The 230,686-nt window shown below is 70.8% G+C and carries 197 protein-coding genes, 1 tRNA gene, 2 pseudogenes and 1 riboswitch (1 of these 201 only partly in view); of the genes and pseudogenes, 83 read left to right on the forward strand and 117 right to left on the reverse strand.

Annotated elements, in window-relative coordinates; translation table 11 throughout:
• Positions 1-573 precede the first annotated feature (573 nt).
• From EV375_RS04940 to EV375_RS04955, 4 genes are all read left to right on the forward strand, one after another.
• A complete protein-coding gene (locus tag EV375_RS04940; protein ID WP_130298359.1) occupies positions 574-1,197 on the forward strand; it encodes a WXG100 family type VII secretion target in 624 nt (207 codons plus the stop codon).
• A gap of 117 nt (positions 1,198-1,314) precedes the next feature.
• Positions 1,315-1,704, forward strand: a complete 390-nt coding sequence (locus EV375_RS04945; protein WP_130298360.1) for a hypothetical protein — start codon at positions 1,315-1,317, stop codon at positions 1,702-1,704.
• A gap of 17 nt (positions 1,705-1,721) precedes the next feature.
• Entirely contained in the window at positions 1,722-2,129 is a 408-nt protein-coding gene (locus EV375_RS04950; protein WP_130298361.1) for a hypothetical protein, read from the forward strand.
• 75 nt (positions 2,130-2,204) lie between these two features.
• Positions 2,205-2,513, forward strand: coding sequence for a hypothetical protein (locus EV375_RS04955; RefSeq protein WP_130298362.1), 309 nt, complete (start codon positions 2,205-2,207; stop codon positions 2,511-2,513).
• A gap of 156 nt (positions 2,514-2,669) precedes the next feature.
• Here EV375_RS04955 and EV375_RS04960 read toward each other — a convergent pair whose 3' ends face one another.
• From EV375_RS04960 to EV375_RS05025, 15 genes are all read right to left on the reverse strand, one after another.
• The gene (locus EV375_RS04960) at positions 2,670-3,713 is read right to left on the reverse strand and encodes a hypothetical protein (protein WP_130298363.1); all 1,044 of its coding nucleotides are present in this window, start codon (positions 3,711-3,713) and stop codon (positions 2,670-2,672) included.
• A gap of 55 nt (positions 3,714-3,768) precedes the next feature.
• Complete coding sequence (locus EV375_RS04965) at positions 3,769-4,653, reverse strand: IS982 family transposase (RefSeq protein ID WP_130298364.1); 885 nt, start codon at positions 4,651-4,653, stop codon at positions 3,769-3,771.
• A gap of 54 nt (positions 4,654-4,707) precedes the next feature.
• Complete coding sequence (locus EV375_RS29030; RefSeq protein ID WP_165434680.1) at positions 4,708-4,845, reverse strand: hypothetical protein; 138 nt, start codon at positions 4,843-4,845, stop codon at positions 4,708-4,710.
• 146 nt (positions 4,846-4,991) lie between these two features.
• Positions 4,992-6,641, reverse strand: coding sequence for a glucose-6-phosphate isomerase (pgi, locus tag EV375_RS04970; protein WP_130298365.1), 1,650 nt, complete (start codon positions 6,639-6,641; stop codon positions 4,992-4,994).
• A gap of 288 nt (positions 6,642-6,929) precedes the next feature.
• Entirely contained in the window at positions 6,930-7,217 is a 288-nt protein-coding gene (locus tag EV375_RS04975; protein WP_055485407.1) for an RNA polymerase-binding protein RbpA, read from the reverse strand.
• A 313-nt stretch (positions 7,218-7,530) separates the two neighbouring features.
• Complete coding sequence (gene secG / locus EV375_RS04980; protein WP_055485614.1) at positions 7,531-7,761, reverse strand: preprotein translocase subunit SecG; 231 nt, start codon at positions 7,759-7,761, stop codon at positions 7,531-7,533.
• A 164-nt stretch (positions 7,762-7,925) separates the two neighbouring features.
• Positions 7,926-8,702, reverse strand: coding sequence for a triose-phosphate isomerase (tpiA, locus tag EV375_RS04985; protein ID WP_130298366.1), 777 nt, complete (start codon positions 8,700-8,702; stop codon positions 7,926-7,928).
• 97 nt (positions 8,703-8,799) lie between these two features.
• Positions 8,800-10,032: a phosphoglycerate kinase gene (locus EV375_RS04990; protein ID WP_130298367.1), complete on the reverse strand. Its 1,233-nt coding sequence runs from the start codon at positions 10,030-10,032 to the stop codon at positions 8,800-8,802.
• 149 nt (positions 10,033-10,181) lie between these two features.
• On the reverse strand, positions 10,182-11,186 hold the full coding sequence (gene gap / locus EV375_RS04995; protein WP_130298368.1) for a type I glyceraldehyde-3-phosphate dehydrogenase: 1,005 nt from the start codon (positions 11,184-11,186) through the stop codon (positions 10,182-10,184).
• Between the two features lie 271 nt (positions 11,187-11,457).
• Positions 11,458-12,435 carry a DNA-binding protein WhiA gene (gene whiA, locus EV375_RS05000; RefSeq protein ID WP_045864271.1) on the reverse strand — a complete coding sequence of 326 codons (978 nt, stop codon included), beginning with the start codon at positions 12,433-12,435 and terminating at the stop codon, positions 11,458-11,460.
• A complete protein-coding gene (locus EV375_RS05005) occupies positions 12,426-13,478 on the reverse strand; it encodes a uridine diphosphate-N-acetylglucosamine-binding protein YvcK (RefSeq protein WP_130298369.1) in 1,053 nt (350 codons plus the stop codon). Before EV375_RS05005 ends, whiA begins: the two co-directional genes overlap by 10 nt.
• A 17-nt stretch (positions 13,479-13,495) precedes the next feature.
• Complete coding sequence (gene rapZ / locus EV375_RS05010) at positions 13,496-14,395, reverse strand: RNase adapter RapZ (protein ID WP_165434681.1); 900 nt, start codon at positions 14,393-14,395, stop codon at positions 13,496-13,498.
• Positions 14,396-14,573: 178 nt separating this feature from the next.
• Positions 14,574-16,616: an excinuclease ABC subunit UvrC gene (gene uvrC / locus EV375_RS05015; protein WP_130298371.1), complete on the reverse strand. Its 2,043-nt coding sequence runs from the start codon at positions 16,614-16,616 to the stop codon at positions 14,574-14,576.
• A 185-nt stretch (positions 16,617-16,801) separates the two neighbouring features.
• Positions 16,802-17,458: an MBL fold metallo-hydrolase gene (locus EV375_RS05020; RefSeq protein WP_130298372.1), complete on the reverse strand. Its 657-nt coding sequence runs from the start codon at positions 17,456-17,458 to the stop codon at positions 16,802-16,804.
• A gap of 163 nt (positions 17,459-17,621) precedes the next feature.
• Positions 17,622-18,353, reverse strand: coding sequence for a maleylpyruvate isomerase family mycothiol-dependent enzyme (locus EV375_RS05025; protein WP_130298373.1), 732 nt, complete (start codon positions 18,351-18,353; stop codon positions 17,622-17,624).
• A gap of 206 nt (positions 18,354-18,559) precedes the next feature.
• Here EV375_RS05025 and uvrA point away from each other — a divergent pair, with 206 nt between their 5' ends.
• The gene (uvrA, locus tag EV375_RS05030; protein ID WP_130298374.1) at positions 18,560-21,511 is read left to right on the forward strand and encodes an excinuclease ABC subunit UvrA; all 2,952 of its coding nucleotides are present in this window, start codon (positions 18,560-18,562) and stop codon (positions 21,509-21,511) included.
• A gap of 73 nt (positions 21,512-21,584) precedes the next feature.
• Here the strand turns inward: uvrA and EV375_RS05035 are convergent, their stop codons facing one another.
• The 3 genes from EV375_RS05035 to EV375_RS05045 are packed head-to-tail and all read right to left on the reverse strand — an operon-like array spanning position 21,585 to position 23,056.
• Complete coding sequence (locus EV375_RS05035; RefSeq protein ID WP_130298375.1) at positions 21,585-22,205, reverse strand: dihydrofolate reductase family protein; 621 nt, start codon at positions 22,203-22,205, stop codon at positions 21,585-21,587.
• The gene (locus EV375_RS05040) at positions 22,205-22,711 is read right to left on the reverse strand and encodes an SRPBCC family protein (RefSeq protein ID WP_130298376.1); all 507 of its coding nucleotides are present in this window, start codon (positions 22,709-22,711) and stop codon (positions 22,205-22,207) included. The genes EV375_RS05035 and EV375_RS05040 overlap by 1 nt, the downstream gene beginning before the upstream one ends.
• Before the next feature lie 3 nt (positions 22,712-22,714).
• Entirely contained in the window at positions 22,715-23,056 is a 342-nt protein-coding gene (locus EV375_RS05045) for an ArsR/SmtB family transcription factor (RefSeq protein WP_055485418.1), read from the reverse strand.
• A gap of 564 nt (positions 23,057-23,620) precedes the next feature.
• Here EV375_RS05045 and EV375_RS05050 point away from each other — a divergent pair.
• A complete protein-coding gene (locus tag EV375_RS05050; RefSeq protein ID WP_130301614.1) occupies positions 23,621-26,893 on the forward strand; it encodes a phosphodiester glycosidase family protein in 3,273 nt (1,090 codons plus the stop codon).
• 72 nt (positions 26,894-26,965) lie between these two features.
• On the opposite strand, the gene EV375_RS05055 is transcribed toward EV375_RS05050, so the two are convergent.
• The 4 genes from EV375_RS05055 to uvrB all read right to left on the reverse strand — a co-directional run bounded on the left by EV375_RS05055 (position 26,966) and on the right by uvrB (position 33,070).
• A complete protein-coding gene (locus EV375_RS05055; protein ID WP_130298377.1) occupies positions 26,966-27,922 on the reverse strand; it encodes a TerC family protein in 957 nt (318 codons plus the stop codon).
• Between the two features lie 231 nt (positions 27,923-28,153).
• Positions 28,154-30,109: a TerD family protein gene (locus tag EV375_RS05060; RefSeq protein WP_130298378.1), complete on the reverse strand. Its 1,956-nt coding sequence runs from the start codon at positions 30,107-30,109 to the stop codon at positions 28,154-28,156.
• A gap of 81 nt (positions 30,110-30,190) precedes the next feature.
• Positions 30,191-30,769 carry a TerD family protein gene (locus EV375_RS05065; protein WP_130298379.1) on the reverse strand — a complete coding sequence of 193 codons (579 nt, stop codon included), beginning with the start codon at positions 30,767-30,769 and terminating at the stop codon, positions 30,191-30,193.
• Between the two features lie 174 nt (positions 30,770-30,943).
• Positions 30,944-33,070, reverse strand: coding sequence for an excinuclease ABC subunit UvrB (uvrB, locus tag EV375_RS05070; protein WP_130298380.1), 2,127 nt, complete (start codon positions 33,068-33,070; stop codon positions 30,944-30,946).
• Between the two features lie 159 nt (positions 33,071-33,229).
• On the opposite strand from uvrB, the gene EV375_RS05075 reads away from it, so the two are divergent.
• The 3 genes from EV375_RS05075 (at position 33,230) to EV375_RS05085 (ending at position 36,499) form a co-directional block, all read left to right on the forward strand.
• Positions 33,230-34,120 carry a glycerophosphodiester phosphodiesterase family protein gene (locus tag EV375_RS05075; protein WP_130298381.1) on the forward strand — a complete coding sequence of 297 codons (891 nt, stop codon included), beginning with the start codon at positions 33,230-33,232 and terminating at the stop codon, positions 34,118-34,120.
• 233 nt (positions 34,121-34,353) lie between these two features.
• The gene (locus EV375_RS05080; protein ID WP_130298382.1) at positions 34,354-34,950 is read left to right on the forward strand and encodes a methylated-DNA--[protein]-cysteine S-methyltransferase; all 597 of its coding nucleotides are present in this window, start codon (positions 34,354-34,356) and stop codon (positions 34,948-34,950) included.
• A 106-nt stretch (positions 34,951-35,056) separates the two neighbouring features.
• Entirely contained in the window at positions 35,057-36,499 is a 1,443-nt protein-coding gene (locus EV375_RS05085; protein WP_486588695.1) for an MFS transporter, read from the forward strand.
• On the opposite strand, the gene EV375_RS05090 is transcribed toward EV375_RS05085, so the two are convergent.
• The 3 genes from EV375_RS05090 to EV375_RS05100 form a co-directional block, all read right to left on the reverse strand.
• The gene (locus EV375_RS05090; protein ID WP_130301616.1) at positions 36,474-37,190 is read right to left on the reverse strand and encodes a PIG-L deacetylase family protein; all 717 of its coding nucleotides are present in this window, start codon (positions 37,188-37,190) and stop codon (positions 36,474-36,476) included. The two genes, EV375_RS05085 and EV375_RS05090, sit on opposite strands and share 26 nt — an antisense overlap.
• Positions 37,191-37,278: 88 nt before the next feature.
• On the reverse strand, positions 37,279-37,941 hold the full coding sequence (locus tag EV375_RS05095; protein ID WP_486588288.1) for an MHYT domain-containing protein: 663 nt from the start codon (positions 37,939-37,941) through the stop codon (positions 37,279-37,281).
• A 369-nt stretch (positions 37,942-38,310) separates the two neighbouring features.
• Complete coding sequence (locus EV375_RS05100) at positions 38,311-38,793, reverse strand: type II toxin-antitoxin system PemK/MazF family toxin (RefSeq protein ID WP_130298384.1); 483 nt, start codon at positions 38,791-38,793, stop codon at positions 38,311-38,313.
• 55 nt (positions 38,794-38,848) lie between these two features.
• Between EV375_RS05100 and EV375_RS05105 the strand changes: the two genes are divergently transcribed.
• Positions 38,849-39,553 carry a type 1 glutamine amidotransferase gene (locus tag EV375_RS05105; RefSeq protein WP_130298385.1) on the forward strand — a complete coding sequence of 235 codons (705 nt, stop codon included), beginning with the start codon at positions 38,849-38,851 and terminating at the stop codon, positions 39,551-39,553.
• Positions 39,554-39,571: 18 nt separating this feature from the next.
• Here the strand turns inward: EV375_RS05105 and EV375_RS05110 are convergent, their stop codons facing one another.
• Positions 39,572-40,282, reverse strand: coding sequence for a nucleoside/nucleotide kinase family protein (locus EV375_RS05110; protein ID WP_130298386.1), 711 nt, complete (start codon positions 40,280-40,282; stop codon positions 39,572-39,574).
• 291 nt (positions 40,283-40,573) lie between these two features.
• Here EV375_RS05110 and EV375_RS29550 point away from each other — a divergent pair, with 291 nt between their 5' ends.
• The 6 genes from EV375_RS29550 to EV375_RS05135 all read left to right on the forward strand — a co-directional run bounded on the left by EV375_RS29550 (position 40,574) and on the right by EV375_RS05135 (position 48,048).
• On the forward strand, positions 40,574-40,891 hold the full coding sequence (locus EV375_RS29550; protein WP_486588289.1) for an acylphosphatase: 318 nt from the start codon (positions 40,574-40,576) through the stop codon (positions 40,889-40,891).
• Positions 40,888-41,706, forward strand: a complete 819-nt coding sequence (locus EV375_RS05115) for a Mut7-C RNAse domain-containing protein (RefSeq protein WP_486588290.1) — start codon at positions 40,888-40,890, stop codon at positions 41,704-41,706. The genes EV375_RS29550 and EV375_RS05115 overlap by 4 nt, the downstream gene beginning before the upstream one ends.
• 282 nt (positions 41,707-41,988) lie before the next feature.
• Positions 41,989-43,617 carry an alpha/beta hydrolase gene (locus tag EV375_RS05120; protein WP_130298388.1) on the forward strand — a complete coding sequence of 543 codons (1,629 nt, stop codon included), beginning with the start codon at positions 41,989-41,991 and terminating at the stop codon, positions 43,615-43,617.
• A gap of 118 nt (positions 43,618-43,735) precedes the next feature.
• Positions 43,736-46,792, forward strand: coding sequence for a DEAD/DEAH box helicase family protein (locus EV375_RS05125; RefSeq protein WP_130298389.1), 3,057 nt, complete (start codon positions 43,736-43,738; stop codon positions 46,790-46,792).
• A gap of 69 nt (positions 46,793-46,861) precedes the next feature.
• A complete protein-coding gene (locus EV375_RS05130; RefSeq protein ID WP_130298390.1) occupies positions 46,862-47,374 on the forward strand; it encodes an NUDIX domain-containing protein in 513 nt (170 codons plus the stop codon).
• 95 nt (positions 47,375-47,469) lie between these two features.
• Positions 47,470-48,048 carry a phosphotransferase-like protein gene (locus tag EV375_RS05135; RefSeq protein ID WP_130298391.1) on the forward strand — a complete coding sequence of 193 codons (579 nt, stop codon included), beginning with the start codon at positions 47,470-47,472 and terminating at the stop codon, positions 48,046-48,048.
• A gap of 139 nt (positions 48,049-48,187) precedes the next feature.
• Here the strand turns inward: EV375_RS05135 and EV375_RS05140 are convergent, their stop codons facing one another.
• The 3 genes from EV375_RS05140 to EV375_RS05150 form a co-directional block, all read right to left on the reverse strand.
• A complete protein-coding gene (locus tag EV375_RS05140; RefSeq protein ID WP_130298392.1) occupies positions 48,188-48,571 on the reverse strand; it encodes a hypothetical protein in 384 nt (127 codons plus the stop codon).
• Positions 48,572-48,661: 90 nt separating this feature from the next.
• Positions 48,662-49,960, reverse strand: coding sequence for an SWIM zinc finger family protein (locus EV375_RS05145; protein ID WP_486588291.1), 1,299 nt, complete (start codon positions 49,958-49,960; stop codon positions 48,662-48,664).
• A gap of 89 nt (positions 49,961-50,049) precedes the next feature.
• Positions 50,050-52,947, reverse strand: a complete 2,898-nt coding sequence (locus tag EV375_RS05150; protein ID WP_130298393.1) for a DEAD/DEAH box helicase — start codon at positions 52,945-52,947, stop codon at positions 50,050-50,052.
• A 183-nt stretch (positions 52,948-53,130) separates the two neighbouring features.
• Between EV375_RS05150 and EV375_RS05155 the strand changes: the two genes are divergently transcribed.
• Complete coding sequence (locus EV375_RS05155; protein WP_130298394.1) at positions 53,131-53,814, forward strand: maleylpyruvate isomerase N-terminal domain-containing protein; 684 nt, start codon at positions 53,131-53,133, stop codon at positions 53,812-53,814.
• A gap of 247 nt (positions 53,815-54,061) precedes the next feature.
• Here EV375_RS05155 and EV375_RS05160 read toward each other — a convergent pair whose 3' ends face one another.
• From EV375_RS05160 to rpsA, 4 genes are all read right to left on the reverse strand, one after another.
• Complete coding sequence (locus tag EV375_RS05160; protein WP_028435629.1) at positions 54,062-54,436, reverse strand: tetratricopeptide repeat protein; 375 nt, start codon at positions 54,434-54,436, stop codon at positions 54,062-54,064.
• A gap of 174 nt (positions 54,437-54,610) precedes the next feature.
• Positions 54,611-55,264, reverse strand: a complete 654-nt coding sequence (gene coaE / locus EV375_RS05165) for a dephospho-CoA kinase (protein ID WP_130298395.1) — start codon at positions 55,262-55,264, stop codon at positions 54,611-54,613.
• A gap of 65 nt (positions 55,265-55,329) precedes the next feature.
• Positions 55,330-56,310, reverse strand: coding sequence for a PAC2 family protein (locus EV375_RS05170; RefSeq protein WP_207228287.1), 981 nt, complete (start codon positions 56,308-56,310; stop codon positions 55,330-55,332).
• 206 nt (positions 56,311-56,516) lie between these two features.
• Positions 56,517-58,052, reverse strand: coding sequence for a 30S ribosomal protein S1 (gene rpsA, locus EV375_RS05175; protein WP_130298397.1), 1,536 nt, complete (start codon positions 58,050-58,052; stop codon positions 56,517-56,519).
• Positions 58,053-58,405: 353 nt separating this feature from the next.
• On the opposite strand from rpsA, the gene EV375_RS05180 reads away from it, so the two are divergent.
• Entirely contained in the window at positions 58,406-59,266 is an 861-nt protein-coding gene (locus EV375_RS05180) for a class I SAM-dependent methyltransferase (RefSeq protein ID WP_130298398.1), read from the forward strand.
• A 242-nt stretch (positions 59,267-59,508) separates the two neighbouring features.
• On the opposite strand, the gene EV375_RS05185 is transcribed toward EV375_RS05180, so the two are convergent.
• Positions 59,509-61,161: a lytic transglycosylase domain-containing protein gene (locus tag EV375_RS05185; RefSeq protein ID WP_486588292.1), complete on the reverse strand. Its 1,653-nt coding sequence runs from the start codon at positions 61,159-61,161 to the stop codon at positions 59,509-59,511.
• An 81-nt stretch (positions 61,162-61,242) separates the two neighbouring features.
• Positions 61,243-63,900, reverse strand: a complete 2,658-nt coding sequence (polA, locus tag EV375_RS05190) for a DNA polymerase I (protein ID WP_130301619.1) — start codon at positions 63,898-63,900, stop codon at positions 61,243-61,245.
• Positions 63,901-64,253: 353 nt separating this feature from the next.
• Here polA and EV375_RS05195 point away from each other — a divergent pair, with 353 nt between their 5' ends.
• The 7 genes from EV375_RS05195 to EV375_RS05225 all read left to right on the forward strand — a co-directional run bounded on the left by EV375_RS05195 (position 64,254) and on the right by EV375_RS05225 (position 71,558).
• A complete protein-coding gene (locus EV375_RS05195) occupies positions 64,254-64,748 on the forward strand; it encodes a PaaI family thioesterase (RefSeq protein WP_130298399.1) in 495 nt (164 codons plus the stop codon).
• A gap of 124 nt (positions 64,749-64,872) precedes the next feature.
• Entirely contained in the window at positions 64,873-65,502 is a 630-nt protein-coding gene (locus tag EV375_RS05200) for a hypothetical protein (protein WP_130298400.1), read from the forward strand.
• Between the two features lie 287 nt (positions 65,503-65,789).
• Complete coding sequence (locus tag EV375_RS05205; protein ID WP_130298401.1) at positions 65,790-67,031, forward strand: branched-chain amino acid ABC transporter substrate-binding protein; 1,242 nt, start codon at positions 65,790-65,792, stop codon at positions 67,029-67,031.
• Between the two features lie 99 nt (positions 67,032-67,130).
• Positions 67,131-68,060 (forward strand): branched-chain amino acid ABC transporter permease, encoded by a 930-nt coding sequence (locus EV375_RS05210; protein ID WP_130298402.1) that lies wholly within the window; start codon positions 67,131-67,133, stop codon positions 68,058-68,060.
• 5 nt (positions 68,061-68,065) lie between these two features.
• Positions 68,066-69,907 (forward strand): branched-chain amino acid ABC transporter permease, encoded by a 1,842-nt coding sequence (locus EV375_RS05215; protein WP_130298403.1) that lies wholly within the window; start codon positions 68,066-68,068, stop codon positions 69,905-69,907.
• Complete coding sequence (locus EV375_RS05220) at positions 69,904-70,845, forward strand: ABC transporter ATP-binding protein (protein ID WP_130298404.1); 942 nt, start codon at positions 69,904-69,906, stop codon at positions 70,843-70,845. The genes EV375_RS05215 and EV375_RS05220 overlap by 4 nt, the downstream gene beginning before the upstream one ends.
• Positions 70,842-71,558, forward strand: coding sequence for an ABC transporter ATP-binding protein (locus EV375_RS05225; RefSeq protein ID WP_130298405.1), 717 nt, complete (start codon positions 70,842-70,844; stop codon positions 71,556-71,558). The genes EV375_RS05220 and EV375_RS05225 overlap by 4 nt, the downstream gene beginning before the upstream one ends.
• Before the next feature lie 147 nt (positions 71,559-71,705).
• On the opposite strand, the gene EV375_RS05230 is transcribed toward EV375_RS05225, so the two are convergent.
• Positions 71,706-72,380, reverse strand: a complete 675-nt coding sequence (locus EV375_RS05230) for an ANTAR domain-containing response regulator (RefSeq protein ID WP_486588293.1) — start codon at positions 72,378-72,380, stop codon at positions 71,706-71,708.
• 90 nt (positions 72,381-72,470) lie between these two features.
• Here EV375_RS05230 and EV375_RS05235 point away from each other — a divergent pair.
• From EV375_RS05235 to pyk, 9 genes are all read left to right on the forward strand, one after another.
• Positions 72,471-72,553 (forward strand) — tRNA-Leu (locus EV375_RS05235).
• Positions 72,554-72,636: 83 nt separating this feature from the next.
• A complete protein-coding gene (locus EV375_RS05240) occupies positions 72,637-73,416 on the forward strand; it encodes a helix-turn-helix domain-containing protein (protein ID WP_130298406.1) in 780 nt (259 codons plus the stop codon).
• Positions 73,417-73,474: 58 nt separating this feature from the next.
• Positions 73,475-76,018 (forward strand): aminopeptidase N, encoded by a 2,544-nt coding sequence (gene pepN / locus EV375_RS05245; protein ID WP_130298407.1) that lies wholly within the window; start codon positions 73,475-73,477, stop codon positions 76,016-76,018.
• A gap of 258 nt (positions 76,019-76,276) precedes the next feature.
• A complete protein-coding gene (locus EV375_RS05250; protein ID WP_486588294.1) occupies positions 76,277-78,139 on the forward strand; it encodes a coagulation factor 5/8 type domain-containing protein in 1,863 nt (620 codons plus the stop codon).
• Positions 78,140-78,388: 249 nt separating this feature from the next.
• Positions 78,389-80,125, forward strand: coding sequence for a pyridoxal-dependent decarboxylase (locus EV375_RS05255; protein ID WP_130298408.1), 1,737 nt, complete (start codon positions 78,389-78,391; stop codon positions 80,123-80,125).
• Between the two features lie 59 nt (positions 80,126-80,184).
• Positions 80,185-81,645, forward strand: coding sequence for a lysine N(6)-hydroxylase/L-ornithine N(5)-oxygenase family protein (locus EV375_RS05260; RefSeq protein WP_486588696.1), 1,461 nt, complete (start codon positions 80,185-80,187; stop codon positions 81,643-81,645).
• A gap of 108 nt (positions 81,646-81,753) precedes the next feature.
• Positions 81,754-82,128 carry a VOC family protein gene (locus tag EV375_RS05265; protein ID WP_130298410.1) on the forward strand — a complete coding sequence of 125 codons (375 nt, stop codon included), beginning with the start codon at positions 81,754-81,756 and terminating at the stop codon, positions 82,126-82,128.
• Between the two features lie 47 nt (positions 82,129-82,175).
• Positions 82,176-82,892 carry an SIMPL domain-containing protein gene (locus EV375_RS05270; protein WP_130298411.1) on the forward strand — a complete coding sequence of 239 codons (717 nt, stop codon included), beginning with the start codon at positions 82,176-82,178 and terminating at the stop codon, positions 82,890-82,892.
• Between the two features lie 165 nt (positions 82,893-83,057).
• Positions 83,058-84,494: a pyruvate kinase gene (pyk, locus tag EV375_RS05275; protein ID WP_130298412.1), complete on the forward strand. Its 1,437-nt coding sequence runs from the start codon at positions 83,058-83,060 to the stop codon at positions 84,492-84,494.
• A gap of 72 nt (positions 84,495-84,566) precedes the next feature.
• Here pyk and EV375_RS05280 read toward each other — a convergent pair whose 3' ends face one another.
• Entirely contained in the window at positions 84,567-84,965 is a 399-nt protein-coding gene (locus tag EV375_RS05280) for a chorismate mutase (protein WP_486588295.1), read from the reverse strand.
• A 114-nt stretch (positions 84,966-85,079) separates the two neighbouring features.
• On the opposite strand from EV375_RS05280, the gene EV375_RS05285 reads away from it, so the two are divergent.
• The 3 genes from EV375_RS05285 (at position 85,080) to EV375_RS05295 (ending at position 87,081) form a co-directional block, all read left to right on the forward strand.
• On the forward strand, positions 85,080-86,006 hold the full coding sequence (locus tag EV375_RS05285) for a hypothetical protein (protein WP_130301621.1): 927 nt from the start codon (positions 85,080-85,082) through the stop codon (positions 86,004-86,006).
• 180 nt (positions 86,007-86,186) lie between these two features.
• A complete protein-coding gene (locus EV375_RS05290; protein ID WP_130298413.1) occupies positions 86,187-86,651 on the forward strand; it encodes a PPOX class F420-dependent oxidoreductase in 465 nt (154 codons plus the stop codon).
• A 241-nt stretch (positions 86,652-86,892) separates the two neighbouring features.
• Positions 86,893-87,081, forward strand: a complete 189-nt coding sequence (locus tag EV375_RS05295) for a hypothetical protein (protein ID WP_130298414.1) — start codon at positions 86,893-86,895, stop codon at positions 87,079-87,081.
• Between the two features lie 318 nt (positions 87,082-87,399).
• Here the strand turns inward: EV375_RS05295 and EV375_RS05300 are convergent, their stop codons facing one another.
• The 3 genes from EV375_RS05300 to EV375_RS05310 all read right to left on the reverse strand — a co-directional run bounded on the left by EV375_RS05300 (position 87,400) and on the right by EV375_RS05310 (position 90,206).
• Positions 87,400-88,281, reverse strand: a complete 882-nt coding sequence (locus tag EV375_RS05300; protein WP_130298415.1) for a Scr1 family TA system antitoxin-like transcriptional regulator — start codon at positions 88,279-88,281, stop codon at positions 87,400-87,402.
• A 244-nt stretch (positions 88,282-88,525) separates the two neighbouring features.
• Positions 88,526-89,017, reverse strand: coding sequence for a hypothetical protein (locus tag EV375_RS05305; RefSeq protein WP_130298416.1), 492 nt, complete (start codon positions 89,015-89,017; stop codon positions 88,526-88,528).
• Between the two features lie 124 nt (positions 89,018-89,141).
• Positions 89,142-90,206, reverse strand: coding sequence for a LacI family DNA-binding transcriptional regulator (locus tag EV375_RS05310; RefSeq protein ID WP_207227985.1), 1,065 nt, complete (start codon positions 90,204-90,206; stop codon positions 89,142-89,144).
• A 186-nt stretch (positions 90,207-90,392) separates the two neighbouring features.
• On the opposite strand from EV375_RS05310, the gene EV375_RS05315 reads away from it, so the two are divergent.
• The 5 genes from EV375_RS05315 to EV375_RS05335 all read left to right on the forward strand — a co-directional run bounded on the left by EV375_RS05315 (position 90,393) and on the right by EV375_RS05335 (position 95,446).
• Positions 90,393-91,451 carry an asparaginase gene (locus EV375_RS05315; RefSeq protein WP_130298417.1) on the forward strand — a complete coding sequence of 353 codons (1,059 nt, stop codon included), beginning with the start codon at positions 90,393-90,395 and terminating at the stop codon, positions 91,449-91,451.
• A 5-nt stretch (positions 91,452-91,456) separates the two neighbouring features.
• Positions 91,457-92,335, forward strand: a complete 879-nt coding sequence (locus tag EV375_RS05320; RefSeq protein WP_130298418.1) for a polysaccharide deacetylase family protein — start codon at positions 91,457-91,459, stop codon at positions 92,333-92,335.
• A gap of 152 nt (positions 92,336-92,487) precedes the next feature.
• Positions 92,488-93,822, forward strand: coding sequence for an MFS transporter (locus tag EV375_RS05325; RefSeq protein WP_130298419.1), 1,335 nt, complete (start codon positions 92,488-92,490; stop codon positions 93,820-93,822).
• Between the two features lie 15 nt (positions 93,823-93,837).
• Positions 93,838-94,641 carry an SDR family oxidoreductase gene (locus EV375_RS05330; protein WP_130298420.1) on the forward strand — a complete coding sequence of 268 codons (804 nt, stop codon included), beginning with the start codon at positions 93,838-93,840 and terminating at the stop codon, positions 94,639-94,641.
• Between the two features lie 55 nt (positions 94,642-94,696).
• A complete protein-coding gene (locus EV375_RS05335) occupies positions 94,697-95,446 on the forward strand; it encodes an SDR family oxidoreductase (protein ID WP_130298421.1) in 750 nt (249 codons plus the stop codon).
• Positions 95,447-96,122: 676 nt separating this feature from the next.
• On the opposite strand, the gene EV375_RS05340 is transcribed toward EV375_RS05335, so the two are convergent.
• From EV375_RS05340 to EV375_RS05350, 3 genes are all read right to left on the reverse strand, one after another.
• Positions 96,123-97,583, reverse strand: coding sequence for a glutamate synthase subunit beta (locus EV375_RS05340; RefSeq protein ID WP_130298422.1), 1,461 nt, complete (start codon positions 97,581-97,583; stop codon positions 96,123-96,125).
• Positions 97,576-102,192 carry a glutamate synthase family protein gene (gene gltB, locus EV375_RS05345; protein WP_486588296.1) on the reverse strand — a complete coding sequence of 1,539 codons (4,617 nt, stop codon included), beginning with the start codon at positions 102,190-102,192 and terminating at the stop codon, positions 97,576-97,578. Before gltB ends, EV375_RS05340 begins: the two co-directional genes overlap by 8 nt.
• A 387-nt stretch (positions 102,193-102,579) precedes the next feature.
• Positions 102,580-103,305 carry a VIT1/CCC1 transporter family protein gene (locus tag EV375_RS05350; RefSeq protein WP_130298423.1) on the reverse strand — a complete coding sequence of 242 codons (726 nt, stop codon included), beginning with the start codon at positions 103,303-103,305 and terminating at the stop codon, positions 102,580-102,582.
• A gap of 301 nt (positions 103,306-103,606) precedes the next feature.
• Between EV375_RS05350 and EV375_RS05355 the strand changes: the two genes are divergently transcribed.
• The 5 genes from EV375_RS05355 (at position 103,607) to rbsK (ending at position 107,957) form a co-directional block, all read left to right on the forward strand.
• Entirely contained in the window at positions 103,607-104,566 is a 960-nt protein-coding gene (locus tag EV375_RS05355) for a carbohydrate ABC transporter permease (protein WP_130298424.1), read from the forward strand.
• Positions 104,563-105,402, forward strand: a complete 840-nt coding sequence (locus EV375_RS05360) for a carbohydrate ABC transporter permease (RefSeq protein WP_130298425.1) — start codon at positions 104,563-104,565, stop codon at positions 105,400-105,402. The genes EV375_RS05355 and EV375_RS05360 overlap by 4 nt, the downstream gene beginning before the upstream one ends.
• Positions 105,402-106,706, forward strand: a complete 1,305-nt coding sequence (locus tag EV375_RS05365; protein ID WP_130298426.1) for an extracellular solute-binding protein — start codon at positions 105,402-105,404, stop codon at positions 106,704-106,706. The genes EV375_RS05360 and EV375_RS05365 overlap by 1 nt, the downstream gene beginning before the upstream one ends.
• Positions 106,707-106,784: 78 nt before the next feature.
• Positions 106,785-106,967, forward strand: coding sequence for a hypothetical protein (locus EV375_RS05370; RefSeq protein WP_130298427.1), 183 nt, complete (start codon positions 106,785-106,787; stop codon positions 106,965-106,967).
• 54 nt (positions 106,968-107,021) lie between these two features.
• Positions 107,022-107,957 carry a ribokinase gene (gene rbsK, locus EV375_RS05375; protein ID WP_486588297.1) on the forward strand — a complete coding sequence of 312 codons (936 nt, stop codon included), beginning with the start codon at positions 107,022-107,024 and terminating at the stop codon, positions 107,955-107,957.
• A gap of 481 nt (positions 107,958-108,438) precedes the next feature.
• Here rbsK and lgt read toward each other — a convergent pair whose 3' ends face one another.
• The 11 genes from lgt to hisI form a co-directional block, all read right to left on the reverse strand.
• The gene (lgt, locus tag EV375_RS05380; protein ID WP_130298428.1) at positions 108,439-109,425 is read right to left on the reverse strand and encodes a prolipoprotein diacylglyceryl transferase; all 987 of its coding nucleotides are present in this window, start codon (positions 109,423-109,425) and stop codon (positions 108,439-108,441) included.
• A gap of 207 nt (positions 109,426-109,632) precedes the next feature.
• Entirely contained in the window at positions 109,633-110,376 is a 744-nt protein-coding gene (locus EV375_RS05385; RefSeq protein ID WP_486588298.1) for a DsbA family protein, read from the reverse strand.
• 113 nt (positions 110,377-110,489) lie between these two features.
• A complete protein-coding gene (gene trpA, locus EV375_RS05390; protein WP_486588697.1) occupies positions 110,490-111,302 on the reverse strand; it encodes a tryptophan synthase subunit alpha in 813 nt (270 codons plus the stop codon).
• Between the two features lie 59 nt (positions 111,303-111,361).
• Positions 111,362-112,597 (reverse strand): tryptophan synthase subunit beta, encoded by a 1,236-nt coding sequence (gene trpB, locus EV375_RS05395; protein WP_130298430.1) that lies wholly within the window; start codon positions 112,595-112,597, stop codon positions 111,362-111,364.
• 50 nt (positions 112,598-112,647) lie between these two features.
• On the reverse strand, positions 112,648-112,887 hold the full coding sequence (gene trpM, locus EV375_RS29555; RefSeq protein WP_486588299.1) for a tryptophan biosynthesis modulator TrpM: 240 nt from the start codon (positions 112,885-112,887) through the stop codon (positions 112,648-112,650).
• Positions 112,888-112,894: 7 nt separating this feature from the next.
• Positions 112,895-113,710, reverse strand: a complete 816-nt coding sequence (gene trpC, locus EV375_RS05405; RefSeq protein WP_130298431.1) for an indole-3-glycerol phosphate synthase TrpC — start codon at positions 113,708-113,710, stop codon at positions 112,895-112,897.
• Positions 113,711-113,889: 179 nt separating this feature from the next.
• Positions 113,890-114,246: a DUF2752 domain-containing protein gene (locus tag EV375_RS05410; RefSeq protein WP_486588300.1), complete on the reverse strand. Its 357-nt coding sequence runs from the start codon at positions 114,244-114,246 to the stop codon at positions 113,890-113,892.
• Between the two features lie 77 nt (positions 114,247-114,323).
• Positions 114,324-114,563, reverse strand: a complete 240-nt coding sequence (locus EV375_RS05415) for an HGxxPAAW family protein (protein WP_130298433.1) — start codon at positions 114,561-114,563, stop codon at positions 114,324-114,326.
• Positions 114,564-114,795: 232 nt separating this feature from the next.
• Entirely contained in the window at positions 114,796-115,653 is an 858-nt protein-coding gene (locus EV375_RS05420) for a TIGR02234 family membrane protein (RefSeq protein WP_130298434.1), read from the reverse strand.
• Positions 115,650-117,218, reverse strand: a complete 1,569-nt coding sequence (locus EV375_RS05425; protein ID WP_130298435.1) for an anthranilate synthase component I — start codon at positions 117,216-117,218, stop codon at positions 115,650-115,652. Before EV375_RS05425 ends, EV375_RS05420 begins: the two co-directional genes overlap by 4 nt.
• 11 nt (positions 117,219-117,229) lie before the next feature.
• On the reverse strand, positions 117,230-117,640 hold the full coding sequence (gene hisI / locus EV375_RS05430) for a phosphoribosyl-AMP cyclohydrolase (protein ID WP_130298436.1): 411 nt from the start codon (positions 117,638-117,640) through the stop codon (positions 117,230-117,232).
• 287 nt (positions 117,641-117,927) lie between these two features.
• Here hisI and EV375_RS05435 point away from each other — a divergent pair, with 287 nt between their 5' ends.
• On the forward strand, positions 117,928-118,560 hold the full coding sequence (locus EV375_RS05435; protein WP_130298437.1) for a TIGR03085 family metal-binding protein: 633 nt from the start codon (positions 117,928-117,930) through the stop codon (positions 118,558-118,560).
• A gap of 68 nt (positions 118,561-118,628) precedes the next feature.
• On the opposite strand, the gene EV375_RS05440 is transcribed toward EV375_RS05435, so the two are convergent.
• Genes EV375_RS05440 through EV375_RS05450 form a run of 3 tightly spaced genes read right to left on the reverse strand, consistent with a single transcriptional unit; the run spans position 118,629 to position 119,771 of the window.
• Positions 118,629-119,219, reverse strand: coding sequence for a nitrile hydratase subunit alpha (locus EV375_RS05440; protein WP_130298438.1), 591 nt, complete (start codon positions 119,217-119,219; stop codon positions 118,629-118,631).
• Positions 119,216-119,515: an SH3-like domain-containing protein gene (locus tag EV375_RS05445; RefSeq protein WP_130298439.1), complete on the reverse strand. Its 300-nt coding sequence runs from the start codon at positions 119,513-119,515 to the stop codon at positions 119,216-119,218. The genes EV375_RS05440 and EV375_RS05445 overlap by 4 nt, the downstream gene beginning before the upstream one ends.
• Positions 119,508-119,771 (reverse strand): SH3-like domain-containing protein, encoded by a 264-nt coding sequence (locus EV375_RS05450; protein WP_130298440.1) that lies wholly within the window; start codon positions 119,769-119,771, stop codon positions 119,508-119,510. The genes EV375_RS05445 and EV375_RS05450 overlap by 8 nt, the downstream gene beginning before the upstream one ends.
• 657 nt (positions 119,772-120,428) lie before the next feature.
• Here EV375_RS05450 and EV375_RS05455 point away from each other — a divergent pair.
• The 5 genes from EV375_RS05455 to EV375_RS05475 are packed head-to-tail and all read left to right on the forward strand — an operon-like array spanning position 120,429 to position 124,596.
• Positions 120,429-121,772 carry an ATP-binding protein gene (locus EV375_RS05455; RefSeq protein ID WP_130298441.1) on the forward strand — a complete coding sequence of 448 codons (1,344 nt, stop codon included), beginning with the start codon at positions 120,429-120,431 and terminating at the stop codon, positions 121,770-121,772.
• The gene (locus EV375_RS05460) at positions 121,769-122,173 is read left to right on the forward strand and encodes a roadblock/LC7 domain-containing protein (protein WP_055485471.1); all 405 of its coding nucleotides are present in this window, start codon (positions 121,769-121,771) and stop codon (positions 122,171-122,173) included. Before EV375_RS05455 ends, EV375_RS05460 begins: the two co-directional genes overlap by 4 nt.
• Positions 122,170-122,556, forward strand: a complete 387-nt coding sequence (locus tag EV375_RS05465) for a DUF742 domain-containing protein (RefSeq protein ID WP_130298442.1) — start codon at positions 122,170-122,172, stop codon at positions 122,554-122,556. Before EV375_RS05460 ends, EV375_RS05465 begins: the two co-directional genes overlap by 4 nt.
• Positions 122,537-123,130, forward strand: a complete 594-nt coding sequence (locus tag EV375_RS05470; RefSeq protein ID WP_130298443.1) for an ATP/GTP-binding protein — start codon at positions 122,537-122,539, stop codon at positions 123,128-123,130. The genes EV375_RS05465 and EV375_RS05470 overlap by 20 nt, the downstream gene beginning before the upstream one ends.
• Positions 123,127-124,596: a cytochrome P450 family protein gene (locus tag EV375_RS05475; RefSeq protein WP_130298444.1), complete on the forward strand. Its 1,470-nt coding sequence runs from the start codon at positions 123,127-123,129 to the stop codon at positions 124,594-124,596. Before EV375_RS05470 ends, EV375_RS05475 begins: the two co-directional genes overlap by 4 nt.
• Positions 124,597-124,662: 66 nt before the next feature.
• On the opposite strand, the gene hisF is transcribed toward EV375_RS05475, so the two are convergent.
• The 8 genes from hisF to hisD form a co-directional block, all read right to left on the reverse strand.
• The gene (gene hisF / locus EV375_RS05480) at positions 124,663-125,460 is read right to left on the reverse strand and encodes an imidazole glycerol phosphate synthase subunit HisF (RefSeq protein ID WP_130298445.1); all 798 of its coding nucleotides are present in this window, start codon (positions 125,458-125,460) and stop codon (positions 124,663-124,665) included.
• A gap of 121 nt (positions 125,461-125,581) precedes the next feature.
• Positions 125,582-125,998 carry a Rid family hydrolase gene (locus tag EV375_RS05485; protein WP_130298446.1) on the reverse strand — a complete coding sequence of 139 codons (417 nt, stop codon included), beginning with the start codon at positions 125,996-125,998 and terminating at the stop codon, positions 125,582-125,584.
• Positions 125,998-126,744 (reverse strand): bifunctional 1-(5-phosphoribosyl)-5-((5-phosphoribosylamino)methylideneamino)imidazole-4-carboxamide isomerase/phosphoribosylanthranilate isomerase PriA, encoded by a 747-nt coding sequence (priA, locus tag EV375_RS05490; protein WP_486588301.1) that lies wholly within the window; start codon positions 126,742-126,744, stop codon positions 125,998-126,000. The genes EV375_RS05485 and priA overlap by 1 nt, the downstream gene beginning before the upstream one ends.
• 98 nt (positions 126,745-126,842) lie before the next feature.
• Positions 126,843-127,541: an imidazole glycerol phosphate synthase subunit HisH gene (hisH, locus tag EV375_RS05495; RefSeq protein ID WP_130298447.1), complete on the reverse strand. Its 699-nt coding sequence runs from the start codon at positions 127,539-127,541 to the stop codon at positions 126,843-126,845.
• Positions 127,538-127,702 (reverse strand): hypothetical protein, encoded by a 165-nt coding sequence (locus EV375_RS29035; protein WP_165434682.1) that lies wholly within the window; start codon positions 127,700-127,702, stop codon positions 127,538-127,540. The genes hisH and EV375_RS29035 overlap by 4 nt, the downstream gene beginning before the upstream one ends.
• A complete protein-coding gene (gene hisB / locus EV375_RS05500; RefSeq protein WP_130301628.1) occupies positions 127,699-128,289 on the reverse strand; it encodes an imidazoleglycerol-phosphate dehydratase HisB in 591 nt (196 codons plus the stop codon). The genes EV375_RS29035 and hisB overlap by 4 nt, the downstream gene beginning before the upstream one ends.
• Before the next feature lie 2 nt (positions 128,290-128,291).
• Positions 128,292-129,398: a histidinol-phosphate transaminase gene (locus EV375_RS05505; RefSeq protein WP_130298448.1), complete on the reverse strand. Its 1,107-nt coding sequence runs from the start codon at positions 129,396-129,398 to the stop codon at positions 128,292-128,294.
• Positions 129,395-130,828: a histidinol dehydrogenase gene (hisD, locus tag EV375_RS05510; protein ID WP_130298449.1), complete on the reverse strand. Its 1,434-nt coding sequence runs from the start codon at positions 130,826-130,828 to the stop codon at positions 129,395-129,397. The genes EV375_RS05505 and hisD overlap by 4 nt, the downstream gene beginning before the upstream one ends.
• Positions 130,829-131,143: 315 nt before the next feature.
• Here hisD and EV375_RS05515 point away from each other — a divergent pair, with 315 nt between their 5' ends.
• The 3 genes from EV375_RS05515 (at position 131,144) to ybaK (ending at position 134,234) form a co-directional block, all read left to right on the forward strand.
• Positions 131,144-132,700, forward strand: coding sequence for a membrane protein (locus EV375_RS05515; RefSeq protein ID WP_486588698.1), 1,557 nt, complete (start codon positions 131,144-131,146; stop codon positions 132,698-132,700).
• A gap of 126 nt (positions 132,701-132,826) precedes the next feature.
• Complete coding sequence (locus tag EV375_RS05520; protein ID WP_130298451.1) at positions 132,827-133,660, forward strand: LON peptidase substrate-binding domain-containing protein; 834 nt, start codon at positions 132,827-132,829, stop codon at positions 133,658-133,660.
• Positions 133,661-133,721: 61 nt separating this feature from the next.
• Entirely contained in the window at positions 133,722-134,234 is a 513-nt protein-coding gene (ybaK, locus tag EV375_RS05525) for a Cys-tRNA(Pro) deacylase (protein WP_130298452.1), read from the forward strand.
• Positions 134,235-134,259: 25 nt separating this feature from the next.
• On the opposite strand, the gene EV375_RS29560 is transcribed toward ybaK, so the two are convergent.
• From EV375_RS29560 to EV375_RS05545, 4 genes are all read right to left on the reverse strand, one after another.
• Positions 134,260-135,162: a hypothetical protein gene (locus EV375_RS29560; protein ID WP_486588302.1), complete on the reverse strand. Its 903-nt coding sequence runs from the start codon at positions 135,160-135,162 to the stop codon at positions 134,260-134,262.
• 137 nt (positions 135,163-135,299) lie between these two features.
• Positions 135,300-136,127, reverse strand: a complete 828-nt coding sequence (locus EV375_RS05535) for an ABC transporter permease (RefSeq protein ID WP_486588699.1) — start codon at positions 136,125-136,127, stop codon at positions 135,300-135,302.
• 149 nt (positions 136,128-136,276) lie between these two features.
• Positions 136,277-137,341, reverse strand: a complete 1,065-nt coding sequence (locus EV375_RS05540; protein ID WP_486588303.1) for an ABC transporter ATP-binding protein — start codon at positions 137,339-137,341, stop codon at positions 136,277-136,279.
• A gap of 66 nt (positions 137,342-137,407) precedes the next feature.
• Entirely contained in the window at positions 137,408-138,703 is a 1,296-nt protein-coding gene (locus EV375_RS05545) for an NYN domain-containing protein (protein WP_130301632.1), read from the reverse strand.
• 242 nt (positions 138,704-138,945) lie between these two features.
• Here EV375_RS05545 and EV375_RS29040 point away from each other — a divergent pair, with 242 nt between their 5' ends.
• Positions 138,946-139,122, forward strand: a complete 177-nt coding sequence (locus tag EV375_RS29040; RefSeq protein WP_165434683.1) for a hypothetical protein — start codon at positions 138,946-138,948, stop codon at positions 139,120-139,122.
• Between the two features lie 228 nt (positions 139,123-139,350).
• Here EV375_RS29040 and dnaE read toward each other — a convergent pair whose 3' ends face one another.
• Positions 139,351-142,890, reverse strand: coding sequence for a DNA polymerase III subunit alpha (gene dnaE / locus EV375_RS05550; RefSeq protein WP_130298453.1), 3,540 nt, complete (start codon positions 142,888-142,890; stop codon positions 139,351-139,353).
• A 252-nt stretch (positions 142,891-143,142) separates the two neighbouring features.
• Between dnaE and EV375_RS05555 the strand changes: the two genes are divergently transcribed.
• The 4 genes from EV375_RS05555 (at position 143,143) to EV375_RS05570 (ending at position 148,115) form a co-directional block, all read left to right on the forward strand.
• A complete protein-coding gene (locus EV375_RS05555; RefSeq protein WP_130298454.1) occupies positions 143,143-144,486 on the forward strand; it encodes a DUF2252 domain-containing protein in 1,344 nt (447 codons plus the stop codon).
• A 125-nt stretch (positions 144,487-144,611) separates the two neighbouring features.
• On the forward strand, positions 144,612-145,337 hold the full coding sequence (locus EV375_RS05560; RefSeq protein ID WP_130298455.1) for a hypothetical protein: 726 nt from the start codon (positions 144,612-144,614) through the stop codon (positions 145,335-145,337).
• 102 nt (positions 145,338-145,439) lie between these two features.
• Positions 145,440-146,234 carry a thioredoxin domain-containing protein gene (locus EV375_RS05565; RefSeq protein ID WP_130298456.1) on the forward strand — a complete coding sequence of 265 codons (795 nt, stop codon included), beginning with the start codon at positions 145,440-145,442 and terminating at the stop codon, positions 146,232-146,234.
• Positions 146,235-146,429: 195 nt separating this feature from the next.
• A complete protein-coding gene (locus EV375_RS05570; RefSeq protein WP_130298457.1) occupies positions 146,430-148,115 on the forward strand; it encodes an alkaline phosphatase D family protein in 1,686 nt (561 codons plus the stop codon).
• A gap of 254 nt (positions 148,116-148,369) precedes the next feature.
• Here EV375_RS05570 and EV375_RS05575 read toward each other — a convergent pair whose 3' ends face one another.
• Positions 148,370-148,942, reverse strand: coding sequence for a dienelactone hydrolase family protein (locus EV375_RS05575; RefSeq protein WP_130298458.1), 573 nt, complete (start codon positions 148,940-148,942; stop codon positions 148,370-148,372).
• Between the two features lie 110 nt (positions 148,943-149,052).
• Here EV375_RS05575 and EV375_RS05580 point away from each other — a divergent pair, with 110 nt between their 5' ends.
• Entirely contained in the window at positions 149,053-150,168 is a 1,116-nt protein-coding gene (locus EV375_RS05580; RefSeq protein WP_130298459.1) for a mechanosensitive ion channel family protein, read from the forward strand.
• Between the two features lie 128 nt (positions 150,169-150,296).
• On the opposite strand, the gene EV375_RS05585 is transcribed toward EV375_RS05580, so the two are convergent.
• The 4 genes and pseudogenes from EV375_RS05585 to EV375_RS05600 form a co-directional block, all read right to left on the reverse strand.
• A complete protein-coding gene (locus EV375_RS05585; protein WP_130298460.1) occupies positions 150,297-151,889 on the reverse strand; it encodes a Na+/H+ antiporter in 1,593 nt (530 codons plus the stop codon).
• Positions 151,890-151,891: 2 nt separating this feature from the next.
• A pseudogene (locus EV375_RS05590) lies at positions 151,892-152,832 on the reverse strand (RluA family pseudouridine synthase).
• Between the two features lie 93 nt (positions 152,833-152,925).
• Entirely contained in the window at positions 152,926-153,504 is a 579-nt protein-coding gene (lspA, locus tag EV375_RS05595) for a signal peptidase II (RefSeq protein WP_486588304.1), read from the reverse strand.
• 66 nt (positions 153,505-153,570) lie between these two features.
• Positions 153,571-154,395: a TraR/DksA family transcriptional regulator gene (locus tag EV375_RS05600; RefSeq protein WP_130298462.1), complete on the reverse strand. Its 825-nt coding sequence runs from the start codon at positions 154,393-154,395 to the stop codon at positions 153,571-153,573.
• A gap of 450 nt (positions 154,396-154,845) precedes the next feature.
• Between EV375_RS05600 and ileS the strand changes: the two genes are divergently transcribed.
• Positions 154,846-157,989 carry an isoleucine--tRNA ligase gene (ileS, locus tag EV375_RS05605; RefSeq protein ID WP_130298463.1) on the forward strand — a complete coding sequence of 1,048 codons (3,144 nt, stop codon included), beginning with the start codon at positions 154,846-154,848 and terminating at the stop codon, positions 157,987-157,989.
• A gap of 298 nt (positions 157,990-158,287) precedes the next feature.
• Here the strand turns inward: ileS and EV375_RS05610 are convergent, their stop codons facing one another.
• The 16 genes from EV375_RS05610 to rsmH all read right to left on the reverse strand — a co-directional run bounded on the left by EV375_RS05610 (position 158,288) and on the right by rsmH (position 176,589).
• Positions 158,288-159,478, reverse strand: a complete 1,191-nt coding sequence (locus tag EV375_RS05610) for a DivIVA domain-containing protein (protein WP_130298464.1) — start codon at positions 159,476-159,478, stop codon at positions 158,288-158,290.
• 52 nt (positions 159,479-159,530) lie between these two features.
• Entirely contained in the window at positions 159,531-159,815 is a 285-nt protein-coding gene (locus EV375_RS05615; protein ID WP_028435711.1) for a YggT family protein, read from the reverse strand.
• Positions 159,816-159,890: 75 nt separating this feature from the next.
• Positions 159,891-160,526 (reverse strand): cell division protein SepF, encoded by a 636-nt coding sequence (locus EV375_RS05620; RefSeq protein ID WP_130298465.1) that lies wholly within the window; start codon positions 160,524-160,526, stop codon positions 159,891-159,893.
• Between the two features lie 152 nt (positions 160,527-160,678).
• The gene (locus tag EV375_RS05625; protein WP_130298466.1) at positions 160,679-161,407 is read right to left on the reverse strand and encodes a YggS family pyridoxal phosphate-dependent enzyme; all 729 of its coding nucleotides are present in this window, start codon (positions 161,405-161,407) and stop codon (positions 160,679-160,681) included.
• Positions 161,408-161,410: 3 nt separating this feature from the next.
• Positions 161,411-162,139: a peptidoglycan editing factor PgeF gene (gene pgeF, locus EV375_RS05630; protein ID WP_130298467.1), complete on the reverse strand. Its 729-nt coding sequence runs from the start codon at positions 162,137-162,139 to the stop codon at positions 161,411-161,413.
• Positions 162,136-163,350 carry a cell division protein FtsZ gene (gene ftsZ / locus EV375_RS05635; protein ID WP_130298468.1) on the reverse strand — a complete coding sequence of 405 codons (1,215 nt, stop codon included), beginning with the start codon at positions 163,348-163,350 and terminating at the stop codon, positions 162,136-162,138. Before ftsZ ends, pgeF begins: the two co-directional genes overlap by 4 nt.
• Positions 163,351-163,587: 237 nt before the next feature.
• On the reverse strand, positions 163,588-164,430 hold the full coding sequence (locus EV375_RS05645; protein ID WP_486588305.1) for a cell division protein FtsQ/DivIB: 843 nt from the start codon (positions 164,428-164,430) through the stop codon (positions 163,588-163,590).
• A gap of 16 nt (positions 164,431-164,446) precedes the next feature.
• The gene (gene murG / locus EV375_RS05650) at positions 164,447-165,541 is read right to left on the reverse strand and encodes an undecaprenyldiphospho-muramoylpentapeptide beta-N-acetylglucosaminyltransferase (protein ID WP_130298469.1); all 1,095 of its coding nucleotides are present in this window, start codon (positions 165,539-165,541) and stop codon (positions 164,447-164,449) included.
• A gap of 6 nt (positions 165,542-165,547) precedes the next feature.
• Positions 165,548-167,164: a peptidoglycan glycosyltransferase FtsW gene (gene ftsW, locus EV375_RS05655; protein ID WP_486588306.1), complete on the reverse strand. Its 1,617-nt coding sequence runs from the start codon at positions 167,162-167,164 to the stop codon at positions 165,548-165,550.
• Positions 167,165-167,216: 52 nt separating this feature from the next.
• The gene (murD, locus tag EV375_RS05660; RefSeq protein ID WP_130301635.1) at positions 167,217-168,662 is read right to left on the reverse strand and encodes a UDP-N-acetylmuramoyl-L-alanine--D-glutamate ligase; all 1,446 of its coding nucleotides are present in this window, start codon (positions 168,660-168,662) and stop codon (positions 167,217-167,219) included.
• A 68-nt stretch (positions 168,663-168,730) separates the two neighbouring features.
• Entirely contained in the window at positions 168,731-169,795 is a 1,065-nt protein-coding gene (gene mraY, locus EV375_RS05665) for a phospho-N-acetylmuramoyl-pentapeptide-transferase (RefSeq protein ID WP_130301636.1), read from the reverse strand.
• The gene (locus EV375_RS05670) at positions 169,792-171,246 is read right to left on the reverse strand and encodes a UDP-N-acetylmuramoyl-tripeptide--D-alanyl-D-alanine ligase (RefSeq protein WP_130298470.1); all 1,455 of its coding nucleotides are present in this window, start codon (positions 171,244-171,246) and stop codon (positions 169,792-169,794) included. Before EV375_RS05670 ends, mraY begins: the two co-directional genes overlap by 4 nt.
• A complete protein-coding gene (locus EV375_RS05675) occupies positions 171,243-172,967 on the reverse strand; it encodes a UDP-N-acetylmuramoyl-L-alanyl-D-glutamate--2,6-diaminopimelate ligase (protein WP_130298471.1) in 1,725 nt (574 codons plus the stop codon). The genes EV375_RS05670 and EV375_RS05675 overlap by 4 nt, the downstream gene beginning before the upstream one ends.
• Positions 172,968-173,105: 138 nt before the next feature.
• Positions 173,106-175,286 (reverse strand): peptidoglycan D,D-transpeptidase FtsI family protein, encoded by a 2,181-nt coding sequence (locus tag EV375_RS05680; RefSeq protein WP_207227987.1) that lies wholly within the window; start codon positions 175,284-175,286, stop codon positions 173,106-173,108.
• Entirely contained in the window at positions 175,283-175,660 is a 378-nt protein-coding gene (ftsL, locus tag EV375_RS05685) for a cell division protein FtsL (RefSeq protein ID WP_130298472.1), read from the reverse strand. The genes EV375_RS05680 and ftsL overlap by 4 nt, the downstream gene beginning before the upstream one ends.
• On the reverse strand, positions 175,657-176,589 hold the full coding sequence (rsmH, locus tag EV375_RS05690) for a 16S rRNA (cytosine(1402)-N(4))-methyltransferase RsmH (protein ID WP_486588700.1): 933 nt from the start codon (positions 176,587-176,589) through the stop codon (positions 175,657-175,659). The genes ftsL and rsmH overlap by 4 nt, the downstream gene beginning before the upstream one ends.
• A 479-nt stretch (positions 176,590-177,068) precedes the next feature.
• Between rsmH and EV375_RS05695 the strand changes: the two genes are divergently transcribed.
• The 4 genes from EV375_RS05695 to EV375_RS05710 all read left to right on the forward strand — a co-directional run bounded on the left by EV375_RS05695 (position 177,069) and on the right by EV375_RS05710 (position 182,696).
• The gene (locus EV375_RS05695) at positions 177,069-177,644 is read left to right on the forward strand and encodes a beta-class carbonic anhydrase (RefSeq protein WP_486588307.1); all 576 of its coding nucleotides are present in this window, start codon (positions 177,069-177,071) and stop codon (positions 177,642-177,644) included.
• A gap of 86 nt (positions 177,645-177,730) precedes the next feature.
• Positions 177,731-178,762, forward strand: a complete 1,032-nt coding sequence (locus EV375_RS05700; protein ID WP_130298473.1) for an AAA family ATPase — start codon at positions 177,731-177,733, stop codon at positions 178,760-178,762.
• Positions 178,762-180,294, forward strand: a complete 1,533-nt coding sequence (locus EV375_RS05705; protein WP_130298474.1) for a DUF58 domain-containing protein — start codon at positions 178,762-178,764, stop codon at positions 180,292-180,294. Before EV375_RS05700 ends, EV375_RS05705 begins: the two co-directional genes overlap by 1 nt.
• Positions 180,291-182,696, forward strand: a complete 2,406-nt coding sequence (locus EV375_RS05710; RefSeq protein ID WP_130298475.1) for a transglutaminase TgpA family protein — start codon at positions 180,291-180,293, stop codon at positions 182,694-182,696. The genes EV375_RS05705 and EV375_RS05710 overlap by 4 nt, the downstream gene beginning before the upstream one ends.
• A 380-nt stretch (positions 182,697-183,076) precedes the next feature.
• On the opposite strand, the gene EV375_RS05715 is transcribed toward EV375_RS05710, so the two are convergent.
• The 3 genes from EV375_RS05715 to EV375_RS05725 all read right to left on the reverse strand — a co-directional run bounded on the left by EV375_RS05715 (position 183,077) and on the right by EV375_RS05725 (position 185,231).
• Entirely contained in the window at positions 183,077-183,499 is a 423-nt protein-coding gene (locus EV375_RS05715; protein ID WP_130298476.1) for a DUF3040 domain-containing protein, read from the reverse strand.
• Between the two features lie 296 nt (positions 183,500-183,795).
• Complete coding sequence (locus EV375_RS05720; RefSeq protein ID WP_130298477.1) at positions 183,796-184,557, reverse strand: methyltransferase; 762 nt, start codon at positions 184,555-184,557, stop codon at positions 183,796-183,798.
• A 113-nt stretch (positions 184,558-184,670) separates the two neighbouring features.
• Positions 184,671-185,231: an SAV_6107 family HEPN domain-containing protein gene (locus tag EV375_RS05725; RefSeq protein WP_486588308.1), complete on the reverse strand. Its 561-nt coding sequence runs from the start codon at positions 185,229-185,231 to the stop codon at positions 184,671-184,673.
• Positions 185,232-185,435: 204 nt separating this feature from the next.
• Here EV375_RS05725 and EV375_RS05730 point away from each other — a divergent pair, with 204 nt between their 5' ends.
• The 4 genes from EV375_RS05730 (at position 185,436) to EV375_RS05745 (ending at position 190,911) form a co-directional block, all read left to right on the forward strand.
• Complete coding sequence (locus tag EV375_RS05730; protein WP_486588309.1) at positions 185,436-186,371, forward strand: ATP-binding cassette domain-containing protein; 936 nt, start codon at positions 185,436-185,438, stop codon at positions 186,369-186,371.
• Positions 186,343-188,424 carry a YhgE/Pip domain-containing protein gene (locus EV375_RS05735; protein ID WP_130298479.1) on the forward strand — a complete coding sequence of 694 codons (2,082 nt, stop codon included), beginning with the start codon at positions 186,343-186,345 and terminating at the stop codon, positions 188,422-188,424. Before EV375_RS05730 ends, EV375_RS05735 begins: the two co-directional genes overlap by 29 nt.
• Complete coding sequence (locus EV375_RS05740) at positions 188,421-189,026, forward strand: TetR/AcrR family transcriptional regulator (protein WP_130298480.1); 606 nt, start codon at positions 188,421-188,423, stop codon at positions 189,024-189,026. Before EV375_RS05735 ends, EV375_RS05740 begins: the two co-directional genes overlap by 4 nt.
• A 358-nt stretch (positions 189,027-189,384) precedes the next feature.
• Positions 189,385-190,911, forward strand: a complete 1,527-nt coding sequence (locus EV375_RS05745; protein WP_130298481.1) for a phytoene desaturase family protein — start codon at positions 189,385-189,387, stop codon at positions 190,909-190,911.
• A gap of 1,164 nt (positions 190,912-192,075) precedes the next feature.
• Here the strand turns inward: EV375_RS05745 and EV375_RS05750 are convergent.
• The 5 genes and pseudogenes from EV375_RS05750 to EV375_RS05770 all read right to left on the reverse strand — a co-directional run.
• Positions 192,076-192,372: pseudogene (locus tag EV375_RS05750) on the reverse strand (hypothetical protein); the annotation flags it as partial.
• A 39-nt stretch (positions 192,373-192,411) separates the two neighbouring features.
• On the reverse strand, positions 192,412-193,329 hold the full coding sequence (metF, locus tag EV375_RS05755) for a methylenetetrahydrofolate reductase [NAD(P)H] (RefSeq protein WP_130298482.1): 918 nt from the start codon (positions 193,327-193,329) through the stop codon (positions 192,412-192,414).
• 230 nt (positions 193,330-193,559) lie between these two features.
• Positions 193,560-194,258, reverse strand: coding sequence for a thiamine phosphate synthase (thiE, locus tag EV375_RS05760; protein WP_130298483.1), 699 nt, complete (start codon positions 194,256-194,258; stop codon positions 193,560-193,562).
• A 153-nt stretch (positions 194,259-194,411) separates the two neighbouring features.
• Positions 194,412-194,777, reverse strand: coding sequence for an Rv2175c family DNA-binding protein (locus EV375_RS05765; RefSeq protein WP_130298484.1), 366 nt, complete (start codon positions 194,775-194,777; stop codon positions 194,412-194,414).
• A 174-nt stretch (positions 194,778-194,951) separates the two neighbouring features.
• Positions 194,952-196,142 carry an FAD-dependent oxidoreductase gene (locus tag EV375_RS05770; protein WP_130301640.1) on the reverse strand — a complete coding sequence of 397 codons (1,191 nt, stop codon included), beginning with the start codon at positions 196,140-196,142 and terminating at the stop codon, positions 194,952-194,954.
• A 217-nt stretch (positions 196,143-196,359) separates the two neighbouring features.
• A riboswitch (TPP riboswitch) is annotated at positions 196,360-196,469 on the forward strand.
• Here EV375_RS05770 and thiO point away from each other — a divergent pair.
• From thiO to EV375_RS05800, 6 genes are all read left to right on the forward strand, one after another.
• The gene (thiO, locus tag EV375_RS05775; protein WP_130298485.1) at positions 196,467-197,774 is read left to right on the forward strand and encodes a glycine oxidase ThiO; all 1,308 of its coding nucleotides are present in this window, start codon (positions 196,467-196,469) and stop codon (positions 197,772-197,774) included. (Overlaps the previous riboswitch by 3 nt.)
• Positions 197,771-198,001: a sulfur carrier protein ThiS gene (gene thiS, locus EV375_RS05780; RefSeq protein ID WP_130298486.1), complete on the forward strand. Its 231-nt coding sequence runs from the start codon at positions 197,771-197,773 to the stop codon at positions 197,999-198,001. Before thiO ends, thiS begins: the two co-directional genes overlap by 4 nt.
• A 5-nt stretch (positions 198,002-198,006) precedes the next feature.
• Positions 198,007-198,876: a thiazole synthase gene (locus tag EV375_RS05785; protein WP_130298487.1), complete on the forward strand. Its 870-nt coding sequence runs from the start codon at positions 198,007-198,009 to the stop codon at positions 198,874-198,876.
• A gap of 355 nt (positions 198,877-199,231) precedes the next feature.
• Positions 199,232-201,265, forward strand: a complete 2,034-nt coding sequence (gene pknB, locus EV375_RS05790) for a Stk1 family PASTA domain-containing Ser/Thr kinase (protein WP_130298488.1) — start codon at positions 199,232-199,234, stop codon at positions 201,263-201,265.
• 454 nt (positions 201,266-201,719) lie between these two features.
• A complete protein-coding gene (locus tag EV375_RS05795) occupies positions 201,720-202,490 on the forward strand; it encodes a transglycosylase SLT domain-containing protein (RefSeq protein ID WP_130298489.1) in 771 nt (256 codons plus the stop codon).
• A gap of 4 nt (positions 202,491-202,494) precedes the next feature.
• Entirely contained in the window at positions 202,495-203,370 is an 876-nt protein-coding gene (locus tag EV375_RS05800) for a deoxyribonuclease IV (RefSeq protein ID WP_130298490.1), read from the forward strand.
• Positions 203,371-203,554: 184 nt separating this feature from the next.
• Here EV375_RS05800 and EV375_RS05805 read toward each other — a convergent pair whose 3' ends face one another.
• A complete protein-coding gene (locus tag EV375_RS05805; protein ID WP_130298491.1) occupies positions 203,555-204,178 on the reverse strand; it encodes a sulfite oxidase-like oxidoreductase in 624 nt (207 codons plus the stop codon).
• Positions 204,179-204,371: 193 nt separating this feature from the next.
• Here EV375_RS05805 and bfr point away from each other — a divergent pair, with 193 nt between their 5' ends.
• Positions 204,372-204,860, forward strand: a complete 489-nt coding sequence (gene bfr / locus EV375_RS05810; protein WP_130298492.1) for a bacterioferritin — start codon at positions 204,372-204,374, stop codon at positions 204,858-204,860.
• Between the two features lie 2 nt (positions 204,861-204,862).
• Here the strand turns inward: bfr and EV375_RS05815 are convergent, their stop codons facing one another.
• Positions 204,863-205,108 (reverse strand): (2Fe-2S)-binding protein, encoded by a 246-nt coding sequence (locus tag EV375_RS05815; RefSeq protein WP_130298493.1) that lies wholly within the window; start codon positions 205,106-205,108, stop codon positions 204,863-204,865.
• 250 nt (positions 205,109-205,358) lie between these two features.
• Entirely contained in the window at positions 205,359-206,708 is a 1,350-nt protein-coding gene (locus EV375_RS05820) for a class II 3-deoxy-7-phosphoheptulonate synthase (RefSeq protein WP_130298494.1), read from the reverse strand.
• A gap of 297 nt (positions 206,709-207,005) precedes the next feature.
• On the opposite strand from EV375_RS05820, the gene EV375_RS05825 reads away from it, so the two are divergent.
• A complete protein-coding gene (locus tag EV375_RS05825; RefSeq protein ID WP_130298495.1) occupies positions 207,006-209,030 on the forward strand; it encodes an anthranilate synthase family protein in 2,025 nt (674 codons plus the stop codon).
• Between the two features lie 108 nt (positions 209,031-209,138).
• On the opposite strand, the gene EV375_RS05830 is transcribed toward EV375_RS05825, so the two are convergent.
• From EV375_RS05830 to EV375_RS05845, 4 genes are all read right to left on the reverse strand, one after another.
• Positions 209,139-210,167, reverse strand: a complete 1,029-nt coding sequence (locus tag EV375_RS05830; protein ID WP_130298496.1) for a 6-phosphofructokinase — start codon at positions 210,165-210,167, stop codon at positions 209,139-209,141.
• Positions 210,168-210,310: 143 nt separating this feature from the next.
• The gene (locus tag EV375_RS05835) at positions 210,311-210,958 is read right to left on the reverse strand and encodes a response regulator (protein WP_055485645.1); all 648 of its coding nucleotides are present in this window, start codon (positions 210,956-210,958) and stop codon (positions 210,311-210,313) included.
• 166 nt (positions 210,959-211,124) lie between these two features.
• Positions 211,125-212,336: a MacS family sensor histidine kinase gene (gene macS, locus EV375_RS05840; protein WP_130298497.1), complete on the reverse strand. Its 1,212-nt coding sequence runs from the start codon at positions 212,334-212,336 to the stop codon at positions 211,125-211,127.
• Between the two features lie 99 nt (positions 212,337-212,435).
• Positions 212,436-213,320, reverse strand: coding sequence for a lysophospholipid acyltransferase family protein (locus tag EV375_RS05845; protein WP_130298498.1), 885 nt, complete (start codon positions 213,318-213,320; stop codon positions 212,436-212,438).
• 200 nt (positions 213,321-213,520) lie between these two features.
• On the opposite strand from EV375_RS05845, the gene EV375_RS05850 reads away from it, so the two are divergent.
• Both EV375_RS05850 and EV375_RS05855 read left to right on the forward strand, forming a co-directional pair.
• Entirely contained in the window at positions 213,521-214,297 is a 777-nt protein-coding gene (locus EV375_RS05850) for an alpha/beta hydrolase (RefSeq protein WP_055485528.1), read from the forward strand.
• On the forward strand, positions 214,287-214,943 hold the full coding sequence (locus tag EV375_RS05855; protein ID WP_486588310.1) for an ICP22 family protein: 657 nt from the start codon (positions 214,287-214,289) through the stop codon (positions 214,941-214,943). Before EV375_RS05850 ends, EV375_RS05855 begins: the two co-directional genes overlap by 11 nt.
• 110 nt (positions 214,944-215,053) lie before the next feature.
• On the opposite strand, the gene EV375_RS05860 is transcribed toward EV375_RS05855, so the two are convergent.
• The 6 genes from EV375_RS05860 to EV375_RS05885 all read right to left on the reverse strand — a co-directional run bounded on the left by EV375_RS05860 (position 215,054) and on the right by EV375_RS05885 (position 220,634).
• Positions 215,054-215,818, reverse strand: a complete 765-nt coding sequence (locus tag EV375_RS05860; RefSeq protein WP_130298499.1) for an endonuclease/exonuclease/phosphatase family protein — start codon at positions 215,816-215,818, stop codon at positions 215,054-215,056.
• Positions 215,819-215,906: 88 nt separating this feature from the next.
• Positions 215,907-216,848, reverse strand: a complete 942-nt coding sequence (locus tag EV375_RS05865; RefSeq protein ID WP_130298500.1) for an ROK family glucokinase — start codon at positions 216,846-216,848, stop codon at positions 215,907-215,909.
• A 143-nt stretch (positions 216,849-216,991) separates the two neighbouring features.
• Positions 216,992-217,588 (reverse strand): DUF5304 family protein, encoded by a 597-nt coding sequence (locus EV375_RS05870; RefSeq protein ID WP_130298501.1) that lies wholly within the window; start codon positions 217,586-217,588, stop codon positions 216,992-216,994.
• Between the two features lie 244 nt (positions 217,589-217,832).
• Positions 217,833-219,251 carry an ArsA family ATPase gene (locus EV375_RS05875; RefSeq protein WP_486588311.1) on the reverse strand — a complete coding sequence of 473 codons (1,419 nt, stop codon included), beginning with the start codon at positions 219,249-219,251 and terminating at the stop codon, positions 217,833-217,835.
• A gap of 7 nt (positions 219,252-219,258) precedes the next feature.
• A complete protein-coding gene (locus EV375_RS05880; protein WP_130298502.1) occupies positions 219,259-219,735 on the reverse strand; it encodes an SRPBCC family protein in 477 nt (158 codons plus the stop codon).
• Between the two features lie 137 nt (positions 219,736-219,872).
• Entirely contained in the window at positions 219,873-220,634 is a 762-nt protein-coding gene (locus EV375_RS05885; RefSeq protein WP_130298503.1) for a metallophosphoesterase, read from the reverse strand.
• 286 nt (positions 220,635-220,920) lie between these two features.
• Here EV375_RS05885 and EV375_RS05890 point away from each other — a divergent pair, with 286 nt between their 5' ends.
• On the forward strand, positions 220,921-222,747 hold the full coding sequence (locus EV375_RS05890) for an AMP-dependent synthetase/ligase (RefSeq protein ID WP_130298504.1): 1,827 nt from the start codon (positions 220,921-220,923) through the stop codon (positions 222,745-222,747).
• A 66-nt stretch (positions 222,748-222,813) separates the two neighbouring features.
• Here the strand turns inward: EV375_RS05890 and EV375_RS05895 are convergent, their stop codons facing one another.
• Entirely contained in the window at positions 222,814-223,983 is a 1,170-nt protein-coding gene (locus EV375_RS05895; protein ID WP_130298505.1) for a glycosyltransferase family 4 protein, read from the reverse strand.
• Positions 223,984-224,153: 170 nt separating this feature from the next.
• Between EV375_RS05895 and EV375_RS05900 the strand changes: the two genes are divergently transcribed.
• Positions 224,154-225,497, forward strand: coding sequence for a glycosyltransferase family 87 protein (locus EV375_RS05900; protein ID WP_130298506.1), 1,344 nt, complete (start codon positions 224,154-224,156; stop codon positions 225,495-225,497).
• Here EV375_RS05900 and EV375_RS05905 read toward each other — a convergent pair.
• The 4 genes from EV375_RS05905 to EV375_RS05920 form a co-directional block, all read right to left on the reverse strand.
• Positions 225,454-226,728, reverse strand: coding sequence for a hypothetical protein (locus EV375_RS05905; protein WP_486588312.1), 1,275 nt, complete (start codon positions 226,726-226,728; stop codon positions 225,454-225,456). The genes EV375_RS05900 and EV375_RS05905 overlap by 44 nt on opposite strands.
• A gap of 34 nt (positions 226,729-226,762) precedes the next feature.
• Positions 226,763-227,746 (reverse strand): C40 family peptidase, encoded by a 984-nt coding sequence (locus EV375_RS05910; RefSeq protein ID WP_486588701.1) that lies wholly within the window; start codon positions 227,744-227,746, stop codon positions 226,763-226,765.
• Positions 227,747-228,089: 343 nt separating this feature from the next.
• Entirely contained in the window at positions 228,090-229,121 is a 1,032-nt protein-coding gene (locus EV375_RS05915; RefSeq protein ID WP_130298508.1) for a C40 family peptidase, read from the reverse strand.
• 666 nt (positions 229,122-229,787) lie between these two features.
• A protein-coding gene (locus EV375_RS05920; protein ID WP_486588313.1) for an NYN domain-containing protein crosses the window boundary here: on the reverse strand, positions 229,788-230,686 show its 3' portion. It continues 556 nt past the right edge of the window; the window shows 899 of its 1,455 coding nt (coding positions 557-1,455); its start codon lies off the right edge, out of view — the gene reads right to left on this strand; the stop codon is at positions 229,788-229,790.

Here is a 230,686-nt window from a genome sequence, read left to right on the forward strand (position 1 = left end):
GCACAGCCACCACAGGCCGTGCGGTGACTGCGCAGGACGCCTGGACGCCTGCTGGAGTCCCACGAGCAGAGCGCGGCGGCCGAACCGGGCAGGTCCGCTCCCGGAAGAACGCGGCCTGCCGGTTCTCCGCGTCGGCCGACCGCTCGCCGGGGCCCGTGATGAACGCGTCCTCGATCAGCCCGTTGTCCTCGCAGAACCGCACGAACACCGTGGCCAGCACCCACGCCGCCGCGGCCTGTGTGACGCGCTCGTCGCGCCACGCCTCGTACGTCGCCGCCGTACGGCTCGCCTGCCGCGCGGCCCGGTACTCGCGGTCAAGGTCCGCGCTGTCCGCCGGCAAAGACGGCATCAACCCCTCGTTCGCGTATGTCACCAGCGGTGAACCACCGTCGTCACACATGCGACTTCCCCATGAAGAGCACAAACACATTTGCACCACAAACGACGGAGTCCGTAGGCCCGGATATTCGGTGCCCTGGCGAACGAGATCTCATGGCCCCGCCTCGCTCGCCAGAGAAGTAGTACTCTACTTGTCCAACGGCCCTAGCAGCGCGACTATTTGAGGAATCAACGGTGGGATTTGAGGTTGACCCAGACGACTTGGAGGCCTTCTCCAGGCAGCTGGGTAGGGCGTCGGACGATGTTCACAGCGCACTTGACTACATGCAAAAGGAATGCACGATCGGCCCCTTCGACAGGGGGCCGTTGTCGGAAATCGCTTCGATGTTCAAATCGGGCCACGAAGAAGTATTCAGCAGTACGAAGTCCAGTCTCAAGAAACTGGGAAAAATTCTCGACACCTCAAAGCGAGAGATGTCGCAGAGCGCAAAGTACTACGCAAATACTGACCGAAGCGAAGCTTCGAGGGTGGATGCGACGTATCCGGCCATCAGTGAGGGAGCTCCCGGGCGCACTATTCCCGGACGGGGAGCTGGGACCGGTAAGAGCAGTTTCAATGATGTGGCGGAACCAACAGAGCGCCTCGTTCCGCCCACCGTCGACTCCGAAGCGGATGAGCCCACCATGGCCTACCGTGAGCTGACGAAGTACGGTGACCCTCTCAGTCCTTCGTGGGTGGCGAGCAAGGGTATCGAAATCTTCTGCAGCTGGTTCGGGCTCGAGTTCAACCCCATTGACGAGGCCAAGAAGGTCTTGGCCGGCAACTGGGAAGAGTACGCCGAGTGCGCCGAAGCCTAGGCAGCGCTCGGGAAATTCTGTGACGAGCTCGCAAGAAATATCGGGGCGGGAAATAGAGCACTTGAGGATTCCTGGTCCGGAAATGCCGCAGACGGCGCCCACGTTTATTTTGAAAAGTTGTCCAAAGATGTCGCGGAAATGAAGAAATCTTCTGATTCCCTCAAAGAGCACTACGAAGCCCTCACGGAAGCCGTATGGCACGCGACTGAAGCATCCGGCGACGTCCTCAGCGGCATGCTGGACCTTGCTCTGATCATTGGGCTCACCGCTGCGGCCGGCGCTTCCACGAGTTGGACGCTCGTGGGGCCGGTCATCGCAGGAGGCGCAATTGCCGGAGAGCTCGCGATGATGGCAACGCTCTACGCGAAATTCACAGCCGTGATTTCGACAGTTCAAACAGTGGTCAGCGGATCCGCTGGTGCCGTCGTGCAGGTGAATCGACTGGTCGAGGCAAAGATGGTCAAATTCCCACTTCCGAGGAGTGGGTATGACAACCCGGCAGTTTGATCACAGGAGAGCAAGTCATGAATGATCACCGAGACGCGCCGCGGGTCGGCGACGAAGAACTCCTGCAGATTGCGCGAGACCCAGCCATTGCCAGGCTGCTGGGTAAGAAGTTGGATGCACTTGCCCACGGAGAAGGCGGCCAGACCCTGAGAGAAATGGCGAAGGAGGTGCTGTCGGGTCGTCTGGACCTCCGGCAAGCCGTGCAAATCGGCTCGTACGAGCAGGAGATCATTTCTCACATGAATGAGACTCAGAGGAATGTGGACCAGATGTCTTCAGGGGAGAAGATGAGAGCCGAGGATGAAGGAAGGAGAATCCTTGACGAGTGCCAGAAGGAGATCGATCAAGAGCAGCGCGAGAAGTCGGGTTCCCAGGTTCCACAGTCGAGAAAGCGGCACAGCGCAAAGGGGTGGAGTCTTTACTGAGTGAGTGGCAGAGTACACGTTGAGAATTTCCTGCATCACAGACCTGGTCTAGATTTCTGACAATGAGGAGAAAGAATGGACTCCGAACTTCCTGACCTGGGGGCGTCCAGCCCGACACGAGACCTCGCCGCACGCGAGGCAGGGCAGTTCAACATCATCCTGCTCATTCTGGGTATCCTGGCGCCGCTGCTGCTTGTGTATCTCTCAATTGCAACCGGACATCATCTCTGGGTCACGCTGCTGAACCTCGCGTGTACATATTCGGGACTCGCCGTCGTGGTGCTCGGCTGGAGGCGCAAACGTCGGAAGCTGGTGAATTTTGGAACTGCCGGGATGGTCGTATCCTGTGTTGCCTGCCTGGTGAGCTTGTCTCTTCTGAGTTGAGAAGGCGGTAAAGGGATTCAAATTGTGGATTTCCAAGCGTCGCCTCTGTCTGCACTGAAAGCGGTGAAGGTATTTCTCGTCAAACAGGTTGCAGCACTGGAGGTGCGGGAGAAGTAATCCACCCTTCGCCGGATGGAGAACGTCGTCACCTGAAGGTCACGACCCCTCAGGTGCGCGCCCTCCCATGCAACTCCTTGACGAACAGGGAGTCCAGAGCCACCCACTCGGTGCCGCGGTCGACGACCTCCACCGTGCGGCCGTCCAGCGTCGGCGTCTGCTTCGGGTCCTCCATGGGGCACAGCCACCACAGCCGTGCGGCGACTGCGCCGGGCGCCTGGACGCCTGCTGGAGCCCCACGAGCAGATCGTGACCGCCGCCGTCGAAGTAGCGGGCGAGCAGGCCCGAGTTGTGCACGAAGAGCACAGCCTTGGGGCCCGACTCCTCAGCGAGCGCGGTCAGTCGGCCTTCCAACCGCTCGGTGACGCGCTGGACGTAGGAGCGCAGGCCCGGCTTCAGCTCGCCGCCCGCGCCGAACGCGGCGTCCGCGCGCAGCACCTTCGACCAGTCCGTGCCCAACTCCTCCGCCAGAGACCGGAAGACAGCCAGGAACTCGGCGTTGAGGTCCACCGGTACGACGCCGAACTCCGCAGCCAGCGCGGCAGCCGTGCCGGGCAGGTCCGCTCCCTTGAGGGTGAGGGCGAGGAATCCGCCGCGCCGCACGGACGCCGTCATCCTGGCGCGCAGCGCGGCCTGCGGGTCCGGCCCCGCCCCTGCCGCGGCCCTCGCCTCGGCGACGAGCACGCTGGTACGGGTGTAGGTCGAGCTGGACCAGCGGGCGCCCTCGGCAGGGGGCGGAAAGAATCGCTCACGCCCGGAGTCGTACTCCAGCGGGAAGTCCGCCTCGTTGAGCGCGTCCTCGAGCGCCACGTGTGTGAGAACGTCGGGAAGCGGCAGCGACGGAAAACGGGCCCTGATCCGGGTTGTCAGCTCCCCGGCGGAGATACCGGACTCCCGGCGGACTCCCGCCGCCGCCTGCGAGATGCGTATGGCGCGTGCCAGCCCGAGCGTCCTCGGGTAGATCTCCAGCCTTGGAGATGCATACGCGTGCTGGGAGGCCGAAGCGGCCAGGGTGACCAGCCGGGTGTCGGCGAGCGGGTTCATGCGCTCCGGGGCCGCGACCTCACGCAGCGTCCGCAGCACCGCGCCCCTGCCGGGAAGCGGATCCTTCGCCGCTAGATGAATGAGTCCGATGTCTTCAGTGGTCGTAGGCGGTCAGGGATCGCTTGATCGTGGCGTTGGTGGTCCAGTTGTGCCAGATGGCGGCTGCCAGGGCCAGCAGGCGCTGTCCGGTGCGGGCGAAGACACCGGCGGGGGTTCTGCCGCCGTGGTCTTCGAGGCTGAGCTGGCCTTTGAGGGTGTCGAAGACGGCCTCGATCCACTGCCGGGAGCGGGCGAGGCGGCCGTGCCGGGCGGGCTCGTCCCGCCGGTCGGGGCGGATGAGGTGCACGCCCAGGCTCTCGGTGAGGAGGGTCTCGAACTCCCGGCCCGCGAAGCCTTTGTCGGCGAGGATGACTTGTCCTGCTCGGATGAGGTGGTGGTCGCGTTCCAGCAGGGCGGTCATCACCTCGCGTTCGCCGAGTTTCGGGTTGGCCAGGCACCAGGTGACGGGCATTCCCTCGGCGGTGGTGAGCAGGTAGAGCCGCATGCCCCAGAAGAAGCGGGAGTGGCTGCGGCAGTAGCCGTATCCGGCGTGCCCGGCCAGGGCGGAGCGTTTGACGGTCTCACGCGAGGCGGCGCACGGCAGCGGGGTGGAGTCGATCAACCGCAGATCGTCGTGCCAGGTGGGGACCTGTCGTGCCAGAGAGTCGATCACCTGGCGGATCAGCGGTCCGGCTGCGTTCAACCGCTTTGTGTAGCCCGACTGTTGGGGCAGGTAGCGGAAGAGGTGCGGCAGCCGGGCGTGAGCGAAGCGCAGCCAGTGCCGGGCCGAGGGGAAGCCGAGGAGGACTTGCGCCACCGCCAGGCACAGCAGTTCCGCATCGGAGAGTTTCGGGGGTCGCCCGATCCGGCGACGAGGAGCTACATGGTCGTCGATGAACACGTACAGTGCCGCCAGAAGGGCGTCCAGGTTTGTCGTCACACACGAGCCAACGGGCGCCCTTCGTCATGGTCGCGGCCAGCACCGACATCGGACTCATTCATCTAGTCCATCGGCGGCCGCACCGAGGGCCGCCGCGTAGTTCACCAGCTCCTCGGGGGTGGGATCGTCGGTGCCGGGCAGGGAGCATGCGACCTGCCGCCCGAAAGCCGACTGACGTCTGCCGCCGCTCACAGCAGCTACGTTTGCCGAGTCGAACCGTCCCTGGAATGTCGTCGGTTACGCGACCCCCGGCTCGACTGCCGGTCACCCGGATTAGGCCCCGGTTCGCCTGGACCCGGGACCCTACGCCTCGCGGCATGGTCCCGGGTCCAGAGCGATCAGCGGCCGCGCAGCCTCCGGTAGCGCTCCACGAGGGACGAGGTCGAGGCGTCCAGACCCGCGACGTCCGCGCCGTCCGTCAGCGCCGGCTCCAGCCGCTTGGCGAGGACCTTGCCCAGCTCCACACCCCACTGGTCGAAGCTGTCGATGTCCCACACCGCACCCTGGACGAACACCTTGTGCTCGTACAGCGCGACGAGCTGCCCCAGAACGGACGGCGACAACTCCTCGGCGAGGATCGTGGTCGTCGGGCGGTTGCCGGGGAACGTGCGGTGCGGCACCTGCTCCTCCGGAACACCCTCCGCCCGCACCTCCTCCTCGCTCTTGCCGAAGGCCAGAGCCTGCCCCTGCGCGAACAGGTTCGCCATCAACAAGTCGTGCTGACCTGCGAGTTCACCGAGGCCGGGAGCGGGGCGCGCGAAGCCGATGAGGTCGGCGGGAACCATTTTGGTGCCCTGGTGCAGCAGTTGGTAGTAAGCGTGCTGGCCATTGGTGCCCGGAGTGCCCCAGACGACAGGGCCCGTCTCCCAGTTGACGGGGCGGCCCTCCCGGTCGGTGGACTTGCCGTCGGACTCCATGTCCAGCTGCTGGAGATAGGCGGTGAACTGGGAGAAGTAGTGGCTGTAGGGCAGCACGGCGTGCGACTGCGCGTCGAAGAAGTTGTTGTACCAGATGCCCAACAGGCCCATCAGCAAGGGGCCGTTGGCCTCCGGGGGCGCCTCGCGGAAGTGTTCGTCGACGCAGTGGAAGCCGGCCAGCATCTCGTTGAAGTGGTCGGGCCCGATGGCGACCATGAGAGAGAGCCCGATGGCCGAGTCGAACGAGTAGCGCCCGCCGACCCAGTCCCAGAATTCGAACATGTTCTCCGTGTCGATTCCGAACTCGGAGACCTTTCCGGCGTTCGTCGAGACTGCCACGAAGTGCTTGGCGACGGCGTCCTCTTCCGCTCCCAGCCCGGCGAGCAGCCAGCGACGTGCCGCGGTCGCGTTGGTGATGGTCTCGATAGTGGTGAAAGTCTTCGAGGCGACGACGAACAGGGTCTCTGCCGGGTCCAGATCGCGCACGGCCTCGTGCAGGTCGGCACCGTCCACGTTCGAGACGAAGCGGAAGTCCAGATCACGCCGGGTGTACGGGCGCAGCGCCTCGTAGGCCATCTTCGGGCCCAGGTCGGAGCCGCCGATGCCGATGTTGACGACAGTCCTGATGCGCTTGCCGGTGTGCCCCTTCCAGTGCCCGCCGCGGACCTTGTTGGCGAACAGGGCCATCTTCGCCAGCACCGCGTGCACCTTCTGCACGACGTCCTCGCCGTCGAGCCGGACTCGGGCAGCGGCAGGGGTACGCAGCGCGGTGTGGAGCACGGCGCGGTCCTCGGTGACGTTGATCCGCTCGCCGCTGAACATCGCCTCGCGCAGCTCCGCCACCCCCGACGCGGCGGCCAGTTCCCGCAGCAGCCGCAGCGTCTCGTCGGTCACGAGGTGCTTGGAGTAGTCGAGGTAGAGGTCGCCGACCTGCACGCCGAACCGTTCGGCTCGGCCGGAGTCGTCGGCGAACAGCGTGCGCAGATGTGTGTCGCCGAACTCCTCACGGTGCTTGGCCAGCGCGTGCCACTCGGGCAGCTGATCGAGCCGGGTGCGGCGTGCTGCGTTCATCGGCGGTCGTCACCTTTTCCTCGTCCTGAATACGCCGCGCCCCAACCTAATTGACGGGCAACCCGGCCGTGTGCACCGCAGGGTGCGGCCCGGTGGCGACACGGGAAAGACCCGGGCAACAGGAAGGGCGGGACGGGAGTGCGGCGGAGCAGCGGAGCCGTCGAAGGGCGCACGAGCGTGCTCAGACCGCTCCGCGAAGGGAGGCCGGGACGCTCCGCGAAGGGGGGCCGTGCCGTCCCCTCGGGCCGCGGCCCGAGGGGACGGCACGGCCCCCCCGCGTGGTGTCCGTCAGATCTCGCCGCGGAGCTTGGCGAGGGCCTCGGCCAGAATCGCCTCGCCGTCCTCGTCGCTGCGCCGCTCACGCACGTACGCGAGGTGGGTCTTGTACGGCTCGGTGCGCGGCGGGTCCGGCGGGTTCTCCTCGTCCTTGCCGGCGGGGAAGCCGCAACGCGGGCAGTCCCAGGTCTCGGGGATCTGCGCGTCGCTGGCGAAGCTGGGCTGCGTCTCATGTCCGTTGGAACACCAGAAGGAGATGCGGAGCCGGGGGGCGGAATCGCCTCGCTCGGCCTCTCCCATCGGCCCCGCCCCTACCCGGCTTCCCCGGATCGCGTTGCCACTTGCCACGGTCCAACTCCCTGCCTCGCGGTGCCGCGGAACATCGACGATGAGTCCGTTGCGGGCGCCCTAGTGTACGTAGGGCCCAACGCACGTCCAGTCACCGGAGTTACTGCGTCGGCTCCGGACGCGAGCCTCATGATAGGCCGGGTTCGGCGACTTGCGGCTGCTCTTGCAAAGCCTGAGACGCCCTCGGGGCCCGGCCGCACGCCGGGCCCCGAGGGCGGCAGATGAGAGCGGAACGACGGCGCGCCCCACGGCTCGGCCGGGAGCGTCAGCTCTGCAGCTTCATCAGCAGACCGAGCACGACGATGATCGCGAACCAGACCAGCCCGACCACGACGGTCAGCCGGTCCAGGTTGCGCTCGGCGACCGACGATCCGCCGACGGACGACTGCATGCCGCCGCCGAACATGTCGGAGAGGCCGCCGCCCTTCCCCTTGTGCATCAGAACCAGCAGCGCCAACAGGAAACTGAAGACGATGAGGGCGATGGAGAACCCCATGATCACGGCTGGACCAACTCTCTCGGACTTCGCGGGAAAGACTTCACATGTGCGGGAGCCGGACACGGGCCCGGCTCCCGCACAGCGTACGACGGGTCACGGCCCGCCGTCATACGCCTGCCCTTTCGGGCTACGCGCCACCGCCCTGCCGGGCCGTGTCGCCGTCACTGGTCGCGGAAGCGCACGATCTTGACGAACTCGTCCGCGTCCAGCGAGGCACCGCCCACCAGCGCGCCGTCGATGTCGGGCTGCGCCATGATCTGGGCGACGTTGCCCGACTTCACGGAACCGCCGTACTGGATACGGACCGCGTCGGCGACTTCCTGCCCGTACAGTTCGGCGACGCGGGTGCGGATGGCGCCGCAGACCTCCTGCGCGTCGTCGGCGCCGCACGTCTTGCCGGTGCCGATGGCCCACACCGGCTCGTAGGCGATCACGAGCGTGGAAGCCCGGTCGGCGGGGACATCCTTGAGCGCGCCGTCGACCTGGGCCAGCGTGTGCGAGACGTGGTTGCCCGCCTCGCGCACCGCGAGTTCCTCGCCGACGCACAGGATCGGCGTCAGGTCGTTCTCGAAGGCGGCCTTCACCTTGGCGTTGACCAGGGGCTCGTCCTCGCCGTGGTACTGGCGGCGCTCGGAGTGGCCGACCGTGACGAACGAGCACTTCAGCTTGGCCAGCATCGCGCCGGAGATCTCGCCGGTGTACGCCCCGGAGGCGTGGGCCGAGAGGTCCTGCGCACCGTACTTGATCTTCAGCTTGTCGCCGTCGACCAGGGTCTGTACGGAGCGCAGATCGGTGTAGGGCGGCAGGACGGCGACCTCGACGGCCGCATGGTCCTTGTCGTTCAGCGCGAAGGCGAGCTTCTGGACGTGGGCGATGGCCTCGAGGTGGTTGAGGTTCATCTTCCAGTTGCCCGCCATCAGCGGGGTGCGGGTGGTCACGGGGTCAGTCCTCCATTGTTCGCTCCGCCGCAGCAGCGGCTCATGTCACGGCCGCAGCAGAATGCCGCCTGCGGCTGAGCGGCCGCAGGCGCGTCGCTCACGAGTCCTCCAGCGCGGCGAGACCGGGCAGCGTCTTGCCCTCGAGGTACTCGAGGCTCGCACCGCCGCCGGTCGAGATGTGGCCGAATGCGTCCTCGTCGAAGCCGAGCAGCCGGACGGCGGCGGCACTGTCGCCGCCGCCGACGACATTGAAGGACCCGCTGTCCAGCAGCGCCTGTGCGACAGCCCTGGTGCCCTCGGCGTAGTCGGGGTGCTCGAAGACGCCCATCGGGCCGTTCCAGAAGACGGTCGCGGCGTCGGCGAGCTTCGCGGCGTAGAGCTCACCGGTCTCCGGGCCGATGTCCAGGCCCATCAGACCGGCCGGGATGGCGCTGACGGGGACCGTGGACGGCGAGGCCGCCGCCTTGGTCTTGAGGTCGGGGAAACTCTCCGCGGCCAGCACGTCCACCGGCAGCACGAACTCCACGCCCAGCTTCTCCGCCTGCTCCAGATAGCCCTTGACCGCGGGGATCTGGTCCTCCTGGAGCAGCGAGCTGCCGACCTCGTGCCCCTGGGCCTTCAGGAACGTGTAGGCCATGCCGCCTCCGATGAGGATGCGGTCGGCCTTCTGCAGCAGGTGTTCGATGACGCCCAGCTTGTCGGAGACCTTCGCCCCGCCGAGGACGACCGCATACGGCCGCTTCACGTCGTCGGTGAGCTTCTTCAGCACGCCGACCTCGGTGGCGATGAGGCCGCCCGCTGCGTGCGGAAGGCGTGCCGGCAGGTCGTAGACGGAGGCGTGCTTGCGGTGCACGGCGCCGAAGCCGTCGCCGACGTAGAGGTCCGCGAGCGCGGCGAGTTCACCGGCGAAGGCGGCACGCTCGGCGTCGTCCTTGCTGGTCTCCCCCGGGTTGAAGCGGAGGTTCTCCAGGAGCGTCACGCTTCCGTCGGCGCTCGCCCCCACCGCGGCCCTGGCGCTGTCGCCGACGGTGTCGGACGCGAACGCGACGTCGGCGCCCAGGAGTTCGCCCAGCCGCTTCGCCACCGGCGCGAGTGAGTACTGCGGGTCGGGCGCCCCCTTGGGCCGGCCCAGGTGCGAGGCGACGACGACGCGGGCGCCCGCGCCGGCCAGCTTGCGGATGGTGGGGACGGCGGCCCTGATGCGGCCGTCGTCGGTGATGCCCCGTTCTTCGACAGATGCGGCCCCGTCCAGCGGGACGTTCAGGTCGGCGCGGACGAAGACCCGCTTGCCGGCCACTCCCCCGGCGATGAGTTCGTCGATCGTCTTCATGCTTGCTGGTGTTCTCCTTGGAGTTCAGGCCCTCGGTGTCCCGCCGGGCGGCCGCATGGGGCAGGGCTCGCAGGGCGCGTCATCGCGCCCTGCGAGCCCTGCCACGGTCTGCCATTTCCGGCGCTGATCGGCTTCCCCGGAGGGAACGCTCAGAGCTTGTCGCCGACGAAGGTGGTCAGGTCGACGAGACGGTTGGAGTAGCCCCACTCGTTGTCGTACCAGCCGACGATCTTGGCCTGCTTGCCCTGGACCATCGTCAGCGAGGCGTCGAACGTGCAGGACGCGGGCCAGTTGACGATGTCGGAGGAGACGATCGGGTCCTCGGTGTACTCCAGGATGCCCTTCAGCTGGCCTTCGGCGGCCTTCTGGAAGGCGTCGTTGATCTCGTCCTTGCTGGCCTCGCGGTCGAGCTCCAGGACGAGGTCGGTGACGGAGCCCGTGGGCACCGGCACACGCATGGCGATGCCGTCCAGCTTGCCCTTGAGGTGCGGGAGGACGAGGGCGGTGGCCTTCGCGGCGCCGGTCGAGGTCGGGATGATGTTCTCGGCGGCGGCGCGGGCGCGGCGCAGATCCTTGTGCGGGAAGTCCAGGATGCGCTGGTCGTTGGTGTAGGCGTGGACCGTCGTCATCATGCCCTTGACGATGCCGAAGTTCTCGTCGGCGACCTTCGCCATCGGCGCCACACAGTTCGTGGTGCAGGAGGCGTTGGAGACGACGTGGTGCTTCGCGGGGTCGTAGTTGTCCTCGTTGACGCCCATGACCACGGTGATGTCCTCTTCCTTGGCCGGAGCCGAGATGAGGACCTTCTTCGCGCCGGCGGCCAGGTGCTTGGCCGCGTCGTCGCGCTTGGTGAAGATGCCGGTGGACTCGATGACGATGTCGGCACCCAGCTCGCCCCAGGGCAGCTGGGCCGGGTCACGCTCCGCCATCGTCTTGAAGGTCTGGCTGCCCACCGTGATGCTGTCGTCGGTGTGGCTGACCTGCTGCTTGAGGCGCCCCAGAATGCTGTCGTACTTCAGCAGGTGCACCAGGGTCGCGTTGTCGGTCAGGTCGTTGACACCGACGATCTCGATGTCCGCCCCCTGCTCGAGCAGCGCGCGGAAGTAGTTGCGACCGATGCGGCCGAAGCCGTTGATGCCTACGCGGATCGTCACGAACCGATCTCCTCGTTGGTACGCCGGTACGGACACCGGCAAAGGTGTATGGGATGTCCCCGACCGGTTCCCGACCCTACCGCGCCCCGGTCTTCGTGGTGACATCGGCCACCCGGGGCCCGGAGGCGCCACCGTCCCCGGAGCCCGGGGCCCAGAGGACGGGTGGAACTTGGGTGGAACGGGCCCTGAACGGGGCCCAGCGCGGGGAGGCCGGGAGGCCCCGGGCCCGGCGGGCCCGGGGTGGGGCCCGCCCCGAAGGGCCGAGGGGAGGTCAGCCGACCATCTCCTCCGTGAGGCTCGTCTCCGTCCCCGGAATGCCCAGGTCCTGGGCCCGCTTGTCGGCCATGGCCAGCAGCCGGCGGATACGGCCCGCGACGGCGTCCTTCGTCAGCGGCGGATCGGCCAGCGCGCCCAGTTCCTCCAGCGACGCCTGCTTGTGGTCCATGCGCAGCCGGCCGGCAGCGGCCAGGTGCTCGGGCACGTCGTCGGCGAGGATCTCCAGCGCACGCTGCACGCGCGCTCCCGCGGCGACGGCCGCACGCGCCGAGCGGCGCAGGTTGGCGTCGTCGAAGTTGGCGAGGCGGTTCGCGGTGGCGCGGACCTCGCGACGCATGCGCCGCTCCTCCCAGGCCAGCACCGACTCGTGGGCGCCCAGCCGGGTCAGCAGCGCGCCGATGGCGTCGCCGTCACGGACGACGACGCGGTCCACGCCGCGCACCTCCCGCGCCTTCGCCGCGATCTGGAGCCTGCGCGCGGCGCCGACCAGGGCCAGCGCGGCCTCGGGCCCGGGGCAGGTGACCTCCAGCGAGGAGCTGCGGCCGGGCTCGGTCAGCGATCCGTGTGCGAGGAACGCGCCGCGCCAGGCGGCCTCCGCGTCGCAGGTGGCCCCCGAGACCACCTGCGGCGGAAGACCGCGGATCGGACGGCCGCGGCTGTCCACGAGTCCCGTCTGCCGCGCGAGCTGGTCACCCCCGGCCACCACGCGTACGACGTAGCGGCTCCCGCGCCGGAGCCCGCCCGGCGCCATCACCACCAGGTCGGAGCTGTGCCCGAAGATCTCCAGAACGTCCTTGCGCAGGCGGCGGGCAGCGATGCCCGTATCGAGTTCCGCTTCGATCACGATCCGCCCGCTCACCAGGTGCAGGCCGCCCGCGAACCGCAGGATCGACGAGACCTCGGACTTCCGGCAGCAGGTCCGGGTGACGGGAAGCCGGGAAATCTCGTCCTTCACCGCAGCCGTCATCGCCATGGGCCGATCCTTCCATGCATCCGAAAAATACGGTCGTACGCGGCGGCCAGCAGCTCCGGGTCGTGCCTGGCTGCGCCTCCCGCGGGGCCATCGCCCGGGGAGGCGCCTCCGACCGCCGCGACCGGTGACAGCTGAGCCGTCGCTCCGAGCCGCTCGGCGGCCTGACACAGGGAGTCCCGGTCGGGAACAGCGTTCTCGTCGGCCAGCACCACGTCGAAGGCGAGTTTAGGGGCGTGTCGGGCCAAAACGTCCAAATGACGCTGCGGGGAGAAGCCTTCCGTTTCTCCGGGCTGCGGAGCGAGGTTCAGCGAAAGCACCTTGCGGGCCTTGGTCTGCGTCAGCGCGTCGAGCAGTTCCGGAACGAGCAGGTGCGGAATGACCGACGAGAACCAGGAGCCGGGGCCGAGGACGACCCAGTCGGCGTCCAGCACGGCCTTGACGGCCTCGGACACGGCGGGCGGGTCGTGCGGAACGAGATGCACCTGCTGCACCTCGCCCCGGGTGAGCGCGACGTTGGCCTGCCCGCGCACGGTCGAGACCTCGTCGGGGCGCTCGGGGTCGTGGCCGCGCACCAGCGCCTGGAGTTCCAGCGGGACGGCGGACATCGGCAGCACGCGCCCGTGCGCCCCGAGCAGCTTGCCCACCAGGTCGAGGGCCTGGACATGGTCGCCGAGCTGCTCCCAGAGGGCGACGATCAGCAGGTTCCCCACGGCGTGGTCGTGCATGTCGCCGCGACTGACGAAGCGGTGCTGGATGACCTCTGCCCAGGTGCGGCCCCACTCGTCGTCGCCGCACAGCGCCGCGAGCGCCTTGCGCAGATCGCCGGGAGGCAGCACTCCGAGCTCGTCACGGAGCCGGCCGCTGGAGCCGCCGTCGTCGGCGACGGTGACGACGGCGGTGAGGTCCCCTGTGATGCGGCGCAGCGCCGTGAGCGAGGCGGACAGGCCCGCGCCGCCGCCGAGCGCAACGACCTTCGGCTGGGTGCCGCGCTGTGCCGCGCGCGTGCCCACCGGACGCCGCAGCCGGATGGTCCTACGAGGCATTCGCGCTTCTCACGTCCTCATTCACGTCCCATGTCGCGGTGCACCACGACGGTCTCCACGCCGGCGCCGGAGAGCCGGCGCGCCAGCTTCTCCGAGACGGCGACGCTGCGGTGCTTGCCGCCCGTGCAGCCGATCGCGACGGTGACGTAACGCTTGCCCTCCCTGCGGTAGCCCGCGGCGATGAGCTGGAGCAGTTCGGCGTACCGGTCGAGGAACTCCTTCGCGCCCGGCTGGTCGAAGACGTACTCCGAGACCTGAGGGCTGGTGCCGTTGTAGGGGCGCAGCTCCGGAACCCAGTGGGGGTTGGGGAGGAAGCGGCAGTCGGCGACGAGATCGGCGTCAACCGGGAGCCCGTACTTGTACCCGAAAGACATCACCGTGGCGCGGAGTTCGGGCTCCTCATCGCCGGCGAAACGGGCGTCGAGCTTGGCCCTCAGCTCGTGGACGTTGAGGCCGGAGGTGTCGATGACCAGGTCGGCGTCGCCGCGCAGTTCCCGCAGCAGGTCGCGCTCGGCGGCGATGCCGTCGACGATCCTGCCGTCGCCCTGGAGCGGATGGGGGCGGCGCACCGACTCGAAACGCCGCACCAGCGCCTCGTCGCTCGCCTCCAGATAGACGATGCGGCGCTTGACCTGCCGCTTCGCCAGGTCCGCCAGGGACTGCTTGAGGTTGTCGAAGAAGCGCCGGCCGCGCACGTCGACGACGACGGCGATGCGCGCGACGTTGCCCTGCGAGCGTGCGCCCAGGTCGACCATCGTGGGGATGAGCTCGGGCGGCAGGTTGTCGACGACGAACCAGCCGAGATCCTCAAGGCACTTGGCCGCGGTGCTGCGGCCCGCGCCCGACATCCCGGAGATGATCACAAGTTCGGGGATGACCGCCTCGCCCGCCGCGTCGGTACCCGTCACCGTCTCCATGCCCGCATCTGCGTCCCTGTCCGCGCCCGGCGCCGTCACGCTCTCCGGTCCCGCGGGGGCAGCCGTATCCGTGTCCGCCGCCCGACTCGGCCGTGCCGGCTCCGCTTCCAGGCGCGAGTCTCTGCCGTGTTCCTGTTCCTGCTGACCGTTCATGCTGTTCGCCCCCCGGACTCGTGGCTCACTCTTCTTCAACGATCTCACCGGTCGCTGTGTTCACCGCCGCCCCGGACGACTTCGTGACGAGCGCCGCGGCGACCGCCTCCGCCGTCTTGCGGCCCACACCCGGCACCTCGCAGATCTCCTCCACGCGCGCCGCCCGGAGCCGCTTCAGGGAGCCGAAGTGCTTCAGCAGTGCCTGCTTGCGGGACGCCCCGAGGCCCGGAACCGCGTCGAGCGGGCTCGCCTTCATCGTCTTCGAGCGTTTGCTGCGCTGATATCTGATCGCGAAACGGTGCGCCTCGTCGCGGACCCGCTGCAGGAGATAGAGGCCCTCACTCGTACGTGGCAGCACGACGGGGTCCTCCTCGCCGGGCAGCCAGACCTCTTCGAGCCGCTTGGCCAGCCCGCAGACGGCGACATCGTCGATGCCCAGCTCGTCCATGGCGCTGCGCGCGGCGGCGACCTGAGGGCGGCCGCCGTCCACGACGATGAGCTGGGGAGGGTAGGCGAACTTCTTCGGCCTGCCGTCCTCGTCGCGCCCCGCGGTGCCGGCGACCTCTTCTCCCCGCTCCTCGGGCTCCGGGGACGCTTCCCCTTCGGCGGGCTCCGGGCCCTCGCCCTCCGCGGAGCCGTCGCCGTCGCCGCCCCACTCCCCCGTGCGCCGCTTCTCCAGGAGGTAGCGGCGGAAGCGGCGGCTGACCACTTCGTGCATCGAGCGGACGTCGTCCTGGCCGGCGACGGACCTGATCTGGAAGCGGCGGTACTCGCTCTTGCGGGCGAGGCCGTCCTCGAAGACGACCATGGACGCGACCACGTCGTCGCCCTGGAAGTGGGAGATGTCGAAGCACTCGATGCGCAGCGGCGCCGAGTCGAGGCCGAGGTTCTCGGCGATCTCCTCCAGGGCCCGCGAGCGCGTCGTGAGGTCCGAGGCGCGTTTGGTCTTGTGCAGGGCGAGGGCCTGCTGGGCGTTGCGTGCGACCGTCTCCATCAGGGCGCGCTTGTCGCCGCGCTGCGGTACGCGCAGGCTGACGGCGCTGCCGCGACGCTCGCCGAGCCACTGGGCGGCCGGTTCCGGCGGGTCGGGCAGCGCGGGAACCAGCACTTCCTTCGGGACGCCCTCGCCGCTCTCCTCCCCGTAGAGCTGCTGGAGCGCGTGCTCGACCAGTTCGGGTGTGCCGATCTCCTCGACCTTGTCCGTGACCCAGCCGCGCTGGCCCCGCACGCGTCCGCCGCGCACGTGGAAGATCTGGACCGCCGCCTCCAGTTCGTCCTCGGCGACGGCGATGAGGTCGGCGTCGGTGGCGTCGGTGAGGACGACGGCGCTCTTCTCCATGGCGCGCTTCAGGGCGTCCATGTCGTCACGAAGCCGCGCGGCCCTCTCGTACTCCATCTCCTCGGACGCCTGCGTCATCTCCCGTTCCAGGCGGCGCAGGTACGAGCCGGTGTGCCCGGCGACGAAGTCGCAGAACTCCTCGGCGAGTTGGCGGTGCTCCTCGGCGCTGACCCGCCCGACGCAGGGCGCGGCGCACTTGCCGATGTACCCGAGAAGGCAGGGGCGGCCGATCTGGGCGGAGCGCTTGAAGACACCGGCGGAGCAGGTGCGTACGGGAAACGCACGCAGCATCAGGTCGACGGTCTCGCGGATCGCCCAGGCGTGTGCGTACGGACCGAAGTAGCGCACGCCCTTCTTCTTCGGACCGCGCATCACCTGGACCCGCGGATATTCCTCGTTGAGGGTGACGGCGAGGGACGGATAGCTCTTGTCGTCGCGGTACTTGACGTTGAACCGGGGGGCGAACTCCTTGATCCAGGAGTACTCCAGCTGGAGCGCCTCGACCTCGGTGGAGACCACCGTCCACTCCACCGACGCGGCCGTGGTGACCATGGTGCGGGTGCGTACATGCAGACCGGCGAGGTCCTGGAAGTAGTTCGCGAGCCGCTGGCGCAGGCTCTTGGCCTTCCCTACGTAGATCACGCGGCCGTGCTCGTCCCGGAACCGGTAGACCCCCGGTGAGTCCGGGATCTCGCCCGGTTCGGGGCGGTAGCTGGAGGGGTCTGCCATGCAGCACAGCCTACGTCCGTACGGTGACAGCGCCTCGCCTCACCTCCGGCCGGGAGCCCTCAGGCCCGGGCCCGGAGAGCGGGCCCGGGAACGCCTGAAGGGGCCGCCTTCCCGGATTCCGGGAGGCGGCCCCTTGCGCCGCGTTCCAGCGCTTCTGCCGCGGCGTCAGGGGCGGGCTTGTCCCGTCACCAGCCGCGCTCGCGCCATTCGCCGAGGTGCGGGCGCTCGGCGCCGAGCGTCGTGTCACCTCCGTGACCGGGGTAGACCCAGGTCTCGTCCGGGAGTTGGGCGAAGAGCTTGGTCTCGACGTCGTTCAGCAGACTCGCGAACGCCTCCGGGTCGTCATGGGTGTTGCCGACGCCGCCGGGGAAGAGGCAGTCGCCGGTGAACAGATGCGGATGCCCGTGCGGGTCGTCGTAGATGAGGGCGATGGAGCCGGGTGTGTGGCCGACGAGGTGACGAGCCGTCAGCCCGACCTCGCCGACGCGCACCGTGTCACCGTCCTCGACGAGCACGTCCGTGCCGACCGGGATCCCCTCGGCGTCGTAGCGGCCCGCGTAGGTGCGGGCGCCCGTGCCCTCGACGACGGGGGCGAGGGCCTGCCAGTGGTCGCCGTGCCGGTGGGTGGTGACGACGGAGGCGATGCCGTCGGAGCCGATGAGTTCGAGCAGTGTCTCCGGCTCGTTGGCCGCGTCGATCAGCAGCTGTTCGCCGGTTCTGCGGCAGCGCAGCAGGTAGGCGTTGTTGTTCATGGGGCCGACCGCGACCTTGGAGATCATCAAGTCGGTCAGCTCGTGCACGTCGGCAGGTCCCCCGACCTGCACCTCTCCGGTGTAAGCCATGGGGACACCCTAGGCCGTGCCCCGCGGGCGGGCGCCAGAGCGGAGGCGTGGCGGATACGGGGACATGCGGTGTGCGGCGCGGGGGCCGGGGCGGTGCGACGCGGGGCCGGGCCGGGGCGAGGCGGGGTCGCCAAGGCAGGGGCGGGGACCCCGCCCCTGCACGCTAGAGAGCCGGCAGCGCGGGCAGCGGGGCGCTCGCGGAGAGCCCGGAGCCGGTGCTGCGGCCGGTGAGCCAGGCGACGAGGTCGGTCGGGCTGCCGGCGACGACCAGCGGCTTGGCGGAGTCGCCGCCGGGTGCGCCCGTGTGCCAGACGACGCCGTCCTCCGTGCGGAGTTCGACCGGCTCGGCGATCCCGGGGTGTCCGGCGAAGCGCCGTGCCATGGTGGCCAGTTCACGCTCGATGAACGTCGCGGGCAGATCGTCCACGGCGTAACCGACGCCGAGGTCGACGTGGTGGAGCTCCACCTCGATCCAGCGGCGGAAGGGCAGGGAATACGCGTGGTCCGTCACACCGTTACGCAGCTCCACGGTCCGTTCCCAGTCGGAGTCGCGCTGCGCGCCGAAGGCGCCGTCGAGACGGGCCGCGCTCTCGCGCAGGTCGACGAGGTGTTCGGCGACGGTCCGGTGCGCGTCACGCTCGATGTCGGCGTCGCGGCTCTCGGCGCTTGCGTACATGGGCCGCGCGGCCAGCGTGTTGAGCAGGGCGTCCGCGTTGCGGGCGACATGGGCCAGCACATGGCCGCGGGTCCAGCCGGGAAGCAGCGAGGGCTTGGACGCGGTGGCGTCGTCGAGTTGCTCGACGGCCGCGAGCAGCCGGCCGGTGGCGGCGCGCAGGGCAGCGGCGTCGGCGGCGGGGTCGGGAACGGATGCGGCGGGGTTCGCTGGCTGGGTCATGATCCCCAAGCTAGCCGTGCCACTCCTTCGGGTGGAAGACGGCGCGGACTGCGGAACTTCCCACAGGGGAGGGCCAGAATCGAATACACGTACTATAAGCTCTGAGGGCGGTACCTGCCCTGTCCGGACACACTCGGGCGGCACCGCCTCTAGTCTTGAGCGGGGGGCTCCTGCGCAGTCGGGGCACCCTGCTTCTCACACGAAAGGTGCCAACCGGCGTGGCCTCTGACCGTCTCCTTGTCCGTGGCGCTCGCGAGCACAATCTCCGGAATGTCTCGGTCGACCTCCCGCGCGACTCGCTCATCGTCTTCACCGGTCTGTCGGGGTCGGGCAAGTCCTCCCTCGCATTCGACACGATCTTCGCCGAGGGCCAGCGCCGCTACGTCGAGTCACTGTCCGCATACGCCCGGCAGTTCCTCGGCCAGATGGACAAGCCGGATGTGGACTTCATCGAAGGCCTCTCCCCCGCGGTCTCCATCGACCAGAAGTCGACCTCGCGCAACCCGCGCTCGACGGTCGGCACGATCACCGAGGTCTACGACTACCTCCGGCTGCTCTTCGCCCGCATCGGCAAGCCCCACTGCCCGGAGTGCGGCCGGCCCATCACCCGTCAGTCGCCGCAGGCCATCGTGGACAAGGTGCTGGGTCTGGAGCCCGGCAGCCGCTTCCAGGTGCTCTCCCCACTGGTGCGCGAGCGCAAGGGCGAGTTCGTGGATCTCTTCAACGAGCTTCAGACGAAGGGCTACAGCAGGGCGCGCGTGGACGGGCAGACGATCCAGCTCTCCGAACCGCCGAAGCTGAAGAAGCAGGAGAAGCACACGATCGAGGTCGTCGTCGACCGGCTCACCGTGAAGGAGGGCGCGAAGCGGCGGCTGACGGACTCCGTCGAGACGGCGCTCGGCCTCTCCGGCGGGATGGTCATCCTCGACTTCGTCGACCTGGACGAGGACGACCCCCAGCGCGAGCGGATGTTCTCCGAACACCTCTACTGCCCGTATGACGACCTGTCGTTCGAGGAGCTCGAGCCGCGCACCTTCTCCTTCAACTCCCCCTTCGGCGCCTGCCCGGACTGCACCGGGATCGGCACGCGCATGGAGGTCGACGCCGAGCTGATCGTCCCGGACGAGGAGAAGTCGCTCGACGAAGGTGCTCTGCACCCCTGGTCGCACGGGCACACGCGGGACTACTTCGGCCGCCTCATCGGTGCGCTCGCGGACGCCCTCGGCTTCCGTACGGACATCCCGTGGGCCGGGCTGCCGCAGCGGGCCAAGAAGGCACTGCTGTACGGGCACAAGACGCAGATCGAGGTGCGCTACCGCAACCGGTACGGGCGGGAGCGGGCCTACACCACGGCGTTCGAGGGCGTCGTGCCCTTCGTCAAGCGGCGGCACCAGGAGGCGGAGACCGACAGCAGCCGGGAGCGCTTCGAGGGGTACATGCGCGAGGTGCCCTGCCCCACCTGTGAGGGCACGCGGCTGAAGCCGATCGTGCTCGCGGTGACGATGCAGGGGAAGTCGATCGCCGAGATCTCGGCGATGTCGATCAGTGAATGCGCCGACTTCCTGCGGGAGATGACCCTCAGCGACAGGGACAAGAAGATCGCCGAGCGGGTCCTGAAGGAGGTCAACGAGCGACTGCGTTTCCTCGTCGACGTCGGTCTCGACTACCTCACGCTCAACCGCGCGGCCGGGACACTCTCCGGCGGGGAGGCACAGCGCATCCGCCTTGCCACGCAGATCGGTTCGGGCCTGGTGGGTGTGCTGTACGTGCTGGACGAACCGTCGATCGGGCTGCACCAGCGCGACAACCACCGGCTGATCGAGACGCTGGTGCGGCTGCGGGACCTGGGCAACACGCTGATCGTCGTCGAGCACGACGAGGACACCATCAAGGCATCCGACTGGGTCGTGGACATCGGCCCCGGCGCGGGCGAGCACGGCGGCAAGGTCGTGCACAGCGGTCCGATGAAGGAGCTGCTGGAGACGTCCGATTCCGTCACCGGCGACTACCTTGCCGGGAGGAAGAGCATTCCGCTGCCGCAGATGCGCAGGCCGGCCGATGCCGAGCGGCAGCTGACGGTGCGCGGTGCACGCGAGAACAACCTCCGCGACATCGACGTGTCCTTCCCACTCGGCGTGCTCACGGCGGTGACCGGCGTCTCGGGCTCGGGCAAGTCGACCCTCGTCAACGACATCCTCTACACCCACCTTGCCCGGGAGCTGAACAACGCCAAGTCGGTGCCCGGCCGGCACACCCGCGTCGACGGCGACGACCTGGTGGACAAGGTCGTGCACGTCGACCAGTCACCCATCGGCCGCACTCCGCGCTCCAACCCGGCGACGTACACAGGGGTCTTCGACCATGTGCGCCGGCTCTTCGCGGAGACGACGGAGGCGAAGGTGCGCGGCTACCAGCCGGGGCGCTTCTCCTTCAACGTCAAGGGCGGGCGGTGCGAGAACTGCTCCGGCGACGGCACGATCAAGATCGAGATGAACTTCCTGCCGGACGTGTTCGTCCCGTGCGAGGTCTGCCACGGCGCGCGCTACAACCGCGAGACGCTGGAGGTCCACTACAAGGGCAAGAACATCTCCGAGGTGCTGGAGATGCCCATCGAGCAGGCGACCGAGTTCTTCGCGGCGGTGCCCGCCATCGCCCGCCATCTGCGGACGCTCAACGACGTGGGGCTGGGTTACGTGCGGCTCGGGCAGCCCGCCCCGACGCTCTCCGGCGGTGAGGCTCAGCGCGTGAAGCTGGCCAGCGAGCTGCAGAAGCGCTCCACGGGGCGCACCGTGTACGTGCTCGACGAGCCCACGACGGGCCTGCACTTCGAGGACATCCGCAAGCTCATCTCCGTACTGGACGGGCTGGTCGACAAGGGCAACACGGTCATCGTCATCGAGCACAACCTGGACGTCATCAAGACCGCGGACTGGGTCGTGGACATGGGCCCCGAGGGCGGGTACGGCGGTGGCCTGGTGGTCGCCGAGGGCTCCCCGGAACAGGTGGCGGCGATTCCTGCGAGCCACACGGGGAAGTTCCTGCGGGACGTGCTGGGTGACCGGGTGAGCGACGCATCGCCGGCCGCTACGCGCAAGTCCCCGTCCGGCGGCACCGGCGGCACCGGCGCGCGGAAGAGGGCGCCGATGAAGAAGCGGTAGGGCGTCACACCCCAGGCGACGCAGAAGCGTCACACCTGAATTTCCTCGCGGCGCGGTGTCGTGCGCCGTCCGCCTACCGCTCCCGGACGGCGTAGGTCAGGTGCGTCACCCTCGGGGAGGGCTCTGCGCGGAGCGGCTCCAGGGCCACGCGGCCCGCGTCCACGCCCTCGAACAAGCGGATTCCGGAGCCGAACAGCACGGGCGACAGCGCGATGGAGAACTCGTCGATCAGGCCGGCGTTCACGTACTCCAGGATCGTCGCGCCGCCGCCCGCGATGCGGACGTCGCGGGCGCCGGCGGCATCGCGGGCCTGGTCGAGCGCGGACTCGATGCCGTCGTTGACGAAGTGGAAGGTGGTCCCGCCCGGCCGCTCCCAGGGTTCGCGCTTCTCGTGCGTCACGACGAAGACCGGCGTGTGGAACGGCGCCTCCTCCGGCCATGCCTGCTCGCCGGCGTCGAACATGCGCTTGCCCATGACGCTCGCGCCGGTGCGCTCGAACGTCTCCCGCACGATGTCGTTGTCGCGCCCCTCCTCGCCGCCCTCGCCGAGCTTCAGGTTCTCCCGGATGAACCGCTGGGGGAAGAGCCACTGCTGCAGTTCCATCCACTGCTGCCCCATCAAGTCCTCTGAGGACTCGGGTGCGATGAACCCGTCCAGGGACATCGACACGCTGAAGAAGACCTTCCCGGCCATCAGCCCTCCGCTCCCTTCCGAACGATCTCGGTGACGTAGTCAGCCAGGCTGCTCAGGGTCTGCCGGCCGCCCTCGATCGCGCGGTATTTCTCGACCGCCTCGTCGCGCTGCTCCTTGGTGGGGAAGACCGTGCGCATTTCGATCCGGGTCGCCGCACCGTCGCGTGCGAACGTCAGGACCGACTCGAAGGCGTTCGGGTCGCCCTGGGACTCACCGTGGATCAGCGCGATCCGCTCCGGCGGGGCGATCTCGGTCCAGGAGATCCACTCGGTGTAGTCGGTCCCGTCCGGTCCGTGCATCACGAAGTCCCACTCCCCGCCGACACGGAACTCGAACGCCCGCGTGGTGGTGGTGAACCCCTTCGGCCCCCACCACCGTGACAGGTGCCGCACCTCGGTGAACGCCTCGAACACCAGCTCCCGTGGGGCCTCGATGACCCGGGAGATGACGATCTCGCGGTCGGCCGTCGCGGACTGCGCGGGCGATCCTCTTCCCGTCTCACTCATCAGCTACTCCTCCTGCCTTGCCTGCTTCAGGTCCTGCACGTACTCCTCCAGCCGGTCGAAGCTCTCGTTCCAGAACCGCTCGAACCCGCCGGTCCACTCGTGGACCGGCCGCAGCCCGCGGGCGTCAAGGCCGTACAGCCGCTGCTTGCCGGCCCTGCGGTCCCGCACCAACCCGACCTCCCGGAGCACCCGAAGGTGTTTGGACGCCCGCGGCTGGGTCATCCTCAGCTCCCGCGCCAGCTCGGTCACCGGCCGCTCACCCGCCCGCAGCAGCACCAGGATCTCCCGGCGCTGCGGCTCGGCGATCGCGTTGAAGACGTCCGACGTCGTCGCTGCTCGTGCCATGGTCGCCATCATATGCCCATATCGGCATGTGACTAGTGGAGCTGAATCCGCGCCGTTCGGAAACGCCGCGTGGTGCCGTTCCGCGAACTCCCGCAGCCGCTCGTCGCTCCCGTACGGCTTCGCACCGTGCGGCAGGGCCGGGGAGGCCTCCGGTGGATACCGCAGGCCGGACGCGGTGCGCGGCTGCTCATCTCTCAACTGCGCCTCACAGACGGTGGGTTGGTGGTTTACACCTGTTGTTCGAATTTCCTCCCGGCGTCTGGTGCGGCCCGTCCACCGCTGGGACCCTTTGCGGCGCTGTGCGCAGAAGCGCATGGAACACCCGTGTTTACAGGGGATGTTGTGATACGAGTAAACGTACGCAGAAGAGTCCTCGCCCGGTCGCTGCTTCCCGCAGTGACCGCTCTTTCATTTCTGACGGCCGTTCAGCCGGTTGCGGCGAATGCGGCCCAGGCCTCCGCTCCCGCTCCGTCCGTGGCCGCACGGACCGGTGCGGCCCAGGCAGCGGCAGCACAGGCCGCGGCGACAACTGCCGCTCCGGCGGGCATCCCCGACGGCGACGGCATGGAGCTCTCCCGCACCAGCCGGCCGGTCGCACCCGGTGCCCGGCTCACGTCCTTCCAGCGGCTGGAGTCGGACAAGTGGCTGCGGGCGGACGCCCTCAGCGTGGATCTCGGAAGCAGCAGCGACGGCGGCACCCGCGCGGACTACCTCTCCAGCGGCGAGGTCTCCACCCGTCAACCGCTCAGCGAGCAGGCCGAGAACCACGACCCGGGCAAGGGCCGCCGTACCGTCGCGGCCTTCAACGCCGACTTCTTCGACATCGACGAGACCGGGGCGCCGCTCGGCCCCGGCGTGCGGAACGGCAAGGTGGCCCACTCCCCCGCCGCCGGCAACAGCGATGCCCTCGGCTTCGGGCCGGACGCGGCGGGCCGGATCCTCTCGCTCTACTTCGAGGGCACCCTCACCCTGCCCGGCGGCAAGCAGCCGCTGGCCGCCTACAACGCCGCCAACGTGCCCGAGGACGGCATCGGCGCGTACAACTCCCGGTGGGGCAAGGCCGACCGGGCACTCACCACCGACAGCGACCCCGAATCCACCGAGGTGCTCGTGCGGCACGGCCGGGTCAGCCGCGTCCTCGAAGAGCCCGGCAGTGGCCCGATCGCCGAGGGCACCACCGTTCTGGTCGGCCGGGACACCGGTGCGAAGACACTCGACGGACTGGAAGTGGGCGACCGGGTCTCGCTCGAGTACCACATGCGGACGGACGACGGCAGCCCCGTCCCCCGCACGGCGACCGGCGGGCGTGGCCTGCTCGTCGTGGACGGCGAGCCCCAGGACTGGGAGGGGCGGCCGAACAACGCGACGGCACCGCGCACAGCCGTCGGCTTCTCCAAGGACGGGTCGACGATGCACGTGATGTCGGTGGACGGACGCCAGGCGGCGTCCGGCGGGGTGACCCTCACCGAACTCGCCCTGATGATGAAGGACTTGGGCGCCTACAACGCGCTCAACCTCGACGGTGGCGGCTCCTCCACCCTCCTCGCGCGCGAACCGGGCTCCGATGACCTTCAGTTGGAGAACGCGCCGTCCGACGGAGAAGAGCGTGAGGTGCCCAACGGCGTGGCACTGACCTCCCCGGCGGGCAGCGGAGCGCTCAAGCACTTCTGGGTGGAGACGGCGGCCGACCCTGCCTCCGCGCCAACGGCCGACAACATGCCCGTCGGCCACCCGGACCGCGTCTTCCAGGGCCTGACAAGGAAGTTGACCGCCGCCGGCTACGACGAGTCCTACGGCCCGGCCGAGGGCACCCCGCACTGGTCGGCCTCCAGGCCCGGCGTCGGACGGGTCGACGACGAGGGTGTCTTCCACGCCCGCCGCACGGGCTCGACGCGGGTCACCGCACAGCGGGGCCACGCGCGGGGATCGGCTCAGCTGTCCGTCGTCGGCGAACTGGACCGCATCCGCCCCACCAGCGAACGCGTCGGGCTGGCCGACGGCGGCGCCGAAGGCTCGTTCGGCATCGTCGGCTTCGACGCCGAGGGCACCAGCGCCCCCGTGGAGCCGGCCGACGCCCGCCTGCGGTACGACCGTTCGCTGTTCTCCATCTCACCGGACGAGGCCCGCGGCGGCTTCACCGTGAAGGCAAGGCCGGGACAGGAGTCGGCGTCCGGCGTCGTCACCGTCGACGTCAAGGGCCGCACCACGCAACTCGCCGTCACGGTCGGTCTGCACGACGAGCGGACCGCCGGCTTCGACGACGCCGCGGAGTGGAAGTTCAGCGCAGCCCGTGCCGAGGGATCACTCTCGGCCGTCCCGGACGGCAAGGACGGCACAGGGCTGAAAATGACGTACGACTTCAGCCGTTCGACCGCCACCCGCGCCGCGTACGCGACTCCGCCGGAAGCGGTGCCCGTAGCCGGGCAGCCGCAGAGCTTCACCATGTGGATCAAGAGCGACGGCAAGGGCGCGTGGCCCTCGCTGCATCTGAAGGACGCGAACGGGACCGACCAGGTGCTGCGGGGTGCACACCTCACCGAGGCGGGCTGGCAGCAGGTCACCTTCGAGGTCCCCGGGAGCGTCAACTACCCGCTGCGGCTGCACCGTTTCTACCTCGCCGAGACCAGGCCCGCAGAGCAGTACACCGGTGAGGTCGTCCTGGACGAGCTGATGGCCCGGATTCCGCCCGACGTGGACCTGCCGGAGGCCGAGCGCCCGCAAGACCCGCTGATCTCGACGGCGGCCGACGTCGCGGGCCGCGACTGGCGCTTCGCGGTGATGTCCGACGCGCAGTTCGTGGCCCGCGATCCCGACAGCGCCGTCGTACGGCAGGCACGGCGCACTCTGAGGGAGATCCGCGCGGCGTCACCGGACTTCGTCATCATCAACGGCGACCTGGTCGACGAGGGGTCGAAGGAGGACCTGAGCTTCGCCCGTCGTGTGCTGGAGGAGGAGCTGGGAGACGCCGTCGACTGGTACTACGTGCCGGGGAATCACGAGGTGATGGGCGGCAGCATCGCGAACTTCACCGCCGAATTCGGCCCGGCGCAGCGCACGTTCGACCACAAGGGCACCCGGTTCATCACGCTCGACACCTCGTCCCTGACGGTGCGCGGCGGCGGATACGAGCAACTCCAGGAGCTGCGACGGCAGTTGGACGACGCGGAGGACGACCCTTCGGTCTCGTCCGTGGCAGTCGTGCAGCACGTGCCGCCCCGGGACCCGACTGGTCAGCAGGCGAGCCGGCTGACGGACCGCATGGAGGCCGACCTGCTGGAGGACTGGCTGGGCGACTTCCGCACCAGCACTGGCAAGGGGGCTGCGTTCGTCGGCGCACACGCGGGCGCCTTCGACGCCTCGCGGGTCGACGGCGTCCCGTACCTGGTCAACGGCAACTCCGGGAAGTCACCCGCCACTCCGGCCTCCCGCGGCGGCTTCACGGGCTGGTCGATGCTGGGAGTCGACCGGGACGCACCGCGGCACGCCGGGGACTGGCTCGCCGCACAAACCGTCGCGCACGTGGACGGCCTCACGATGGAGGCGCCGGACCGGCTGCCGCTCGGTGAGTCGGCCCGCGCCGCTGCCACCGTCACGCAGGGGGAGGGCGAGTCGGCGCGGAAGGTGCCGGTGGCCTGGCCGCTGAGCGCGGACTGGTCGGGCTCCGGCAACCTCTGCATCGCCGGCGGCCGTACCGCCGCGGACGACACGAGGGTCCGCTGCTCCGCTTCGTACGACCCGCGGACCGGCACGCTCACCGCTCACCGGCCCGGCCTCGTCACACTCAGCGTCGAGGTGGCCGGCAAGCGGACGGAGAGGCAGGTGAGGATCACCCGCTGACCCCGGGACGACCGGCCCGACCGGGACGGGCGCACCGGGCACTGCCCGGTGCGCCCGCGAGCCGGGCAGGGCTCAGACCTCGACGTCCTTCTTGCCGCGCGTGGCCGCGAGACTCGTGATGGTCGTGACGACAAGGACCCCGCCGATGACGCCCAGCGAGACAGGAATGCTGATCTCCGGCACATGCACACCGGCCTCGTGCAGCGCATGGAGCACGAGCTTGACGCCGATGAACCCGAGGATGACCGACAGGCCGTACGACAGGTGCACCAGCTTCTTCAGCAGGCCGCCGATGAGGAAGTACAGCTGACGCAGACCCATGAGTGCGAAGGCGTTGGCCGTGAAGACGATGTACGGGTCCTGGGTCAGGCCGAAGATCGCCGGGATGGAGTCGAGCGCGAAGAGGACGTCCGTCGAGCCGATGGCCAGCATCACGATCAGCATCGGCGTCATCAGCCGCTTGCCGTTCTCGACGATGAAGAGCTTGGTGCCGTGGTACTGGTCGGTCGAGGGGAAGCGCCGCTCCACCATCTTCATGAAGCGGTTCTCCTCGTACTCCTCCTCGTTGTCCTGACGGGCCTCCTGGATGAGCTTCCAGGCCGTCCAGATGAGGAACGCGCCGAAGACGAAGAAGATCCACGAGAAGGCCGAGATCATCGCGGCGCCTGCGGCGATGAAGACTGCCCGGAGCACCAGCGCGATCAGGACGCCCACCATCAGCACGCGCTGCTGGTAGATCGAAGGCACGGCGAACTTCGTCATGATGAGGACGAAGACGAAGAGGTTGTCGACGCTGAGCGACTTCTCGGTGAGGAATCCGGCGAAGAACTCACCGGACGCCTCGCTCGTCCCGAAGAGCCACAGCCCCAGCCCGAAGATGCCGGCCAGGACGATCCAGACCGTCGTCCAGGCCCCGGCCTCCTTGAGGGAGACCTCGTGCGGCTTGCGGCCGCCGATGAAGAAGTCGACCGCGATGAGGGCGCAGAGGCCCACGATCGTCAGTGCCCAGACATTCAGGGAGACATCCATGTGCTCATCCTCCGGCTCGCGTGCACACATCGGCCGGAGGTCTCCTCCACCTGGCGGGCACCGAATGTGCCGGCCGGCCGACGCCCCGGGGCCGGTCACATCCGGCCCGTATTGACGGGTACGCCGCTGGTTGCTGGGAGTACTCCCCTCCGCGCAAAGAATAGTAAAGCAACACCAAGGAAACGTAAAGAGTCGCTGGTCAGGGGGCGGCTTCGGGAGCCTGACCTCGTGTCAGCCGCCCGTCCTGCGAGTGCGCCCCGCGGATGCGACCCGGCTCAGCACCTGCGAAACCACCTGACTTCCGTGCGGCACGAGCGGAGGCTCGTACGTCCAGTGGTGACCGACCCACGGGTCGGCCAGGTGATCGTCCGGTACGGGCGTGATGCGCAGCAGCGCCCGCCACAGCGGCGAGAGCACCGGGCCGTAGGCCCGGGCGTCTTCGGCGTCGGCGACCATCAGCAGATGCACCCCGACGGAGGGGCCTTCGTCTGCGAGGTAGCGCAGCTGCGTGACTGCACGGTCGTCGAACCCGTGCGGGAAGTCGTGCACGAGGAGGAGCTGTTCGGCCATGTCGATGTCGGCGGGCAGGGCGTCGGTGGCGCGGCTGCGAACCGCCATCTGCACCAGGTCGACGCGCCGGGTGAGTGCCTCCAGCACCGTGCTCACTCCCGCGGCACCGGCTGCCGGCCGCCCCTGCAGTACCCCGCTCTCGACGAGCGGCGCGAGCGCGGCCGATGCCGAGCCGGCCGGGTCGATGACGTGGAGCGTGACCTCGCCCGCGGGATAAGCCGCCGCGAAGCGTGCGGCGACGGCGGTCGCGGTCTCGGCGGCAAGCCGACGCAGCTCGTCCGAACCGAGGACGGAGGCCGCCGCCGGACCGGTCGCGGACGAGCCGGCCTGGCCGCTCCGGCCGCTGTCGATCCACAGGCCCCGCTCCAGCGGAAGGCGCACCAGCATCGGGATCCGCAGGCCGGCGCTCTCGGGAAGGCACAGGTCACCCAGGCGCATCGCCATCGGCGTTCGCGTGGGCGGACGGTAGCCGTGCCAGACCGGGTTGTCCCAACGGGCGTACGGGGGCGGGAGCGCGGGCTCGACGACATCGGCCTCGGCGCACAACTGCTGCAGATCGCGGTCGAGCACCTCACGGGCCTGCTGGACGAGCCGGGCCTGCCTGGAGCGTGCCTCGTCGCGCGCCGCGTCGGCGGTGGGGCCCACGCGGGTCCGCGGGTCCGAGAGCACCTTGTCCAGCTCCTGCTCCATGCGCGACTCGGCGAAATCGACGGCGGAGCGGTAGGCGGCGACCGTGCGGGCCAGGTCCTCGAACATGTCCCAGACCTGGTTGTAGAGCCGCTCGTCCATGCTCCAGCCGTTGGCGTCGCCGGCGACCGGGACAGACGGACCATTGCCGCCGCCGACGCCGGCCGCGGTGGGCGTGGGCCCAGGGGAGGATTCCCCGGCGGGGCACGGCGGCTGGGAGGGCGGCGGTGCCGCGCGGTCGGGATGCCGGTAGCTGATGCGGCCGCCGGGCGCGGCCCCTGCCGCGCCCGGCCCGGTGACGCCTCTCGCACCGCCGACGGTGGCTTCGCCGGAGCGCTCCTCATCCGTCCGGGGCGGGGGCGGAGGGACGGACCGTGCGCGGCCCGCCGCGACCGTCTCGTTGATCGTCGCGGCCAACTCCTGGGCGCGGGCGAGTCCTTGATCGGCGAGCATCGCGGAGAGCCCGCCGGCGTAGCCCTGCCCGACGGCGCGCACCTTCCAGCTGCCCTGGCGGCGGTAGAGCTCCAATGCGAGGACGGCGGACTCGGCGTCGAGCCCGGTGAGCGTGCAGTTCGCGATCCCGTCCCCGCCGAGTTCGGTCACGGTCACGGACGGGGGCGCGAGCTCCCCGAACCGGGACGGCCCCTCCGCCCCCGCGGGCAGAGCGAGCAGCACGTTGACGCGGTGCACTTCGTCCGGCAGGGCTCCGAGATCGACAGCGAGCCGGTGTTCGGCCGCGGCCTGCCGGGACACCTCAAGTCCGGGCAGCTGCGGCCGGGCGGGATGAGCTGTCCACGTCTCTTCCCGCATCCTGCCGTGCTCGTCGTTCAGCGTCGCGCCGGCGATGACCGGCCGCTCCACCGACACCCGGATCTCCAGGCGGACTCCGGGCAAGGGATGGTTCTGCCCCCGTACCAGGTCGGCCGTCATCCTCTCCCCCAAGTCTTCCCGTCCGGCGACGGCCGCCTCCGCGGCTGCGGCCGCGCCCCCTTGCTGCCTGCCGCCGCGGGCTCAGAGGTGGGGCACCAGCGCGGGCATCAGGTCCTGGAACGTACGCCCGTTGGCCTGTGCGCCGAGGGCCGTCATCTGCCAGCCGTTGCCCTGCCGGTGCACCTTGGCCATGATCTGCGCCGTGTACCGGCCGCCGCCGGTCAGCGTGTACCGCGCCAGTTCCTCGCCGTTGGTCTCGTCGACCAGGCGGCAGAAGGCGTTCTCCACCTCTTCGAAGGTCTGCCCCGTGAAGGAGTTGACCGTGAAGACGATCTGGTCGATGTGGACCGGGACGCGCTGCAGGTCGACCGTGATCGCCTCGTCGTCGCCGCCCTGGCCGGCACCGCCGACGAGGTTGTCGCCGGTGTGCCTGACGGAGCCGTCGTCGCTCACCAGGTGCCGGAAGAAGACCACGTCCTTGGGTTCCGTGCCCGCGAAGAGCACCGCTGAGGCGTCGAGGTCGATCTCCTTGCTGCGCTTGCCGAAGAGGCCGCGGCGCGGGGCTGACTGCCAGCCGAGACCCATCCGCACTGCCGACAGGCTGCCTCCGTCGTTCTTCTGCAGACTGATGGCCTGTCCCTTGGACAAGTTCACCGACACGTGCTTACCCCTCTCGACTTTCCGCTGCCATCCCGCTTGCGATGGCGGTCACGCTCCGACCCTACGCATGCACGCGAAGCACCCGGTCAGGACGTGCGCCTTTGTGTCGCTCTTGCAACATGCACGTGCGACGCGGCAGTCCCGGCCCCGCCTCGCCGGCGTCGGCGGCCGCCGCTACTTGAGCCCGGCCTCCCTCATCTGCCGCAGTTCCTTCTTCAGTTCCGACACCTCGTCGCGGAGCCGGGCCGCGATCTCGAACTGGAGCTCCGCCGCCGCGGCCCGCATCCGCTCCGTCATCTCCTCGATCGTTTCTGCCAGTTCACTCGCGGGACGGTCGGTGAGGACTTCCGCGCCGCGCTCCTTCCGGCTCGCAGACTTCGCCGGAACGGGCGCCTTGCCCTTGCCCGTGCGGTCGCCCTGCTTGTGCTCCTTGCGGTATCCGGAGCCGAGCAGCTGCTCGGTGTCGATGTCCTCGCGGGCGATGTCCGCGACGATGTCACCGATCTTCTTGCGCAGCGGCTCGGGGTCGATGCCGTGCTCCTTGTTGTACGCGATCTGCTTCTCGCGGCGGCGGTTCGTCTCGTCGATGGCCTTCTCCATGGCGGGAGTCGCCTTGTCCGCGTACATGTGCACCTGGCCGGAGACGTTGCGCGCGGCACGGCCGATCGTCTGGATCAGGGACGTGCCGGAGCGGAGGAACCCTTCCTTGTCCGCGTCGAGGATCGCGACGAGCGACACCTCCGGCAGGTCCAGCCCCTCCCGCAGCAGGTTGATGCCGACCAGCACGTCGAACTCGCCGGAGCGCAGCTCCCTCAGCAGCTCGACACGGCGCAACGTGTCGACGTCGCTGTGGAGATAACGGACCTGGATGCCCAACTCGAGGAAGTACTCGGTCAGATCCTCCGCCATCTTCTTGGTGAGGGTGGTGACCAGCACCCTCTCGTTCTTCTCCGCACGCGTGCGGATCTCGTGCACGAGGTCGTCGATCTGGCCCTCGGTCGGCTTGACCACGACCTCCGGGTCGACGAGACCGGTCGGGCGGATCACCTGCTCCACGTAGCCGTCGCCGCGGGAGAGCTCGTACGGGCCCGGAGTCGCCGAGAGGTAGACCGTCTGGCCGATGCGCTCCAGGAACTCCTCCCACTTCAGCGGCCGGTTGTCGATCGCGGAGGGCAGCCGGAAGCCGTGGTCCACCAGGGTGCGCTTCCGGGCGGCGTCACCTTCGTACATCGCTCCGATCTGGGGAACGGTCTGGTGCGACTCGTCGATGACGAGGAGGAAGTCGTCCGGGAAGAAGTCCAGCAGCGTGTGCGGGGCGGTGCCCGGGTCACGGCCGTCGATGTGGCGTGAGTAGTTCTCGATGCCCGAGCAGGTGCCGATCTGGCGCATCATCTCGATGTCGTACGTGGTGCGCATCCGCAGCCGCTGCGCCTCCAGCAGCTTCCCCTGCTTCTCCAGCGACTCCAGCTGCTCCGCCAGTTCGGCCTCGATGCCGGTGATGGCCCGCTCCATGCGCTCCGGCCCGGCCACGTAGTGGGAGGCGGGGAACACGTACAGCTGCTCGTCGTCGGAGATGACCTCACCCGTGAGGGGGTGGAGCGTGGAGAGGGCCTCGATCTCGTCGCCGAACATCTCGATGCGGACGGCCAGTTCCTCGTAGACGGGGAAGATCTCGATGGTGTCGCCACGGACACGGAAGGTGCCGCGGGTGAACGACATGTCGTTGCGTGTGTACTGCACCTCGACGAAGCGGCGCAGCAGTTCGTCCCTGTCGGTCTCCTGCCCGACCCTGAGCGGCACCATCCGGTCGACGTACTCCTGGGGTGTGCCCAGGCCGTAGATGCAGGAGACGGAGGCGACGACGACCACGTCGCGCCGCGTCAGGAGCGAGTTGGTCGAGCTGTGCCGCAGCCGCTCGACCTCCTCGTTGATGGAGGAGTCCTTCTCGATGTAGGTGTCCGTCTGCGGGACGTACGCCTCCGGCTGGTAGTAGTCGTAGTAGGAGACGAAGTACTCCACCGCGTTGTTCGGGAGGAGTTCGCGGAACTCGTTCGCCAGCTGGGCGGCGAGGGTCTTGTTCGGCGCCATCACAAGCGTCGGCCGCTGGAGCTTCTCGATCATCCAGGCCGTGGTGGCCGACTTTCCCGTGCCGGTCGCCCCGAGCAGCACCACGTCCTTCTCGCCACCGCCGACGCGTCGCGCCAGCTCGTCGATGGCGGTGGGCTGGTCACCGCTGGGCTGATAGGGGCTGACGACCTCGAAGGGCGCCACCGTACGTTCGATCTGGGTTTGCGGCCGCATGCAGACAACGGTACGACCCCCCTCTGACAACGGCGTCACGCAGCGGATCGTGATCGTCGCGCCACGTTCACACGCGCGCCACTCCGGTTCTGCTTCCGTGTATCGCACAACGGGAAGTATCTGGCTGACAGTGTTCGCACGAACGCGAGGAGTTCCCGAATGTCGATGCGCCGTGCAGTAGCCGCCGCCACCGGCGTGCTCCTGGGCATGTCCGCCCTCACCCTCACCGCGTCCCCGGCCCATGCGGCCGCGCGGCAGGACAGCACGAGCGACCGGGCGCCGACCACAGTCGCCCACCGCGGAGCTTCCGGTTACGCACCGGAAAACACGCTCGCCGCAGTCAGGAAAGCCGACAGGCTCGGCATCGACTGGGTCGAGAACGACGTACAGCGCACCAAGGACGGCGAACTCGTCGTCATGCACGACACCACCCTGGCCCGCACCACGAACGCCGAGCAGCTCTACCCGAACCGCTCGCCGTGGAACGTCTCCGACTTCACCGCCAAGGAGATCGCCCGCCTGGACGCGGGAAGCTGGTTCAGCGACGACTACAAGGGTGAAAAGGTACCCACGCTGGAGCAGTACCTGAAGCAGGTCACCAAGGGCGGCCAGAAGCTGCTGCTGGAGCTGAAGGCTCCGGAGCTCTACCCGGGCATCGAGATGCAGACGCTGAGAGAGCTGCGCAGTGAGGGCTGGCTCGACAGCTCCCACACGAAGAGCAAGCTCGTCATCCAGAGCTTCAACGCCAACGCGGTCAGGACGACCCACGTCCTCGACGGCCGGGTCAAGACCGGGTTCCTGGGCAACCCGAAGGTCTCGGAACTGGACTCGTACGCGAAGTTCACCGACCAGATCAACCCGACGCACTCGGCGGCGACGAAGGACTACGTCGACGCGGTGCACGCGCGGAAGGGCGCGCTCGGGAAGCGGATGGAGGTCTTCACCTGGACCGTGAACGACGCGTCGACCGCGCGCACTGTCGACAAGGCCGGAGTGGACGGCATCATCACCAACTTCCCCGACGTCGTGCGGGACGCGACGGGCGGCTGACCTGATTCGCCGGTCCGAGGGCCGCGCCGGCGTCTCCGCACCCTCCACCCCCCACAGCGCCCTCATGGCCGGTCCCCCGGCCGGGCATCTGCCCCCTCCGCATCACCGCTCCCTTTCCGCCGTACTTCCCCCTGTCCCCCACCCGCTGTGAACCCCCAACCCCCCACAGCACCTCCTGCGGCCGCCCGTCCCGCGAGGCGGGCCGTGTCAGAGGTGCCCTCTAGGGTTCCCTCATGACTGAGACAACGGCGAGTGCGGCAGCCCGCGCCTGCATCTGGACGGTTCGGGAGAGCCCTGTGGGTCCCCTGCTGCTCGCCGCTACCGACGAGGGCCTGGTCGGTGTCGTCTTCCACGCCGACGGCGCCACGGCGGACCGGGCCCTCGGCCGGCTCACCGGCAGGCTCGGTGCGCCGCCGGTCCACGTGGAGGCACCGGCGGACGCGGCAGCTGCGCAAGGTTCCGCCCGCGGGCGCGTCCTCGAACTCGCCGCCGCGGAGCTGGACTCCTACTTCCGCGGTGAACTGCGCGAGTTCACCGTGCCGCTGGACTGGTCGCTCTCCGGCGGATTCAACCAGAAGGTGCTGCGGGAACTGCTCTCGTCCGTCCCGTACGGGGCCTCCGCCGGCTATCAGGATCTAGCCGACCGCGTCGGCGAGCCGGGCGCGGCCCGCGCCGTCGGCACGGCCATGGGGTCGAATCCGCTGCCGGTCGTGGTGCCGTGCCACCGGGTCGTGGAAAGCGGCGGCGGCCTGGGCGGGTTCGGCGGGGGCCTGGAGACCAAACGCCTCCTGCTGGCGCTGGAGGGGCTGCTTCCGGAGCCTCTGTTCTGATGCGGGCGCACAAGAGGGCAGCTGCCTGCGTCAGGCCGTCCCGGCCAGGCCCGAAACCCCCTGGGCCCCTGCGCGACCGGCTGGGAGACTTCCCGACGTGACCGACATCAACGACACCGCGGACGCACCTGACAGCCCCGCCGACCGCGCCGGCACCCCCCAGCTGCCCGAGGGCGCCCAGCTGGAGCGGCTGCGCCGCCGCACCGCGGCCGTGCTGGTGGTCAGTCAGATGCTCGGCGGCCTGGGCGTGGCCACCGCCGTCACGCTGGCCGCGGTGCTGGCCAAGGAGATCAGCGGCTCGGAGGCCCTTTCCGGGCTGGCCTCGACGTCGGCCGTCATCGGGACGGCGCTGCTGTCGCTGCCGCTCGCCTCCCTCATGGCGGCGCGGGGCCGCCGCGCAGGACTGTGCCTCGCATACCTCATCGGCGCGGCGGGCGGCGCCGTGGTCGTCACCGGGGCCGTGCTCGGCAACTTCCCGCTCCTGCTGCTGGGCATGACGGCCTTCGGCGCGTCGAGCTGCGCAAACCTCCAAGCCCGCTACGCGGCCGCCGACCTCGCCGAGCCGGATCAGCGCGCCCGCGCCATCTCCTTCGTCGTATGGGCGACCACCGTCGGAGCGGTCCTGGGTCCCAACATCGCCGGGCCCGCCGGGGACACCGTCACAGGGGTGGGCATACCGGCGACCGCCGGGGCGTTCGTCTGGGGCTCGGCGGTCTTCCTCGTCACGGCCGTCCTGATCCATCTGCTGCTGCGTCCCGACCCGCTGCTCACCGCCCGGGCCCTCGCCGACGCCGAGACGGACGCCGGATCACGGGACGCCGCCCCCGGCGAGGCGGTCACCGGTCCCGAGGGGGGCACCGGAGTTCATCCGCCCGCTGCCCGCAAGGTCCCTTCCGGAGGCGGCCGCCGTTCGCTGCGCGCCGGCCTCGCCGCGGTGGCCGGCTCCGCGAACGCGAAGCTGGCGCTGGTGACCATCGCGGCGGCGCACACGGCGATGGTCTCGATCATGGTGATGACACCGGTCGACCTCGGCCGGCACGGTGCGGACGTCGAGCTGATCGGTCTCGTCATCAGCGCCCACATCGTGGGCATGTACGCGTTCTCGCCGCTGATGGGCTGGCTCGCGGACCGCTTCGGCCGGCTGACCGTCATCGTGCTCTCCGTCGCGCTGCTCACCTGCGCGGCCGCGCTCGCGGGCACCGCGGACGGCCACCACACCCAGTCGGGCCTGGGCCTGTTCATGCTCGGACTGGGCTGGTCCGCGGGGCTCGTCTCCGGGTCGGCGCTGCTGACCGATTCGGTGCCGCAGCCGGCTCGCGCCGCCGTCCAGGGCCTGTCCGACCTGATCATGAACGCGGCCGCGGGGGCCGGCGGTGCCCTGGCGGGGCTCGTCGTCTCGACGGCCGGCTACGGATGGCTCAACGCGTTCGCGGCGGTGCTGCTGGTGCCGGTCCTGTCCATGACGCTGGCGGGCCTGGCACGCCGCGAGGCCACTGCCGGGAGGGCGGACGGCGCCACGGACGTCAGCGCGGATACAGCTCGAAAGTGACGCACCGCCGCCCGCCGAACCGCTCCGCGGCCAGCCCGGCGATCCACTCGGTGAAGGAACGCGCGTAGGTCTCGACGGGTTCGTCGCTGAGCGCCTCGATGTACGCGCGGTGCTCGGCCAGTGAAGCCACCGCGCGCTCCACGGCTGCCTCTCCCACGGCTACGGCGTGCGTCGGCTCCGGCGACCCGGCCACTGCCACCCACCGCACTCCGCTCCAGGGCCCCTCCCCTCCGGGCTCCAGCTGCTCGGGAAAGATCCAGCGGTTCCCGGCGTCGCCGACCGCGTCCAGGACGGCGCGGCCCACGGCGCGGTGATCGGGAGTGTTCCAGGTGGTGCCGCCCCAGGTCTCCCGGTGATTGATCGTGACGACGAGCTCCGGCCGCCACTTGCGCACGGCGGCCGCGATGTCCCGCCGCAGTGGCACGCCTTCTTCGATGACGCCGTCCCTGTGGTCGAGGAATTCCACGGAGGCGACGCCCACCTTGCTTGCGCTCGCGTGCTGTTCGGCCTCGCGCACCCGTGCGCTCTCGGCGGGTTCCAGACCGTCGATGCCGGCCTCGCCTCGCGTGACCATCAGGTAGGCGACCTGCTTGCCCTCCGCGGTCCACTCGGCGACGGCCGCGGCCGCCCCGTACTCCATGTCGTCGGGGTGTGCGACGACCGCGAGGGCGCGCTCCCAGTCGCCGGGCATCGCCGCCAGTTGCTCGCCGCTGTTCGAGGCCACCGCGTCCACCTGTCTCCCTGCCCGGCTGTGAGGGCCGTCCCGGCCGCCCGGGTCTTCATCGGCGTTCGAAGGGGACCCATTCCAGCTTCTCGCCCGTCCCCTCCCCGGGACGTGTTCCCCACTTGCGCCTGCCGTCCCGTTCCATCATCGGGTCGAGGCTGACGAACAGCGCGATGAGCAGCAGCAGGAGTACGGGGCCGATGAGCAAGGGTGTGAGGGTGCCCAGCGAGGAGCTGCCCACCGCGCCGGCGTCGCTGTAAAGGCTCACCGTCATTCCCGCCATGCCGGTGTAGTGCATCGCGACGAAGCCCAGCCCCATGATGAGCGCCGCGGCGAGCGAGGCGCCCATGTGCCGCACCCGCCTGGCGCACAGCAGGGCCGCGGCGCTCACGACGACGGCGACAACTGCCGAGATCAGCATGAGCCTCTGGTCGTAGCGGACCGCACCGGCGACGCGCATCCCCATCATGCCCACGTAGTGCGAGGACGCGACGCCCAGCCCGAGGGCCAGGCCGCCGCCGAGCACCGCGAGCCAGGCGTACCGGCGCAAGGAGACGAGGAAGAGCGCAACGGCCGAGATCCCGACGGCGACGAGGAGGCTCGCGTACGTCGTCAGCATGTCGTAGCCGATCTCCGCCTCGCCCACGCTGAAGCCGATCATCGCCACGACGTGCATGGTGAAGATCCCGATTCCGATGGCGACGGATCCGAGGGCCAACCACCCTGCTCCCCTTCGGCAATCGGCGAAGGGGGCCCGCAGCGCGCATCTGAGTCCGACCGCACTGCCGACGCAGGCCATGCCGTACGCGAGTAACGGCGTGACCGGTCCGTAGGTGAGAACGTCCGGCTGCGTGGCAGCGGTACGGAACATCGCCCGTCATCCCCATCAGGAAGCGTGAGTCGATCACCACGAGGCCGTCACATGATGAACACATGTACGGGGAGCTCATGTTATGTTCCCGCGCCCACGCGCGCGCCCCATTCCGGCAAGCCCGTCGCAGCCGTTGGACGGGCGCACCGGTGCCGCCCCTGCGCCGCTCCGGATGCGGATTCCGGGTGGTTGCTCCGGTCCAACGGAGAGCCCCGCTCAGCGCCACCCGTATATCTGCTGCAGACGGTGCACGACGCGGTTGAACCTCGCCCGGTCCAGCGCACACGCCTCGCGCCGCATCCCGTCCGGGTGCACCCGCAGCACCCGCTCCGTACTCACCCACGAGTCGCGTCCGCTGCGGTCCCACGGGCCGGCGCCGAGCGGGAGCCAGCCGGGACGCCCGTGCTGCTCCCGCGAGGTCAACTGGACGCCGAGCAGCGTGCCTTGAGGCTCGCGGGCCACGATCAGCACGGGACGGTCCTTGCCCCTTCCGTCGTCCTCCTCGTAGGGCACCCATGTCCAGACGATCTCGCCGGGGTCCGGATCGCCGTCGGGGTCGGGGTCGTAAGCGGTGCGTACGGCACCGATCTCCGCAGGCTCCACCTCCTCCGTCGCCGTGGGGCCGCCCCTGCCCGGGGCGGCGGATGCGGCGGGTGCACCGGGTGCGGTCTCGCGGACGTCGTTGCTTGAATGGCTCATGCCGGGAACCTATCTCCGTCCCGGAACGGGGCATGACGAGGGAAGGCGGGGCGGGATGACGAGAGTTCTCGTGGTGCAGAACACTCCGGCCGGAGGGCCGGGGCGGATCGGCGACTGGCTGGGCGAAGAAGGACTGGCACTGGACGTCGTGCACGCCTACGACGGCGGGCAGTTGCCGCGGGACCTCTCCGGCCGTCACGGCCTTCTCGTGCTCGGCGGCGGTTACATGCCCGACGCGGACGACCGTGCGCCCTGGCTCGCCGCCGTCCGCGGGCTGACCCGGCAGGCACTCGAAGAGGACGTTCCGGTGCTCGGCATCTGCCTGGGCGCGCAGCTGCTCGCGCACGTCGCGGGCGGCACGGTACGGGCGCGGCACGGGCTGCCGGAGTCGGGGAGCACCGAACTGACGCTGCTGCCCGAGGCGTCGGACGATGCGCTCTTCCACGGACTGCCGCCCCGCATGAAGGCCGTCGAGCACCGTGTCGACGCGATCACCGCACTCCCGCAGGACGCCCAGTTGCTCGCGAGCAGCGAGCGCTGTCCCGTGCAGGCCTTCCGTGTCGGGGACTGCGCGTGGGGCCTGCAGTTCCATCCCGAGGCGACGCCGCACGACATCCGCGGCTGGGACTCGGAGGCGCTTCGCGAACAGGGCTTCGACCGTGAGGAGTTGGTCAACACGGCTGAACGGGACGAGCCCGGGGCCAGGAGGGTGTGGCACACGCTCACGCGCCGCTTCGCCGCCGTCGTGAGCGACGGCTGAGCCACGGGACCGGGAGCGTCAGCCGGGCGGTTCACCGCCGTTGCGCGGCGGACCGTTCCATGCGGGATGCTCCGGCTTGTCGGCGCGTACGAAGACGTCCGCGGTGTGCGCCGGTGCCACCTCGTCCTCGTAGCGGGCGAAGGCCGGCAGCTTCCAGCGCTCGCCTGCCGGTGTCTGCCGCTCCAGGGCCGCCCCGGAGAGTCCCAGATGCACCGAGAGGTCGAAGGGGAACCATCTCCCGAGGAGAAACGGCCCGTGCAGCAGCATCACGCCGCCCGGGGGCAGTTGGACGCGGGGACTGCGGGTGGGCCGGTCGGCCGACGGGGTCCGCAGGTCGGGCAGGACGCGGCCGTCGCCGCCGGGGTCGAGGGGGCCGAAGACCTCACGCCACAGGGCTCCGGTGTCGTGCCACAGGTCGTAGTACGCGTCCGGGTCCTGCTTGCCGAACTCGAAGCGCAGGGAGTCCGCCCGCAGGAAGCCGTCGGCGTCGATGACGAGCGCCGGCAGGCCACCCAGACGCAGGGCCTCGGCGAGCCGGCCGGCGAGCACGCCGGGCCGCGCGGGCGGCGCGCCGTCGACGGCCACGCGACGCCACGCGCTGCCGTCCCCCGCCCCCGATCCGCCCTGCGAAGCGTCCTGCGAACCGGCGCCTTGCTGCGCGAAACGGCCGGCGAGGTGGTCGGCGAGCCGCTCCGTGAGCCGCTCCCAGGTGATCGCTTCGAGTCGCACGTCCTCATCCTGCCGTGCGCGGCACACGGCGCGCATCCACGAAGGCACGCGCACCGCAGCGCAGGCGGGACACGGGAGGGCGACGGGGCGGCCGGGGGCTGGGCCGGGCACGGCCGCTACGGGCACCGTCAAGACAAGCGGGACGGGGACGCGGTGGGCTGCGGCGTCTGGCCGCCGCGGGCGGGGCCGGCCGCCGCCGGTCCTCCGCTGGAGCACCCGCCCGCATTGTCCCTATCCTGGATGCGTGATCCACCGGCGTCGACGCCATGACCCCCCGGAGGTGTCCGGCCGATGTACCGCAAGCGCGTGATCGTCTCAGGCGACGTGCAGGGCGTCTTCTTCCGCGACTCCTGCCGCGCGACGGCCGAGGCCCAGGGCGTCCACGGCTGGGTCCGCAACCTCCCCGACGGAAGGGTCGAGGCCGCCTTCGAAGGCGAGACGGGTGTCGTGGAGCAACTCGTGGACTGGGCGCGGGAGGGCCCGCCGACCGCCCGCGTGGAGAAGGCCGAGGAATTCGAGGAGGAGCCGCAGGGGCTGACCGCCTTCGAGGTCCGCCCGACGCCGCCGGCCGAGTCCGCTCCCACCGACGCGCCCGCCGGCGGCCCGTGACACCGGCGCAGATCCGGCTCCGCTTCGACGAAGGCCTGCGCTTCTTCCTCACCGCGCGCCACCGCGGCTCCGGTGTGGTGAGCCTGTCCCACGACGGGACGTCGACGCTCGGCCACGTCGTCCAGTCCCTGGGCGTTCCGCTGACGGAGGTGGGAGAGCTGACGGTGCGCGGGCCGGGTGATGCCGCCGCCCGCCAGGTCACCCCCTCGTACCGCCCGCGCGACGCAGAGGTCGCCGACGTCGCAGCCGCTGCCCGGCCGCAGCCGGTTCCCGCACCGGCTCCGCCCCGCTTCGTCCTCGATGTGCATCTGGGCGCGCTGGCAAGGCGTCTGCGGCTCGTCGGGCTGGACACCGCCTACGGCAACGACAGTTCCGACGACGCGCTGCTCGCCCAGGCCAACGCGGAGCGCCGGGTGCTGCTCACGCAGGACCGCGGACTGCTGCTTCGCAGGGCTCTGTGGCTCGGCGCGTATGTGCGCGGCGCCCGACCCGACGACCAACTCCTCGACGTCCTGGACCGGTTCGCGCCGGCTCTGGCGCCGTGGACGCGCTGCATGGCCTGCAACGGCACGCTGGCGCCGGTCGCGAAGGCCGAGATCGCCGCGCTGCTCCGGCCGGGCACCCGGCGTACGTACGACACGTTCATGCGCTGCCGCTCCTGCTCACGCCTCTTCTGGCGCGGCGCTCACAGCGACAGGCTGGAGTCGCTGGTGACGACGGCGCGTGAGGCGGCGCGTGCAAGCTCGGAGGAGCGGGCCGTCTCCGATGGGCCGGCCGGCACGGACAGGCGGGCCGGCTCCCGGCGCGACGCCTGATCCGACGGCTCCCGCACCGGCCCTCTGCCCGGATTCTGCCTGAGCAGTGAAAACCCCCCGGCTGGCCCCGGATGCGCCGGGCGGACGCCAACACTCCTGCGGAACAAGCCTGTTGAGCCACGTGCACGCAGTCGGGCGCGGCACCCGGCGAAGATGCGCGGCACATTCCAGGTCACAGCAGGGGAGCTATTTCACCCGGAAGCATCCCGAGTGGCTGCGGAGTGCTGCACGATGCGGTATGGCCGCGGCATGTGCGGCCTTGACTCTCCCACTGGAGCTCGGATGAAAAGACGCGTCATGGCCGTATACGGCGGCGCAGCGGTCGTACTGGCAGGACTGATCACAGCCATACCGGTGGCGGCGAACGCCGGTTCCACCGACGCCGGCACATCGGGCAGCGCCGGCAGCACTCTCAAGTGGACGGACTGTGCCACCGAGAACTACCCGGACCTGGAGTGCTCCAAGGTCCGTGTGCCGCTGGACCACGACAAGCCGGGCGGCAAGAAGATCACCATCGCGCTCTCGCGCGTTCAGCACACCGCCGACAAGTCCCAGGGCCCGCTGCTGGTCAACCCAGGCGGCCCGGGCGGCAGCGGGCTGACTCTCGCGGGCTTCGTCGCCAAGTCGCTGCCGAAGAAGGTCGCGTCGCAGTACGACGTGATCGGTTTCGACCCTCGCGGAGTCGGCAAGAGTGAGCCCGCACTCGACTGCAAGCCCGGCTACTTCGACCCGGTACGTCCCGACAGCGTGCCGCGCAGCACGAAGGACGAACTGGCCAACGTCAAGCGCGCGAAGGGCTTCGCCGAGGCGTGCGGCAAGAAGCACGGCAAGCTGCTGAACCACATCAACACCGTGAACGCGGTGAAGGACATGGACAGCATCCGCACCGCGGTCGGCGCCAAGAAGATCAACTACTTCGGCTACTCGTACGGCACCTACCTCGGCGCCGTCTACTCCAAGCTGTTCCCGGACCGCGTCCGCCGCGCGGTGCTCGACAGCATCGTCGACCCGGACGGCGTCTGGTACGAGACCAACATCTCCCAGGACTACGCATTCGACGAGCGCCACAAGGCCTTCGCCGCGTGGGTCGCCGAGCACGACGCGGACTACAAGCTCGGCAAGGACCCGGCCGCGGTCGAGAAGGCCTGGTACGGGATGCGCGACGAGCTGCGGAAGAAGCCGGCGGGTGACAAGGTCGGTCCTTCCGAACTCGAGGACACCTACCTCCCGGGCGGCTACTACAACGGCTACTGGCCCGATCTGGCCGCGGCCTTCTCGGCGTTCGTCAACGACAAGGACACCGCGCCGCTCGTCGACGCGTACGAGGCGATGGCATCCGTCGACGCCTCGGGCGACAACGGCTACTCCATCTACACCGCGGTCGAGTGCCGTGACGCGCCCTGGCCGCGCGACTGGGGCACCTGGCACCGCGACATGGCGAAGGTGCACGAGAAGGCACCCTTCATGACCTGGAACAACGCCTGGTACAACGCTCCTTGTGCCTTCTGGCCGACGAAGTCCCAGAAACCGGTGGACGTTTCGAACAAGAAGCTTCCGCCCGTGCTGCTCTTCCAGGCCACCGACGACGCGGCCACCCCGTACGAGGGCGGCGTCAGCATGCACCGCAAGCTGCGCGGTTCGAGCCTGGTGGTCGAGGAGGGCGGTGGCAACCACGGCATCACGCTCGGTGGCAGCGAGTGCCTGGACGGCTTCCTGGCCGACTACCTCGCGACCGGCAAGGTCCCCGAGGGCAAGGGCGGCGGCGAGGCCGACGCCACCTGTGAGGCGCTGCCCGACCCGGAGCCGCTGAGCCCGGAGGACGCCAAGTCCGCCGTGCCGGCGCCGTACGGCTCCGACAGCACCGCCGACAGCGGCGCCGAGCTGCACCGCCTGCTCGGAAACCGCGGCTGACAAGGCTGAGCCGGCGGGCAGGCGGCCCGCCGGCCGGCCGTGAACGCGTGAGCGCTCCGGGCGCGGTGGCACAAGCCCCGCCGTCCGGAGCGCTCACGGGCCGTCCTACGGTACGGGCGTGAACTCCGTCACTGAGGAAATGAACCGTCTGCGCCCTCCGTACGCGCTGCGCAAGCACCAGGAGGACGCGCTGGCACGGCTCATGCGGGTGACCGGACGAGACGTCCAAGGCGCGAAGCCGGGCCAGGACGACGAAGCTTCCGACGGCGCGTGCGGCTCCGGCGACTCGCCTCGACAGGCCCGTGCCTGGATGGTGTTGCCGCCCGGCATGGGCAAGACGCTGACAGGGCTGGAGGCCGCGCGCAGGCTCGGCGCCCCCGTCGTGGTCCTCACCCCGAACACCGCGATCCAGGGCCAGTGGCTGCGGGAATGGGAGGCGTTCGTCCCCGCGGTCGGAACCGGAGCCGGCGCCCCGGCGGACACCGGGACCGGCGCCGAGGGCCCCGCGCCGACCGTGCCGGCGGGCACGGACCGTGGCCTCGACTGCCCGGTCACCGTGCTCACTTACCAGTCGCTCGCCTCCTTCGACCCCGACGCCGAGGTCGACGAGGACGGCACCGAGCGCAGAGCGCGCAGCTCAACCGCCCCACGCGCGGCAGCAGCACGGACGGTGCGGCATCTGCACAGGCTCCGTCCGCAGGGGCTCGAACTCGTCGAGGCGCTGCGACGCACGGGAACGTTCACCCTCCTGCTCGACGAGTGCCACCATCTCCTCGACACCTGGGGCGAGTTGCTGGCCGAGCTGCTGCGTGAGCTTCCCGACGCCACCGTCATCGGCCTCACCGCCACACCCCCCGACCGGCTCTCCCCCGCACAGGCCGAGCTGGTGGCCGAGCTGTTCGGCCCCGCGGTGCAGGGTCCCTCGATCCCCGCCGCCGTACGGGAGGGCAACCTCGCCCCGTACGCCGAACTGTGCTGGCTGACCGCGCCCACGCCCGTCGAGACGGACTGGCTCGCCGCCGAGGCCGAGCGCTTCACCGAGCTGACGACCGGCCTCCTCGACCCGGGCTTCGCCTCCCTGCCTTTCCTCACGTGGCTGGACGAGCGGTTCGTCGTCCGCCGGGGGCCGGACGGAGCACGTGTGCCGTGGGTCCGGCTGGCACGCGACCGTCCCGAACTCACCGCGGCCGCACTGCGGTTCCACCACGCGGGGCTTCTCTCGCTGCCCGAGGGCGCACGGCCGCACGAGGAGCACCGCCTTGCACCCGGCGCGGACGACTGGGTGCGCCTGCTGGACGACTGGGTGCGGCACTGCCTGCGACGCAGCGGCTCGCCCCGTGACGCCGAGGTCCTGGAGGCGCTGCGGAAGGCACTCCCGTCCGTGGGGCACCAGTTGACGGCGCGCGGAATCCGCGGCGGCCGCTCGCCCGTCGACCGGGTGCTGGCACGCAGCGCCGCCAAGCCGCAGGCCGTTAAGGAGATCCTCGCGGCCGAGGACGCGGCGCTCGGCGACGGGCTGCGCGCGGTCGTCGTCTGCGACCACGAGCGTGCCACGGCGACCCTGCCGGCGCGGCTGACCGGAGTCCTGGAGGCTCAGGCCGGTTCGGCCGTGCTGGTGCTGGAGGAGCTGGCGTCCGATCCGCGTACGGCATCGCTCGATCCGGTGCTGGTGACGGGCCGTACGGTGGCCGCGCAACGGGAGACCGCGGAGCGGCTGATGTCGTACTGCCGTGCGGCCGTCGCTCCCGGCATGGAGCTGAGCGCCGAGCCGCTGGACGCGCGCGGCGAATCCGCCGGCGGCGACGGTGCCCCGGGTTTCCCGGACACGGGCGCAGCCGGCGTCGTGACGGGTTCGGGTCCGCTCGTCCGCGTCGTCGGCCCGTCCGGCTGGAACAGCCGACGCTGGGTCGAGCTGGTGACCCGCTTCTTCGAGCGGGGCGGCACCCGCGTGCTCATCGGCACCCGCGGCATGCTCGGCGAGGGCTGGGACGCCCGCCGGGTCAACACACTGATCGACCTCACGGAGGCGACGACGCCCACCGCGGTCGTCCAGACGCGGGGCCGCGCGCTGCGGCTCGACCCGGACCATCCCGCCAAGGTCGCGAACACCTGGTCGGTGGTGTGCGTCGCGGAGGCGCACCCGCGCGGCGACCGCGACTGGAGCCGCTTCGTCCGCAAGCACGACGGCTATCTCGGGCTGACGGACGCGGGTGAGGTCATGGTCGGCGTCCCCCATGTCCACCCCGAGCTGTCCCCTTACGCGCCGCCGCCGGCAACGGAGTTCGACCGTTTGAACGCCACGATGCTCCAGCGCGCCACCGCCCGGGACGAGGTGCGGGAGCGATGGCGCCTGGGCGAGCCGTACGAGGACGAACTGGTCCACACGGTCCGGGTGACCGTCCCCCGCGACAGGCCCGCCGCCCCCGCCCCCGTGGCGCGACCGGGGAGTGCGCCCGCGGCGGTTCCCGCGACGCGCGGGGTCCGTCCGGCCCGTTCCGCCGACGGCTCCGGGCTCTCCCGAGCGGCCGTGCCCGGTGCCGCGTTCGCCGGGGCTCTCGGAACGGTGGCTTCCGCGGCCGCCGCGCTGCCGGGGATGCTCGCCGCGGCAGCGGGCGGCCTCGCGGCCTGCGCCGCATACGCCACGGTTCGTACGGCGGAGGTACGGCGGCACCTGAAGAATGTCGCGGAGGCTCCCGTGCTCGTGCACATCGCGTGGGCCACGGCGCAGGCCCTGCACAAGGCCGGGCTGGTCCCGCGCGGTTCGGAGGGCGTCTGCGTCGAGCCCGACGAGACGGGTGCCTACCGCGTGGAGCTGGACGGGGTGCCCCAGGACGCCTCCGCACTCTTCGCCTCGGCCTTCGACGAGGCCGTCTCCCCCCTGACCTCGCCCCGCTACGTCATGCCACGCCACCTCCTGCCGCCTCCCACGGCGGGCTCGGCCTTCCGCGCCCTGTGCCGCAGGCCGGCCGCCAACGCGGTCGTCCACCATGCCGTGCCCGCACCGCTCGCGGAGAACCGCCGCCTCGCGGACGTCTTCGCCGCCGCCTGGAACACCTACGTCAGCACAGGCGCGCCGCTCTACACGCGCGCCCCCGAAGGAGCGGGCGTGCTCGCCGCGCAGGCGGGCGGCTCGCCGCTGGAGGTCACGACAGCGATGCGGATGACGTGGCAGTGAGCTGAGCTTTCCCGGAGGCTGACGGACAGCACCCCGCACGGGCCGCACGCCGAGGCGCTGGAGAAGAGCATGAACGGACAAGGAGAGGCCGCCCCTGACGGCGCCGCCCTCACCGCCGCCATCAACGGCCAGACATGGCACGTCGCGTGGTATCCGCCCCCTGGCCCACCGCCGGGAACTCCGCACGGTGCGGAGGCGCTGTGCCTCGCAGGCGACCACGTCCTCGTGGTCAGCCGCGACGGCCGGCACTGGGCTCTGCCCGCAGGCCGCCCCGAGCAGCATGAGAAGTGGGACGAGACGATGCGCCGCGAAGTACGTGAGGAGGCCTGCGCGGAGGTCACGGGCTCCCGGCTCCTCGGCTTCAGCCGCGGTGTCTGCGTCCGGGGCTCCCAGGAGGGTCTGGTGCTCGTGAGGTCGATGTGGCGTGCAGAGGTGCAACTGGAGCCGTGGGACCCGCAGTTCGAGATGTCTCACCGCCGTCTGCTGCCGGCGCGGGAGGCATTCGGCTCCCTGACCGTCCCCGGCGGTCTCGGCCCCTTCTACCGCCGGCTGTTCGCCGAAGCCGGCGTTCCCACGTCCTGAGTCCAGGACTTCCACAGGCCAGGTTCTCGTGCGGAATTGGGCGCTCAATGTGCTTCCAGCACCTCGGCGAGCCGGACCGATGTGAACATGACTGCATGACAGCTGGTCGGATCATTTTCCTCAACGGCACGTCCAGTTCGGGCAAATCGAGCATTGCGCGGGAGCTGCTCGCCACCCTGGACGACGGCGTCTTCTTCCACTTGGCGGTGGACAGCTTCAACGCGATGCGCACGAAGCGGCCGCTCACGCCGGACACGCTCGACGTCGCTCTGCGCCGGACCAGGATGGGCTTTCACCGTTCGATCGCGGCGATGGCCGAGGTGGGCAACGACGTCGTCGTCGATCACGTTCTGAGCGAGCAGTGGCGGTTGCGCGACTGCCTGGCCGTGCTGCCTGCTGAGGACGTGGTGTTCGTCGGTCTCCACTGCCCGCTGGACGAACTCGCACGTCGCGAACTGGCCCGGGGTGACCGGCCATCCGGCCTGGCAGAGCTCCAGTACGACGTGGTCCACCAGCATGGCGACTACGACCTGGAGTGCGACACCAGCACCGCCGGCCCGCGGGAGTGCGCAGAGATGATCAAGGAATTTCTCCCTCATCGCCCCAGCCCCACCGCCTTCAGCAGGCTCCGCGCACGTTATCGGGCGGACGTCGACGAACAACCAGTCCCATAGGGCACGCGCCATGCCTGCCGCTGGAAAAGCAGCGCCGTCCCCTGGGGCGTCCGGCCCGGCAACAGCGGATCAACCGGGTCCGCCGGGCTTCGCTCACCGGGACACCGGCCGAGCGAGCCGGTGATCCGGACGATGCGCCCTAACCGCCGAAGCTGATCGGCCCCGAGAAGTCGCGCCCCTGAATGAGGGGGCCGCTGATGCGGGCGTCGCCGCTAACGGTGTTGTGGACGCTGCCGGAGGTGATCCGGAGGGTCAACCCGTGCCGCCCGGCCCATGTCTCCAGGTCGTCGGCGAAGGCTTCGTCCCCCTCGCTCGCCTCGATCACAGCGGCGGTCAGCAGACGGACCTGCTCCTCGTCACCGGCGTCGTCGGGCAGCGCGATCTCGCCTCCCGGCCGTCCCCTGCCGATGCGGCGGCACAAGTCGAGCAGCGACTCCCACGCGTGCCTGCCGGCTTCCGTACCGGCCGAGGCGGCAGCCGCGCCGACGGCCGCGGCGATCGCTCCCGCTGAAGCAGTGTCCATGCCGGTCCCCCTCCGAAGTCCACGTCCGCGCACGGCACTTGATGGTACCGGCGGACCACACGCCGGCGGGGCGGACAGCCCGGCGGAACGTCATCCCGCCAGCAGCGCCGTCAGCGCGGCCACCGGGTCACCGGCCGAAGGGCCCTCCGGCCACCACTCCTCCGCCTCCGCACCCCCGGAGGCCTCGCTGCGGTACGGGTACCAGCGGTTGTCCCGGCCGAAGCGGAGCTGAAAGGTCCGGGTGGGGTCGGTGAGGCGGTTGCGGTGCATCGACATCCGCGGCAACCCGGCGGCGGCGAGCGCGCCGCGTGCCCGGTCGAAGTTGCCCGCGGGCGGGTCCCATGCGGACTCCAGTACGGCCACTCCCTCACTGCCCTGCCGCCACGCCGCCGCCGCCCGCGCGAGGCCGGGCGCCGTCTGCCCGCTCTCGCGGGCCAGACGGGCGAAGCGGGCGGAGAGAGTGCCACGCCCCGTGAGGTCGGGGTGGGTGGCCGCCAGCCGGATCGCGTCGTGCCGCGGCCGGAGCGGTGCGAGCCCGGCGTGGCCCGCCGTCAGGGCCGTATGCGCCCGCTGCGCCGCGTGGGCGGCGAGGAAGGCGAGGTCCAACGGGTCGGGTGCGCCGGGGAGTTCGGGCAGCGGGGGCGGTTCGCCGGGTGCGGACGGCGGTTCGAGGGGCGCCGGCAGCGGCGGACGTACGGACGTGGCCAGCACCTCTCGGGCCGGCACGCCGGAAGTCGCCCCCTCGCCTGCGGCCGCTTCCCCGGGCCGGTCCTGCCCGGCCTCCGCACCATGGACGCCGCGTGCCTCACGGACACGGCGGGCCTCACGGGCGTCGCGCGCGCTCGATCTCGCGTTGCGCCGGGCGAGTTCACCCAGAAGCTCCTCCTCGTCCCGGCCGCGCAGAAGCAGCAGCACGAACGGATCGGAGTCCAGGAAGCGCGCCGTCTGATAGCACAGGGCGGCCGCGTGCTTGCACGGATACCCGTCGTCGGGGCAGGAGCAGTCCGGCTCCAGGTCTCCGGGCCCCGGCAGCAGCCGCACCCCTGAAGCAGTGGCCGCGTCCACCAGCGCGTGCGGCATGTCCTTGTCCAACAGTGCGGCGATGTGCGCGGGTTGAGCGCAGACGGCGTCCAGGAATCCGTCCCATTGCGGGCCGGTCAGCACCCGCGACCGGATCACCGTGCGGTACGGACGGGACCGGCTGCCGGTGACGGGCGCGGCGATCCGGCCGGGCGTGACCGTGATCGTGCCGACGTGTCCGCCGCGCGCGTACGTACGGCCCCGCGAGAGCCGCCCCGCGTCCAGCGAGGACTCCTCCAGGGCCCGCACCCACGCGTCGCCCCACCACGACTTCGCGAACGACTCCCGCGCGCCCGGCCTCGGAGGCACGGGCGGGAGGCTGCGCGTCCGCGCAGCAGCGGGACGGGCACCGCCGCGGCCACGGATCTCACCGAATGCGCCCCGCGCGCCGGGCCCGCTCACTCCGTCCTCCGCAGAGCGACGAGGTCGGCGAGCTCCTCGTCGCTCAGCTCGGACAGGGCCGCCGCCTCACCGCCGTCGAGCACCGCGTCGGCCAACTCCCGTTTGGCGTCGAGCAGCAGAGCGATCCGCTCCTCGACCGTCCCCTCGGTGACGATGCGGTGCACCTGCACGGGCTGCGTCTGCCCGATGCGGTAGGCGCGGTCGGTGGCCTGCTCCTCCACCGCGGGATTCCACCAGCGGTCGTAGTGCACGACGTGCGCGGCACGCGTGAGGTTGAGGCCGGTGCCCGCGGCCTTCAACGACAGCAGGAACACCGGGACTTCGCCGCTCTGGAAGCGACGGACCATCTCCTCGCGCCGCGCGACAGGTGTACCGCCGTGCAGCAACTGCGCCTGCACGCCCCGCTGATGGAGATGGCGCTCGATGAGCCGGGCCATCTCCACGTACTGCGTGAAGACCAGCACCGCTGCGTCCTCGGCGAGGATGACCTCCAGCAGCTCGTCGAGCAGCTCCAGCTTCCCGGAGCGCCCGGCGAGCACGGCGCCGGCCTCCCCTCCCGGTGGGGCGACGGCCTCCTTCAGATACTGCGCCGGGTGGTTGCAGATCTGCTTGAGCGCAGTCAGCAGCTTCATCACCAGGCCGCGGCGCGCCATGCCCTCCGCCGCCTCGATCCTGGCCATTGTCTCGCGCACGACGGCCCCGTAGAGCCCGGCCTGTTCACGTACGAGCCCGACCGGGTGGTCCGTGACGGTCTTCGGCGGCAGCTCGGGGGCGATGCCCGGATCGGACTTCCTGCGCCGCAGCAGGAACGGGGCCACCAGACGCGCCAGTCGCAGGGTCGCCTCCTCGTCCTCACCGCCCTCGACGGCGCGGGCGTGGCGTGCACGGAAGGACTTCAGCGGGCCGAGCAGACCCGGTGTCGTCCAGTCGAGAACGGCCCACAGTTCGGAGAGGTTGTTCTCGACGGGCGTGCCGGTGAGCGCCACCCGTGCGGGAGCGGGGACGGTGCGCAGGGCCCTGGCCGTGGCCGAGTGCGGGTTCTTCACGTGCTGCGCCTCGTCGGCGACGACCAGCCCCCAGCGCTGCGCGGCCAGTTCGGAGGCGCTGGAGCGCATCGTGCCGTAGGTGGTGAGGACGAAGCCGCCGCCGGAGTCATCCGGGACGGCGCCAGGGAGGCTGCGGCCGGAGCCGTGGAACCGGCGCACCGGCACGCCCGGGGCGAAGCGTTCGATCTCCCGCTGCCAGTTGCCCAGGAGCGAGGCCGGACAGACGACGAGGGTGGGCGCCCGCGAACCCGACCGCGCGCGGTGCAGATGGAGCGCGATGAGGGTGACGGTCTTGCCGAGCCCCATGTCGTCGGCGAGGCAGCCGCCCAGGCCGAGGGACGTCATCAGGTCGAGCCAGGCCAGACCCCGCAACTGGTAGTCGCGGAGGGTGGCTTGGAGCCCTTCCGGCTGGGCCGGAAGGGGCGGTTCGGAACGCAGGCGTGCGCGCAGCTTCTCCAGAGCGCCGACGGGGACGGCCTCGACGGTCTCCCCGTCGACCTCCGCTGCGCCGGTCAGCGCGGCGGACAGCGCGTCGGCCGGCTCCAGCAGGCCCAGGTTGCGCTTGCGGGCCTTGCGTACGAGCCCGGGATCGACCAGCACCCACTGGCCGCGCAGCTGTACGACCGGAAGGTGGGCCTCGGCCAGCGCGTCCATCTCGGCCTCGGTGAGCTGTTCGCCGCCGAGCGCCAACTGCCAGCGGAACTCGAGCAGTTCGTCGGCCTCGAAGAAGCCGAACCCGTCCGAGGCGGTGCCCGGGGCGGGACGGATCACGGCGGTCGCGGTCAGTTCACGGGCGACTTCGCGTGGCCAGTGCACGGCGACGCCGGCGGCCGCGAGCCGGGTGGCGGCCCTGCCGAGCAGATCGCTCAGCTCGTCCTCCGACAGCGGCAGCACGTCCGGGACGGGATGCTCCAGCAATCGCCCCAGCGGCGGCCACACGCGGGAGGCCCGGCGCAGCCCGAGGAGGGTGTCGATGCGGGCGCGCGGGCCGAAGTGTTCGGCCCCCGCCCAGAGTTGAGCGGCGTCGGCGACGAGTGCGGGATCGGCGAGACTGTGCACCTGCACCACGGCCGCCGAACCCCGCCGCACCCGGTCGCCGCCGTTCTCACCGGCGGCGGCCTCGACGTCGGGGCCCGTGTCGAACAGGTCGTCAACCGCCAGGTCGAGGCGCAGGGAGATCCGCACGCCCACGTCCGTCCCTGCCGCGACCTCCGCGGCCCACTCGCGCGCTCCCGGCAGCCGCTGCGGCGCCCACGCGGCGAACGGCGCGCCCGCGGCGTACGGCGCCGCCGGGGTGCGGGGAAGGGTGTCCGCGACGGCGTCGAGAAAGGACCGCAGCAGGGGCTCCGCAGCGGGCACCCGCAGCGGTCCGCCGTTGCCGGGCACCGGAACGGCGTGCGCCTCGGCCGGCATGGCAGCGGCGATCGCCCGCAGATGCCCGATGTCCTGAGCCTCCAGCGGACCGGCCCGCCACTCGTCGCAGTCCCCGCCGCCGAGACCGGGCAGCAGACGACCCCGCGCGACGAGGTGCAGGGCGTGCAGAGCGGCGGCACCCCAGCAGGCGGCGGCCGGATGCGCTCCCTGCTGCCGGCGTGCGTTCACCAGCAGCGGCAGCGCGTCGCCGACGCTCACGCTGAGGGCAGCGACCGTACGGGCGCGGGCGCCTCTTCCGTGCCGCCGTGCGACGGTCAGCTCCAACAGCTCCGCGTCGGGAACTTCGCACTTGCCGGGCGGCGGCAGCTCCCCGCCGTCCGGACGCCAGAAGGCGACCCGGCCCGTCCGCGACGGCTCCCCCGGCAGGAAGACCGCGGCACACCGCGCGAGCCCCTCCCTCGGCAGCACAGCCATCCCGGCCACCACTTCCGCTTCTCGTGCTGCGGAGACCGTGCGCTCCCCGGTGACGCACGGTCCCCACTCGAACGCACACGAGTCTATGGCGCACCACTGACAACGCCCCTTGCGCTGTCGTCCGGCGCAGTCCGCACGGGAATCGGCGCGCGGCGGCACGCCCTGTGTTGCTACGTTCACGCCATGACGGACAGCGAAGTGACAGGCGCCGATGCCGCGGTGACCGCCGACGACCTGCGAGACGCCGTGCGCCTGGCGGTGGCGGCCCTCAGCGAGGGGATCGAGGCGGACTGGAGCGGCGCGGCAGGGTCGCTGGAGTGGGACTGCTGGACGACCGTCGAGCATCTCTGCAACGCCCTGTTCGTGTACGCCACTCAACTCACCCCGGACAACCCACCGTTGACCGGCAACGTCCCCTTCGGCGCCACCCCCCGGACACCGAACGGCCCCGCCACCGCGATCAGCGCGAACCGTGACGCCGGCCCTGCGGGACTGCTGCGGGTCCTGGAGGCCTGTGGCGCGCTGCTGACCGCGACGGTGCGCACGGCCCCGCCGGATCTGCGCGCGTGGCATGTGTACGGTGTCGCGGACGCCGGCGGCTTCGCCGCGATGGGCGTGGTGGAGACCCTGGTGCACGGGTACGACGTCGCCGGGGGCCTCGGCATCGCGTGGGACCCGCCGCAGGACCTGTGCCGCCGCACGCTCGCCCGGCTCTTCCCCGACGTACAGGTCCTCGACGCCCAGCCCTGGCAGGCTCTGCTGTGGGCCACGGGCCGCACCGCTCTCCCGGGCCGTCCCCGCCGCACGTCGTGGCGCTGGTACGGCGCGTTGGACGCACAGCGGGTCACGGCGCCCGCGGCGGAATGATCCGGGGACGGACGGTGGCGGGCCACGCCGCGATCCTCCCCTCTCGAGGAGGACGTCAGATCGCTGCGCGCAGGGCACGAGGATCAACACGGGCCTGATGTCTCAGGCCTCAGGCCTCAGGCCTCTGTCCTCAGGCCTCAGGCCTCAGGCCTCAGGCCTCAGGCCTCAGGCCCTAACTGAGTCTGTTCTCACGTGAGTCCGGCCCCGTCGGCCCCACCTCGGGCAGGACACCCCCGCAGGGGCAGGATCAGGACGAGCGTGGAGGGTCGAAGTCCGCGGCCTCGACGAAGTCCGGACGCGGGTCCAGCGCCGCGGCCAGCCGGAAGTGGCGCCGCGCCTCGTCCTTGCGGTCCGCGCGCTGCAGGGTCCGGGCGAGAGCGAAATGCGCGAACGCGTTGTCCGGCTCCCGCTCCAGCACGGTCTGGAACTCCATCTCCGCCGGGCGTAGTTGCGCTCCGAGAAAGAACGCACGGGCGCGCAGCAGCCGCGCCGCCGTGTTCTCCGGGTGTGCTGCGATGACCGTGTCGAGCAGTTTCAGAGCGCCGCGCGGATCCCGCGCGTTGATCAGCTGCTCGGCAGCGCGGAACTCGATGACCAGGGTTTCGGGAGTGGCCTCGGACACGGTGGCTGCCTCCTCACCGGGGCCGGCGTGACAAAGGATGTCGGTGCACAGGCGCGGAACGCCTCATCCCCTGTAGCTATTCCCAGTCGCAACCACTGGCACTCCGCTCCCACTGAAGCGGGCTAGGGGTGTCTACAAACAGCGTCGTCCTCCCCCTGGGCCGGCCGGGCGCCCCTACGCCCGCCGGCGCAGCTCCTCCCACACCTCTCGCACCCGCGCCTCCAGCTCCTCCCGCGAGCCGTCGTTGCGGATCACGATGTCGGCCAGCGCCAGCCTCTCCTCCCGTGTGGCCTGCGCCGCCATGCGGGCGGTGGCTTCGTCCTCGGCCATTCCGCGCTGCTGCACGAGCCGGTCGAGCTGCGTTGCGGGCGATGCGTCGACGACGAGAACCAGGTCGTAGAGCGGGGCGAGCCCGTTCTCGGCGAGGAGCGGCACATCGTGGACGAGTACGGCGCCGCCGCCACCGTCGCGCGCATCCCCCGCCCCGGACGCTCCGGCCGCCTCCGCGTGCTCCGCCTCCTCCGCCTGACGCTCCAGCTCGGCGGAGCGCTCCCCCACGAGCGGGTGAATGATCGCGTTGAGCGCCGCCAGCCTCTCCGTGTCGGCGAAGACGACGGAGCCGAGCCTGGGCCGGTCCAGGCTGCCGTCGGGCGCGAGGATCTCCTCCCCGAACTCCTCGACGACGGCGGAGAGCCCCGGTGTGCCCGGCGCCACGACCTCCCTGGCGATCTTGTCGGCGTCGACGATCACCGCGCCGTACCCGTCGAGCAGCCGCGAGACCTCGCTCTTCCCGGCGCCGATACCACCCGTCAGTCCGACCTTCAGCATGGCGGTCACGCTATACGGTGCGCGGGAGCGGGCAGCGCGCAGGCCGGGCGCCCCGTCCCGGTCCCTCAGCTCGCGCTGTCCCCGCCGCCTCCGGAGCCGCCGCCACGCCCGCGACCTGGATCTTTCTCGTCGCCCTCACCCTCACGTTCGGCAAGGAAGCGCTCGAAGACCGCTCCGAGCTCCTCGGCCGAAGGCAGCTCGCTCGGCTCGGCCACGAGGCTGCCACGGGACTCCGCCCCGGCAAGTGCGTCGTACTGCTGCTCGAGGCCCCGTACGACGGCGACAAGGTCCTCGTCCCCCTCGGCGAGCTGCCGCTCGATCTCGCTCTGTGTCTTCAGCGCCTCGTTGCGCAGGGCGTGCGCGACGTCCGGCAGCACCAGGCCCGTCGCCGAGGTGATGACTTCGACGATGACGAGGGAAGCGTCCGGGTAGGGCGACCGCGCCACATAGTGGGGCACGTGCGCGACGACGCCGAGCACGTCGTGCCCGGCCTCAGCGAGCCGCAGCTCGATCAGCCCGGCGGCGCTGCCGGGGACCTCGGCCTCCTCGAAGAGGGGCCGGTGGCCCGGCACGAGATCCGTACGCGTGCCGTGCGGGGTGAGTCCCACGGGACGGGTGTGGGGGACGCCCATCGGAATGCCGTGGAAGTTGACCGACATCCGTACGGCCAGACGTTCGGTGATCTCGCGGACCGCCGCGGTGAACGCCTCCCACTGCACATCCGGTTCGGGCCCGGACAGCAGCAGGAACGGTGCGCCCGTCGCGTCCCGTACCAGCCTCAGGTCCAGCCGGGGCGTCTCGTACGAGACCCAGCGGTCGCGGCGGAATGTCATCGTGGGCCGGCGCGCCCGGTAGTCGACGAGGCGGTCGGCGTCGAAACGCGCGACGACGGTACTGGGCTGAGTGTCCTTCAGACGCTCGACGATCTGCTCTCCGGCCTCGCCGGCGTCCATGTATCCCTCGAAGTGATACAGCATCACCAGACCGGCGCTGTCGGACTCCGCGATGACGGCGTCGACGGCCTCGAGGCCGCTCTCGTCCCACATGTACACGCTTTGCCCACTGTGCGGTTCAAGCACTGCTGGCGCCCCTAACTAGTCGTGTTCCGATGCGACAACGGTGCGCGGGCGGCAAGCATTCCTGCGGCGGCACGCGGACAGCGAAGTGGGGCCCGCTCCCGAAGGAGCAGGCCCCACTTTCCGTACCGTCAGCCGATGCCGCCGCTCAGCGGCGGACCTTCGGCTTCAGCGCCTCAGCTCTGGCCGCCGGCGAGCTTCTCGCGCAGCGCCGCCAGCGCCTCGTCCGAGGCGAGGGCGCCGGAGTCCTCGTTCGACTCCGAGGAGTACGAACCGCCGGAACCGCCGGTCTGGCCACCGCCGCCGTTGCCGCCCTGCTGGGGCTGCGGGCTGCCGCCGCCTGCGCCGGCACCCTCGGCCGCCGCCTGCTCGTCGGCTTCGCGGGACTTGATGACCTGCGCCTGGTGCTGCTCGAAGCGCTGCTGCGCCTCGGCGTACTGGCGCTCCCACTCCTCGCGCTGCTTCTCGTACCCCTCCAGCCAGTCGTTGGCCTCGGGGTCGAAGCCCTCGGGGTAGATGTAGTTGCCCTGGTCGTCGTACGACGCGGCCATGCCGTAGAGCGTCGGGTCGAAGTCGACCGTGGTCGGGTCCGCACCGAAGGACTCGTTGGCCTGCTTCAGCGAGAGGCTGATGCGGCGGCGCTCCAGGTCGATGTCGATGACCTTGACGAAGATCTCGTCGTTGACCTGGACGACCTGCTCCGGGATCTCCACGTGGCGCTCGGCCAGCTCGGAGATGTGGACCAGGCCCTCGATGCCCTCGTCCACACGGACGAACGCACCGAACGGCACCAGCTTGGTGACCTTGCCGGGCACGACCTGCCCGATCTGATGCGTGCGGGCGAACTGCTGCCACGGGTCTTCCTGCGTGGCCTTGAGCGACAGGGAGACGCGCTCGCGGTCCATGTCGACGTCCAGGACCTCGACCGTGACCTCCTGGCCGACCTCGACGACCTCGGAGGGGTGGTCGATGTGCTTCCAGGACAGCTCGGAGACGTGGACGAGTCCGTCGACACCGCCGAGATCGACGAAGGCGCCGAAGTTGACGATGGAGGAGACGACGCCGGAGCGCACCTGGCCCTTCTGGAGGGTGGTGAGGAAGGTCTGGCGGACCTCGCTCTGCGTCTGCTCCAGCCAGGCACGGCGGGAGAGGACCACGTTGTTCCGGTTCTTGTCGAGCTCGATGATCTTGGCTTCGAGCTCCTTGCCCACGTAGGGCTGCAGGTCACGGACGCGGCGCATCTCGACCAGGGACGCGGGCAGGAAGCCCCGCAGCCCGATGTCGAGGATGAGGCCGCCCTTGACGACCTCGATGACGGTGCCGGTGACGATGCCGTCCTCTTCCTTGATCTTCTCGATCGTGCCCCAGGCACGCTCGTACTGAGCGCGCTTCTTCGAGAGGATCAGGCGTCCCTCCTTGTCTTCCTTCTGGAGGACAAGGGCTTCGATCTCGTCACCGACGGCGACGACCTCGTTGGGGTCGACGTCGTGCTTGATCGAGAGTTCGCGGGACGGGATGACGCCTTCGGTCTTGTAGCCGATGTCGAGCAGGACCTCGTCCCGGTCGACCTTCACGATGACGCCGTCGACGATGTCGCCGTCGTTGAAGTACTTGATCGTCTCGTCGATCGCGGCGAGGAAGGCTTCCTCGGAACCGATGTCGTTTACCGCAACCTGCGGAGTGGTGGCGGTGGTCTCGGTGCTGCTCGTCATGTGTGAAAGGGTCTCCGGGTACGGACATGAAAGTCGTAGGTCTTGCTACGCCGAGAGCCCGTTATCGCACCGCGCATGCAAGCCAGCCGGACACAGCCTTGAGAGCCACAAACCGAGGGGATACACCACCGATGCGAGCGCGACCTGCTCCGTCCGAGGCGCGCAGGCCCGCAGCGCAACTTGTAGCATACGGGGGCCGCTGGGCATGGTCAATGCGCGAAAGAGCACAGCTGGGGTGGAACGTCCCATAACCGGCGCGCCCGTCACAGCGTGCACCCCTTGAGGCACTGAGCGGTGTCACCGCAGCCCCCGCGGCGACAAGTCATATCGGTGAGAGTACGACGGCGGGCGCGATGATCCAAGAAGACGGCGGCAGGAAAAGCACAGCGGAGTACGCCGAGCCGGAAGCCGTACGCAGACAGGCGGGAGACGCGGAGAGCAGCCGCGCGAACCGCGGATGGTGGAACCGCAACGCCGACGAGTACCAGGACGATCACGGCGCCTTCCTCGGCGACGCCCGTTTCGTGTGGTGCCCCGAGGGCCTGGACGAGGCGAAGGCCCGGCTGCTCGGGCCGCCGGAGGCCCTGCGGGAGCGGCGTGTGCTGGAGGTGGGCGCCGGCGCCGCACAGTGTTCGCGGTGGCTCGCCGCGCAGGGCGCACGTCCCGTAGCGCTGGACCTCTCGCACCGTCAGCTCCAGCACGCGCTGCGCATCGGCGACGGGGAGGGGCCGGGCGCCGGCTTCCCGCTCGTGGAGGCGGACGCCCGGGCGCTGCCCTTCGCCGACGGCTCCTTCGACGCGGCCTGCTCCGCCTTCGGTGCGCTGCCCTTCGTCGCGGACCCGGTGCGGGTGCTGCGGGAGGTGCGCCGGGTGCTGAAGCCGGGCGGACGGTGGGTGTTCTCCGTGACGCATCCGCTGCGTTGGGCACTCCCGGACGAGCCGGGCCCGGACGGGCTGACGGTCATCAGCTCCTACTTCGACCGAACGCCCTACGTCGAGCAGGACGACGGAGGCCGCGCGGTCTACGTCGAGCATCACCGCACCATCGGCGACCGGGTGCGGGACCTGGTGGGAGCGGGATTCCGGCTGCTGGACCTCGTCGAGCCGGAGTGGCCCGAGTGGAACTCGCAGGAGTGGGGCGGCTGGTCCCCGCTGCGCGGGCGGCTGATTCCCGGGACGGCGATCTTCGTGTGCGAGCGCGACGAGGGGCACTGACACGGCCCTGCGGGGCGATGGATGCGACGGCGAACCGTGCGGGACCTTCTCGGCCTCCCCCTGCGGCCGTGCCGGGCACTCACCCCGCACGGCCGCGCTCGGGCTCGATGACGGAGCGGACGCGCGCGCCCTCCCGGCCTCCGTGCCGGACGTGCGGCCCGCGTTCGTGCCGGGAGTACGGTCCGCGTCGCATCGGTCCGGGACCGGGAGCGGGAGCGGACCGTGCGCCGCAGTGCCCGGGACTACTCGGTGACCGTCAGCTCGATGTCGAACGTGGATCCGTCCTCGGTGGTGAGGCGGAGCGTGAAGGCGCCCGCGCTGCCGTCGGTGTGGACGGCGGGCAGTTCGAGCACTCCCGCCTCCCCGAGGATGCCCGTCGGCTGGGTGACGGAACGGTCCTCGTTGCCGAAGAGGTCCTTGAAGAAGGGGCCCTTGGTGTTCTCCTCGCCGTCCTTGTCGATCATGGTGGCGGTGACGGGCACACCTCCGGCCGCTTCCTTCTCGTGTGCGAGGTCGACCTTGATGTCTGTGAACTTCGAGTCCACGGGGGCCTTGAGCGGGCCGCCGGGGGTGCGGGCGAAGGTGTACTTCGGCTCGACGGTGGCCTCCATCGTGGCGGCACGCAGGCCGCGGCCCTCCGCCTTGGCGCTGACGGTGAAGCTGCCTTCCCGCTCGCCCGCGTCGATGAGGGGGGCGGTGGCAAGGCCGTTCAGCGCGGTGGTTGCCGTGGCCTCGCGCGAGCCGCCGGCGAAGCGGGCGCCGGTATCGCCCTTGATCGTGTACTCGATGCGGACGCCCTTGACGGCCTCGCCTGACGAGTTGACGGCCCGTACGCGGGCTCGATCATCGAAGTTCTCGCCGGTGTAGGCGGACAGTTCGTCTGCGAGGACCGGCTTCAGGGCCGTGGGCGTGTCCGGGTCGGGAGCGGGTGAGTCGCCTCCGCCGTCGCCCTTGCCGGGCTTGTGCGACCCGGGTCCGCCGTGCGAACCCTTGCCGCTCTCCTTGCCGTTGCCCTTCCCCTTGCCGGCCCCGGCCGTGCCGCCGGCGCCAGGTGAGGTGGGCAGGACCCCGGACCCGTCGGGGACCTTGTGCGTGCCGTTGCGGTAGAACTCGTACCAGGCCAGCACTGTGCGCAGGTAGGCCTGGGAGTTGTTGTAGCTGAGGATCGAGCGGTTCAGGCCCGCCTTGGAGGTCAGGTCCCGTTCGCCCGCGCAGAGATATCCGGCGGCGGCCAGCGCCGCGTCGTGGATGTTGTCCGGGTCGCGGCTGCCGTCGCCGTTGCCGTCGGTGCCCCAGCGCGACCACGTCGACGGTATGAACTGCATGGGGCCGACTGCACGGTCGAAGCGCCGGTCGCCGTCGAAGCGGCCGCGGTCGGTGTCGTGGATACGGGCGAAACCCGATCCGTTCAGCACCGGGCCCAGGATCGGGCGGAGGGTGGTGCCGTCCTTGTCGACCGCTCCGCCGCGGGCCTGTCCGGACTCGACCTTGCCGATCGCCGCGAGCAGTTCCCAGCGCAGTCCGCAGGCCGGGTCGGAGGCGTTGATGGAGCGGACGGCGTTCCTGTACGCGGCGAGCAGCGTCGCCGGTATGCCGGAGTCGGAGGGCTTGTCGGGTGAACTGCGGGGCGGGGTGGGCGATTCGAGGGGCGGCAGCTCCGTGTGGTACGAGCCGTCGCCGGGCGTGCGGTCGGGCTGGACGTCATCCGCACGCTCCTTGCCCGGGTCCGCGCCGTGGGCCATGTCCGTGCCCGGGGCCTGCGATGCGGTCAGCGCCGCCATCGTCGCGGCGGCGATGGCCGTACCGGTCACCCCTCGGCGGAGCTTCCTGCCGCCGCGAATCCCGCCGTTCAGCGCCATGTGCCGGACTCCCCTGCTCTCCGCTGTGGTCGCCAACACGGCGACACTACGGCAACTCCCCTGCCGCGTCTGCGGGTCGGGGGGCATTCGCCGCTCAGGGCGGAGCAGGGCTCAGGCTCAGTGCGCTGCCGACTCCCAGTCGTCGCCGACGCCGACCGACACATCCAGCGGCGCACGCAGCTGGACCGCGCCGGCCATCTCCCTGCACACCAGTTCCTCGACCGCGTCGCGTTCGCCGGGGGCCACCTCGAGCAGGATCTCGTCGTGCACCTGAAGCAGCATCCGTGAGCGGAGCTTCTCCTCGCGCAGCGCGGCGTCCACGCGCAGCATCGCCAGCTTGACGATGTCGGCTGCCGTCCCCTGGATGGGTGCGTTGAGCGCCATCCGCTCCGCCATGTCACGGCGTTGGCGGTTGTCGCTGTTGAGATCGGGAAGGTAGCGGCGGCGCCCCATGATCGTCTCGGTGTAGCCGGTCGCACGCGCCTCCGAGACGGCCCGGTGGAGGAAGTCACGTACTCCGCCGAACCGTTCGAAGTAGTCGTCCATCAACTTGCGGGCCTCGTCCGGGGTGATGCCCAGCTGCTGGGAGAGGCCGAAGGCCGACAGACCGTAGGCCAGGCCGTAGGACATGGCCTTGATCTTGCGGCGCATCTCGGCGTCGACCTGGTTCTCGGTGACGTCGAAGACCTGCGAGGCGACGGTGCTGTGCAGATCCTCGCCGGAAGTGATGGCCTCGATCAGCTTCTCGTCCTCCGACATGTGGGCCATCACGCGCAGTTCGATCTGGCTGTAGTCCGCCGTCATCAGGCTCTCGTAGCCCTCACCGACGCGGAAGCCGCGGCGGATGGCGCGGCCCTCGTCCGTACGGATGGGCACGTTCTGCAAGTTGGGGTCGGTGGAGGAGAGACGGCCGGTGGCGGCGACGGTCTGACTGAAGCTGGTGTGGATCCGGCCGTCGGCTGCGATCGTCTTGATCAGGCCCTCGACGGTGGTGCGCAGCTTCTGCTGTTCGCGGTAGCGCAGCATCAGCACCGGCAGCTCGTGCTCCGTCTGCGACGCGAGCCACGTCAGCGCGTCGGCGTCCGTCGTCCAGCCCGTCTTCGTCTTCTTCGTCTTCGGCAGGCCCAGTTCTCCGAAGAGCACCTCCTGGAGCTGCTTGGGCGAACCGAGGTTGAACTCGTGCCCCACGGCGGCGTGCGCGTCCTTCACCGCCTGCTGCGCGGCGTCCGCGAACTGCTGCTCCAGGCCCGTGAGCCACTCGCGGTCGGCGCAGATGCCGGCGCGCTCCATCCGCGCCAGCACGGCGGAGGTCGGCAGCTCCACATCGCGCAGCAGTTCGGCGGCGCCCACTTGCGCGAGCCTGTCCTCGAAGATCTCGCCGAGGTCGAGGATCGTGCGGGCCTTGACCATCAGCGCCTGCGCCTCGGCCTGTTCGTCCACGCCGAAGGCCAGCTGCCCCCCGCCGGCGTCGGCGGGGCCGATCTCACGCCCCAGGTACTCCACGGACAGCGCGTCCATGTCGAAGGAGCGGCGGCCCGGCTTGTCGAGATACGCGGCGAGCGCCGTGTCCATGGTGACCCCGGCGACGCTCCAGCCGTGCTCGGCGAAGACCCGCATGACCGCCTTGGCGTCGTGGACGACCTTCAGGCGGGCGGCATCGGCGATCCACGACGAGAACGCCTTGTCCTCCGCCTCGTCCAGCTGCGCCGGGTCGAACCAGGCCGCGGGCCCGCCTGCGGCGGCGAGAGCGATCTCGCTGACGCTGCCGGTGCCCAGCTTCCACACGTCGACGGTGGCCAGGCCGAGAGTGCCGCCCGCATGCTCGTCGAGCCAGGCCACCAGCTCGCCGGGGCCCAGCACGCTGCCGTCGATCTCCACGCCCTCCGCGGACGGGGCGACCTCTTCCTCCTGCGCGCCCGGATCGACCGCGAACAGCCGCTCGCGGAAGTTGAGATGACGGAACTCCAGAGCGTCCAGCACGACGTTCAGCGTGTCCCGGTCGTAGGCGACGCGCTCCAGGTCCTCCGGACGGCAGCTCAGCTCGACGTCGCTGACCAGCTGCGTGAGGTGGCGGTTGAGCGTGACCGACTCCAGATGCGCCCGCAGGTTCTCCCCCGCCTTGCCCTTCACCTCGTCCGCCCGGCGCGACAGCTCCGCGAAGGAGCCGAACTGGTTGATCCACTTGGTGGCCGTCTTCTCGCCGACGCCGGGGATGCCGGGGAGGTTGTCGGACGGGTCGCCGCGCAGCGCGGCGAAGTCCGGATACTGCTCGGGCGTGAGCCCGTACTTCTCGAAGACCTTCTCGGGGGTGAAGCGCGTCAGCTCCGAGACGCCCTTCGTCGGATAGAGCACCGTCACGTCGTCGCTGACGAGCTGAAGGGCGTCCCGGTCGCCGGTGACGATGGAGACCTTGAAGCCCTCGGCCGTCGCCTGCTCGGTCAGCGTCGCGATGACGTCGTCCGCCTCGAAGCCCTCAACGGCGAAACGGCGCACCCGCATCGCGTCCAGCAACTCCCCGATCAGCTCCACCTGGCCCTTGAACTCGTCCGGGGCCTTCGAGCGGTTCGCCTTGTACTCCGGGAACTCCGCCGAGCGCCAGGTCTTGCGGGAGACGTCGAAGGCGACCGCGAAGTGCGTGGGCTCCTCGTCGCGCAAAGTGTTGGACAGCATCGAGGTGAAGCCGTAGATCGCGTTCGTCGTCTGGCCCGTCGAAGTGGAGAAGTTCTCCGCGGGCAGGGCGTAGAACGCGCGGTAGGCGAGCGAGTGCCCGTCCATCAGGAGCAGGCGCGGTGCGGTCTTCTTCGATGCCTTCTCAGTCACGTCCCCGATCCTCCCACGCCCCACCGACAGCCCGGTCCGGACGCATATGGAGCGGCCGAGGAGGCGGTGCGCAGCAGCCCGCCGCCCGTGGACGAAAGGTCGTCGCACCGCTGAACGCCACCGCCGAGGTGAGCGGCACCCGGCGGGCACGCAGCCGGTGATCCGCGTCACCCGGGCCTGAGCGCACGCTCAGCAACCTGATATGACAGTGCCGGACAACTGACCGCGCAGGCCCGCCGGGAGCCCACGACCGCCCGACGGGCCCGGCCCCGGCAGGCCGCCCCACACGGTGATCGGAGCCGCTGCCCATGGGTGAGCACGCCAGAACCACGTTCCCGCAGGAGATCCTCGACCAGTGGGAAGGACTCGGAGTCGACCTGCCGGCGCTCTTCTCCGCGGGGCACCTCGGCGCACGCATGGACCTGCAGATTCTGCACGCCTCGCCCGAGAAGGTCACCGGCACGCTCCCCGTCGAGGGCAACACCCAGCCCTACGGGCTGCTCCACGGCGGCGCCTCCGCCGTACTGGCCGAGACCCTCGGCTCGGTCGGCGCGATGCTGCACGGCGGCCCCGGCAGGATCGCCGTCGGCGTCGACCTCAACTGCACGCACCACCGCGGAGTCCGCTCCGGCCTGATCACCGGCACAGCCACACCCGTGCACCGGGGACGCACCACCGCGACGTACGAGACCGTCATCACCGACGACGACGGCAAGCGCGTGTGCACCGCCCGCCTCACCTGCCTGCTGCGCGACGCCGCACCCAATGCGGACGCTCTGGCCGCCCCGCCGGAAGGCCGCTAGCTTCCCGCACATGGCAGGCACCGGACGAAGACGGGGCGGAACACCGGACACCCCTCGAAAACCCCCGGCCCCCACGGGCAGCCGCGGTGCTCACCCGCCGCGGCACCGGCCCCCTCGGCCGGACATGGTGGTCTCGGGACGCGACAGCGCCGGCATCGCCGAACGCTGGTACGGCCTCTCCCCCGCCACCCGCCGCGCGGCGGCCGGCGCGCTCGGTCTCCTCCTGCTCGCCGGCGGCGGCTACGCCATCGCCACCCAGCCGCCCGCAGCACGGCCGCAGCCACAGCACAAGCAGGACAAGCCCCGCCCGGAGCCGGACGACGCGCTGCCCTCGGCCACCTCCCGGCGCATGCCCTACCCCGCGCAGACCGCGCGCATCACCTTCGAACGCCTGGCCGTCACCGACCGCGCGCGCCGCACCTTCACCGTCGAGATGCACGCGGCCGCCACGTCACCGCTGACGGTCCTGGACGTCGGCCAGGGCTACGAAGCCCTCCGGCTGAACCTCGCCGGAGGGCGGGCCGTCTCCGTCTCCCCCGGCAGCCCGCGGACTCTGCTCCTCAAGGCGCGAGTCACCAACTGTGACCGCGTTCCGCTCCGTGCCCGCTCACCGTTCCTCAATGTCACGCTCCGCAATGACCGTGCGCACCAGGAGCTGAGCGTGATCCCGGGCGAGCGCTACGCGGCCGCGCTCACGCACGCATTCCGGACGGTGTGTGAGCGGGGCATCTCCGGGACGCCGTCGGAACCCTGAAGCGATCTGCTGATTCGCACTCCCGAAATGTGTCCGCTGCACGCACGTCACAGAGCGGATGTTCCAGGACGCTCCCCTACGGACACGCAGCGGTCGGGTCTCAATAACAAGAACGTCACACCTTGCCCTGGCCCTCTGCCCCCCGCGATGCGACGGCCATAGAGTCACCGCCAGTCACCGCGCAGCCGGGTGTGCAGTGCGAACCCTGACCCGCATCACGCTCAGGGTGCCCGGCGCGCGACACGGCCCTTCATCTCCGAAGGCCGCGCCAGGGGAAAGGACTGATCGTGCGCCACCGTTCATTGCTCATCATCACCACCGCGGTCGCCGCGGGATCTCTCACGCTGTCCGCGTGCGGCTCACGCGGCGAGGACAGTGGCGGCAAGAGTGGCGGGGACAACACCGTGACCATCGGTCTCGACGCCCCGCTCACAGGTGATCTCTCCGCGCTCGGCCAGGGCATCAAGAACTCGGCCGACCTCGCCGTCAAGACCGCCAACAAGAACAAGGAGGTGGACGGCGTCACCTTCAAGCTGCAGGCACTCGACGACGCCGCCCAGCCCTCCGCCGGCCAGCAGAACGCCAACAAGTTCGTCGCGGACGACAAGGTCGTCGGCGCTGTCGGTCCCCTCAACTCCAACGTCGGCCAGTCCATGCAGAAGGTCTTCGACAAGGCCGGCATGGTCGAGGTCTCTCCCGCCAACACCGCGCCCGAGCTGACGCAGGGCACCGACTGGCGCAGCGGCAAGAAGGAACGCCCCTTCAAGACGTACTTCCGCACCTCGACGACGGACGCCATCCAGGGCCCGTACGCGGCGCAGTACATGTACAACGAGAAGAAGCTCAAGAAGGTCTACGTCATCGACGACAAGAAGACCTACGGCAAGGGCCTCGCCGCCACCTTCAAGAGCGAATTCGAGGACCTCGGCGGGGAGGTCGTCGGCACCGACCACGTCGACCCCAAGGAGAAGGACTTCACCGCGGTGGCCAACAAGGTCGCCAAGGCCAAGCCCGACTTCGTCTACTACGGCGGCGAGTACCCCGCCGGCGCCCCGCTCGCCGACCAGGCCAAGAAGGCCGGCCTCGAGGGCCCCGTCGTCGGTGGTGACGCGCTCTTCAGCGCCGAATACGTGAAGCTGGCAAAGAAGAACTCCGAGGGCGACATCGCCTCCTCCGTCGGCGCACCGCTGGAGACCCTCGACAGCGCCAAGGAGTTCACCAAGAACTACGAGGCCGCCGGCTACAAGCTGCCCTACGAGGCCTACGGCGGCTACGCCTACGACGCCACCTGGGCCATCATCCAGGCCGTCAAGGCCGTCGCCGAGAAGAACGACGGCAAGCTGCCCGAGGACATGAACGACACCCGCGAGCAGGTCACCGAAGCCATGCAGGACGTGACCTTCGACGGCGTCAGCGGCAAGGTCGGCTTCGACGAGTACGGCGACACGACCAACAAGCAGCTCTCGCTGTACGAGGTCAAGGACGGAGAGCACAAGCCGGTCAAGACCGGCACGTTCGAAGAGGACTGAGCCGGGCGAACACCCCGTCCATTCACATCACTACGCCGCGCGGGGACGCGAACAGCGCCCCCGCGCGGTCGTATCCAGACACCACTCGGAGGCCCCGCGGTGAACGACCTGCCGCAGCAACTGGCCAGTGGACTCATCCTCGGCGCGATGTACGGGCTCATCGCGATCGGATACACGATGGTCTACGGCATAGTTCAGCTCATCAACTTCGCCCACGGCGAGATCGTCATGTTCGGGGCCTTCGGCGGCCTCACCGCATGGCTGCTCCTCCCCAAAGGCACAGCCCTCATGCTCGCCCTGCCGGTCATGCTGGTCATGGCAGTGGGCGTGTCCGTACTCGTCGGCATCGGCGCCGAACGCTTCGCCTACCGCCCACTGCGCAACGCCCCGAGGCTCGCGCCGCTCATCACGGCCATCGGTCTGTCGATCATGCTCCAGCAGCTGATCTGGAGCTTCTACCCCGACGCCAAGAAGGCCCGCACCTTCCCGCAGTTCAGCGGCAGCAGCGTCGAGATCCTCGGCGCCAACGTCCAGCGCGGCGAGCTCTTCCTGCTCATCGCCGCACCCGTCTGCATGATCGCCCTGGGCTTCTTCGTCGCCAAGACCCGCACCGGCCGCGCCATGCAGGCCACCTCGCAGGACCCCGACACCGCGAAACTGATGGGCATCAACACCGACCGCATCATCGTCACCGCGTTCGCCATCGGCGCCGCGTTCGGCGGAGTCGCGGCCATCGCCTACGGCCTCAAGTACGGGCAGATCGACTTCAAGATCGGCTTCATCCTCGGCCTGAAGGCCTTCACCGCGGCCGTGCTCGGCGGCATCGGCAACATCTACGGTGCCATGGTCGGCGGCATCGTCCTCGGCCTCGCCGAATCGCTGGCCACCGCGTACATCGAACTCATCCCCGGCATGGAACTCTTCGGCGGCGGCGCCTGGAAGAACGTATGGGCATTCGTCCTGCTGATCCTCGTGCTTCTCGTACGACCCCAGGGCCTGCTCGGCGAACGCATCGCGGACAGGGCGTGATAGCGATGGCAACCACCAACCCCGAAGCGGGCACCACCAGCCCCGCCAACACACCGGCCGAACCCCTCGACCCCACCGGCGCACCCGGCACCCTGCCGCTGCCCCCCAAGGCAGCCCGCATCATCACCGCCGCCGGAGCCGTCGGCACCCTCGCGAGCACCATGCTCGCCTGGACCTGGACCGCCGAATTCCCCGGCGACCTCACCTACTACGGCTCACCCGTCGACCTGCAGACCCTCACCCTCGTCGGGTCGGTCCTCACCCTCGCCGTGCTGCTCGCCGGAAACGGCGTACGCGGACTGCGCTGGCTCACGCCCGGCGGCAGGACCGCGCCCGTGGTGCTGCTGGCCATCGGAACGCTCGGAGTCGCCTGGTTCACCGCCGGCGCCATAGCCGTCGTACTCGGCGGACTCGTCAACTTCGAACCCGGCATGTGGGTCGCCGTACTCGCCAGCCTCGTCACCGTCGTCGGCGCCCTCGGCCTGCGGGCCGACGAACCCTTCGACCCCGCGGACCCCGCACTCCGCAACCCCGGCGCCTGGCAGCGCTTCCGCCACACCCTCAAGGCACCGGCGCCGCGACCCGCACGGGAGCTGCCCGCCTGGGCCGAACTGCTCGTCATCGCCGTCACGTTCGGGATCGCCCTGTTCGTCTTCACCTACGGCATCGACACCCCGTACGGCGAACTGTTCATCGGCTTCCTGATCCTCGTCGGCTTCGCCGCCACCGCACTCGCACGCGCGGGCCTCACGCAGCGGCTGTCGAAGATCACCGGCAAGCACCGCAACGTCACCTTCGCCGCCGCATTCGTCGCCGCGGCCTGCTTCCCCTTCACCCAGAGCAGCGACCAGTACACCTCCGTCGCCGCCAACATCCTCATCTTCGCCACCGTCGCACTCGGCCTCAACGTCGTCGTCGGCCTCGCCGGGCTCCTCGACCTCGGATACGTGGCCTTCCTCGGCGTCGGCGCCTACGCGGCGGCACTCGTCTCCGGATCGAACACATCCGTGCTGGGCGTCGAATTCCCCTTCTGGGCCGCCGTCCTCACCGGCGCCGGAGCCTCACTCGTCTTCGGTGTCGTCATCGGCGCCCCGACGCTGCGGCTGCACGGCGACTACCTCGCCATCGTCACCCTCGGCTTCGGCGAGATCTTCCGCATCGGAATGGAGAACCTCGACGGCTCCTCCGGCCCCTCCGTCACCAACGGCGCCAACGGCATCGCCAACATCCCCGACCTGGTGATCCTCGGCTTCGACCTCGGCGAGGACCACACGATCCTCGGCGTCGAACTCGGCCCGTTCGCCAACTACTACCTGCTCATGCTCCTCTTCACGATCATCATCGTGACGATCTTCCGCCGCGCCGACCGCTCCCGCATCGGCCGCGCATGGGTCGCCGTACGCGAGGACGAGACCGCCGCACGCGCCATGGGCATCAACGGCTTCCGCGTCAAGCTCATCGCCTTCGCGCTCGGCGCCACCCTCGCCGGCATGGCCGGCACCGTGCAGGCACACGTCACCTCGTCCGTCACGCCCGAGCAGTACCAGTTCGTCGAAGTCGTACCGCCCAACTCGGCGTTCCTGCTCGCCGCCGTCATCCTCGGCGGCATGGGAACCGTCAGCGGACCCCTCGTCGGCGCCTCACTGCTCTACCTGATCCCGGCCAAGCTCCAGTTCATCGGCGACTACCAACTCCTCCTCTTCGGACTGGCGCTGGTGCTCCTGATGCGCTACCGCCCCGAAGGCCTCCTCGCGGACCGCCGCAAGAAGCTCGAATTCCACGAGACCGGCCAGCTCGACGTACCGACCGGCGGCCCCGGCCTCAGCAAGACGGAGGCATCACGATGACCACCACCACGACAACCGGCGTACACGACGCCGCGCCCGCAGGACGCACCGACGTGCTGCGGGCCACCGGAGTCACCATGCGCTTCGGCGGCCTCACCGCCGTGCGCAACGTCGACCTCAACGTCGACAGCGGCGAGATCGTCGGCCTCATCGGCCCCAACGGCGCCGGCAAGACCACCTTCTTCAACTGCCTCACCGGCCTGTACATACCGACCGAAGGCCAGGTCTCCTACAAGGGAACAGTGCTGCCGCACCGCTCCCACCTGGTCACCAAGGCAGGCATCGCCCGCACCTTCCAGAACATCCGGCTCTTCTCCAACATGACGGTCCTGGAGAACGTCCTCGTCGGCCGCCACACACGCACCAAGGAAGGCCTCCTCTCCGCGCTGCTGCGCGGCCCCGGCTTCCGCAAGGCCGAACGCACCTCCGAGGAAAAAGCCATGGAACTCCTCGAGTTCACCGGCCTCGCCGACAAGCGCGAACACCTCGCACGCAACCTCCCCTACGGCGAACAGCGCAAGCTCGAAATCGCCCGCGCCCTCGCCAGCGAACCCGGCCTGCTCCTCCTCGACGAGCCCACCGCAGGCATGACCGCCGGCGAGACCAGCGCGACACGCGACCTCGTCCTCGCCGTACGGGAACAAGGCACCGCCGTACTCGTCATCGAGCACGACATGCGCTTCATCTTCAACCTCTGCGACCGCGTCGCCGTCCTCGTACAGGGCGAGAAACTCGTCGAAGGCTCACCCGAGACGGTCCAGGCCGACGAACGAGTCGTCGCCGCCTACCTCGGCACACCCTTCGAAGGGGAACCCGGCGAAGCAGAAGCCGCGGAAGTCCGCGAAGCGGAAACCCGCGGCGGCGACGCAGCCGCAACCGGAACAGCCACGGCCACCCCCGCCGGGAGCGACGAGAACCCGAAGGGAGAGCGGTCCTGATGCCACTCCTCGAAGTCGACGACCTCCGCGTCGCCTACGGCAAGATCGAAGCCGTCAAAGGCATCTCCTTCAGCGTCGAAGCCGGCCAGGTCGTCACCCTCATCGGCACCAACGGCGCCGGCAAGACGACGACCCTGCGCACCCTCTCCGGCCTCCTCAAGCCCCTCGCCGGAAAGATCACCTTCGACGGTGAAGTGATCAACGACATGGGCGCACACAAGATCGTCGCCAAGGGACTCGCACACTCCCCCGAAGGCCGCCGCATCTTCCCCCGCCTCACCATCGCCGAGAACCTCCAGCTCGGCGCCTTCCTGCGCAAGGACGCAGCAGCAATCCAGCGGGACATCGACCGCGCCTACAGCCTCTTCCCCATCCTCGGAGAACGCCGCAACCAAGCCGCCGGCACCCTCTCCGGAGGCGAGCAGCAGATGCTCGCCATGGGCCGCGCCCTGATGTCACAGCCCAAGCTGCTCATGCTCGACGAACCCTCCATGGGCCTCTCCCCGATCATGATGCAGAAGATCATGGAGACCATCACCGAGCTCAAGGCACAGGGCACGACGATCCTCCTCGTCGAACAGAACGCCCAGGCCGCCCTCTCCCTCGCCGACCACGGCCACGTCATGGAGATCGGCACCATCGCCCTCTCCGGCACCGGCGAGGAACTCATGCACGACGAATCCGTGCGCAAGGCCTACCTCGGCGAGGACTGAACCCCGCCGCAACACCGACACGGGCACACACGAGTGGGCCGCCCCCGGCACCCGGGAGCGGCCCACTCGAGCTTCGCGGCGACGCCGAGATCTGCCGCATGGCGGGGGCCGCGTGGCGGGCCCGGAGCCGGCCGGACCGGCCCCGACTCACCGCTCCTGCTGCTTGCGCTCCTCGCCGTCCGCGATCACAGCCTCGGCGACCTGCTGCATCGACAGCCGCCGGTCCATCGACGTCTTCTGTATCCAGCGGAACGCGGCCGGCTCCGTCAGCCCGTACTGCGTCTGCAGCACGCTCTTCGCCCGGTCAACCAGCTTCCGCGTCTCCAGACGCTGCGAGAGATCCGCGACCTCCTTCTCCAGCGTCCGCAACTCCGTGAACCGCGACACCGCCATCTCGATCGCCGGCACCACATCGCTCTTGCTGAACGGCTTCACCAAATACGCCATCGCACCCGCGTCACGCGCACGCTCCACCAGCTCCCGCTGCGAGAAAGCCGTCAGCATCAGCACCGGTGCGATGCTCTCCTCCGCGACCTGCTCCGCCGCCGAGATCCCGTCCAGCACCGGCATCTTCACATCGAAGATGCACAGATCCGGACGGTGCTCCCGCGCGAGCTCCACCGCACGCTGCCCGTCACCCGCCTCACCGACGACGGAGTAGCCCTCCTCCTCCAGCATCTCCTTCAGATCCATCCGGATCAGCGCCTCGTCCTCGGCGATCACCACCCGCGTGGTCAGCGGCGGCACATGGGCGCTCTGCTCACCGGCAGCGGAGGCGTCGGCGACGGAGTTGTCAGGCTCGGGGATGTCCGCGGTGCTCACTGGGCTCCTCGTTTCCGCACAGGTGGGAGGTACGAGGGTATCGAGTACCTCCGGGCAGCCGTCACCCGGTACACTCCCAGAGCAGCTGTGGCCGGGTTGGCGGAACGGCATACGCGGATGCCTCAAAAGCATCTGTCCGAAAGGGCATGCGGGTTCGAATCCCGCACCCGGCACCTTTTCCCTGATCGGCCACCCTTTCGGGTTACCGATCAGCTGTTCCCAATCGCCACAGTGGAACGGCGTTCACGCTGTGTGCATGGAACAGCACAGCCCTGCGCTCAAAGATGAGGCTCTCGCCCTGCTTGGACAGGGAGTCTCCAACCGGGCCGTGGCGGAGAGGCTCGGCATACCCCGGGGCACGATCGGCTGGTGGCTGCACCAGGACCGCAAAGCCCGGGGAGTCACGTTCGAGCGCCCCCACGATTGCCCGCGGTGCCTGAAGCTGCCGATCGACGGGCCTGCGTACTCCTACCTGCTCGGCCTCTACCTCGGGGACGGCCACCTGGTCTCGAAGGGAAAGCAGCACCATCTGTCCATCTATTGCTGCGATTCCTATCCGGGCCTCATCGACGCCGCTGAAGAGGCGATGAGGAAGGTGATCAAAGGTGCAGGCACAGGACGGCGCGCCAAGATCGGATGCACAGAGGTGAAGTCCTACACGAAGCACTGGAAATGTCTGCTTCCTCAGCACGGGCCCGGCCGGAAGCACGAGCGGCCCATCGTGCTGGTGGACTGGCAGCGGGAATTCGTCGACGAGCATCCGTGGGAGCTGGTGCGAGGGCTTGTCCACTCCGACGGTTGTCGCTTCACCAACTGGACGACCCGCATGGTCGGCGGGGAGCGCAAACGCTACGAATATCCCCGGTACTACTTCACCAACAAATCGGACGACATCAGGAAGATCTACACCGACACCCTCGACCGGCTCGGTGTCGAGTGGAGCACGCTCGCCCGCGGCAGCGACCCGTACAACATCTCCATCGCACCCCGCGCCTCCGTCGCGTTGATGGACGCGCACGTCGGTCCCAAATACTGATCCGCCGCGGCGATTTACTGCGGTGCGTGCGCACTCGCGGTGCGGCAGCATGGCCCGCATGTCATCACTGACGCGCGACGAGGCGCGTACGCGGGCCGGGCTCCTCGAAGTGGAGCGGTATGCCGTCGATCTCGATCTGACGTGCGGCGAGGAGGAGTTCGGGTCGGTGACGACCGTGCGCTTCTCGGTGAAGGGGGGCCGGGGCGGGGCGGACACGTTCCTGGAGGTGCGTCCCGTCGAGCTGCTGCGCGCGGAGCTGGACGGGGTGGCGCTGGATGCGGCGAGTGCGTTCGGGGAGGGCCGGCTGTGGCTGCGGGGCCTGGCTGAGGGGGCTCACGAGCTGCGCGTGGAGGCGCGGATGCCGTATTCGCGGGTCGGTGAGGGCATGCACCGGTTCACGGATCCGGCGGACGGGCTTGTGTATCTGTACACGCAGTGCTGTTTGGACGACGCGCCGCTGGTGTTCGCGTGTTTCGACCAGCCGGATCTGAAGGCGGTCTTCGAGGTGGCGGTGACGGCGCCGGAGGACTGGACGGTGCTGGGCAACGGTGTCGCGCGCAGGACGTCGGCGGGCCGTTGGGAGTGTGCGTCGACGCCGCCGGTGAGCACGTATCTGGTGGGGGTCGTGGCGGGGCCGTACCACTCGGTGCGTACGGAGCATGCCGGGCTGCCGTTCGGGCTTCATGTGCGGCGCTCATTGGCGGAGTTCCTCGATGCGGATGCCGAGGAACTGATGGACATCACGCGGCGGTGTTTCGACCGGTATCACGAGGTCTTCGACGAGCCGTATCCGTTCGACTCCTACGACCAGGCGTTCGTGCCGGAGTTCAATGCGGGGGCGATGGAGAATCCGGGGCTGGTGACGTTCAAGGACGAGTTCGTGTTCCGGTCGGCAGTGACGGAGCTGGAGCGGTGCACACGCGGTGTGACGGTGGCGCACGAGATGGCGCACATGTGGTTCGGGGATTTTGTGACGCTGCGCTGGTGGGACGACCTCTGGCTGAACGAGTCTTTCGCCGAGTACATGGGTTACCAGATCGTGCATGAGGCGACGCGCTTCACGGGTTTGTGGACGGATTTCGCGGTCGCGCGCAAGGGCTGGGGTTATGACGCCGATCAGCGTCCGTCGACGCATCCGGTGGCGCCGGAGCCGGAGGCGGTGCCGGACACCGCTTCGGCTTTGCTGAATTTCGACGGCATCTCGTATGCGAAGGGGGCCTCGGCGCTGCGTCAGCTGGTGGCGTGGCTGGGCGAGAAGGACTTCCTGGCGGGCGTCAACAGGCATTTGACGCGGCATCGTTTCGGGAATGCGACGCTGGCGGATTTCATCGAATCGCTTGCCGGGGCGTCGAGGCGTGATGTGCCGGGGTGGGCGGAGCGCTGGCTGCGTACGACCGGGGTGGACACGTTCTCGCCGCGGGTCGGTGAGGACGGGGGGCGGTGGTCGGTGGCGCTGCGCCATGAGGGGAGCCGTCCGCATCTGCTGGGGCTGGGGCTGTACGACGTGGCGCCTGCGGATCCCTGCCGTCTGGTGCTGCGGGAGCGTCTCGAGCGTGAAGTGGCGGCGGACGAGGCGGAGTCGGTGGTGGTCGCTGAAGGGCCGCGTCCTGATCTGCTGCTGTTGAACGAGGGGGATCTGACGTACGCGAAGGTGCGGCTGGACGATGTCTCGTGGCGGACGGTGCGGGGGGCGCTGTCGGGGCTTCCGGATGCTCTGTCGCGTGCGGTGACGTGGAGTGCGGCGCGGGACATGGTGCGGGACGCGGAGCTGCCGCCGAGGGAGTTCCTGGAGGCGGTGCGGGACCACGCTCCGTCGGAGCCGGAGGTGTCGGTCCTGGAGAGTGTGCTGTCGTTCGCGCGCGGCACGGTCGCGGACCGCTTCGTGCCGGCGGAACGGCGCGGTGGCGCGCTGGAGTTGCTGACGGGTGTGTGCCGCGAGGTGCTGGCTCGTACTGACGGCGGTGCGGCCGGTGAGGGGGCCGTGGCGGGGTTGCGTCTGACGGCGGTGCGTCAGTTCGTCGACTGCGCCGTGGATGCCGGGGAGTTGTACGGCTGGTGGGAGGCGGGTTCGGTGCCCGGGGGGCCGGTGCTGGACGCGGAGTTGCGGTGGCGGCTGCTGCTGCGGCTGTCGGTGCTGGGTGCGGTGGGTGCGGCGGAGATCGACGCGGAGCTGGCGGCCGATCCGGGTGCCGCGGGCCGGGAGGGCGCGGCGCGTTGCCGGGCTGCGTTGCCGGACGCCGCGGAGAAGGAGGCGGCGTGGGGGGCGATGTTCGCCTCGGACGAGTTGTCGAATTATTTGCTGCGGGCGACGGCGCAGGGCTTCTGGCAGCCGGAGCAGCGGGAGTTGCTGGAGGAGGGCGGGTTCGCGGAGCGGTATTTCGCGGATGCGGTGCCGGTGGCGGCGCGGCGTGGTGCTGCTGTGGCGGCGATCGTGGGGCGGTTGGCGTTTCCTCGTACGGTCGTCGAGGAGGGGGTGCTGCGTCGTGGGACGGATTGTGCGGCGGGTGAGGATGTGACGCCGACGCTGCGGCGTGAGTTGGCCGATCAGCTGGATGACCTGCGGCGTGCGTTGCGGGTGCGGGAGTCCGCTCAGAGGTGGTGACGGGGGAGGCCGGGACTGCGGGGCCGGCCGTGGGGGGTGACTGGCTCCTGATGCCGCGACCGCCGCCGGGTCGTCGGTCGGACCGGCGGAACGGCTGCGGGCCGGCTGCCTGTCGGGGCTTGCGGTTGTGCCTGTGCCGGTCCGGTCGTTGTGTGCTTCGCCGCACTTCTCTCAGGCCTTAACTTTAGCCTTGACCAACTGATAGTCCGGACCTACGGTCCTCTCACCATCCTGACACCGTCGAGGAGTTGGACCCGCATGTCCCCCACACCCCACTCGCCCCACGGCATCGAGGAGCCCGGCAAGGTACCGGGCGCCCAGGACGCTCAGGACGCCCAGGCTGCACCGTCCCGCTCCGTCGTCCGCCGCCGTGCGGTGCTGGCGACACTGGCCGCCGCCGGGCTCGGCGGGCTCGGTGCAGCCGCCGCTCCCAGGGCCGCCTCCGCCGTCACCGCCCTCTCCGGCTCCGGCACCTCCGCCGCCGAGCCGGACTTCGGTCCGAACGTCTCCGTCTTCGGCCCGGACACCCCCGCCGAGGACATCCAGGCGAAGGTCGACTCGGTCTTCGAGAAGCAGGAGGAGGCCCAGTTCGGCGAAGGCCGACACGCCTTCCTCTTCAAACCGGGCTCGTACGAGGCCGATGTGAACGTCGGCTTCTTCACGCAGGTCGCCGGGCTGGGGCTGACTCCCGACGATGTGAAGATCTCCGGCGCGGTCCACGCCGAGGCCGACTGGTTCGACGGTAACGCCACGCAGAACTTCTGGCGTTGCGCCGAGGGCATCTCGGTGACCCCGTCGGGAGGCAAGGACCGCTGGGCGGTCTCCCAGGCGGCTCCGTACCGGCGCATGCACGTGAGGGGCGACCTGGAGCTGGACGACGGCGGCTGGTCCAGCGGCGGCCTGATGGCCGACACCGTCGTGGACGGGCAGGTGCGCTCCGGTTCGCAACAGCAGTGGCTCTCACGCAACACCGAATGGGACAGCTGGTCGGGTTCGAACTGGAACATGGTCTTCGTGGGTGCGAAGAACGCCCCGAGCGGCGACGGCTTCCCCTCTCCCCCGTACACCACCGTCGAGGCGACGCCGAGGTTGCGCGAGAAGCCCTACCTGTACGTCGGTGAGGACGGCGGTTACCAGGTGTTCGTGCCGGCGCTGCGCGAGGACTCCAGCGGCACGAGCTGGTCCGGCGGCGCCCCGAAGGGCGAGTCCCTGCCGATCGGCGACTTCCACATCGCGCAGGCCGGCGACTCCGCCGGCAAGCTCAACTCGGCGCTGGCGGACGGGAAGCATCTGCTGCTGACGCCGGGCGTCTACGAGCTGGACGAGCCGCTGGCGGTGACGAAGAAGAACACCGTGGTGCTGGGCCTGGGCCTGGCGACGCTCATCCCGGCACGCGGTAACGCGGTGCTGACGGTCGCGGATGTGGACGGGGTCAAGCTGGCCGGGTTCCTCGTCGACGCGGGGAAGGAGAACTCTCCGACGCTGGTCGAGGTCGGCCCGAAGGGGGCCGACGCGGATCACTCCTCCAACCCGACGTCGCTGCACGACGTGTTCATCCGCATCGGCGGCATCGGCGCCGCGAGGTCGGAGACGAGCCTCGTCATCAACAGCTCGCACGTGATGGCCGACCATCTGTGGCTGTGGCGCGCCGACCACGGCGACGGCGTCGGCTGGGACACCAACCCGGCCGACACGGGCCTGATCGTCAACGGCGACGACGTGACCGCGTACGGGCTGTTCGCCGAGCACTACAAGAAGTACCAGGTCATCTGGAACGGCGAACGCGGCCGCACCTACTTCTTCCAGAACGAGATGCCCTACGACCCGCCGGACCAGGACGCGTGGATGAACGGTGACACGCGGGGCTTCGCCGCCTACAAGGTCAACGAGTCGGTCACCGACCACCAGGCGTTCGGGCTGGGGAGTTACTGCTTCTTCAACGTCGACGAGTCGGTCGTCGCGGACCGTTCCTTCGAGGTGCCGAAGGCGGACGGCGTGAAGATGCATCACATGACGTCGGTCTCGCTCGGCGGGACGGGCACGATCGAGCACGTGGTGAACGGCACCGGCGGGCCGGCGAACGCCGACAGCAACGTGGCCACGGTCACGGCGTATCCGTGACGGGCGAGCGGCGCGGAACCGCGGCGGCCGCATGACGGATCGGAGGCTCCCCCGGGCGAGCGGGTCCCGGGGAGCCTCCGCCGTGAGGATCACCCCTTCGGGCGAACCAGGCTTCGGATCGAGATCAACAGGCGCCGTACGCACGTAAGTTAGGGCCACCTCACCAACTCCTCCCGGTCGGCGGGCACGCGCTTGTGTGCTTCGCCGTGCCGGGAGTTGCTGGTCCGCGTCGGCGAAGGATTACCGCTCATGCCGCTCCCGCCCTCCTCCGCGCCCACCGACGGTGCCCTCAGCCCACCGCTCGCCGGCGGCACCGAAGGAGCCGCCGCGCTGCGTCCGCTGGCCGGTGCGGTGATCGACGCCCTGGAGGAGGGGGCGGTGCGGCGTTGCGGCCCGCTGCCGGGCGGAGGGCCGCGGCGAGTGGCCGCCGGTGTCGCCGAGGTGCTGCGCGGCGGTGTGATTCCGGAGCGGGGCACCGGCGCGCGGGAGGCGCTGGGGTCGCTCGTGCGGCTGCTCGCGGAAGGGGCCGCCGATCCGGCCGATCCGCTGTGCGCGGCGCATCTGAACTGTCCTCCGCTCGCGGTCGCGGCGGCCGCGGAGCTCGGGGCGAGTGCGCTCAACCCCTCGCTGGACTCGTGGGATCAGGCGCCTGCGGCTTCGGAGTTGGAGGCGTGGACGTGCAGGGCGCTGGCGCGGCTCGTCTACCACGGCGGGGCCGGCGGCGACGGCAGTCCGGGCGGCGACGTGGCAGCCGGCGGCCCGGACGCGAGACCGGACGCGCTGGTGACGACGGGCGGCACGGAGTCGAATCAGCTGGGCGTGCTGCTGGCCCGTGAGCGGCTCGGCCCGGACGTCCGCGTCCTGTGCGGTACGAACGCACACCACAGCGTGCACCGCGCGGCGTGGCTGCTGGGTCTGCCGGAGCCGGTGCGTGTGCCGGCGCCGGGCGGGGTGCTCGACCCGGGTGCGCTGCGTGCGGCGCTCACCGCGCAGGGGCGGGGCGCTCCCGTCCTGGTGGTCGCCACCGCCGGCACGACGGATGCGGGAGCTGTCGATCCGCTCGGGGAACTGGCGGATGCGGCCGGGGATTTCGGCGCGCGACTGCATGTGGACGCGGCGTACGGCGGCATGCTGCTCTTCAGCCGGCGGCTGCGTCCGCTTCTGGCGGGGCTGGAGCGGGCCGACAGTGTCACCCTCGATCTGCACAAGCTGGGGTGGCAGCCGGTGGCGGCGGGGATTTTCGTGGTGCCGGACGAGCGGGACCTGTCGCCTCTGGGCCACCGCGCCGGCTATCTCAACGCGGACGACGACTGCGACGCCGGGCTTCCGGATCTGCTGGGGCGTTCGCTGCGTACGACGCGCCGCGCCGACGTGCTGAAGGTGGCGGTCACGCTGCGCGCCCTCGGTCGCAGCGGGCTGGGAGAGCTCGTGGAACGGACGTGCGCCGTGGCGGATTCGCTGGCGGAACTCATCGACGCCGACTCGGGGTTGGAGCTGTTCGCCAGACCGGAACTGTCGACGGTGCTGTTCCGTCCGGTGGGGGCGGACGCTGCGACGGTGGCTTCGGTCAGGCGACGCCTGATGTCGGAGGGCAGCGCCGTGCTGGGCCGGGCCGACATCGGTGCGTGCTCGGCCGGAGACGGGGGCGGAACCGGCCGTGCGGACCTGTGGCTGAAGGCGACGCTGCTCAATCCGTACGCGCGCAGCAGCGATCTGGAGTCGTTGCTGAAGCTGGTGCGCGACGCCCTCCCCGAGGCGGGACCGGCCTCCGCACGCCCCGAGGCGGGACCGGCCTCCGCCCTCCCCGAGGCGGGACCGGCTTCTGCACGCCCCGAGCGGGAACCGGCTTCGGCCCTTCCCGGTGCGGGTCCTGCTTCCCCGGCCACGGCGGCGGCCGGTTCGGCTTGGCTGTTCCCGCCGCCGCCCCGGCCCACGTCCGTCGACAGCAGCACCAGCACCAGCACCGCGAGGAGCCAGCGCTCATGACGACAGCCGACGAACCGCGCACGGCCCGGCCTCCCGCTGCGGCGAAGCTGTCGTCCGCGGTGCCGGGGCAGCGGCGGCCCGACGCGGAGGGGCCCGCCGACGGACCCGCGTCGCCGCCTCTCGATCTCGTGGGCGTCGGCGTCGGCCCGTTCAACCTCTCCCTCGCCGCGCTCGCCCACGGCGTTCCGGGTCTGCGCACGGCGTTCTACGAGCAGCGGGAGGGCTTCCACTGGCATCCGGGCATGCTCATCGAGGGCGCCACGCTCCAAGTCCCCTTCCTGGCCGATCTGGTCACCCTCGCGGACCCGGCGAGCCCGTGGTCCTTCCTCAGCTTCCTCAAGGCGCAGGAGCGGTTGTTCCCGTTCTACTTCGCGGAGCGCTTCCACATCGAGCGCGCGGAGTACGACGCGTACTGCCGCTGGGTCTGCGAAGGGCTGGACAGCGTCCACTTCGGCCACCGCGTGGACGCCGTGCGGTGGCATCCCGAAGCGGGCCTGTTCGAGGTCGACTTCACCCGCCGGCAGGCCGACGGCGCTGCGGCGCAGGGCCGTTCGTACGCGCGCAACCTGGTCCTTGGCGTCGGTACGGCGCCGCACGTGCCGGAGCCGTTGCGCTCGCTGGCGTCGTCGGTGGGTGCGGGCGCGCCCGTCATCCACTCCTCGGCGTATCTCGAGCACCGTGAGCGACTCCTGGAGGCCGGGCACGTCACGGTGGTCGGGTCGGGCCAGTCGGGGGCGGAGGTCTTCCTCGATCTGCTGCGGCGGCGGCCCGCGGGCCGGGAGGGACTGCACTGGATCACGCGCAGCGCGGCGTTCGCGCCCATGGAGTACAGCAAGCTGGGCCTGGAGCACTTCACGCCGGACTACACGAGTTACTTCCACGGTCTTCCCGAGTCGGTGCGGGACGGTCTGGTCCCCCGGCAGTGGCAGCTGCACAAGGCCGTCGATCACGGCACCCTGGCCGCGATCCACGACGAGCTGTACCACCGCACGCTGGGCGGGGGCTGGCCGGATGCGGTGCTCACGCCGGGGGTGGCGGTCCGCACGGCGGGGCGGATCGGTGCGACGCGGGTGGAGCTGCATCTGGAGCACACCGAGCAGGGGGTCCGCACCCGGCTGGCGACGGATGCGGTGGTTCTGGCGACGGGCTACCGCGAACGTCCGCTGGGAGGCGTGCTGGCGTCGCTGGAGCCGTGGCTGCGGCGGGACGCGTCGGAGCGCATCCGGGTCGACGAGCAGTACCGGCTGGTGACGGACCGGTCGGTGTCGGGCTCGGTGTTCGTGCAGAACGCGGAGCGGCACACGCACGGCGTGGGCGCGCCCGATCTGGGTCTGGCTGCGCACCGCAGCGCGGTGATCCTCAACTCGCTGACGGGCGAGGAGCGTTACCGGCTCCCGCGGCGCACGGCGTTCACGACGTTCGGGTTGCGTCCGGAGGGTGCGCTCGCCAACGGCTCCCCCGGTGTGGCCGAGCAGGCGGACCGGCGGCACGCGCAGTTCCGTCCGCTGCGCATGACATAGGCCCTGGCGCGGGGAGCGTCGGGAGGGTCTCGCGTTCCGGGTCCAGGACCGTGACTCCGATTCGTGAGAGCCGCGGACAGGGCACTCCCGGGGTGGAAGACTGCCGGGATGTTCGATCACATTTCGATTCAGACGCAGGACCCTTCGGCCGCCGCCGCCTTCTACGACGCCGTCCTGGCACCCCTGGGCGCCGGCCGCGTCCTCGACTCCGGGGAGGTCATCGGCTACGGCAGCACCGGTCCTGTCTTCTGGCTGGGCCCCACGAACGGCGGCGAGGCCCGCGAGGTGCACATCGCGTTCGCCGCGGGAGACCGTGCCACCGTCGACGCCTTCCACGAGGCCGCGGTCGAGGCCGGGGCGCAGGTGCTGCACGCTCCACGGCTGTGGCCCGAGTACCACGGGTCGTACTACGGCGCTTTCGTACGCGATCCCGACGGCAACAACGTGGAGGCCGTCTGCCACCGCCCTGACGGGCCGGAATGATCCATGATCCCCGGCGCGGGCCGGTGCCGTTCTGCGAGAGTGACCGTATGACGAACACACCCGGTCACTCCGCGGCTTCCGGCCCCCTCCCCTACGGCACGCCCGACGAACCGAGGGTCGCCGTGCGGGGCGAGGCGACCCTCGAGTTCGACCCCGAGGTCGCCCGCATCACGGTGACGGTCAGCGCCCGCGGCACCGACCGCAAGGAGGCCCTGGCGTCGCTCACGCGCCGGAACGCGGAGGTGCTGGAGCTGGTCAAGGGGTACGGGGAGGCCGTGGAGAAGCTCGCCACCGGCACTTTCTCGGTCACGCCCGAGCTGACGGAGAAGGGCCGCCGGGAGAAGGTGCGCACCTACAACGGCCGGGTGCAGATCACCGTCACCGTCGGCGATTTCACGGCTCTGGGCGAGATGAGCACGCGCCTGGCCGACCTGGAGCTGACACGGGTGGAAGGTCCGTGGTGGGCGCTGCGTGCGGACTCCCCCGCGCACCGGGAGGCCCGGCAGCAGGCGGTGCGTGAGGCGGTGACGCGGGCGCGGGAGTACGCGGCGGCGCTGGACGCGGAACTGGTGTCGTTGCTGGAGCTGGCCGATCTCGGAGCGGAGAGCAGTGCCGCGCCGTCGCCTCCGCCGCTCGGGGCGCGCGCCGCCGGATACCGTGGCGCGCCGCAGGAGGCGGCTCCGGTTCTGGACCTGGAACCGCAGCGGCAGCGGGTGCAGGCTCAGGTCAACGCCCGGTTCGTGATGAGCAGGCCCGCGCTGTGAGTTCCTGAGCACCGCGCACTCACGGATCACGTGAAGACCTGAATGCCGCTCATCGGAGCGGTCGCCCTCTCACTTTAGAAGTTGTCAACGGCCGCTGCGGTCAAGGTGGTTGACGAATCCGCCGCAAGCAGGTCTCTACCTGTGGGTAAGCCGTAGGCTCGTGGCATGCGCCGCGCAAGGATCGTCTGCACACTTGGCCCCGCCAGCAACTCGTACGAGCAGATCAAGGCGCTCGTCGACGCCGGCATGGACGTGGCCAGATTCAACATGAGCCATGGCTCGCACGCCGAGCACGAGGAGCGTTACCACCGGGTGCGCAAGGCCTCCGAGGAGGCCGGCCGCGCTGTCGGGGTTCTCGCTGATCTTCAAGGTCCGAAGATTCGCCTCGGGTGCTTCCGTGAGGGGCCCGTACTCCTCGAACGCGGCGACGAGTTCTCCGTCACCGTCGAAGAGGTCGAGGGCGACCGCTCCCGCTGCGGCACCACCTACTCCGGGCTGGCCGCGGACGTCTCCCGCGGCGAGCGCATCCTCGTCGACGACGGCCGGGTCACGCTGGAGGTGACGGAGGTCGACGGTCCCGTCGTGCGGACCGTCGTCATCGAGGGCGGCATGGTCTCCGACCACAAGGGCCTCAACCTCCCCGGCGTCGCGGTCTCCGTGCCGGCCCTGTCGGAGAAGGACGTGGCGGACCTGCGCTGGGCGCTGCGCACGGGTGCCGACGTCATCGCCCTGTCCTTCGTGCGCAGCGGCGACGACGTGAAGGAGGTCCACCGGATCATGGCGGAGGAGGGCCGGTACCTCCCCGTGATCGCGAAGCTGGAGAAGCCTCAGGGCGTGACGAACCTGGAGTCGGTCGTCGACGCCTTCGACGGGGTGATGGTGGCCCGCGGCGACCTCGGTGTCGAGATGCCGCTGGAGTCCGTGCCGCTGGTGCAGAAGCGCGCGATCAAGCTGTGCAGGCGGAACGCCAAGCCCGTCATCGTCGCCACACAGATGCTGGATTCGATGATCGACGCCTCGCGGCCGACGCGCGCGGAGGTCTCCGACGTCGCGAACGCCGTCATGGACGGGACGGACGCCGTGATGCTCTCGGGTGAGACGAGCGTCGGCAAGCACCCCTCCGGGACGGTCAGGACGATGGGACGCATCGTGGAGGCGGCCGAGGAGGAGGAACTCGCCAAGGGCCTGCCGCCGCTCACGCAGCAGAGCAAGCCGCGCACCCAGGGTGGTGCGGTCGCGCGAGCCGCGGCGGAGATGGGCGACTTCCTCGGCGCGAGGTACCTGGTTGCCTTCACGCAGTCCGGGGACACGGTGCGCCGCCTCTCCCGCTACCGCTCGCCGGTGCCGGTGCTGGCGTTCACGCCGGAGCCCGCCACAGCGGCGCAGCTCAGCCTGACGTGGGGCGTCGAGGCCTTCACGGGTCCGACGGCGCGGACCACGGACGAGATGGTCAGGCAGGTCGACGAGCAGCTGCTGAAGCTGGGGCGCTGCGAGAAGGGCGACCTCGTGGTCATCACCGCGGGCTCCCCGCCCGGCGTTCCCGGCTCCACGAACCTCGTCCGCGTCCACCACATCGGCGAGGACGACGCTCCGGGCCGCTGAACGCGGGCAGGTACGGGCGCAGGGCCCTGCCCGCCGCGGGCGGGCGGCCCGCAGCGGGCGCCGCGGCCAGGTTCAGGCGCGGGCGATCGTCTCGTGGTGGCGGATCACCTCGGCGATGACGAAGTTGAGCAGTTTCTCGGCGAAGGCCGGGTCGAGCTTCGCGGACACGGCCAGCTCCCTCAGCCGCGCGATCTGTCTGGCCTCGCGGGCGGGATCGGCGGGGGGCAGATCGTGGTCGGCCTTGAGGCGGCCGACGCGCTGGGTGCACTTGAAGCGCTCGGCGAGCATGTGCACCACCGCCGCGTCGATGTTGTCGATGCTGTCGCGCAGTTCGATCAGCTCGTTGCGCACCGACTCGTCGACACCTGCGGTGGTGTCCTCGCCGGAGCCGGTCGATGAGCCGGTGCCGCTCGCGGGGCTCCCGCCGGAGCCCGTGCCGGTGCCGCTGGTCTCGCCGTGGATCTTCGCCATGCCTGCCGTTCCAGGTCGCGGGGATGGTGGCCTGCTACGACCCTATGCCGACCTCGCGGACGGGTCCGCGCCCGTACAGTGACAGTGACCGAGAAAACTCCGGGGGTGGTGTCGATGACGGCACGGGGGGCGCCGACGGGGCCTGCCGAGGACCCCGTCGAGCGGGGATTCCCGCATCTGGCGACCGTGCGCGCCTCCATCACCGCGCTCTACAAGCGCCTCTCGTGGGACACCTTGCGGACCTTCGACGTGAGCGTCCCGCCCGGCGACGTGGCGTTCTCCGACTCCGAGGACCTCTACGCCGGGGTGCAGCGCGTGGCCCGCGTCATGGTGCAGCAGTTCCGGCTGCCCGACGCCCGTATGATCGTCAGTTTCCGCGAGATGGAGCACGCGGCGCACGTCGAACTCGCCGCGGGCCCCGAGTACTTCATCGAACTGAACGCCCGCTTCAAGCATCACCGCCGCGACATCGGGGCGGCCCTCGCGCACGAGGTGATGCACGTGTATCTGCACCGCCTCGGCCTCGCCTTCCACGGCACGCGGGACAACGAGATCCTCACCGACACCGCCACCACCTATTTCGGCGCGGGCTGGCTGCTTCTGGACGCCTTCCGCCAGGACCAACTCTCTTCGCAGAAGCTGGGTTACCTCACGCCGGAGGAGTTCGGCTACGTCCTTGCGAAGCGGGCCGCCGTCTTCGGCGAGGGCCCCGAGGTGTGGTTCACCAGCCCGCAGGCGTACGAGGCCTATCTCAAGGGCAGCGGCCTCGCCCGGTCCGACGAGACGCGGCCGCCGCTGTCGGCCTCCGGCTGGGCGGGACGGCGCCGCTACACCCGGGACCGGCGGTACGTGCTGGGCCACCCGCGCAGCGTCCCGTACCCGCCTGACGCGGACGCCTACTCGTACTGCTTCGAGGAACGTTCGCCGCTGCGGGTCTCCTTTCCCTGCCCGACGTGCCAGCAGCGCATCCGCGTACCCGTGCGGGGGAAGCTGCGGGCGCGGTGCGGGCTGTGCCGCGCGGTGCTCGACTGCGACACGTGAGGGCCGGTGCCGCTTCGCCTCACGCGCACGGACGGCGTCTGTGACCACGCTTCAACTCCGGTGGAGCACGGGCCTGTTGACGCTCCTGGGCACGTGCCGGCGCCGCGTCGGAGCGGGCCGGGGCAACCGCTTGCCGCCCGCCCGGCGCGCGGACGGGGGCCGATGCCGTACGTTCGCGGTATGAGCCCTTCCATCGCCACCAACACCCGCGTCGAGCTGGCAGGACTGCTCGAGTTCGTACGCCCCCGCCACCGCGCCGTCCTCATCACCCGCCGCTCCGACGGCGCGCCACAGGCGTCGCCGCTGACGTGCGGCGTGGACGACTCCGGCCGGATCGTCGTCTCGACCTATCCCGAGCGGGCCAAGACCGTCAACGCGCGCCGCGATCCGCGCGTGAGCGTCCTGGTGCTCTCCGACGAGTGGAACGGCCCGTGGGTGCAGGTCGACGGCGACGCCGAAGTCATCGACGCCCCGGACTCGGTGGAGCCGCTCGTCGAGTACTTCCGCAACATCTCGGGCGAGCACCCCGACTGGGACGAGTACCGCTCCGCGATGCTCAAGCAGGGCAAGTCCCTGATCCGTGTGACGCCGCGGCACTGGGGGCCGATTGCGACGGGAGGCTTCCCGGCGCGGCTGGCCGACTGAGCCTGCCGTCCCCGCGCCCTGCCAGGGCGTATGCGGAGGGTGACCGCGCACCTGGGCCTCTGACGTGCGTCGGCACCCCGTGCCGGTCTGTTCCGTCGGGCTGCGGAGTGCGCTCACGGGGGTCAGAATCGAGTGAGCGGGGGCCTTGCGGAGGCGGTTGCATCCCGGGGCCGGCTGTGCCCGATGACCGCTGGGCCCGATGACCGCTGCGCCCGAGTCGTACAGGGGAGTTGACGCAGAAATGACCACGACAGTGCCCACGATCACAGCTGCGCCGTCACGGTCGCTGAGTGACCGCGTGATGACGGGCGGCAACGAACTGCCACCGCCACCGGGAGTGTGGCTGGAGGCGCCGCTGTGGCTGCTGGCGGGTGTCGAGGACGAGGAAGAGATCAGCTTCGAACCCAACATCTGGCGGGGGATCGACTGAGGACGCCGTCACGGGGCCGGGCATCGTCGCCCGGCCCCACGTGCGGGCCGGGGCGTGCCTGACCGCGTGGGGCCCGTCACGTAAGGCTTGCGGACCAGGGCCGCGGTGTTCTCCCACGGAGCGGAAAAGTACGGGCCCGTCCCGATGCCGGCGTTTCCTGCGGCGCTCCCGGCACTCCCGGCACTCCCGGCGGGTCCTGCACGGTCACCGGCGCGGATTCGCCTCGCGGCCGGCGTGGACCGTGCCGCCCGAGCAGCGGCCGCACGACGCGGCCGCTTCACGGACCGCCGGTGCCGGTGCGGGCGTCGCGGGAAGAGGTCACCGCTTGAACTCGTTGCGCAGCCGGTCCAGATACGTCCGGGGGTCCGGCAGCAGTTCGGCGGCGAGGCGGGAGATGCGGGTGTAGGCCTCCAGATGGGCCACGACGTCCGGCCGCTGGTCCAGGTACACGGCGCTGGTGAGGCCGACCTCCGTGTAGACGATGTCCTGCAACTCCCGTTCCTGGAAACGGAAGTAGGTGATGTGGCCGCTCGCACCGGAGTGCGCACCGGCAGCCAGTGGAAGAACGCGCAAGGTGATGCGGGGGTCCTCGGCCGCCTCCATCACATGCTCGATCTGCGCACGCATCACATCGGGCCCGCCGACCTCACGCCGCAGCGCGGCCTCCTCCAGGACCACCCACAGCGTCGGTGCGCCCTCCCCGCCCAACAGCGCCTGCCTGCGCAGGCGCAGGTCCACACGGTGTTCCAGGACGTCGGCCGCCTCGTACGGGAAGCCTGCGCGGATCACGGCCCGCGCGTAGTCGCGGGTCTGCAACAGGCCCGTGACGTAGTGCGGTTCGTATACGCGGATGACCTCGGCGGCGGTCTCCAGGGAGACGTACGCACGGAACCAGTCGGGCAGCGCCGTCTTGTAGTTGTGCCACCAGCCGGGCTCGTTCGCCTGCTCGGCCATGTCCGTGAAGTCGCGCGCCTCCTCGTCGGAGACCTCGTAGAAGCGCAGCAACTCCCTCACATAGGGGAGTTTCAGGCTCACTTGAGCGTTCTCGATACGGCGGATGGTCAGATGGCTGACGCCCAGGGCTCTGGCCGCCTCCTCCAGCTGAGCGTTCCTGCTCTCCCGCAGCTCCTTCAGCCGCTTGCCGAGGATGATACGCAGCACCGTGGGCGCACTCTGGCCGCTCGGCAGTGCCTCGCTCACGCACAGGCTCCTGTCCGCGGCCGGCCACGGAAGAGCGCGAGTCTCAACTTGCCCTGGCTGCCGCGTCGTTGTGATGGTGACGAAAGAAAAGGACGAGGTCGCACGAAGCTATCAGAGCTGTCCACGCACGCGGCAGCCCCGCACCACGTGGAAGTGGTGCGGGGCCTCGGCCGGGAGGCACCGGCGTCAGGGGGTCAGGGCCTGCGCAACGCGTTCCGCGCGCCGCGGCTCCCCGACCGATGTGTCATCCCGTCATCAGTATCTTCCCCGTCGCCGCGTCGACGACGGTGCGCTTGCCCAGTGCGCTCTTCAGCTCGACCTTCTTCTTGTCGGTCACGATCTGCTTGGTGCAGAAGTCGGCCTTCTCGTCCTTCTTCGACCAGCCCGAGACGATCACGAGTTTGCTGGTCTCGCGCACGTGCGCGCCGTACTTCGTCTCACAGCCTCCGTGTCCGACGGTCACGGTCAGGGAGTCGTTCTCGCCCTTCACCGGTGGCTGAGCAGCCTCGATCGGCAGCATGTCCCGGTGCCTGCCCTTGGTCTTGTGCACCTTCGGCCAGCTCTGCTCGATCTCGGCCGCGCGCTTCTCGAAGCGGGTCTGCTTCTTCGGCGCCTCGCTGCTCACGGTCTGGCCGCTGCCGCCGCACGCGGTCGCCGTGAGGGCCACGGCGACCATCGCCGGGGCCAGGACGAGCGCGGCCTTGCGTCGGGCGGTACCTGTCGTGCTGTGTCGCATCTTCGATCTACCTCCTGCTTCACCGCTCTGACGGAAGAGGCGCGTGAGAGGTTCCGCAGAAGGCCGCCGGGACGTGCCGCACAGCACCGCCTGCCCGAACTCTCGGTCCGCTACGGGACGAATGTCAGCTCGTAGCGCTACCCGTACTCGAGGCGCGCACCACCAGCTGCGGAGCCAGACGGACCGAGTCACCCCCGGAACCCCCGATGAGCGAGATCAGCGTCTCCGCCGCCCGGTATCCCATCTGGCGCATCGGCGACCGGACCGTCGTCAGCCCTACCGGCAACTCAGCTGCCAACGGCACGTCGTTGAAGCCCACGACCGCGACATCGTCACCCACCCGCAGGCCCGCATCACGGATCGCCCCCATCGCACCGATCGCGGAGAAGTCGTTGACGGCGAACAGGGCGGTCGGCCGTGGACGGAGTCGAAGCAGCTGCTCGGCGCTCTCGCGTCCGCCGCGCACATCGAACCGCGAGTTCAGGACGTGCGTGGCCGGGACGTCCACACCCGCGCGCTCGCACGTCTGGAGAAACCCGGCAGTCCGCTCGGCGCCCGTGGACGCATACGGCTCTCCCGCGATCACGGCGAGCTGCGAGTGCCCGAGCCCCAGCAGGTGCTCGGCCGCCAAGCGGCCACCGAGAGGGTCGTCGCAGGTGACGGACAGTACGTCGGGAAGACGTCGGGAGGTGAGCACGACGGGAATGCCACGTTTGATCAGATTCCCCACGAGAGGTGAGTCCGCTCGGGCGTCACCGAGGATCAGCCCGTCCACGCGGGCACCCAGCAGCGTGTCGACCCGCACCTGCTGGACGTCGATGTCGTCACCGCTGTTGGCGACGACGGTCTGATAGCCGGCATCCGCCGAGCCGTGCTCGATCCCCTCGTAGATCGTGGCGAGGACCAGGTCGGTCAGCCTGGGCACCACCACACCGAGCATCTTGGAGCGGCCGGTCCGCAGACTCGTCGCGGCGCCGTGCGGCAGGTATCCGAGTTCGCGCGCGACCGCCCGTACCCGCTCGGCTGTCTCCCGCCCGACCCCTGTGTCGCCGCGCAAGGCCCGGGAGACCGTCGTGGCGTGGACACCCGCCGCTTTGGCTATGTCGGCCAGCTTCGGGGAACGGGAGTGGTTCGTGCCCGGCCGATCCTCCGCAGCGCTTTCGGCGGAGCCGCTCCAACCGTCAACCACCGTTTCCGTTTCCCCTCTGCTGAGACCAAGTCCAACGGCATTGTGTCGTACGGGTTTCGGTGACCCGCGTCCCACCGGGCTCCCGATTACGTTCTCATCTCCCTATTGACCGAGTAGGGGGGTCCGTGGAAGATGCTACGCAATCGTTAGCGCAATCGTTAGCGTGGACAAGTCGGCGGAGGGCCCGTGAAGCGTCTGATCCTGCTCGGCACAGGTGGCACCATCGCCTCGCGCGGTGGCCCCCGGGACCGTTCGGTCGCCGTCGGCGCCGACCGTCTGCTGCGGGCGGCGAGGTCTGTCGGCGGCTTCTCGGACGCCGAGGTGGAGTCGCGGGACGTGTCCGGCATCACCAGCTTCGCCGCCACCGTGCGGGACGTGCTGTCGCTGGCGGACACCGTTCGACAAGCGGCCGCGGACGCTGACGGCATCGTCATCACACATGGCACGGACTCAATGGAGGAGACCGCGCTTCTGCTGGCAGTGACGCATGCCGGACCGGTACCGGTGGTGCTCACAGGGGCTCAGCGCCCCTACGACGACCCGGCCACGGACGGCGCCCGCAACCTCGCGGCAGCGCTTCGCTGGGCGTCGTCACCCGAGGCGGCCGGATCGGGTGTCACCGTCGTCTTCGGCGACGAGGTACTGCCCGCCGTCGGCCTGCGCAAGTCCCACACTCTGGCGATACGGGCGTTCTCCGCACCCGGCCGGGGCGCCATCGGACACGTGGACGAGGCAGGTGTGCGGCGGCACGGATTCGCGCCGCAGGCGCCGTTGCTGTCGCCGGGCACCACCGATCTGCCCAGGGTCGACGTGATCCCGCAGTATCTCGGTGCCGACGCCTCGGCGGTAGAAGCGGCGGTCGCTGCCGGGGCCCGCGGGCTGGTGATCGCCGCCTTCGGGTCGGGCAACACGACGCCCGAGGTCACACAGGCGTGCCTCCAACTACTCACCCGTGGAACGCCCGTGCTCATCGCGAGCCGCACGGGCGAAGGTCCCGTCGCCGGCATGTACACGGGCGGCGGCGGCGATCTCGCGGAAGCGGGAGCCCTGTTCGCGGGCGACCTCTCCCCCTGGCAGGCGCGACTGGTGCTCGCCGCGGCGCTCGCCGCCGAGGAAGAACCACAGCAGGCCGCACTGCGCTGCCGGAAATGGCTCTACGAAATCGGCGCGGTGGCCGCGGACCCACCGCACACACCGGCGAAGAAACCGTCACCCCTCGACGGTCGTACAACGAAAGGAACGTGAACGTCATGGGCAAGGAGATTCTGGTGGCCTACGGGGTCGACGTCGACGCCGTAGGCGGATGGCTCGGGTCCTACGGGGGCGAGGACTCCCCCTGCGACATATCGCGGGGTCTGTTCGCGGGCGAAGTCGCCGTTCCCCGCATGCTGGAGATGTTCCGTCGGGCGGAGTTGCCGACGACCTGGTTCTGGCCCGGTCACTCAGTGGAGACCTTCCCCGAGCAGTTCGACGCCTGCGTCGCCGCGGGCCACGAAATCGGTGTGCACGGCTACAGCCACGAGAATCCGATCGCCATGAGCCGCGAGCAGGAATCCGAGATTCTGGACTACTGCATCGACCTGATCGACCGCCGCTCCGGACGCCGCCCCACCGGATACGTGGCCCCCTGGTGGGAGTTCTCACCGGTGACCAACGAACTGCTGCTCGAGCGCGGCATCAAGTACGACCACTCGCTCATGCACCGCGACTTCGAGCCCTACTACATACGCGTCGGCGACTCCTGGTCGAAGATCGACTACGAGCGCCCGGCTCGGACCTGGATGACGCCTCTGGAGCGCGGCGAGGAAACCGACCTCGTAGAGATCCCGGCCTCCTGGTACTTGGACGACCTCCCGCCGATGATGTTCGTCAAGGCCAGCCCCAACAGCCACGGCTTCGTCACACCGCGGGAGCTGGAGACGATGTGGCGCGACCAGTTCGACTGGGTCTACCGCGAGAACGAGTACGCGGTCTTCACCATGACCGTGCACCCCGACGTCTCCGGCAGGCCGCAGAACCTGCTCATGCACGAGCGGCTGATCGACCACATCAACAGCCACGAGGGCGTGCGCTGGGTGACCTTCGACCAGATCGCCGACGACTTCCTGCACCGCCGCCCCCGTGGATGACTTAAGGGCTGCCTGCTCGACACCCGTCGCACCTTCCCGCGGCCACCACGGTCCGGCCTGTTCTCCGACTTCCCTCTCTTCGTCACCCGCCGCGCCTTTTCGCCAGGCGCGCCCACCACCGTCCCCATGTTGCTCCGGACAGGAGATTCCTCATGCCCGCAGAACCCGACATCCTGCCTCCCGGCGGCCACCCGCTCACCCCACGCATGGTCCGCCGGGTATCCATCGTCTGTTTCCTCGCCTGGGTCTTCAGCGTCTTCGACCACACCCTCTTCGGAACGCTTCTGCCCGAAATATCCAAGGATCTCGGGTGGAACTCCGCGGAGAGCACCGCCGTCGCCACGTGGGTGACGGCCGGCACGTTCGTCGTCTCGCTCGCAGTCGGCCCCATGCTCGACCGACTCGGCCGCAAGCCGTCCCTGATGATCACCACGGCCGGAGCCGCACTGACCTCGGGATTCAGCGCCCTGACAGGTGGCAAGTTGTCACTGATCCTGGTCCGGGCCTTCTCCGGCCTCGGGTACTCCGAGGAGGTCGTCAACAGCGTCTATCTCAACGAGGTCTACGGCCGTAAGGACAAGCGCGGCTTCATGTACAGCTTCGTACAGAGCGGCTGGCCGATCGGCGCCCTCCTGGGCGCCCTCCTCACCGCCGTCTTCCTGCCCGTCGCGGGATGGCGGGGCGTCTTCCTGTTCGCCACCTTCCCTGCGGTCGTCATCGTGTTGCTGGCACGGCTTCTTCCCGAGTCGCCCGTGTTCGTCAACATGCGCCATGTACGCAAGCTGCGTGCCGAGGGACGTACCGACGAAGCCGACAAAGTGGCGGCAGCGGCCGGCATCGACGACGACCGGGCGGGCACGCTGCGGGACGTCTTCGCTCCGGGCCTGCGGCTGCACACGATCAGCCTGAGCGGCGCCTGGCTGCTGAACTGGATGGCGATCCAGGTCTTCTCCGTACTGGGTACCACTGTGCTCATCGAAGCCAAGGGCGTCTCGTTCAACAGCGCCCTGCTGGTGTTGATCCTCGCCAATGCGGCCGGATTCACCGGTTACCTCTTCCACGGATACATCGGCGACCGCCTCGGCAGGCGCACCACGATCATCGCCGGCTGGCTCGTCGGCGGCGTCGTCATGACCGTCATGCTGTACGGGCCGAACGGCTCCGCCTTCGTCATCCCGCTCTATGCGCTCGGGCTGTTCTTCCTCACGGGCCCGTACGCCGCGCTGCTCTTCTACATGGGCGAGTCCTTCCCCGCCCACGTCCGCGGCATCGGTCCCAACACGGCGCACATCATGGGCCCCGTCGGAGCCATCGTCGGGTCGGCGGTGCTGACCGTACTGATCGGCTCCGGAGCGTCCATGACGACGGCGGCGTTCTGCGCCGGCTCCCTCGGCCTGCTCGGCTCCAGCCTGGCGATGCTCGGCACACGCAAGGTCGTGCAGCGCACCGAAGAGCCACTCCCCCCGGCCACTGTCGAAGCAGCCTGAAGAGGAGGCAGGACGATGACCGCCACCGCACACACCACACCACCCCGCGACGACGGCCTGCAGGGCAGGATCGCCGTGATCACCGGTGGGGCGAGCGGCATCGGCCGGGCGCTCGCCCTTGCCTACGCTCGGGCAGGCGCCGTGAGCGTGCTCGGCTACTTCCCCGGCGATCCGCACGACCCGGCGCCGGCCGTGGCGGACGTGGAATCGGCCGGCGGGCAGGCCGTCGCCGTTCCTGTCGACGTCAACGACCCGCAGTCCGTGGACGCTCTGATGGAGGCGGCGTCCGAGAGGTTCGGCCGGGTCGACATCGCGGTGGCCAACGCGGGTGTACTGCGCCGCGCGCCACTGGCCGGACTGACGGACGAGAACTGGGACGAGATGCTCAGCGTGGACCTGACCGGAGTGCTGCGGACACTGCGGTCGGCCGCGGCATCGATGCGAACCGGCGGAGCCATGGTCGCCGTGTCCTCGATCGCCGGCGGAGTCTACGGCTGGGCCGATCACGCACACTACGCCGCCGCCAAGGCAGGCGTACTCGGCCTGGTCCGCTCCCTGGCCGTCGAGTTGGCGCCACGCGGAATCAGGGCCAATTCGGTGATTCCAGGGCTCATCGAGACCCCGCAGTCGCTGGACGCGGAGAACTCGCTCGGCCCCGAAGGACTGCGGGCGGCGGGTGAGCGCATCCCGGCCGGCAGGGTGGGACGCCCCGACGAGGTGGCCCGCGCCATCCGCTTTCTCACCTCCGACGACGCGGCATATGTGACCGGTCGGCAGCTCGTTGTCGACGGCGGCCTCACGGTTCGCTTCCCCGACTGACGGCCGTGCGCGGTCCGTTCGCATCCCGACCTCGACCACAGAGACAAGGTGCACCATGACTTCCACCAGCCCCACAGGCAGTGGCGCCCTGGCCGGACGCCGCTGCCTGGTCACGGGAGCCGCCAGCGGCATAGGCGCCGCGATAGCCGAGGCGTTCGCGGCAGAAGGCGCGGTGCTCGTCCGCACCGACCTCACCGCGGAGAGGCTCGACCCGAACGTACCGGGCACCAGGCACGGCGCCGACCTCACGGACCCGGATGCTGTGACCGCGCTCGCGGGCGCGGTCATCGAGGAACACGGTGGCCTCGACGTCCTCGTCAACTGCGCGGGCATCCTCACTGAAATGCCCTTGGTCGACATGGGCTTGGCGACATGGCAGCAGATGATCGATGCCGACCTCACAAGCGTGTTCCTGACCTGCCGCGCGTTCACACCGTCCATGGTCGAAGCCCGCGCCGGGCGGATCATCAACGTCGCCTCGCAGCTCGGACAGAAGGGCGCCGAAGGCCTCACCCACTACTCGGCTGCGAAGGCGGGCGTCATCGGCTTCACACGCGCCCTTGCTCGCGAGGTCTCCGGGCGCGGGATACTGGTCAACGCGATCGCACCGGGCCCGATCACGACACCTCTCATCGACGGGCTGAGTGCCGAGTGGAAACGGGCCAAAGAGGCCGAGCTGCCCTTGGGGCGCTTCGGGACCGCCGAGGAGGTCGCACCCACGGCCGTACTGCTCGCATCCGACCCCGGCGGCAATCTCTACACGGGTCAGACACTGGGCCCCAACAGCGGCGATGTGATGGCCTAGCCGTGTGCGGAGCATGCGGGAGGCCGAAGACCCTCTGGACCGAGCGCCTCGCGCCGCTGGGCGGTGCGGGAGCCGCCGCTCGCCGCGCCCGTGCCCTGTCGGCGCTGCTGCACGCCTCGGCGGACCCGGCGGCCCGACGAACCAGAGCCGTTGACTGGCACGGCGGTGGCCTTCGCCTTGCGGGGCCCTGGGGCTGGCGCTTCGCGCCTTCCCTGACCGCTGCGGTCGAGGACTTGACGGGTCGCCACGGCCCGCTCGTTCCGACCGCCTCGACCGCTTCGCCGCAACCGGTTCTTCTGACGTTCGACGTGTGGCCGGAGGCTACGGCCGTCTGGTGCGCGGCAGTTGTGGCGGCGGAGCTTCCGCGGCGATCCGAAGTGCTGCTTTGCGCGAGCGGCACCCGTATCACGCTGGCAGCCGAAGGAGTCCACATCGACGGGGATCGGTACGCGAAACCGGCGCTGACCACACTCAGGGGCGGTTCGGAACTCGGCCGTCACTGGGAGGAAGCACTTGCCGCCTTCAGCCGGGCTTGACGTGCCGCGAGGGCGCGGTCCTGCACGCATCGGCCACCCCCGCCCGGACGCCCGTCACCGCCGCCCGCACACCACGGCACCCGCCCCGGTCGGGAGGGGCGGGTGCCGTGGCCGTGAGGTGACCGGCGGGGCCGGAGGGGTCAGACCGCCATGGCGCGGTCGTTGGGTCCGATGGGCGACGGAAGGGCGCTGGCGCCCATGAGGTAGCGGTCGACTCCCTTGGCCGCCGAGCGGCCCTCGGCGATCGCCCAGACGATGAGGGACTGCCCGCGGCCCGCGTCGCCCGCGACGAAGACACCGTCGACGCTGGTGGCGTAGTTGCCGTCGCGTGCGACGTTGCCGCGCTCGTCCAGCTCGACGCCGAACTGCTCGACCAGGCCGTTCTCGCGGTCGACTCCGGTGAATCCCATGGCGAGAGTGACCAGCTGGGCCGGGATCTTCCGCTCGGTTCCGGCCTTCTGCTCCATCTTGCCGTCCTTCATCTCCACCTCGACCAGGTGCAGCCACTGGACGTTGCCGTCCTCGTCGCCCTCGAAGTGGGTGGTGCTGACGGAGTAGACCCGCTCGCCGCCCTCCTCGTGCGCGGAGCTGACCTTGTAGAGCATCGGGAAGGTCGGCCACGGCTGGTTGGGGCCGCGCTCCTCGCCCGGCTTGGGCATGATCTCGAGCTGGGTGACGGAGGCCGCGCCCTGCCGGTGGGCCGTACCGACGCAGTCGGCGCCGGTGTCGCCGCCGCCGATGACGACGACGTGCTTGCCCTCGGCGCTGATCGGGGAGACCGTCAGGTCGCCCTCCTGCACCTTGTTGGACAGCGGCAGGTACTCCATCGCCTGGTGGATGCCGCCCAGTTCACGTCCGGGCACCGGCAGGTCGCGGGCAGTGGTGGCCCCCGCCGCGATGACGACCGCGTCGTGCCGCTTGCGCAGCTTCTTCGCGTCGATGTCGCGGCCGACCTCCACCTCCGTGCGGAACTTGGTGCCCTCCGCGCGCATCTGCTCCACGCGGCGGTTGATGTGCCGCTTCTCCATCTTGAACTCGGGGATGCCGTAGCGCAGCAGCCCGCCGAGCCGGTCGGCGCGCTCGTAGACGACGACGGTGTGGCCGGCACGCGTCAGCTGCTGCGCCGCCGCCAGCCCGGCGGGGCCGGAGCCGATGACGGCGACGGTCTTGCCGGAGAGCCGCTCGGGCGGCTGCGGCGTGACGTGCCCGTTGTCCCACGCCTTGTCGATGATGGTGACCTCGACGTTCTTGATGGTCACGGGCGGCTGGTTGATGCCCAGCACGCACGCCGACTCGCACGGCGCGGGACACAACCGCCCCGTGAACTCGGGGAAGTTGTTCGTCGCGTGGAGCCGCTCGATCGCGGCGCTCCAGTCCTCGCGGTAGGCGTAGTCGTTCCACTCCGGGATCAGGTTGCCCAGCGGACAGCCCTGGTGGCAGAAGGGGATGCCGCAGTCCATGCAGCGTCCGGCCTGCTTGCTGACGATGGGCAGCAGCGAGCCCGGAACGTACACCTCGTTCCAGTCCTTGACCCGTTCCTCGACGGGACGGGACTGCGCGACCTCACGGTCGGTGTGCAGGAAGCCCTTGGGGTCAGCCATTGCTCGCCGCCTCCATCATCTTCTCGTGGGTCTCGGACTCGCTGAGTCCGGCTCGCTCGGCGGCGTCCTTGGCGGCGAGCACTGCCTGGTACGTGGCGGGGATGACCTTGCCGAAGCGCGTGACGGCCGCGTCCCAGTCGGCCAGCAGGGCCTCGGCGACGGTCGAGCCGGTCTCCTCGTGGTGGCGGCGCACGGCGTCGTGCAGCCACTGCTTGTCGGCGTCGTCGAAGTCCTCGTGGCCGAACACGGCGTCCCGCAGGCCCGCGTTGACGTTGTCCGGGTCGAGGTCGATGACGTAGGCGACGCCGCCCGACATGCCGGCGCCGAAGTTGCGTCCCGTCTCCCCCAGTACGACGGCCGCGCCGCCCGTCATGTACTCGCAGCCGTGGTCGCCCACGCCTTCGGAGACGACGAGCGCACCGGAGTTGCGGACGCAGAAGCGCTCGCCCACGCGTCCGCGCAGGAACATCTCGCCGCCCGTCGCCCCGTAGGCGAGGGTGTTGCCGGCGATCGTGGAGAACTCGGCGAGGTGGTCGGCGTCGCGCTCCGGGCGGACCACGATGCGGCCTCCCGAGAGCCCCTTGCCGACGTAGTCGTTGGCGTCGCCCTCCAGGCGCAGCGTGACGCCGCGCGGCAGGAACGCGCCGAAGGACTGTCCGGCGGAACCGGTGAAGGTGAGGTCGATGGTGTCGTCGGGCAGTCCGGCGCCGCCGAACTTCTTCGTCACCTCGTGGCCGAGCATCGTGCCGACGGTCCGGTTGATGTTGCGGATCGCGATGCGGCCGCGCACGGGCTGCGCCTCCTGCGCGGAGTCGGCGGACAGCGCGTCCGCGGACAGCTTGATCAGCTCCACGTCGAGGGCCTTGGCGAGGCCGTGGTCCTGTTCGACGACCTGGTGGCGCACGGCGCCGTCGGGCAGGTCGGGGACGTGCAGCAGCGGCTCCAGGTCCAGGCCCTGCGCCTTCCAGTGGTCCACGGCGCGGGAGACGTCGAGGAGCTCGGCGTGCCCGATGGCTTCGTCGAGGCTGCGGAACCCCAGCTCGGCGAGGAGCTCGCGGACCTCCTCGGCGATGAACTGGAAGTAGTTCACGACGAATTCGGCCTTGCCGTTGTAGCGCTCCCGCAGCACCGGGTTCTGGGTGGCGATGCCGACCGGGCAGGTGTCCAGGTGGCACACCCGCATCATGACGCAGCCGGAGACGACCAGCGGCGCCGTGGCGAAGCCGAACTCCTCGGCGCCGAGGAGCGCGGCGACGACCACGTCACGGCCGGTCTTCAGCTGCCCGTCGGTCTGCACGACGATGCGGTCGCGCAGCCCGTTGAGCAGCAGCGTCTGCTGCGTCTCGGCCAGACCCAGCTCCCAGGGGCCGCCCGCGTGCTTGAGGGAGGTGAGCGGGGAGGCGCCCGTGCCGCCGTCGTGCCCGGAGATGAGCACCACGTCGGCGTGTGCCTTGGAGACGCCGGCCGCCACCGTTCCGACGCCGACCTCGGAGACGAGCTTGACGTGGATGCGGGCCTGCGGGTTGGCGTTCTTCAGGTCGTGGATGAGCTGGGCGAGGTCCTCGATGGAGTAGATGTCGTGGTGCGGCGGCGGCGAGATCAGGCCGACGCCCGGGGTGGAGTGCCGGGTCTTGGCGATCCACGGGTAGACCTTGGGGCCGGGCAGCTGACCGCCCTCGCCGGGCTTGGCGCCCTGGGCCATCTTGATCTGGATGTCGTCGGAGTTGACGAGGTACTCGCTGGTGACGCCGAAGCGGCCCGAGGCGACCTGCTTGATCGCCGAGCGCCGCGCCGGGTCGTACAGGCGCACCGCGTCCTCGCCGCCCTCACCGGTGTTGGACTTGCCACCCAGCTGGTTCATGGCGATGGCGAGAGTCTCGTGCGCCTCCTGGGAGATGGAGCCGTAGGACATCGCTCCGGTGGAGAAACGCTTGACGATCTCGCTGACGGGCTCGACCTCCTCGATGGGGACGGAGGGGCGCTCGTCCTTGAGCTGGAAGAGTCCGCGCAGGGTCATCAGGCGCTCGGACTGCTCGTCGACGCGCTGCGTGTACTGCTTGAAGATGTCGTAGCGGCGTGCCCGCGTGGAGTGCTGGAGGCGGAAGACCGTGTCCGGGTCGAACAGGTGCGGCTCGCCCTCGCGGCGCCACTGGTACTCGCCGCCGATGTCCAGGGCCCGGTGCGCCGGTGCGATGCCGGTCGCCGGGTAGGCCTTGGCGTGCCGTGCGGCGACCTCCTTGGCGATGACGTCCAGGTCGGCGCCGCCGATCTTCGTCGTGGTGCCGTGGAAGTAGGTGTCGACGAAGGACTCGTCGAGGCCGACGGCCTCGAAGACCTGCGCACCGCGGTAGGAGGCGACGGTGGAGATGCCCATCTTCGACATCACCTTCAGCACGCCCTTGCCGAGGGCCTTGATGAGGTTGCGGATGGCCTGCTCGGCGTCCGTGTCGGCGGGCAGGAAGGTGCCGGCACGCACGAGGTCCTCGACGGACTCCATCGCCAGGTACGGGTTGACCGCGGCCGCGCCGTAGCCGATGAGCAGCGCGACGTGGTGCACCTCGCGCACGTCACCGGCCTCGATGAGCAGGCCGACCTGGGTGCGCTGCTTGGTGCGGATCAGGTGGTGGTGCACCGCGGAGGTCAGCAGCAGCGACGGGATCGGCGCCTGCTCGGCGTCGGAGTGCCGGTCGGAGAGGACGATCAGCCGGGCACCGGCCTCGATGGCGGCGTCCGCCTCGTCGCAGATCTCCTTGAGTCGCTCGGCCAGGCCCCTGCCGCCGGTGTGCACGCGGTAGAGGCCGGAGAGCGTCGTGGACTTGAAGCCGGGCAGGTCGCCGTCGGCGTTGATGTGGATGAGCTTGGCCAGCTCGTCGTTGTCGATGACCGGGAAGGGCAGGGTCACGCTGCGGCAGGACGCGGCGGTCGGCTCCAGCAGGTTGCCCTGCGGTCCGAGCGACGAGTGCAGCGAGGTGACCAGCTCCTCGCGGATGGCGTCCAGCGGCGGGTTGGTGACCTGCGCGAACAGCTGCGTGAAGTAGTCGAAGATCAGCCGCGGCCGGTCGGAGAGCGCGGCGATGGGCGAGTCGGTGCCCATGGAGCCGATGGGCTCCGCCGCGGTCTTGGCCATCGGCGCGAGCAGGACGCGCAGCTCCTCCTCGGTGTAGCCGAAGGTCTGCTGGCGGCGGGTGACGGAGGCGTGCGTGTGCACGATGTGCTCACGCTCGGGCAGGTCGGCCAGGTCGATGAGCCCGGCGTCCAGCCATTCCTCGTACGGGTGCTCGGAGGCGAGCTGCTCCTTGATCTCGTCGTCCTCGATGATGCGGTGCTCGGCGGTGTCGACGAGGAACATGCGGCCGGGCTGGAGGCGCCCCTTGCGCACGACGCGGGAGGGGTCGATGTCGAGGACGCCGACCTCGGAGCCGAGGACGACGAGCCCGTCGTCGGTGACCCAGTAGCGGCCGGGGCGCAGACCGTTGCGGTCGAGGACGGCGCCCACCTGGGTGCCGTCGGTGAACGTGACGCAGGCGGGTCCGTCCCAGGGCTCCATCATCGTGGAGTGGTACTGGTAGAAGGCCCTGCGTGCGGGGCCCATCGAGTCGTGGTTCTCCCACGCCTCGGGCACCATCATCAGCACGGAGTGCGGCAGCGAGCGTCCGCCCAGGTGCAGCAGTTCGAGCACCTCGTCGAAGGTGGCGGAGTCGGAGGCCCCGGGGGTGTTGACGGGGAAGATCCGCTCCATCGCCCTGCGCTGCTCGCCTTCCTCGGCGCCGCGTCCGAAGAGCTCCGAGGACAGCTGGGACTCGCGGGCGCGCATCCAGTTGCGGTTGCCCTGCACCGTGTTGATCTCGCCGTTGTGCGCGACGAAGCGGTACGGGTGCGCCAGCGGCCAGCTCGGGAAGGTGTTGGTCGAGAAGCGGGAGTGGACGAGCGCGATGGCGCTGGCGAAGCGGCGGTCGGACAGGTCCGGGAAGAAGGGCTCCAGCTGCCCGGTGGTGAGCATCCCCTTGTAGACGAGGGTGCGGGAGGAGAGCGACGGGAAGTAGATCCCGCTCTCGCGCTCGGCGCGCTTGCGCAGCACGAAGGCGAGCCGGTCGAGCACGATGCCCGAGCGGGGAGCGCCGGTGTCCTTGTCCGCGGTGGCGTCCTTCACGAACAGCTGACGGAAGGACGGCATCGTCGCGCGGGCGCCCGGGCCGAGCAGTTCGGGTGCCACCGGCACCTCTCGCCAGCCGAGGACGCTGAGCCCCTCCTCGGACGCCAGCGTCTCGATCTGTGAGACGGCCTCGGTCGCCTCGGCCTCGCCGGCGGGCAGGAAGGCGATGCCGACGGCGTAGCTGCCGGCCTCCGGCAAGGAGAAGTCGACCGTCTCACGGAGGAAGGCGTCGGGAACCTGGAGCAGCAGGCCCGCACCGTCGCCGGTCTCCGGGTCCGCGCCGGTCGCGCCGCGGTGCTCCAGGTTGCGCAGTACGGTCAGCCCCTGCTGCACGAGTTCGTGGCTGGGTTCACCGGTCAGGGTCGCCACGAAGCCGACGCCGCAGGCGTCGTGCTCATACCGGGGGTCGTACATGCCCTGCTTGGCAGGGTGGGCCGCCTGAAACGATGCACGCATCGGCTCTCCCGTCGTCGTCGTGGCCGGGCTCCCCCGGCGGTGCCTGGGGGGCTGCAGGTCCCCCGGGGTGACCGGAGGGGGTGCCGAGGGACGACGCTGGCCCTCTGCAGAACAAATTTCCATGAAGGTTACATGGTGGACCAGACCTCGGAAAAAAGATGTGTCGTCTCGGGTTGTGGACAGGACGACCACATAGCGATACCGGGAGGTTCGGCCCCCAGGACCTGCGCCGGAGGTACGGATGGCCCCTGCGCAGCAGCACGGTGTGCGGCCCCCTCGCGAGCTTCATTGCCCGCGGGCCTCCGGGCTCTTGCCCCGTTCAGACGGCCTGAAACCGCTGGGTAACAAGAAGATCGTACCGAGGGCGCCGCCGCACCGGCCAGGCGCTCATCCCAGGGCCACCCCGAAGGCGGCACCCAGCCCGTACGTCACGGCCGCCGCCCCGGCGCCCAGCGCCAGCTGCCGCAGTCCGCTGAACCACCACGTCCGCGCCGTGACACGGGCCACCATCGCCCCGCATGCGAAGAGTCCGGCCAGCGCCAGCACCACCGCGAACCACAGCGAGGTCGCCCCCAGCAGATACGGGAGGACGGGTACGGCGGCCCCGGCGCAGAACGACAGGAACGAGGAGATCGCGGCCGTCCTCGGCGAGGGCAGATCACCGGGGTCGACCCCCAGTTCCTCGCGGGCGTGCGTCTCCAGGGCCTGCTCCGGATCCTCGTGGAGCTGGCGGGCCACCTCCATGGCGAGCCCGGCCTCGACCCCGCGCGACTCGTAGACGGCGGCCAGTTCCTTCAGCTCGTCCTCGGGGTGCCGTTTCAGCTCGCGCCGCTCGACCTCCAGTTCCGCCTGGACCAGCTCACGCTGCGAGGCGACGGAGGTGTACTCGCCGGCGGCCATCGAGGAGGCGCCGGCCACGAGGCCCACGAGGCCGGAGATGGCGATGATCCGGCTCGAGGCGGAGCTGCCGGCGACGCCCGCCACGATTCCGAGGTTGGAGACGAGTCCGTCCATGGCACCGAAGACGGCCGGCCGCAGCCAGCCGCCGTTGATGTCCCTGTGGGTGTGGGTGCCGTCCTCACCGCGCGCTGTGTTCCGCTCCATGACCGCCATGTCCGCTTCCTCCCGACGCGGGTGGAGCCGTCGGCGGCGCCACCTCCAGCCCTTCGAAGGTATGCGCGGAGTGACGGGGGCCGCCAGCAAGGAAGGCCGAACTTACCTGGTGAGAAGCCTGGGTTCTGGGCGAACCGCGAGCGCGGGGTTGACGCCCCCTCTCCGTAACCGCAGGATTCCCGTCCGTGGCTGCAACCGTTTCCAGTTCCGGCGCCGGGCCGGCCGTGCGCCGCCTCGCCGGGACGGGCCGCCGCCCCGCCTTCCGACGCGCTACGCCCTCACGGACGGGGGAGGCGGCCCGGTGAGCGTCACCGCACGCGGCGCTTCCGCGCGCCGGAAAGGAGCCGGCACCCCGCCGCCCAGGTCCGCGCCGGAGCGCCGGAGAGCCCTCGGGCTGGACCGGGACGGGTGGTTCCTGCTGCTGCCCGCCCTGCTGCCGATCCTGCTGCTGAGTGCGGGGCCGCTGCTGTACGGACTCTCGCTCGCCTTCACCGACGCCCAGTCCGGCCGTACGGCGGTGACCAAGTTCACGGGCCTGGCCAACTTCGCGGACCTGCGGCTGGATTCCCTCTTCTGGGACTCCTTCAGAATCGGCCTCGTATGGGCCGTCTCGGTGACGGCGCTGCAGTTCCTGCTGGGGCTCGGCCTGGCCGTCCTGCTCAACCAGAACCTCCGCTTCCGCTGGCTGGCCCGTACGCTCGCGCTCGTCCCGTGGGCGATGCCGGAGGTCGTCGTCGGCGTGATGTGGCGGCTCGTCTACAACCAGGACGCCGGCATCCTCAACGCCACGCTGCGTGACCTGCGTCTGATCTCGGAGAACGCCGACTGGCTCGCCGGTGCCTCCCTCGCCCTTCCGGCGGTGATCGTGGTGGGCGTATGGGCGGGGATGCCGCAGACCACCGTCGTACTGCTGGCCGGGCTGCAGAACGTGCCGCAAGAGCTCCACGAGGCCGCCGCGATCGACGGCGCGAGTGTCTGGCGCCGCTTCGGAACGGTCACGTGGCCGGTGCTGAAGCCCGTGGCGCTGGCGATCACCGCCCTCAACTTCATCTGGAACTTCAACTCCTTCGGCCTGGTCTATGTCCTGACCGGCGGAGGCCCGGGCGGCTCGACCCGGCTGCCGATGCTCTTCGCGTACGAAGAGGCCTTCCGCTACGGGCAGTTCGGCTACGCGGCCGCGATGGGCCTGGTGATGGTCGCGGTCATCGCCGTGCTGCTGGCGGTCTTCCTGCGCAACCGCCTGAAGGAGGACGACCGGTGAGAACCTCCCGGGCGGGCGCCGCGCGCGCCGGCCAGTACCTGGCGCTGGTCTGCTATCTGGTCTTCCTCGCCTTCCCGCTCGTCTGGCTGCTCTCCACGGCCTTCAAGTCCCCGCAGGAACTGGGCTCCGTGGACGCGTCCTGGCTTCCGCGCGACCCCTCCCTGGACAGCTTCAGTGCCGCCTTCGGGCAGCAGCCGCTGGCGCGTTCGGCGCTCAACAGCCTGATCGTGGCCTCCTGTGCGGCGGCGATATCGGTGGCGGTCGCCGTGCCGGCGGCGTACGTGATGGTCAGATACCGCTCGGCGGTCGGCAAGGCGGCGACGGGCTGGATCCTGGTCAGCCAGATGTTCCCGTTCGTGCTGGTGATCATCCCGCTGTTCCTCGTGCTGAAGAGCCTCCACCTCATCAACTCCCTCACGGGCCTGATCCTTGTGTACGTGGTGTGGAACCTGCCGTTCGCGCTGTGGATGCTCCAGGGCTACGCACGTGCCGTGCCCGCATCGCTGGAGGAGGCCGCCGCGATCGACGGCTGCGGGCGTTTGCGCACCCTGCGCAGCGTGGTCCTTCCGCTGCTCGCACCGGGACTGGTGGCGACGGTGATGTTCTCCTTCGTCACCGCCTGGAACGAGTTCTTCTTCGCCCTGGTCCTGCTCAAGTCCCCGGAGAAGCAGACGATGTCCGTGATCCTCACCCACTTCATCGGCGCGGAGGGCGCTGCCGACCTGGGACCGCTCGCCGCGGCCGCGCTCATGGCCACCCTCCCGAGCCTGCTGTTCTTCGCGCTGCTCCAGCGGCGCCTCGTCAGCGGCATCATGAGCGGGGCGGTGAAGGGCTGATGCGCCGTCGCGCCTTCCTCACCACGGCCGCCGCGGCGGCAGGCGCGCCGGTCCTGACCGGCGGCTGCGCGGGCGCCCCCCGCGACTCGGGGCCGCTGGAGTACCTGAGCCTCGCCTGGCAGAAGGAGTCCATCGAGGTCAACAAGGCGCTGGTGGCCGAGTGGAACGAACGGAACCCTTCGGTGAAGGTCCGCTATGTGCAGGGCGCCTGGGAGAGCGTCCACGACCAGCTGCTGACGTCCTTCGAGGGCGGCGAGGCACCCGACATCATCCACGACGAGGCAGGAGACCTCACGGACTTCGCCCACGGCGGCTACCTCGCGGATCTGCGGCCACTGCTGCCCGAGGACCTCAAGAGCCAGATCTCGCAGGCCAATTGGGACACCGCCACCATCGCGGGCGGCATATACGGCGTACCGTTCCTGCACGATCCGCGGGTGCTGATCGCCAACCGGGAGCTGCTGGAGAAGTCCGGCGTGCGCATGCCCACGGTCCGGCGGCCCTGGAGCTGGGAGGAGTTCGAGGACGTCGCGAGGGAACTGACCCGTTCCCGGGGGCACAGCCGCACGTACGGCGTCGCGTGGTCCATGAAGGAGCCCGTCAACCAGTCCGTGAACCTCACGTTGAGCACCGGCGGCGCAGTCTTCCACCGTGAGCACGGCAAGGACGTCATCCGCTTCGACGAGGCCGACTCCCGCGTCGTCGAACTGATACACCGGCAGGTCAACGAGGACCGCACGGCGGCCAGAAGCAGCCTCGGCATGGCCGGCTCCGAGACCCTTCCGGGCTTCTTCGCCGGGCGGTACGCGATCGTGCCGCTCAACTTCTCCTTCCGGCAGCAGATCCAGCAGCAGGCCCCCGACGGATTCGGATGGGTGACGCTGCCGATGCCCGTGGGCCGCGGCGCTCCGGGCGGTGGGCGGTTCCAGGGAGTCAGCCCGCAGACCCTGTCCGTCTCGCAGGACACCTCGCGGAAGAAGACGGCCATGGCGTTCATCGCGTTCATGACCCGCCCTGACCACATGGCGCGCCTCGCCGGGGGAGACTGGCTCGTGCCCACCGGACGTGAGGCGCTGCGCGACCCCGCGCTCGACACCGGCGAACACGGCTGGAGCACCGGGCTCCGCATCGCCTCCGGCCTGCGGGCGTCCCCCGTGCTCGGGGTACGCGGCTATCCCGAGTGGAAGGACAAGGTCGCCACACCCGCCTTCCAGGAGTACTACGCGGGCAGCATCGGCCTGCGCGAGCTGCGCGGCAAACTCGTGGACGACGGCAACCGCATCCTCGCCAGATACCAGCGCTGAAGCCGCCCCGTGCACCCGCTCCACCGCAGCACCCGCACCACGGCGCACAAGTCACAAGCACAGAACGGCACCCGCACCATGAGCACAGCCCCCGCCTCCTCCCCGTTCTTCCTCTCCCCTTGCCTGCCCCCTGCCCCGGAGCCTCCGCCCGGCCGAACCGGCAGGCACCGCGGCCGGTTCCGGGCGGGACACGGCTTCGACGCCACCGCCACCGCCACCGCCTTCGCCTTCGCCTTCGCCTTCGACGCTCTCGCCGCCTGACCCCGCGACCTCGCACCCCCGCCCGTCCCCGGACCGACAGGAGACTCCCGTACCGTGACCTCGCCCACGACGCCACCCGCCAAGTCCCCGTGCTCACCCGCGATCGCGGTGCTGGGCAGCACCAACATGGACCTCGTCGCCTACGTCGCGACCGCGCCGCGCCGGGGTGAGACCGTCACCGGCCGCGCCTTCCGCACCGTCCCCGGCGGCAAGGGCGCCAACCAGGCGGTCGCGGCGGCACGTTCGGGCGGCTCGGTCACGATGATCGGCGCCGTCGGCGACGACGACTTCGGCGTGCGCCTGCGGGCGGCCCTCACCGCGGACGGTGTCGGCACGGACGGTCTGCGCACCGTCGAGGGCGAGTCCGGCACCGCGCACATCGTGGTGGACGACGAGGGAGGCAACGCCATCGTGGTCGTGCCCGGCGCGAACGGCACCGTCGACGGCCTCGCCGACGGCGACGAGCAGCGCATCGCCGCGGCCGACGCGCTGCTCCTCCAGCTGGAAATCCCTCTGGGCGGCGTCCTCGCGGGGGCACGCACGGCACACGACCACGGTGTGCGCGTCATCCTCACTCCCGCCCCCGCGCAGCCGCTGCCCCCCGAACTCCTTGCCGTCACCGATGTATTGGTCCCCAACGAACACGAAGCTGCCGTGCTCACCGGCAAGTCCGACCCGTACGAGGCGGCGTCCGAGCTGCTCGCCCTCGTGCCCGAGACCGTCGTCACCCTCGGCGAGAAGGGTTCGCTGTACGCCGTGCGGGACGCCGAACCGGTACACGTGCCCGCCCGCCGCGTGAAGGCCGAGGACACCACCGCCGCCGGCGACACCTTCGTGGGGGCGCTGGCCGTCGCCGTCGGGGAGGGGCGGGCGATGCCGGACGCCCTGGCATGGGCCTCGGCGGCGTCCGCCCTGTCCGTGCAGCGCCCGGGCGCATCCGCGTCCATGCCGCACCGCACCGAGACCGACGCGTTCGCCGCAGGCGCCTGACCGGACAGGCGCCCCACGGTCCGGCCGGTGGCCGGCCGGACCGGCCGCCGGGCCGTGGGTCGCCGCACGCGCGCGGCGGTACCCGCTCCCCGCCGCCCTTCGTGCCTCGGCACGTGCCCGACGGGGACGGGCCCGCCCGGCGCCCGGTTCTGCACAGAGCGCCGGGACCAAGGCGGAGATCACCGCGCGAGCGCTTGCCGCCCCACGCATCAGCGCCGCGGCCCGGCGGTCAGGAGACCGGGGCCGCGGCAAAGGTCAGGAAGGCCGTACCGCCCGGGGCGTGGCGCTCCCCGCGCTGTCCGGCGACGGCTCGCGGACGGGAGACGGCCGCCTGAAGGCGGGAGACGCCGCAAGGCGGCGGCGCAGTCCCTCGCGGGGCGCCCTCCCGGGGTGCCCTCGCAAGGCGTGCCGCCGCCGAGCCGTCCTCTCCGGCAAGCCCGCGTCGGCGCGCATCACGCGCCAGGCCCGCGGGAGCGGGGCGTCAGGATGTTCCGCTGGAACTCTCCGGGGCGGACACGGCGGACGTCCGACCGCCACCGCTCCCATCGGCCTCGTCCCCCGGCCCCTCCGCGGAAGCGGACGTGGCGGGAACGCCTGCCTTCTCCGCGGCCCGGCCGCCGGAGGATGTGCCGTCGCCGGAGGGCTCCGGCTCGACGATCTCCTCCCGCCCGGGATGCTTGCGCGCAGAGATCACGATGCCGACCACGGCAGCCACGAAGACGACGAGCGAGGTCCAGTCGTTCAGCCGCAGTCCGGCGATGTGGTGGGCGTCGTCGACGCGCAGGTACTCGATCCAGAACCGGCCGACGGTGTACGACGCGATGTACAGCCCGAGGACGCGGCCGTGCCCGAGCTTGAAGCGCCGGTCCGCCCAGATCACCAGCGCCGCGACGCCGACGCACCACAGGGACTCGTAGAGGAACGTCGGGTGGTACGTGGCCAGGCTGGGGGTGTCGACAGGCCTGTGCTGGGCGTCGATCTCGACCGCCCAGGGCAGCTCCGTGGCACGCCCGTACAGCTCCTGGTTGAACCAGTTGCCCCAGCGGCCGATGGCCTGCGCGAGCGCGACCCCTGGGGCCACCGCGTCCGCATACGCCGGGAGCGGGATGCCCCGCCGACGGCAGCCGATCCATGCGCCCAGGGCCCCGAGTGCGACGGCACCCCAGATGCCGAGACCGCCGTCCCAGATCTTGAAGGCGTCGAGCGGGTTGCGGCCCTCGCCGAAGTAGAGCTGGTAGTCGGTGATGACGTGGTAGAGACGTCCGCCGACCAGACCGAACGGCACGGCCCACACGGCGATGTCCGCGACCGTGCCGGCGCGCCCGCCGCGCGCCACCCAGCGGCGGCCGCCGAGCCACACGGCGACGAAGACGCCGATGATGATGCAGAAGGCGTAGCCGCGCAGCGGAACCGGACCGAGGTGAATCTCGCCGGCCGAGGGGCTGGGGATGAATGCAAGGATCTCCATGGCCTTCCCGACGCTACCCTGCACTGCCTCGCCATCGGCAATGCACCCTGTGCAACAGCTCCATAACGGCCGATCGGCGCACGCCCCGGACCCGGCGTCCTGTCAGGTTCCGCGCGGCCAGAAGGCCGGCCCCGCCCGGGCCTTGGCCCGGACGAGACCTTCGCCACATCAGAGGTCCGGGACCACGCCCGGGGAGGACGCCGGGCCTCAGCCCTTCGCCAGGACCTTCTGCTTCAGCGAAGCCGGGGTGAGGGGCTCGCTGCCGCCGTAGACGTTCTCCCCGTCGAGCAGCACCGTCGGCGTCGACTGATGGCCCGACTTCTTGAAGGCGTCGCCGGTCTTCTTCACCCAGTCGTCGTGCGTGCCGCCGGTGACGCACTCGCGGAAGTCCTTGCCCTTCAGGCCTGCCTTTCCGGCGAGGTCGAGGAGCCGTTCACTGCTGGCGAAGGCGTCGTTCTGCTCCGGGGGCTGGTTGCTGAAAAGGACGTCGTGGAAGCGCTGGAAGGTGCCCTCGTCCTCGGCGCACGCCGCCGCGTTCGCGGCACGGTGCGAGCCCTTGCCGCCCAGATTGTCGTCGATGATCGTGACGAGGTGGTACTCGGTCCTGAGCTTGCCCTGCTTCTCCAGGGCCCGGATCGTCGGGCTGAACTGCTTCTCGAACTGTCCGCAGGCCGGGCAGCGGAAGTCCTCGTAGACGGTGAGTTTCGCCGGTGCGTGCTGCTTGCCCACGGCGATCGGCTTGGCGTCGGCAGGCCCCTCCCCGGAGGTCTGCTGGGCGACCAGGGCACCCACTCCGGCACCGAGGGCCAGCACCGCGACGACCACTCCCGCGACCTTGAGCTGCCTGCCCCGTTTCTGGGACGCCTGCCGGCGCCGCTGCTCGTCCCGCAGGCGCTCCGTGGCGGTGCGGTTCCCCTCTTGGTGTGCTGCGTTCTTCTTCTGGCTCTTCACACCGTGAGCCAACGAACGGGAGACCCCACCGCCTGCGCGACCGCCCCGCGTTTCGCCCGAAAGAGCGAGACGCGGGGCGGCGGAGACGCAAGGAGCCGGTGGCCCGGGGCCCGTTACCCGGCGGCCCGGCGCCGCACTCCCGCGGCGAGTTCGGCCGCCAGCTCCCGTACGTCCTCCAGCCCGGCCCCGAGGTCGTCCGGGTGGGCCAGCAGCTTCTTGACGAAGGCCGAACCGACGATGACACCGTCCGCGAAGGCGGCGACCTCCTCGGCCTGCGCCGCGGTGGAGACGCCGAGCCCGACGCAGACCGGCAGCTGTGTCGTGGCCCGTGTGCGCTCGACGAGCTGCTGCGCCTCACGCCCCACGGACTCCCGGGTGCCGGTGACGCCCATCAGTGAGGCCGCGTAGACGAAGCCGCTGCCCGCCGCCGTGATCTTCGCGAGCCGCTCGTCCTTGCTGCTGGGAGCCACGACGAACACCGTTGCCAGCCCGTACTGCTCGGCGGCCTTGCGCCATCCCTCGGACTCCTCCACCGGCAGATCCGGCAGGATGCAGCCGGCGCCGCCCGCCGCGGCGAGTTCGGCGGCGAAGCGGTCGACACCGTAGCGGTCCACGGGATTCCAGTACGTCATGCACAGGACCGGCTTGCCCGTGGCGGCGTGCGCGTCGCGCACGGTGCGCACGACGTCGGCGATGCGGACGCCGCCACGCAGGGCGATGTCGTCGGCGGTCTGGATGACGGGGCCGTCCAGCACGGGATCGCTGTGCGGCAGGCCCACCTCGACGATGTCGCAGCCGCTTTCGAGCAGCGCGACGCACGCCTCGATCCCGCCGTCGACCGTCGGGAACCCGGCGGGCAGATAGCCGACGAGGGCGGCGCGGTTCTCCGCGCGTGCCCCGGCCAGGACCCTCTCCAGCAGCTCGATGCCGCCGCTCGCCGCGGTGCCGGCGCCGCTGTCCGCTGCCGTTGCCGTTGCCTCGGTGCTCACTGGTCCGCCCCCTCGTCGTACAGGCCGAAGTAGCGGGCGGCGGTGTCCATGTCCTTGTCGCCGCGCCCGGAGAGATTCACCAGGATCAGCCCGTCCGTGCCGAGTTCCCTGCCGAGCTCGAGCGCCCCGGCGAGCGCGTGTGCGCTCTCGATCGCCGGGATGATGCCCTCGGTCTCGGACAGCAGCCGCAGGGCGCGCATCGCCTCGTCGTCGGTCACGGGCCGGTAGTCCCCGCGTCCCGACTGTTTCAGATACGCGTGCTCCGGGCCGATTCCCGGATAGTCCAGGCCCGCGGAGATCGAGTACGGCTCGGTGATCTGCCCCTCGTCGTCCTGGAGTACGAAGCTGCGCGATCCGTGCAGGATGCCCGGCTCGCCGACGGAGAGCGTGGCGGCGTGCTCCCCGGACTCCACACCGTGCCCGGCCGCTTCGAGGCCGACCAGCCGGACGTCCTCGTCGTTCAGGAACGCGTGGAAGAGCCCGATGGCGTTGGAACCGCCGCCGACGCATGCGGCGACGGCGTCCGGCAGCCGCCCGGCCCGCTCCAGGATCTGACGGCGCGCCTCCACGCCGATGACCCGGTGGAAGTCCCGTACGAGCTGCGGGAAGGGGTGGGGGCCCGCGACCGTGCCGAAGAGGTAGTGGGTGCGGTCGACGTTAGCGACCCAGTCGCGGAACGCCTCGTTGATCGCGTCCTTGAGGGTGCGGCTTCCGGAGGCGACGGGCACGACCTCGGCGCCGAGCATCCGCATCCGCGCCACGTTCAGCGCCTGGCGCTGCGTGTCGATCTCGCCCATGTAGATGGTGCATTCGAGGCCGAAGAGCGCGCAGGCGGTGGCGGTGGCCACGCCGTGCTGGCCGGCGCCGGTCTCGGCGATGACGCGGGTCTTGCCCATGCGCCTGGTCAGCAGGGCCTGACCGAGCACGTTGTTGATCTTGTGCGAGCCGGTGTGGTTGAGGTCCTCCCGCTTGAGGAAGACCCGGGCGCCGCCCGCGTGTTCGGCGAAGCGCGACACCTCGGTCAGCGGACTGGGACGGCCGGTGTAATTGACCATCAGGTCTTCGAGTTCGGCGATGAACGCCGGGTCGGCTTTCGCCTTCTCGTACTCGACGGCCACCTCGTCGACTGCGGCGACGAGCGCCTCGGGAATGAACTTGCCGCCGAAGGCGCCGAAATAGCCTCCGGGATCGGGGACCCGGCCCTCGGGGTCGGGGACAAAGTAGTCGGACATCCGACGTGCTCCTCGTGAAAGTGCAGACGTGCTGCGGAAGTACGGATGGGTCACCGCTGTACGGGCGCTGCCGCACCCGTACGCCATCGGCGGCCGTTGATCTGGCCCGGCTCACAGCCGATGTGGTAACGCACCCGCCGTCCGTGCACGCGTCGCGCCGGCGCCCGGCACCCGCGCGGGCGGCAGCCGCGCGCCAGCGCAGCGTACGGACCGCGCGCCTGCCGACGCTGTTCACAAGGTTGGGGTCTTCCCAGCCCGGAGGGCGAGGGGAAGGTCGTGCTGGAAGTCATGCGGAGGTCAGCCCCTCCCGTGCCCGTGCCGCAGCGCGGGGTGCGCCCCGGCGGCGACGAGGTCGGCGACTGCCGTCTTCGGGGCCTTGCCGGTCACCAGCGACTCGCCGACGAGCACCGCGTCGGCGCCCTCGTTGGCGTAGGCGATCAGGTCGTGCGGCCCGCGGACTCCCGACTCCGCGACCTTGACGATGTGATCGGGGATCTCCGGGGCGATGCGGCCGAAGTTGCCGCGGTCCACCTCGAGCGTCTTGAGATTACGCGCGTTGATCCCGATGACCCGCGCCCCGGCGTCCAGCGCACGCTGGGCCTCGTCCTCGTCGTGCGCCTCGACGAGGACGGTCAGCCCGATCGACTCGGCGCGCTCGATGAGGGAGACGAGGGCCTCCTGCTCCAGCGCCGCGACGATCAGCAGCACCACGTCCGCACCGTGCGCGCGTGCCTCCCACAGCTGGTAGGAGGAGAAGATGAAGTCCTTGCGCAGCACCGGGATGTCGACCTTGGCCCGCACGGCCTCGAGATCCGCGAGCGAGCCGCCGAAACGCCGCTTCTCGGTGAGGACGGAGATGACGGAAGCGCCGCCCGTCTCGTAGTCGGCGGCCAGAGCGGCCGGGTCGGCGATCGCCGCCAGCGCGCCCTTGGAGGGGCTGGAGCGCTTGACCTCGCAGATGACCCTGACGCCCTCGCCCTTCAGGGCCGCGACGCCGTCCCTGGCGGGGGGACCCGCGGCGGCACGCTCCTTGAGCTCGTCGAGGCTGACGCGCGCCTGCCGCTCGGCAAGGTCTTCACGCACGCCTTCGATGATCTCGTCGAGCACACTCACCGAGTGGCCTCCTTCGGGTCGGGTCGGCCTCCGCGAGACGGGCGGGGTACCGGTCAGATCGGGCACTGCGATGCTATCGGGCGGGAGCCGGAGGACTCGCATCCGCCTGGCGCCAATCCCACATTCCGGACAAAACGGCCCACTTGGTCCGCAGGACGATCCGCTTCCGGGCCGTGGATTCAGGGCGCGAGGGCGGCTCCCGGCGGGAAGTTCCGCACGACGGTGAAGGCCAGCGCGAGCACGCCCAGCGCCCACCAGTGCGAGGTGCGCAGCGGCACCGTCACCGGCCGGGAGCGCAGCACCTGCACCACCCAGAAGACGACGAAGACCGCGAAGGCGGCGAAGGAGGCCACCGCGAGGGCGTTCATCCCGAGCGCCGCGCCGAAGTCGCCGTGCGCGACGGCGTGTGCGCTGCGCAGGCCGCCGCAGCCGGGGCAGTAGATGCCGGTGAAGTACAGCAGCGGGCAGACCGGGTAGTGCCCGGGCTCGCCCGGGTCCACGGCTCCCACGTAGACGAATGCCGCGCCGGCGGCCACGAGAGTGCCGAACGGCGCGGCGAGGCGGGACAGCGGCGCAGCCGGCCGTCGTCCCGCGGGTACGGGCTCCTGCCCGCTCAGGACGACTGCTCCTGGGGCCGCGCGGCTCCGGAGCCGCTGCCCGCCTTGGGCTGCCCGAGGCCCGCGGCCTTCATCAGCAGTCCGACGACGCCGCCCACGGCGACCACGACCAGGCCCGCCACGAAGCCGATCGGCTGGGCCAGCACCGTGAAGATGCCGGCGACGAAGAAGCCGATGGTGCTGATCGTCACGCCCGTCCAGGCGGCCAGGGTGTGGCCGTGGCTGTTGCCCGCCATGTTTTGTGCTCCTCGTAGTTCAACCGACTGGGCCATGCTCACCGCCCATTCTTCCCCCTGCCCCGCGGCCCCGACGAGCCAGGGGTGCACTCGCTGGGACCGCGGCCGCTGCGGCGGCTCGGTGCGGGTCCCGGAACGGCCCCGGCGCCGGGCCGGTGCGGGTCCCGGTGCGGCTCCCCGAACTGGCCCGGCGCGCGTACGGGACACGGCCGGTACCGGTCCGGTGCCGGGCTCAGGCGCCGGCGCCCTCCGCACCGTCGGCGCGGGCGGGCGCCCTCCCCTCCGGGACCGCGTCCCCTCGCTGCGCCTGGGACGCGGTGTGGCCGGTGGGGTCCTCGCCCCGGTCGAGGGCCTTCCACAGGTCCTCGGGACGGTCCGGGTCCACCGGTGCGGGAGCGGCTTCACGGGTGCGTCGCGCCGTACGTCCGTTCCGCTCGTAGCGGGCGCTGCCCGACATCGACGGCCACGCCGGCCCGTACCGCAGCGCGACCACGCCCGCCACCACCAGCAGCGCGCCGCCCGCCGCGGACACATACGGCCATGCGCTCACGTGCACCGTCTCGATTCCCGCACGCGCGAGCCCGCTCGCCCTGGCCGCCTTCTCCTCCAGCGCACCGCTGTCCGCGGCACCGAGGAGCGCCGCGGCGGCCGTGCCGGCGCCGCAGAGCGTCAGCAGGGCGGCGACGAGGACGCGGGCGGCGCGCCTGACCGCGAACACCGCGACGAGAGCGGCGAGTCCGACGAGTGCGAGGGCGCTGGGCAGACCGGTGACGTCACCGCCCTTGGCCTTCACCGGGAGATCGCCCTGCGCGAAGGACGCCGTCGCGTGGCTCCACACCTGTCCGCCGGAGAGGAGCGCGAGGGCGGCACCCGCCGCCCCGCACAGCAGCGCCAGCGCGAGGGCGCGGCGTGCGGAGCCCGCGCGGGCGGCGGCGGAAGCCGGTGCGGAAGGGGCCGCGGCGGAAGCCGGTGCGGAAGGGGTGGCGGCGGCCGGTGCGGCGCTGCCGGACGCTTCTGCTTCAGCCGTCTCTGCGCGGCTTTCGTGGCCCGGTGCGCCGTCCGAGGAACGTGGGTGCGGTACGGGAGTCACCCGTCCACGCTACCGCCGAGCCTTTCGGCCGAGGCGACCGCCCTGAGGACCGCCGCCGCCTTGTTCCGGCACTCCGTGTCCTCCGCGACGGGGTCGGAATCGGCGACGACGCCCGCACCCGCCTGCACGTACGCGGTGCCGTCGCGCAGCAGCGCGGTACGGATCGCGATGGCCATGTCCGCGTCCCCGGCGAAGTCGAGGTATCCGACGCAGCCGCCGTAGACGCCGCGACGGGTCGGCTCCAGCTCCTCGATGATCTGCAGGGCACGGGGCTTGGGCGCCCCGGAGAGCGTCCCGGCGGGGAAGCAGGCGGTGAGCGCGTCGAAGGCGGCGCGGTCCGGGGCGAGCCGACCGGTCACCGTGGAGACGATGTGCATGACGTGGCTGTAGCGCTCGATGGACATGAAGTCGACGACCTCGACGCTGCCCGGCTCGCAGACCTTCCCCAGGTCGTTGCGGCCCAGGTCGACCAGCATCAGGTGCTCGGCGCGCTCCTTCGGGTCCTCCAGCAACTCCTCGGCGAGCGCCGTGTCCTCCTGCGGAGTGTGGCCGCGGGGGCGGGTACCGGCGATGGGGTGCATCATCGCCCGGCCGTCCTCGACCTTCACCAGCGCTTCGGGGCTGGACCCCACCACGTCGAAGCCGCCGCTGCCGTCGGCGGTATCCGCGAAGCGGAACAGGTACATGTACGGGCTGGGGTTGGTCGCGCGCAGCACCCGGTAGACGTCGAGGGCGCTCGCGGTGCAGCCGGTCTCGAACCGCTGGGAGGGTACGACCTGGAACGCCTCGCCCGCGCGGATGCGTTCCTTGATGTCCTCCACCCACGCCCGGTACGTCTCGCCGCCGGACCGCGCGGTGAACTCCGGCAGCCGCGAGGGCGGCAGAGCCGCGGGGGCGGCCGGCGCCGGGCGTGCCAGGTCCGCGGCCATCGTCTCCAGCCGGGACACCGCGTCCTCGTACGCCTCGTCGACGCCGGTGTCCAGGTCGTTGTGGTTGATGGCGTTGGCGATCAGCAGGACGGTGCCGTCGCGGTGGTCGAGGACGGCCAGGTCGGAGGCGAGCAGCATGGTCAGTTCGGGCAGGGCGAGATCGTCGGTGGTGCTGTCGCTGTCGCCGACCTTCTCCAGCCGACGCACGATGTCGTATCCGAGGTAGCCGACCATGCCGCCGGTGAAGGGCGGCAGGTCCGAGTCCTCGTGGAGGTCGCGGGGGGTGTGCAGGGCCTCGACCGTCTCCCGCAGCGCCCGCAGCGGGTCGCCGCCGCGGGGCAGCCCCACGGGCGGCGCGCCCAGCCAGTGCGCCGATCCGTCACGCACGGTGAGGGTCGCGGCGCTGCGCACGCCGACGAAGGAGTAGCGCGACCACGTGTGACCTCCCCCTACGCCTCCGGCGTGGGAGGTGCCCCCAGGGGCGGACTCCAGCAGGAAGGTGCCGGGCCGCTCGCCGGCGAGCTTGCGGTAGAGCCCGATGGGGGTGTCGCCGTCGACGAGCAGGCGACGCGTCACCGGGATGACACGGCGGTCCTTCGCAAGCGTGCGGAATGTCTCGAGGTCCGGAGTCGTCATGATCGCTGACCTTACTGGCCGTCACCCTGCTCGGTGTGCGGCCCGTCCATGGGCGATCCCCCCGGCCCGGGGAGGAGACCCGCGTCGAAACACGTCCTGTCCCCCGTGTGGCAGGCGCCGCCGACCTGGTCGACCTGGACCAGCACCGTGTCGCCGTCGCAGTCCAGCGCCACGGACCGTACGTGCTGGACGTGGCCGGAGGTGTCGCCCTTGACCCAGTACTCCTGGCGGCTGCGGCTGAAGTAGGTGGCGCGGCCGGTGGTGAGGGTGCGGTGCAGGGCCTCGTCGTCCATCCACCCCAGCATCAGCACCTCACCCGTGTCGTGCTGCTGGGCGACAGCGGGGAAGAGGCCGTCCGCGTTGCGCTTGAGACGTGCGGCGATCTCGGGGTCGAGCGAGGTGGCGGAGGATCGTGCGGGCATGGGCCCCATTCTCCCGCATGCCGGGCCCTGTCGTGCACGCGCGTACGGGCCCGGCATGCGATGGGGCTCGCCGCGGGTGTGCACGGGAGGAACCCGAGGCTGTCCGGCCCCGCGAGCGTCCGGCGCAAGGCCGGGCCGCCCGCCCGCGAGTGCCGCGCCGTTCCGGTGACCCGTGCCTTCATGGCCACGGCCTGGGGACTTCCCCGACCGCGCCCGCGAGTGGCCGCCCCGCCGGGAGCGGCCAGAAATCAGCTCTCCTTCCGGAAACCCGCCGTACCCTTGGCGGCATGTCGACCCATGCGAAGCGTGAACGTCTCATCCTGGCGGACCTGTTGGAGAGCAGCGGGCCGGAGGCCCCGACCCTGTGCGACGGTTGGAAGGCCCGTGACCTCGCCGCTCACGTGGTGGTTCGCGAACGCCGCGCGGACGCCGCGGGCGGGATACTGCTCAAGTCGCTCGCACCCCGACTCGAGCGTGTGCAGGGCGAGTTCACCTCCAAGCCGTACGAGGAGCTCATCCAGCTCATCCGCACGGGGCCGCCAAGGATGTCCCCGTACGCGCTCAAGCAGGTCGACGAGGCCGCGAACACCGTGGAGTTCTACATCCACTCCGAGGACCTGCGCCGTGCCGTTCCGGACTGGACGCCGCGTGAAGTCGACGCGGTCTTCCAGGACGCGCTGTGGAAGCGACTGGAGAAGATGGCGCGGGTGTTCGGCCGGAAGTCGCCGGTCGGACTGGTCCTGCGCCGCCCCGACGGCCAGACCGCCGTCGCCCGCAAGGGCACCCCTGTGGTGACCGTCACCGGCGAGCCGAGCGAACTGGTGCTGTACGTCGCCGGGCGGCAGCGCGTCGCACGCGTGGACGAAGAGGGCCAGGAGGAAGCCGTGGCACGGGCTCACGACGCGGACCTGGGGCTCTGAACGCGCCCCGGAGCCCGGCCCTCCCGCGCACGCCGGCCTGGTGCCGGACCGGCCGCTGCCGTCGTCCGTCAGACGGCTGCCGTGCCGATGAGCCCTTCGCGGGTCACCAGCTCCGCGAGCTGGTTTTCCGTCAACTCCGCCGTGCCCGGCGGTCGTTGCGGCAGAACCATGTACCGGCTCTCCGCGCTGGAGTCCCAGACGGTGATCTCGCGTTCCTCCGGGATGGCGAGCCCGAACTCCGCGAGTACGGCACGCGGTTCGCGTACGACGCGCGAGCGGTACGCCTCGCTCTTGTACCAGGACGGCGAGGGGCCGAGCAGCGCCACCGGGTAGCAGGAACACAGCGTGCACACCAGCACGTTGTGACGCTCCGGAGTGTTGGCGACGACCTTCAGACGCTGCTCCTGCAGTCCGCCCGCCATCGAGAGGCCCACCTCGGGCAGAGCGGCGTTGGCGTCGGTGAGCAGCCGCTCGCGGAAGCCGGCGTCGCTCCATGCGCGGGCGGCGACACGGGCGCCGTTCAGCGGGGACGCGCCGTCCAGGACCGCGGTGAGGACGGCATCCAGCTCGGCGTCGGTCACCCGGCCTTCCGCGACCAGGCGCTCCTCCAGGCGCCGCACCCGCGCGGCGACAGGGTTGCCGGTGTGCGATCCGCTCATGAACGGTGCTCCTCCGCCGGTTCCAGATACGACTGCCACAGGTCCAGAGTCACCTCGTGGTCTCCCTCGCCCCACAGGTCGCGGGCGGCGAAGGCCACGGTGTAGACGGGCTCCACGCGTGGCCGTTCCAGGCGCCGGGCCACATCGTCCGCGAGCGGCCAGCTTCCGGTCACCTCGACGATCCGGCCCGTACGCCCGCGGGCGTAGACGGGAAGCCGCGTGTGCCAGTCGGGGTCGAAGGCGCGGGTGCGCACCCGCTCACCGGCGGCGAACCGCGCGGCCGCCGGTTCACTCATCGCCGCCGCCCGGGGCGGTGAGCACATCGATGGCGTGCAGCCAGCGCTCGTAGTACGAGGCGGCCAAGTACTCCTGTGGAGGCATGCGTTCGATGGCGTCGCGGAACTCGTCGAGGGTGTAGGCGCCGCGCCGCACGAGCGCGATGTTCAGCGCGTAGACCCGCGCCTCCCAGTCGGCGTGGAAGGGCGGCTCGTCGTCCTCGGCCACGACGGACCCGAACCCCCTCTGCCCGCCGACGTCGTTGACCCTGCTCATGCGCCGCAGCCTATGCTCCCCCGCCGTCCGCGGGAACCGTCCCGGATCTCCGGGCGCGGTCTGCTGCGCGTCGCTCCGAACGCGGCGGGAGGGCGGAAGAAAGAGCGGCTGCCCGAAATCGGCCGCGGACGCGTTCCCGGACGGAAGACCGGACTTATCCGAAAGGGACGAAACCGCTATTGCCGACGCGGCCGGAACCTATTGCCGCACACAGTGACACCGATGTGCGCCTAGGAGTCGCTTCGTCCTTCTCAGGGCCTGTGACGAGGTCAACGGGGCTGCGCGCACCTCCGTTCAAGTTCTCCTGTCAACTGTCTTGAATTCAAAGAGGGCTGACGTATCTTGACGTATCACCGGAGACGCCCTGCCCGACTGCGCCAAGGGCACCGACCGATGGGCACAGGTTCGACCTGTCCGTCTCGAACGGAGCCCTGATGATTCTGACCATTCGTGACGTGGTCGCGGATCCGTCGCGCGGTTCCCGCCTGGCCGTGCCGGACGGTTCGTCCGTCCCGAACCGTCCGTACGCGCTCTCCGCCGCGTCCCGGTGGCCTTCCGCGGGCCACGGGGTTCCCCGTGCCGGGCCGCCTCGTGCACCGCTCGCTCACTCTCTCCCGACCGGCGAACTCGCTCCTGCCTGAGGTTTTGATGATGCGTATGACGGACGTGGCGTTCTGGCTCGTGCCGCTCCTGGCTCTCGTCGCGGTCGCGGCCGGATTCACGGCGGCGCGCTACCGGAGGATCGCTGTCCGGAACGCCGAACGCAGCGACATCCTCGAACGGCAGGTCCGCATGCGTGACGAGGAGACGCAGCATCTCGTCGAGCAGCGCCTCCAGGCACTCGCGGACGCCCAGTGGCAGGGCCGCCGCCGGCAGATACCGGACCTGCGCCACCAGGGCCTCGCCGGAACGGACTTCGCGGACGCGCACGACACCGTCCTCGAGATGTTCAGCTTCGCGAGCGAGACCGCCGAGCAGACCGCCGAAGGTCTGCTGCTGGCCGTGGCGCGCAAGCTCCAGGGCCTCGCCAACGGCCAGCAGTTGAAGATCAACGAGATGACCGAGCGCCACGACGACTCGGCCTTCCTCGAAGACCTCATGCAGCTCGACCACACCAACGCACAGATCCTCCGCCGGGCCGTCGGCATGGCCGTGGTCTGCCGCGCGTGGCCCGGCCGCCAGCACAACGCGACGTCGCTCCACGACATCGTCCGCGGCGCCATCGGACGCATCCTGGACTACAAGCGCGTCCAGATCGTGCGGATCGATGACACCCGTGCGGTCACGGGCCGGGTCGTCGAACCCCTCGTCATGACCATCGCCGAGCTGCTGGAGAACGCCACCCGCTCCTCGCACCCGCAGACCCCCGTCCAGGTGCACGTCCAACTCACCCACACCGGACTGGCGTTCGTGATCGAGGACGCCGGTGTCGGGCTGAACGCGGCGGAGCAGGAGAAGGCCGTGCGCCTGCTCAAGGACGAGTCCCTCGGGCTCACGAAACTCGGAGACCCGCCCCGGTTCGGGCTGGCCGCGTGCGGTGCGCTCGCCCGGCGTTACGGCTTCACGGTCTCGGTCGACACCGCCTCCGCGTTCGGCGGCGTCCGCGCCGTGGTGAACGTCCCCCGCACGCTCCTCACCGACCCCGTGAAGCCCGCCGCCGCGCCCGCAGCCACCGCCACCGCGCCCGCCGACGCCGTGCCGGCGCCCCGCGCGGAGCCCGTCGCGTCCGGGCCCGCCCGCTCCGCAGCCGAGGCCGGGGAGAGCGGGACGACGGCACCGGCACCTGCCCGCCCGACCACCGCGAACGGGCTGCCGAAACGGACCCGGAAACAGCCTGCCCCGAGCGCCGGTGAGGCCCATCAGCAGCCACCCCCTGCCTCCAGGTCTGCCGCGTCCCGCACACCCGGCGAGGCGGCGGCATCGATCGGTGCGTTCCAGCGAGCAGGCAAGGCGGCGGCCGACCGCCTCCGTCCGTCCACCGAAGGGACTACCGAGTCATGACCGAGAACCCGGACGCCTGGATGCTGAACCAGGTGCTGGACCAGCCCGAGGTGCACGACGCCATCCTCATCACCGCGGACGGCCTGGTGAAGGCCTTCTCCCCCGGCCTCGACCAGGACCAGGCGGACAGCATCGCGGCGGCCCTCGCGGGTGTGCAGTCCACCAGCAGCGCCACCGCGATGTTCTGCCGCGCCCCGGCCGACTCGTGGAGGCAGAGCATGGTCGAGTTCGACGGCGGATTCGTCGTCACCATCCGCGCGCACGACTCGACGTTCCTGTCCGTTGCGACCTCCGGCGCCGCCGACGTCGGACAGGTCGCCTACCGGATGCACGAGGTCGTGGCGCAGCTCGGACGGGAGATGGGCGCCGAACTCCGCGAGGACGTGGGCAGCGGCACATGACGCACCGGCACAGGCACGACCTGGTGAGAACGTTCGTGCTGACCGGCGGGCGCGCCCAGCCCACCGGGACCGCCGACGGACTCGACGTGCTCACGATGGTGACCGCCGTCCCCGGCAGACCGCGGACCGGACTCCAGCCCGAGGACCTGCGGGTGATCGACCTGTGCCGCGGCGGCTACCTTTCCGTCATCGAGGTCGCCGGGCACCTCGGACAGCCCCTCACCATCACGCGGATCCTGCTCGGGGACCTGATCGACGCCGGGCTCCTCGAAGTCAAGGCGAGCCGGAAGGACTCCGGGAGCCACGACGCCTCCGGCGCCGCCACCGACCCCGACCGCCTCCGGACCCTGGAGAGGATGCTGCATGGCCTCCAGGCTCTCTGACGGTGTCTACGTCCGCGACACCGTGCAGATCACGGCGAAACTGATGGTGGTGGGCCCCTTCGGGGTCGGCAAGACGACCCTCATCGGAGCCGTCAGCGAGATCGAACCGCTGCGTACCGAGGAACTCATGACGCAGAACGGCGCGGCCACCGACGACCTGAGCGGGGTGCCGGACAAGCGGTCCACCACGGTCGCCCTCGACTTCGGGCGGCTCACGCTCGCCGACGACCTCGTGCTGTACCTGTTCGGCACGCCGGGACAGCAGCGCTTCACACACATCTGGTCGGATCTCTCCCGCGGCGCCTACGGGGCACTCGTACTCGCCGACTCCCGTTATCTGGACCAGTCGTTCGAGGCCCTGAGCCTCGTCGAGAAGAGCGCGCTGCCGTACATCGTCGCGCTCAACGCCTTCCCCGACACCCCCGACTACCCAGAGGCCGAGCTGCGCGAAGCGCTCGACCTCGACCCCGGCACGCCGCTGGTCACCTGCGACGCCCGGGACCGCCAGTCCGCCAAGACCGCGCTCGTCACGCTCGTCAAGCACCTGTACGCCGGCCACCAGGAGTCGTCGTGACCTCCTCGTCCCACTCCGGACCACACCCGGCGCCGCCGGGCTGCCCCGCACACCGTCCCTCCGCGGGGACCGGCAGCGAACTGCCGAAGCTGTACGACGACGACTTCGCGGCGGACCCCAACGCCCTCTACGACCGGCTGCGTTCGCAGGGCGGCCCCGCCCAGTGGGTGGAACTCGCACCCGGTGTCGAGTCGATCCTCGTGACCGGCTACCAGGCGGCCCTGGAGGTCCTTCGCAGCCCCTACTTCAGCAAGGACGCCCACCGCTGGAAGGCGCTGGCCGAGGGACACGTCCCCCACGACAGCCCGATCCTGCCGATCATGGGTCCGCGCAAGAGCCTGTGGTTCGCCGACGGTCAGGAACATCTGCGCCTGCGGACGCCGGTCGACCGCGCCCTGGGCGGCATCGACCCCCGTCAGCTCCGGGACGTGGTGCAGCGCAGCGCCCGGCAGCTCATCGACGAGTTCGCCGAGGACGGCAGGGCGGACCTGGTCTCGCAGTACGCGGCGCGCATTCCGGTGATGGTCCTCACCCAGCTCTTCGGCTGCCCCGACCATCTCAACGGCCGGATTTCGAGCGCCTTTCTCCAGATGGTCAACGCCGTCGAACCCGGCGCCGCCACGGAGGGTCTCCAGGACCTGGTGGCCTGCCTGAACGAACTGATCGAGACCAAGTACCGGACCCCCGGCGACGACGTGACCACGCGGCTGCTGCGGCACTCGGCCAACGTGACGCGGGAGGAGCTGATCGACCAGCTCGTGGTCATCACCGGTGCCGGCCAGGTGCCCGGCACCGCGTGGATCTCCACGGCCACGATGATGCTGCTCTCCGACGACCGCTTCGCGGGCGACCTGACCGGAGGGAGCCTCACCGTCACCGACGCGCTCAACGAGGTGCTGTGGCTGCACGCGCCGCACTCGAACTACTCATTCGTGTACGCCATCGAGGACTACGTCCTGCGCGACCAGGAGACCGGTGAAGAGACGCGCATTCCGGCCGGCGTGCCGGTGACCATCAGCCACGCCGCCGCGAACCTGGACCCGGCGCTCCCCACGACCCAGTCGCAGCGGGCCACGAACACCGCTCATCTCGCCTTCAGCGCCGGCCCGCACGCCTGCCCCGCGCAGGACACCGCCGGCGTCATCGCCGAGGTCGCCATCGACACGCTTCTCGACCTGCTGCCCGAGATGGAACTCGCCGTGCCCGCGAGCGAACTCTCCTGGCGTCCCGGGCCGTTCATCCGCGCGCTGACCGCGCTGCCCGTCCGGTTCACCGCCACCCCGGCGACGCACGCGGCGGACGCGGCGGCGACACCGGACATGCCGCCCGCGCCGTCCGTACCGCTCGCCACTTCCGGCACGCCCTCCGGCGTTTCCGACGCCTCCTCCGAGGGTCGGCCCGGCCCGGAGGCGTCCCACGGCACGCGGGGGCGCCGCTGGAGCCTGGCGGGGCGCCGGGGCAGGTGACCCGGAACGGCGCGCTCCGCGGCCCGCGGCCCGGAGCGCACGCGGTTCACCGTACGGGCGCCCGGTTCACCGTACGGGCGTGCCCGCCTCGCGGAGCGCGTCCTTGACCTCGCCGATCCGCAGGTCGCCGAAGTGGAAGACGGAGGCGGCCAGCACCGCGTCCGCGCCGGCGGCGACCGCGGCCGGGAAGTGCTCCAGCCGGCCCGCGCCGCCGGAGGCGACGACGGGCACCGAGACGTGCGCACCGACGGCCCGGATCATCTCCGAGTCGTAGCCGTCCTTCGTGCCGTCCGCGTCCATCGAGTTCAGCAGGATCTCCCCGGCGCCCAACTCCGCGGCCCGCCGCGCCCATTCGACCGCGTCGATGCCGGTGCCGCGGCGGCCGCCGTGCGTGGTGACCTCGAACCCGGACGGGGTGGAGACCCCGCCTCCCTCCACGTCCCCGGAGGCCGACGGCACGCAGCGCCGCGCGTCCACCGAGAGCACCAGCACCTGGCTGCCGAAGCGTTCGGCGATCTCCCGGATCAGCTCGGGACGGGCGATCGCCGCGGTGTTCACACCGACCTTGTCCGCGCCCGCGCGCAGCAGCCTGTCCACGTCGTCCCCGCTGCGGACGCCGCCACCGACCGTCAGCGGGATGAAGACCTGCTCGGCGGTGCGCCGTACGACGTCGTACGTCGTCTCACGGTCGGAGGAGGAGGCGGTGATGTCGAGGAACGTCAGCTCGTCGGCGCCTTCCTCGTCGTAGATCTTCGCCATCTCGACGGGGTCGCCCGCGTCCCGCAGGTTCTTGAAGTTCACGCCCTTCACGACCCGTCCGGCGTCCACGTCCAGGCAGGGGATGACTCGTACGGCCACGGCCATTGCTGTGCTGACTCCTTGCGGGGTGGTGCTGCGGGGCGGTGGGTCACCGTCCCGGTGAGGTACGGGTTCGATGAGCTACGGGTCCGAGGAGGTACGTGCTCGGTGGGGCACGGTGGCGGCGTTACCTGCCGCCGCCGCGGAAGGCCTCCATCTCCACCTCCACCAGGACCCGGGAGTCCACGAAGCCGGAGACGACCACGACGGTGGCGGCGGGAGCGACCTCGCCGAAGACCTCCTTGTGGGCGCGCGCCACGTCCCCCACGTCCCGCCCGTGCGTGAGATACATCCGGGTGCGGATCACGGACGACGCGTCGAGGCCGAACGGTTCGAGTGCCTCCAGCGCCTTCCCGAAGGCCGCCCTGGTCTGCTCGTACGGGGAGCCCTCCCCGAGGAGCTTGCCGTCGGCCAGGGGCATCGTCCCCGCCACAAGCACCCGGTCGCCCGCCGCGACGGCGCGCGCAAAGCCGATCGTCTCCTCCCAGGCGCTTCCGGAGCGGTCACGTTCCACGTCGGGGTCACGCCGTTCGGACGGGGTCATCAGGAGACGGCCTCCAAAGCCTCTTCAAGTGTGAACGCCTCGGCGTAGAGGGCCTTCCCCACAATGGCGCCCTCGACGCCCTCGGGTACAAGCGTGGCGATCGCCCGCAGATCGTCAAGGGACGAGACACCGCCGGACGCGACGACGGGCCGGTCCGTCACGGCGCAGACATTGCGCAGCAGTTCGAGGTTGGGGCCCTTGAGAGTGCCGTCCTTGTTGATGTCGGTGACGACGTAGCGGGCGCAGCCCTCGGAGTCGAGCCGGGCGAGGGTCTCGTAGAGGTCGCCGCCGTCGCGGGTCCAGCCGCGGCCGCGCAGCGTCGTGCCCCGTACGTCCAGGCCCACCGCGATCTTGTCGCCGTGCTCGGCGATGACCTTGGCGACCCACTCCGGGGTCTCGAGCGCCGCCGTGCCCAGGTTCACGCGGCGGCAGCCGGTGGCGAGGGCCGCGGCGAGGCTCTGGTCGTCGCGGATGCCGCCGGACAGTTCGACGTCGATGTCCATGGCGCGGGCCACCTCGGCGATGCGGGCCCGGTTGTCGCCCGTGCCGAACGCGGCGTCGAGGTCGACCAGGTGCAGCCACCGGGCGCCGGCGCGCTGCCAGGTGAGGGCCGCCTGCAGCGGGTCGCCGTAGGCGGTCTCCGAACCGGACTCGCCGTGCACGAGGCGCACGGCCTGTCCGTCACGGACGTCGACGGCGGGCAGCAGTTCCAGCTTGGGCTCGGACGAAGACGTGGACACAGGCACTCTCGGCTTCTGTAGTGGAGCGGAAAGGTGTTGTCGGACGGAGAAGCGGAAGCGGTCGGAGGAAGGACACCCCGGGAGCCCCGGACGTGCCCGGCGGCTCAGAGGGACGCGACCCAGTTGGACAGCAGCCGGGCGCCGGTGTCCCCGGACTTCTCGGGGTGGAACTGGGTCGCCCACAGCGGACCGTTCTCGACGGCGGCGACGAACGGGGCACCGTGCTCGGCCCAGCTGACCTTGGGCGGGCTCATCGCCGGGTTCGTGACCGTCAGTTCCCAGTCGTGGACGGCGTAGGAGTGGACGAAGTAGTAGCGCTCGCTCTCGGGCAGCCCCTCGAAGAGGCGTGAGCCCTCGGCGGGAGTGACCGTGTTCCAGCCCATGTGGGGCACCGCGTGATCGGCGTCCGCCCTCAACGGCCCCACGGTGCCCGGCCATTCACCCATGCCTTCGGCCTCGACGCCGTGCTCGATCCCGCGGGAGAAGAGGATCTGCATGCCGACGCAGATACCCAGCACGGGGCGGCCGCCGGCGAGTCGGCGCTCGATGATCCAGTCGCCGCGTGCCGCCCGCAGCCCGTCCATGCAGGCGGCGAAGGCACCGACGCCTGGCACCAGCAGCCCGTCGGCCGCCATGGCGGCGTCGTAGTCGCGGGTGATCTCCACATCGGCGCCGGCCCGCGCGAGCGCACGCTCGGCCGAACGCACGTTGCCGAAGCCGTAGTCGAAGACGACGACCTTCTTGCGCCCGTCGTGCCCGCTCGCGGAGCTCCTTGTCTCCGCATCCGTCTGTCCCGTGCTCATGTCCACACCTCCAGCCGCAGGATCCCGGCGAGCAGCGCCAGCGCGGCGCCCGCGCCGAGCACGGCGATGACGCCCTTGGGCTGCTTCTGCTTCGAGAAGGCGATCACTCCGCCGAGCAGGAACAGGCCGACGAAGATGAGAACAGCCGCAAGGCCCGTCACAGCGCGCCCTTCGTCGAGGGGATGCCGCTCTGCCGCGGGTCGATCTCACTGGCGTGACGCAGCGCGCGGGCAAGGGCCTTGAACTGGCACTCGACGATGTGGTGCGCGTTGCGCCCGTACGGCACGTGCACGTGCAGCGCGACCTGCGCCTGCGCGACGAAGGACTCCAGGATGTGCCGCGTCATCGTCGTGTCGTACTCGCCGATCATCGGCGCCATGCCCTCGGGTTCGCTGTGCACGAGGTACGGGCGGCCCGACAGGTCGACCGTCACCTGGGCCAGCGACTCGTCCAGCGGCACGGAGGCGTTGGCGAAGCGCACGATGCCGCTCTTGTCGCCGAGGGCCTGCTTGAAGGCGGCGCCCAGCGCGAGGGAGGTGTCCTCGATCGTGTGGTGGCTGTCGATGTGCAGATCGCCCTCGGTCTTGACCGACAGGTCGAACAGGCCGTGGCGGCCCAGCTGGTCGAGCATGTGGTCGTAGAAGCCGACGCCCGTGGAGATGTCGGCCTTGCCGGTCCCGTCGAGGTTGATCTCGACGAGGACCGAGGTCTCCTTCGTGCTGCGCTCCACGCGGCCCACGCGAGCCAGAGTCATCGGGTGGTCTCCTTTGTCACTGCACGTACCGCGTCGAGGAACGCGTCGTTCTCTTCGGGCGTGCCCGCGGTCACCCGCAGCCGGCCCGGCACTCCGTTGTCCCGCACGAGCACCCCGTGCTCCAGCAGGGCCTGCCAGGTGACGTGTGCCTCGTCGAACCGTCCGAACTGGACGAAGTTGGCGTCGGACTCGGTCACTTCGAGCCCGAGGGCACGCAACTCCCGCACCAGCCGGTCACGCTCGTCCTTGAGCCGCTCCACGTATCCGAGCAGCGTGTCCGTGTGCTCGAGGGCGGCAAGCGCCGTGGCCTGCGTGACCGAGGACAGGTGGTAGGGCAGGCGCACGAGCTGCACCGCGTCCACGACGGCGGGGTCGGCGGCGAGGTAGCCCAGCCGCAGCCCCGCGGCTCCGAACGCCTTCGACATGGTGCGGGTCACCACGAGGTTCGGCCGTCCCTCGATGAGCGGCAGCAGCGACGGCCGGTGCGAGAACTCGCCGTAGGCCTCGTCCACCACCACCATCGACGGCCCGGCCGCCTGCGCCGCCTCGTACAGCGCGACGACCGTCTCCCGCTCGACCGCCGTGCCCGTCGGGTTGTTGGGCGAGCAGACGAAGACGACCGAGGGGCGCTGCTCCGCGATCGCGCGCACAGCCGCCTCCGTGTCGATCGTGAAGTCCGCACGGCGCGGCCCGGACAGCCAACCGGTACCCGTGCCGCGGGCGATGAGCTCGTGCATCGAGTACGAAGGCTCGAATCCGATGGCTGTGCGGCCGGGTCCGCCGAAGGTCTGCAGCAGCTGCTGAATGACCTCGTTGGAACCGTTGGCCGCCCACACCTGCCCCCCGGAGACCTCGAAGCCCGTGGTCCGGGTCAGGTAGGACGCCAGGGCGGAGCGCAGCTCCACGGCGTCCCGGTCGGGGTAGCGGTTCAGCGCGCGGGCGGCCTCGGTGACGCGCTCCGCGATGCGCCGCACCAGTTCCTCGGGCAGCGGGTACGGGTTCTCGTTGGTGTTCAGCCGTACGGGCACGTCCAGCTGCGGGGCGCCGTACGGGGTCTTGCCGCGCAACTCGTCCCGGATGGGGAGCTGTTCGATGCCGGTCACTTGCTTTGCGGCACCTTTCCTTCGCTCGTGCCTTCTTGTCCGCCTCCGGCGCTCGTTCCTTCTTGTCCGCCTCCGGCGCTCGTGCCTTCTTGTCCGCCTCCGGCGCTCGTACCTTCTTGTCCGCCTCCGGCAAACCTTGCCTTCAGGGCCGTCCCGTGCGCGGGCAGGTCCTCGGCCTCCGCGAGCGTGACGACGTGGTGGGTGACCTCCGCGAGGGCGTCCCGCGAGTAGTCCACGACGTGGATGCCGCGGAGGAACGACTGCACGGAGAGCCCGGAGGAGTGGCAGGCGCAACCGCCGGTCGGCAGCACGTGGTTGGAGCCCGCGCAGTAGTCGCCGAGCGAGACGGGCGAATAGGGGCCGACGAAGACCGCGCCCGCGTTGCGCACCTGTGCCGCCCAGCCTGCCGCGTCCTCGGTCTGGATCTCCAGGTGCTCCGCCGCGTAGGCGTTGACGACCGCGAGCCCGTCCTCCAGCGAGTCGACGAGCACGATGCCGGACTGCCGCCCGGCCAGCGCCTCGCTGATCCGCTCACGGTGCCGGGCGACGGCGACCTGCTCCTTCAGCTCGCCCTCGACCGCCGCAGCCAGGTCCTCGGAAGGGGTGACCAGGACGGCCGCGGCGACCGTGTCGTGCTCGGCCTGGCTGACGAGGTCGGCGGCGACGTGCGCCGGGTCGGCCGAGTCGTCTGCGAGGACGGCGATCTCGGTGGGCCCGGCCTCGGAGTCGATGCCGATGCGGCCCTTGAGCAGCCGCTTCGCGGCCGCGACGTAGATGTTGCCGGGGCCGGTCACCAGCTGCGCGGGCGGGCACTCGTCGGTGCCGTGCGCGAACATCGCGACCGCCTGGGCGCCGCCCGCCGCGTACACCTCGTACACACCGAGCAGCGCGCACGCGGCGAGCACCGTCGGGTGCGGCAGCCCCCCGAACTCGGGCTGCGGCGGCGAGGTGACCGCGAGGGAGTCCACGCCGGCCTCCTGCGCGGGCACGACGTTCATCACGACCGACGACGGATACACGGCCCGCCCGCCCGGCACGTAGAGGCCGACCCGCTCGACCGGCACCCACCGTTCGGTGACCGTGCCGCCGGGCACGACCGTGACGGCCGAATCGCTGCGCCGCTGGGCGCGGTGGACGATGCGGGCGCGGCGCACGGACTCCTCCAGAGCGGCCCGCACCTCCGGGTCCAGCCCGGCCAGCGCCTCGTCCAGGGCCTCACGCGGGACGCGGACCCGCTCCAGCGTCACCCCGTCGAACCGCTGCGCGTACTCGATGAGCGCCTCGGTGCCGCGATGCCGTACGTCCTCACAGATCGGCCGCACCTTCTCCAGGGCGGCCTCGACGTCCAGCTCGGCACGGGGCAGCAGATCACGGTCGAACCCGCCGTCTGCGGAGACGGCGGAACCGCGCAGGTCGATTCGGGAAATCACGGGTCCAGTCTCTCAGACGGCGTCCGCCCACCGGCCGCGCGTATCAGTGAGTGATACACGCCCCGGGAGACGAACCTCGCCCCCGGCGTTCATACGGTCACGCAGCGGGAAAGAAGCGGACGGGCACCGGGCGCAGCCGCCCGGCCGAGGGACCGGACACGACCAGCCCGGTCCGGAGTTGACGTACCGGACAGCCCCGGGCCGCAGCAGCCCGGAGGAACCGCCCGGCAGCCGAGCAGAGGGGGAAGCCGACCGGTGAGCGAGTCACTGGAGTCCAGAGAGCCGCCGTCCTGGCTGACACGGGCCGAATGGGGCATGTGGCAGGCCTTCGTCAACGGCAGCGAGTACGACCTGCGCAGCGGAGAAGCGGAACTGGACGACCCCAACGGGGACCACGACTGGGGCCCGGACCGCACCGTACGCGCCCGCGTCATCGCGCACCTGCTGCTGCACGGGCCGCCGCCGCTGCTGGGGCGCGTCGCGTCGCTGCACCTCTCGGGCGCCCTGATCACCGACGTGCTGGACCTCTCCGGCGGCATCATCGAGCCGTACTTCGAACTGCGGCAGTGCCGCTTCGAACGTGAGGTGCGGATGGCGGAGGCCCGCATGCACACCGGGCGCCTCGTCGACTGCTACATACCGCGCCTGGAGGCCGCCCGGCTCAGCACCGACGGCGACCTGCACCTGCCGCGCTGCTCGATACCCGAGGGCATCAAGCTCACCGACGCCACCATCGGCACCGACCTGATGCTCAACGAGGCGACGGTCGGCAGCGGCCGCCGCATACGTGCCATCGCCGCCGACGGCATCACCGTCTCCCAGGAGCTTCAGGCGAGCCTCCTGGTGACCGACGGCGAGGTGAGCCTGCGCGGGGCGACGGTCGGCAGCTCGCTGCACATGTTCGGCACGGTGCTGCGCAACACCAAGGGCCGCTACGCCCTGTACGCCCCGCAGATGACCGTCGAGCACGTCGCCAGCTTCGCCGACGCCAACCGCGGCCGCTCCTCGCAGCTGCGGGAGGGCGCCACTCCCGCTTCCGGCACCCCTGTCCCCTTCACCTCCGACAGCGGCAGCCGCTGGCGCACGAAGCACTTCGAGTGCACGGGCGGGGTGGTGCTGGACGACGGGCGGTTCGGCTCCTCACTCGTCATCGAGAACGCCCGCTTCGAACTCGGCCGGGACCAGGAGCTCTCCCTCCGCCGCATCCAGACACCGGAGCTGAACTTCACACCGCGCGCCCCGGAGCGGGGCCTGACGGTGCTCTCCGGCGCCAACGTCGAGAAGCTGCTCGACCGGGTGGGCAGCTGGCCGAGGGACCAGCGGCTGTGGATGGCCGGCTTCACCTATCAGCAGGCGATCCCCAAGGAGGGCCACTTCAACGTCCGCGAACGGCTGCGGTGGCTGGCGGCGGCCACCCCGGAGTATTCGCCGCTGCCGTACGAGCAGTTGGCGCTGATGTACCGCAACAGCGGGGAGGACACCAACGCCCGCGCGGTGCTCCTGGCCAAGCAGCGGCGCCGCCGCGAGACGCTTCCGCTGGTGGGCAAGCTCTGGGGCTATTTACAGGACTGGACGGTCGCCTACGGATACCGCCCCGCGCAGGCGGCGCTGTGGATGGCGTTGCTGTGGGCGGCGAGCACCATGTACTTCGGGGCGCATCCGCCGGACCCGCTCAAGGGCGACGAGTCGCCGCACTGGAACGCCGCGCTGTACGCGCTGGACCTGCTGCTGCCCGTCATCAGCCTCGGACAGGACAACGCCTGGGACCCGAGGGGCGGGCCGCAGTGGGTGGCGGCCGGGCTGATCCTGCTCGGCTGGATCCTCGCGACGACCGTCGCCACGGGGGCGACGCGGCTGCTCCGCCGTCAATGACCCCCGGCCGGTGACCGGCCGGGGGCGGTTCGCCGCCGGTGAACCGCCGCGCCACCACGGCCCGGACGGCACTCGTGATCGATCGGGAGCACCGGGCACCTCCCGAAGGCTTTAGGCTTACGCGTTGTGACAACCGCGCTTCCGCTCTTCCCGCTCAACTCGGTGCTGTTCCCTGGCCTGGTACTGCCGTTGAACATCTTCGAGCAGCGATACCGCGCGCTGATGCGGGACCTGCTGAAGATTCCCGAGGACACGCCCCGGCGTTTCGGCGTCGTCGCCATCCGCGACGGCCGGGAGACCGCGCAGACCTCCACGGGACTGCCGGAGAGCGCACACCCGGCGGGCACCGGGCCTGCGGCCGGTTTCGGCGCCGATCCGATGGCGTCGTTCTACTCGGTCGGCTGCATCGCGGACGCCTCGACGATCCGCGAACGCACCGGCGCGGCAGGGGGCCCTGCCGCGTCGGGCGCGTCCGGCGGCGCCGGAGCGGGCGCCGCCGACGCGTCCCTGGAGGAGGACGAGGCCGCGGACGACGGCCCGGGCTACGAGGTCCTCGCCACCGGCACCACCCGCTTCCGGCTGCACTCCGTGGACACCGGCGGCCCGTACCTCATGGGACAGGTCGAGGAGCTGCCGGAGAACGAGGGCGACGGAGCGGGCGCGCTGGCCTCCGGAGTGCTGCGTGCCTTCCGCGGCTACCAGAAGCGGCTGGCGAGCGCGCGGGAGCGGACCCTGGCCGCCGGGCAGGAGCTGCCGGACGATCCGTCGGTCGTCTCGTATCTGGTGGCCGCCGCCACGATCCTCGACACCCCGACGAAGCAGCGCCTGCTCCAGGCCCCGGACACCGCGACGCGGCTCGCGGACGAGCTGAAGATCCTCCGTCGCGAGACGGCGGTCATCGGGAAGCTGCCGTCGCTGCCGGCGGCGGATCTCACACGGGACCCGACCAACCCCAACTGAGCGTGCGGCGCGGCGGCTCGGGACACACGCAGGACGGCACTCGCCGGGCGGAGGGGCAGCGATGGCGAAGAAGAAGAGGCAGCCGAGGCAGCAGCAGGCGGCGACTCCGGCGACGCTCGCCGCGGCACGTGCGGAGGTGAAGTTCACCACGCACTCCTACGAGCACGACCCGTCCGCGCCCTCGTACGGCGCCGAGGCCGCCGAGGCCCTGGGCATCGCCCCCGAACGGGTCTTCAAGACCCTCGTCGCCGAGGTCGACGGCGCGATGACCGTCGCGGTCGTGCCGGTCTCCGCCTCGCTGGACCTGAAGGCCCTGGCGTCGGCGGCCGGCGGCAAACGGGCGGTCATGGCCGACCCGGCGGCCGTCGAGCGCAGTACGGGCTATGTGCTGGGCGGCATCTCACCTCTCGGGCAGCGCAGGCCGCTGCCCACCGTCATCGACGAGTCCGCCTCCGCGCACGCCACCGTCTGCGTCTCCGCGGGCCGCCGAGGTCTGGAGATCGAGCTCGCACCGGACGACCTTGCGGCGCTGACGCGCGCGGCCAGGGCGCCGATCGCCCGCGGGGTGTCCTGAACCATCTGGCCGCCCGGCCCGCCGCTCACCAGTGCGGTGCCGCCTTGCCGTCCTCGGCCGGCGGCGGCGCGGCGGGCTCCGGATCGCGGTGCCCGAAGACACCGATGAGTACCAGATGCGTCGTGAGCGCGATGAACGGCCAAACCAGCAGCGCACCCATGGCCTGCAGTTTCAGCGGACCGTCGAAGGTCTTGTCCTCCCCCGCGGCCTTCGCCGACGCGGTCAGGTCGCCGCTCGGACCCAGCCAGACCCCGAGCCGCCAGGCCACTACCGACCCCAGCAGCGCCCCCACCGCCAGGCCGACGACGATGCCGAGTCCGCCGCTGCGGCTGCGCAGGAAGGCCAGCAGGCCCGTCACCAGACCGAAGGCGATCGCAAGCAGCACGAACGTGCCGTCCGCTCCGATCGCCTCCTCGCCCTCCGGGTCCTTGAGGAACACGCCGCCGTCGACGCTGACGAGCGGGACGCGCGGCGCCAGCCAGAGCCACAGCAGTCCGAGCCCCACTCCGAGGACGAGGAGGGGCAGGGCGCACAGCACACCTGTGCGCACCTCGCGGCGCACATCGGGTGGTTCCTCGTCAAGGTTCTCCGGATGTTCCGGGCCGTGTGCCGTGTGGGCCGGCGGCCCGTCGGAGTAGCCGTACGAGGCGGGGTGGCCGTACGCGCCTCCGCTCCCGTACGCACCATCGCTCCCGTACGCACCATCGCTCCCGTACGCGCCTCCGCTCCCGTACGCACCGGAGTCATCGCTCCCGTAGCCGGACGGACCGGGAGCCCCGTACGGAGAAGACGGTTGATCACCACCCGTGGGGTCGCCGCGCCGGCGCGGTTCCTGCCGTCCGTCGCCGTGCCGGCCGCCATGGCCGTCGTACGGGCGGGAGCGACGCGAGCGGTCGGGGTCGGGTGAGGAAGGCGTTGGAGCGGTCACGACGCCATCGTGCCAGTCCCGTACGGCGGTTCGGGCGGGGGGCGGCAGATGGCTCTGCGGCGTACGGGCGCGAATTCGCCCATTCCGGCCCAGTCGGCGTACGGCGCCTCCGGCTCCCGCACCGTCCGGTCTCCCGCTCAGCGCACCGCCGCGCGCCGGTACGCCCATGTCGCCAGGGCCAGGGACACCACTCCGACGGCCGCGCACACGCCCAGATCCATCGCCGCATGCGCCCAGTCGGGCCGTGCCTCGAACGCCCGGGCCAGTGCCTCCACGCCGTACGTCGAGGGCAGCAGGTCCCGCAGCAGCCCCACGGGCTGCGGCAGCCGCCCGCCCGGAAGTACGCCCAGCAGCAACGCGGCGGACATCCCCAACTGCCCGCAGAGAGTGGCGATCTCGGGCCTCGGCGCGAGCAGTCCCAGTGCGGCGCCCAGCCCGGCCAGAGCGGCCCCGGCGAGCGGGACGACGGCCACGAGAATCCACAGACCGCTCAGCGGCAGCTGGTAGAGGACGCCGCCAGCGACGGCTGTGACGAGGACCCCGGGCACGGTGAACGACGCATACGCCCCGGCGGCGCCGAGCACGACCGCCGCCGCGGGCACCGGCAGCGTGGCGTAGTGGTCGAGGCCGCCGCCCGCGCGCAGCTGCCCGAAGTACTGGGCGAGCAGATTCAGAGCCACGAACGCCACAACCAGGACGGACGCCCCGGCGACCACGGCTCTCGACTCGGCGCCGCCGTCGACCACGCCCCTCATCAGCACCATGATCCCCAGCGACTGGAAGGTCGCCACGAACAGCAGCGGGATACGGGCCACCCGAGCGCGGGACAGCTGCGCACGGTACACCGCGGCCAGAGAGGGCCACAGCCGTGCCCGGGGCGCGAGAGCGGCGGGAGGCTCCCCGGCCACGTCCCCGACGGCCTCCCTCGCCGACTCCCGGGCCTGCTCCCCAGCCGTGGCGGACAGCCCGGCGGACGCGCCCGCAGGCACCGCGTCCGCGGCACCGGCGTCCTCCGCGGCACCGCGCGGAGCCCGGCCGCGGACATCCGTCTCACCGGCCCGTGAACGTGCCCGGGCCTCTGCCTTCGCACGTGCCTGCGCCGAAGCGGCCGTACTCACACCCTCACCAGACCTTCCCCGCTGCCGCCCAGCGCGAGATACACGTCCTCAAGGCTGGGCGTCGCCAGCGAGAAGTCGTCGAGTGCCGCGAAGGCCCGCCCCGTGGTGACGACGTCCACGGCGGCGCGGGCCGCCTCGGGCGGCATGCGAAGCGTCCAGCGGCGTCCGGAGACCGCGGCCTGCGCGGCGAGACCGGCGACCTGCGGCACGTCGAGGGGTGCGCGGTCGCGCCAGACAAGTTCGAGGCGTACGTCGCCGCCGACCATGGCCTTCAGCCCGCCGGGAGTGTCACAGGCGATGACCCGGCCGCGGTCCAGTACCGCCACCCTGTCGAGAACGGCCTCCGCCTCCATGACGTTGTGCGTCACCAGCACCACCGTCGCATCGCGCTCGGTGCGACGGCGCTCCACGGCCGCCCACACAGCGCGCCTCGCCACCGGGTCCATGCCGGTCGTCGGCTCGTCCAGCACGAGCATCGGGCGCTCCCCCACCAGCGCCGACGCGACGCAGGCCAGCCGGCGCTGACCACCCGAGAGCTTCCCGAGCGGACGGCCGGCGAGTGGGCTCAGGCCCAGCTCGTCCAGTACCTCGTCACGCTCACGCCGCGCGGCCGCCGCATCCAGGCCCCGCAGGCGTCCGGTCGTCTCCGCGGCCAGGGCGACGGTCAGTTCGTCGAGCGCGCCGGACTCCTGGCCGAGGTAGGCGAGGAGCCGTGCGGCACGCTCCGGGTACCGCACCAGATCGTGTCCGAGGATCTCGACCGTGCCGGAGTCGGGCCGCATCAGGCCCGACAGCTGTCTGACGACGGTGGACTTGCCCGCGCCGTTCGGGCCGAGCAGGCCGAAGATCTCGCCCTGCCGCACTTCGAGGGTGATGCCGTCGCAGGCACGCACACCCTCGGTGCCGGGCGCGTCCCGCGCGGTGCGCAGGGGATTCAGGGGAAGCGCGCCGAACCGGCGCCGGCTCGTGGGATACGTCTTGACCAGGCTCGTCATGCGCACAGCGGCCCGCGCCGGGGTCCGCACGCTCTGCGCCGTCTGCTGCGTTGTGCCGGTTCCCACGAGCGACGAGCCTACGCTCCGCCGGCGGCGGGCCTTCCGGAAGGGTCGTTCACGGACGGACGGGGGCTACTGCCCGGCGACGGAAGCGTCCTCGCCGGGCGCGGCCTGTCCGGCGGCGGGAGCGTCGATCTCGCGCCAGAAGCCCGCCCGGATCGCGTACCGGTCGTGCTCGTCGATCTGGTCGTCCTTGTGCGTGAGCAGCCCGAAGCGCGCCGCGTAACGGAGCAGCTCCCCGTCGATGCGGTGCGGGATGCGCGGATACTCGCGGGCCAGCGACTGCACGTGTGAAGGGGCGGAGAGCCGCTCCAGCCAGCGCCGGGCGAAGACCTGGCCGACCTCGAAGGGGTCGCCGCTGACCGCCGTGATGTCCTCCTCGCGGTCCGCCCAGCGCTGCTCGGCCGTCGTCAGCTGGGCGAGCATCGGCAGTGCGGCCGCCTCCGGGGACTCCCCGGGCGTGCCGCGCTCCACCCAGCCCCGCTCGGAGGACCATCTGAGCGTCGTTCCGGGAGGCGTCCCGTTGCCGGGCTGCGAGGGAGCGGGACGGCCGAGGCCGGCGAGGTCTTTGGGGGTGGGAACGCCGGTGAGGCCCTTGCCCGGGGCGGCCGTCCCGCCGTCCTCGCTCTCCGCCTGCGGCGTCTGCCCGTCGCTGTCGGCCGCGGTCCCGGCGGGTGAGGGTTCGGGCGGTGCGGATTCCGTGTGGTTGACGGGCACCGCGGGCCCGCTTCCGTTCTTTGCCGCCTCGGGCAGCGGCGCGGACAGGATCGCCGCGATCTCCGGTCTGGACGCCGACTGCGGGTGGTAGGCGCCGGAGGGCTCCGTGGCGCGCACGGCCTCCGTGATCCAGCTGCGGTCCAGGACCCGGCGTTCGTCGGCCTCGGCCACGAGGTCCTCGGACTGGTTGTAGTCGCCGTCCGCCGCCTGTACGGCCCACAGGTGCACGGCCACACCGTGTTCCTTGGCCGACATCAGCCCGGGGAGGAGATCACCGTCGCCCGTGACGAGGACGATGTCGGAGCAGGCGCGGTTGCGGGCCAGTTCGGTGAGCTCGGCGTGCATGGCCGCGTCGACGCCCTTCTGGGCCCAGCGGCCGTCGCTTCTGGTAAGCGCCCCGAGTCGTACGGTGACGCGCGGCATCACCCGGAGTCTGCGGTGCTCGGGCTGCGGCACCCGGTCGGGGGCGCCGTCGAACCAGTAGATCCGCAGCAGATCGCATCCGGTGTCGGCCTCGGCACGTTCGCGCAGCCCGCGGATCAGGGCGGCGTGGTCGACGCTGATCTGGGAGCGCATGGGCTCTCCCGCCAGAAGACTCGCGGCGGCGCCCAACAGATATCCGGCATCCACCAGAACGACGCAGCGGTCCACGATCCACCCACTCTCGGTCACCGACAGCGGCCCACGGCCGGAGTCGTGTTTCGCCTTCGAGTCTGCCCGACCGTACAGGGCTTGGCTGCGGTGCACGATCACCGGCGTGGCGGCACAGATGCGGAGGAGACGCAAGAGCACGAAGAACCGCCTCACTCACGGTGATTGTCCGACATGCGCGCTTCATACCCCCGTGCCAGGCTGAATTCGGCCCAAAGTTCAACGGTCACCAGGAGGCGATCATGGCCAAGGGCAGGAATCAGGAACGCAGTCAGAAGAAGGCCGGTGACGGCGAGCGCGACCAGAGCAGGACCGAGAGCGGTTCGGCGGAAGGTCAGCAATCGCGCCCGTCGTCGGGCAGAAGCGTCAGCCCTGCTGACGTGGCCCGTAAGCACCAGCGGCGCTTCGGACACAACTGACCCTGCCTGGCGCAGAGGTCGACAACACTCCGTTTGATTCACCTGTGCCCTTGGGCACCGCACGTCGGCGCTTGATGAGGAGAGGGCGGCCCCAGCCCCGGGGTCGCCCTCTTCCTGCGCGCGGGTTCATGCCGGCTTCCGCCGCACTCGCCCCGCGGGGAAGGGCGTTGACGCCGGCGCCGGCACCGCCCCGGGTGCGGGAGGGTGCCGGCGCCGGGAAGTTCGGGCTCAGCCCGCCATGCAGGACGGGCCCAGCAGTTCCTTCAGATCGCCGAAGAGGGCCGGATCGGGCGTGACCCGATGCCGGTCCAGCCGCAGGACCGTGGTCTTGCGGGCGCCCTGGAGCCGTACCCGCACCTCGCTCGAACCGCGGTGGTGGGTGAGGACTTCGCCGAGCTTCTCCACCAGCGGCGGTGTGATCTTCACCGTCGGAATCGTGATCGTCACGGGCGCGCTGGCGGAGGCCTCGCTCAAGTCGGGAATCATCAGCTCCATCGCGACCAGACGCGGAACGTCCTCCCGCTTGTCCAGCCTGCCCTTGACGAAGACGACGGCGTCCTCGACGAGTTGGGTGGAGACGAGCTGATAGGTCGCCGGGAAGAACATGCAGTCGATGGAGCCCGCCAGATCCTCCACGGTCGCGATCGCCCACGCGTTGCCCTGCTTGGTCATCTTGCGCTGCAGTCCGGAGATGATGCCGCCGATGGTGACGATCGCCCCGTCCGAGTGCTCGCCGCCGGTGAGCTGTGCGATGGCGGCGTCCGCCTTGTCGTTGAGGACGTGCTCCAGCCCGAACAGCGGGTGGTCGGAGACGTAGAGACCGAGCATCTCCCGCTCCTGGGCGAGGAGGTACGTCTTGTCCCACTCCTCGTCGGAGAAGGTGACGTCGAGGCCGAAGCCGGGGGCGTCATCGTCGTCACCGCCGAGGTCACCGAAGAGGTCGAACTGGCCCTCGGCCTCCTTGCGTTTGACCTGGACCACGTTGTCGATCATCGGCTCGAACTGGGCGGTCAGGCCCTTGCGCGTGTGGCCCATCTCGTCGAACGCGCCCGCCTTGATGAGGGATTCGACGGTGCGCTTGTTGCAGACGACGGATTCGACCTTGTCGAGGAAGTCCGGGAAGGAGGTGTACTTCCCCTTCGCCTTGCGGCACTTGACGATCGAGTCCACCACGTTCTGCCCGACGTTCCGCACGGCGGTCAGGCCGAAGACGATCGTCGAGTCGTCCCGCGAGGTGAAGTTCGCCTCGGACTCGTTGACGTCCGGGGGGAGGACCTGGATCCCCATCTTGCGGCACTCGTTCAGGTAGACGGCCGACTTGTCCTTGTCGTCGCGCACCGAGGTGAGCAGCGCCGACATGTACTCGGCCGGGTAGTTGGCCTTGAGGTAGGCCGTCCAGTAGGTGACCAGTCCGTACGCCGAGGAGTGCGCCTTGTTGAAGGCGTAGCCGGCGAAGGGCACCAGCACGTCCCAGACGGCCTGGATGGCCTCGTCGGAGTAGTTCCGCTCCCGCATGCCCTTCTGGAAGTTCACGAACTCCTTGTCGAGAACCTCCTTCTTCTTCTTGCCCATCGCCCTGCGCAGCAGGTCCGCCTGACCGAGCGAGTAGCCCGCGAGCACCTGCGCGGCCTTCTGCACCTGCTCCTGATACACGATCAGGCCGTGCGTGATGTCGAGGACTTCCCTCAGCGGCTCCTCGAGCTCGGGGTGGATGGGAGTGATCTCCTGCTGGCCGTTCTTCCGCAGGGCGTAGTTGATGTGGCTGTTCATGCCCATCGGGCCCGGACGGTAGAGAGCCGAGACGGCGGAAATGTCCTCGAAGTTGTCGGGCTTCATCATGCGAAGCAGCGAACGCATGGGCCCGCCGTCGAACTGGAAGACGCCCAGGGTGTCGCCGCGGCACAGCAGCTCGAACGTCTTCGGGTCGTCCAGCGGCAGGTCGAGCAGCTTGAGATCGACGTCCTTGTTCTTGCGGATCATCTTGACCGCGTCGTCCATGATCGTCAGGTTGCGCAGCCCGAGGAAGTCCATCTTCAGCAGGCCCAGGGCCTCACAGCTGGGGTAGTCCCACTGCGTGACCACCACGCCGTCGTTCTTCGGTGAGAAGACGGGCACGTGGTCGATGAGCTTCTCGCTGGACATGATCACACCGGCGGCGTGCACGCCCATCTGCCGCACCAGGCCCTCGATGCCGCGGGCCGCGTCGATCACCTTGGTGACGTCCGGCTCGTTCTCGTACATCGCGCGGATCTCGCCCGCCTCGCTGTAGCGCGGGTGGTCCTTGTCGGTGATGCCGGACAGCGGGATGCCCTTGCCGAGGACGTCGGCGGGCATCGCCTTGGTGATCCGGTCGCCCATCGCGTACGGGTAACCCAGCACGCGGGCCGAGTCCTTGATCGCGTTCTTCGCCTTGATGGTGCCGTAGGTGCCGATCATGGCGACCTTGTCCGCGCCGTACTTCTCCGTGACGTAGCGGATGACGTCGCCGCGCCTGCGCTCGTCGAAGTCGATGTCGACGTCGGGCATGGTGACGCGCTCGGGGTTGAGGAACCGCTCGAAGATCAGGCCGTGGGTGACCGGGTCGAGGTCGGTGATCCCCATCGCGTAGGAGACGATGGAACCGGCGGCGGAACCACGGCCTGGCCCGACCGCGATGCCGTTGTCCTTCGCCCAGTTGATGAAGTCGGCGACGACGAGGAAGTACCCGGGAAAGCCCATCGAGATGATGACATCCATCTCGTACTCGACCAGCTCCTGCCGGTCCTGGGGGACGCCGCCGGGGTAGCGGCGGGCCATCCCCCGCTTGACCTCCTCCTTGAACCAGGACACCTCGTCGTACCCCTCGGGCACGTCGAAACGGGGCATCAGGTTCTTGGTCTCGAACATCCCCGCGGTGTCGACGCGTTCGGCGATGAGCAGCTGCGTGTTGCGGCAGCCCTGCTGCCACACGTCCGAGGAGTCGATGGCGTACATCTCCTCGGCCGACTTGATGTAGTAGCCCGCGCCGTCGAAGCTGAAGCGGTCCGGGTCGGACAGGTTGCTGCCGGTCTGGATGCACAGCAGGGTGTCGTGCGCCGCGGACTCGTGTTCGTAGGTGTAGTGCGAGTCGTTGGTGACGACGAACGGGGCGTCGATCTTCCTGGCCACCTCTTCCAGACCCGCCCGCGCCCGCTTGTCGATGTCGATGCCGTGATCCATCAGCTCGACGAAGAAGTTCTCCTTGCCGAAGATGTCCTGGAACTCTCCGGCGGCCTTGACGGCCTCCTCCTGCTGCCCGAGACGGATCTTGGTGCTCACCTCGCCGGAGGGGCAGCCGGTGGTGGCCATCATCCCCTTCGCGTACTCGGCGAGCAGCTCGCGGTCCATCCGGGGCTTGCGGAAGAAACCCTCCAGACCGGCCCTCGACTGGGCGCGGTAGAGGTTGTGCAGTCCCTCCTTGTCACGCGCCCACATCGTCATGTGCGTGTACGCACCGTTACCCGAGACGTCGTCGCGCTTCTGGTGGGGGGTGCCCCACTTGACCGGCCGCATGTTGCGCCGGTGGTCCGGGGCGACGTACGCCTCGATGCCCATGATCGGCGTGATCCCCGCGTCGGTGGCCTGGTGGAAGAAGTCGTAGGCACCGTGGAGGTTGCCGTGGTCCGTCATCGCCACATGCGACATGCCCATCTCCTGGCATGCCTTGAACATGTCCTTCAGCCGCGCGGCGCCGTCCAGAAGCGAATACTGAGTGTGCACGTGCAGATGTGTGAACGGCTGGTCGGTCACGGCGCGGGCCACCTCCGGGCACGGATGCTGCTGGATCGGTTCCGGAGTCTACGACCCCGCACCGACATCCGCGGGCGCCGGCCGCGCCGCGCCAACTGACCGGCGGCGCCCGGGCGTACGGACCGCCGCACCCTGCCGAACGCGCACCCCACGGCTCCCCCGGCTTCGCCCGCGGCGGCCCGTGCGAGAGGATCCCGGTGCACTCCTTCGTCAGCATCCGGCACCGCGACCCACCCCGATTGGGCGGTTCTCATGGCTATGCAGCAGACCGGCGCGGACGGGCGCGCCGAGCGGATCCTCGAGGTCTTCGACAGCGCCTTCGGAGAGCTGCTGGCCGCCGACCCGGCCGCCTTCCAGGTCAAGTTCCGGAAGATGGCCGCGTCCGCGTTCGCCTTCTACCGGGGGACGGCATGTCTCTTCTACGCGGACGTCACCGAGGACGACAAGGAGGGGCCCGGCCGCGCCGGCCCGTTCCTCGACGAGCGGACCGGCAGGGTCTGGATCCACGGCGACCTGCACGCCGAGAACTTCGGCACGTACATGGACGCCGAAGGCCGCCTCACCTTCAACGTCAACGACTTCGACGAGGCGTTCGTCGGACCCTTCACCTGGGACCTGAAGCGCTTCGCCGCCTCCGTGGCCCTGCTCGGCTACAGCAAGGCACTCAGCGACGAGCAGATCACCTCGCTCGTGCGCGCCTACGCGGACGCCTACCGCGAACGCATCCGCCTGCTCGCCGACGGCGCCGAGCCCGCCGCCGCGGCGCCCTCGCTCACCCTCGACACCGCACAGGGGCCCGTGCTGGCGGCGCTGCGCTCCGCACGCGCCAACACCCGGTTCGGGCTGCTGGACAGCATGACCGAGATCCGCGACTGGGAGCGCCGGTTCACCCCCGGCGACGGAGCCGTCGAGCTGGACACGGCGACCCGCTCCGAGGTGCTGGAGTCCTTCGACGCGTACACCGCGACGCTGCCCGGCACGACGCGCCTGCGTTCCGACGCCTACCGCGTCAAGGACGTCGTCGGACGTCGCGGCATCGGGATCGGCAGCGCGGGCCTGCCCTCGTACAACGTGCTGCTCGAGGGGCACAGCGACGCCCTCGAGAACGACCTGGTGATCTACATGAAGCAGGCGCAGAGCCCCGCCGTCGCCCGCCACATCACCGACCCGGCGATCCACGACTACTTCCGGCACGAGGGTCACCGCACCGTGATCTCGCAGCGCGCCCTCCAGGCGCACGCCGACCCGTGGCTGGGCTGGACCGAACTGCAGGGCAAGGGACAGCTGGTGGCCGAGGTCTCGCCGTACGCCGTCGACCTCGACTGGTCCGACCTGGACGACCCCGAAGAGATGTCCCACGTCGTCCGCGATCTCGGCCAGGCCACCGCCACCATGCACGCCGCGGCGGACGACGAGAGCGGTCACTCACTGGTGCCGTTCTCCACGGAGCGTGCCATCGACGCCGCGATCGCCGAGGACGAGGAGGGTTTCCCGCAGATGCTCACCGACTTCGCGCACGACTACGGCTCGAGGACCCGGCGCGATCACCAGACCTTCGTCGATCTCTTCCGCAACGGCCGCATCCCCGGCCTGTAGGCATCCTCGGTTCCACCGGGCCCGCCGGCGCATCCACGGTCCGCAGGCGGGAGCAGCGGGAAGCGGGGCAATTCACGGACCGCTTTTAGAGACCCCTTACCCCTCCGCATGGCACACTTCCGGCGATGGACATGGGTGCGGCAAGCATACGGACGGTACGCGCGGTGGTCTTCACCGTGCTGTGCGTCACGCTGTCCGCAGGGTCCCACGTCCTGCTCTCGGGGATGCCGCTCCCCGTCGGCCCGCTGCTGGCGGTCACCGGCGTGATCTTCCTGCTGGCCTTCGCCCTCGCAGACCGCGAGCGCGGCTACGGCCGCATCGCCGCCGTGCTGATCCCGCTGGAACTGCTCGCCGACACCGTCTTCACCACCGGTCAGCACGCCTGCTACGGGCAGACGGGCGGACCCGTCACCGGTCCGCTGCGCACCGTCGGCGTCGACCTGCTGTGCGGCGGCACCGGCATCGGCACCCCGCTCGCCCACATCGCTTCGCAGGGCGCTTCCGGCCGGACCGAGGGCCTGGCCCACGGTGCCCTGGCGCAGCTGGGCCCGCTGGACACCGGCCCGTCGACGACGCCGTTCGTGCTGCTCGCCGCGCACGTCGCGGTCGGGCTCGTGGCCGCCGCCTGGCTCCGCCGGGGTGAGGCGGCACTCGCCGGGCTGCTGCGCGCCGCCTCGGTGACCGCGTTCCGGCCGCTGCGGACGGCGTTCGCGGCCCGTTCCCGTACGTACGAGTGCGGGGAACCCCTGCCCGCCCCGCGGTCGTTGCCCGTTCTGGGCCCGCGTGCTCTGCCGCTGCTCACCCACTCCGTGCACCGACGAGGACCGCCGCCGGTCGCGCTCGCAGCCTGATCAGGAACGGATCCTGAGCAACAGGCGCGCGAGCCGACCGGTACGAGACCGTCCATCGTCGTCCCCACGCACACCGCGTACATCACCACGGAGAAGAAACCCATGAGCAAGCGCAACAGCCAGGAAGCCAAGCGCGCCGCCCGCGATCGGCTGCGCGCGGAGCGTGAACGGCAGGCAAAGAAGGACAAGATGCGCCGGCAGGCGCTGGTCGGCGTCGCGGTCCTCGCCGTCCTCGCCGTGGCCGGCGGCATCTTCTTCGCCGTCACGAAGCTGACCGCCCCCAGCGGCTGGGAGGCTGCCAAGGACCAGAAGCTGGTCAAGCCCGCGAACTCCTCGGGCAAGGACGGCCAGGACATCGTCATCGGCGACGGGAAGAAGACCGTCGACGTCTACGAGGACCTCCGCTGCCCCGCCTGCGCGCAGTTCGAGCAGACCGCGGGGAAGATCATGGTCAAGGGCGCCGAGGAGGACAAGTACAAGCTCAAGGTGCATCTGGGCGCCCTTATCGACGGCAACCTCGGCGGTGACGGCTCGAAGAACGCCATCAGCGCCCTGGGTGCCGCGCTCAACGTGAGCAAGGACGCCTACCGCGACTACCACGACGCGCTGTACTCGCCGAAGTTCCACCCCGAGGAGAGCCAGGACAAGTTCGCCGATGACGACTACCTGCTCGAGGTCGCGGACTCGATCCCAGCGCTGAAGAACAACGCCGGCTTCAAGAAGTCCCTCGAGAACGGCACCTACGACAAGTGGGCGCTCGTCATGGTCGAGGACTTCAAGAAGAGCAAGATCCAGGGCACGCCCACGATCCGGATCGACGGCAAGGACGTCGACCAGCAGCAGCTCCCGGCCGAGCTGCAGAAGCTGGGCGTGAAGCTCACGCCTCCGAAGCAGTAACGGCGACGGGGGTGGCGGCGGGCTCGCCCCGCCACCCCCGAACCCCCGTGCCGCGAAGGGCGGTTCGGGCGGACCGCCCTTCGTGCGGTCCGCCTGCTCCGCTTTCCGTCCCGTGAACGAACACGCCCCGGCGGGCAGTTGAACTCTTGCGAGGGACCTGCCCGCCGGGGCTACTTGTGCGTAACATCTGAGTCCGTGACAAACACACATGGTGAGTCCCCCACTTCGGTCCCGGCAGAGAGACCCTCCTCCGGGCACCCCAGGCGCCGCACCGTCGTTGCGGCCACCGCCGCCTCGGCGGCCCTCCTCCCCCTCGTCGGCGGCGCGCCCGTCGCCCACGCCGCCGAAGGCCCAGCCTTCCTCCACGGCGTCGCCTCCGGTGACCCGCTGCCCGACGGCGTTCTGCTGTGGACGCGCGTCACTCCCACCGCGGACGCCGTGCCCGGGTCGGGCAAGGGCGGCCCCGTCACGGTGACTTGGGAAGTCGCGGAGGACGAGGGCTTCGGCAAGGTCGTCGCTCGCGGCACCGTCACGGCCGGAGCCACGAGCGACCACACCGTGAAGGCGGACGTACGCGGACTGGCCGCGGACACCGCCTACTGGTTCCGCTTCACTGCGGGCGGCGTGAACTCCCCCGCCGGCCGCACCTGTACGGCCCCCGCCGAAGACGCCGACCCCGCCCGCCTGCGCTTCGGCGTGGTTTCGTGTGCGAGCTACGAGGCCGGCTGGTTCGCTTCGTACAGGCATCTGGCCGCACGCGCGGACCTGCACGCCGTCCTGCACCTCGGCGACTACATCTACGAGTACGGCCACGAGGAGTACCCCCTTCAGGGGGGCGCGCTCCGCACCGTCCAGCCCGAGCACGAGACCATCACCCTCGCCGACTACCGCGCTCGGCACGCGCACCACAAACTCGATCCCGATCTGCAGGCGATGCACGCGGCCCACCCCCTCATCGCCATCTGGGACGACCACGAGATCGCCAACGACACCTGGTCCGGCGGCGCGGAGAACCACACCCCCGGCGAAGAGGGCGAGTGGGCGGACCGGCAACGGGCCGCCAAACGGGCCTACTTCGAGTGGATGCCGGTACGCCCCTCCACGGAGGGCACCACGTACCGCCGACTGCGCTTCGGGCGGCTCGCCGATCTGCACCTGCTCGACCTGCGCTCGTTCCGCGACAAGCAGGCGTCCATCGGCGACGGCGACGTCATCGACGACCCCGAGCGCACCATCACCGGACGCAAGCAGCTGGACTGGCTCAAGTCCGGGCTGACCTCCTCGCCCGCGCGCTGGCACATGGTCGGCACCTCGGTGATGATCTCCCCGGTCGCCTTCGGCGCCGTGCCGGCCCATCTGCTGGGCCCCCTCGCGGAGTTGCTGGGCATCCCGAAGGAGGGCCTGGCCCTCAACGTCGACCAGTGGGACGGCTACACGGACGACCGGCGGGAACTGCTCACGCACCTGCGCGACCAGCGCATCGACAACACCGTCTTCCTCACGGGCGACATCCACATGGCCTTCGCCAACGAGGTCCCCCTCAAGGCCGCGACGTACCCCCAGGACGAGCCGGTGGCCACGGAGTTCGTCGTCGCGTCCGTCACGTCCGACAATCTCGACGACATCATCCATGCCGCGCCCGACACCGTCTCGTCGGTCGCGGAGGCCGCCGTCAGGGCCACCAACCGACACGTGCGCTGGCTCGACATGGACTCGCACGGCTACGGCGTCCTCGACGTCGACTCCGAGCGGGCGCACATGGACTACTTCGTCCTCTCGGACAAGACCGACAAGAACGCGACCAGCGAGGTCCGCCGCTCCTACCGCACGCTCTCCGGCACCCGTCGCCTGGAGAAGGCGGACGGCCCGCTGGGCACCTGACCGGCCGGAGGCGCACCGGGACCGTCATCGTCAGGGTGCCGCCGTCGGACGGCTCGGCCGACGGCGTACGCACGGCGACGGTGACGGTCCCGGCGCAGCGCCCCGGTCCTCGCACCGGGCCCGGTCCCGGCGAGGAAACGGTCCCGGTCCCCGTCCCCGTCCCGGCGGTCCTGGCCGGGCCCGGAAAGCTCAACACGGCGCGGTCCCCGGGCGGTTGGCCGTGCCCGCACGCGTGGCCAGGGACCGAGGCGCGTCTACACGCTGTCGAGGAAGCCCAGCACCGTGCGCCAGGTGCGCTCGGACGCCTCCGCGTCGTGGTCGTCCAGCTCCTCGTCGGTGAAGAGATGTCCCGCTCCGGCGTACCGGAAGACCTCGACGTCCGCTCCGGCCCGTCGCATCTGCAGGTACCAGGCGTTCAGCCAGTCGTGCGGCTCGAAGGGGTCCGGGTCGGCGACGTGCAGCTGTACGGGGAGATCGTCCACGGCGGCGTCCTCCGGAAGGTCCGACGTGCCGTGCAGGAGCAGCAGCGCCCGGGCACGGTCGTCGGCGAGGGCGAGGTTCTGTGCGATGGAACCGCCGAGCGAGAAGCCCGCGTAGACGAGGCCGCGCTCGGAAAGCGGTGCCGTGACGGTGACGGCGCGCATCAGCAGTTCGTCCCGGCCGATCTCGTCCTTCAACTCCGCGCCCTCCTCGACGGTGCCGGCCGTGCGCCCCTCGAACAGGTCGGGCGTGTGCACCTCGTGCCCGGCGGCCCGCAACCGGTCCGCCGCCCTGTGCACGGCGGGTCGCAGCCCGTAGACGGAGTGGAACAGAACGACGGTGGCCAAAATGTCACTTCCCTCACATAGCACCCGAGGCCCGGTTCCGGGCCGGGCCACCGCACATGGTGGCAGGTACCGTCGGCAGTGCCCGCCAACCCCCGAGGAGTCATCCCGTCATGGAGAACGTGCTACGCCCGCTCATCGTGTTCGGCGGTGCGATCGTGCTCGCGTTCGCCATCGCCTGGGGCGTGGACCGCCTGCTGCGCCGCATAGACGCCCGGCACCCGGAGACGCCCCTTTGGGGGCTGCTGCGGCGCGGGCGCGTACCGCTGCAGGCCGTGGTCTTCGTGGCCCTCCTGAATCTGTTCTACGACCAGGCGGAGATCGCACGCAGCTACCGCCCGACGGTCAACCTGTGGCTGCACATCATCCTCATCGCGGCGACGGCATGGCTGGTCCTGCGGGTTCTCGCCGCCGTGGTGGAGACGACCACCGCCCGGTACGCCGGTGTGGCGCACGACCCGGCGCGCGCACGGCGCGTGAAGACCCAGCTCACCCTGATCCAGCGCCTGGTCACCACGGTCGTCGTCGTCATCGCGGCCTCCGCCATCCTGTTGCAGTTCCCGGCGATGAGGACGCTCGGCACCTCGATGCTCGCGTCCGCGGGTGTGCTGGGAATCGTCGCCGGTATCGCCGCCCAGGCCACTTTGGGCAACCTCTTCGCCGGCCTGTCCATCGCCTTCGGCGACATGGTCCGCATCGGCGACGAGGTCGTGGTCGACGGGGAACTGGGCACGGTGGACGAGATCACCGTCTCCTACCTGGTGCTGCGCACATGGGACGAACGGCGCATCACGATGCCGGTCTCGTACTTCACGAGCAAGCCGTTCGAGAACTGGTCGCGCGGCGGCCCGCAGATGACCGGCACGGTCCTTCTCCAGCTGGACCACTCCGCCCCGGTCGCGGAGATCCGCAGGCGGACCGAGGAGCTGGTGCGGGCCAACGACTACTGGGACGGCCGCAGTTGGAGCCTCGTCGTCACCGACGCGACCCACACCACCATCGAGGTGCGCGCTGCCGTCTCCGCCCGTACGTCCGACGATCTGTGGACGCTCCGCTGCGACCTTCGTGAACAGCTGCTCGACTGGCTCCAGCGTGAACACCCGTACGCGCTGCCGGGTATCCGGCTCTCCTCCGCGGGCGATCACCCGGAGTCGTACTCCAACTCCAGCTCCAGCTCCAGCAACGGACACCTGGAAGGCCGCAACAACCGCAGCGGCAGGCGCTCCTGACCCAGGGCCCCGGGTCCCTGCCCCTGCCCCTGCCCCTTCCCCCGGCCGCGGGGGCAGGCCCATGCTCCCCGATCGTGCCGCGCGCCCGCGGGCGGACCGCCCCGGCCCGCCCGTTCCGCGTCGCCGTCTCAGAACCGGAAACTGCGGAGATCGAGCTGATGCAGGACGCGGTCGCACACCTCCGGGTCGACACCGGGCTCGCTGCGCGCGGCGATGACCTCGTGCCGGGCGGCGGAGAGCAGCTCCGCGTTGAGCCTGTGCATCTTCTTCATCCGGGCGGTACGCATGGTGTGCGCCTCCCTGCGTTCGTGCTCCACGATGTCCGGCGAGATGCGCGCGCCCACGTCGTGAGCCCGACGCAGCAGCGCCTCGGACACCTCCTCCGGAAGGTCCTCGTCCTCCTCGACCTGCCGCACGCGCCGCCGCGCCGCCTTCGCGCACCTCATGGCCAGCTGCCGCTCCAGCTCCCGCTCGGCGGCGCTGTCGGACTTCACGTGCAGGCGCTGGACCAGCCACGGAAGGGTCAGCCCCTGGAGCAGGAGCGTGGCCAGGACGACAGCGAAGGCGATGAACAGGATGGCGTCCCGCTCGGGGAAGCTGCCGCCGCCGTCCACCGTCAGAGGCACGGCGAGCGCCAGCGCCACAGAGGCCACGCCGCGCATGCCGGCCCACCACACGACCGTCGTCTCACGCCAGGTGAGCGGGATGTCCTCGTCCAGGTCCTTGCGCCGGTGCAACCGCTTGGCCAGCCACGCCGCCGGCAGGAGCCACACCAGCCGGAGCACGACCACCACGGCGATCACGGCGAGCGCCGCCGGCAGCAGCTCGTCCCAGCGTCCGCGTACGGGGCCGACGACGGCGGCCAGTTCCAGCCCGATCAGGCCGAAGGCGACGCCGGTGACGAGCGTGTCGACGATCGACCAGAAGCTCTGACCGACCAGCCGACCCTGCACGTCGTCCGCGTCCACTGCACGCCCGGAGGAGAGATACAGGGCGGTCATCAGCACCGCCAGCACGCCGGAGCCCTTCAGCTCCTCGGCCAGGACGTAGGAGGCGAACGGCACCAGCAGTGTGAGCCCCGTCTGCAGCGTCGCGTCCCCGAGGAACCCGGCGAGCTTGTTCGCCGCCCACCCCAGCGCGAGTCCGACCGCCACCGCGACGACCGCGGAGAGGACCAGCTCGCCGATCGCGCCGCTGACGGAGAACGTCCCGGTGACGGCCGCCGCGACGGCGACGTGGTAAAGGGTGATCGCCGTGACGTCGTTGAAGAGGCCCTCGCCCTCCAGGATCGACACCAGCCGCCGCGGCAGCCCCAGCCGCCCGGCGACCGTCGTCGCCGCGACGGGGTCGGGCGGTGCGACGAGCGCCCCCAGCGCCACGGCACCCGCCAGGCCGAGCCCCGGCACCAGCGCGTCGGCCACTGCCGCGACAGCCGCGGTGGTCACGAAGACCAGCGCCACCGCCAGCAGGAATATGGGCCGCTTGTTCGCCGCGAACTGGCGCCAGGACGTTCGGTGCACGGCCGCGTAGAGCAGAGGCGGCAGCACCAGCGGAAGAATGAACTCCGGCGGCACCTCGACGGTCGGCACGAACGGCAGCAGCGCGAGGACACCGCCGAGCAGCGTCATCAGCACCGGAGAGGGCACACCTATTCGGTCCGCCACGGGAACGGTCAGAACGGCACCGAGCAGCAGGGCGAAGAGCAGGGCGAGCTGGTCCATGCTCAGGCACTTTCGGACCGGACGATGTCCAGTGCCTTCTGCAGGTCCTCCGGGTAGGCGCTCTCGTACTCCACCCGGCTCCCGTCGGACGGGTGCTCGAAGCCGAGCCTGACCGCGTGCAGCCACTGCCGCTCCAGCCGCAGCCGCTTGGCGAGCTTCGGGTCGGCCCCGTAGGTGAGGTCGCCGACGCACGGGTGCCTGTGCGCGGACATGTGCACGCGGATCTGGTGCGTACGGCCGGTCTCCAGCTTGATGTCGAGGAGGCTGGCGGCACGGAAGGCCTCAATCAGGTCGTAGTGCGTCACGGACGGCTTGCCCTGAGCCGTGACCGCCCACTTGTAGTCGTGCTGCGGGTGGCGTCCCACGGGGGCGTCGATCGTGCCGCTGAGCGGGTCGGGGTGCCCCTGCACGAGCGCGTGGTACCGCTTGTCGACGGTCCGCTCCCTGAACTGCTGCTTCAGCAGGGTGTACGCACGCTCGGACTTGGCGACGACCATGAGCCCCGACGTGCCCACGTCGAGGCGGTGCACGATGCCCTGCCGCTCGGCCGCGCCGGAGGTGGCGACGGAGTACCCCGCCGCGGCCAGCCCGCCGATCACCGTCGGGCCGCTCCAGCCGGGGCTCGGGTGCGCGGCGACGCCCACGGGCTTGTCGACCACCACGAGGTCGGCGTCGTCATGAACGACGGTCATGCCCTCGACGGGCTCGGCCACGATCCGCACCGGCTCGGGTGGAGGCGGCAGTTCCACCTCCAGCCACGCTCCCCGTGGACCCGGTCGGACTTGCCGGCCGCGGAACCGTCCAGCAACACCTTGCCGTCTGCGGCCAGTTCGGCCGCCTTCGTGCGGGAAAAGCCGAACATCCTGGCAATGGCGGCGTCGACGCGCTCGCCCTCGAGGCCGTCCGGTACGGGCAGGGTGCGGGTTTCGGGGATCGTGCTCACCCGGTCGAGTATGCCGGATGCCCGGATGCTCTCCGTCATCGCGGCCCGACTCCGCGCATCGGCGGGCGGTGGCCCTGAGCGCTCCGCTGCCGGTCAGTCCCGGTGCACGGTCCCGTCGGGGTCGAGGCCCCGGAAGGAGAGGATCACGATCAGAATGCCACCGCAGACGATCGCCGAGTCCGCGAGGTTGAAGACCGCGAAGTGCGTGGGTGCGATGAAGTCCACGACGGCGCCCTGGAAGACGCCCGGCGAACGGAAGACCCGGTCGGTGAGATTCCCGAACGCTCCGCCCAGCAACAGCCCCAGCGCGATCGCCCACGGAACGCTGTAGAGCCGCCTCGCGATGCGCGCGATGACGACGATCACCACGGCCGCGATCGCCGTCAGGACGATGGTGAGAGCCTCGCCGATACCGAAGGCCGCGCCGCGGTTACGCACCACGTCCAGCTGAAGCACCGTACCGATCACCTGAATCGGCGCATGGTGTTCCAGACTCGCGACCACGATCAGCTTGCTGATCAGATCGAACGCGTAGGCGAGGGCGGCCACCGAGATCAGAACACCGACCCGGCGTCTGCCGCGGTGGGCGGTCTGTGCGTCGCCGCCGGAACCGTCGGCGGGCTCTTGTGTGGCCTCGTCAGGAGTACCGATAGTCCGCTCCACCTCTGTCACCCGACGAGGGTACGACATATGAGGACGGTAGCGGCCCCCTTCGCCCCCCACCCGCCCCTCGGGCACCTAGCGCCGCTCCTGCTGCTGCTTGCACTCCACGCACAGCGTCGCACGGGGAAACGCCTGCATCCGTGCCTTGCCGATCGGATTGCCGCAGTTCTCGCAGAGGCCGTACGTCCCGGCGTCGAGCCGCTCGATGGCCCGCTCGGTCTGGTAAAGCATCTCGCGGGCGTTGGCCGCCAGGGCCATCTCGTGCTCGCGCGTGATGTTCTTGGTGCCGGTGTCGGCGTCGTCGTCGCCGGCGCCGTCGCCCGAGTCCCGCATGAGTCCGTCGAGCGCTTCGCCGGACGCAACCAGTTCGTCGCGCAGCCGCTGGGCCTCGCTCTGCAGTTCGCTGCGGGCCCCCTCGACCTCTTCGGGTGTCCACGGCTCCTCCCCCGCCCTTACGGCGAGTTCGCCCGGCTCCGCAGGAGCGGCGACCGCCCGTGCCGTGGGGACCTTCTCGGTCTTCGCCACCGGAGTCTTTTTCGCAGCCACCTTCTCGGCTCCCGTCGTCTGCTTCTTCGCGGCCGTCTTCTTGGGCGCGGCCTTCTTCGCGGCCGTCTTCTTGGGCGCGGCCTTCTTCGCCGCGGTCTTCTTCGCTGAGGACTTCTTCGCTGAGGTCTTCTTCGCTGGGGTCTTCTTCGCCGGGGTCTTCTTCGCCGGGGTCTTCTTCGCGGGCGCCTCCCCCTCCGCTGCGGTCTTCCCCGTCTTCCTGGCTGCGCTCTTCTTCGCCGCCGCCTTCTTCGGTGCCGTCTTGCCGGCCGCAGAGGTCTTCTTCGTGGACGCGGCCGTCTTCGTGGACTTGTCAGCAGCTGCCGGATCACTCGCGGCAGATCCTTTCGCCACCATGGCCGTGGCCCCTTCACATATTGTGATCTTGCTCGCGAAACGTGACCGGAACGATAAATCGACTCCGAACGCTCGACAACGGGGGCACGCCGGTCTCCAATCCGTTGTGCCCCGCCCGGCCCCGCGAAAACCGGCCCTCCGCAGCCCGCCGAGCCCCTTACACTGGGCTGAGCGAAAGGCGATGAAGGGGACGAGTAGCGTCCGCACGCAGCCGCGAGCGACCTGGGGACGGTGTGAGCCCAGGGGTCTGCACGGCGTGAAGATCACCCCGGAGCCGCCGGAAGAAAGCGCCGGGCACGACCCGCGCGAGTAGAACCGGCAGCGCACCCCAATGAGGGGGCAGTGGGCACGTTCCGCTGCCAAGGAGGGTGGTACCGCGGGACCGCCGCCGTTGAGGCAGGTGATCTCGTCCCTCCGACGGAAGCGAGATGTCCGCCGGAGGAAGTTCCGATGCCGCAGTACCGCCAGGTGCCAGCCCAGGTCGACCTGCCCGCCCTCGAGCACGCCGTGCTCGACTTCTGGCGGGACAACAAGGTCTTCGCCCGCACTCTCGAGCAGTCCGAGGGACGGCCCGAGTGGGTCTTCTACGAGGGCCCGCCCACCGCCAACGGCATGCCCGGCGCCCACCACATCGAGGCACGCGTCTTCAAGGACGTCTTCCCGCGCTTCCGTACGATGCGCGGCTACCACGTGGCTCGCAAGGCCGGCTGGGACTGCCACGGCCTGCCGGTGGAGCTGGCCGTCGAACGGGAGTTGGGCTTCAACGGCAAGCAGGACATCGAGAACTACGGCATCGCGGAGTTCAACGCCCGCTGCCGCGAGTCCGTCACCCGGCACACCGACGCCTTCGCAGAGCTGACGACGCGCATGGGCTACTGGGTCGACATGGACGACGCCTACCGCACCATGGACCCGGAGTACGTGCAGTCGGTGTGGTGGTCGCTGAAGCAGATCTACGAAAAGGGTCTGCTGGTCCAGGACCACCGCGTCGCCCCCTGGTGCCCGCGGTGCGGCACCGGCCTGTCGGATCACGAACTGGCCCAGGGGTACGAGACGGTAGTCGACCCGTCGGTCTACGTGCGGTTCCCGCTGACGTCGGGGCCCCTCGCGGGCGAGGCGTCGCTCCTGGTGTGGACGACCACGCCCTGGACGCTGGTCTCCAACACCGCGGTCGCGGCCCGCCCGGACGTCACCTACGTCGTCGCGACCAACGGGCTGGAGAAGCTCGTCGTCGCCGAGCCCCTGCTGGAGAAGGCGCTGGGCGAGGACTACGAGCCGACCGGGGAGCGCTTCACCGGCGCCGAGATGGAGCACTGGGGCTACGAACGCCCGTTCAACATCGTGGAGATGGAGGGCGCCCACTTCGTCGTCAACGCCGATTACGTCACCACCGAGGACGGCACCGGCCTGGTCCACCAGGCTCCCGCCTTCGGCGATGACGACATGCGCACCTGCCGCGCCTACGGCCTCCCCGTGGTCAACCCGGTCCGCCCCGACGGCACCTTCGAGGCCGGACTCCACCTGGTGGAGGGGCAGTTCTTCAAGAAGGCCGACGAGGCGCTCGTCGCCGACCTCGCCGCCCGCAACCTGCTGCTGCGGCACGTCCCGTACGAGCACAGCTATCCGCACTGCTGGCGCTGCCACACGGCCCTGCTCTACTACGCGCAGCCGTCCTGGTACATCCGCACCACCCAGATCAAGGACGCGCTGCTCGAGCAGAACGAACGCACCAGCTGGTACCCGGAGTCGGTCAAGCACGGACGCTACGGCGACTGGCTGGACAACAACATCGACTGGGCCCTCAGCCGCAACCGCTACTGGGGCACGCCGCTGCCCTTCTGGCGTTGCGAGGAAGGTCACTTGACATGCGTCGGCTCGCTCGCGGAGCTGACGAAGCTGACGGGCACCGACCAGTCGGCCCTGGACCCGCACCGCCCCTACATCGACGAGGTCACGTTCGACTGCCCGGCCGAGGGCTGCCCGCTGACGGCGGTGCGCGTCCCCGAAGTCATCGACGCCTGGTACGACTCGGGCTCGATGCCCTTCGCGCAGTGGGGCTACCCGTACAAGAACAAGGAGCTGTTCGAGAAGCGCTACCCGGCGCAGTTCATCTCGGAGGCCATCGACCAGACCCGTGGCTGGTTCTACACGCTGATGGCCGTCGGCACGCTCGTCTTCGAGAAGTCCTCGTACGAGAACGTGGTCTGCCTCGGGCACATCCTCGCCGAGGACGGCCGGAAGATGTCCAAGCATCTGGGCAACATCCTGGAGCCGATCCCGCTCATGGACCAGCACGGTGCGGACGCGGTGCGCTGGTTCATGGCAGCCGGTGGTTCACCGTGGGCCGCACGTCGCGTGGGGCACGGCACGATCCAGGAGGTCGTCCGCAAGACGCTGCTGACGTTCTGGAACACGGTGGCCTTCCAGGCGCTCTACGCCCGTACGTCCGGCTGGTCGCCCTCCGGCTCGGACCCGGCGCCCGAGAGCCGGCCCCTGCTGGACCGCTGGCTGCTGAGCGAACTGCACGCGCTGGTCGACCAGGTGACGCTGGCCATGGAGGGCTACGACACCCAGCGCGCCGGAAAGCTGCTCTCCACCTTCGTCGACGACCTGTCCAACTGGTACGTACGGCGCTCCCGTCGGCGCTTCTGGCAGGGCGACCCGGCGGCCCTGCGCACGCTGCACGACACTCTGGAGACGGTCACGCGCCTGATGGCCCCCATCGTGCCGTTCGTCACCGAGCGCGTGTGGCAGGACCTGATCGTCCCCGTCACACCGGGGGCGCCGGACTCGGTGCACCTTGCCGACTGGCCCGAAGCGGACCCGGGCAAGGTCGACCCGGAACTGTCCCAGGACATGCTTCTGGTGCGCCGCCTGGTGGAGTTGGGGCGTGCGACGCGCGCCGAGTCCGGCGTCAAGACGCGTCAGCCGCTCTCCCGCGCGCTTGTCGCGGCGCACGGCTTCGAGACCCTCTCCCCCGACCTGCGCAACCAGATCACCGAGGAGCTCAACGTCACGGCGCTCGCCTCCCTCTCGGAGGTCGGAGGCTCGCTCGTGGACACCACCGCCAAGGGCAACTTCCGTGCTCTGGGCCGCCGCTTCGGCAAGGGCACCCAGGCGGTCGCCAAGGCGATCGCCGAGGCGGACGCCGCATGGCTCTCGGCCGCTCTCCGCGAGGGCACAGCCGCTGTCGAGGTGGACGGGGAGCACGTGCCGCTCTCACCCGAGGAAGTGATCATCACCGAGACGCCGCGTGAAGGCTGGTCCGTCGCCTCCGACTCGGGAGCGACGGTCGCCCTCGACCTGGAGATCACCCCCGAGCTGCGCCGCGCGGGACTCGCACGGGACGCGATCCGCCTCATCCAGGAGGCCCGCAAGAACTCGGGCCTCGACGTCGCCGACCGCATCGCGCTGCGGTGGTCCACGACGGACGAGGAGGTCGGCCGGGCCCTCGCGGACCACTCGGTCCTGATCTCCGAAGAGGTCCTCGCGGAGGAGTTCGCGCAGAAGGACGTGGCTGCCGAGGAGGCCGACTTCGGCGCCCCGTTCCGGGACGAGTCGCTCTCCCTCACCTTCCGTCTCCGCAAGATCTGACGGAATCGCCCCGGAGCCCGCGGGACAGACCGCGAGGGGCCGCCCGCACAAGCGGGCGGCCCCTCGCGGTGTCCGCGCTTCAGCACTGCCGCAGGACACCCGTCACGGGGCCCGCCGCAGAAACCTCTGAGCATCCGCCTGACGGAGTGAGAACCCGCCGCTGGATCGCCGGGGCGGAGAGCGAACCGCCGGGCGTCCGAGAGCCCTGTGCGACCACGAGAGGGACCACGTCCCCGGCCCCCCGCTACGAGGGCCGAGGGGCCGAGCACAAGGGCCGGCGGAGTCCGCCGTCAGATGATCAGTTGTCGTCCTCGTCGATCAAGAAGCCCCGCATCGGTGACGGAGCCTGCTGCGGCGCGGGGCCGCCCTGCGGACGCACGGGCGCCATGGGCTGCGTCATGGCCGGGGACATCTGCTGCTGACCCCCGCCGTAGCTCGGGCCGCCGTGGCCGCCGGAACCGCCCATGCCGTTGCCGCCGCCCATCGACTGGTGGCCTCCCATGCTGCCCATCCCCCCACCAGCGGGCGCACCCGCGGATGCCATCGACGGGGACGGCGGGAGGGAGGGCGCGGCGGGAGTACGCGGCGGAGCCAGCGAGTCGTCCGCCTGGTTCTCCAGCTGACGCAGCTGGCTCTCCAGGTACGACTTCAGACGCGTCCGGTACTCGCGCTCGAAGCCACGCAGGTCCTCGACCTTGCGCTCCAGCGTCGCCCTGGCGGACTCCAGGGAGCCCATCGCGACGCGGTGCTTCTCCTGGGCGTCCCGCTCAAGGGCGTCGGCCTTGGCGCGGGCGTCGCGCTCGAGACCCTCGGCGCGGCTGCGTGCCTCACCGACGATCTTGTTCGCCTCGGAACGGGCCTCCGCAATGGCCTGGTCGGCGGTCTGCTGGGCAAGCGACAGCACGCGTGCGGCGCTGTCGTTGTTCTGCCCGCCGCCACCCGGCATCTGCAGGCCGCCGCCGGGGCCCATGGGGCCGCCGGGGCCGCCCTGGGGTCCACCGGGGCCACCCTGCGGTCCGCCCGGGCCCATGGGACCACCGGGACCGCCCTGAGGGCCGCCAGGACCGGCAGGAAGCTGCGGCTGCCCGCCGGGAAGCTGAGGGGGACCGCCCATGCCCTGCTGCGGACCGTGCTGTCCAGGACCACCATGCTGACCGGGGTGCTGACCCGGGCCGCCGTGCTGACCCGGGTGCTGGCCCGGGCCGCCGTGCTGACCGGGAGGCACAGGACCTGATATGGCGGGCACCGGCCCACCCTGCCGGTTGTCCTGCGGCTCGGGCTTGCGCATTCCGCCCTGCTGCTGGTTCTGCGCGGCAGCACGGGTCGCTGCGGCGAGCTTCGCGCGCAGGTCCTCGTTCTCGCGCAGCAGGCGCGTCAGCTCGGCTTCGACCTCATCGAGGAAGGCATCGACCTCGTCCTCGTCATAGCCTTCTCGGAGGCGGACGGTCGTGAACTGCTTGTTCCGCACGTCCTCGGGGGTCAGTGGCATCTCTTCACCTCAACGTAACTCGTCGGCATGTCGGCAAGACCATTTCGATCGTTCACAGCCTGGCCACGACGTTGATCAGGATGTAGACGATGATCATCAATACGAAGAAGGACAGGTCGAGCGCCACGCCCCCGAAGCGCAACGGCGGAATGAACCGCCGCAGCAGCTTGAGTGGCGGATCAGTGACAGTGTAGGTCGCTTCGAGAACGACCACCATCGCCTTGCCGGGCTGCCATGAGCGGGCGAACTGGAAGACGTAGTCCATCACCAGTCGGAAGATCAACACGAGCAGGAAGCAGTACAGCGCGACTTGGACCACCTCGAGTGCGGTACTCACTGCGCTTCCCTCTCCCCTCGCCACACCGGGCGCTCTCGTGCGACCTTACGGCCCGTTCCGTTGATCCTTGCGTCTTCAGCTCTGGTTGAAGAACCCGCCCTCTGCGATGCGGGCCTTGTCCTCCGCCGTGACATCGACGTTAGCAGGAGACAGCAGGAACACCTTCTGCGTCACTCTTTCAATACTCCCGTGCAAACCGAAGACCAGACCGGCCGCGAAGTCGACAAGTCTCTTCGCATCCGTATCGTCCATCTCCGTCAAGTTCATGATCACGGGGGTACCTTCGCGGAAGTGTTCCCCGATGGTACGGGCCTCGTTGTACGTCCGGGGGTGCAACGTGGTGATCCGGTACGGCTCCCGTTCGGACACAACTTTGGGCATGATCACCGGGGCACTCTTCTCCAGGCTCTGGCGTTCAGGTGTGATGGATGACACGGGGGCAATTCTCCCGGATCGTCCATTTTCGATGATCGCAGGGGGAGACGACTGCTCCCTCTCCCGCTGCACGGGAGGGTGCATCACGCGTACCGGCTCGGCCGGTTCGTCCTTCTGCAGGGGGTCGTGCGACTGCAGCGGCTCGTGGCGCCGACGGTCCCTCTCGGGCTCCGGTTCGGGCTCGAACTCGTCGTCTGGGTCGAAACCCGGGCCGTCGTACCCATCGTCCTCCACGAGGCCGAGGTAGACCGCCATCTTGCGCATAGCGCCGGCCATTCTCTGCGTCCTCCGCTCTGTGGTGGGTTCCCCGCGTGCGGCGGGGAGGCCCCATGGCTCCGTCACCGGTTGCCGGCCGTGGCGCTCTCCGTCTGCCCGCTCGCGACGGAAATGACCATATTTTGTGCCGTGGTCCGACTCGCTTCGCGACGTTACCCGAGCCTGGGTCGCTCTCCGAGTACCGCACTGCCGACGCGCACATGTGTCGCACCCGCAGCCACGGCCTCTTCGAGATCCGAGCTCATCCCTGCTGACACCATGGTCGCAGCAGGATGCCTTGTACACAGGCCGGTTGAGATTTCCCGCAACCGCTCGAAGGCCTCGGCCGGCCGTCCCGCGTACGGTCCCGTGAGCGGAGCGACCGTCATCACCCCTGCCAGGCGCAGCCCTTGGGCGGCCTCCACCGCGTCCGCCAGAGCGGGAACCGACTCGGGGGCAGCACCACCGCGCCCGCCGGCGGTTTCTGACTCCGCGTCGAGCGCGACCTGGATCAGACAGTCGAGCCGGCGCCCCTCGCTCACGGCTGCGCTGCTCAGTGAGTTGACGAGCCGGGAACGGTCGACGGAGTGGACCACGTCTGCGTAACCGGCAACGGAGCGGGCCTTGTTGGTCTGGAGCTGGCCCACGAAATGCCACGTCACAGGGGTCCCGGCGCACTCCGCGGCCTTCGCCGCCGCCTCCTGGTCCCGGTTCTCCGCGACGTGCCGCACGCCCAGGTCCGCCAACAGCCGTACATCCCGGGCGGGGTAGGTTTTCGTGACAACGATCAGCGTGACTTCGTCACGGCTGCGCCCCGCGGTGACACAAGCGCCCTCGATGCGCTGCTCCACTCGTGCGAGGTTCTCGGCGAGTTCGGCCTGACGGGCCGTGAGGTCCGTCACGGTTCAGTTCCCCTCCAGCCAGACATAACTCGCAAGACGTCCGGTCGTCTTCTCACGGCGGTACGAGAAGTGGTCGGCCGACTCCATGGTGCACACGGCGGACTGTTCCAGATCTGTGACACCACGGGCCGCTAGCTGCGCACGTACACCGGCCGCGACGTCGACCGACGGGGTGCCCCAACTCGTCGTGGCGTAGGCCTCCGGAACCTCGGCCGCGACGGACTCGCGCATCTCCTCGGGGACCTCGTAGCAGCGGCCGCACACGGCCGGTCCCGTACGGGCGACGATCCGTTCCGGCACCGCCCCGCGCTCCCGCATCGCCTCGACGAGCGCGGGGACCACACCCGCGACGAGCCCCGGGCGCCCGGCGTGCGCCGCGCCTGCGACACCCGCGACGGGATCGGCCAGCAGCACCGGGGTGCAGTCGGCGGTGAGCACGGCGAGGGCGAGCACGGGGCGCTGGGTGACGATTCCGTCGACCGGAGCGTCGTCCGCGAACGGTGTGTCGACGAGAGCGACATCGCGCCCGTGCACCTGGTGCATCCAGACCACGTCGTCCGGGGCGAGCCCGAGGGACGCGGCGGCGCGGGAACGGTTCTCGCGTACGTTCGCGGCGTCGTCACCGACGCGGCCGCCGAGGTTGAGCGACTCATACGGAGCGGCGCTCACCCCGCCCCACCTGTCGGTGAACGCGAAATGGGCGCCGCTCGTGGAGTCGTGCGTACCTATCACTTCAGGAAGTCCGGCACATCCAGCTCCTCGGCCTGGCTGTCCTGGTACGGACGGGCCGGCGGGACCGTCGGAGGCAACGAGTCGCGGCCCGCGCCGGACGATTCACCCAGCGGCTCCGGCTCGCTCTCACGCGGGGTCACGCTGCCGAGGCCGCCGAAGGAGGGACGGTCGGCCTCGGGGTCCGCCCCGAACGCCGCCGTGGAGGACTCGTCCTTGGACGAGTGCGAACCGAGCGCCTTCTCGCCGCGGTTCCTGGAGGGCGGCTGCCCGCCGTCGAAGCCCGCAGCGATCACGGTGACCCGCACCTCGTCCCCGAGGGCATCGTCGATGACCGCGCCGAAGATGATGTTGGCCTCGGGGTGTGCGGCCTCGCTGACGAGCTGCGCGGCTTCGTTGATCTCGAACAGGCCGAGGTCCGAACCGCCCGAGATGGACAGCAGCACGCCTCTGGCACCGTCGATCGACGCCTCCAGCAGCGGCGAGGAGATCGCCATCTCGGCTGCGGCCACGGCCCTGTCGTCGCCCCGGGCCGAACCGATGCCCATCAGCGCCGAACCGGCCTCCGACATCACGGACTTGACGTCGGCGAAGTCAAGGTTGATCAGTCCCGGCGTGGTGATGAGGTCGGTGATGCCCTGCACACCCGACAGCAGCACCTGGTCCGCCGACTTGAACGCGTCGAGCACGCTCACCTGACGGTCCGAGATGGACAGCAGACGGTCGTTGGGGATGACGATGAGGGTGTCGACCTCGTCGCGCAGGCCCGCGATGCCGTCCTCCGCCTGATTGGCGCGGCGGCGGCCCTCGAAGGTGAACGGCCGCGTGACGACGCCGATCGTCAGCGCGCCCAGCGAGCGGGCGATGCTGGCGACGACGGGGGCGCCGCCGGTGCCGGTGCCGCCTCCTTCGCCGGCCGTGACGAAGACCATGTCGGCCCCCTTGAGGACCTCTTCGATCTCCTCACGGTGGTCCTCGGCGGCCTTGCGGCCGACATCGGGGTTGGCGCCTGCCCCCAGACCGCGCGTCAGTTCACGGCCCACATCAAGCTTGACATCGGCATCGCTCATCAACAGGGCCTGCGCGTCGGTGTTGATCGCGATGAACTCGACGCCCTTGAGACCGACCTCGATCATCCGGTTGATGGCGTTCACGCCACCGCCGCCAATGCCGACGACCTTGATGACTGCGAGGTAGTTCTGCGGTGCTGCCACGTCGAAGGCCTCTCGCCTCGAGTTACGTATCCCTGTCGGGCGGTCCACGTCGACCCGAACCCCAAGTGTGAAGTTTAGGGTTACCGGTGTCTGTCTTCCCTGGAGTCTTGGGAACGGACACTAAGTCGACAAGCGGTGGGTGTTCAACGAACACGCCGAACCTCCCGTTTTTCTTTTCACCCTATGTGATCAGGCCCGGCGATGCTTATCCAGGGTGCTGGCCTGCGGTGACGCCCGTCAACTCCCGGACGAGGCAGGGGCGCTGGGAACGCTCACATCGAAGTGCCGTGCTCCCTTCGAAGCTTTCATCAGCGCGGTCAGTGACTCCGCCTTGGCGCCGCCGCGTTCACCGCTGCCCCACAGCACAGTCCGGCCGCCCGTCAACTCGAGTGTGATGGAGTCGTAGGAACGCAACCGGACCGTCCGTGTGTCCCTGCGGACGGAATCGGGAAGTGCGGCAGCGGCCCGGACGGCTTCGCGTCGCAGCCGTTCCTTGCCGAAGTGACGGAGACCCGCTGAGCGCTCGACTTCCATCACCAGAAGCGGAACGCCCTTCGGTTGCTCCTGAACGACGTCGAAACGCACGCCTTCAGCGTCAACTTCAACGAATTTCCCCCCATGCTTCATGACCAGTTCCGGCTTCCGTTCTGTCACCTCGATACCGATTCCGTGGGGGAAGGCCCGTACGACGCGAACCTCGTCCAGCCTGGGCAGCGAGGTCTCGAGACGGCGCTCGGCCGCGGCCCTGTCCACGGACAGGAGCGGGGTACCAACCGGAATACGGGCGGCGTCGCGTACCTGTTTCTCCGTCAGCACCTTGTTGCCGCTGACGGAGACACGTTCCACGAGCACCCAGTTCGATCCGTACAGGGCCCATGCGCCGAAACCGGCCAGTCCGAGCATCAGCGCGAAGACGACGAGCAGGGCGCGCAGCCGCCGAATTCGCGCCCCCCTCCGCAACTGCGCGCCGCGCGAACGGGCCGGGGACCGGCCGGAGTCGGCCTCAGCCGACGGACGGGCCGCCGAGTTGCTGCTGCGCCGCTTTCCGGCGCTCTTCGTCGGTCCCGTGGATCCGGCCACACTGCCCTGCCTTCTCTCACGCCCCTCGGCGTGCCGCGATCGCCTCGTACACCATGCCGACCAGAAGCTCGTCGGAGTCCCGCCGACCGAACTCCGCCGCGGCGCGCGCCATGTCGTGCAGCCGGTGCGGCTCGCTGAGAACAGGAAGCACGCTGCCCAGGATCCACTCCGGAGTCAGCTCGGCGTCGTCGACGAGCAGCCCGCCGCCCGCCTTGACGACGGGCTGCGCGTTCAGCCGCTGTTCGCCGTTGCCGATCGGCAGCGGCACGTAGGCGGCCGGCAGTCCGACGGCAGACAGCTCCGCGACGGTCATCGCGCCCGCCCGGCAGAGCATCATGTCGGCCGCGGCGTACGCGAGATCCATCCGGTCGACATACGGTACCGGGACATAGGGCGGCATTCCCGGCATGTTGTCCGGTTGCGGCAGTTCGTTCTTGGGGCCCACCGCGTGCAGGATCTGAACTCCCGCCCGCTGAAGGTGCGGCGCCACGTGCTGCACGACCTCGTTGATGCGGCGCGCACCCTGCGAGCCGCCGGTGACGAAGAGGGTGGGCGCATTGGCTTCCAGGCCGAAGGCCGCGCGTGCCTCCGGCCTGGCGGCGGCACGGTCCAGCATCGCGATGGAGCGGCGCAGCGGGATGCCGATGTAACGGGCGTTGCGCAGCTTGCTGTCGGGCGTCGAGACCGCGACCTGCTGCGTGTAGCGCGAACCGATCTTGTTGGCCAGGCCGGGCCGCGCGTTGGCCTCGTGGATGACGATGGGAACGCCGAGGCGCTTGGCCGCGAGGTAGGCGGGGAGCGCCACGTACCCGCCGAACCCGGCGACGCAGTCGGCCTTGGTCCTCTCCAGCACCTGCTCGGCAGCCTTGATGGTGCCGCGCAGCCGCCCGGGAACGGTGATCAGTTCGGGTGTGGGCTTGCGCGGCAGCGGTACGGCCGGGATGAGTTCGAGCTGATAGCCGCGCTCGGGGACCAGACGGGTTTCGAGGCCGCGTTCGGTTCCCAGCGCGGTGATGCCCACGGTCGGATCCTGCCTGCGCAGAGCATCCGCGAGGGCGAGCGCGGGCTCGATATGGCCGGCGGTGCCCCCACCGGCGAGTACGACGTGCACTCTGATTCACCGCTCTCCGGACGGCCGCCGATCCGCGCGCCGTCTCATCGTGTTCGATCTCACCCCTGCCAGCCTTCTCTGCAGGCGCTGCCGCAGAGCAGGCTGCCGCATGGCCAGAGCCGCTCTGGCCGCGGGGTCGCTTCGCGCGAACGCGATGAGCAACCCGATGGCGAACATCGTCGGCAGCAGGGCGGAACCACCATAGGAGAACAGCGGGAGCGGGACGCCGGCGATCGGCAGCAGGCCGAGCACCGCACCGATGTTGACCACGGCCTGTGCCGTGATCCATGTCGTCACGCCTCCCGCGGCATACCTCACGAAGGGTTCCTCCGTGCGTCCGGCCACGCGGATACCCGCATAGCCTAGAGCCGCGAAGAGAGCGAGTACCGACAGCGTCCCCGCAAGACCGAGTTCCTCCCCGGTCACGGCGAAGATGAAGTCGGTGTGCGGTTCCGGCAGTTGCCCCCATTTTTCCACACTGGCGCCGAGCCCCGAACCGAACCATCCGCCCGATGCGAGCGCGTAGATGCCGTGAACGGCCTGCCAGCACTGGTCGTTCGCACCGGGGTCCGTGGCCCCGATGCAGCCGAGCCGGGCCATCCTGTTCGGGCTGGTCATGATCAGCAGAGCGCCGATGACGGCGGCCACGCCCATGACTCCGGCGAAGAGCCGTGTGGGGGCGCCCGCGAGCCAGAGCAGTCCGAACAGGATCGCCGTGAGGATGATCGCGGTCCCCATGTCCCCGCCGAGCATGATGAGTCCGAGCACCAGCAGGCCGACGGGCACGAGCGGCACGAGCATGTGCTTCCACTGGTTCAGCAGCCGCCTGGAGCGCTTGCGGGCCAGCAGGTCGGCCCCCCACAGCACCAGCGCCAGCTTGGCGAACTCGCTGGGCTGGAGCTGGAACGGGCCCCCGAGGTAGAGCCAGTTGCGGTTGCCGTTCACCGCATGCCCCATCCCGGGCACCTGGACCAGGCCCATCATCACGACGGAAACGGCCAGCAGCGGGTACGCCAGGGCCCGGTGCAGTCTGATCGGCATACGAGCGGCAAGCGTGAGCAGAACGGCGCCCACCATCGCCGCAATGAGCTGCTTGCGGAAGAAGTACGTGGAGGACAGGCCCGATTGGAGCGCCTCGATCTGCGACGCCGAGAAGACCATCACCAGCCCGAGCACCGTGAGCAGGAGGCTGCCGCCGAGGATCAGGTAGTACGCCGTCAGCGGGCGGTCCCAGGCACGCCTGGCCCTCGCGACGAACGCGGGCGTACCGCGGCCGCCGCCGGGACGGTTCGGGCGCCGTGCTGGGCGTCGAGGCCGCAGCGGGCGCCCGGTTCCGGGGCCGGAGGCGGCCGAAGGTCCCTTCCCCGTGCGGGCGTTGGCCGTGCGGGAGCGCTGCGCCTCGCGCGGCAGGAGAAGGGCTCCCGCCGCGTGCGGCAGCGGGAGGGCCGTGCGGGCCGGGACGGGACTCGGCAGCGGAGCCAGAGGCGCCGTGAGAGCCCGTCCCAGGGCTGCGCACCGGTCGCGGAGGGCGGGGCGGCTGCGGGAGCCGGTGGCGGCGGTGTGCCGGCGCGTACTCGGCGCTCCCGGAAGAGAGTCGGCCGCAGCGCCGCTGTCGGGCGTCATCTGTCGCTTCCCCTCCGTCTGTTCCCGCGACGCGGTCCGCGGGACCGGCGGGTTACTCCACCTCGTGTGCGCCGGTCGCTGCCAGCGCACGCACCGCGTCGGTGAAGGCGTCACCGCGCGCGTTGTAGTTGACGAACATGTCCATCGAGGCGCAGGCCGGTGCCATCAGCACCGTATCCCCGTGACGGGCCAGCCGCGCCGCTTCATGGACTGCCGCAGCCATCGCCCCAGTGTCGGTCCGCTCCAGGTCCACCACCGGGACATCCGGGGCGTGTCGCGTGAGGGCTTCGTGGATGAGGTGACGGTCGGCGCCGATGAGTACGGCGGCGCGCAGGCGAGGCGCGGACTCCCGTACGAGTTCGTCGAAGGTGGCGCCCTTCGCCAGGCCGCCCGCGATCCACACGATGGAGTCGTACGCGGCCAGGGATGCCTGCGTGGCATGGGTGTTGGTCGCCTTGGAGTCGTCGACGTACGCGACGCCGTCGATGTCGGCGACGTGTGCGATGCGGTGTGCGTCGGGACGGAAGGCGCGCAGCCCGTCCCGTACGGCCGCCGGGGGCACGCCGTAGGCGCGGGCGAGGGCCGCCGCCGCAAGGGCGTTGGCGATGTTGTGCGGAGCCGCGGGAGTGATGTCCGAGACCTCGGCCAGCTCCTGCGCCTGCTCGCGGCGGTTCTCGACGAAGGCGCGGTCCACCAGGATGCCGTCCACGACACCCAGTTCGGACGGCCCCGGGGTGCCGAGGGTGAAGCCGATGGCGCGGCAGCCCTCCTCGACATCCGCCCGGCGCACGAGCTGTTCGGTGGCCGGATCGGCGCAGTTGTAGACGCAGGCGACCTGGTTGCCCTCGTAGATGCGGCCCTTGTCGGCCGCGTAGGCCTCCATGGAACCGTGCCAGTCGAGGTGGTCCGGCGCGAGGTTGAGCACGGCGGCCGAGTGGGCGCGCAGGCTCGGCGCCCAGTGCAGCTGGTAGCTGGAGAGCTCGACCGCGAGCACGTCCGGGGGGTCCTCGGCGAGGACGACGTCGATCAGCGGGGTGCCGATGTTCCCCACCGCTGGGGCACGGAGTCCGGCGGCGCCGAGGATGGAGGCGAGCATCTGGACCGTGGTGGTCTTGCCGTTGGTGCCGGTGACGGCGAGCCAGGGCGCGGGAGTGCGGCGCCCGCCGGACGCGTTCCCGGGCGCCGTTCCGCGCAGCCGCCACGCCAACTCCACGTCGCCCCATGCAGGTACGCCCGCGGCGTCGGCGGCGGCGAAGAGCGGGCTCTGCGGCTTCCAGCCCGGTGATGTGACGATCAGATCGGTCCCGGTGGGCAAGGTGTCCGCGTCCGCGAGCCGTACGGTCACGTCCCGGGCACCGAGTTCGGCCGCACGCGCACGGTGCGATTCGCTGTCGCCGCCGTCGACGACGGTGACCTCGGCGCCGAGGCGCTGCAGCGCACGGGCCGCGCTCACACCGCTGACGCCGAGTCCGGCCACCGTCACACGCCTGCCCCGCATGCTCCCGGCATCCGCGAAGTCCGCTGCGTGCGCGGGGTCTTCGGAGCCCTGGGGATCGTGCCGGTCGTTCACTTGCTGGCCGCCCACCCTGCGTAGAAGATCCCGACGCCGAGGATGGCGCACATGCCCTGGATGATCCAGAAACGGACGACCACCAGGACCTCGGACCAGCCCTTCAGTTCGAAGTGGTGCTGAAGGGGCGCCATCTTGAACACCCGCTTGCCGGTGAGCCGGAAGGAGCCGACCTGGATGACGACGGACATGGTGATGAGGACGAACAGTCCGCCCAGGATGGCCAGCAGCAGCTCCGTGCGGGAGCAGATGGCGAGCCCGGCGAGGGCCCCGCCCAGCGCGAGCGAACCGGTGTCGCCCATGAAGATCTTGGCGGGCGAGGTGTTCCACCACAGGAAGCCGAAGCAGGCGCCCATCAACGCGGCGGCGACGACCGCCAGATCGAGAGGGTCGCGCACCTCGTAGCATCCCGGGCCTGCTGTGAAGGGGTTGGCGCAGGACTCCTGGTACTCCCAGACGCAGATGAAGACGTAGGCGCCGAAGACCATCACCGAGGCGCCGGTGGCCAGGCCGTCCAGGCCGTCCGTCAGGTTCACGCCGTTGGACATCGCGAGGATCATGAACAGCGCCCAGATCACGAAGATGACCGGGCCCAGCGACCAGCCGAAGTCCTGGGTGAAGGACAGCTTCGTCGAAGCGGGCGTCAACAGGCGGAGATTGGGGAAGCTCAGCGCGAGGACCGCGAACGCGGTGCCGACGATGAGCTGTCCGGCCATCTTCGCCTTGGCCCGCAGGCCGAGGCTGCGCTGCTTGACGATCTTGATGTAGTCGTCGAGGAAGCCGACCAGGCCCATGCCGGCGAAGAGGAAGAGCACGAGCACGCCGGAGAAGCTCGGCTGACTGCCTGTCAGCAGCTTCGTGAGCGCGTACGCGGCGACCGTGGCGAGGATGAAGGCGATGCCGCCCATCGTCGGGGTGCCGCGCTTGCTGTGGTGATTCCGCGGTCCGTCGTCGCGGATGAACTGCCCGTAGCCTCGTCTCGCGAGCAGCTTGATCAGCAGGGGCGTCCCGATCAGGGACAGGAAGAGTCCGATGACTCCCGAGAAGAGGATCTGGCTCATACCCATCGGGCGGTGACCTCACCCTCGTTGGTCCCGGGCTCCATGAGCGCGTCCGCGACGCGCTCCAGACCCACCGAACGGGAAGCCTTCACCAGTACGACATCCCCCGGGCGCAGTTCGCTCCGCAAGAGCTCGACCGCCGCCTCAGCGTCGGACACGTGCACCGACTCCTCACCCCACGAACCCTCGTTCTTCGCGCCCATGTCCAGCCAGACGGCCTCCTGGCCACCCACCGCCACGAGCTTGCTGACGTTGAGCCGGACGGCGAGCCGTCCGACCGCGTCGTGCTCGGCAAGCGACTCGTCGCCGAGCTCGGCCATCTCACCGAGCACCGCCCATGTCCGCCGGCCCCGTCCCATCGCGGCCAGCGCGCGGAGCGCGGCCCGTGTCGACTCGGGGTTGGCGTTGTAGGCGTCATTGACGACCGTGACTCCATCGGCGCGCTCGGTGACCTCCATCCGCCAACGCGAGAGCGAGCCCGCGGCGGAGAGCGCGGTGGCGATGTCCCCGGCGGGCATGCCCAGTTCGTGGGCGACGGCCGCCGCGGCGAGCGCGTTCGACACGTGGTGCTCACCGTACAGGCGCATGGTCACGTCACCGCACCCGGTCGGTGTTTGTAGCGTGAAAGACGGCTGACCGCTGTCGGTGAGCCGGACATTCTCGGCACGGACGTGAGCATTTTCCGCCTCGCCGAACAGCAGCACACGAGCACGGGTCCGCTCGCTCATGGCCCGGACGAAGGGGTCGTCGGCGTTGAGCACGGCGACACCGCCCTCGTCTCCCCCGGCCGCACCGTCGCCTGCGGGAGCAGCCGGCGGCAGGGCCTCCACCAACTCGCCCTTCGCGAGGGCGATCTGCTCCCGGCCGCCGAACTCGCCGATGTGCGCCGTCCCGACGTTGAGCACGACGCCGATGCGCGGCGGGGTGAGCTGCGTGAGGTAGCGGATGTGCCCCACGCCGCGTGCGCCCATCTCCAGCACGAGGTGACGGGTGCCTTCCTCGGCGCGCAGAGCGGTGAGCGGCAGCCCGATCTCGTTGTTGAGGGAGCCCGGCGTCCAGACCGTCGGCCCGAGGCGTTCCAGCAGTTGTGCGATCAGATCCTTGGTACTGGTCTTTCCGGCGGAGCCCGTCAGCGCGACGACCTGCGTGCCCAGGCGTTCGACCGCGTGCCTGGCGAGGGCGCCCAGGGCCCGGGTGACGTCGTCGACGACGACGGCCGGCACCCCGACGGGACGGGTGGCCAGCACGGCCACCGCACCCGCTTCGACCGCGCTGCGGGCGAAGTCGTGTCCGTCGGCTCGTTCACCGGCGAAGGCTGCGAAGAGACTGCCGTGGGCCACTTCCCGTGAATCGATGACAACGGGTCCTGTGACCAGGGCGTCGGGGTCCGGTATGTCGCTCTGCTGTCCGTCGACGACAGCGGCGATATCGGCGAGAGATAGGGGGATCATCGGTCTTCGGCGTCTGTCCCTTGGGTCGGGGTGCTGCTGTTCGCGGCCCCCGCGGCAGCCTGCGCGGGGGCCGCGGGAGCCGTGGGGGTCTCTTCCTGCTTGTTCCGGATGGCTTCGCGCAGCACGCGGATGTCGTCGAACGGCCTGACGACCCCCGCGATGTCCTGTCCCTGCTCGTGGCCCTTGCCGAGCACGATCACGGTGTCACCGGGCTCGGCACGTTCGACCGCGAGACGGATCGCGGCGGCTCTGTCCTCCTCCAGCAGTACGGTTCCCCGGTCGTACGCCGGCACTTCGGCGGCGCCCGCGAGCATGGTGGCGAGGATCGCGAGGGGGTCCTCGGTGCGGGGGTTGTCGGAGGTCAGGACGGCGGTGTCGGACAGCCGCGCGAGCGCGGAACCCATGGCGGTGCGCTTGTGCGGATCACGGTCGCCGCCGCATCCGAGAACGGCATGCACGCGCCCCTCGGTGACCTTCCGGATCGCGAACAGGACGGACTCGACGGCGTCGGGCTTGTGCGCGTAGTCGACGATCGCCAGGTAGTCCTGCCCGACGTCGACGCGCTCCAGCCGGCCCGGCACGCCCGGCACGGCGGCGATGCCGTCGGCCGCCGTCTGCGGGTCGATACCGGCGGCGACGAGGGCGGTCAGGGCGGCGAGCGTGTTGGCGACGTTGAAGGGCCCGGGGATCGGCGCGGCGGCCCGTACGGACTCGTCCTTCGGCCCCACAGCGGTGAAGGTCGAGCCGAGGGGCCCCACCTCGACGTCCTCGGCGCGCCAGTCGGCGTCGGGGTGGCCCTCCGCGGAGAAGGTCGTCACGGGGACCTCGGACTCGGTGATCAGCCGCTGCCCGTACTCGTCGTCGAAGTTGACCACGCCCGCGCGTGAGCGCGCGCGTGTGAACAGCTGCCGCTTCGCCCGGAAGTAGTCCTCCATGTCCGGGTGGAAGTCCAGGTGTTCGGGGCTGAGGTTGTTGAAGACGGCGATGTCGAAGATGCAGCCGTCCACGCGGCCGAGCACCAGCGCGTGGCTGGAGACCTCCATGGCCACCGCCGTCACGCCGCGTTCCCGCATCACCGCGAAGAGCGCCTGGAGGTCGGTGGCCTCGGGGGTGGTGCGCTCGGACTTCAGCCGGTCGTCCCCGATGCGGGACTCCACGGTGCCGATGAGCCCCGTCAGTTCGTCCGTCTTGGCGGCGGCCTCGCGGAGTCCGCCGTCCACCAGGTAGGCGGTGGTGGTCTTGCCGGAGGTGCCGGTGATGCCGATCTGGAGCAGGCCCTTGCCCGGCTCCCCGTAGATCGCCGCGGCCAGCGCACCCATACGGGCGCGGGGGTCCGGCACCGTCAGGACCGGCAGCCCCGTGTCAGCGGAGCGTTCGGTACCGGCCGGGTCGGTGAGCACGGCGACCGCGCCGAGGCTGGCGGCCTGCGAGGCGAAGTCGGCGCCGTGGAAGCGTGCGCCGGGCAGCGCCGCGTAGACATCACCGGGCCGCACGGCACGTGAGTCGTGGGTGATGCCGGTCACCGGGGCCTCCTCCGCGCCCTGTGGGGCTGCGGTGTTCAGCCGGCGGGCCAGCTCCGCGAGGGGAACGGGCCGTACCTGTGCGGGCCGCGGCGTGCCCGAGGTGACGTTCGTGGTCGTCCCGGGGGCAGCCTCCGCGGAAGGCGGGACTGGGCGGCCCTCCGCCGAGGGCGAGAGGGAGTTCTGATCAGCTTGTGGCACGGCGGTGAGCGTACCGGGCGGGAGGGCTGTGCCGCGAAGCGAGGGGCGTCACGGAGGGGCGTCGCCGGGCCTCCGTGACCCGCTCCCGGCACGTTCGGCGGGACGGCGCGACGGGGGCCTGCGGGCCGCTTTCCCGGCTCATCGCTCCGTCTCCGAGCGGTCCTTCCCGGCTTTGACGGGCAGCGGGTCGGCCTTTGCTCCGGTCGGGGGGATCTGCAGCGACTTCAAGGCGAATTTCATGACCTTCTTGTAGACGGGGCCGCAGACGTCGCTCCCGAAGTAGCTTCCCTTCTTCGGGTTCTGGACGGCGCAGTAGACGGTCACCCGCGGCTTGTCGGCGGGAGCGAAGCCCGCGAACGACGAGGTGTACCCGCTGTACCGGCCCGTGTCGGGGTCCACCCGGTTGGCCGTACCGGTCTTGCCCGCGACCCGGTAGCCGGGGATCTTCGCGGTCGTGCCCGTCCCCTCCATGTCGCTGACCACGGACTCCAGCATCCTGGAGAGGGTCTTCGCGGTCTTCTCGCTCACCACGCGGCGGTGGCCCGGCTCGGGTGCCGCCGTGAATCCGCCGTCCGGGCCGGTGGTTCCCCGTACGAGCGAAGGCACCTTGCGCACGCCGCCGTTGGCGATCGTGGAGTAGATCGACGCGGCCTGTACGGCGTTCAGGGAGAGGCCCTGGCCGAAAGGGATCGTGTACTGCTGGGAGGCGCTCCACTTCTCGGGCCGCTCCAGAATGCCGGAGGACGCGCCGGGCAGCCCCAGGCCCGTGGACCTGCCGACGCCGAACCGGCTCAAGTAGCGGTGGAGGACGCGATTGGCCTCCTTCTGGTCCTTCCCCAGCTGCTCGGTGGCGAGGATCGTCCCGATGTTGCTGGACTTGGCGAGGACGCCGTTGAGCGTGAGATGCCAGGTCTCGTGGTCGATGTCGTCGGCGAAGGAGCGGTCGGCGCGCTTGAGGCGGTTCGGCACCGTCACTTCGGTGAGAGGCGTGGCCTTGCCCTCCTCCAGGACGGCCGCCATCGACATCACCTTGCTCGTCGAGCCGGGCTCGTAGATGTCCTGCGCGGCTGCGTTGCCGAGGGCCAGGGGGTCGGCGCGTGAGATGTCGTTCGGGTCGAAGTCCGGGGCGCTGGCCATGGAGAGGAGTTCACCGGTGCGGGTGTCCTGTACCACCACGTAGCCGCTGTCCGCGTCGGAGTCCTCGACCTGTTCGCGAATGGCCTGCTGCGCGGCCCACTGGATGTCCCGGTCCAGGGTGAGCTGCACGTCGGCGCCGGCGCGGGCCGGGTGTTCGCGTACGCCCGCGGTGGGGACCTGGCGGCCGCCGGACTGGGCGTAGGTGATCTTGCCGTCCTTCCCGGCGAGCTTCTTGTTCAGCAGGGCCTCGACGCCCGCGCCGCCCTTCCCCTCGGAGTTGACGAAGCCGAGCACGGAGGAGGCCAGTTCACGGTTGGGGTAGATGCGCTTGGGGTGCTTCTCGCGGTAGACGCCCGCCAGGACGTCCGCCGCTTGACCGGCGCCGCCGTCCGCGGACTTCTCCGACTCGGCGGCGGTGCCGGCCGAGCCCGCCGGCCGTCCCGCCTCGGCCGCCTTCGCGGCGACTTCCTTCTTCAGCTTCTTGATCCGCGCCCAGGTACGCGGCGTCTGCTGGCGGGCGAGGAGCACGTAGCGGGTGTTCTTCTTCGCCAGCTTCTGGGTGAGCTGCTGCTCGTCCTCGTGGAGCACGGGTGCGAGGAGGGCGGCGGCGCGCTCGGGGGCGTCCGTGACGCCGGTCTGCTTACGGGTGAAGAGATACGGGTCCGCCGTCACGTCGTAGGCATCGACGGTCGTGGCCAGCGCCGCGCCGTCGCGCGAGGAGATCGTGCCGCGCTCGGCCGCGAGCGGCACGGTGATGTAGCGGTTGACGGCCGCCTTGTCGGCGAACGCGCTGGCGTCGACGGCCTGCACCTGGAGCAGCCGTGCGGTGAAGGTGAGCATGATCGCGGTGAGTCCGAAGGCGATCAGCCGCAGCCTCGGCCTGGCGCGCGCGAGGCGCAGATGACCGCCCTGTGCGGGAACGGCAGGCCTGGTGCCGCCGGAGGCCTTGGCGGGCCTGCCGGGCTTGGCCGCACTCGCGGACCTGACGGTCCTGGCGAAGTCCGAAGACCGGGACTGCTTGGCGGACTTGAAGGGTTTGGGGGACTTCGCGGCCTTGGCGGACCCGGGCTGCGAGGACTTGGCGGACCTCGCGGAGCTCCCGGCCTCGGGACGGCCCGCGGAGGGCTTGCCCTCGCTCTTCCCGCCGCCGTCGCGTCGAGGCCCACGGGGACGTTCGCTCACCGCTCCTCCTGCTCGGGGTCGCCGGCGGCGGGCTGCGGCTTGCCCTTGACGGTGCCGTCGGGGGCCAGGAACGCGGGCGTGCCGCCGGGTACGAGGCCCAGTTCGCGGGCGCGCTTCTCCAGCGAGCCGGGAGCGGAGTAGGAGTCGACCTCCTGCTGGAGCGACTGCTGTTCGTCCGTCAGCTCGTCGGTCTGCTTCTCGAGCTTGCTCAGCCGGAACGAGCCCTGGTTGACCGCGGCGTTGAGCAGCAGCAGCCCCAGCAGCCCTGCGCCCAGTATCAGCACGACGAGCAGCACGAACGGCGTGCGGGCAGCCGTCGAGGGGCCGGCCGGTACGAGACGGGCGAGCCGGGAAAGCCGCTGCTGTGCACTCACGAGGTGTGCGCCTCCCTGATGCGCTCCGCGCCGCGCAGCCGGGCCGGTGCGGCGCGGCGGTTCTCGGCGATCTCGTCCTCGGTGGGGAGTTCGGCGCCGCGCGTCAGCAGCTTGAGCCGTGGCTGGTACTGCTCGGGCACCACGGGCAGCCCGGGCGGCGCGGTGCTCCCGGCACCGGCGGTCAGCACCCGCTTGACGAGCCGGTCCTCCAGCGAGTGGTACGACAGCACGGCGATGCGCCCGCCGACCGCCAGCGCGTCCACGGCCGCGGGCACGGCCCGCTCCAGGACGTCGAGTTCGCCGTTGACCTCGATGCGCAGCGCCTGGAAGGTCCGCTTGGCGGGGTTGCCCCCGGTGCGCTTGGCCGCCTGCGGCAGTGCGTCCCGGATCACTTCCACGAGCCTCGCGCTGTGGCTGAAGGACTCCCTCTCCCGTTCCCGTACGACCGCTTCGACGATGCGCCGGGCCTGCTTCTCCTCGCCGTACGCACGCAGCACCCGCACGAGTTCCCCGGGCGGATAGGTGTTGAGGACGTCCGCGGCGCTCGGGCCGTGCGTCTGGTCCATGCGCATGTCGAGGGGGGCGTCCTGCGCGTAGGCGAAGCCGCGCTCCGCCTCGTCCAACTGCATGGAGGAGACACCGAGGTCGAACAGCACGCCCTGCACACGCGGGACGCCGAGACGGCCGAGGACGTCGGGCAGTTCGTCGTAGACGGCGTGCACGAGGGTGGCGCGGTCGGCGTACGGGGCGAGCCGCTGCCCGGCCAGGCGCAGCGCCTCCCGGTCGCGGTCGAGCGCGATCAGCCGGGCTGCCGGGAAGGTCGAGAGCAGGGCCTCGCTGTGGCCGCCGAGGCCGAGGGTGCAGTCGACGACGGTGGCGCCGGGCTCGGCGAGGGCCGGGGCCAGCAGATCGAGGCAGCGCCGAAGCATGACGGGGCGGTGCCGCTCCCCTGGAGGTGCCTGGGAGGAGTCACTGAAGGAATCGCTGAAGGGGCCGCCGCCGGCGGAGTCCTGACTCACGGCCATCTCCGAGGCTCCGACAGGCCCTTCGCGGGCGGGCTGCTCTTCGGTCGTCATGCGCCCTTCCTGCCCACGTGCTGCTTGGTCCCCGCCCGCTCGAAGGGGAAGAGGCCGGACGGAACCGGGGAAGGGAGCACCGTACGGCCAAGAGCGGGAGGAGGCCGAGCCGCACGTACGCGCCTGCGCACTCGGGGAATCGGAGTCCCTGGAAGCGTCCCGCCTCCCACTTCGCGCCACTTTAGTCCACTCGTCCCTTCGGTCAACCAGCGCCGTGGCGCGTTGACCCGGGGGTACGGCCACCTGTGGAGCACGTCACAGAAACGGTGGAAAGCCCGATTGGTCCGCCACGGAAGGGAGCCTGGCGCGCCTCGGCGGTCTAACGTCGTCACATGTCGACGCACCAGCGGCACGCTCAGCCGCCCTCCCAGTCCCCCGCCGGCGACCAGCACCGTCCCGGAACCGTCACCGACCGACTCGTCGAAGCGAACCAGACCTACGCGGCGAGGTTCACCGACCCGGGCATGGACGCCCGTCCCGTCCTCAAGGTCGCCGTCGTGGCCTGCATGGACGCCCGGCTCGACCTGCACGAGGCCCTGGGGCTCGAACTCGGCGACTGCCACACGATACGGAACGCAGGCGGCGTGGTCACCGACGACATCATCCGCTCACTGACCATCAGCCAGCGTGCCCTCGGCACCCGTTCCGTCGTCCTCATCCACCACACCGGCTGCGGAATGCTCAACATCACCGAGAACTTCCGGCACGAACTGGAGCTGGAGGTGGGGCAGCGGCCGTCGTGGGCGGTCGAGGCGTTCCCGGATCTGGACCAGGACGTGCGGCAGTCCATGGAACGTGTGCGTACTTCGCCTTTCCTCCTGCACACGGACGACGTGCGTGGTTTCGTCTTCGACGTGAAGACGGGGCTGCTCCGCGAGATCGATCCGGAGATCACCGCGGAAGCCTGACGCGAAGACGCGTGGGCGTGAAGAATGCGTGTACAGGCACCAGATGAGCAGAGCGGGATACGGGGCGACGGGCCGAGGAGGGCCGGGTGACGACCTTTGACGAGCGAGCGGATCTCAGCGATCTGAGCAGCACGGCGGACCGGGTGCGCCGCTCGATGGAGTCGGTGATCGAGGGGAAGCCCGAGGTCGTGCGGCTGTCACTGACCGTGCTGCTCGCCGAGGGGCACCTCCTGATCGAGGACGTGCCGGGCGTGGGCAAGACCATGCTGGCCAAGGCCCTCGCCCGGTCCGTCGACTGCTCGGTGCGGCGCATCCAGTTCACGCCGGACCTGCTGCCCTCGGACATCACCGGGGTGAGCATCTACGACCAGCAGCGACAGGACTTCGAGTTCAAGCCGGGCGCGGTCTTCGCGCAGATCGTGATCGGTGACGAGATCAACCGGGCCTCCCCCAAGACCCAGTCGGCGCTGCTGGAGTCGATGGAGGAGCGCCATGTGACGATCGACGGCCAGACGTACGAACTGCCGTCGCCGTTCATGGTCGTGGCGACCCAGAACCCCGTCGAGATGGAAGGCACCTACCCGCTGCCCGAGGCGCAGCGGGACCGCTTCATGGTGCGGGTGTCCATCGGCTACCCCAGCCCGGCGGCGGAGCTGGAGATGATCGACGTGCACAGCGGTGCGTCGCCCCTGGAGGATCTCCAGCCGGTGGCGCACGCGCACGAGATCGGCAAGCTCATCGACGCCGTGCGCGGCGTGCACATCGCCGAGCAGGTACGGCGCTACGCGGTGGAGCTGGTCTCGGCGACGCGTTCGCATCCGGAGCTCCGGCTGGGCGCGTCGCCCCGTGCGACGCTGCACCTGCTGCGTGCGTCGCGGGCCGCGGCCGCGCTGGCGGGCCGTGACTTCGTACTGCCGGACGACGTGCAGTCGCTGGCGGTGCCCGTGCTGGCGCACCGCCTTCTGCCCACCTCCCAGGCGCAGCTGAGCAGACGGACAGCCGAACAAGTGGTCACGGAGATCATTCAGCGCGTGCCCGTCCCGACGGCGGCTCCGGGTGCCGCGGGCGTTCCGCCCCGCCCGGACGGTTACGGACAGCAGCCGCCGCGGGGTTACTGATGTCCGGCAGCCCCGCGCCGCGCGGGGGGTCCGCGGGACGGGCGGCCTTCGGCAAGGCCTCCGGAGGCGGCGGCAAGGCGGACCGCCGCGAGCAGGAGGACGGCGGCGCGCGGGACGGGAAGCAGCGCGGCCCGCTGCGCACGGCACTCGGAGGGCTCACCACCCGCGGACGGTCGTTCCTGGCGGCGGGCATGGCCGCGGCGGTCTGTGCGTACGTGCTCGGCCAGGCGGATCTGCTGCGGGTGGGGATGCTGCTGGCGGCGCTGCCGCTGGTGTGCGTGCTGGTTCTGTACCGCACGCGCTACCGGGTGGCCGGCTCCCGCAGGCTCTCCCCGGCGCGGGTCACGGTCCGCTCGGAAGCGCGCGTGCACCTGCGGATGGACAACGTCTCGCGGCTCCCGACGGGACTGCTGATGCTGGAGGACCGGGTGCCGTACGTGCTCGGGCCCCGGCCCCGGTTCGTCCTGGACCGGGTCGAGCCGGGCGGCCAGCGCGAGGTCTCGTACCGGGTCCGTTCCGAGATGCGCGGCAGCTATCCGCTGGGGCCGCTTCAGCTGCGCCTGACCGACCCGTTCGGGATGTGCGAACTGACGCGCTCCTTCAGCACGTACGACACCCTCATGGTGGTGCCGCGGACCGTGGCGCTCCCCCCGGTCCGCCTCACCGGCGACGCCACCGGTTACGGCGACGGACGGCACCGCTCGCTCTCGCTCGCCGGCGAGGACGACGTGATCCCGCGCGGCTACCGGCACGGCGACGACCTGCGCCGCGTCCACTGGCGCTCGACCGCCCGCTACGGCGAGCTGATGGTGCGCCGCGAGGAGCAGCCGCAGAAGGCGCGGTGCACGGTGCTGCTGGACACCCGCCGCGGCGCGTACGCCGGTTCGGGCCCGGACTCCCCCTTCGAGTGGGCCGTCGCGGGCGCGGCCTCGGTGTGCCTGCATCTCCTAGAGCGCGGCTACGCGGTCCGGCTGCTGACGGACACGGGGACGATGGTGCCGGGGCCCGAAGGCGTCGGCTTCGCCGGGGACTCCTCCGACACCGCCGGGCTGCTGCTGGACACCCTCGCTCTCCTCGAACAGTCCGACCAGGAGGGGATGTCGTACGCCTACGACATGCTGCGTGGAGCGGCGGGCGGGCAGGAGGGGCTGCTCGTCGCGTTCCTCGGCGAGCTCGACGAGGAGCAGGCTGCCACTGTGGCGCGCATGCGTCAGCGTACGAACAAGGCGGTGGCCTTCTGCGCCGCGAGCTCGCCGGACGGCACCGACGAGAAGCAAGTGCCGCAGTACGAGCGTGAGTCGGCGCCGGAGAGCGGCGCCCCTCCGCACGGCCACGGCCCCGGGGACGAGGGCATGCCGGCCGGAGCGCGGACGACCGTGACGGTGCCGCCGCCCACGGCGGACGCGGACGAGGAGTCTCTGCACGCGCTGCGCGAAGCGGGATGGACGGCGCTGCGCGGCGGTCCCGGTCTGGCCATGCCGGAGCTGTGGCAGGAAGCGGACGACGCGACCTTGGGGAGTGTGCAGCCATGAGCGGACGGGGACGGCTCGCTCTGTGCGCCGCGCTGGCCACGCTGGCCGCGGCCTTCGCACTGCTGCCGCTGGTGGAACCGGCGACGTGGCTGCTCCAGGCGGCGCTGCTGCTCGGAGTGCAGACGCTGGTGGGCGCCCTGGCCCGCCGGGTGCCGCTGGCGCGTCCGCTGACCCCGGCGGTGCAGGCGCTGGTCTCGCTCCTGCTGCTGACCTTCTTCTTCGTACGCGACGAGGCGTTCGCCGGGCTGCTGCCGGGGCCCGCCGCCTTCGCGGAGTTCGGGCAGCTGCTGGCCCAAGGCGGGCACGACGTGGGCCGGTACGCCATACCGGCACCGGTGACCGACGGCATACGGCTCATGCTGGTGGGCGGCGTCCTGCTGATCGGTCTGCTGGTCGACGCGCTGGCGGTGACGTTCCGCAGTGCTGCGCCCGCCGGGCTCCCACTGCTGGCGCTCTACTCCGTGGCGGCCGGGCTGGCACGGGACGGCGCCGGCTGGCCGTGGTTCCTGTGCGCGGCCGGAGGCTATCTGCTGCTTCTCCTCGCCGAGGGCCGCGAACGGCTCTCGCAGTGGGGGCGCGTCTTCACCGACCGCGGACGGCCCGGCTCCCCCGCCTACGAACCCGGCGGCGTCGAGGGTCCCGCGACCGCTCCGGTACGCACCGGGCGGCGGATCGGCGCGCTGACGCTCGGTCTCGCCCTGGTGGTGCCCGCGGTGATGCCGTCGCTGGGCAGCGGCCTGCTGGACGCGGCACGCAACGGCAGGGGCGGCCTGGGCCAGAACGGCGGCACCGTCTCGGCGGTCAACCCGCTGGTGGCGCTGCAGGACAGCCTCAACCAGGCGGAGGACCGCACCGCTCTGAGCTACACCACCAGCACCCGGAGCACCGAGGAGATGTATCTGCGGATCGTCGCCCTGGACCGGTTCGACGGCTCTTCGTGGAAGCCGTCGGAGCGTCGCATAGACGCCGTGCCGGACCCGCTGCCCGCGCCGCCGGGGCTCTCACCGGACGTGCGGACGGAAAAGGTCCGCAGCAACGTCGTTGCGGCCCCCTGGTACTCGCAGAACTGGCTTCCGATGCCGTACCCGGCCAACCGCGTGCGCCTGGAAGGCCGTTGGCGCTTCGAGCCGGAGGGCCGCACCCTGGTCGGGGACCGTGGGCAGACCACACGGGGCGAGCGCTACCAGGTGGAGAGCCTGCTGGTGGAGCCGACGCCGCGTCAGCTGCGCCGGGCGCCGGAGCCGGCGCCCGCGGTCACCGAGGAGTACACGAAGGTGCCCGATTCGCTGCCGGGTGTCGTGGAGCGGACCGCCCGCCAGGTCACGGGCAAGGCGTCCAGCGACTACGAGCGGGCGGTGCGCCTTCAGGACTGGTTCGCGTCCGACGGCGGTTTCACCTACGACACCCGTGTACGTGCCGGCAGCGGCTCCGCGGCGATCGGCAACTTCCTTGAGCAGAAGGAGGGTTTCTGCGTCCACTTCGCGTTCACGATGGCGGCCATGGCGCGCACGCTGGACATCCCGGCGCGGGTGGCGGTCGGCTTCACCCCTGGCACCGCGGACGCCGAGGGGCGGATGAACGTGGGCCTCAAGGACGCGCACGCCTGGCCGGAGCTGTACTTCGAGGGCGTCGGCTGGACGAGGTTCGAGCCGACGCCGACACGGGGCACCCCGCCTCCCTATGCGCAGCCGGAGACTCCCGACCCCCGCGAGAACCCCGCGGAGCAGCTTCCCGACCGGGGGCAGAGCGCCGAGCCGTCCCCCGTGCCCTCCGAGTCGGAAAGCTGCGACGCGAACGCGAAGCGGCTGGACCCGCAGTGCGGCCAGACCGCACCGACCCCGGACGGCGGGAACGGCGACGGCGGCTTCCCGTTGGGCACCGTCGCGGGCGTCACAGCGGCGTCGCTGCTGGGGCTGGGGCTGCTGATGCTGCCGATGCTGTGGCGGGTGCGTACGAGATCGAGACGGCTCGGCGACCGGGCCGGCCCGCCGCTGCCGGGCAAGGGCGCGGACGGCGCCGTCGTGCTCGGTGCCTGGCGCGAGCTCGTCGACAGCGGCTGGGACTACGGGGTGGTGCCCGAAGAGTCGGCCACGCCGCGCAAGGCGGCCGAGCGCATCGTGCGGATCGGCGATCTGGGGCCGGACGCGGCGGAGGCGGCGTTCCGGGTGGCCCTGGAGGTCGAGCAGGTGCTGTACGCGCCGCGGCCGCGGCCGGGGTCCGGTGTGCGGGCGGACGTGCTGCTGGTTCGGGCTGCCCTCCGGGACGCGGCACCTCGCAGCCTGCGGCTCCGTGCACTCCTGCTGCCGCCCTCGTCCATCCGGGTGATGTGGACGGTGACCCGGGCCGCTACGGCGGTCCGGGACAGGTGGCTGGGCGCGCTGCGGGTCCGCTTCGCGAAGTAGCGCCGCGAGGGGCGTCACGGTGGGAGACGGGCGGATTCCGCCGCCGTGACGGGAGCGGTCGCGTGCGAGCCGGCCAGGGAGCCGGAGCACGGCCGGCTCGGAGCCCGGCCGCCCCGGTGCCCGTCAGTGGCCGTCCTCCTCGCCGGTGGCGTCGGCGGCCGGCCCTCACGGGCGGCCGGGACGGGCGGCCCGGACCGGTCCTCAGGAGGGGCCGGCAGGTCCCGGAGGCGACGCGACCGGCAGGGGGCCCTGCGCACGGCTCCGGCCCCGGCCCCGGCCCCGGCATGACTGTGGGGCTGCTCCTCCGGATTCCGGAAGGGAGGCAGCCCCGCAGTGACGCTGTTCAGCGGGAGGACGCCGCACAGGCGTTTGTGCTCCGGCTACTGGCCCTCGTCGCGGCGGCGCTGCCACCGCTCCTCGATGCGGTTCATCATCGACCGGCGGGAGCGTGACTGGCGTCGCGTGGACGCCGAGCCGCCTCCGCTGCCGCCCTGCTGCGCGCTTCCCGGCCTCTGTTGCTGCTCGCCGCTCTTGGGGGCCTTGCGCCAGCCGGTGACCGCGAGGACGGCGCACCCGAGCATGACGAGGAAACCCACGACGCTGATCCAGATCTGCTGCGCGACCATTCCGGCCATGAGCAGGGCGATGCCCACCAGAAAGCCTGCGACGGCCTGGTAGACCCGCTTGCGGGTGTACCTGCGCAGCTCACTTCCCTCGAGCGCTGTCGCGAACTTGGGATCTTCGGCGTACAACGCTCGCTCCATCTGCTCGAGCATGCGCTGCTCGTGCTCAGAGAGCGGCACGGAGTCCTCCTACTCGTCGGTCGCGGGGGCGACCGGGTGCGACCATCCAAGGATAGGCAGGGAATCGCCCCCGTGAAACCCGCCCCTCTGCGCCATTACCTCCCACCAGGACCGAGATGACGGGTGCCGGCGCGGGACCGTTCAATCCGTGCATTCCCGCACCGCCTTTCCACCATGCCGAACGGTGTGCCCCGATCATACGGCGGTCAACAGCTGATCGGGTGAGCTAACGGCCACCGGGGTACTGATCGGTCACTCCGGCCGGGTCACCCCCGCCGGGCCCGGCGCCCGCCGGGTCACCCGTCGTGGTACCGCGCCTCGGCCAGGACATGCAGCTGACTCGCGACCGCCTGGAAGGCGGGCAGTTCGGAGGCGGCGCTCTCCAGCCGCACCAGGGCCGCCTCGGCGTCCGGTTCCGTGTCGACGAGCGCCCCGGGCACGAGGTCGGCGAAGACGCGGATGCCCTGCAGCGCTGTGACGGACAGCCCCGTGGCGTCGACGAGGGCGGTCAGCTGCTCGGGCGTGAACCGGCGGGGCATCGGGTCGCTCTCGCCCCAGCGCCCGTCCCGGCCCGTCAACGCCTGCCGGGCTTCGGTGAAGTGGCCCGCGAGGGCACGTCCCATCACGGCGCCGCCCAGACCGGCGGCGAGGAGGCTGAGTGTGCCGCCCTCGGGGCGCAACGCCGCGACGACGTTGCCCAGCCCCTCGGCCGGATCGTCCATGTACTCCAGGACGCCGTGGCAGAGCACCACGTCGTAGCCGCCCCGCCCCACGACGTCGAAGAGGCCGTGCGCATCGCCCTGCACTCCGCTGACCCTGCCCTCCACTCCGGCCTCGGCGGCGCGGCGTTCGAGCCCGAACAGTGCGTTGGGGCTCGGGTCCACGACGGTGACGCTGTGGCCCAGCTCCGCGACCGGCACCGCGAAGTTGCCCGTCCCGCCTCCGGTGTCGAGGACTTCGAGGGACTCCTTGCCGCTCGCCTTGACCCGCTGGTCGAGAGCTCCTCGCAGTACCTCCCAGACCACGGCGGTACGGCGGGATGTGCTGGGGCGGGACATGGCGTGCTCCTCGGCGGCTCAGGGGCGTGCAGCCACCACCCTATTGCCTTCGCAGCCACGGTGTTTCCCGCTGTCCCGGGCCATCGGGGGCCGCTGTCTGCCGCATCGCGCCGTCACCCCGCGCGGGGCCGGCGCTGGTCCTCCTCCGCGCCCGGCGGGCTCAGCCGGGCGGCGACGAGGCCCTCGTCGGACGCGGCGATGCGCGGCTGCGGCAGCGCGGGCTGCGAGACCAGCATCCGCTCCACCAGCCGCAGGAAGACCCCGGTCTCACGGACGAGGTCGTCGGCGTCGCGCCAGCTGGCCGCGCCCTGTATGCCGGCTTCGGCACGGGCACGCTTGGGCGCGCCGGAGGCGAACAGCACACTCCACTCTGTGAGTTCGGGTGCGGCCTCGGGCAGCACCTCCCACGCGCTTCGTATGGCCCGCCTGCGGCGCTCGCTGCTCTCGGGGCGCCCGCGCACCGCGAGCACGGCGGCAGCGGTCCGGAGGGCCGCCAAGTGCGCTGTCGCGAACCGCTCGTTGGGCGTCTCCATGGCCGCGGCCTCGTCCAGCCCGTGCTGCGCCTGGGCGAGCAGGTCGAGGGCGGCGGGCGGGGCGGCCGCCCTGCGCAGGACGGGATGAACGTCGTTGGCCGGCGGGGAGTTCGGGGGCGTTCCCCGAGAGGGTCGCTGCACGGGAACCAACCTCCTGTCGTCGTCCGACTTCCGAATGGACCGGCGTATGTACCCATCGTGAGGCCCACCACTGACAGTCCGTCCGACCTGCACAAAAACCCCTACGGCTGTGACGACGGCATGGAAGCGGGGGCCGCCCGCGGAGCCTCAGCACCGTGAGGTACTTTTGAACTGACCAGTCAGTGCAAAACGAGAGGTGGGTCCGTGGGCGACGCGGTACACGACTCCCACGGCAACGAGGAGCCGGGGACGGAGATGACCACCGGCGCCGGGACGAGCGGCGCGGACGGGCGCCCCGGCACGAACCGTGGCGCGGCGGAACGGGGGGCCGAGGCCCCGGGCCAGGAGCCGAAGTCAGCCCCCGTCGAGGGCGTCGGCCTCCACGCCGAGGACTTCGGGCTCGACGGCCCGCGTGGCCGGGTCTTCTCCGGCGTCCGTTTCGAGGCGGCACCGGGCTCGCTCGTCACGCTGGAAGGCCCGTCGGGCTCGGGCCGCACGTGTCTGCTGCTGGCTCTGACGGGGCGCATGAAGGCAACCGGGGGACACGCCGTGGTGGGCGGCCGCCGGCTGCCCGAACAGCTCGCCGCCGTACGCCGGTTCAGCGCCCTGGCCGCCGTGCCGGGCGTCACCGACCTCGAACCGTCCCTGTCCGTCGCCGAACACCTTCGTGAACGCGTGCTTCTGCAGCGGCGGTTCGGCGGTTCCCTGCGCTCCCTGCTGCGGCCCCGCAAGGAGCGGGCGGCGGCGCGCGGCCGCGTCGACGCCGCGCTGACCCTCGCGGGGTTCGACCCGGAGGCGCTGCCCAAGGGGCCTCGTACCCGCGTGCGCGACCTGGAGCGGCTGGAGGTTCTGAGGCTGTCGGTCGCGCTGGCCCTGCTGGGCGCGCCCCGACTGCTCGCCGTGGACGACGCCGACTTCAAGCTCTCGGATCCCGGGCGCGAAGAGGCGTGGGCGCTGCTGCGTTCGGTCGCGGCGTCCGGCGTCACGGTCCTGGCTGTGTGCAGCGAGGCTCCCCCGGGCGCGGTCGTCGTCCGTACGGATACCGGGCGAGAGCGGCAACACCCCGCACGTACGGGGAAGTTCGACGGTACGAGCGAGAAGGAGACGGCGGATGCGCTCGCCGAGGCTGGCCGCGCTTGAGCTCAAGCGGTTCGGGAGGGGCCGACTGCCCCGGGCGGCGATGGCGGCGATGCTGCTGCTGCCGCTGCTCTACGGCGCCCTGTACCTGTGGTCGTTCTGGAATCCGTACGGGCGTCTCGACAAGGTCCCGGTCGCCCTCGTCAACGAGGACGAAGGGGCGAGGGCCGACGGCAAGCAGATCGCGGCGGGAGACTCCGTCACCGAGGGGCTGCACAAGAGCGGCACGTTCGACTGGCACGAGACCGACGCCGAAGACGCCCGCAAGGGTGTCGAGGACGGGCGCTACTACCTGTCACTGACCGTGCCCTCCGACTTCAGCGAGCGCATCGCCTCCAGCTCGGGCGACGACCCGCGGGCCGGTGCCCTGAAGGTGCGCACGAACGACGCCGGGAACTACGTCGTCGGGCAGATCTCCCGCACCGTCTTCTCGGAGGTGCGCGCGGCGGCCTCCAGCAAGGCCTCCCGCGGCTTCTACGACCGGATCTTCGTCTCCTTCTCCACCCTGCACGACAGGACGGCGAAGGCGGCGGACGGCGCGGACAAACTCGGCGACGGCATCGGCCGCGCCAAGAAGGGGACCGGGGAACTGAAGAACGGTCTGGGCGAGGCCGAGCACGGCAGCGGCAGACTCAAGGACGGCACGTCACAACTGCACACCGGCGCGGGCAAGTTGGAGAAGGGCTCGAAGCGGGTGGCGGACGGCACGCAGCAGTTGAGCGACAAGGTCGACAAGGCTGCCGGCAAGCTGGGCCCGTTCCTGGACGAGCACGGCGACGAGATCGGCACCGCTGCCCGTGACGTGGCCCGTACGAGCAAGACGCTCAAGGACAACCTCGGCGAACTGCCCGGCGCGGCGCACCGGGCGAAGGCCGACTCCCGCAAGGCCGCCGACACCCTTGCCGCCGTTTACCGGGCGCGCTGCGAAGCGCCCGTCGAACTGGACACCTCCTGCGCGCAGTTGAAGAAGGCCAGGGACGCCGCCGAGACGGCGGCCGATGTGGCCGCGGACGTCGACGACATCGTCAAGAAGCAGGGCAGTCTCACCCGTCTCGGTGAGAATCTCGACAAGCTGCGCAAGCACGCGGACGCCCTCGCAGATCGCGGCCCCCGTCTGGGCGAAGACCTCGACAAGGCCGTCGCCCAAATCCACGCGCTCAACAAGGGCGCGCACAAGGTCCACGACGGGGCGGGCCGCCTCAAGAGCGGGCTGGCGGACGCAGAAAGCGGCGCAGCGGAGCTCGACGCCGGCGTCGGCAAGCTCAGCAAGGGTGCGGGCACGCTCGACGGCGGGATGTACAAGCTCGCCGACGGCTCCGCCCAGCTGTCGGGCGGACTGCACGACGGCGTGAAGAAGATCCCCGACTACGGCAAGCAGGAGCGCGAGGACCGTGCGGGCGTGATGGCCGACCCCGTCGGGCTCTCCTCCGCAAACGCGCACTCGGCACCCAACTACGGGACGGGGTTTGCGCCGTACTTCATCCCGCTCGCCCTCTGGGTCGGTGCGATGATCGCCTACATGCTGCTGCAGCCGCTCAACAGACGCGCACTGGCGGCGGGTGCGCCCGCCGCACGCATCGCACTCGCCGGATGGCTGCCCGTCGCCGCGATAGGGGCGCTGCAGGCCGGGGCGCTGCTGGCCGTTCTGCACTGGGGGCTCGGGCTCCAACTCGCCCGGGGTGCGGGCACGGTGGGCTTCCTGCTGCTGGTGACGCTCTGCTTCACCGCGATCGTGCAGTTCCTGGGCGCGCGGTTCGGCCCGGCCGGCCGCGTTCTCGTGCTGGCGATGCTGATGCTCCAGCTGACGTCGGCGGGCGGCACGTACCCGATTGAGACCAGCCCCGGATTCTTCAACGCCATCCACCCGTTCCTGCCGATGAGTTACGTCGTGGACGGCCTGCGTCACCTCATCACCGGCGGTGAACCGTGGCCGGTGTGGCGGGCCTGCCTCGTGCTGCTCGCCTTCACGGCCGGGGCTCTCGCGCTGACGGCCCTCACGGCCCGCCGCAGGCAGGTGTGGACCGTCGACCGGCTGCACCCGGAGATCGCGCTGTGAGCCGCGCTCCCACCCGCGAGAGGCTGTTCCAGGCGGCCGTGACGCTCATCGCCGAGCAGGGATTCTCCGCGACCACGGTGGACGAGATCGCCGAGAAGGCCGGCGTCGCCAAGGGCACCGTCTACTACAACTTCGCCAGCAAGAGCGAGCTGTTCGAGGAACTGCTGCGGCACGGCGTGGAGTTGCTGACGAGCGACCTGCGCGAGGCGTCCGCCTCGACCGCGTCGGCGGGCGGCGGTCACGTCGACGCGCTCGATGCGATGGTCCGTGCGGGACTCGTCTTCATCGACCGCTATCCGGCCTTCACACGGCTGTACGTCGCGGAGCTGTGGCGCACCAACAGGGCGTGGAACTCGACTCTGCTGGTGGTCCGCAGGCAGGCCGTCGCCGTCGTGGAGGAAGAGCTGCGCGCCGGTGTGGAGGAGGGCGAGCTGAGCGCCGACATCGACATCACGCTGACCGCGGCCGCACTGGTCGGCATGGTGCTGGTCGCCGCTCTGGACTGGAAGGCGTTCCAGCCGGAACGCTCCCTCGAGGAGGTGCACGGCGCGCTGTCGCTGCTGCTCCAGGGACGTGTCGGGGGGTGTGCGCAGCCCCGGTAGCCGGCCGAACCGGCGACCACCCGTTCCCAGGGCTGCGCACGCCTTCCCCCGTATCCCCCGACCCCCGTTACGGACGCGGGGCCCCGTGCCCCCGCGTCCCCCTTGCAAGGGAGCCGCCTCCGTTCCGCCGCCCCGTGTCGGCGGTGCCGGAGCCGGTGCTCCCTTGCCACGCGCATCACTCTGCCGTCCGGCGGGTCCCCGGCCCATCCGCTGTTCTACTCAATCGGCGGGCTAGGTAGCCCTACTCAGCACTGGGGGCCGGAGCCCGGGCGCTACCGCTCAGGGCGCGTCGCCCCGCTCTCCCGGCGGCACCGCCCGCCGCGAGGTGCCGTCCGCCGTCCCGCTAAAGTCCCTCGTCATGGCACGCATTGCGGTGATCGGCGCCGGGCTGGGCGCGATGGCGGCCGCCGCGCGGCTGGCGACGGCGGGGCACCGGGTGACGGTGTACGAGCGCTCGGCGACCTTCGGCGGCGGAGTCCGGTCCTGGGAGCGGGACGGCTTCCGCTTCGACACAGGGCCCGGCCTTCTGCATCTGCCGGCCGTCTACCGGGACCTGTTCGTGAAGACCGGCCGTGAAGCGCTGGAGGACCACGTGGGCCTCGTGCGGCTCGATCCGGCGATCCGGCACGTATTCCCCGACGGCACGGCCGTCTCGCTGCCCTCCGGCTCCCGCGCGGGAGTCGTCGGGGCGCTCGACGCCGCCTTCGGCAAAGGGGCGGGCGAACGCTGGACGGACCTGCTAGCCCGGGCCCGTACCGTCTGGGACGCCACCAGGCGGCCGCTCCTCGAGGAGCCGCTGACCGCGGACGGCGTCCCGGCGCTGCGCGAGAGCCTCGCCCGCGACCCGTACCCCGCGCTGCGCGGCAAGGGGCTGCTGCGGCGCCGCCCGCCCACCCTGGCGGAAGCCGCCGCCGACGAGCTCCGCGATCCGCGGCTGGTGTCCATGCTGACGGGCTGCGCCAACTCCTACGGCCTGGACCCGGAAGAGGCACCAGCGGGTGCGGCCGTACTCGCCTACGTGGAGCACACCTTCGGCACCTGGCACGTGCGCGGAGGGATGCGGGCGCTCGCGGAGGCGCTGTACACGCGGTGCACGGAACGCAAGGTGGACTTCCGCTTCGGCTGCGAGGTGGCGGAGGTGCTGGAGGAGGACGGCAGAGCGGTGGGCGTGAAGCCGGCCGGAGAGCCGGACGTCCCGGCCGACGCCGTGGTCGTCGGCGCCTCCCGGGTGCCGGGGAGGGCAGCCGGCGACGGAGCACCGCAGGACGTGCCGGCCCTGTCGCGCCTCACGGTGCTGCTCGCGCTGCGCGGCGCAAGACCGGCGGGCACTCCGCACCGCACCGTGGTCCACCGGGCCGACGCCCCCGGGCGGCCACTGACCGTGCTGCGTCCCGACGATCCCGCGCTGCGCCCGGACGACGGGCATGAGGCCGCGGTGCTCTCTGTCGCCGTCGAGCCGGGCGAGGCGGGCGAGCCGGGCGAGGAGAACGGACTGTACGGGCAGGACGGGCACGGCGGGCGTGGCGGGCAGAACAAGGCGTCACGTCTCGCGGACCGGCTGGTGGCCGCCGCCGACGCGGCCGGGCTGGACCTCGGGGAGCGCGTGCTGTGGCGCGAGGTGCGCACGCCGCGTCACATCGAGGAGGAGACGGGGGCTCCGGGCGGCCTGGTGCCGGCTCCGGCGCTCGCGGGGCCGTTCGCGCGCGGGGCCCGTACCCGGCGGGACGCCGTGGATGTGCGGCCGCCCAACAGGACGGGCACGAGCGGGCTTTACCGCGCCGGAGGCTGGGCGCATCCCGGCGGCGGTGCCGCACACGCGGGAATGTCCGGCGCGTTGGTCGCCGGACTGATCGTGGAGGGTGACGACTGGCGCGGCTCGCGCTGAGCCCGCGCCGCGGCCCGCCGCTGCCGGGCGCGGCCGCTCCGCCGGTCAGTAGTAGTAGCCGCTGCCGGCGCCGTATCCGTTGCCCTGGGTTCCGTAACCGTACGGGTCGCCGTTCTGGTACGGGTACTGCTGCTGGCCCTGCTGCTCGTTCGGGTCGCGCTGCTGCGGCACCCATGCGCCGGCGCCGCCGGTGGGCGGCTGGGGGAAGTAGGACTGTCCGTCGGCGTAGGACTCGCCGTTGCCGTACATGGACCCGTAGGCGTCCGCGCCCGCGCCGCCCGCTCCGAAGCCGCCGCCCCCGCCGAAGGTGTCGGAGACCCCGTACGGAGACTGCTGGGGGCCGTACCCCTGCTGGTCGCCCAGGCCGCCGATGCCGCCGATGCCGCCGTACGGATCGCCGCCGCCGTAGGAGGCGTTGCCTCCGTAGGTGTCGTAACCGCTGTAACCCTCGTACGAGGGGCCTGCGGCGCCCGCGCCGTTGCCGTCGAAGGCGGCGTACGGGTCGGAGAACCCGCCGTACTGCTGCTGGCCGTCCTGATATATGCCGGGCTGCTGTCCGGCTGCCGGATAGCCGAAGCTGTCGTAGCCCCCGAATGTGAACTCGCCGGTCTCGTCCGGCATGGGGCCGGGCTGGTAGACGGGGATCTGTTCCTGGCCGGTCGTCTGCGGCCCGTAACCGTTCGGCGCAGGGTACCCGTTGGGCTGGTAACCCTCGGTCTCCGGGCTGAACGGGCTGAACGCCTGGGTCGCCTCGAAGCCGTTGGGGCCGGGGCCGGCGAGGCCGTCGGGCGCCGCGAAGGCGGTCGTCTCATAGCCGTTGCCGTTCAGACTGTCGTAGCCGTTCCCGTTCAGGCTGTCGTAGCCGTTGCCGTTCAGGCTGTCGTAGCCGTTGCCGTTCAGGCTGTCGTAGCCGTTGCCGCTGGAAGCTCCGAATCCGCTCGGGGCGCTCATCGAGTCCACGGCGGGGAAGCCGCCCGTCTCGTAGCGGTTCCCGCTGCTGAACCCGCTCGGAGCGCTCATCGAGCCCACGGCGGCGAAACCGGCCGTGTCGTAGCCGTTCGAGTCGCCGGCGTTCTGCTGGAACCCGTCCGAGCCGTAGCCGCCCGACGCCGTCAGGGCGGGTACGGGCTCGGGCGCGGAGTCGAACTGCGGCACCTGCAGCGCCTCGGGCTCCGCCTCCTCGTCGCGGCGGCGGCTGACGCCGGGCACTCCGGAGAGTGCCCAGCCCGCCACGAAGCCACGGCGGTAGGAAAGCGTCACGAAGGTCTGACCCGTGGCGAAGGCGGCGATCCCGACGCCGATCACGACGACCGACGGGATCAGCGCCCCCGCCACCACGCCCAGGAAGCCGGTGAAGGCCAGCACGCGCCAGCGCAGCCGCGCCTTGTACTGCAGCAGCACTTCGCCCAACAGCCACAGCGCGACGATGCCGAACGCGATGTAGAGGACTGTCCAGCCCATGTGCGCCCCCTTCTCACTGCCTCGGCCGGCTACTTCGGCTCAGGGTCGATTGTGGAGTCCAAGATTCTGATGGATTTCCAACGTTGCCGTGGAGTTGTTGAGCGTAATGAAGTGGAGTCCGGGGACATCCTCGGCCATCAGCGTCGCACACATCTCCGTCGCGTACTCGATTCCGACCGAGCGTACCGCCGCGGGATCGTCTTCGACCGACCGGAGGCGGTCTGCCAGTTCGTCCGGGATCGTCGCATTGCTGAGCTGTGCGAACGTCTCGATCTGCTTCACGTTGGTGACCGGGATGATCTCCGGGATGATCGGTGTCTCGCAACCCGCTGCCGCCACGCTGTCCCGCAGCCGCAAGTAGTCCTCGACGCGGAAGAACATCTGCGTGATCGCGTAGTCGGCCCCGGCACGGCACTTGTTGACGAAGTGGCGCACGTCGGTGTCCCAGTCGTCGGACCGGGGGTGCATCTCCGGGAAAGCGGCGACACCGACGCAGAAGTCGCCGGACTCCTTGACCAGCTCGACGAGTTCGGAAGCGTAGGTGAGGCCCTCGGGGTGCTTGACCCACTCACCCATCGGGTCGCCGGGAGGGTCGCCCCGGATCGCGAGCACGTTGCGGATGCCGGCGTCCGCGTACTGGCCGATGACGTTGCGCAACTCCGACCTGGAGTGGTTCACGGCGGTCAGGTGCGCGACCGGGGTGAGCGTCGTCTCGGTGGCGATCCGCTCGGTGTTGCGCACGGTCCCCTCTCGCGAGGAGCCTCCGGCGCCGTAGGTCACGGAGACGAACGTCGGTGAGACGGCTTCGATTCGCCGCAGGGCGTTCCACAGCGAGCGCTCGCCCTTCTCCGTCTTCGGGGCGAAGAACTCGAACGAGTACGAGCGCTGACCCGTCGCGAGGAGGTCACGCACTGTCATGGTGCTGTCTGTCCTGGTAGCTGAGATACCGATGGCCATGGTTGCAGGCTATCGGCCTTGGCTAGAGGGCGACGGGGCGTGAAGAGCGCTTACGTCCCTTCCGTCGCCCTTGTCGGGGCGTCTCTTCCGGCTGCGCACGTGCTGGTCAAGCAGCGAGAACAGCGCGCGGGCGGCGCTTGGGAAAGCGATTTCCCCGCCGGTCGCGCGCGGGCCGGAGTCCCGCCCTGCACCCCCGCGGGTACCCCCGTCGAGCAGCGCTTCGGCGGCGCTCAGCGCGACGGGCCGGCCCCGTCGTGCTCGGCACCCGCGTCGTGCTCGGCGCGCTCCCGCAGCCGGCGGGCAAGCAGTGCCGCGGCGGCCTCGGGATCGTCGGCGCCGGTGAGGACGCGGACGACCACGACGCGCCTCGCGCCGGCGTCCAGCACCTGGTCGAGGTTGGAGGCGTCGATCCCGCCGATCGCGAACCAGGGACGCGAAGTGCCCAGCGAGGCCGCGTACCTGACCAGTTCGAGGCCCGGGGCGTGACGGCCCGGCTTGGTGGGGGTCGGCCAGCAGGGGCCGGTGCAGAAGTAGTCCACCCCTGGCTCGGCCGCCGCTGCCGCGGCCTCCGCCTCGGCATGCGTGGACCGGCCGATGAGGACGTCGTCACCGAGGACGGCACGGGCGGCGGGGACCGGGAGGTCACCCTGGCCGAGGTGGAGCACGTCGGAGCCGGCGGCGTGCGCGACGTCCGCCCGGTCGTTGACGGCGAGCAGCTTTCCGTGGCGCCGGCAGGCGTCGGCGAAGACCTCGAGGTGTTCCAGCTCCTCGGCGGCCTCCATGGTCTTGTCCCGAAGCTGCACGATGTCGACGCCTCCGCGCAGGACCGCGTCGAGGAACTCCGGCAGATCGCCCTGCTCCTTGCGCGCGTCGGTGCACAGATAGAGCCGGGCACCGGCGAGCAGACCGCGGGCGGTGGTGGCGCTCATGAGGGACGTCCCCCCGGACGAGGGCGTGCGGGCCGGACGCAGCGGCGCGCGCTGCGCCGGGCCCGCACGCCGGCGGATGTGCGGATGTGTGCGGTGTGACTCCGTGTACGGGCAGTGCAATGCGGTGTGCCGGAAGCTGCGCTGTGCGAGATGTCACACGGCAAGTGCCTGGGCGCGCCGCTTCACCTCTGTCCCGCGGTTCTCCCGGAGGGCCTGCGCGGGGGTGCCGGGCAGGCTCTCGTCCTCGGTGAAGAGCCACTCCAGCATTTCCTCGTCGCTGAAGCCGTCGTCCTTGAGGAGCGTGATCGTGCCGACGAGGCCCTTCACGACGCGGCCCGAGGCGATGAAGTCCGCGGGCACCTGCAAGGTCCGCCCCTCCCCTCTGCGGACCGCGATCAGCTGGCCCTCCTTGACGAGCTGACGGGCCCGGGTCACCGGGATGTCCAGCTTTTCGGCGACATCGGGCAGGGTGAGCCAGCCAGGGACGAGAGCATCGGTTTTTGCATCAATCTCTGTCACGCCACCAGCCTGCCATCCCGCTGTGACAGTCACTACTGTGCGGCGGCGACCAGTCCGGCTGAGCCCCTCTTATGGGGCCGCTCCGCCGCGGGAACGCAGGGCGCCGTACCGCTGGTGATGTGAGTCGCTAGGTGTATTGATCACGGGCGTCAACAACGCCCGTGATCAATACACCTAGGTCCCGGGGACGGCCTTCTTCAGGGGAACCGCCGCGTCGGCCACGCGTTCCGCGTCCACCGGCGCACCGCGGCCGATGAGCCTTCTGCCCTGCGCAAGATCGCGGGGCCGGCCGACCGCGAGCAGCGCGTTCAGCGTTCCGTCGCGCAGCCAGCACACCGACCAGGCGGCCTGGTCCGGGTCGCCGCGCCAGACCAGTTCGTCCTCCGGCGTGTGGTGTCCGGCGTACTGGATGAAGCGTCCGAACTGCTCGGACCAGAAGTAGGGAACCGGGTCGTAGAGCGCGGCCTCCGCCTCGCCGTCCGGCAGCGTTCCGGCCGTGATGTTGGCGGCCACGACGCGGGGTCCCTGCAGCGCGTTGTCCCAGTGGTGCACGAGCAGGCGTTCGCCGTACCGGGCGGAGGGGAAGGAGGCGCAGTCGCCGACCGCGAACACGTGCGGGGCGGAGGCACGCAGCCCCTCGTCCGCGAGCACGCCGCCGTCCTCGCCGAGTTCGATGCCGGAGCCCGCCAGCCAGCCCGTCGCGGGACGCGAGCCGATGCCCACGACGACGGCGTCGGCCCGCAGCCGCGTGCCGTCCTGGAGCACGACCCCGCCGCGCTCCACCGAGCGCACGGCTGTGCCGGTACGCAGGCGCGCGCCGCTCTCCTCGTACCAGGGGCGCATGTGCTCCGTGACCTCCGCGGGAAGCGCTCCCGGAAGCGGCGCTCCCCCGGCCTCCACGACGGTGACGTCGCAGCCCGCCTCGCGTGCCGCGGTGGTGAACTCGGCGCCGATCCAGCCCGCGCCCACCACGACCACCTCGCTGCGCGCCGCCAGCACGGTACGCAGCCGTGCGGCGTCGTCGAGGGTCCGCAGCAGGTGCACGCCGGGGGCTCCCTCGCCGCCGGGAAGCGCGACAGGTTCGGCTCCCGTGGCGATGACGAGATGGTCGTAGGCAACGGTGCCCGCGTCCGTCTCGAGAAGGCGTTCACCGGGACTCAACGCGGTCGCCTGCCGGCCCAGTTCCACATCGACGCCGAGGGCTCCGAAGTCGACGTCCAGTGCGGAGTCGTCCGCCTTGCCCAGCAGCACCGCCTTGGACAACGGGGGCCGGTCGTACGGCTGATGGGGCTCGCCGCCGATCAGCCTGATGCCGCCGGGCCAGCCCTGCTCGCGCAGTTGCACGGCCGTCTGCACACCGGCCATGCCCGCACCCACGACAACGACCCGCTGCTCGCTCCGACTCACGCCCACCCGGTCATCCTAGGGCGCGGGCACTGCTCCGGCGGTTGGCTGCCGCGGCGGCCGCCGGTCACATCACGGCCGGGGCGCAGTACGCTGGTTCGGCGGTACGAAGCCACGGCGGCCCGGCGAAGGGCCGTACGGCGAGCCGGCGGCAGCCTGCAGGACCGCACAGGACACACAAGGCACACGCGGGAGTCCGGCGCACCGGGCTGAGAGGGAGGCTGCGGCCTCCGACCGTACGAACCTGATCCGGGTCATTCCGGCGAAGGGAGAAGCAGCTTCCTCATGCGACGCAGCAGCACACCCGGGACCGCCGCCGGGCGGGGTTCCGGCGCGCCCGCACACCCCGACGTGGCCGTCGTCGGCGGCGGCATCATCGGGCTCGTCACCGCGTGGCGGTCGGCACAGCGCGGCCTTTCCACAACTGTCGTCGACCCCGAACCGGGCGGCGGCGCCGCCCGGGTGGCGGCCGGGATGCTCGCCGCCGTCACCGAGCTGCACTACGGCGAGGAGTCGCTGCTCGGGCTCAACCTCGCCTCGGCGGCCCGTTATCCGGCTTTCGCGGCGGAGCTGGAGGAGGCGAGCGGCCAGGAGATCGGCTACCGCTCCTGCGGCACACTCGCGGTCGCCCTCGACGCCGACGACCGGGCCCACCTGCGCGAACTGCACGCGCTTCAGCGGCGTTGCGGGCTCGATTCGCAGTGGCTCACCGGCCGGGAGTGCCGCCGTCTCGAGCCGATGCTCTCCCCTTCCGTACGCGGCGGGCTGCGCGTCGACGGCGACCACCAGACGGACCCGCGCCGGCTCGCCACGGCCTTGCTGCTGGCCTGTGAACGTGCGGGCGTGGCCTTCCGGCGCGCTGCCGCCGTGGGCCTCACCGTCGCGGACGGCCGCGCAACGGGCGTGACACTCGACGACGGCACCGTTGCGGGGGCCGGGCAGACGGTGCTGGCGACGGGCTCGTGGGCGTCCCGTCTGGAAGGGGTTCCGCACGAACTCCTGCCGCCGGTGCGGCCGGTCAAGGGCCAGGTGCTCCGGCTGCGGATGCCGTCCGCAGCCGCGTACGGGCCCTTCCTCTCCCGTACGGTCCGGGCGATCGTGCGCGGCGGGCACATCTACCTCGTGCCGCGCGCCAACGGCGAGCTGGTCATCGGCGCGACGAGCGAGGAGCTGGGCTGGGACACGACGGTCACCGCCGGTGGCGTGTACGAACTGCTGCGGGACGCCCACGAACTGACCCCCGGACTCACCGAACTCCCCCTCACGGAGACCTCGGCGGGGCTGCGTCCGGCGTCCCCCGACAACGCGCCGCTGCTCGGGCCCACCGCGCTGCCGGGGCTCCACCTGGCCGCCGGCCACTATCGCAACGGCGTGCTGCTCACGCCCGTCACCGGTGACGCGATGGGCGAACTGCTGGCGACCGGCGAACTCCCCGAGCAGGTCCGTGCGTTCACTCCGGCAAGGTTCGGCGCCCCCGGCTCCGGCGCCCCCGGCTCCGGCGACGCCGCGGGGGCCGCGGGGGCCGCAGGGACCGTCTCGGCAGGCGAGCCCTCGAGAGATTCCGCAAGCGAGCCACAGGAGCGTCCAGCATGACGAGCGTCCCCTCGCACACCGCGACCGTCACCGTCTCCGTGAACGGCGCCTCCCGCGACGTTCCTTCGGAGTCCACCCTCGACCAGCTCGTGGCGGACCTCACATCCGCGCCCTCGGGTGTCGCCGCGGCCGTCAACGAGACCGTCGTGCCCCGGGGCGAGTGGTCGCGGGTGCGGCTGGCCGAGGGCGACCGCATCGAGGTACTGACCGCAGTCCAAGGAGGTTGATCCGTATGCCAGGCACAGCGGTCGGCACGACGCCGCACCCGGAGCGGGGCACGTCCCCGTCGGCGCACTCCCCCGCGGCAGCGGCGGACCCGTTCGTCCTCGGCGACCGAACCTTCGGCTCCCGCCTGATCATGGGTACGGGCGGAGCGCCCAGCCTCGACGTCATGGAACGCTCGTTGGTGGCGTCGGGGACCGAGCTGACGACGGTCGCCATGCGCCGCCTCGACCCGACGGTCCAGGGCTCGGTGCTGTCGCTGCTGGAGAAGCACGGCATCGGCGTGCTTCCGAACACCGCGGGCTGCTACACGGCCGGCGAGGCGGTGCTCACCGCCCGGCTCGCACGGGAGGCTCTCGGAACCGACTGGGTGAAGCTCGAAGTCATCGCCGACGAGCGCACGCTGCTGCCCGACCCCGTCGAACTCCTCGACGCTGCCGAGACGTTGGTCGACGACGGCTTCACCGTGCTGCCCTACACCAATGACGACCCCGTCCTGGCACGGAAGCTGGAAGAGGCCGGCTGCGCGGCCGTCATGCCGCTGGGCTCCCCCATCGGCTCCGGGCTCGGCATCCGCAATCCGCACAACTTCCAGCTGATCACCGAGCGCGCCGGCGTGCCCGTGATCCTCGACGCGGGTGCCGGGACGGCCTCCGATGTGGCCTTCGCCATGGAGTTGGGGTGCGAGGCCGTGATGCTCGCCTCCGCCGTGACGAGGGCGCAGGAGCCGGTGCTGATGGCCGAGGCGATGCGGCAGGCGGTCACGGCCGGCCGCCTGGCCGCACGTGCGGGCCGCATCCCGCGCCGCCACTTCGCGGAAGCGTCCTCCCCGGCGGAGGGCGTCGCCGCGCTCGATCCCGAGCGCCCGGCCTTCGGCTGAGCGGGCCGGACTTCCCCGAAGCCCCGGGGTTCCGCGAAGCCCTGGAAGCCCCGGAGCCTCCAGGGCTCCCTCCAGGGCCCCAGGGCTCCAGGGCCAAGGTCCCGCAGGACCAAGGTCCCGCGGGGAATCCGGTGGCCGGCGAAACACGGGAGGAAGAAGGCACGGCGAGGAGAGCGGAAGGGGCAAGGGTGACGCCAGGAATTCCGCGCCCCTCGGCACCCCCGCAGTGATGCCGTTCAGACGAAAGTCCCAAAAGGGACAAATTGGAGATTCTTCCTTTTTGCCCTGTTTCCTCACCCGCTGCTTGGCGCATCACGGATTTCCGTCGCCGTGATGGCTCGTAGACTCTTCGTCGATGGATACGAGCCTTCAGGACTCCTCCTCCGGCCCCGCCGGGGAGTCCCCGCCGGTCGGACAGGTGCTGGACGGCCGGTACCGCGTCGAATCACGCATCGCCGTCGGCGGCATGGCGACGGTCTACCGCGCCGTCGACACCCGCCTCGACCGCGTGCTGGCGCTGAAGGTCATGCACCCCTCGCTCGCCACGGACGGCGCCTTCGTCGAGCGCTTCATCCGCGAGGCCAAGTCCGTCGCCCGTCTCGCGCACCCCAATGTGGTCGCCGTCTACGACCAGGGCACCGACGGCACCTACGTCTACCTGGCGATGGAGTACGTCTCCGGGTGCACCCTGCGGGACGTGCTGCGCGACCGGGGCGCCCTGCGCCCCCGCGTCGCCCTCGACATCCTGGAGCCGATGCTCGCCGCGCTGGGCGCCGCCCACCACGCCGGCATGGTGCACCGCGACATGAAGCCGGAGAACGTACTGATCGGCGACGACGGCCGGGTCAAGGTCGCCGACTTCGGCCTCGTACGGGCGGTGGACAGCCAGACGTCCGTCGGGACCGACAGCATCCTCGGCACCGTCTCCTACCTCGCCCCGGAGCAGATCGAACACGGCACCGCGGACACACGCACAGACCTCTACGCGTGCGGCGTGATGCTCTACGAGATGCTCACCGGCAGCAAGCCCCGCACGGGCGGCACACCGGCACAGGTGCTCTACCAGCATCTCCACGAGGACATGCCGGCCCCGTCGGCCTCCGTGCCCGGCCTCGCCCCCGAACTGGACATGCTGGTGGCACGGGCCACGGCCCGGGCAGCGGACGGACGCCCCCAGGACGCGGGCGCCATGCTCGCCGAGGCCCGCGGAGTCCGGGCCCGTCTCACGCCGTCCGAGCTGGATGCCGTCCCGCCGCAGGCGAACGACCCGGCGGCCGGGCTCGCCCAGGCACTCGCGGCCGGCGCCGCCCTCGGCGAGGGCCGCATGCGCTCGGCGGCCGGCCCCGGCGACGGGACCGAGGAGCCCACGAGCGTGCTTCCGCGCGACGTCGCGGCATCGCAGGAGTACGGACACCATCCCGGCCCCGGCGACGGCTGGGACGGCATCGACCGCACCGCCCGCTACACCGTCCCGCCGGGCGACGACGGGGGCACCAGGCGCCGCTCCCGGGGCCGCGCCGGCGGCCGGGGCTTTCTGGTGACGCTGGCGGTGATGCTGTTGCTGCTGGTGGGCACGGGTGTCTGGTACATCAACTCCGGCCAGTTCACGCAGACACCGGCGGTGCTGGCCAAGACGGAGTCCGACGCCAGGAAGATCCTCGGCGACTCCGGCCTCGACGTGAACGTCACCCACGAATACAGCGAGCGCGTCGAGCGCGGCCACGTCGTCGACTCCAACCCGGACCCGGGCGACCGCATCCGCAGGACCGGCACCGTCACCCTGGTCGTCTCCAAGGGCCCGGAGATCGTGAAGGTCCCCGAGCTGGACGGTATGCCGCTCGCCGACGCCCGGCGCAGGCTCAAGGACGCCGGCCTCGAGGCCGGCGTGGTGAAGCGGCAGTTCAGCGAGGACACGGCGCGGGGTTCCGTGATCGCCAGCGACCCGGAGGCGGGCAGCAAGCGCCGGCCGGGCTCTCCCGTCGCGCTGGCCGTCTCCAAGGGGGCGCCCGTCGACGTGCCGGACGTCGTCGGCGACGACGAGGACTCGGCCCGGGAGAAGCTCACCGAGGAGGGCCTGAAGGTCCGCATCGCTCCGGAACGCGTCTTCTCCGACGAGGACGAGGGCAGCGTGGCCCGTCAGTCGCCCGCCGAGGACAGCACGGCCGGCGAGGGCGACACCGTCACGCTCACCATCTCCAAGGGCCAGGACCTGGTCGACGTCCCGGACGTGGAGGGCCTGGGCAAGAAGCAGGCGCGCAAGAAGCTGGAGGACGCCGGCTTCGAGGTCACCGCACGCCGGATCTTCGTCGGCAACAAGGTCTTCGCCCAGTCACCCGGCGGGGACGACGAGGCTCCGCGCGGCTCCAACGTGACGATCTGGCTGCGCTGAGCAGGCCGGACCGTCCGGCTCTGCGCCGAGCGGCCCCCGCGCGGCCCTGCGGCGGTCACGGCAACACCGCCCGCGCCGCTGCGATGCCTCCGATACCGCTCGCGCCGCCCGCTGCGGACACTCCGAGGAGCCCTGACACCCCGCACGCGCGCCCTCACCCACAGACAGACGAGCCGCCCCGCGTGTGATACCGGACATAGGGCGCATGTCACTTACGACGGTGCCTAGTGGACCCGCTCTTCCCCCAGTCCGCCTTCCGAAACACGGCGGTCCCCGTTCCCGGCACCGCGTCTCTCCCCCGATAAACGAGCCGGGATAGTACGTCACACTTTTGGGCTGTGTTTTCGGAGCCTTTAACAATTGCCGTCGGTCGCATGCGCCGGGGTTCGGAACCCGGCGTACACCGCCTTTCCGGCCTCTGCGACGCACGCAATTGTTGAAAGGTTCGCTCACAATGCCCAGCATTCCCGGCTACGTCCGCAACCCCAAGTTCGCGCGTTACTCCGCCGCAGGTATATCGGTCGCGGGAGCGGCAGCGATCGCGCTGACCGTCCTCCCCGGCACGGCCGACGCAGGCGACCAGAGCCAGTCCAGCGCCAAGAAGGTCAGCGCATCGACGGCCGCCGCGGAGAGTACGAAGAACTCCGATACGCACAAGGTGGAGCTCGGCGCCGCCAAGCAGGGAACCCTGGACTCCGACGTCCAGCGCACCAAGGAGGCCGTGGCCGCCCAGAAGGACGCGGTGGCCAAGCAGAAGGCCGTCGCCGCCGACCGCGCGGAGGCCGCGAAGGTCAAGGCCGCAAAGGCGAAGGCCGCGAAGAAGGCTGCCGCGGAGCGCAAGGCCGAGGCCGCAGCCGCCGCAAAGGCGTCCCGCGCCGCCGAGCGCCCCGCTCCCAAGACCTACCCCGACAACCTCGACGGCTGGATCCGCGAGGCCCGCGACATCATGGCGAAGCACAACATTCCCGGCTCGTACGACGGCATCAAGCGGAACATCATCCGCGAGTCCGGCGGCGACCCCAACGCCGTGAACAACTGGGACATCAACGCCCAGAAGGGCACCCCGTCCAAGGGTCTGCTCCAGACCATCCAGCCGACCTTCGACGCCTACCACGTCGACGGCACCTCGACCAACATCACCGACCCGGTCGCCAACATCGTGGCCGCCTGCAACTACGCGGCGGACAGGTACGGTTCGATGGACAACGTCAACTCGGCATACTGATGGTGTGACGACCGAGCGACACCGCAATCCCATTGGCGGCCACGTCCCCGTAGCAGGGGGACTGGCCGCCACTGGCATTTCCTACGCAGATGACATCGGGGCGGAGGCGGTTCAGGTTTTCGTCGCCAATCCACGCGGCTGGGCGACGAACTCCGGCTCCCCGCAACAGGACGAAGAATTCCGTGCATCGTGCGAGGAGAGAAACCTTCCCGTATTCGTGCACGCTCCCTACCTCATCAATCTCGGCTCCCATACGGAGGCCACGGCCCGCAACTCGGTTTCCTCGCTGCGCCATTCGCTCCGCAGAGGGCGCGAGATCGGCGCTTCCGGCGTCGTGGTGCACACGGGCTCGGCCACGGGCGGCCGCACGAGCACCACGGCGCTGGCACAGGTGGGGCGGCTGCTTCTGCCGTTGCTGGAGGAGCTGACGCACGAGGACGACCCGTGGCTGCTGCTGGAGCCCACGGCGGGCCAGGGGTTCTCGCTCTGCTCGCGGGTGCGGGACCTCGGGCCGTACTTCGAGGTCCTCCGGCATCACCCCCGGCTCGGCGTCTGCCTCGACACCTGCCACGTCTTCGCCGCCGGGCACGACCTGGCGGCGCCGGGAGGGGTGAAGCGGACACTGGACGAGCTGGAGTCGGTGACCGGCCCGGGCCGGCTCAGGCTCATCCACGCCAACGACTCCAAGGATGTCGCCGGTGCCCACAAGGACCGCCACGCGAACATCGGCTCCGGCCACATCGGTCCGGGCCCGTTCGCCGGCCTCATGACCCACCCCTCGACCGAGGGCGTACCGCTCGTCATAGAGACCCCGGGCCGCAAGGAAGGCCACGCGGCGGACGTTGCACGGCTGAAGGAGCTGCGGGAAGGGGGAAACTGAACCTGCGGCAGGACGGCGGGTTCCCTGACCGAAGGCGGCACGCGCCACCTGCCCACGCGTTCGCCGTCGTCTTCCTTGTCACGACGCCGATGAAACGGTGGATGACCGGCCGGGGCAAGACCCACGCGGTGCTGCACGCGTACCACCGACCGGCGGTGCCACCACGGCCTCCTGCCACTGACAGCTACAGCTCCGGCCCCTCGCCGGGCTCCTCCTGGTAGGAGTAGCGCTGTTCCTTCCAGGGGTCGCCGATGTTGTGGTAGCCGCGTTCCTCCCAGAAGCCGCGGCGGTCCGTGGTCATGTACTCCACGCCGCGCACCCACTTGGGGCCCTTCCACGCGTACAGGTGCGGCACCACCAGCCGCAGGGGGAAGCCGTGTTCGGCGGTGAGCAGCTCGCCCGCGCGGTGGGTGGCGAAAAGCGTCGTCGCGGCGGCGAAATCCGGCAGCCTCAGGTTGGAGCTGAATCCGTACTCCGCCCAGACCATGACATGGGTGACATCGTCCGCGGGAGGCGCGAGTTCCAGCACGGTACGGGCGGGCACACCGCCCCACTCGGCCCCGACCATGCTGAACTTGGTGACGCAGTGGAAGTCCGCGACGACCGTCTCGTACGGCAGTGCCGAGAACTCCTCGTGGTCCCAGGAGTGCTTCTCACCGTCGGCGGTCGCTCCGAAGACCCGGAAATCCCAGCGGTCGGGCTTGAACTTCGGCACCGGCCCGTAGTGCGTGACCGGCCAGCCGCGCTGGAGCCGCTGGCCCGGCGGAAGCGGTTGCTGCTCCCCCTCGGCATTCTGCGACTGGCCCATCCCTCCATGGTGACAGACCCTTCCGAAGCCGCTTACCGGCACCCCGGCCGCGGGGTCTTCAAGGGGTTTCCGGCCGCCCAATTCCGGCGCTTTCGGTAAGCCTTCGCTTACTGGACCGGATTGACGGCACGGTGCGAGGATGCGCGGGCGCGCACACTCACCTGGCATTTTCCTCTTGGAAGGAGTCCGCACCATGCAGGGCGACCCCGAGGTCATCGAATTCCTCAATGAGCAGCTGACGGCCGAACTGACCGCTATCAATCAGTACTTCCTGCACGCCAAGATGCAGGAGCACTTCGGCTGGCCCAAGCTCGCCCGGTACACCCGTGCTGAGTCCTTCGACGAGATGCGTCACGCCGAGCGGCTCACCGACCGCATTCTGTTTCTCGACGGGCTTCCCAACTACCAGCGACTCTTCCACGTCAACGTCGGTCAGACCCTGGTCGAGATGTTCACGGCGGACCGGCAGATCGAAGTCGAAGCCATCGACCGTCTGCGGCGCGGGGTGGAGGTCATGCGGGCCAAGGGCGACATCACCTCGGCGAACATCTTCGAGGACATCCTCGCCGACGAGGAGCACCACATCGACTACCTGGACACCCAGCTCGAGCTGGTCGAGAAGCTGGGCGAACCGCTGTACATCGCGCAGCTCGTGGAGCAGGAGACCCCGTCGGAGGGCTGAGGTCAGGCGGCTTCGGCCACCGAGGCGGAGGACGGGACGGGCGCGCGGGCGGGCTCCTCGACGGCGGTCTCCAGCTGACGGCCCGGGCATCCGCCGCGTCCGAGAAGCCCCTGGATGCGGCGCACGCACGAGCCGCAGTCCGTCCCCGCCTTGCTCAGCGAGGCGATCTGGCGCGGCGTGCTGGCCCCGGCCTCCTGGTGCTCACGGACTTGCCGGTCCGTGATGCCGAAGCAGGAGCATACGTACACGCGGTCCTCCCGGTCGGGCTCGTACCCCGGGCGCCGTTACGGCAGTGTGCGCTCCGGACGACGCTCAGGTTTGATGAGGTTAACCTAACCTTAGCTGCCGTACTGCGTCCACAACAGAGAAGCGGGGCCCGCATCGATGTGATGCGGGCCCCACTTCTGCGCACCAACGTCGGTGCCTGCGGCCTCAGCGGCCCTCCGGATGCCGTCCCCTCCGGATCCCGGGCGAGGCCGGATCACCGGCTGCGCCGGCTCACTGGTCGCGGTACATCTCCGCGACCAGGAAGGCCAGATCGAGCGACTGGCTGCGGTTGAGGCGCGGGTCGCACGCCGTCTCGTAGCGCTGGTGCAGGTCGCCGACGAAGATCTCGTCGCCGCCGCCGACGCACTCCGTGACATCGTCACCGGTCAACTCGACGTGGATGCCGCCCGGGTGCGTGCCCGCGCTCTTGTGCACCTCGAAGAAGCCCTTGACCTCGTCGAGGACGTCGTCGAACCGGCGGGTCTTGTGCCCGCTCGCCGCCTCGAAGGTGTTGCCGTGCATCGGATCGCAGACCCAGACCACCTGGGCGCCCGAGGCGCTGACCTTCTCCACCAGCGTGGGCAGCCTGTCCCGCACCTTGTCGGCTCCCATGCGCGTGATGAACGTGAGCCTGCCCGGCTCCCTGTCCGGGTCGAGCCTGTCGATCAGCGTGAGGGCCTCTTCGGGCGTCGTCGTCGGACCCAGCTTCACACCGATCGGGTTGCGCACCTGCGAGGCGAACTCGATATGGGCGCCGTCGAGTTGGCGTGTGCGCTCACCGATCCAGACCATGTGCCCGGAGACGTCGTACAGCTTGCCGCTGCGCGAGTCCGTACGGGTCATGGCCGACTCGTAGTCCAGCAGCAGCGCTTCGTGCGACGAGAAGAACTCGACGGTCTTGAGCTCCTCCGGGTCCGTGCCGCACGCGTGCATGAACTTCAGGGCCTGGTCGATCTCGCGGGCCAGCGCCTCGTAACGCTGGCCCGAGGGCGAGCGCTTCACGAAGTCCTGGTTCCAGGCGTGAACCTGGCGCAGATCGGCGTAGCCGCCGGTGGTGAAGGCGCGCACCAGGTTCAGCGTGGAGGCGGACGCCTGGTACATCCGCTTCAGCCGCTCCGGGTCGGGCGTGCGGGCGGCCTCGGTGAACTCGAAGCCGTTGACCGAGTCGCCGCGGTACGACGGGAGAGTCACACCGTCCCTGGTCTCGGTGGGCTTGGAGCGCGGCTTGCTGTACTGACCCGCGATCCGGCCGACCTTGACCACCGGCACGGACCCCGCGTACGTCAGCACGGCGCCCATCTGCAGCAGGGTCTTGAGCTTGTTCCGGATGTGCTCGGCGCTGACCTGGTCGAACGCCTCCGCGCAGTCCCCGCCCTGGAGCAGGAACGCCTCGCCCCGCGCGACCGCGCCCAGCCGGGCACGCAGCTGGTCGCACTCGCCGGCGAAGACGAGGGGCGGATAGGACTCGAGCTCGGCGACCGCCGCACGCAGGGCGTCACGGTCCGGCCACTCGGGCTGCTGCGCGGCGGGAAGGTCTCGCCAGGTTCGGGCACCGGCGTCGGGGTTGGCGTTCGCACTCACGCGCCCCAGGTTACGGGGTCGTGCCCGGCCCCTTTCGCCGTGCCCGGGTGCTGAGACGGAAACCACTCGCACGCGGACTGCGGGGTAGGCTCGCGTCATGTTCGCGCAGCTCGTCCTCCTGCCTCCGGCAGGGGCAACCCGGGCCGACTGGTGGTGGACCGCTCATCCGGCGGCCCACTGACTGCGCGCGAACACGAGACAGCGACAGACGCGAAGGCCGCCCGAGGGGCGGCCTTCGGTGTGTGCACGGCCGTTCCCTCTCCGCGTGACTCCGCGCATCCCAGGAAGGAACGCCCGATGAACCGCCGCCGCACCGGTGCCGCCCCCGGCACCTCACACCCGGCTCCCGCGAGCACATCACCGTCCGCCCCGTCGTCCGGCCCGCCCTCCGTCCCGCCGTCCGCGCCCGAGCTGCTGCGCCGGCTGGCGCGCGAGGACGCCCCGCCCTTCGCGCTGCTGCGCAGACGCACCCCGGGCCGACGTCACGACACCGTCGAGGTCCTGACCGGGCCGGTCCACGAGGCGGCGCGGCTCGCCGACATCCCGGACGCCGGTCACGGCGCCCTCGCCCTCGTGCCGTTCCGGCAGATCCGCGAGCGCGGCTTCCGCGTGCGGGACGACGGGACGCCGCTGGCCGTACTCGTCCCGCGCGAGGTGCACGAGCTGCCTCTGGACGACGTCGCGGCGGCGCTGCCCTCGCACCGGGTGCGGGTGGAGGACGGTGCCTTCGACGTGAGCGACGAGGAGTACGCACGGACGGTGCGCCGCGTCATCGACGACGAGATCGGCACGGGCGAGGGCGCCAACTTCGTTGTGCGCCGAACCTTCGAGGGGCGCATCCCGGGCTTCGGCCGCCGCGACGCGCTCGCGCTCTTCCGGCGGCTGCTGAGCGGGGAACGAGGCGCGTACTGGACCTTCGTCGTGCACACCGGCGAGCGGGTTCTCGCCGGGGCGAGCCCCGAGGCGCATGTGCGGATGACCGGCGGCACGGTGGTGATGAACCCCATCAGCGGCACCTACCGCTATCCACCGGGCGGCCCCTCAGCGGAGGGCCTGCTGGGCTTCCTCGCCGACCGCAAGGAGAGCGAGGAGCTGTCCATGGTCGTCGACGAGGAGCTGAAGATGATGTGCACCGTCGGCGACATGGGCGGGGTCGTGGTCGGTCCACGGCTGAAGGAGATGGCGCACCTCGCGCACACCGAGTACGAACTGCGCGGGCGCAGCACCCTCGACGTGCGGGAGGTGCTGCGCGAGACGATGTTCGCCGCGACGGTCACAGGATCGCCCGTGGAGAACGCGTGCCGCGTCATCGAGCGCCACGAACGCGGCGGACGGGGTTACTACGCGGGCGCGCTGGCACTGATCGGCCGCGACGCGGGAGGTGCCCAGACCCTCGACTCCCCGATCCTCATCAGGACCGCGGACGTGGACGCGGAGAGCGGCCGGCTCCGCGTACCGGTGGGTGCGACGCTGGTCAGGGCCTCGCAGCCGGACGACGAGGTCGCCGAGACCCACGCGAAGGCCGCCGGCCTCCTCACGGCGCTGGGCGTACGCGAGGCTCCCGCGGGCAGAGCGCAGGCAGGGCAGCGGCCGCCCCGCCTGGCGGACGATCCGCGCGTGCGGGCGGCGCTCGCGGCCCGGCGCGCGGACCTGGCGCCGTTCTGGCTGCGGATGCAGACGGGCGGCGAGCCGGACGCGGGCCTGCCGCACGGAAAGTTCCTGGTGGTGGACGGGGAGGACACCTTCACGTCGATGCTCGCCCATCTGCTGCGGACCGCGGGTGCCGGGGTGGAGGTGCGGCGGTTCGACGATCCGGGGCTGCGGGACGCGGCGCTCGCGCACGACGGTCCGGTCGTACTCGGCCCCGGCCCGGGTGATCCGCGCGACGGGACAGATCCGAAGATCCGCCTGCTTCGCGGGCTGACGGCCCAGTTGCTGCAGCACCACCGGCACGGCCTGCTGGGGATCTGCCTGGGGCACGAACTGCTCGCCGCGGAGCTGGGGTTGGAGATCGTACGGAAGGCACGGCCTTACCAGGGCGCGCAGGAGACGGTCTCCGTCTTCGGACGGGACGAGACCGTCGGCTTCTACAACTCCTATGCGGTGCGCTGCGGTTCGCAGGAGGCACGGCGGTGGGAGCGGGCCGGCCGGCCGCACCGGGTCGAGGTCGGCCGCGACGCCGCCACGGGCGAGGTCCACGCGCTGCGCGGCGCGACGTTCGCGAGCGTGCAGTTCCACCCGGAGTCGGTACTGACGCTGGACGGGCCGGGGATCGTGAGGCGGCTGCTGGCGGCCCTTCCGGTGGGCGGCGCGCGGCACTGACACCCGTGCCGGACACCGTGAGCCCGGGCCCACCCTCACAGGGAAAGCCCGGGCTCATGTGCGCCGGAGCGCCACCGGGCCGGAGAGCCACCGGCGTCCGGCGGGGGCTCAGCCGAAGAAGACCTCGGCCTCCTCGTACAGCTCCGGGTCGACCGTCTTCAGCTTGGCGGTGGCCTCCGCGATCGGCACCCGGACGATCTTCGTGCCCTGGAGGGAGACCATCTTGCCCCAGTCCTCGTCGCGTACGGCGTCGATCGCGTGCAGCCCGAAGCGGGTGGCCAGCCAGCGGTCGAAGGGAGTCGGGGTGCCGCCGCGCTGGATGTGCCCGAGGACGGTCGTACGGGCCTCCTTGCCGGTGCGCTTCTCGATCTCCTTCGCCAGCCACTCGCCGACACCCGAGAGCCGCACGTGCCCGAAGGAGTCGTGCGAGTCGTCCTTGAGCACCATCTCGCCGTCCTTGGGCATGGCGCCCTCGGCGATGACGACGATCGGGGCGTAGCTCGCCTTGAAGCGGGACTCGACGTAGCCGCACACCTGGTCGACGTCGAAGCGCCGCTCGGGGATGAGGATGCAGTTGGCGCCGCCCGCCAGGCCGGAGTGGAGGGCGATCCAGCCCGCGTGCCGGCCCATCACCTCCACCACGAGTACGCGCATGTGGGACTCGGCGGTCGTGTGGAGCCGGTCGATGGCGTCGGTGGCGACGTTGACGGCGGTGTCGAAACCGAAGGTGTAGTCGGTGGCCGACAGGTCGTTGTCGATCGTCTTGGGCACGCCGACGCACTTGACGCCGAACTCGTCGGTGAGCCGGGCGGCGACGCCCAGCGTGTCCTCGCCGCCGATGGCGATGAGAGCGCCGACGTCGTGTTTGACAAGGTTGTCCTGGATGCGCTGTACGCCGTTCTCCTCCTTGAACGGGTTCGTACGCGACGAGCCCAGAATCGTCCCACCGCGGGGCAGCGTGCCGCGCACGGCGGGGATGTCGAGCTGAACGGTGTCGCCCTCCAGCGGCCCCCGCCAGCCGTCCCTGAACCCGACGAAGTCGTAGTCGTACCGCTGGACGCCCTTACGGACGACGGCCCTCATCACCGCGTTGAGCCCGGGGCAGTCGCCGCCACCGGTCAGCACTCCGACCCGCATGGGATCTCCCTTCTCATCGCCGCGCTCGTGCATACGCGGCCTGTAGCAACTGCGGCCACGCTAGCGGTGATCCACATCACCAGGCACAGGGCGCGGAGAGGTTTTCCGATCAGTTACCGAGCGAGGGAGGCCCGGCCGCGGCATCACTCCTCGTCGAGGCCGCGCCGGATGGCGTACCGCACCAGCTCGACCCGGTTGTGGAGCTGCAGCTTGCCCAGGGTGTTCTGCACATGGTTCTGGACTGTGCGGTGCGAGATGACCAGGCGTTCCGCGATCTGCCGGTAGCTCAGCCCCTTCGCGACGAGCCGCAGCACCTCGGTCTCCCGCTCGGTGAGCCGCGGCGCGGCGGGCTCGTCGGAATCCGCCGCGGGCACCGGGTCCGACGCGAGCCTGCGGTACTCGCCGAGGACGAGGCCCGCCAGGCCCGGTGTGAAGACCGGGTCGCCCACGGCGGTTCTGCGCACGGCGTCCTGCAGCTCCTCCATGCTCGCCGACTTCACGAGATAGCCCGTCGCCCCGGACTTCACCGCCTCCAGCACGTCGGCGTGCTCGCCGCTCGCGGAGAGCACCAGCACGCGCAGCCCGGAGCCGGCACCGACCAGACGGCGGCACACCTCGGCCCCGGGCAGGCCGGGCAGGTTCAGATCCAGCACGAGCACATCGGGGGCGGCCGCACGGGCGCGGCGCACGGCCTGGGGGCCGTCTCCCGCCGTCGCGACGACCTCGAAACCCGCCTCGCCCAGGTCCCGCGCCACCGCGTCCCGCCACATCGGGTGATCGTCGACGACCATCACCTTGACCGGGCGCTGCGGCCCGTCCCCGCCGTCCGCGGTGTCCGGGGCGTTCTGCCCGTTCTTCCCCTTGCGCCCGTTGCCCGGGTCGCCGCCCCGGCTGCCGGCGTTGCACGGGTTGTTCGCGTTGTTCCTGTCCGTCATTGCCCCCGCCGTCTTCTCTTCGTCATTCCGTACGGCTGCGGACCTGCTTCGGCACCCGCAGCTCAACCTCCGTGCCCTGGCCGGGAACCGAGATCAACTCGGCGCTGCCGCCCAGGTCACGCAGCCGCCCCCGGATCGAGAGGGCGACCCCCATCCTTCCCTCGGCCTCCGCGTCCGCGAGCCGCCCGTCCGGCAGCCCGGGGCCGTCGTCCCGCACCGTGACCAGCACTCCGTCCGGCTCGTCCTCCAGAAGGATCCACGCCTGGGGCGGTTCGCCGTCCGGACCGCCCGCGTGCTGCCGCACATTGTCCAGGGCGGCGCTGACAGCGGCGGCGACTTCCTGCGCGGTGGCCGCCGGCAGCGGCACGGGCGTGCCCGGCCCGACGAAGGTCACGCGGGCGTCCGAGTACGGCGAGAGCAGCGCCCGCAGATCGCACTCGGCGGCGGACTCCTCACCGCCGTCCCGCCCGGCCTTTCCGGTGGATCGCCGTGCCGCGCGTGCGCCTCCGCCCGCGTCCGGCGCGGAAGGGGCAGGCACCTGCGCGGTCTCCCGCGAGACGAGGCTGCGCAGAGCCACCTCCTGCTCCCCCGCCATCCTGCCCAGCTCGGCCGCCTCGCCGCCGATCTCGGTGCCGCGTCGCTGCACCATGGCGAGGACCTGGAGCACGCTGTCGTGGATGTCGCGGGCGAGGCGCTCCCGTTCGCGGGTGGCCGCCTCGATCTGGAGGGCCTGGGCGAGGGTGCGCTCACTCGCCCTGGCCACCTCGGTGACGTAGCCGATGCCGATGCTCGCCACACACACCAGCAGCACGTTGTGGAGGGTGGGCCGCGTGACCGCGCCCTGTTCGACGATGTTGGCGGCCCCGACCACCGTCGCCGCGACCGCGCCCCAGCGCCAGCCGCCCTTGATGGCGAAGGCCAGCACCGGTCCCGCTACCCAGATGGTGGGGAGCGTGGGCCCGATGCTGCCGTGCGCGTCGACGTGGACGGAGGCGAGGATGCCCGCGACGCCGAGCGTGATGTCGACGGCGAGGAAACCGTTCGTGCAGCGCCTGGCGGAGCGGACCTTGGGAATCGTGGCCGCCGTCCAGACCGTCAGCACTCCCAGATAGACGGCGCCCACGAGTGGATGGGCGAGACGGTCGTACGCCCACGCGAAGACCGCCAGCGCGTAGCCGATGGCCAGCAGCCGGTAGCCGGTCAGTGCCCGCCACAGCGGCTGTTCCACGGACATTCTCAGGACCATCTGCTGCGGCCCGCCCCCCTGCTTTGCCTGCGTCTGTCTACGCCGCGCCTGCCTGCGTCTGTCTACGCCGCGCCTGCCTGCGTCTGTCTACGCCGCGCGGTCACGGTCGTTCCGCCGGCGCCTGGCCGCCGCGAGCATTGCTCCCGGCCGCACCGGGCCGGTCCTCCAGGAGTGCGCGGCGCCGTCCTTTCCCGCTTCCCTCCCGGGGTCCTGCTCCTCCCCGTCCTTCGCTCCGGCAGCGTCCTCCGCGGCCTTCGCGGCCTTCTCCGCCTCCGCGTTCCGCTTGGCCTCCTCGGCGAGTTGGCGCTTGGCGGCGGTGGCGTACATGTCGACGTACTCCTGGCCGGACAGCCTCATGATCTCGTACATGACCTCGTCCGTGAGGGCACGCTGGATGAAGCGGTCGTTCTCCATGCCGTGGTAGCGGCTGAAGTCCATCGGCCTGCCGATCCTGATGCCCGGACGCATCAGCCGGGGCACGACCTGCCCCGGCGGCTGGATCTTCTCGGTGTCGACCATCGCCACCGGCAGCACGGGCGCTCCGGACCGGAGCGCGACCCGCGCCAGCCCTCCCGGCTTGCCGCGGTAGAGCCGCCCGTCGGGCGAGCGCGTGCCCTCGGGGTAGATGCCGAACAGCTCGCCGCGGGCCAGCACTTCGAGGCCGCTGCGGATCGCCGCCTCTCCCGCGCCGCGTGCGCCCGAGCGGTCCACGGGAAGCTGTCCGACCCCCTTGAAGAAGGCCGCGGTGAGTTTCCCCTTCACGCCCGGCGACGTGAAGTACTCGGCCTTGGCGATGAAGGTGACCTTGCGGTCGAGCACCGCGGGCAGGAAGAAGGAGTCCGAGAAGGACAGATGGTTGCTGGCGAGAATCGCCGGACCTTCTTCGGGTACGTGCTCAAGCCCCTCGACCCAGGGCCGGAAGGCAAGCTTGAGCCCGTTGCCGACCGACAGTTTCATCGCTCCGTAGAACAACCCGAGGACCTCCTGTTTCCGACACGGTGACTTTATCTCCCCGTCGCGGAAGCAGCGCTCCTGCGTCGGGCAGTGCTGAACTACCCGGTCCCCACGCCCCACGCGTAGGCTGGCAGTCGCACGCCCCGAGCGGGCACCGCGGGAGCAAGCACCACCTTCACAGCGCCGACCGACTCGATACCGACCGGCTGGAGGCCGACGTGTCCATACTTCCCGGGGCCGAGCCCATGCGTCATGACGGGTCGGAGACCGGTGTCCTGGTGTGCCACGGGTTCACCGGCTCCCCCCAGTCGGTACGGCCGTGGGCGGATCACCTGGCCGCGAAGGGGCTCACGGTCTCGCTTCCGCTGCTGCCGGGCCACGGCACCCGCTGGGAGGACCTGGCCGTGACGGGATGGCAGGACTGGTACGCCACGGTGGACCGCGAACTCCGCAGGCTGAGCAGCCGCTGCGAGCAGGTCTTCGTGTGCGGTCTGTCGATGGGCGGCGCCCTCGCCCTGCGACTGGCCGCGTACCACGGGGACGCGGTCAGCGGCGTGGCCGTGGTCAATCCCGCGATGACGTTCCCGCGGTGGCAGGGGTACGCGCTGCCGCTGGGCCGCTTCGTCGCCCGTTCGGCGAAGGGCATCACCAGCGACATCGCCAAACCCGGCTCCACGGAGGTCGGTTACGAGCGGGTGCCGACCCAGGCCGCATACTCGCTCCGCGACTTCTTCCGCCGTGTGCGCGGCGAACTGCCGCAGGTGACGCAGCCTCTGCTGGTCATGCGCAGCAGGACCGACCACGTGGTGCCGCCGGGCGACTCCGCGCTGGTGCTCAGCAAGGTCTCGTCGAGCGACGTGACGGAGACCGTCCTCGAGGACAGCTTCCACGTGGCCACTCTGGACCACGACGCGGAGCGCGTCTTCGCGGACTCCCACGGATTCATCACCCGGCTCGCAGCGAGGAAGACGGAGACGGCAGGCGATGGAGCGTAACCCCGGCGCGGAGGACGACGGCCACGGCGAGGACGACCCGCTGCGCGCGGAGGGCGGCCACGAGGAGCACGGCCGTGACGGGCTCCGCAAGGACGAACCCGACGACGGCGCGGCACCGGTGCCCCTCGACGAGAATGCCGCCTGGGAGCAGATCGTCGCCGCGTACGGGGACCACCCGGAGGCCGAGGACATGGCACCGGCGGATTCCGGCGGCGACGCCCGCACCGGCACCGCCACGCGTCCCGCGCCCCGCCCCGACGGCGAGAGCGAGGGCGACGACGGGCCCACGCCGGTGCGCAGCTTCACCGTCTACTCGGCCGGTTCCGGCCCCCGCGACTGGAGCCTGCCGGCGTCCGACGACGAGCCCGGCGGCGCCCCCGAGGAGGACGACGAGGGCCACTTCGTGCCGCCCGAGCCGCCGCCGCTGCCGCAGTCCGACACCACGGGCAAGTTCGCCTGGCTCGCGGTGCTCGGAGGTCCGCTGCTTCTCATCTTCACCGTCCTCTTCCAGCAGGAGCTGACCTGGTGGATCGCGACGCTGGGGGTCGGCGGATTCCTCGGCGGATTCGGCACCCTGGTGGCACGGATGCGCGACGGGCGCGACGAGGACGACTGGGACGACCCCGGACGCGGCGCCGTGGTCTGAACGCGGTGCTCGGACCGTGGTCTGAACGGGGCGGCCTGAAACGGGGTGACCTCAACGGGGCCCGAGCGCCCGGGTCCGGGCCTCGCTGCCCTCCCGCCGCGCGCCGGCCGTCAGTTGTGCGGACCGGGAGGCACACGCAGCGCGGCCAGCACCGGCAGATGATCCGTGGCCGCGCACAGGTCCTCCGGTGAGACGCCCTCCAGTCCTTGCGGTACGCCGCAGCCGAGCACCTCCACGCCCCCGGAGGCGAGGACGGCGTCGATGCGCTGGTGCGGGCGCCGCGGCGTGGAGGTGTACTCGCCGCCCCACGGTGCCACGGCCCAGCCGTCCTGCAGCCGCGCCGCGAGCTGCCGGAACGTGCGGCCCCTGGGGCGTTCGTTGAGGTCGCCGGCGGCCACGGTGTGCGGCGCGCCCAGGGCGCCGAGGCGGTCGAGAAGCATGCGGCCCTGGGCCTGCCGTTCATCGGTCTGCAGGCTCAGATGGCAGCTGAGCACGCCGAGCCGCGCAGCCGGGCCGAACCCCAGCACCGCCGTGGCGAAGCCCCGCCTGTGCAGGCCGGGCGTGTGGGGCAGCAGAACGTCCTCGGTGCGCAGCACCGACGCCCGCAGGGTCGCGAGGATCATCGGCCCCGTGGCGGTCGCGCCGCCCGTCACGTAGACCATCCCGCACTCACGTGCCAGCCACGCGGCGTGCTTGCGCCAGCGGAAGAACCGCGGCGCCTCCTGCACGCACACCACGTCCGGGGCGCACGCCCGGATGACCCGGGCGAGCGCTCTCCGGTCGTCCCGCATGGAGCGGATGTTGTAGCTGAGCAGACGGACGAGTGCCGAACCGTCCGGCTCGGTACGTCCTGCGGGCAGATCCGCGAGCGTCATCGGCGCGGCTCACACTCACATTCGTCGGTCGTTCCGCTTCGTCGCCGCCGGGGCCGTGCGGGCGCGCGCCCCTGCCGGGCCTGTGCGCTCAGCCCTGCCGGGCCAGGTCGGCGACGCCCACCATGCCTGCCTTGCCGCCCAGTTGGGCGGCGAGCACCTCGGCGTGGGGGCGCCAGCGGCTGCCGACGAGCCAGCGGCGGTAGGACTTGCGGATGGGGTCGAGCACCAGATCGCCCTCGTCCGAGACGCCGCCGCCGACGATGAACGCGCCCGGGTCGAAGAGCGACGCCAGGTCGGCGAGCCCGGCGCCCGCCCAGCGCGCCAGTTCCCGGAAGGAGTCCACGGCGACGGGGCAGCCGCGCCGTGCGGCCTCGCTGATGTGCTTGCCCTTGACGCCCTCCGGGGTTCCGTCGCCGAGCTCGAGCAGGATCGTCGCGTTCTCCGGCGTGGCCGTCGCGCGCTGCTGTGCGTACCGTACGAGCGCGCTGCCCGACGCGTACTGCTCCCAGCAGCCCTGGTTGCCGCAGCCGCACAGCAGGCCGTCGGGCACCATCCGGATGTGCCCGAACTCGGCGGCGACACCGAAGCGGCCGCGGTGCAGCTTGCCGCCGATGATCACGCCGCCGCCGAGGCCCGTTCCGATGGTGATGCAGACGACGTCCTCGTGGCCGGTCCCGACGCCGAACTTGTACTCGCCCCAGGCGGCGGCGTTGGCATCGTTCTCGATCACGACGGGGAGGTCGATGCGCTGCTCGACCTTGTCCTTGAGCGCCTCGTGCCGCCAGGTCAGGTTCGGGGTGAAGAGAACGGTCGCACGCTTGTCGTCGACGTAGCCGGGAGCGCCGATGCCGACGGCGTCCACCTCGTATTCGGCGCTGGCGTCCCGTACCGCGTCGGCGATGGCGTCGATGACGCCGTCCGCTGTGGGCGGGGTGGGCACGGTACTGGTCTCCAGGATGGTTCCGTGCTCATCGACCACGCCGGCCGCGATCTTGGTGCCGCCGATGTCGACGCCGATAGTGAGTCCCATGTGTCCCTCGGTATTCCGCTCCTACCCCGCTGCAGAACACCGTACCGGAGGGGATGGGCGGCCCTATCGTGCGCGTTGGCACGAGGCTTGAAGCTCACGGCACTTGGCGCTCACGGAGCTCTCGCCCGCGGCGCAGGTGCTTCTCAGGGCGCGTTGCGCCCGTCGCTTCCCGTTCCGGGCCCGTCCGGTCCGTCTTCCTCCGCCGGCCCGGGGTCCTGGGCAGCTCCCGTTCCGCCCGGCTCCTTGTCCAGGTCGATCCGCTCGACGCCCGGCGGGCCGGAAGGGCGCGAGGCTCCCGAGGCGGAGTCGTCCGGGCGCCCGGCGGGATCGCCCGTACCGGACGCCCCCGCGGTGCCGGCCGTCCAGCGGCCCTCCGCTTCCTGTACGGCAGCCCTGTAGGCGGCGAGCAGTTCTCCGCCGGCGGCGGCGAGGTGGTCGAAGACGTGCGGGTTGCGCTCGACGACGGGCTCGATCGCGGCCCTCGCCTGTGCGATGAGCTGCTGTGCCACGCCCTGCGCGGCGGCGGAGGCCATCGTGCCGCCGAAGGGCCTGCCCAGCTCGGCCACCCTGTCGGACACGGCGTCCGCGAGGCGCCTCAGCTCCTCGGCCGCGCTGCCGTGACTCTGCCCGTACTCGGCACGCCGGCGGGCCTTCTCGGCGGCAAGGTCTTCTTCGCAAGCGGTGGCCCAGGCGTCGGCGTCCGCGGCGTCCGGCATCTCGGGCTCGGCGGCATCGCTCATGGCGGCGCTCCTACGGCGAAGGGGGGAAGGACGGTGCCCGTCGGACGGTGGCACGTATCCGACGTTACCCGAACAGCCGGGGAGCGGAGAGCGCCGTAAGGGGGCGCCGCCGGGGCAGGGCCGCCCGGTCGTACGGTCGTACGCGCTCCGCCCGGAGCCGGCAGACCTGAACCGGCAGACGGGCAGGGGGACCGGAACCGGCAGGCCGGGGTCGCCGCGAGGGCCTGTCCGGCGCCGGCGCCCGTCAGCGGACGGTGCCCTCCGGCCACAGCGCCGGGTCGGGTGCGCACCGCACCCGCAGCTCGCCCCCGTCCAGGGACGCGCCCACGACCCGGCACCTGCGCAGCGCGGAGGGAAGCGGGAAGACGCGCCGGTACGGGCCGACGCCGAGAATCAACTCGTCCCCTCGCCGCACGAGTTCGAGCTCCTCCTTGCGGACCGAGGGCAGAGCCAGCCGCCACACCAGAAGGCCGTCCCGGGCCAGGAGGTCCTCGACGGCTCCGTCGTCCGCCGCCGCTCCCGCGGCACCTGCCGCTCCTGCCGCGCTCCAAGCCGGCTCGCCCGCAGGCGAGTTCTCCGTGACGAGGCGCAGCAGGTCGTCGGCGCCGCGCGGTTCCCGCCCCAGATGGGGCAGTTCGCGCAGCGGGACACCCTCCCGCCCGAACTCCTCGCGCCACGCCCCGAGCACCGTCTGCTGCTGCCCGGACAGCGAGGCCGTCCAGGGCTCCGCACTGCCCGGCGGGACAACCCTGTTGGCGACGACCGCCCGCAACGGCAACCCGTACAGCCCCAGTCCGGCACGGCCGAGCCGCACGGCCTCGGCGGCCAGTGGACCGGGTTCCGCGACGAGACACGCGGCGGTCCCTTCGGACTCCAGCAGGCCCTGTACGTCGGCGAGTTCGCCGTCCCAGCGGGCAGCGGTGGCGTAGAGCGCCTCGGTCGGCATGGGTACGCCCACGAGCTGTGCGAGCGCGGGCCGCAGTGCCCGCGCGGCCTGCCGCTCCGCGGGCAGGAGCCTGCGCAGCCAGCGGCGCAGCTGGGCGGGCAGTGCCAGGACGCGCAGCGCGGCCCGGGTGTGCGGAAGATCGACGACGAGGGTGTCCCACTCGCCCGCGCCGTGCGCGGCCCGCAGGGTGCTCAGCAGCGCGAAGGCGCCGGCGCCGGGGAGTTCGGTCACCTCGTCCTCGTCCAGCGGGTCCGAGCCGAGCAGATCCAGTACCTTGCGGCCACGCTCCTGGAGGGCGACGGCCGCGGCGCGGAAGTGCTCGGCCGAGTCGGTGCGGGCGACGTGCAGCAGCCCGTCCGTCCCGGGCACGGCAGCACCGGCGGCGCCGACGGCACCCGTGGCCCCCTCCGTCACGCCGAGCACGGCTTCCAGGGTCGCGGGCGTCTCGCCGCTCAGCAGCAGCGTCCGGCGACCGCCGCGGGCCTCGGCGACGGCGATCGCGGCGGCGGCTGTCGTGCGCCCGGCGCCTCCCGCCCCGGTGACCAGCAGTGTCCGCGGCCCCGGCCCGGCGGTGCCGCCGTGCTCCGGTGCGCGCCCTGCGACGGGCCGCTCCGCCGGTACGTCCCGGTCCTCCGGAGCCGCCCGAGGACCCGGTACGTGCGGGCCTCCCCCACAGACTGCGTCGTGGGTGGGACCCCCATCCTCGGGCCCGGGCACCGCCACGTCAGCCTTTGGCGGCGTCCGCGCCCTGACCGGCACCACCGCCCGACTCGACGCGCTTCTTCAGGCCGGACAGCGCACGGTCGATGATGACCTTCTCGGCCTTGCGCTTGATCATCCCGAGCATCGGGATCTTGACGTCGACGGTCAACTGGTAGGTCACCTCGGTGCGTTCGCCGCCCGCCACCGGCACCAGCCTGTAGACGCCGTCCAGTTCGCGCAGCATCTGGGACTTCACCAGCGACCAGCGGACCTCGTTCTCGCCGATCCACTCGTAGGCCAGGGTGTGTTCGTCCTTGATGGCACCGGCGTCCAGGAGCAGCCGCACCTCTTCGGCCCGTCCCTGCGAGTCCCGCGAGAGGACCTCGGCCTCCTTCACCTCGCCGGTCCACTCCGGGTAGCGGGCGAAATCAGCGATCACTCCCATCACCGCTGCGGGCGCCGCATCGATCGTGATGTCCGAACTCGTGTGTTCCGCCATCGCCGTGGTTCCTCCAAATGCTGCGCGCGGCCCCCGATTGCCGCTGGCAGGCTACCGTGCGTGTCCGGTGCGCGGCCTGCCGCCCTCTCCGGCGGGCGACGGGGCCGCGGGGCGGCGTGGTGCCGCCGGCTGCGGCCTCACCACTCCAGCACCCAGGGCGTGCCGGTGGCATTGAAGTGCCCCACGTTCACGCACTCCGTCGGCCCGATCCGCATCCTCCGCACCAGCGGCTGGTGCACGTGCCCGAAGAGGTGGAAGCGCGGCCGTATGGAGCGGACCGCCCGCAGCAGCGCCTCACTGCCGCGTTCGAAGCGCCGGGCGACCGTGTCGTAGCACAACTCCGGTACCTCGGGCGGGATGTGGGAGCACAGCACATCCACCTCGCCGAGTGCCTCGACCTTTGCCGCGTAGGTGTCGTCATCGATCTCGTAGGGGGTACGCATGGGCGTGCGGAGCCCGCCGCCCACGAACCCGAAGCGCAGTCCGCCGATGACGGCGGTCTCGCCGTCCAGCACGGTGACGCCCTCTCCCGCGTACTCCGGCCACAGGGGCGGCACGTCGACGTTGCCGTAAGTCGCGTACGTGGGCGAGGGCAGCGCGGCGAACAGTTCGGCGTACTGCTTGCGGACGGCTCGCTCGGTCGCCTCGGCCCTGTCGACGCCGGCCCAGAGTTTCTTCGAGAACTCGCGCGCCTCGGCGAAGCGGCGCGCGGTGCGCAACTCCACGATGTGGTCGGCGTTTTCGACTCCGAACAGCTCGGGGAAGATGCCGCGGGAATGGTCGGCGTAGTCGAGGAAGAGGACGAGATCTCCCAGGCAGACGAGCGCGTCGGCGCCGTCGCCGGCCGTCGCGAGGTCACGGCTGTTGCCGTGCACGTCGCTCACTACGTGGACTCGCATGACCACACCCTAGAGCGGAGACGCCCTGGCGCGGCACCCCTGCCCCGGCCCCGCCCCACCTGCGGTTACTTCCCTGTCACCGCGTACGTGGACTACGCTTTCGCCGATACGCCCGGGTCGTGTGACGCATCAGACATCTCAGGTCCACCCCCTACCCCGCAGACCCTACTGATGGGTAACGTCCGGGTCGTCATTGATCCGGGTCCTCCCACGGCCTTCGGATCCGAGCCATCGGAGGCCGCCCCCCTACGGCCGCCGTCCTCCGTCGCGACGAGGAGCAGCAGTCTTGCGCGAGTTCAGCCTTCCGGCCCTTTACGAGGTGCCGGCCGACGGCAACCTGACGGATCTCATCCGCCGCAACGCGGCCCAGCATCCCGAAGTCGCCGTCGTCGCTCGCAAGCAGGGAGGAGAGTGGGCCGACGTCAGCGCCGCCGACTTCCTGTCCGAAGTGCAGGCTGCCGCAAAGGGTTTGATCGCATCCGGGGTCCAGCCCGGTGACCGCGTGGCCCTGATGTCCCGCACGCGCTACGAGTGGACGCTGCTCGACTTCGCGATCTGGAGCGCCGGCGCCGTCACCGTGCCGGTGTACGAGACGAGTTCGCCGGAGCAGATCGCCTGGATCCTCGGCGACTCGGGCTCCGTCGCGTGCCTCGTCGAGACCGGCGAGCACAGCCGCGCGGTCGAGACCGTACGGGACCGGCTGCCCGCCCTGACCCATGTCTGGCAGATCGAGCCGCAGGCGGCCTCCGCCGGTTCAGGCGCGGTCGGTTCAGGCGCGGTCGAGCAGCTCACGGCGGCCGGCGCCGACGTGGACGACGCGACCGTCGAGGCCCGCTCCTCCAGCGCGCACGCCGACTCCCCCGCGACCATCGTCTACACCTCCGGCACGACCGGCCGCCCGAAGGGCTGCGTGCTCACCCACCGCAGCTTCTTCGCCGAGTGCGGCAACGTCGTGGAGCGTCTGCGCCCCATGTTCCGCACGGGTGAGTCCTCCGTCCTGCTCTTCCTTCCCGTCGCCCACGTCTTCGGGCGCCTCGTGCAGGTGGCGGCCGTCATGGCACCGATCAAGCTCGGCCACGTCTCCGACGTGAAGACGCTGACGGACGAACTGGCCGCGTTCCGGCCGACGATGATCCTCGGCGTGCCCCGCGTCTTCGAGAAGGTCTTCAACTCCGCGCGGGCGCAGGCCCAGGCGAGCGGCAAGGGCAAGATCTTCGACAAGGCCGCCGAGACCGCGACGGACTACAGCCGCGCCCTGGACGACCCTTCGGGTCCCTCGCTCCAACTGAAGCTGCGTCACAAGCTGTTCGACATCCTCGTCTACAGCAAGCTGCGCGCGGTGCTCGGCGGTCTCGCCACCCACGCGATCTCGGGCGGCGCACCCCTGGGCGAGCGGCTCGGGCACTTCTACCGCGGCATCGGCTTCACCGTGCTGGAGGGTTACGGCCTCACGGAGTCCTGCGCCGCGACGTCCTTCAACCCCTACGACCGCCAGAAGATCGGAACGGTCGGCCAGCCGCTGCCCGGTTCCGTCGTGCGCATCGCGGACGACGGAGAGGTGATGCTGCACGGCGAACACCTCTTCACCGGCTACTGGAACAACGAGCAGGCCACCCAAGAGGCCCTGTCCGACGGCTGGTTCCACACCGGCGACCTGGGCACCCTCGACGCGGACGGCTATCTCGCCATCACCGGGCGGAAGAAGGAGATCCTGGTGACCGCGGGCGGCAAGAACATCGCACCGTCGGTCATCGAGGACGGCATCCGCGGGCACGCGCTGGTCGCCGAGTGCATGGTCGTCGGCGACGGCCGCCCCTTCGTCGGCGCGCTCCTTACCCTCGACGAGGAGTTCCTGCCGCGGTGGGCCGAGGAGCGCGGCAAGTCGGGGCTCGCGCACGAGCAACTGCTGCGCGACGAGGAGCTGCTGGCCGAGCTCCAGCGCGCCGTGGACGACGGCAACGCCCTGGTCTCGCGCGCGGAGTCCGTGCGCAAGTTCCATGTGCTGAACACCCAGTTCACGGAGGAGTCCGGGCACATCACTCCCTCGCTGAAGCTCAAGCGGGGAGTGGTGGCGAAGGACTTCGCCGACGAGATCGACTCGCTGTACGTCTGAGTGGCCGGAGGCGGAGCGGGGGCCGGGGCCCGCAGGGCGGCCGGCCCCGCAGCCTCACGGCACGCCTCACAGAAGCGTCTTGAGCTGTTCCGCGAGCAGGTCCCAGCGCCAGCGTTCGAGGACCCACTCGCGGCCCTTCTCCCCCATGCGCGCGCGCAGTCCGGGATCGTCCAGCAGCGCGCTGACGCGCTCGGCGGTCTGCTCGGGTCTTCCCCCTGGGCCTCGCGGCCCGGTGGTGCCCCCGGACACGACCCAGCCCGTCTCCCCCTCCAGGACGGCGTCGGGTGCGCCGCCCGAGTCGCCCGCGACGACGGGCAGGCCGGTCGCCGAGGCCTCCAGGTAGACGATGCCGAGGCCCTCCACGTCCAGCCCGCCCCGGCGGGTGCGGCACGGCATCGCGAAGACGTCGCCCGCGCCGTAGTGCGCGGGGAGCTCCTCCCACGGGACGGCACCGGTGAAGCGCACGGAGCGCTCCACGCCCGTCGCCGCCGCCAGCTTCTCCAGGTCACGCCTGTACGGGCCGCCGCCCACCACCAGCAGCACGGCGTCCGGATGTGCGGCGAGGATCCGCGGCATCGCCCGGATCAGGGTGTCCTGCCCCTTGCGCGGCACCAGCCGCGAGACGCACACCACCACCGGCCGGCCGCTCAGACCGAGCCGCTCGCGCACCGCGTCGCCGCCGGAGCCGGGGTGGAAGCTCTTCTCGTCGACGCCGGGCGGCAGTTGGACCATCCGGGCGGCCGCCTGCGGGCCGACGGCACGCGCGATCCTCGACCGCGTGTACTCGCCGAGATACGTGAGGGTGTCCGTGCCCTCGCCGATGCGGCGCAACAGCCGCCTCGCAACGGGAAGTTGGGCCCATGCCGCCTCGTGCCCGTGCGTGGTGGCCACAAGCCGCCGTGCCCCCGCACGCCGAAGCGCCGGCGCCATCAGGCCGAGCGGCGCCGCCGCGCCGAACCACACCGATTCGCAGCGGTGTTCGCGCAGCAGCTCCACCGCACGTCGCGTCACGCGGGGCGTGGGCAGCAGCATCGTGCTGCGGTCGCGCACGACGGTGAAGGGCTGCTGCGCGTCGAACCGGGCGGTCTCCTCCGCGCCCTCACGGGTCCGCTTGAAGGTGGAGGCGTAGACGACGACCCGGGAGGGTTCCAGACGAAGCGCCATGCTGTGCAGGAACGCCTGGATGCCGCCGGGCCGCGGCGGGAAGTCGTTGGTCACGATCAAGGTCTTGTGCATCGCGCCCCCGACAGTACCGTCCGGGTGACCGGCACCGCCCCGTCACCGGCCCCTCGTCACTGCAGCCGACGTGGACGGGCATGATGTCGCGGGCGGCGGGGCGAGCGAGCACGGGGACAACCGACGGGGCGCCGGGCCGGACCCGGCACGCAGGAGACGGCAAGGTGGGTATGACCGACAGCACAGCGGCGCCGGCACCGCGCGAGGCGGAGGCCGGAGCGCCGCGGGACGAGAGCGGCCGGCGCGGCACGAAGCGCGGCAGCCACAGGCGCCGCGGCTCCCGCCTCCGGTCCGCCGCGCCCGTCGCGGTCTGGGCGGTCACCCGCGCGGCACTGCTCCTGTGCGTCTTCAAGGTCGTCACGCTGCCCGGTCCGGACTTCACCAACGACGTGAACGTCATCTACCGGGGCTGGTACGACGTGCTGAGGTCCGGGGTGTTCCCGGAGAACGACGTCACCTGGCAGTACCCGCCGGCGGCGGCGCTGGCGATCCTCTCCCCCGCGCTGCTGTCCTTCCTCGACTACGCCTCGGCCTTCTATCTGCTGGCTCTCGCCGCCGACGCCGTCACCTTCGGTCTGCTCCTGCGGACTTCGGCACGCCCCGGCAGGAGCCGCGCGGGCGTGTGGAGCTGGGTCGCGGGCGTAGCCCTGCTGGGACCGACCGCGTACGCGCGCTACGACCTGATGGTCACCGCCGTCGCCGTGGGGGCGCTGCTCGCCGGTGCCAGACACCCCCGTGCGGCCGGCGCGCTCGCGGCGTTCGGTGCGCTGGTGAAGGTCTGGCCCGGACTGCTGCTCCTCGGCACGCCCCGGGGACAGCAGACACGCACAGCGTGGACTGCCGCCCTGCTCACGGGAGTTGTCGTGACGGGCCTCTTCGCCGCGACGATGCCGGGGGCGTTCGCTTTCCTCGAGTTCCAGCAGGACAGGGGCACCGAGGTGGAGTCGCTGGGTGCACTGGTCCTCCACGTGGCCCGTCGGTTCGGCTGGGAGGGGCAGGTCCTGCTCAACTACGGCTCGATGGAGTTCGTCGGCCCGTACGTCCACCTCGTCAGCGACGCCGCGCTCGTGCTGACACTCCTCGCCTTCGCGTGGCTGCTGGCGTGGCGGCTGCGGGCCGTGGAATGGACGTCCTCGACCCCGGCGGACGCCGCGCTCACCGCGGTGCTCCTCTTCGTCACCACCAGCCGTGTCATCAGCCCCCAGTACATGATCTGGCTCGTGGGCGTCGCCGCTGTCTGCCTGACGCTGCGTGCCGGCTGCCAGGGGCTTCCCGCAGTGCTCGTGCTGGGAGCCACGGCGGTGACACTGCTGGAGTTCCCGCTCGGCTTCGCCCACGTCGTCGCCAGCGACTGGCAGGGCCTTGTGCTGATGGCCGTGCGGAACGGCCTGCTCGTGGCGGCGTCGCTGCTTGCGTGCGTGCGGCTGTGGCGCTCGACGAGACCGGCGGTCGACGGGACGTCCGAGGACGTCACGACACCTCCTTCCGAACGTACGCGCGCCACTTCTCCGTGAATTCCTCCGGGCCGATCCCCAACTCGCTGCGCATGGCCTCGTCGACAGCCGCGCCCTGGCTCTTCTGGGCCGAACCGAGCCGCAGATACAGGCCGAACAGCTTGTCCTTGCCCCACTCGTCCTCGATGAGCCGGCACGCGAGCCAGCCGCTCTCGTAGGCACGTCCCAGCTCTTCCGGGTCACTGCCGAACCGGAAGTCGCGGTCCGCGGGGAGTTTGCCGGGCAGCTTCCCGGCTTCGGCGGCCCGTACGAGCTCCGCAGCGGCATCCTTCGGCGTGCGGTCGGTGGCCTGGTAGCCGATCCAGTCGGCGATGCCCTCCGACAGCCACAGGGGCGTCGCGCCGCTGGTGTGGGTGCGGCTGGCGACGTGGACCGTCTCGTGGGTGAGGACGACCTGCTGCCCGTCACCGCTCAGGTCCCCGTACGCCTCGGGGTTGACGACGATCCTGTCCGCGGAGGCCTTCGTCTGTTCCCCGGCCTCGCCGGTGGTGACGGCGGCGATGCCCTCGTAGGAGGTGGCCGGGGCGTCCAGCAGCCGGGCCATGTCCCGCAGCGACGGCGGGGCTTCGATGACGACACGGCGCGGCCAGCTGCGCGGCCACTCCCGGTCCACCTGGGAGACCGCGGTGTCCGCCTTGCGGGCGAGGTCGTCGAGGTCTTCGCGGCTGCGGTCCGCGCCAAGCACCAGGCTGCGTTTCCCGCGTACCACGCTGACCTCGCCCTGCTCCCACAACTGCCGGTCACTGCCGGGGAGTTCGTCGCTGACGTACCACTTGCCCCCGCGCTTGGTGAACGCGAGCCTCTCGGTGACGGAGACAGGGACGTGATCGTCGCCGCGCAGCTGGTAACGCAGGCGCACATCCGCCTGGAAGCGGCTCGGGCTCCCGCCCCCACTGTCCTTCCCGGCGGGGCGTACGTCCCCGATGTGGTAGGACCACTGGGTCAGCGGCAGGCGACGCAGATTCCCGAACACCTGCCGCTGCTCCGTGCGGTAGCCCTCCGCCCGGGGGTCGACGGCCGCCAGATAGCGGCTCTCACTGCCGTCGCGCACCGCGTCGGCCTGCCGGTCGAGCACACGCTGCAGGGAGGCACGTTCACGGCTGTCGCGGCTCGGCTCCGCGTCCGCACCGCAGCCGCTCACCCCCGCCAGCACCACGGCCGCCAGGGCCGTCCTCAGCGCGCGGCTTCCCGCGGCTCTTCCCGTCTCACACCGCTTCCCAGGTCCAAGCACGCGAACGATCGTACGGGCGCCCCGGGCCGCGCACTCACGGACGGGTGACCGAGGAGACCGGCATCATGTTCACCGGGTCGTAGCGCACGGGCGCTCCCGGGTGCGGCGCGTGCACGACCTGGCCGTTGCCGGCGTACATGCCGACGTGGCTGGCGTCGTCCCGGTAGACCACCAGATCGCCGGGGCGCGCCTGGCTCAGCGGCACCTGACGGCCCGCCGAGCGCTGCGCCTGTGAAGTACGGGGAAGGGACACGCCGGCCCGCCCGTACGCCCACTGTGTGAGGCCTGAGCAGTCGAAGGAGGCGGGGCCCGCGGCGCCCCACACATACGGCCTGCCGACGGCCGAGCGCGCTGCGGCCAGCGCCGCCTCCGCGCGCTGCGAGGACGCCTTCCCGCCGTCCGGCAGGGCGGGCCCGCCGCGCTCGCCCGCGCGCGAGGCGCGCTCCCGCTCTGCCCGTCCGGCCGCGGAGAGTTCTTGCATCAGCTTGCGCGCCTCGCCGAGCTTCTTCAGCACGGCCTCCTTCTGGCGCTTCCTCTCGGACCGCTCCCGCTCCAGCAGATCGAGCTTCGCGCCCGCCTCGGAGCGCTGCTGCTTCAGGGAGCGCTGGGCGCTCTTGAACCGCAGCAGCTTGTCGTGCTGGCGGCTTCCGATGCGGTCGAGGGTGGCTGCCTTGTCCAGATATCCGTCCGGGTCCTCGGTGAGCATCAGGGCGATCGACGGGTCGATGCCGCCGGAGCGGTACTGCGCACCGGCGAACGAAGCCAGCGCGGACCGGAGCCGGTTGACCCGCTCCTGCTTCCTGGCGGCGCTCTCCTGCGCGTACTCGACCTGCCGCTGAAGTTCACGGGAGCGCTCGGACGCGGCGTTGTACCTCTCGGTGGCCGCCTCGGCCTGCTCGTAGAGCTTGTCGATGCGGGAGCCCACCGCCCGGTCGCCCGCGGCTTCGGGGTCGGACGGGCGGGCGCCCGCGGGTGCGGCAGGGGACAGCGCGGCTGCGGCCCCGGCCACTGCTGTCAGGACGACCAGACGGCCGGGCCAACTTCGGCCACGCTGGGCAGGTTTTCGATGACTCCGGTGCGAGACCACTGCGGACGTGCTCCTTCCGTTACGGCGCGGCGAATCTAGCCGTACCGCCAGGAAGGTTCCACGCACCGCGCGCGGCGCGACAGCCCGGACATTTGCGCGGACCCCGCCGATCGACGCAGGTCAACGGCGGGGTCGGGGATCATTCCGGCGTGTTCGCTTTCACCCGGACGAACGACGGTGCCCTATGGGCAAGATGACGCGCGTGTTGCCGGAGTGGCCGGAGTTGCCCAGGAGTCCGCACGGCTCCGGAAGGCAGCGATCCGGACGCGGAAGCTCAGCCGATCCGCACGCCGAACTGGAACGGCATGTTGTTGATCGACTCGTAGCGCACACCGGCGCCCGGCTTCGGGGCGTGCAGGATCTGGCCGTTGCCCGCGTAGAAGGCGACGTGGTGCTGGTCGCCGTAGAAGATGACCAGGTCGCCCGGCGCGAGTTCGCCGCGGCCGATCTGTGTTCCGGCGCGCGCCTGGTCCTGGGAGATACGGGGAAGGGAGACACCGGCCTGCTTGTAGGCCCACTGGGTGAGACCCGAGCAGTCGAAGGAGCTGGGGCCGGTCGCGCCCCACACGTACGGCGAACCCACCTTGCTCTTGGCGGCGGAGAGCGCGGCGGCGGCACGCTGCGAGGCGGAGGCGTCGCTGCCGAGGTCCACGCGGGAGGCCGAGGCGCGGTCCGCTCTGGCCTGCTCGGCGGCGAGAGCCGCACGGTCCTTCGCGGTGAGGGAGTTGAGCAGCGAACGGGCCTTGGAGAGCTTCGCCTGGATGTCCTTCTTCTTCTCACCGAGCTCCTTGCGGGTGTCGGCGAGGTCCTCCAGCTTGTCCGCGGCCTCCTGGCGCTGCTGCGCCAGATTGCGCTGCTTCGTCTGGATCTTCTTCAGCGCCTCGGCCTGCTTGCTGCTCAACTGGTCGAGCGTGGAGGCCTTGTCGAGATAGCTGTCGGGGTCCGAGGAGAGGAAGAGCTGCACGGACGGGTCCACGCCGCCGGTGCGGTACTGCGCGGTGGCCATCGAACCGAGGCCGTTGCGCATGTCGTTGAGGTCGTCCTGCCCGCGCGCGACGCTGTCCTGGAGGTTCGCGACCTCCTTGTCCAGCTTCTGCTGCTTCTCCTTGGCCCCGTTGTACTTCTCGGTGGCGTGTTCGGCGTCCTCGTAGAGCTTGTCGACCTTCTCCTTGACCTCCTTCTTGGAGGCCTTGGGTTCCGCTTGCGCACCCTGCGTGGTGAGGGCCACTGCCGCGGCGGCGGTTGCCGTGAGCACGGTGACGCGGCGGGTACGGCTGGGCTGCTTGGGTCGACGGTGGGACGCCACTGGGGCGAGCTCCTTCTTCCTCAGCCGCCTGCCGGACTGGGGCTCCGGCTCCACTTCGCCATGGGCGTGGCTCCGTGGAACGAGGCGGTCCTCCGCCGCCGCCCCGGATGGACGGCCAAACTTGCGGAGGTTCGGGGCCAGACATTAGCCACGGGTAATCGTCGGATCAAATCACTCTCAGAAAAAACCCGTCACACGAGCAGATTCTTTACCTGACTCGCACTGGGAGCGATGAGAGTGTCACGCAGGGGTGCGAACCCGGCCCCGTGGCGCCCGGGTTGGAACCTGCCGTTCTCCGCGCGCCCTGCGCACGCCCGCCGTTGCGCGAATCGGTGACGATGATGTGAGGGACGTGAAGCCGGAACCGTCCCGCGGTGGGCGCCGGCGCCGGGTTCGCGCAGGTCGTCCCCTTGGAGTGCCGGTTGACAGATGGCCCTCCGGAGGCGGCAGTTCGAAGCTCGCTCCTTGCCGGCAACTCCATGCGCGGGCGACGGACGCCCTGTTGGGGCGGGCGGAACGGACGAGCTGGTCGGACGAACCCTCCGGGGCCCTGTCCCGGCGCATCGGCCGACGGGCGCCGCGGTGAACGTGTCAGCCTGCGCTGCACACAGCTCTCATTGTCAGGCCGCCGGTCAGCCGTGTGAACAACGCATCAGGCCGATACACCTAGCTCCGGCCCAGGCGGCGCAGCAGAAGCGCCGAGGAGACCGGGCGGGCTCCGGCCGCCGCACAGCCGTCCGCCACCTCGCGGTCCGAGGAGACGACGACCACCGCCCGCCCCGGGGGCTCCGCACGCACGAGTCGCCGGATGAGCTCGTCGGCGGTCTCCCCGGGTTTGCTGAACAGGACCCGCACCCCCCGTGGCGGCGCCAGCAGCACGGGCGCGGCGAGTTCGGCCCCGTCGAAGACGCAGGTGACCTCGGCGCCGGACTGGGCCGCGAGGCCCGCCAGTCCGCCCAGCAGCCTCAGCCGCTGCTTGTCCAGGGGCATCGTGGGATAACCGGTCTTGGTGACGTTGTAGCCGTCGACGACCAGATGCGACTGCGGCAGCGCAAGCAACTGGTCGAGAAGTTCCGGGTCGGTCTCGGACAGAGCGCGCGCGGCGATGTCCCGCGGGGTCATGCGCCCCGGTTCCACGGCGTCGACCGCGTCGGCGGGCCGGCTCGTCGTGGGCGGAAGCGCCAGCTCGCGACGGAGGCCCTGCGCCGCGTCCAGCACGCTGTCCAGCAGTAGCCGCACCCGCATGTCCTGCACGCTGCGCCCCTCGCGCGCGGCGCGGCGCCCGGCCTCCAGCGCGGATTCCGTTTCCGCGAGCCGGGTGCGCAGCCTGCGGCTCTCGCTCTCGGCTGCCGACTTCTCCGCGGCCGCCGAGGAGCGCAGCTCCTCCAGCTCGGCCCGCGTCTTCCGCGCCTCCGCCTCGCCGCGCTTCACATCGCTCTGGGCGCTGCGCAGTTTCCGCCGGGTCACCTCCAGCTCCTTGCGCACCGACTCCAGTTCCCCGCGGCCGCGTTCGGCCTCCGTGCGCGCCGCGGTGCGCGCCTCCGCCAGTTCGCCGCGGAGCCTGG

Source organism: Streptomyces sp. CNZ301 (assembly GCF_004217425.1).

Excerpts from the sequence above, each read along its gene's own strand:
- thiE (WP_130298483.1), bottom strand. The coding sequence starts at position 194,258 with ATGAGCGCCACCACCGCCCGCGGTCTGCTCGCCGGTGCCCGGCTCTAT.
- EV375_RS05170 (WP_207228287.1), bottom strand. The coding sequence starts at position 56,310 with ATGTGGGACGAGAGCGGCCTCGAGGCCGTCGACGCCGTCATCGCGGAG.
- EV375_RS05105 (WP_130298385.1), top strand. The coding sequence starts at position 38,849 with ATGACGAGAGTTCTCGTGGTGCAGAACACTCCGGCCGGAGGGCCGGGG.
- EV375_RS04955 (WP_130298362.1), top strand. The coding sequence starts at position 2,205 with ATGGACTCCGAACTTCCTGACCTGGGGGCGTCCAGCCCGACACGAGAC.
- EV375_RS05465 (WP_130298442.1), top strand. The coding sequence starts at position 122,170 with ATGACGCACCGGCACAGGCACGACCTGGTGAGAACGTTCGTGCTGACC.
- EV375_RS05045 (WP_055485418.1), bottom strand. The coding sequence starts at position 23,056 with ATGGCACGAGCAGCGACGACGTCGGACGTCTTCAACGCGATCGCCGAG.
- EV375_RS05785 (WP_130298487.1), top strand. The coding sequence starts at position 198,007 with ATGCCAGGCACAGCGGTCGGCACGACGCCGCACCCGGAGCGGGGCACG.
- EV375_RS05885 (WP_130298503.1), bottom strand. The coding sequence starts at position 220,634 with ATGCGAGTCCACGTAGTGAGCGACGTGCACGGCAACAGCCGTGACCTC.
- EV375_RS04975 (WP_055485407.1), bottom strand. The coding sequence starts at position 7,217 with ATGGGAGAGGCCGAGCGAGGCGATTCCGCCCCCCGGCTCCGCATCTCC.
- EV375_RS05135 (WP_130298391.1), top strand. The coding sequence starts at position 47,470 with ATGACAGCTGGTCGGATCATTTTCCTCAACGGCACGTCCAGTTCGGGC.
- EV375_RS05485 (WP_130298446.1), bottom strand. The coding sequence starts at position 125,998 with ATGACCCCGTCCGAACGGCGTGACCCCGACGTGGAACGTGACCGCTCC.
- EV375_RS05515 (WP_486588698.1), top strand. The coding sequence starts at position 131,144 with ATGTGGCAGGCCTTCGTCAACGGCAGCGAGTACGACCTGCGCAGCGGA.
- EV375_RS05795 (WP_130298489.1), top strand. The coding sequence starts at position 201,720 with ATGCCCAGCATTCCCGGCTACGTCCGCAACCCCAAGTTCGCGCGTTAC.
- EV375_RS05060 (WP_130298378.1), bottom strand. The coding sequence starts at position 30,109 with ATGACGGCCGACCTGGTACGGGGGCAGAACCATCCCTTGCCCGGAGTC.
- EV375_RS05290 (WP_130298413.1), top strand. The coding sequence starts at position 86,187 with ATGAGCCCTTCCATCGCCACCAACACCCGCGTCGAGCTGGCAGGACTG.
- EV375_RS05050 (WP_130301614.1), top strand. The coding sequence starts at position 23,621 with ATGGAGCTCTCCCGCACCAGCCGGCCGGTCGCACCCGGTGCCCGGCTC.
- secG (WP_055485614.1), bottom strand. The coding sequence starts at position 7,761 with ATGGGGTTCTCCATCGCCCTCATCGTCTTCAGTTTCCTGTTGGCGCTG.
- rpsA (WP_130298397.1), bottom strand. The coding sequence starts at position 58,052 with ATGACGAGCAGCACCGAGACCACCGCCACCACTCCGCAGGTTGCGGTA.
- coaE (WP_130298395.1), bottom strand. The coding sequence starts at position 55,264 with ATGCTGAAGGTCGGACTGACGGGTGGTATCGGCGCCGGGAAGAGCGAG.
- EV375_RS05565 (WP_130298456.1), top strand. The coding sequence starts at position 145,440 with ATGAGCAAGCGCAACAGCCAGGAAGCCAAGCGCGCCGCCCGCGATCGG.
- murD (WP_130301635.1), bottom strand. The coding sequence starts at position 168,662 with ATGCGGGGCAGGCGTGTGACGGTGGCCGGACTCGGCGTCAGCGGTGTG.
- EV375_RS05560 (WP_130298455.1), top strand. The coding sequence starts at position 144,612 with ATGGACATGGGTGCGGCAAGCATACGGACGGTACGCGCGGTGGTCTTC.
- ybaK (WP_130298452.1), top strand. The coding sequence starts at position 133,722 with ATGGCGAAGAAGAAGAGGCAGCCGAGGCAGCAGCAGGCGGCGACTCCG.
- EV375_RS05855 (WP_486588310.1), top strand. The coding sequence starts at position 214,287 with ATGGAGCGTAACCCCGGCGCGGAGGACGACGGCCACGGCGAGGACGAC.
- rapZ (WP_165434681.1), bottom strand. The coding sequence starts at position 14,395 with ATGGAGACGGTGACGGGTACCGACGCGGCGGGCGAGGCGGTCATCCCC.
- EV375_RS05460 (WP_055485471.1), top strand. The coding sequence starts at position 121,769 with ATGACCGAGAACCCGGACGCCTGGATGCTGAACCAGGTGCTGGACCAG.
- whiA (WP_045864271.1), bottom strand. The coding sequence starts at position 12,435 with ATGGCGATGACGGCTGCGGTGAAGGACGAGATTTCCCGGCTTCCCGTC.
- EV375_RS05270 (WP_130298411.1), top strand. The coding sequence starts at position 82,176 with ATGACGAACACACCCGGTCACTCCGCGGCTTCCGGCCCCCTCCCCTAC.
- ileS (WP_130298463.1), top strand. The coding sequence starts at position 154,846 with ATGCCGCAGTACCGCCAGGTGCCAGCCCAGGTCGACCTGCCCGCCCTC.
- EV375_RS05305 (WP_130298416.1), bottom strand. The coding sequence starts at position 89,017 with ATGCGACACAGCACGACAGGTACCGCCCGACGCAAGGCCGCGCTCGTC.
- EV375_RS04990 (WP_130298367.1), bottom strand. The coding sequence starts at position 10,032 with ATGAAGACGATCGACGAACTCATCGCCGGGGGAGTGGCCGGCAAGCGG.
- pknB (WP_130298488.1), top strand. The coding sequence starts at position 199,232 with ATGGATACGAGCCTTCAGGACTCCTCCTCCGGCCCCGCCGGGGAGTCC.
- EV375_RS05415 (WP_130298433.1), bottom strand. The coding sequence starts at position 114,563 with ATGGCGGGCAACAGCCACGGCCACACCCTGGCCGCCTGGACGGGCGTG.
- pepN (WP_130298407.1), top strand. The coding sequence starts at position 73,475 with ATGTCATCACTGACGCGCGACGAGGCGCGTACGCGGGCCGGGCTCCTC.
- EV375_RS05295 (WP_130298414.1), top strand. The coding sequence starts at position 86,893 with ATGACCACGACAGTGCCCACGATCACAGCTGCGCCGTCACGGTCGCTG.
- EV375_RS05620 (WP_130298465.1), bottom strand. The coding sequence starts at position 160,526 with ATGGCCGGCGCTATGCGCAAGATGGCGGTCTACCTCGGCCTCGTGGAG.
- EV375_RS05870 (WP_130298501.1), bottom strand. The coding sequence starts at position 217,588 with ATGAGCGATGCCGCCGAGCCCGAGATGCCGGACGCCGCGGACGCCGAC.
- EV375_RS05900 (WP_130298506.1), top strand. The coding sequence starts at position 224,154 with ATGACCGACAGCACAGCGGCGCCGGCACCGCGCGAGGCGGAGGCCGGA.
- pgi (WP_130298365.1), bottom strand. The coding sequence starts at position 6,641 with ATGAACGCAGCACGCCGCACCCGGCTCGATCAGCTGCCCGAGTGGCAC.
- thiO (WP_130298485.1), top strand. The coding sequence starts at position 196,467 with ATGCGACGCAGCAGCACACCCGGGACCGCCGCCGGGCGGGGTTCCGGC.
- EV375_RS05285 (WP_130301621.1), top strand. The coding sequence starts at position 85,080 with ATGACGGCACGGGGGGCGCCGACGGGGCCTGCCGAGGACCCCGTCGAG.
- hisH (WP_130298447.1), bottom strand. The coding sequence starts at position 127,541 with ATGAGCACGGGACAGACGGATGCGGAGACAAGGAGCTCCGCGAGCGGG.
- EV375_RS05600 (WP_130298462.1), bottom strand. The coding sequence starts at position 154,395 with ATGGTGGCGAAAGGATCTGCCGCGAGTGATCCGGCAGCTGCTGACAAG.
- EV375_RS05865 (WP_130298500.1), bottom strand. The coding sequence starts at position 216,848 with ATGGGACTCACTATCGGCGTCGACATCGGCGGCACCAAGATCGCGGCC.
- EV375_RS05025 (WP_130298373.1), bottom strand. The coding sequence starts at position 18,353 with ATGACCCAGCCAGCGAACCCCGCCGCATCCGTTCCCGACCCCGCCGCC.
- EV375_RS05325 (WP_130298419.1), top strand. The coding sequence starts at position 92,488 with ATGCCCGCAGAACCCGACATCCTGCCTCCCGGCGGCCACCCGCTCACC.
- EV375_RS05005 (WP_130298369.1), bottom strand. The coding sequence starts at position 13,478 with ATGCCTCGTAGGACCATCCGGCTGCGGCGTCCGGTGGGCACGCGCGCG.
- uvrB (WP_130298380.1), bottom strand. The coding sequence starts at position 33,070 with ATGCGGCCGCAAACCCAGATCGAACGTACGGTGGCGCCCTTCGAGGTC.
- EV375_RS05835 (WP_055485645.1), bottom strand. The coding sequence starts at position 210,958 with ATGGTCGTCGACGATCACCCGATGTGGCGGGACGCGGTGGCGCGGGAC.
- EV375_RS05155 (WP_130298394.1), top strand. The coding sequence starts at position 53,131 with ATGACGGACAGCGAAGTGACAGGCGCCGATGCCGCGGTGACCGCCGAC.
- EV375_RS05195 (WP_130298399.1), top strand. The coding sequence starts at position 64,254 with ATGGGTGAGCACGCCAGAACCACGTTCCCGCAGGAGATCCTCGACCAG.
- ftsW (WP_486588306.1), bottom strand. The coding sequence starts at position 167,164 with ATGACGCCCGACAGCGGCGCTGCGGCCGACTCTCTTCCGGGAGCGCCG.
- EV375_RS05805 (WP_130298491.1), bottom strand. The coding sequence starts at position 204,178 with ATGGGCCAGTCGCAGAATGCCGAGGGGGAGCAGCAACCGCTTCCGCCG.
- EV375_RS05150 (WP_130298393.1), bottom strand. The coding sequence starts at position 52,947 with ATGGCTGTGCTGCCGAGGGAGGGGCTCGCGCGGTGTGCCGCGGTCTTC.
- mraY (WP_130301636.1), bottom strand. The coding sequence starts at position 169,795 with ATGAGCCAGATCCTCTTCTCGGGAGTCATCGGACTCTTCCTGTCCCTG.
- EV375_RS05825 (WP_130298495.1), top strand. The coding sequence starts at position 207,006 with ATGAACCGCCGCCGCACCGGTGCCGCCCCCGGCACCTCACACCCGGCT.
- pyk (WP_130298412.1), top strand. The coding sequence starts at position 83,058 with ATGCGCCGCGCAAGGATCGTCTGCACACTTGGCCCCGCCAGCAACTCG.
- EV375_RS05425 (WP_130298435.1), bottom strand. The coding sequence starts at position 117,218 with ATGACGACTCCGGACCTCGAGACATTCCGCACGCTTGCGAAGGACCGC.
- EV375_RS29040 (WP_165434683.1), top strand. The coding sequence starts at position 138,946 with ATGGCCAAGGGCAGGAATCAGGAACGCAGTCAGAAGAAGGCCGGTGAC.
- EV375_RS05180 (WP_130298398.1), top strand. The coding sequence starts at position 58,406 with ATGATCCAAGAAGACGGCGGCAGGAAAAGCACAGCGGAGTACGCCGAG.
- EV375_RS05735 (WP_130298479.1), top strand. The coding sequence starts at position 186,343 with ATGCGCTCGCCGAGGCTGGCCGCGCTTGAGCTCAAGCGGTTCGGGAGG.
- EV375_RS05470 (WP_130298443.1), top strand. The coding sequence starts at position 122,537 with ATGGCCTCCAGGCTCTCTGACGGTGTCTACGTCCGCGACACCGTGCAG.
- EV375_RS05035 (WP_130298375.1), bottom strand. The coding sequence starts at position 22,205 with ATGGCCGGGAAGGTCTTCTTCAGCGTGTCGATGTCCCTGGACGGGTTC.
- gltB (WP_486588296.1), bottom strand. The coding sequence starts at position 102,192 with ATGCGTGCATCGTTTCAGGCGGCCCACCCTGCCAAGCAGGGCATGTAC.
- EV375_RS05745 (WP_130298481.1), top strand. The coding sequence starts at position 189,385 with ATGGCACGCATTGCGGTGATCGGCGCCGGGCTGGGCGCGATGGCGGCC.
- EV375_RS05370 (WP_130298427.1), top strand. The coding sequence starts at position 106,785 with ATGAGCACAGCCCCCGCCTCCTCCCCGTTCTTCCTCTCCCCTTGCCTG.
- EV375_RS05280 (WP_486588295.1), bottom strand. The coding sequence starts at position 84,965 with ATGGCGAAGATCCACGGCGAGACCAGCGGCACCGGCACGGGCTCCGGC.
- trpB (WP_130298430.1), bottom strand. The coding sequence starts at position 112,597 with ATGTCCGACTACTTTGTCCCCGACCCCGAGGGCCGGGTCCCCGATCCC.
- EV375_RS05670 (WP_130298470.1), bottom strand. The coding sequence starts at position 171,246 with ATGATCCCCCTATCTCTCGCCGATATCGCCGCTGTCGTCGACGGACAG.
- EV375_RS05365 (WP_130298426.1), top strand. The coding sequence starts at position 105,402 with ATGCGCCGTCGCGCCTTCCTCACCACGGCCGCCGCGGCGGCAGGCGCG.
- EV375_RS04950 (WP_130298361.1), top strand. The coding sequence starts at position 1,722 with ATGAATGATCACCGAGACGCGCCGCGGGTCGGCGACGAAGAACTCCTG.
- EV375_RS05350 (WP_130298423.1), bottom strand. The coding sequence starts at position 103,305 with ATGGCGGTCATGGAGCGGAACACAGCGCGCGGTGAGGACGGCACCCAC.
- EV375_RS05455 (WP_130298441.1), top strand. The coding sequence starts at position 120,429 with ATGACGGACGTGGCGTTCTGGCTCGTGCCGCTCCTGGCTCTCGTCGCG.
- EV375_RS05220 (WP_130298404.1), top strand. The coding sequence starts at position 69,904 with ATGACCACCACCACGACAACCGGCGTACACGACGCCGCGCCCGCAGGA.
- EV375_RS05440 (WP_130298438.1), bottom strand. The coding sequence starts at position 119,219 with ATGAGCGGATCGCACACCGGCAACCCTGTCGCCGCGCGGGTGCGGCGC.
- EV375_RS05255 (WP_130298408.1), top strand. The coding sequence starts at position 78,389 with ATGCCGCTCCCGCCCTCCTCCGCGCCCACCGACGGTGCCCTCAGCCCA.
- EV375_RS05435 (WP_130298437.1), top strand. The coding sequence starts at position 117,928 with ATGTCGACCCATGCGAAGCGTGAACGTCTCATCCTGGCGGACCTGTTG.
- hisF (WP_130298445.1), bottom strand. The coding sequence starts at position 125,460 with ATGGCCGTGGCCGTACGAGTCATCCCCTGCCTGGACGTGGACGCCGGA.
- EV375_RS05555 (WP_130298454.1), top strand. The coding sequence starts at position 143,143 with ATGGCTATGCAGCAGACCGGCGCGGACGGGCGCGCCGAGCGGATCCTC.
- EV375_RS05215 (WP_130298403.1), top strand. The coding sequence starts at position 68,066 with ATGGCAACCACCAACCCCGAAGCGGGCACCACCAGCCCCGCCAACACA.
- EV375_RS05330 (WP_130298420.1), top strand. The coding sequence starts at position 93,838 with ATGACCGCCACCGCACACACCACACCACCCCGCGACGACGGCCTGCAG.
- EV375_RS05830 (WP_130298496.1), bottom strand. The coding sequence starts at position 210,167 with ATGCGGGTCGGAGTGCTGACCGGTGGCGGCGACTGCCCCGGGCTCAAC.
- EV375_RS05610 (WP_130298464.1), bottom strand. The coding sequence starts at position 159,478 with ATGCCACTGACCCCCGAGGACGTGCGGAACAAGCAGTTCACGACCGTC.
- EV375_RS05140 (WP_130298392.1), bottom strand. The coding sequence starts at position 48,571 with ATGGACACTGCTTCAGCGGGAGCGATCGCCGCGGCCGTCGGCGCGGCT.
- EV375_RS05265 (WP_130298410.1), top strand. The coding sequence starts at position 81,754 with ATGTTCGATCACATTTCGATTCAGACGCAGGACCCTTCGGCCGCCGCC.
- bfr (WP_130298492.1), top strand. The coding sequence starts at position 204,372 with ATGCAGGGCGACCCCGAGGTCATCGAATTCCTCAATGAGCAGCTGACG.
- hisI (WP_130298436.1), bottom strand. The coding sequence starts at position 117,640 with ATGCCCGCACGATCCTCCGCCACCTCGCTCGACCCCGAGATCGCCGCA.
- EV375_RS05090 (WP_130301616.1), bottom strand. The coding sequence starts at position 37,190 with ATGCCCGGCGACTGGGAGCGCGCCCTCGCGGTCGTCGCACACCCCGAC.
- EV375_RS05200 (WP_130298400.1), top strand. The coding sequence starts at position 64,873 with ATGGTGGTCTCGGGACGCGACAGCGCCGGCATCGCCGAACGCTGGTAC.
- EV375_RS05080 (WP_130298382.1), top strand. The coding sequence starts at position 34,354 with ATGACTGAGACAACGGCGAGTGCGGCAGCCCGCGCCTGCATCTGGACG.
- lgt (WP_130298428.1), bottom strand. The coding sequence starts at position 109,425 with ATGGAGATCCTTGCATTCATCCCCAGCCCCTCGGCCGGCGAGATTCAC.
- polA (WP_130301619.1), bottom strand. The coding sequence starts at position 63,900 with ATGGACGGGCACTCGCTCGCCTACCGCGCGTTCTACGCCCTGCCCGCG.
- EV375_RS05130 (WP_130298390.1), top strand. The coding sequence starts at position 46,862 with ATGAACGGACAAGGAGAGGCCGCCCCTGACGGCGCCGCCCTCACCGCC.
- EV375_RS05120 (WP_130298388.1), top strand. The coding sequence starts at position 41,989 with ATGAAAAGACGCGTCATGGCCGTATACGGCGGCGCAGCGGTCGTACTG.
- uvrC (WP_130298371.1), bottom strand. The coding sequence starts at position 16,616 with ATGGCAGACCCCTCCAGCTACCGCCCCGAACCGGGCGAGATCCCGGAC.
- macS (WP_130298497.1), bottom strand. The coding sequence starts at position 212,336 with ATGTCCGTGGAACAGCCGCTGTGGCGGGCACTGACCGGCTACCGGCTG.
- EV375_RS05055 (WP_130298377.1), bottom strand. The coding sequence starts at position 27,922 with ATGGATGTCTCCCTGAATGTCTGGGCACTGACGATCGTGGGCCTCTGC.
- EV375_RS05340 (WP_130298422.1), bottom strand. The coding sequence starts at position 97,583 with ATGGCTGACCCCAAGGGCTTCCTGCACACCGACCGTGAGGTCGCGCAG.
- EV375_RS05860 (WP_130298499.1), bottom strand. The coding sequence starts at position 215,818 with ATGACGCTCGCGGATCTGCCCGCAGGACGTACCGAGCCGGACGGTTCG.
- EV375_RS05040 (WP_130298376.1), bottom strand. The coding sequence starts at position 22,711 with ATGAGTGAGACGGGAAGAGGATCGCCCGCGCAGTCCGCGACGGCCGAC.
- thiS (WP_130298486.1), top strand. The coding sequence starts at position 197,771 with ATGACGAGCGTCCCCTCGCACACCGCGACCGTCACCGTCTCCGTGAAC.
- rsmH (WP_486588700.1), bottom strand. The coding sequence starts at position 176,589 with ATGCTTCGGCGCTGCCTCGATCTGCTGGCCCCGGCCCTCGCCGAGCCC.
- EV375_RS05320 (WP_130298418.1), top strand. The coding sequence starts at position 91,457 with ATGGGCAAGGAGATTCTGGTGGCCTACGGGGTCGACGTCGACGCCGTA.
- EV375_RS05895 (WP_130298505.1), bottom strand. The coding sequence starts at position 223,983 with ATGCACAAGACCTTGATCGTGACCAACGACTTCCCGCCGCGGCCCGGC.
- EV375_RS29550 (WP_486588289.1), top strand. The coding sequence starts at position 40,574 with ATGTACCGCAAGCGCGTGATCGTCTCAGGCGACGTGCAGGGCGTCTTC.
- EV375_RS05720 (WP_130298477.1), bottom strand. The coding sequence starts at position 184,557 with ATGTCCCGCCCCAGCACATCCCGCCGTACCGCCGTGGTCTGGGAGGTA.
- EV375_RS05770 (WP_130301640.1), bottom strand. The coding sequence starts at position 196,142 with ATGGCCGGTGTGCAGACGGCCGTGCAACTGCGCGAGCAGGGCTGGCCC.
- EV375_RS05695 (WP_486588307.1), top strand. The coding sequence starts at position 177,069 with ATGTCGACGCACCAGCGGCACGCTCAGCCGCCCTCCCAGTCCCCCGCC.
- EV375_RS05450 (WP_130298440.1), bottom strand. The coding sequence starts at position 119,771 with ATGAGCAGGGTCAACGACGTCGGCGGGCAGAGGGGGTTCGGGTCCGTC.
- EV375_RS05250 (WP_486588294.1), top strand. The coding sequence starts at position 76,277 with ATGTCCCCCACACCCCACTCGCCCCACGGCATCGAGGAGCCCGGCAAG.
- EV375_RS05705 (WP_130298474.1), top strand. The coding sequence starts at position 178,762 with ATGTCCGGCAGCCCCGCGCCGCGCGGGGGGTCCGCGGGACGGGCGGCC.
- trpM (WP_486588299.1), bottom strand. The coding sequence starts at position 112,887 with ATGACTTCCAGCACGACCTTCCCCTCGCCCTCCGGGCTGGGAAGACCC.
- EV375_RS05335 (WP_130298421.1), top strand. The coding sequence starts at position 94,697 with ATGACTTCCACCAGCCCCACAGGCAGTGGCGCCCTGGCCGGACGCCGC.
- EV375_RS05445 (WP_130298439.1), bottom strand. The coding sequence starts at position 119,515 with ATGAGTGAACCGGCGGCCGCGCGGTTCGCCGCCGGTGAGCGGGTGCGC.
- EV375_RS05585 (WP_130298460.1), bottom strand. The coding sequence starts at position 151,889 with ATGGACCAGCTCGCCCTGCTCTTCGCCCTGCTGCTCGGTGCCGTTCTG.
- EV375_RS05020 (WP_130298372.1), bottom strand. The coding sequence starts at position 17,458 with ATGGCTTACACCGGAGAGGTGCAGGTCGGGGGACCTGCCGACGTGCAC.
- EV375_RS05880 (WP_130298502.1), bottom strand. The coding sequence starts at position 219,735 with ATGGCGGAACACACGAGTTCGGACATCACGATCGATGCGGCGCCCGCA.
- EV375_RS05075 (WP_130298381.1), top strand. The coding sequence starts at position 33,230 with ATGTCGATGCGCCGTGCAGTAGCCGCCGCCACCGGCGTGCTCCTGGGC.
- metF (WP_130298482.1), bottom strand. The coding sequence starts at position 193,329 with ATGGCCATCGGTATCTCAGCTACCAGGACAGACAGCACCATGACAGTG.
- EV375_RS05100 (WP_130298384.1), bottom strand. The coding sequence starts at position 38,793 with ATGAGCCATTCAAGCAACGACGTCCGCGAGACCGCACCCGGTGCACCC.
- EV375_RS05710 (WP_130298475.1), top strand. The coding sequence starts at position 180,291 with ATGAGCGGACGGGGACGGCTCGCTCTGTGCGCCGCGCTGGCCACGCTG.
- EV375_RS05240 (WP_130298406.1), top strand. The coding sequence starts at position 72,637 with ATGGAACAGCACAGCCCTGCGCTCAAAGATGAGGCTCTCGCCCTGCTT.
- EV375_RS05580 (WP_130298459.1), top strand. The coding sequence starts at position 149,053 with ATGGAGAACGTGCTACGCCCGCTCATCGTGTTCGGCGGTGCGATCGTG.